Origin of the sequence: Paenibacillus sp. NPDC058174, from assembly GCF_042883865.1 — a bacterium.
Classification (GTDB): Bacteria; Bacillota; Bacilli; order Paenibacillales; family Paenibacillaceae; genus Pristimantibacillus.
This window is the reverse complement of sequence record NZ_JBHVUY010000001.1, coordinates 515,094-745,779: the sequence shown is the minus strand read 5'-3', so window position 1 is coordinate 745,779 and position 230,686 is coordinate 515,094. Positions and strand designations below refer to the sequence as shown.

The following is a 230,686-nucleotide window of genomic DNA, read 5'->3' as shown; positions in this document are numbered from 1 at the left end:
GCAGCTTTAGATTTTTATGGCTTACTTTTTATAAGGTTCATCATTTTATACCATTCAATGTGCTCAACTGCATGGAGGAAGCAGACATCTAACTCCCTAAGTTAATTCAATGCTTGTTTCTCAACATTCGGTTTGGAGGCTGCTAGTTTAATAATGATCAGTAAAAAAGAAAGCAAACAAAGGATAATACCGCTCCAGATGAGCTGATGTACACCCCATTGAGCGATAAACCAGCCGCCGATTAGTGTTCCTACAGTAATCCCAATGTTCGAAAAGGAAACAAACAAACTGTTCCCGAATTCGGGAGCTTCTTTCGTTTCTGCCATTAGCAAGGCTTGACTTAGAATAAGTCCCCCAGCATGCACTGCACCCCAGATAAATACGACAACCATCATGGGAATAAAATAAGAGCCAAAATAATAAAGGAACAAATAAATGGCAGCATATAAGAGCGGGAACAGAATAACTGTTCTCGTCATGCTTTTATTAGCAAGAAACCCGAATAAAAAGTTTCCTGCAATCATGGTGATACCGAAGACCATTAACATGATGCTGATCCAGGTACCGTTCATATGGGTGACTTTTCCTAGATATTCTGCAAAGTAACTGTAAACCGAACACATCGCTGTATAGATCATAAAGACGATTATAATCGCTAACCACAACTGAGGCTTGCGCATGATGCTGATCTGCCTGCCGAACGTCATTCTTTCCTTAACAGGCATAGAAGGCAGCCAGACAAGTATGCCTATAAAGGCGACGACACTCACAATAGCTCCAAACAGAAAAGCAGCTTCCAGTGAAAGTTTTGCGGCGAGATAGGATGTAATCGGCACACCAAAAGCGAATCCGACTGTTACCCCAGCCAGAACTTGGGTCACCGCCTTGCCACGCCTCTCTGGAGGAACTAGACTTGCAGCGGTGGCAATCGCAATTGAGAAAAAGATCGGATGAAAAAAAGCAGGAACAATCCGGAAAACAATTATAAACTCAAACGTGGAACTAAAAGCATATGCAATATTAGAAATTGCAAACATAAAGATAGCGGTAAGCAAAATGACTTTTCGATTAATGCCAGAAGTGAGCATAGTTAGAAGCGGCCCTGAAACAGCAACAATTAAAGCGAATGCACTTACAAGGAATCCCGCCTGAGCTGGCGTTATATCAAATTTGTCAGTAACTTGCGGAAGAACACCGATGATCCCTATTTCAGTAGTAATGATACTAAATATCCCTAAAGCCAGAAAAAAGATAAACGAAGAAGACTGCATATTCCTCAAAATAACGCCCCCTACCCTCGAAATAAAAAGCAAATCAAAAAAATGGCCTTCAACTGCAAGACCATTTTTCAGAATGAGTTATCCTTTATTTGAAATTACTTGATCAAGATACTTATCAGCGTCACTATTAAATTTCCAGGAAACACCGAACTTATCTACGAGCATTCCAAAACACGATGACCAAGGCACCTCCGACAACGGCATCACAACATGGCCGCCAGCGGACAACTGGCTAAAATATTGCTCTAATGTTTGTTTATCTTCATTAATGACACTTATAATGACATTATTTCCTTTCACGACTTCCCCTGTTACCGCCGTCATGGAAGGCAAAATATCCGACATCATCATTTTCCCGCCAGCAAACTCGATTGAAGATTCCATAATCATATTTAATTCATTTTCCGGCAATGGGTAATTAGGATCCTGCGGGATATCATTGAATTTAACTTTTTTAACTTCCTTCGCACTCAAAGCCTCCGCGTAAAAATCAATCGCTTGTTCGGCTTCACCATTAAAGTTCAAATATACAATTGCTGACATCGAGTAATTCCTCCTTTTTGTTATAAAGGAAGTATAATATAGGGGTGGTGACGACAGTATGTCACCATTTATCAGCCAATTTTTATTATTATCAAATTTAGGGGGTTAAGCATGAATACGGAGCAAATTTATTTGGAAAGCGCAAAAAAGCAATTTCTTTATTACAAAACATTAGGCGAAGCGGCTATGAATCAAGTCGATCCAGAACAACTATTTGAGACGTTTAATGACGATTCTAATAGCATCGCAACTATTGTAAAACACTTGTGGGGAAATATGCTTTCAAGATGGACTGATTTCTTAAACAGCGACGGGGAAAAATCTTGGAGAGATCGAGATTCTGAATTTGAGAATGATATCGAAACGAAAGAAGAGCTTTTCATGAAATGGAACGAAGGCTGGGCATGTCTGCTGGGTGCATTGGATTCCATAACGACGGATCAGTTATTACAAATTGTATATATTCGTAATGAAGGCCATACCGTTGTTGAGGCCATTAATAGACAATTAGCCCATTACCCCTATCACGTCGGACAAATTATTTATGCTGCAAAAATGCTAAAAAAAAGCAGCTGGAATAGCTTATCTGTTCCAAAGAATGGATCTAGACAATATAATAACGATAAATTTTCCAAGGAAAAAGCTATAAAGAATTTTATAGATGAAGAACTGAATAAGTCTAATTAAATGATCAATAAAACTCCCCTTCCAGCAGCAGTTTTTTAACCTGAAGCTTGAAGGGGAGCGTATCAAAATCGGCAGCCTGCTCCGTGATACTATAATAGCGAGGTTGCGAACTTCACCTCCGGAAATCGGCTATCTGGTCCTTTCATTAAGCTTCCGCCTTTATTCTTCAGATACCTATCGAAAAAATCCAGCATATAGGCATTGATAACAGAGTCCGCTCTTTCGGGCGCAATCTTTCCTGTGACCCCCAGCATTTTAAAAATTGGAGAAAGGAACTGGACGTCGGCAAAATTCAAATGCTCCGAATTTTCGATATAGAGCAATTGTCCCCCTGAATGGAAAGATTCACGCATTCGTTCAAGCTCCAACTTTTTGTCTTCCGTTACTTGATCCATCCACTCTCTCGTGTTGCCCATTCGTTTAAGCTCTTCATCCGTATAGCCTCGGTTATCCCTGACCCGCTTTAATTTCTCGAATTCGCTTTCCGAGTTGATGAACAAGAACGGCTTTCCCAGACTCTCTCTGTCACGCAGCCGATAAAGCGCTCCATCAAGGTCAATTCCAACCGCGATTCGCGGATCGTAAGAAGCGTCATAGGCCGTCGCCCCGCCGATAGAATGACCGAACACCCCGACATGACCAAGATCAATCTTTCCTTTTAGGTAGCTTGGAATCTGTCCCGATTGGATGAGCTCGAATTGGTCCAGCGCTAATGCCACATCACTGGTTAAAACTTCTCCCAGTTTGTCACGATTACTGCTTTCCGTCTGATAATCATGATCGGGTGAAAATAAGTCGTCGGTTGTGCTGGTCGTGATCCGGCCGTCCGGAAACACAGTTGCAAATGTATTGTAGGTGTGGTCGATCGCTGCCACGATATATCCGTGACTCGCGAGATTTTCCGCTTGCGACGTATGGAGGAACCTGGAAGAGCCGTAGCCCGGATTGGCAATGATCAGCGGGTATGAGGTCTGTGCCGAAGAGATTTCAGCCCCCGAATAAGCATGACTGGATACGTACTTCAGATGTTGAAAAGTAAACCCGGGAAGGCCATAGCTCTCGGCCATATAACTTAAAATCTGGGTATCGGGAATAAAGGGAGCGTACTTGCCGGTGCCAGCTTGAGCCGGATACCATACTTGAACCATTAATTCTCTCTTACCCTCTTCGGCTTGACCGAAAATCTCTTCCCTATTCGGATCCACGAAAAGAAAAGTTTGCGTGCCTACCTTAAATTCGCCTGTCGGCGCAGGCAGTTTAAATACAGGGAAAATATACATAAGACCCGCAGTTACGACCAGCATTATCGCTATGGCGGTATAAGCTGAACCCGATAGAAACCGCGGGATTTTTTTGGTACCGGTTTTTTTAAAATAGCGATAACTTGAAATGGCTAAAAAAATGATCGTTACGCAATATGGGAAAATCAGCTGCAGTCTGTATCCTTCCACCGTCCAATGAACGACCAGTAATAGTGTGGAAATCCCGCTTCCGATGAATAATGGAATTCTGCGCTGTCCTTTTTTTAATAGGACTGTGAAAGCAAATAACCCGATGTTTGATAAAAAAAGCAACAGTTCAAACAGTCTCATCCCGATTCTCCTTTTGAAAAAAACTCTATTTTCAACTGTTCCAATCTTATCTTGGCGGGCCGGCTTAAGCCATCGATTTGCCTTACATTGTCTTACATTTACCTTACAATTGGTGAAAACCACGCAAAAAAAGCCGCATAAATTGCGGCTTACTCTGCACTAATAACACTCGCAGCATTGCTTTCACGGCATCAAGAAAACCAATTCAGCCCGCTTAGCTCATGCCTATATGGCAATCCTGTTCTTGCGCCAACCGCTGCAACAGCTCGTGTTCCCATTTCAATACCAAGTCGAAGCACGTTCTCCTGCTCCCAGCCTCTTGCAAGACCGTATAGTGCTCCTGCAGCAAAAGCATCGCCTGCTCCCGTAGAGTCCACTGCATGAACAGGCAGCGCACGCTGATGAATCCTATTATGCTGCCCACTTTCTTGCATGGAGCTATACTCTGCACCTTTCGCACCAAGCTTTACAAAAATATGCTTAGGCCCGATGCTATGCAGCTGGCTAATCGCCTCGCTGCGCTGACATGAAGGAAATAAATCATCCAGCTCCGCTTCATTCAGAAATAAAATAGCTGTTCGCTCGAGCAACGGCTTTAAGTACTGAAGTCCTTTTCCAGTAAGCAGCTTGCTCGGATCAAGCGAAACCTGCAGTCGACTATTCGCTTGTTTTAAATGCACCAACTGCTTGATAACAGCATCTGCAGGACTGCTTAAATGCAAGTAATCCAGCCCTCCAACAAATAATCGCGGCACAAGGCTCCAATTAAAATGCGCATTAGCTCCCGGATAAGTGTACATTGTACGCAAACCATGACGATCCACTGTTATCATAACGGTGCCTGATACCACTCCAGGTATTTGCTGTATATAATCGCATCTGACCTGCTCCAGCTCCTTTATTAACAAGGAGGCATAACCATCGTCACCAGTTGCTCCTAGGAAGAAAACCTCCTGGCCGAGCCGGGACAGCCCGACGGCGACATTCGCCGCCGAACCGCCTGAGAACACTTGAAACTCCTCTAGCTCTGCTTCCTGGTCAGCGCCTGCAAAAGCAGCTGTTTTACCTGCAAGATCTACGTTTATAAATCCATGAACTGCGATTGCGGCCATACCTGACCCTCCTAACGCAAGATTGCGACCTGATCCATAAATCGTTTTACACGCTCCAGCTCAACGGGCTCCCACCAGTTTCCGTCAACTTTCAAGCAGCTGCCAACAATGGCTCCATCAGCAACAGAAAGGATAGATACTGCATTGCTCTCTGTCATTCCGCTTCCTACGATGACTGGCAGGCTTGTATGATTGCTAATGCCGTTAATTTCATCCAGCTCTGTTTCGTCGCCCGTACGATTACCAGTTGCAATCAGAATATCCGCATCGAAAAATTCATTGTCGCGTGTCTGCTCTGCCAAGCTGCGGTCAGCTACAATGGAGTGACTGCCATGCTTAACATGAACGTCTGCCATCACTCTAATATCGTCGCCGAACAATCCCGCTTTATAACGCATCGCTTTAGCAGAAGCTCCTTCTATGATGCCTTCATTGGCAACATATGCGTTTACCCATTGATTAGAGCGAACCCAAGTTGCCTTACAGCCCTTGGCAATTGCAATAGAAGGCAGCACGGCATTCGCCAAGCAGTTTACTCCAAGCGGCAGGCTGCTTGCCTTGCGAATTTCAACGCCAACAGCTGTCATAGCTGCAACCGTCTCCATGCCAAAATCTTCTGGCTTAGGGAAAGGAAGATCCCAAGCATTCTCGATTTGCAAGCCGTCAACGCCACCTTCCACAAGCGTTCGGACATCTTTAAGTGCAAACTCAATGATTTCATCCATGCTTTCGCCTTTATAATGAGGCGCACCAGGCATCGGCTTCAAGTGAATCATACCGATAATCGGCTTCTTAACGCCAAACAACTCATCTAGTGCATTCTTTTTTGCTGGAAAAATTCCTCCGCTCATTTCTCTCCATCACCTTTACTGTATATTTTTATTATGCAAATATTTAAATCGATTTAAGCAGCTGATGCTCTTCTGCTTTTCATCGAGTTAAACCAAACAGCAGCCAAAATGACAATACCTTTGATCATAAGCTGATGATAGGAAGGGACATTCAATAAATTAAGTCCGTTGTTCAAAATCGAAATAATCGCAACACCCATCAACGTTCCTACGATTTTCCCTTCACCGCCAAACAAATTGGTGCCTCCTAATACAACAGCAGCGATAGCATCGAGCTCTGATCCCGTACCTGCATTGGGAGAGCCTGTAGACAAACGGGAAGCCAGCAGAATACCTGCGATGGACATGACCATGCTTCCGAATACATAAATGCCTGTCTTTACCCAATTGACTCGAATGCCGCAAAGCCTAGCAGCTTCTTCATTGCCGCCTATCGCGTAGATTGCCCTGCCAAACCTTGTATGCGTCAGCAGCAGGTGCCCCACAATTGCAACCGCTATCATAATAATGATTGGCACTGGAATCGGACCAAGATAACCTCTGCCCAGCGATCGGAAAAACGCATCGTTGATCGGAATCGGGTTACCTTCTGTATATACGAAGGCAATTCCGCTCAATATGGTGAGCATCGCCAGCGTAACAATAAAAGGTGGAATCTTTTGCGTAGAGATGACCGTACCGACAAATAGACCGATGACAGCTCCAACTGCAATAGTAATGAGAATGGCCAGCGGCACGGGTACACCTGCAGCGATTAATCCGGCAGCAATGACACCGCTTACAGCAATTTGTGAGCCTGCGCTCAGATCAATGCCACCGGATATAATGATAAAGGTCATCGCAACAGCCATAATGCAAAGTACGGCTGATTGCCGAAATACGTTTAACAAATTGTCTACGGTAAGAAAATCACTGCTTGCAAAAGACATAATGACGAATAAGAGAATAAGTCCGATTGTTGTACTGCCCTTATTAAAGAGGAAGTATGCGATTTGTTTCCATTTCGCCTGTTCTGGTTGTAAGATTGCATTGGCTTTAAGCACGGTTAGCCCCCCCAAAAGCGAGTTTCAAAATATGGTCTGGCGTAATCATCGGCTTCTCTAGCATTCCTGCCATATGTCCTTCTTTCATGACAATGACCCTGTCACTCATGCCGACAATTTCTTGAATTTCTGATGAGATCATCAGAACGGTAATACCCTGCTGTGCCAGCTTGCTGATCTGAGCAAAAATTTCTGCCTTAGCTCTAACGTCAACCCCGCGGCAAGGCTCGTCCAAAATCAATATTCGAGTGCCTTGAATCATCCAGCGTGCTATGATGGCCTTTTGCTGATTGCCTCCGCTTAAATTCGAAATTCGCTGCTCCAGACTAGTTGTTTTAATATTAAGCCGGGTACGGTATTCTTCAGCAGCCTTGGACTCCTTCTTGCGATCTACCCATAGCATTTTGTCAAATTGCTTTAGGGTGGGCAGGGTCATGTTTTCTCGAACACTCATCTTTAAGGCAAGTCCTGTTTCTTTGCGATTTTCGGTGACAAATCCAATGCCCAGCTTAATGGCATCTCTAGGACTTCGAATATCGACTGGCCTGCCATCGATAGAAATCGTACCGCTATCCTTCTTCAGCATTCCGAATAAGGTCATGGCGATCTCGGTTCTGCCTGAGCCTACTAAACCGGCAACTCCTACAATTTCTCCCTCACGCAGCTCGAAGCCAATGTCATGGAACTTGTTGCTTTTACTAAGCCCTTCTACCTTCAGCACCGGCTTGCCGATCGGTACCTCAACCTTGTTGAAGTAATCCGCAACCTTTCGGTTAGCCATGAGCTCCACCAGCTCATCAACCCCGCTTACCTCCTTCAAAGGCATCGTCTTAATATGCTGGCCATCACGAAGCACGGTCACCGTATCTGCAATCCGGAAAATTTCATCCATGCGATGTGAAATATACAAGATCCCTATTCCCTGCTGCTTGAGCTCCCCAATTAAATGAAGCAGGATTTCAATTTCTCTATTCGATAGCGAGGAGGTTGGTTCATCCATAATAAGCACTTTAGCTTGCTGTGAAATGGCTCTTGCTATTTCAATCATTTGCTTCTGTGCAATGCTGACCTGCCTCACTAGCTGCTTAGGATCGATCCGAATTTGCAGGGAATCGAATATGACCTTGGCATCTTGATGCATTTTCTTCCAATTAATAAGTCCAAACCTTTTGACCGGTTGAATGCCCAGAAATACATTTTCAGCTACTGTCAGATCATTGGCTACATTCAGCTCCTGATAGATGCAATGGATCCCAAGCTTTTTGGACACCAGAGGGTCCATCTGGTTAATCAGCTCGCCTCCAACATAGATGTCGCCGCTCGTCTTGCTGTATGCGCCAGTCAAAATTTTAATAAAGGTTGACTTCCCTGCTCCATTCTCACCTACGATAGCGTGAACACTGCCAGGCATAAGCGTTAAAGAAACATTAGATAAGGCACGGTTTCCGTAAAATTCCTTGACGATATTTTTCAACTCAAGAATTGGCTGCTTCAAGGAAATTCCCCATTTCTAATTCACTTTGCGAAATGCTCGTCTACGTTACTCTTATCCACCAGAATGACGGGAATGCTAATGTTTTTTTCAAGCTTCTTGCCGTTAATGGCATCAATCGCCGCTTCAATAGCTTTTTCACCAATTAGCTGAGGCTGCTGTTGAATAAGCGCCAGAATATAATCGTTTCGAATTCCTTCTGCAGTTTCTGATGTTGGATCAAAGCCTACAATTTTGATATTGCTTTTTTTAGCCGATTCAAGTGCAGCCAAGGAGCCGGACACGCTGTTTTCACTAGTTGCAAAAATATAATTTACATCAGGATGGGCCTGAAGAATATTTTCAACTGTGGACATGGACTCTTCGCGGTTATAGCCAGGCTGCTCATTGAGGAATTTAATGCCCTTAACATTTGCCAGCGCATCTTTAAACCCTCTTAATCTTTCCTTCTGAACAAAGGACTGCTTCCAGGTTACAATAGCGATCGTAGCATCCTTGCCTTCAGCTTCAATGCTCTTTTTCAGCTGCTCGCCAATTTGTTTGCCTGCTTCATAATTTTCAGTACCGATAAACGTATCCACGCTATCGGAATTAATAACATTATCAGCCGTTATAATCGGGATACCTTTGCTTTTGGCTTCCTCAATTGCAGGAATAACACCTGCATTATCTGTTGCCAGAACGATTAGAGCATCGACACCCTTTTGCGTATAATCCTCAATGGCCGATACTTGCTTAGCCAAATCAAGGTTAGGGTCATTCGTCAACACCGTGACGCCAGCCTCTTCAGCTTTTTTATTTACCCCCTTGCTAATATCAATGAAAAATTCATGTCTAAGCGTTGTGTAAGTGACCCCAACTACCAGCTTTTTGTCTCCATCTGACTTTCCTCCTGCTGTGCTTTCCGGCTGGCCCTTTGGACCAGAACCGCATGCTGATAGTAATGTTAGCGCTACCAAAAATGTAGTAAACAACGCTTTTTTCACAAGAATACCCCCAACAATTTTATTTATTGAGAAGAATCTACAGATTTGCGCGCATGATTGTAATCTGCAGATTCTTTATCAATCGGAAGGAAACTTGAAATCACTGTTTTGTTAATCTGTTGTTTTCAAAACGTTGACATATTGGAACTTGTCAGGCAGGAAATACATTTTGGTAAACTCAATAGGTCCTTTATCGGTCTTAGTGACGCGTTCGATATACAGAAGTGGTGATCCTGATTTGATACCAAGCAATACAGCTGTTTCTTCATCAGCGAGCACGGCCTTAACCTTCTCTACTGCTTCGGTAAGAGCAATGCCCGCATCATTCTTCAAGGTTCTATACAAGGATTGGTTACTGAAATCATAGTTATCCAGATCTACATTGAGCAGGCTGCTGCGTATATAAGCATCCTGAAGACCAATAATTTCTTGATTAACAATCCTTACTCGCTTCAGCTGATACACCGATTTCTCCCAAATCAGCTCCAAATTCCGTGTCGTTTCATTCGTTACAGGAACGACTCCAGCCTGGATAACGGTGCTTTTAACTTTGTTGCCCTTTTTCTCGAAGTCCTCAACCAGTCCTAGCAGCTTTGGTCGTTCCCCTTGCAGAGCATGCTCAGCGACATAGGTGCCGCTTCCTTGGATCCGGTACAATACACCTTCATTTACCAGCTCGGCAAGCGTCAATCGAACAGTCGTACGGCTAACCTTAAATAGCTCGCATAACTCTCCTTCCGTCGGAATTTTATCACCTACAATCCAATGTCCCTCTTCAATTTGCTTTACGATGACATCCTTGAGCTGATAATAAAGCGGGCTGCCTTTCTTGCTACGGTCAAGCATTTCGTCTCTCCTTTTTACAAATTGATTATGTCGTAATGTTGTTATAACATATTTTCAATTTTTTTGTAAAGCGTTTTCATATTAAAATTCACTTGAAAATGATTGGGTAATCTAATGTGGAATGAACAAATCCAGCAACAGCAAGGCTTTCTAGATTGTTGTACGAATTATTAAAGGTTCAATTTATGGATCAGTGAAAACTTGCTTTCCCCTTTCTCATTCCCGGTTTCTGAAGCTTATGATACAAATCCAAAGTAAAAACCCAGCCGAATCTCGACTGGGTTAAAAACAACTATATTCAATAACCTACCGATTTCCTTAAAATTTGAATATTTTCTTGAAGGAACGTTTGATTTTTTTCAATTCCTCTCTTTTTACACCAGACAACTGCGTTGAAAGCATCGTAAATATCATAAAATGGCAGTACTTGTTCCACAGCCAGCATAGGCCGAATCGATTGATATCCTTCAATGAACGGTATCTTTGTTCTCGGATTGACTTCCCAAATATCCCGATTAACTTTTGTAAAATCTATTTCTGATGATCCGCCACGGGCGCTCTCGAAATCAATAATGCCAGCAACCTCGTTACCATTCACCAATATATTACCTGGTCTAAAATCCATGTGAACAATGCCTGGTCCGTCAGGGTCCGGTAAAGCAGATAAAATTTCATCAAAGTAAACAATACATCTTTCAAACAATTCTGAATCGAGAATCTCTTTGCATGGTTCTTTCCAATTATCAAAATTGCTTTTGATATATAATCTCCAATTGTTTTGGTCAAGCAGCTTATAACCGTCACTGACATGGTAACCATACCCGGGAGTTTTAACCTCATGGAGCATAGCGTGGTACATGCCAATTTGATAAGCGAGTTTCTCATCGATGTCTCCTGTACAAGGCACACCTTGAATTGCTGAAAGGAGCAAGGCACCAACAGTACTTTCATCCCCGTACCAAATGTCCAATACCTTAGGAACAGGAATAACTCCCTTCAATGTTTCAAGGATCTGAAATTCACGGTATAGCTTATCCTTGTTAAAAGGGATTTTTACATAAACGTTTTCTCCGCTAGCAAGAGTAAGCTTATATACCTCTGAGCTAAATGACTCTGGAACATCTTCTATACTCCTGACGTTCAGCTTTAGCTTTTCTATAACGGTACGAATGGAACTCATAGGGTGCCTCCTGTTTTAGATAGCAGGTGAAAGTTCGATAACGAACTGGATGATTATTTCAGAAAAACAGCCAGTCATAGGGACTGGCTCTTTTCTTATTTTGTCCTCACAATTCCTTTGTCATATGAATGTCGTTCGGTTCCTTTCGAAAAAGCTCCTCATCCAATTCGGATGTCAATGCAGAACCGCGACTGGTATAAAATTTTACTGCTGACTCGGTTTCAGTGGCGGATATGTATAGTTGTGCAGCTCCTTTTTCTATTGCGACTTGGCTTAATTCATGGAAAATTCGGCTTCCAATTCCTTGTCTTCGATAATTGCGTGATACATACATCAGGTCTAACTGAAGCTGCCTTTGATCTTTTCCCCTGAATTTGTGTGCCAGCACTCCGAAGCCAATCAATTTGTCCCCGTCATATGCTCCATAGGCTGTACCGCCGTTACTTAATTCAAATTCATATCTCTCTATAATCTCCCGGTAATGTTCTTCCTCCCAATTCGGGCATTCATGTGGAAGCTTTACCTCCTGAATCTCACCATCAAGGCATTTATAAATTAGCTCTATTGTTTCGGACCGGTCAATATCACGAATCCTGTATGAGTCCTCTAATTTCATCTCAGTAACTGAAATCATTATTTACCCTCCCTTGGTTAAACCACACTAGCATAATAAGGTAAAAGTAACATTTTGTAAATTGACAATTACACGATTCTCCCGGCGATATTCTAAGTGCGATTCTCCGCAAGCCCATACAAAGATCGTTATAGCGTTAAAATGAACAAAAAGCGCCTGAATGGCGCTTTTCAAATTGGACAAGCAGAGTTGTACATGAAATGATCACTATGGTAGGATATCAATCAATGGATTGCAATAACATATCCACAAACACATTTTTCATCAATCCATAAATCCATTAGAATCATGGTGATAAAATGCTCAAAGTTGATCGTAATGATGATCGTCCTATGTGGCAACAGCTTCTTGATCAAGCGATCCATAATATTACAACCGGTAAATGGCAGCCAGGAGAATTGCTGCTTCCTTCTCGTGAATTAGCTTCACTAATCGGCGTTTCACGTTCGACCATACAAATTGTTTATGAAGAGTTATTTAGCCGCGGATACACGGTAACTTCTCGCCGAGGCGGGACAAGGGTTAGTGAGTCGATCTATGTGAAGCCTATTTCAGAGGCCGAGGAAATAAAAAGCCCCCTTCTCCCCAATTTGCCAGTACTGAATGCTTCGATTAAGCATTTGCACAGCTGGTTTGGCAATAAAGAGAGAATTATTCCTGAAATAGATTTCACGCCTCATGAGCCATATCTCGATGAACAATTTCAAAGAAGCTGGAGACAAGCTTTTTTGCAGGCGTCGACAAGTAATGATTTGAATATATGGGCTTATGGTGATGCTAGAGGTTTTCTTCCGCTTCGGGAACAAATTCAGCGGTATTTATCACTTGAACGTGGCATTTATGTGCATGTTGATCAAATTTTATTAACCTCTGGCGCTCAGCATAGCATCGATTTGATAGCCCAAGCTCTTTTGCAGGAAGGGGATACGGTTACTGTCGAAGATCCAGGTTTTCCTGCTGCGTGGATGGCTATGAATTATCGGAAAATGCGAGTATGTCCCGCTCCAGTCGATGAGTCTGGACTATGCACAGACCATATACATCCACAATCCAAGCTTGTGTTTGTTACACCATCCCATCAATGCGCTGTTGGTGTTATCATGTCCGAACCGCGCCGGCAGCAATTATTACATATGGCTGCTCAATCACAGTTTTGGATTGTTGAGGATGATTACGACAGCGAATTTCGTTATCGCGGAGACCCGCTTCCTACCTTGTTCAGTCAAAGGCCTCAGAACACGTTGTATATGATGAGCTTTTCCAAGATGGTGGCACCTGGCATCCGGTTATCAGCAATCATCGGTCCGAATGAAGCCATCCATCGGCTTGCTCAAGTCCAGGAATTGACTTATCGTCATCTTCCAATTATGGAACAATTTACGCTGGCGCATTTTATTGAACACGGTCACTTTATGCGTCATATGAGACGAGTACGAAATGTGTACCGGCGCAGGCACGAAGCCATGACAAAAGCGATCATCGCAACTGGACTGAGTGAACGCTTTACACTAAGCGGAGTCGAGACCGGATTGCACATGCTTCTTGAGGTTGATCAATCCTTTGACGAAGAAACAGTGACAAATTTAGCCTTTGAAGAAGGTATTCGTATCTATCCGCTCAGCAAATATAGCTTGAAAAGTGAGCGAAAAGGATGGGTTCTTGGATTTGCTAAAGTAGATGAAATCGCTATCGAGCGAGGCATTGAGCATCTGGCAAGGATACTGTTGCAATAGGTACCCTTGCCAGTTTTTTTTCCTGCAGAACATTCCTTGTAGACATTCTGAAATCAAGGCCACGAAGTTTATGGAAGGTATCGTTTTCTGAGCTCTCCTGCCTCTCGCCTAATCATCTCCGCGCATGTTTTCGTTCCAGTAGTAGGAATCCGGCAAGTACCTTTGGCCAAATACGCTTGTCCCTACACGGATGATCGTGGCCCCTTCTTCAATCGCTACTTTGAAATCACCGGACATTCCCATTGAAAGAGTGTCCATCTCAACTCGGGGATCATTTCTGTCTTTAATTTGTGCTTGCACTTTTTTCAACAATCGAAAACAATCCCGTGTTTCTTCTGATGTGGCATTTAATTTGCCTATTGTCATCAAGCCTTTAATTTTTAAGGTATCGAATTGGCATAGTTGTTCTACCAATTCCAGTGCTGTTTCCGGAGGGGCTCCAAACTTACTCTCTTCATAGGACGTATTGATTTGCACCAGAATATCCATCGACTTGTTCTCTTTAGTAAGCTGTTGATGCAAAGCCTGCCCCAACTTTAAACGATCTACAGAATGAATGAGTGTCACATATTTCACAACATCCTTCACCTTGTTTGTTTGCAAATGCCCGATAAAATGCCACTCCGCCTGTTTATGCTGCTGCATAAGCGGGAATTTGTCTCGCAGCTCTTGCGCTTTATTTTCACCAAATAACGCCTCACCCGCTTGAATTGCCTGGTGCAATTTATCTAGTGAAACGGTTTTGGTGGCTAGTAACAATTTCACGTCATCTATATGGCGGCCGGAAGCGATGCAGGCTAATTCCATCTGCTGCCTGACTGTATTGAGGTTTTGCTCTACTAGCTGATCCATGGATCCAACCCTTTCAGTGTTCTATTCTCAAACCTAGAAGACAGGCTTAGGAAAGGATAATCCCCATCATAAAAAAGTGATGGAGATTTTGCCTTTAATTGCGTTCAATAGGCCGGCTTCAATATTGATTAAGCGCCAGCTTTTTCCCGTAAGTCTCTTTCAATTGAATGTCTAGATCGATTTATTCGAATTAAACATTTTCTCTTTTTCAACCGGATTTTCTTTCGCTGTAATATGTTCAGGATCAATGCGGTACACCTGTACCGGACCACCAAATACAGAGGAACGGTATTTATCTACATGCTGTTTCGGCAATGGACGTTTGTAATACCCGGGAACATACTTATTCATCATCTCCTGCAGTACGTGTGTGGCCTCATCCAAACAATCAATACTTTCTGCTTTTCCAAAAATGATTACACTCATGTATGCTGTATCTGTTTTTGCCGGCACAGGATCCGTAATCGTCCCATACTCCTCACATACCGTGAAACAAACCTCTGGGTTAGCCATCATAACCTGATTTCTTCTTCCCCCAGCAGCACCATGAAAATAAATCTTTTCGTTAGTCCAAACGAAATTAAGCGGGACAACATAAGGCAATTGTCCATCAACCATTCCAAGATGCCCAATTCGGGCTTGCTTCAGAAAATCCTCGATTCTCGCCTTATCTATCACTTCTCTAACCTGATAGCGTACCTTTTCCATATTTTCACTCCTATATATTGATGATTAGTCTAGTTAGTATAGCAATTAATGGAGTGATCCTTAACATCCAAAAACATTGATTCCTTGCAATCCAAAACAGGATATTGTCCATCCATTACTGGCAATACTCTGTTGTCCAGATGCAACTCACGACAAGGACTTCTGTATAAAAATAAAAAGCCGCATAAGTGCGGCTTTACTGGTTTAATAAGCTATTGTTTCCTGTTAGTTAAACGAAGTTGCTCTTTCATTATAAATCTAAGCCACAATAACTTAGCAACTACTACGATAGTAATGGAGACAATAACAACGATTAATATCCAAAACATAATAGCAAGTTTAGGTGCATCCTGAAGAATACCATGATAAACGATAAAATAACTGTCTTGATATGAAAAATCCTCTTGCTTGTTAGTATTAAGCATTCCCAATACTACACGATGATTCAATGTGAAAAGTACGATTAACACGATAATCCCAAGCAAACTGCCTTGCAGTATTGCAGACTTCATAAATTCTCTCATATCAGTGGTTCCCTCCGCTATTCCGACCAGTCACGCCGCAACGTAAATAGATCACGCAGAGCGTCCGTCGACAGCTCCGTGATCCAGTCTTCAGAGCTCGTGATGACATCATCGCTCAGTTGCTGCTTACTCTCGAGCATCTCGTCGATTCGCTCTTCCAACGTGCCGAGCGAGATGAACTTGTGCACCTGCACGTTGCGCGTCTGTCCCATCCGGTAGGCGCGGTCCGTTGCCTGATTCTCTACAGCGGGGTTCCACCAGCGGTCGAAGTGGAAAACATGGTTCGCCGCCGTTAAGTTGAGCCCGACGCCACCGGCCTTGATCGATAGGATGAACACATTCGGCTGTTCTGCGGATGGCAGTTCCCGGGACTGAAACTGCTCGATCATCCGGTCGCGTGCTGTTTTAGACGAGCCGCCATGCAGATAAAGGACTGGCTCGCCAAGCTCCCGGCCGAGCAGCCGCTGCAGCATTTCCCCCATACCGATGTACTGCGTGAAAATCAGACACCGTTCACCCTCATCACGCAGCTCCTTCACAAGCTCGAGCAGCCGTTCGAGCTTGGCAGAGCGCCCGATGAGCATCGCCGATTCGGCAGCTTCCTCTCGTTCGTCTCTCGGCAACGGAACGGCCTCCTTCGTCAGCAGCACGGGGTGGTCGCAAAGCTGCTTCAGCCGCGTCAGTGCGGAGAGAATCGCTCCTTTCCGCTGAATGCCCTTCACCTTCTTGACCTCATCCATTAGCTCTTTCACGGTCCGATCGTAAAGCGCGCTCTGCTCGCCGGTGAGATGGATGTATGTCTTCATCTCGTTCTTATCCGGCAGGTCCAGCATAATGTTCGGATCCTTCTTCTTACGCCGCAGCATGAACGGCTTCACGAGGCGCTGCAGCTCCTGCGTACGCTTCTCGTCCCGTTCACGCTCGATCGCCTGCCCGAATTGCTCAGTGAAGACGCGGGCAGTGCCGAGATAACCCGGATTGGTAAAATCGTAAATCGACCACAGCTCCGCAAGCCGGTTCTCGATTGGCGTACCCGTCAGCGCGATGCGGTGCCGCGCCGGCAAGCTCTTGACCGCCTTAGCCTGCTTCGTGCCGGCGTTCTTGATATTTTGAGCCTCATCAAGGCAAACCGCCGACCAAGTATAGCCGCCGAGCAATTCCTGATCCAACGTCGACGTTGCGTACGAGGTTAGCACAAGATCAGCCTTCGCCGCTTCCTTATAGAACATATCGCCGCTCAGCCGTTTGCTGCCGTAATGGAGCAGGATTCGCAGCGAAGGCGCGAAGCGGTTCACCTCTTTCTGCCAGTTGCCAAGCACTGAGGTCGGGCAGATCAGCAGAGCGGGACGCCGTTCCCCGCTTGCGGTCGCTTCTTCGGCGACGTGAAGCAGATATGTGATGAACTGAATCGTCTTGCCCAGACCCATGTCGTCTGCCAGGACGGCACCGATTCCGAGCCTTCGCAGAAACGCGAGCCAGGAAAATCCGCCCTGCTGGTAGCTGCGAAGCTCCGCGTGCAGCGTCGGCGGCACGGGGATCGAGGGCCATTCCGTCTGCTGCGTCAACTGCGCCATGACGGTTGTCAGCTGATCGTTCAGCTCGACGACCATCTCCAGTTCGCCTTCGCTCTCGCTTTCCTCCCCAAGACCGCCTTCGCCGGCCTTCTCCGCAGCTGCCGGCATGAAAGTGGCGCGATTTCGTCGCAATTGCAGCTGCAGCACATCCTGAAAGGACAAGCCCCGCCGAGGATCGACGCCTGCCATCGCTTTGCGGATCTGTGCGAGCAGAGCGGGATCAAGCGGCACCCATTGGCCGCGAAACTGTACAAGCCGCTCACCGCGGGCGACCAGCTCACGAAACTCCGCCTCGCTTAGGTCGGTGTCGCCAATGGACACGCGCCAGTCGAATTCGATCAGCGCGTCGAGGCCGAAGAAGGACCGGCTGCCGCCCGCGCGCTCCCCTTCGCCTTCGCCGGGGCGCACCTTTGCGCGAATGCGCGGCTTCTTGCGGCTCGCCTCCTCCCACCAGGCCGGCAGCAGTACCTGCCAGCCTGCGGCCAGAAGGTGCTGACTGTCCGCAGTCAGAAACCGCCACGCGTCGTCGGCCGACAGCGGGGCGTTCAGCACGTCCTTGGAGCTGCCGGCCAGCCGGTCCGCCGGCAGACTCGCGCGCAGATGCGCGAGCCAAGCCGCGGAGCGCTCATTCACGTGCGGCGTCCAATTGGACGGCCAAGTTCCGGAGGCTTTGCCATCCGCGGCCAATCGAACCGGGGCAAGCTTCGCCGGTTCGAACTTGTCCTGCAGCAGGAGTGCGAGGCGCCAGCCGCCAGTTTCGGCGTCTTCTGGCTCGAGCAGCTGCAGGAGCGGCCGGAATGGCCGCGTATCAGCCTTCCAGCCGGTGGCAACTAGCCAGCCTCGCTCGTCGAGACCTGCAGCCGAAACAGCGCGGTCACGGACGAACAGCAGAGGGAAATCTCGGCGCAGATCGCCGGCAGCTTCCTCTGTAGCGTAATAGCGCTGGAACACTGCCGCAGAGAAGGCAGCGCCGAGACCGGTCAGGGCCGAGGAATCTTCATCCCATTCACTATCCTCATCTGGCCCGTCATACAGACCGATAGGCTCACGATTGCCACCGCCCGCAAGTGCGCGCAGCGCCCGGCGCGACTTTACATCGAACGCCTCTGTGTCCCATGTCCAAAGCAGCTTGCCAGCCTTGTAGGCCTCGAAGCTCGGTACAAATTTCCGCTCCGCGATACCGCGCTCTAGCGCCGGCGCAATCGCGGCGAGCCGCGCAGCGTCCCCTTCGAACCGCCAGCTCACATGCATCGGCAGCAGCTCAGGGTCGGCGAAGAATGGCAATACCATCTCGGCCGGCAGCACGACAAGCTCTAGCTCGTCCTGCAGCATTTCGATATCGAGCTCCGTACCGTAGAACGAAGGTTCATGCCGTGCGAACAACCGCTGCTTAACGAGCAGCCCCGGCACATAGCCGGATGCGTCTGCGCCGAAGATCAGTGCATCGCCTTGTTCAGTTAGTCTCACTTGAATCGTAAGCGTATCCGTGTACGCGTTCATGACAGCAGTCCTCCTTTACGCAGTTCTTCCAGCAGCGCTCTTTGCCGGCTGTTCCGGCTTGCGAACGCGTCGATGAACTGCTCCCACCGCTCGTCCTTTTTAAGCTGTGCGTACAGCTTGGCGAGCCGATTCAGCAGCTTCACCGCTGCCTGGTATCCTTCACGGTTCTTCTGAAGCACGTACCGTTCCACCGCCTGATGGTAGAAGGGCAGCAGCAGCTCCGGCGCTTCCTTCTCGATCGGCTTCAAAGCGGCCACACGAAATGACAGCGGATCCTCACCCATACACATTTGCAGATCGATCCACCTGTCCCAACGGCCGTATGCCGTCAGCGCATCCTCGTAGATGGTCCGCGAGAATGGCAGCATCTCCTGAAGCGTACGCCACATTACAGGCTCCGCCTCTGGCAGCTGCGTTGTGACGACACCCCAAAAGTTGCCATAGGGCGCCAGATCCTCTTCACGGAAACCAATGAGCAGCGGTGCAGACTTCACGAGCCAGTCACGCAGCTGCACCCATTGCTCTCCGCGCTCGAGGACGCCGAGCAGTAGCACGAGATGCTCCGGCTTCAGCATCAGCTTTCTTCCATCCCGTACAAGCAGCTCCAGCGCTTCTGCGTCGCGCGCTAAGTAGAGTAAAATCAGACACTGAGCGAGCGTCCACGGCAGCCGTGACAAGGATGGGCCAAGCTCCGCTTTCGCCGCCTGCAACTGGCGCAGCTCCTCCTCGTAGAGCGCCGAACTTCCAACTGAGCTTGGTCCGAGCCATCCCAGCCACAGCGAGCTATAAAGCACCGAGAAGCAGCCGAGCGTCTTATCCTCGATCAGCATACGCTCCCGGAGAAAATCCGCTGTCTCCATCAGGCGGCCCCAGTATGCGGAGCTGTCGTCCGCCAGCGCGAGCTTGTCCTCAAGCAGGCTCTGCGCCTGCCCGCGCAGTTTGTCCAATGCAAGCTGCGTATGATAACCCATGAACGTGCCCGATTGGCGCCCGTCCGTCTGAACTGGCGTTACCATCCGTTCCAGAACGAACAGCAGAGCATGAAGTGTGAATAACTGCTCCAGCGCCCAAGGCAGCTCAGGCCGCATCGCTTGCAGGTCGGTGAGTAGTTCGTTCGCCTCCTGTGCAGTACGGATGTGCAGTTGTTCCGGCCCGCAGCTCTCTTGGAACCGTTCGTGCCATTTGGCCACGGGGAGCTCGGTCAGCTCCGCCTCTGTTAATGTCGGCCCGACGGTCTGAAGGGTTGCCGATGTGACGCTGCGGTTCTCGCCGTCCTCGATGTGGCTAGACCGGGATGATGCTTCCGATTCAGCCCCTCTAGTACCCCCACGGGTATCGTCCTGTTTGCCGTCCAGAGCCGCGCTTGGCTTGCCGGCGGCAGTTACTCTCTTCAAGGTGCTATGCGCGTTGACCAGCGCTTGAATCGGTCGGCCGCACCGCTCCGCATAGCCCATCATCGTTGCGGCCATATGCGTGCAGGCCCGATTCACAGAGCAAGCGCATTCGCTCGCCGTGAGGTCGTCCAGAGCGACGGCGACATCGTGCATCCGGTTATCCTTGACGCGAGCGTCCACATGTACACCGTCGTCGCGCAGCGCCAGCTCCTCAACCCGTCCCTGTTTATAAAGTTGAAACCCCCGTATAATCGTTAGTTCGTCGAAATGCGCGGCTACGCCCTCCAGCAGCATCCGCCACGCGCTGTCATTCAGCATGTAGTCCATATCCATAATCCGTTGACTCCCGATTACATCGTTATGTATTCTATAAAACTTCACTATCTATTATATCAGCTATTCCGCCCGCGGGACCCGAACCCCCTTAAAAATCGGTCATTACATCATATAGACTTCTTGAATTTAGCTTGCAACAAGAACTTCTATACAATAAGCAAAAGCCGCAGTTTATGCGGCTTACGATCGTCCCATTTGTATCGCTAGAAACACCTACCCAATTGTCCGTACCTGTAGAGGTCCTCAGCGGAGGTCTGGCATTAAAATCCCATATTACTTGGTGTATGCATTAGTATGATCAGTAGTATATGCTGATACGGGAATCGCTATTGCTAAAGAAAGAACAGGACTAGTGCGAGTATCATAACTTTCTTCATTGTTAACTACTTCAACTTATGAATATTAACTTCATAGGTGGATTGATTGGTTGTTCCCGGTTCACGTGTTGCAATAAGAAGATGCTCCGCATCTAACCAAGATATTTCTTCAAAGAAAGCATTTTTCGGTTCCTTGATTGTTTTTATTTCACCTGTTTCAGCATTCAAAATGATAATTTCCATGCCAGGAGCTGTTGCATCGAGCAACATCATCATAGCAAAGCATAGGCCTTGAGGGGTGGAAACAATTTTTCGTACGACACCGTTTAATCCAACTGATTTTTCCTCTTTTGACTTCAGATTCTGAATGATAAGTTTATTTTCATCTGGTGAATAAACCATGTATGGGTAAGAAATCGTAACACTATTAACCCAATCTGAAAGAAGGGTTGTACTCTCACCGGAATCTGTGTTTCTTTGTACGGTCAAAGGACCACTCTGCAAATAAACATGATCTTGATCATCCCATGCTAGTACTGCACCTGGTGACCCAATAGACTTTTCTTTGCCAGAAATAAGATCTTTCACCCAAAGTTCACCGTCATTCTCGGAGGAGCGATTGGTTGAAAAGACTACTTTGGTACCCTTTGGATTAACTGAAGGTTCAGTTCCCCAGAGAACAAACTCGCCCTCCTTCTCTGTAGCTCGTTTCATTATTTTATTTTTATCATAACCTTGAACCTGATCCATGAGGAATTTTTTTATTTGAGCCTGATCATTGCTTATGTCAAGTAAATACAAAGACCCGTTGTACCCAATAATGGCTTGTTCTGTTCCAGGGACATTCGTTACAGTATATCCGCGATCCGGATTTGGTAACGCTATAGATTTTCCATTCTTCTTGGCGGTTAAGATAACGAGTTCATCATCAAGACCATCCTCTTGTAGGCGTACGTTATGAGTAGTATTTTCATTTTGAATACTCTTGCTGTCGAGTACTTTTGTTGGTCTGTTGGATAATGGATCTAACGAATCAACGATTTCTTTCTTTTCCTTTTCTCCAACAAGTTTGACAACCACATCGTCTTGCGCAATGATAAAACCATCCGATCTTTTAAATAAATCCCAAGAGTTTTGTTGTGCAAATACAAATCCTACTAGGATAGCAGAAAGAACAAGAGTTCCTACTATAATATACTTGACACTTCTCATTTCTCTTTCACCTCTTATGATTTATTAGTTCATGCTTTCTATACCTCGTTAGTTTTATCGCCCCTCCCAAAAATACTTGCATCATATAAATATTGTAAAAATAATTTTTTTTAATAAAGAAAAAACAGTGCGAATCAAAAACTGCATTAAATACTTAAATGAAGTTTGATTTTTCTTCATATTTTTGTAATTTATGGAGTGAAACTTCTTTTATGAAAGATAGAACTGTTTATATATCTCGATATTGCGATGAGAGCCACTCTATCATATTTGCTAGCTTAATCGAAATATCTATTTTTTTACAACAATATACTATTTATTGTAGTTTGTAAAAAATTTTGTTATATCTAGGTGAAGAGTCTATTCATATTAGTGCATGTACTCTAATCCATAACTACTATGTAATCTTAATACTCTCTTCCTAGTGCTTGTCGCTGCATGACACTGACCTGCCCTCATTTTTAATAAGATGAAATTTTTTTATATTATGGTCTTTAACGATTCGATGATTCTTATTGTTTGCATTACACCAAATTTATTGAGCATTTATTTCTCTAATTCTCTTAATATTCTGATATCTATTATTAGCATCAATTTCATGGCTGGATAAAATGATAATGACTCTTATAAATAGTTATTTAGGAAGCGAACTTATATACTGGTACCTTTCGAACATTGACTCCAATGAACGGTTCAATTTTCCTCCTTGTGTATCTGCAATTTCTGGCATTCCAACGATAGTTTCAAACCCATAAATTCGCCAATTATAATAGGTCAAGCCGCTACCAGTTCAAACATGGTCATCGGGGCAGCGGGAGAACACCGGGTTCTTCAGAGCCTGAAAGCCGCACGTTCTCTCGGTAACCGCCATCATATGATAGCTAAAAAAATAGGCCAACCTAAAAATTCTGGCTGACCTTAATATTACGAAAAGCCGCAGTTTATGCGGCTTCCATTGTATAAATGTTCTTATCCGTCATCGCGATACAGGCCGCCTCAGAGGTACAGTCTGATACCTATCGATTAACGTATGCGATGATCAATTTATTATCTTTTACGGGAGTCATTTCTTCCCATTTTCTACAAAATGATCTGCCGCTGCCTGTTCAATTGCCAGCCCTGCCGTGTATCTCTCCATATACAAGGCAAAGCCATTCACATCTGCGCTGTCAGGATAAACCTGTTGTCCTTCTGCATCCTTGAACACTTTTGCCGCAAGGTAATCAGCCAAGCGCTCGTTCTTCTCCTTATTAACCATATAGGATGCCAATATTGCCATTCCCCAGGCGCCGCCCTCTCCTGCTGTGGACATAACCGAAACAGGAACATTCAGTGCTGCGGCGCACATTTTTTGAGCAACTAGCGGTGTCTTGAACAATCCGCCATGCGCCAAAATATGGTCAATCGTCACCTGCTCCTTCTGTGTCAAAATGTCCATTCCGAGTCTTAGTGCAGCAAACGCGGAAAAAAGATGTACTCTCATAAAGTTCGCCAGATTGAAGCGGCTTTCTGGAGAACGGACGAACAGTGGACGGCCTTTTGAAATCCCGGTAATGTTCTCACCTGAATAGTAGCCGTAGCTCAGCAAGCCGCCGCCATCAGCATCTGCTTCCAGCGCTTTGTTGAACAGGACGCTGAATAACTCATTCCTATCAGGTTTCAATCCCATTGCTTCATAAAATTCACGGAACAATCCGAGCCATGCATTAATATCGCTGGAGCAGTTATTAGCAAGCACCATACCAACAGGACTGCCGTCTGGTGTAGTCACGATATCAATCTCGGGATATACGGATATAGCTTTATCCAATACAATCATGGCAAAAACAGACGTGCCTACCGAAATATTGCCGGTACTCTTTTTCACACTATTCGTAGCAACCATGCCTGTTCCGGCATCGCCTTCTGGAGGGCATAGCGGAATACCTGATTGGAGGCAGCCTGATGGATCTAACAGCCGGGCACCCGTTTCATGGAGATATCCAGCATGTTCACCCGCAGTATAAACTTCAGGTAAAACACTTTTAAGATTCCACGAGTAGTCTTTGCCCGCAATTAATTCGGCAAACTGCTTCACCATCTCTTCATTATATTGCAGCCGAGATTCATCAATTGGGAACATGCCAGAGGCATCCCCTAAACCAAGAGCCTTGCTGCCAGTCAGCAGCCAATGAACGTAACCCGACAAGGTTGTAACATAATCGATGTGAGCGACATGCTCTTCTTCATTTAAAATCGCTTGATACAAATGTGCGATGCTCCAGCGTTGAGGAATTTTAAAATGAAATTTCTCGGTTAGCTCCGTTGCAGCTGCAGCCGTTGTGGCATTGCGCCATGTCCGGAACGGAACCAATAGATGCCCTGCTTTATCTAGTGCAATATAGCCCTGCATCATGGCCGAACATCCAATTGAGCCGATCGTTTGCAGTGTTACGCCGTATTTATGTTCAACCTGTTGCTTTAATTGGCGATAGCATGCTTGCAGTCCGTTAATCATTTCATTGAGATCGTAGGTCCAATAACCATCAATCCATTGATTTTCCCACTCATAACTGCTGGAAGCGATTGTTTCATAATTGTAATCAATCAGTGCAGCCTTAATTCGTGTGGATCCAAATTCGATGCCAAGCGAGGTTTCTCCCCGGACTATCGCATGTTTACTATTCTGATCCATGATGGCTTGCTCCTCCTTCACACTGTACGAGTATACATATTGGTTATCATGGTGTGATGATAGCACTTATAACTTAGTTTGTCTATTAAACAAACTAAGTTTATTTATATATCGCTGCTGGACAACTTCTCGCTAAATAAACCCGGCAGCAGATCTTTAATCTGCTGCCGGGTTTATTTGAATTGCTTACACAATCTTTTTTGTAGTGCTTAACCAAGAACGCCAGAGCACGGCATTCTTTGATAACGGATCTATTCCTGATTTACTATCTTTCATAAAGGGAAGCAGCTGCCAATCTTCACATCCTACACAACCAACTTGAGTCCATCTATTGAAAAAATCAATAAAATTGCTGCCTAAAAGAAATCCATGCCCTTCACCATCGTCATGAGATAAATAAACGATCGGAGGGTCTTCAGTAATTGCTAAATCGAATGCTAGATAATCACCATTCCCTACTTCCATGAAAGCTAATTTATTGTGCCAGACAGCGTCATATGGATCATTAGGATCAGGGAACACTTCTGTCACCCAGCCCCTTCTGGCTTCTTCAATCGAGAGAATTTCATCAATGTCCCAAGAGAAGTTAGACGCAAATAACCCTTGTAATTCTTCTGGCAATGGCGTTGAAAGTGAATCCTCATCCGGTAATGACCAGGATACCTTCATCCCTCTTGAGAACTCAGTCATCACTCGTACAAATGATTGCGGAAGACGATGTCCAAGCTGCTCTTCGATTTTTTTGATTTCCAGTAGATCAGCGGGAGGCTTGATTGTATAACCTTCAAATTCTCCCCCTATTTTCTCTATTTCCGCTATAAACGAAACTAGCCGTTGTTCCCATAGATTCCAGTCGCTCATATTACTCTTTCCTTTCTATTTCGACAATTAATGATGTTAAAGGAACTACTGTTTTGAACTCTGTAGGAAAGCTTTCATTAATATACATGAATATAGATCAGTTTGCTAGAATTTGGTCATTTTAGACCGCAAAAATAAAGGATTTTGAGGACAAAAGGATAATGTATATAAGTTTGCATTTTATTGAAATACGAACCTCGAAGGAGTGAATGATTTGAAAAAGAAGCGCTTCTCCCTCATGACGGCGCTCCTGCTGCTTGTTATGACGCTGGCACCCTCATTTGCAGCAGTGCAGGAGGTCGCTGCGGCTGAAACGTGGATTTATGTCAGTACACCTGCAGAGCTGGATGACATTAGGAATCATCCTGCCGAAAATTTTAGGCTAACTCAGGATATCGATCTTTCGGGTTATGCCAATTGGAGCCCAATTGGCGTGTACAACACCTCCCCTTTCACCGGCAAATTCGACGGTCAAGGACACACGATCTCCAATTTGAAAATTGATCGCCCGGGAGAGAACAATGTTGGCTTGTTTGGACAAGCGGATGGTGCCAGCATTATGAATGTACATTTAATGAATATAAATGTACATGGATACACGTACGTCGGAGGACTTGTTGGCGATTTCACCTCATCCCAACTGTCTGGCTCATCGGTATCTGGAACAGTCACCGGACATGAAGCTGTTGGCGGTATAACCGGATACAGCAGTTTGTCGAGCATAACCGACAGCTATATGGCGGGAATCGTAGCCGGAGATGCTTCATCCGCTGATCAGCTAGGAGGCATTGCAGGATATGCCACTTTTTCTAACATAAAAGGACTTATACGCAATGTCTACTCTAGTACCGTAGTCGATGCCAGCTCGAATTCGGGCGGGCTCATTGGCCTAGCAGAAGGTCCTCCCAATATAAGTAATTCGCATTGGGATACTGAAACAAGTGGAAACTCAACATCAAGCGGCGGCGGTACAGGGCACTCCACTGCCGACATGAAGCGTGAGGTGACTTTTGCAGGATGGGATTTTACTAATGTCTGGGCGATCGTGGAGGAGGCAACTTCTCCGCTGCTCATCGGTCAATACGACGGCATTGCCTTAGATTCACTAACTGTCGTTAATGCTGCCGACAACACTGCCATTTCCCTCGACCGTGAGTTCTCCAGCAATTATGGCGTCTATAACGCACAAGTAGTGAGCCAGACCGATCACCTAAACCTTGCAGGGATCGCCAAGCTAGGCACATCTTCCGTTTCGATTAACAATAACAGCAGCTTGGAGACGGTTGCACTAAATCCAGGTGCCAACACCATCATCATTAAGGTTACCTCGGCGGCTGGATTAACTGCTGAGTATAAGCTGAACGTCATTCGAGACGCAGGCACAGCGCAATACCCGCATCGCATTTCGACTGCGGCCCAGCTTGCCGATCTCAGCCATCAGGCAATAGGATATGGCATGAATCACGTCTACGAGCTGGAAGCGGATCTTGATCTATCCGGTTATGCCGATGGCAGCGGCTGGCTGCCAATCGGCAGCAGTTCTGCCCCCTTCACGGGCATTTTTCACGGCAATCAGCATACAATTGCAAATCTGAAAGTAAACCGCCCGTTAACGGACGAGGTTGGCTTATTCGGAAAAACAGACGGTGCACAAATTGCCGATCTGGCCTTAACGAATGTGAACGTGACCGGCCGCAATTCTGTTGGCGGACTAATCGGTACGTCCGATAATACGGCCATTAACTACGCAACTGTGCATGGCGCCATTTACGGTAATGACAGAGCGGCTGGTCTGGTCGGTGAGCTGAGCGGATCATCGCAGATCAATTATGCTTTATCGACAGCTGTTGTGTCTGCCCCTGCTCCGGGAATTACGGGAGGACTCGTCGCGGATGCAGGCACTGGATCGGTCACTCACTCCTTCTGGGACACGGAGACTAGCCGGCAATCAGCGTCCAGCGGAGGCGCTACAGGAAAGACAACCATCGAGCTTATGAAAAAGTCAACCTACACGTCTGACAATTGGTCAGTCGGCAGCGGCCAAAACTGGGATCTGATTGAAGGTACTGGTTATCCGATGCCGAAAGCAAGCTTTTCTAATGTTATGTTATCCGGTTTGACACTAAGCACGCCAGGTGCATCGCATTCGCTCGGAAGCTTCGATGCGCATACAGGACGCTACAACGCAACCTTAAATACACCGGTGCCAACGGCTGTCATCGCTGCGACTCCTGCCGCCGCGGGCTCAACTGTGACGTTTAACGGCGGAGCTTCCTCAAGCCTGAATCTTCATCTGGGAAGCAATACGATCAATGTGCTTGTCACTTCACAGGACGGGCTGTCGCAAGGCTTGTATGTGTTGACGCTCACGGTACCTATACCGCAAATCCAATCGGTGCAAGTGCCGGCCAACGGAACCTACGGAATCGGTAAGACACTGAGCTTTACCGTAACATTCAATCATCCGGTCGATATTGCGGGATCGCCGCTGCTCCCGATTCACTTGAACAGCTCAGACATTAACGCAGCCTATACGGGACATTCGACAAGTGAGCCAGCTCAGATAACGTTCACCTATACGGTGCAAGCTGGCGACCTTGATTCGGATGGAATTGCCCTCGGCAGTGCGCTGACAACTGTGACGCCAGCTGCAATCACATCCATCGGCGATGCCGTGCCGTTGACGCTTGCTGCTGTACCTTCGCTGAGCGGCGTGTTCATTGACGGCGTCCTCCCTGCTATCGCCTTGACGCCATCGACTACGGCACCTGTTAACGGACCTCTGTTCGTTCAGGTCGCAGCTGATGGAACCGGCAGTGCGATCCGTTCATTGAAGTGGGCTGCCGGTTCGCAGACGACTTCCTATTTTGCAAGTGGTGGAACGGTTGTGGACGCAGGCCAATTCGAGGTGCCGGGCAATGGGACTTATACGGTTTATACCGAAGATGCTGCTGGCAACAGTCACGTTGAAACGATCACAATCAGCAACATCGTAGGCGGCCCGCCAACAATCGTGCTGGATTACACACCGAAAACTGGAAACCCAACAAATGTTGATATTACGGTTGCTGCAACAGCTAATGCGGAAGCATCCGGTAATGCAATCACCGACTTGCGGTGGGCGCCAGGTGAACTCAACATCGGCAGCTTCTCGAATCCAGCGTTTGGAACGGCTGTAGCTGCCACGAATCGAATTCCGGTTACGCAAAATGGCAAATATACCGTGTACGCGAAAGACTCCATTGGAAATGAAAAAACGGTTTCCATCGAGATTACATTGATTGTGTCGAGCTTGCCATCGAATTCTGGTACAGGTACCAATTCGCCACCAGCTTCTTCTGGTCAATTTGTTGTTTTGCCTGGCCAAGCCTATACGTTCAACTATGGCAGTCTGACCTTGCACATTCCGGCAGGTGCAGTTACTCAGAAGACAACCATTTCCGTTCAAAATGCGACCAGCGATGCGAAAAAACTGCTTGGCACCGATCAAGTATTGCTGAGCGATGCATTCCGCTTGACGAAAGATGTCGACGGGAAGTTCGCCTCCCCGATCACCTTAACTCTGACGCGCAGCAGCGAAAATGTTGACGCTGGACAGACTTCTGCTGTGTTCTACTATGATGAGGCCGCCAAGAAATGGCAGCGGCTTCCCGGTAAGTCTACAGGCACAACAATAGCCGGTGAAACCGATCACTTTACGCTATTTGCTGTCTTGCCAGTGACCGAGAATCCGGGAGATACGGAACCATCTTTCAATGATATTGCAGGCCACTGGGCTGAAAAAGAAATCCAAGCCAGCGCCGCGCTTGGCTGGGTGAACGGCTATCCGAACGGTACGTTCTTGCCGAACCGAGCCGTCACACGTGCAGAATTCGCTGTCATGCTGAGCAAGGTGCTTCACCTCCCAGCAGCACAATCCTTACCGTTCAAGGATGCGAACAGCATCCCGAATTGGGCTGCCGCTGCGATCGCTTCGGCTGCGCAGGCAGGTATCTTGAACGGCTACGAGGACCGTACCTTCCGTCCAAGCGTGAACATTACGCGCGAGGAAGCAGCAGTCATGATTGCGAAAGCAGCCGGTCTGACCTCAGCGAACGCCAGTACCTCCTTCGCGGATGATGCGCAAATCGCCGGCTGGGCTCGAGACTGGGTCGCCGCAGCGGCTGAAGCAAAGCTCGTGCAAGGCCAAGCAGGCAATGCGTTCCGCCCGCAGGCTTCGACGACCAGAGCCGAGGCAGTTGTACTGCTTCAGCGGCTGAATGCAGCGATGAACTAATTGAAAAAAAGATGAGCCCCGGAGATTGCGGAGGCTCATCTTTTTTTATAATCAAACATTATAGATAATGTTTTCTGTCTTTAAATCCATTTTATTTGATTAATCACTTGAAAATTAATGCGATTAAGTACAATCGCTTGATTCGATTTCGACCGTTCGGAAGATGCAGCAGAGCTCAGGAGAAAGAAGATTATTGACTTCTGCCGAATTCAATTCGTAGTAGCTCCAAGTGCCTCTTGTCTCTCGCTTGATCAGCCCAGCGTCCAACAGTATCTTTAAATGATAGGACAGCTTAGACTGCTGCATTTCAACAACATCCGCCAGATCACATACACAGGTATTGCCGCGTTGCGTAAGCTCATACATAATCTGCAGCCTTTTTTGATCCGCTAACGCCTTGAACTTTGCTTCATATTTTGAAAAATCAACGGCTGGCGCGATCTGATCAACTACCGAAAGCTTCTTAGTCATTTTCTTCCCTCCTGTGCGGTAATCATTTGCTTTCTTCGATTCATGATTTTATACAGAATCATATCATACAACGAGAACAACAATTAATCAAGAAATATTGATGTAAAGAGCATCCTTCATTTTCATTTACAGATTTTTCACGAGGTCTTGCACAACGATTTTGGCATCAGCACCTGATCCGCGAATGGTTGCTGACGAGAAGGACGTTTGCCAAGGCAACCCGACGAAATAGATCTTTTCAGACGATTGGTTGATCCCGTTTTCTTGCATCGGGTTCCCTGAGTCATCCAGCACACTAAGGTTATTTAGATAATTGAAATTCGGTTTATAGCCCGTTGCAAGTATAACGGCATCCACTTCTTCACGGCTGTCATCATCCCATACCACCCCGGATTGCGTGAACGCTTTAAACATTTTTTTATGATTGGGTTTATTTTGAGAGATCGCGTTTTGATAAAAGCCGTTGTCTATGACGCCATCGATACTTTTCATTAATGAGCGCTTTTCCTCCAATGACTGGGTATGATCTAATCCTGTACGCGTGAGCCAATAATGAAGATCCTTACCCAGATACAGCTGCGGCACAAATTTAAGAGGCCTAATCGTCGCTAGCGTAACATCTGCTGTATTGGCAAGCTCTACTGCAATTTGAACCGCCGAATTCCCTCCTCCAACAACAATCACCCTTTTATTTCTAAATTCCAGATCATTCGTATAATCCTTTGAGTGAATAATTAATCCATTATAATCATTTAAGCCTGTTAAATTAGGTATGTTCGGATTTGTAAAAGACCCGCTAGCACATAGAATTGCTCGTGTACGGTAACTTTCATTCTTCGCGGTTTGAATGAAGTAAATCCCTTCATCCTTCTCTACATTCAATACTTCAGCATCATAGTTGATTGGGAAATTAAAATGAGCAGCATACGATTTCAGGTAAGCAACCACTTCGTCTCTATGCGGATATCGATCGGCTTCCCCTGGAAAATCGAGCCCTGGCAATGTCGAATATTGTGCTGGTGAGAATAACGTAAGGCTATCATAATAATGTGCCCAGGAGCCCAAATTTAAAAAGTTTTTCTCCAAAATAATAAAATTGAGTTTCGCTTGCTGCAGATAGTAGGCGGCCGCAAGACCAGATTGCCCTCCGCCAATAATAATTGCATCATACACCGTTGAATTCATCCCTGGTTCCTCCCTATTATGGATTGCATCCTTTTTTTCGTTTGGATCAGAAAAAACCGATCAGTATTATTCCTAATAAAATGATGGCAGAATAGCCGATTCTTCCCGCTCCTTGCTTTTCTTTCAGTACAGTCCATGCTAATATCGTGCCAAATACAATACTGATTTCACGGATAGGCGAGATGTGACTAATCGGCGCAAATTGCATGGCCATCAAAAACAACAAGTAGGAGCCTGGTGCCATAATCGAGCCGATTAGGATCAATCGCCGATTCAGCATCCACTCTTGTCTCACTTTTTTACTGCGGAGTGCTGGCGCACCTAAGGCAATAACCCCAGCCAAATTGTAAATCTGTAACAATCCTAACGGACTCATAAACAACAGGATAGATTTATCTGCCAGAGTATATCCTGTAATTGAGATCCCTATAGTCCCCGTAAGCAGTATAGTGATAATACTCTGTTTAGTTAAACGGTTCTTGAAAATGCCGCTGAGCGCAAATAAACCAACAACAATAAGTCCTAGCCCTAACCAGCCGGAATGTGTAAGTTCTTCCTCATAGATCACTAAACCAAGCAACGGGATCAATAAGGCAGCCGATCCCCTCATCATCGGGTACACCTGCGACATGTCCCCTGCTTTGTACGCTTTGGCCAAAAGGAGTAAATAGACGCTTTGAAAAACGAATGATGTCAAAAGTAGACCGGTCCTTTGGAACGTCCAATCCATTGTAAATAAATCGTGTAAAAATGCCGGCATAAAAATAACTGCAGCAATCGTCTGAATCAACCATAAGAAGCTTTCTTTGTGCACACTCTTTTTCATAAATAAATTCCAAACGGAATGTGCAATTGCAGATGAAAGAACAAGAAGTATGGCATATGTGGTGCTCATCGGCTAGTTCTATCTCTTCCCCCCTCTAAGTGAATAGGCATGCTTTGATTCTGTTAAATCAAATATATTTGATTTAACGATCGTAACACGACACTAGCGCAAGATCAATCATTAAATCAAGTTATTTTGATTAATATTAAAATCCCGCTTATTTGTATACCACTTATTATCTGAACATACTTATATTTAAAAGGAATAATTAGGGAGATGATACTGTGGAAATGTGTCCTTTCCAAGGACCTGGCAAACAAAATCCAATTTTTATAGGAGGCTATGACAACCAACGGCCAACAGACGATCCAAACGATCCGAATTATTGGATTGGCTCAGGGAAATCAGTCCTGTTTGACGCTGCCGCGAACAGCGGCAGCGGAGGCAATATAGTTGATAATGATTTGATTCGCATCTCCAAGCAGGCTGCTCTGGAGTCCTCAGAGGAATGCGACTGTGTAGCGACGGTTACCGTCGATATTGAAGCAAAGGCAGCAGCCTTTGAGTATTATCCGCCTACTCCGCTTGACGTTGTTTTTGTGCTTGATGTGACCTCCAGCATGATGAGCAGTGCGAGTATGAAGTTTGTTCAGGCCAAGCGGGCATTAATTAACACGATTAACCAGCTATGGGCAGCTAACCGGAATACAACAGTAACCATAGTTCCATATGGACGGGATGCATTTGTACCGAATCCTTCTCCGGGTTCAGGCTTCAGCTATAATTATGTCGGTTCCCTCTATACGTGGAGACGTTCATCAAATCCGCCGCCTCCAACAAATACGAACTATATTGGCCAAATTCTCGGATACCGCAACCAGCCTTTTGTGAGTACAACCGAATTAACAAATTTCATCACACAAGCGACACCGCTTGAAGCAAACGTGGAGCAAAGCCTGTACAACTATTATAATTACTACAAACTCACTTACAACGATATTTATGATGCGTCCGGCAACCCGCTTCCGGATACGGTTCTATCTGCTTACATTGCCAATGTATATAATGCGCAGCCTTCCGCTTATACAAGCAATCAAATTGTCAAAGTTGCAAGCAATTCACCACTTACGTCCGTTGAATTATCGTACAGTATGAATAATGACGGCTACGCGAATAATTCCATTTTACAAAATTTGGTATGGGCCATTCCCTACTCAGAGGATACGAATACGGAGGCTGGGCTTCTTGCAGCCTACAATCTATTCAAGACACCGGGCTTCGCTCAATCGGATGATCGATTCCGCCGTGTTGTAATTCTTATTACCGACGGTCAAGCCAATCGGTCGATTAACTCGCAGTATCCGGTTACTTATGTCCAGCCTGGAGACACCGATGCCACCTTTTTCCCTGATATACCTGGTGAGCCATGGAGGTACTCCGTTTATTTGGAGCAGACCTTGCCGCAACTTGCAGCAGAGATCTCGCTCCGTTCTGCTACTAATGAAGAGATCGTTCTTGCCTCATCTCGCACACAGGAGATAGCCGACAGGTTAAAGGATGCATTGGATGGCAATGCTCAGCTTTATGCTTTAGGCATTGATATTGCGGCTCAATCACCTGGACCGTATACGAGGGAAAATGTTATTGAGCTTATGAAAAGCTGGGTAACAGCACCCTCCTATTTGCGTGAAGCGGATTCAGCCGATCCTGATGCTATCAATACGTTATTAGGCGTGCTGGTGTACGATGTATTGCACTTGTATGCCGGTTGCCGGCTCGTCTTAAACGATGTCATCAATAATGTTTTATTCCGGTATGTACCAGGCTCCATTCAAATTCACGGCGTGAGAGACGGGTTGAGGCTCAAATCTCCAGGACAGCTTGTAATTACCGATCCGTCTGATCCTGACTTCACCCTCTATCCGAAAGCTCCACTGCTCCCAGATGTCAGTGACAGTACGGTAGCAGACGGTAAAATAGCCGTTGATTTCGGAATCATGCCGCTGGGTCTCTTATCTGCTGACAGTCTGACGACAATAACACTGACTTACCAGGTTAAAACAACCGCCTTTGCGAACGGCTATCATCTGCATACCAATACCGACAACCAAACCTATGTCTCCATCATCGAGCCGAATCATTTGCAGAGTACGCTTCCAATAATTAATTATTCAGCTTCTGCGAGACAACTCTTCTTCCATACACCAATTGTTGCCTGCACCTGTCCGCCATTTCCGGGGCTTTCTCTGCTAAAATTGGCAGACCGCACAAACACAGCGCCATTGGGAACCGTCAACTATTCGATTCAATTGACTAATACAGGTACACAGACGCTGACCAATATTGCGGTTAATGATGCTAAGCTAGGAATCAGCTATGTCATCCCTATTCTGAACCCGCTAGAATCGGTGGTGAATACATTTCCTCATATCATCCCGGCTAATACACCGCCAGGGCCGTATTTGAATACCGCTGTGGCAGCTGTTGATGCCATTCCTGATCCGCTCAGCTCAAGTGCTGCTGTCGTTATCGGCCCGTATCCTTCACTTCAAATTACGAAGGTGGCTAGCAAACAATCGGCTTCGCCAGGAGAAACCGTCATCTTCACGATAACCGCAACAAATAACGGTAATGTTGATCTCGTTAATGTACGTGTAACCGATTCGCTTTTAGGAATCAATACGACAATTGCGATTATCCAAGCTGGTACGACGGTAACGGCAGATTTCCCCTACACCATTCCAGCCGATACTCCTAACAATGCCGTCTTGAATACGGTAACTAATGTTGCCGACAATCTTTCTCCGGTTACAGTCGCTACGACAGTGACGATTGCTCCAGGAACTGTTCCGCCTCCAGTGCCGCCGCCCGTAATTACGACTGCAGACTTCACAGTCAGCAAGACTGTCGATCGTCCAGTTGTACAAGGAGAAGAAACGGTTTATTTTACGATTAGGGTTCAAAATACAGGCAATGTTAATCTGACTAACTTTATCATTGAGGACCGGAAGCTTAATCTTCATTTGCATGTGGACTTATTCACTGCCAATGCTATCTATACGATTCGTCTTCCATACGCAACTCCTGATGTTGAAACGGATATAGTAATTGTAAACAGAGTGGCCGCAAAAGCCGATCAAGTCGGTCCGAAAGATGCCGAAGCATCGGTGCTTATCCTGTCTCACGATGAGGAATAGCGCAGCTTCAGCTTCACCAATAAGCAAATAAAAACAAACAATCTCCAGATAAGCATAGTGCTGGAGATTGTTTGTTTTCACCATTCCAATCATTTAATATGTACCGATTCCATCTGTCCATTTATATTCCCGGCAACGATGATGGAATGACACCAGAACATATCTCCATCATCAATAAGTCTTTATTGACATATAAACTCCCGTTCTGCCCGCCCCACCAAACATTCTGTTTAAACCAATCAAAGTCTCTTTCATAAGAGAACTCGCCCAATACTTCATCGTGATAAAACACAGGCTTGAGAGATCCTTTTAAAATTCCGTCAATAATTTAGTTCTGCCTTCTATACTTATTACGCGTTAAACGCCATTTAAAGAAATAGCTCAAATTACTAGGCGATTCTTTTAATATACATCTTATAAATACTAAAAATAATCAGAATAAACAAACCATAAATAGTGAGAACCAACAACCATTGTTTAGCACCTGTTACAGCATTATTCCCGACGTATGCAAATACTAGCATGGCCGGTATCTTCCCTAGAACAGTCGCAATCAGGAATGGCTTAAACGCGAGCTTAAATGTACCGGCGTAACAGTTGATCAAAAACGCCGGCATGACGGGTATCAACCTACCTATAAAAACAGACCAAAACGTGTTCTTACGGATCGATCTCTCAATGAATTGTATCCGGCCAGACTTTACGGTATAGGCTAGCCCCTGTTTTCGAAAAAGAGAATGAAATAAGAGATAAGTAAGTACAGCTGCAATTGAAGATGCTGCTAAATTTACGATTCCACCAAGAAATAATCCGTACTTTGCGCCTATTATCGCCCCAACGATTCCGAATGGAACGAAAGGTATAGTGGCAAGTAGTATAGCACATATAAAAATGATCCCCAACTGTCCGCTGCCGTCAGCCCGTATCCAGTTGAAAATGGCTTCTTGATTATTAATTGTGACAAAGATTACTATCAAATAAAAGGAAAAAACATACCATTTAAAGTACTTCATCTTTATATTCCTTAATGGCTAGGTGCCTATTTTCGTTTGAAGCGGATTAATATAAGTTACAAGGAACACTCTTGTCGTGCTATGTAACCTCAAATATAACTTAAACACTAAGACGATGTAAAATGACCTGCTGAGTCGCAGTACCCTGTATTCTTATAGCTATAACTCTAATAGAGTCATGCACACTGATCTTATTACCTTCAAAAGAAGGATAATGATGGAAATTGTCGAAAATTATTATTTTATCATATAATTGAAAGAGGAGATAATCATATGGTTCGTTCATCAGAGAATTATGAGAAGCTTTATGCCCATGTAGAAAAATATATTGGCCCAATTGAAGGCGTGTTTCGGGAAATCATTTCGGATCTTACAGCGATTGACATTATAGTGGCCGCCCCAACTTCGAAACGCAATTATTATACTTTGGTTACATATGGAATGAGTGAATTGCCTATGACGGTTCCGGAGGGTGCGGAGGATTTCAGTTATGCTGAACTTATGATCTGCTTGCCCCCTTCTTGGAAGATCTCGGATGAAGATTTTAAAGATGAACGAAACTACTGGCCATTTCGTGCTCTGAAAACAGTGGCGAGATTTCCGCATGAGCATCAGACCTGGCTTTACATGGGGCATACCCTTGCGAATAGTCAACCGGCGAAGCCTTATAGCGAGGACGTTAAATTTCAAGGTATGCTGCTTTCACTTCCAGACGTCGAGGATAAAAAAGAGTTTTTCAATCTATCTATCTCCAGTGAAATAGTCGTACATTTCTTCTCATTAATTCCAATATATCAAGAGGAAATGGACTATAAGCTCAAAAACGGTATGGAGGCATTGTTTGCCAAGCTCAATAAGGTAGGTACGGATGATGTCGTTAACTTGAACCGTAAAAATACTTGCAAAAAGGTTTTTGGAATCTTCTAGCACAGTACTAACTTGTCCGTTAGCGAAGAGAAGGCACCGACAATACTGGCTGCCTTCTTCCCCCCAAAAAAAGCCTGCCAGAATTTCCCGGCAGGCTCAACATATACAGAATAGAGCATCAGATTTTGAACATCCCCATTAAAGGCATTATCGACTTGACCATTTTAAGACCAACTTGGATATTCGGCAGCATTTGTGTAATAGATCCGAAAAAACCGCTCTGCTGCCCTCCACCTGTCGGCCCTGACTGACCTTTTACATCCTTTTGATTTGCAGGACTGCCCGCTCCAGACAATACTGACGGACCGGATAACACGGGCTTGAATAAGCCTGATGCCATTGAACCAAAAGAATTGAGCGCACCGATTCCTCCTATCAGGGTATCAAGCAGTCCCGATACTTGGACTTCCGGTGTCTTGGAACGATCAGAATGCTTGACTCTCCCGCAGTTTCTAGTGTCGGAAAGAATTAGCTTATGATCATAAATGGCTTGCACCGTTCCGATATAACAGTGGCCATCGTTTAACAGCACACAAACGGGCTGACCGACCCAGCGTCTGGCTTTTTTGACTGCATGAACTCTTCCCTCAGGCTCTCTTTTTTTAGGAGATTTCCTGGATGCCATCGCAATTCCTCTTTTCACGTTTGGTAATCGTGTCCACAATTAAATACAGAAGAAAGGCAAAATGAAAAGCGAAGCAATAATTGCAAATGGAAAAAAGAAGCAGCCGCCACCGAACCCGCCACAACCTCCGCCATAACCCCCGCCGTAGCCGCCACCGTAGCCGTTATAGTTCCCGCCATAATTGTTATAGCCGCTACTATAACTGTCATAATAACCGGATATTCTGGCTTTGTGCTGGGAGCGGGTTTGTTTGGTTGAAGACTTTCCGTTTCGAACGGACGACAGAGTTAAAGGCTTCTTGTCAAACGTACAGTCCTCTACCATTAACTTACCGTCTTTCACTCCTGTTATAGTACCGATAAAATGCCTCCCGTCATGCGTAACCGCACTAACCCTCCGTCCGATGTACGGATAGATCGTCTTCTGGCTAACCGGATAAACTTCCTGCATAATCTTATTCCTCCTAATTTGATGCAGTATATCTTAGACTATGAAAAAATCTGTTATAAGGTTTGTACGATTGTCTTCTATTTGAAAAAAAAAGATATGTGCTCGATTCTCTCAAGCCATGATAAAGGCTGAAAGATGACAACAGAGCAGTTATTCAAAAGAAGCGAAGAAATGGGCGCAGTCATGACGGAGGTTATGAATAGAATATCGGAAGAGGTGAGAAGGCGATGGATTACCCTACCTTATTAGCACGGCTCGGCGAAGGAAGTGCGCATCCTGGCGGTTTTCAAGCGACCAAAGAGTTAATTACTCAAATCAGCTTTCCGCGCGGCACGAAAATTCTAGAGGCAGGATGCGGCACAGGCCGGACTGCATGTTATTTAGCCAGCTTAGGCTGTAACGTAACTGCGATAGATCGTAACAAAGACATGATTCATAAAGCACTAAATCGCGCGAAAATAAGCAATTTGCCCGTCCGCATCGTACAGGCGGATGCCACTTCTATTCCTTTCCCGGATGAGACGTTTGATGCGGTTTTTACGGAGTCAGTTACGGCTTTTACCCAAGGCAGCTCCGCTATACATGAATACTGGCGAGTGCTGAAGCCAAAAGGAGTTCTATACGATCGCGAGCTGGCATTTGCCAGAACATTAACCATGGTGCAAAAGAAAAAATTACAGTCGTTTTACGGACTGCAGCATATGCGAACCGTTCCGGAATGGCTGAAGCTGATGAGCAATTCAAGGTTTCATAAGTACTCCGCGTCTGCTTTTTCCAAAATAAAACAACAGGCCAATGATAACGATTCATTAAGGATTATCGATCACGAATTGTTTACAAAACCTGATGCAGTTGCCATGATGATGAAAAATGAACGCCTGATGAGCAAGTTTTCCAATGTAATGGGCAGCACGGTCATTACGGCTTGGAAAGCTTGAATGTTGGAATACCTGAGTGAAGATGAAAAGCGGCAGCAGATCCTTCGATCTGCTGCCGCTTTAATGATTGAACTATATTATTCCGTTAGTTTAATTGTCCATTCATTCATCTCCATTAGCTCCAAGAACAATACAGAAATTATTAATATTTACCACCGTTGATCTTCTTTTGAAATCTCTTTTAGCACTCTACACCTTAGAGTGCCAAAGTTCCTTTTCTTAAGGATAACACGGTCAGTTTCATGGTCAAGAAAATAATGGATTTTTTGCTAATCTTACAACAAAAAAAGCCGCAGTTTATGCGACTTCCGTTGGACATTAGTATAGTTCAAAATACGTCCCCCATCCTTTATACTCATGCAATAGCTTCAATGCTTCTCTATAATTTTTTGACGTCACTTCCCATGTTTTATTGTATTGCCCAATGATCAGCTGGTGTTCTATCAATTCATTAATTTCCCTGTTATCAACAAATACATAATCGTCAACATATTCGCTATCAGTTAAGCTGTTATTAAGCGGCTCCCATAGCTCATACGTTGTTTCAATATCCGGTCGATATGGTTTTAATTCAGGCAGATTATAACTATCTCTTTCATTTCCTTGTTTCCACCAACGCGAATCTCTTCCCCAATACATATCTGACGACCAAAACTTAGGTAATTCATGGTACGTGATGTCCCCTTCAATAATTTCTTCTATATGTGCCCACCTTGTATTTATCAGTTTTATTGCTTCTTGTTGATTTAGAGGAAATCGACTTATCAAATCAATTAATATGTCCCGGCAATACAAAAATGAAGGATAATCTGTTTTAAAAGTCCATACGTTATTTTCAAACATCATCTAAATACTCCCTCCTAAAATGACTTTGTTCATTGGGTCGTTATGCGTCCGCTGCTGTACTGCGCTCAATATCTTCTCTTGCCATCGCTAGTGCAACTGTTACTTTAATACGTTTAATCTTACTCAATCCAATCAAATATTCTGATATTGTCATTGTTTCTATAATAGACTCTATACTTAAATCATTACGGTTAGTTTCGATTATTGCAATACTGAAATACCTTCTGCTGCATAATTAAACAGATGATCATGCGATCTCATCAATTCATCTCTAAAGTCTCGTTCTGTTATGCTGCCGATTAACTTCATTTCATCACCTTCTCACTGCTGTATATGCTCATGGTTAATATCCTATGTACATGTACCTTTATTGTATATAGCAATTGACAATATTCAAAGCATGCTTTTTTACTATAAAAGCTTTTGAATATCTGCCTAAAACCATTTTGGATGAAGTGGACTTTTCTGGAGAGTAACCTCTATTTTCGCCATGCAAAGACCGTACGGTCATTTGTGTGGCTTTTTTGCGTTCACAAAGGAGGAGCATGATTAAATGAAATTATGGCACTATGCAGTGACCGTTATTTGCCGGTCGTCATTATCATGTCGTCTTTAGTGCTGGGTGAAGCTATAAGTTGGCCTCAGTGGATTAGAGTCATCATTATTCTGGGCGGGATTGTTAAAAGCAACTTTCGATTCTATACCCGCACCAGCACCCAAAACAACAGAATAGAAAAGATAGACAACTGACTCGCAGTTATCCATCTTTTCTGAAAGCGTTGACTTACACGTATGCGTATTTATCTACCCATTCTTTAATTCGAGCTGCTACAACTGCTACCTCGGCAACCGAAGTATCGACAATAGGCATTGGCGGGTTGTATGCTTTCTCCGCATTATCAACCAGCCATTTTGCAAATTCCTTATAGTCCTGAATCATGTCTTCCGGCCAATTTCTTTCACGTAATCGTTTCTCACGGGTTGCATCATCACAATGCAAATTCAAATAATAGACATGCTTAAAATAAGGATAGTCCACACATTTCTCAATATCCCATGTCATGGCTGTTCCACAGATTATAGTCATCCGCCCGCTTTCAGCCGTATTTCGTGCAACCCTAAGCCAAACCTCTCGTATTTGCTGCTCGTCAGAAACACCTAATTCGCGAAGATTGTCGATATCAAAAATATCAAAATCAGGTAATATTTTTCGAAGCTCATTGATCACGTAGGTTTTTCCAGACCCGCTTGAGCCTGTCACAATAAATAGTGGTATTTTTTTCATCATGAGAGAGTTTTGTTCATTTCCCATATATACTCCACCTTTCGTTTGCCATCTTATATTTTAAATAATTAACTAACGGATCGGCTCAAATATCCCGACTTGCCTTTTCCCTATCTTGAAGTATTGCAGCCTTTTAAATCTTTTGTGCTTCAGCTTTTGGCCTTTATCCGCAATAATAGCCACAACCGATCGATCTGGATTTAACCGTTGCAGGATCTGATCAAAGAAATCCGATACCGGGTCTGAGCTATCCGTTCTCCAATTGACTATGCCGCCATAGGGCAAATCTGTCATAATGATATTAACCTCACAATGCGGCTCGCTGCTCTTCTGAGTCGCTGTAATATCGCCTTGAGACACGAATATCCCTTCTATATTTAATCGTGTTGCAAATCCATACAGTCTCTCCAAGCTAGCTAAAGCCTCTTTATGTGATTCTTTCTGAAATAAAGCCGTTAATTGGATCAATTGTTCTTTACGCTTAGCTAATCCGCTTGGCGAAAGTAAAGATAAGTTTCGTTCTGCTACTTGAAGAACCTCAGGATTAACATCGGAAGCATAGATCTGATTCATTCGATGGCCGTGCATTAGACCAACTACAGTAAGCATATACGCTCCTCCGCAGCATGGATCATATAAGGAATAAGGACCTTTATTTCCTTTTATCTCGAGTAAATTGAAGCATCTTTGAATGATTTCACTGGCTAGTCTGACTGGAAAAGAAGTTGTGCCGCGGGCATTGTACAGCACCCTTCCGCTTGCGAAATCTTCATAATTATTGACTTGCTTCTCATATAAGTACTCCACTATCGAAATACCGTTGGAAGCGCAAGCAAGCTATCGCGGAGCTCGGCATAGGCGTCCGTATAGCCCATTTTCGCATAGAATCGCATGCCATCCAGACCCTTAAAGTACCTTGCCCCGGTCAGTCTCGCATCAAAGTTGTGGATCGGCCTGCCTGTCTGCTCAGCATAAATACGGAATGCCTCTGCCACATCCCTGCCTGGTACAGCATCTTCAATCGTCGCGATATCAATGAGAAAATCGCCGTATAACGCATTGGAATCTATAATGCCCGTGATCCTTTTGCCATCCGATAGAATGTTCCAGGCATGACAATTATTATGGACAAAATGACGGTACGGCGCATTGTATTGGTTAAACGTAAGCAGCCGGCCAAAGCATTCATCGAAGACATCCCGTTCCAGGCAAGTGGTATGAAAGAGATCATGCCAGTTTTCCCAGAAAGTCCCCGTCTGATCCTCAGCATAAAATGTCTGAATAAAGTCTAGCCATGAGGGAAATTGTCCGTTGCCGTCCTCCCTCACAGGCCCGAATCCGGTTGTTGTTTCAGATAGTCGAACCTGATTCATGGCAGTAATTGATTGCACCAAATCATCAAGCAGATCAACCTTCTGTAAGGGCTGGCAATCAGCCAACACATTCCCTTGTATACGCTCGGAAATGCAGTAACGATAGCTTCCTGTAATCCCTTTCCCTAGCATTTTGGGATAGCGCACACCTTGAGAGGATAGTAAGTCAGCAATGTATTGCTCTCTTAGGTAGCCATCCTCCCCCTGATCAGCTTGATTAAACAGAATGACATACTGTGTCCCTTCCATTGAAAAATAATAGACGGTGCTGAAATTGCCGTTCTCAGCAACTGCAGATAATTCCTCCGCAGGACGCCCCCAGTGCTGCTGTAATACCGTTTGAACCGTTGTAATAGATACATCTGGCTTTAGATGCATACTTCATATCTCCTTTTCATTTAAACAAATATAGTAAAATGAACGCAAAAAAGCCGTAGATGAACAGATGTCCATCTACGGCTAAAGGCAACATGAGATCACAAAGAAAATGAATCCTTTGAGGTTCATGTATACATAGCTATAATGATGAATGTTCATGACAGTAGTACATGAACTCAGGCAACACAAACAAACCTTGGACAGGCTGCTGTTTGAAACCCTTTAGCAAGTTCATGTATTATTCAGATATCGATTAACCGATAACTGCTGTCAGGAACACATTCATCATCATTTCGCTATCCCACCATTTCACATATTTGTTATAGTCTAACCGCTCGCTTCTCAGACGTCAAGCCATATTCACTTCGAAGCAATTCTATCAGCTGATGTTAGACAAGTTCAGCTTTACTTTAAATGATCAAACATTTCCGAATACGACATATTATCTTTAATCAATGACTCATAGCTTCCTGCTCGGAGCTCCGAGCTAAGAGCTTGGAGTGCAGAGGTTACTTTTCTAAAAGGAGCTGAACCCGTACTTAATCGTGCCGCACCTATCTTTGACAAAATGTCTCGACTTGGCGTGTTTCTCCCCAGCAGGAAATTTATCGGCCCATTTATTTGGGAAATTAATTGTTCCATTAGCTCTATATGATCGACGGAAGGTATAAATATACAATCTGCTCCTGCGGCTAAATAAGAGTTTGCATTCCCGATCGTACGCGTTAATCTTTCCTCTTCAGTGAATACTTGCAGCCAATAAGTATCCACCCTGGCATTAATAAAAACAGGCTCATCTAATCGGTTACAATGATCCTTAATCGCCTTTATTCGATCTGCCATACTAAAAGCTTCTTTACTTTCATTTTCTAAGTATTGAAACCCATCCTCAATATTGATTCCTACAGCCCCAGCTTCAATTAGACGGGTAATATTTTGTACTAATGTATTCTCATCTTGTGCATATCCCTGCTCGATATCAACAGAAACAGGGATAGACAAAGACCGGGTCATTTTACTTACGATATTTAAAAGGTCTGCGAATGGCAGTTCTTCTTCCCCATCCATATAACCAAGAGAAGCAGAAATTCCAGCACTTGTTGTACCGACTGCTTCAAAACCAGCGGCCTCAAACACTCGCGCGCTGCTTACATCCCAAGCATTTGGCAGAATTAACGTAGAAGATAGATGATGAAGCTCTTTGAACCGTATATACTGATCTTTTCGATTACTCATACTAGCACTCCTTTCTATTTATATTCACAAATATTATCATATCACAGCTAATTAACTTGTCTGCTGGCGAAAATGTGATCAGATCAAAAATGGGATAAAATTCTTGTGAAAATAACCAACAAGAACTTTATCCCATAGTCTCTTACTCTACTACGTTTGTGATAACTTCGATATTTCCGCGGGTTGCTCGAGAATAAGGGCAAACTTCATGAGCTTCCTCGACGATTTCTTTCGAGACACTCGATTCCAGCCCCTTAATAGAAATGTCCATGGATACGGACAAGACAAAACCATCGTTGGCATCCTTGCCAATCGTCACATGCGATGTGATTTGGGTGCCTTCTGCTTTCATTTTCTTTTTCCTCAAAACAACGCCTATCGCGCCTTCAAAGCATGCGGCAAATCCGGCTGCGAATAACTGCTCCGGATTGCTTCCGTGTCCGCCCGGTCCTCCTAATTCTTTAGGAACCTTTAGGGTCATATCCAGAACACCATCGCTGGATAACGCTTTGCCTTCCCTGCCGCCTTCTACTGTTACAGTAGCTGTGTACAGTTTCTTTTCTATAACATCCATCTTTATAACTCTCCTTTTCATGATTAACTTTTCCAGCGCGATCCCCTGTTTCTGCGCTAGTATGCCTATAGCATGATATTTCTATCCTCATCACTTCCATAACAAAAGCAGCCGATCAGAAGATCGGCTGTTTTTGTATGGCATATACCTATCTGGCATGGAGCCCGCTGTTGTCTGAAGTCGTACGATCGTAGACGACAGTTTCTTTGGTGCCGTCCGCATATTCCAGTTCAACCTCATCAATTCGGATCGATTCCAATGCCCCTTGATAAGAGAAGAGATTGAATACAACTAGAGTATCATCAGGCTCAATCGGTCCGACATAACGAAGCTTAAAGGTATTTTTTCCAGAGTGTTCGTCATACGAAGGATCACCTACAGGATTAAACGTGCTGAGTTTAACGTTATAGTAATTGATCGTTTTGCCTGTCAAATTATTTACTTGCCACGTCAGTGTGATACCGTTCGCGGAATTAATGGCATATTTGAATTTATTTGGCTCACTGAAACGATCTTCCGCTGTCACTCGGTTCCCTTCGGATTCGTCAATAGCCGGTTCATTGCCGCTTTGATTCCCGTCACCAGATGTCTCTTTTTCTTCTTCTACAGCATCAATAGCTGGTTCCTTTTCCGTATTCGTCTTCTGCTCTTCATCTAATGCCGTCTTTTGCTCATCTTCTAAAGCAGCTTTTTCCCCAGCTACAGCTGGCGCCGGTTCATTCCGGTCATAAGCCAATGTTTTATCGTTTGCGAGATTGAGTTTAGACTTCACTTCATCCGAGAAATACACGCCGCAAATGAATGCGATAAGAAGTGAAATAATAAAAGATAATGTGAAACTCAACTTAGTAGCCATGCTTATGTTCCTCGCCTTTCCGTTATTTGCTATATAATAGCAGATTCAGGTGTAAAGGAACAGGAATAAAATAGTAATATCGAACTATATAAACAGGCTATGCGAAATATTGCCGCACCTTATTTTCCGCCTCTGCTAGCCATGCTGTTCGCTCCTCATAAGTGCTGTCCGCAATAACACGGAATACTGTACGCTCCACATTGTCAATGCCGCAGTAACGCAGTACGCAATTTTTCCATATCGTCTCAAGCGGATCTTGAAATTCGGTCTGTTCCCGTTCAAGCAGTGTGTTGGATGTATTCATAATAAGCGCATGCTTTGCGTGAAGCAGACCAACAGGAATGCCGCCGCCATTATCGTCTGGATCGAAGCCGTAAGCCACGCCCTCTACCAGCACTTTGTCGATCCATCCCTTCAATATTGCCGGAGGCTGTCCCCACCAATTGGGATGCACAATGATAAGCCCGTCACAATTAGTTAGCTGATCACGATGCCTCTGTACCAGCACATCCTCTTGATCTAATTTCTCGAACCTGTACACAGCATCAAACGCTTCTTCATAAAGATCATGGAACCATACAGCATGTCCCAGCATCTGCAAGCTTTCATGAATTCGCTCTGCGATGGCGTGATTAAAGCTCCCGTTCTTGGGATGAGCTAGTATTAGCATGATTTGCATTTAATTTCCTCCTTCTTCCACAAGCTGTGATATACTTTTTTAAAAATATAGCTAGATTCTATCGTTTGGAGTGAACTCGCTTGATCTCAGAAATTCTGATCCGCATAGATAACGATGCTACCGTTCCTTTGTATAGACAGATCTACGAGCAGCTGCGTCATACGATACTAACAGGCCTGCTGCAGCACAAGACGGCGCTCCCCCCTTCGCGGGTTCTTGCGGAACAGCTTGGTGTTTCCAGAACCGTCGTCTTGGAAGCATACAGCCAACTGCAAGGTGAAGGCTTTATCCTGTCGCAGCAAGGGTCCAAAACATATGTGAATGCACCATCCGAGCCAGTTACAATACTGGCCAATAAAACTAGCGAGACTTACAACGCCGAACTAAACAGCAAGGTTCTTGACTTGATGCAGCGAGCTGCTGATCTGCCCTTATGGACTGCATCTGACAATAAGCAGCCTCGGCCGATAATTGATTTCAAGCACGGAATACCGGCATGGGATCAATTTCCTATGGAACAATGGGCAAACTGTCTCTCCGAAGCTTGCCGGCAGTCGACCCCCGAGCACTTAACCTATGCAGCTGCTGAAGGATCATTGTCGCTGAGATTGGCAATTGCCGTTCTATTACGGCACACACGTTCTCTGAATGCGGATCCGGACCATATCATTATTACAACGGGGGCCACGCAAGCTCTGGATATTTTATCCCGGGTGCTGCTTCAGGAAGGAGATCGGTTGTTGATGAAGATCCTGCGCATACCGTGCTGCGTGATCTATTTGCCTTCTCCGGTGCAGAAGTTGTGCCTGTTCCTGTAGATCGTGATGGATTATGTGTGGACCAAATTAATGAACGTACGTCAGAAAAAGCAAAGCCGCCCAAGCTGATCTATGTTACTCCGTCTCATCAATTTCCGGTTGGTGTTACCATGTCGCTGGCACGCCGCCTGCAAATGCTGGAATGGGCAAGCGCTCATCATGCACTAATCGTTGAAGATGATTACGATAGTGAATTCCGGTATGAAGGCAATAAACAATCTTCCCTTGCCGGACTGCTGCCTTCGGGAAATGTGATTTATATCGGCAGCTTCAGTAAATCTTTATTCCCATCACTGCGGCTCGGCTATGTCGTTCTGCCCGCTTATTTGAAGCCGGCATTTATGGCTGTTAAATGGATCACAGACCGTTTAAGTCCCGTTCTTGAGCAAGAAGCGCTCGCAAGCTTCATTACAACAGGCAAATATGCGAGACATGTTTACAAAATGAGCAGAATCTACGCTGCACGGCGATCATGCTTGGTACATGCCCTAAAGCAGTCTTTCGGGAAGCGGGTAACGGTCTACGGAGCTGAAGCCGGTCTTCATCTAATGATTGAATTGGACACGGAGCTTGATGTTCAACACATACAGCGTATGAGCCTGGCTGAAGGCATACAAATTTATCCGGCCACGGCATACAGCGTATGAGCCTGGCTGAAGGCATACAAATTTATCCGGCCACGGATTACTTTGCTCTGCAGAAGCCCGCTCGTCCTGCTTTTATGCTCGGCTATGCTAATCTTACTGAGGATCAGATCAGGCACGGCATAAACATTTTGTCACAAGTCATTCATCACGCTCCTTCCCGCTAAACCAATGTCCTGAATTTTAACGCAGTTGGCGCCTCCAGTTAATAACCAATTCATCGTTCATTTTTAATACCAATTCTTTCTTCAAATGAAGTTAATCTGTGACATGCCGAAAATCGCCGTCTGCAACTATGGTGATGTACCCATACTTGCAGACGGCGTTTTTTTCCTGACATCTGACAAATCTATGAATCTCTTAAATGTGTCCAAACCTTTTCATTCTCACTTTCATAGATTGAAGCATAAATAAAAAGGAGTTGATATTATGGTGCGTATCCTTGATAAAGCAGCCGTCCAGCTGCTTAGCCGCTTCAATCCGGCCAAATCGTTTACGATCCGTCGTGCCCCGCAGAAATCTGGTATTGCAGCGATCCGAATACGGATTCCTGTAAATGCTCAGCCGAACCTGGTAGATTTGGTGGTATCCGTTGGTGTGAAAGGTGTCACAGGCATTGGACAAATTCGTTTTAGAGTCTTTCGCGGTAATACAGAAATTTTCAATACACAACAAGGTATCGAATCTACGGGTTCAGAGCAGAATTATGTTGTTACCTTTCAAGCGGAAGATCGAAATGTTAGAGCAGGTACTCATTCTTATACGGTCACAGCAGAAAATCGTACTGCAAATACTAGAGTAGATGTAGTAGGACCAATTTCATTTAGTGGGCTGGCTGTTAAAACGAGAAACTAACAGAATCTCCCAACATTGACGGTACGCGACTTTCCATCCCTCGTCGAAACCATGGAGCAGTTTGCCAGAGGCAACTGCTCCGCAACTGATCATTCTACAAAATTGCTTTTCTCAATATATTTTCATAAATATCTCCGTAAGATTTACTCGAAGGCGTTGGTGTAGCTTGAATAACTGAAACGAAATTTTTGTCTGGAATTACAGTTACCTCCTGTCCTCCAAACCCTCGACATCTATATCCATTAGGAAAAAGCCACCATAGAAAACCATATGCATCATCATCACTTGATGATGAGCCAAACGAAGCATTAGTATGCGACGAGTTAACAGCTTGCTTTACATAATCCACAGAAACAATCTGGCTTTCATTGTACTTTCCATTATCAAGAAACAACATCCCTAGTTTGGCAAGATCCCTTGCAGATAAATCGGAATCCTCCTCACCCTTCATGACTGTATAGGAAAAGCCGCAAGGACTTTGAGGCCATCTGCCGCTTGAAATATGGAGAGGCTGATACAAAAATTCATTTGTAATGTCATAAGCAGTACTTCCACAAGCTCTGCCAATCACTGCAGATAAAAGCATGACGTCCCATTCCTTGTACTGAAATTGCATGCCGGGTACGCTATTCATATGGATATCCGCAATATGCGATATCCAATCATTCGTTCTCATCATTTGAACGATCATCGGACAATGATAATGAATTCCGCCATTCCAATAAATACCGGACGACATAGTAAGTAAATGGCGAATCGTAATGAGCTTGTGGTATGGATGAATATTCAGCTCGAATTCCTGCAAATAGTTTCCAATTGGTTCATCCAAGCTTTTGATTATTCCCTTGTCGAGGCATATTCCTGTCGTGATCGAAAGAATGCTTTTCCATATGGATTTAATATTGTTTCTGCTATTCTCGTTATACTTATTATAATATCGTTCAAAAACAATCTTTCCGTTTTTCACAATCAAAACGCTGTTTACAAGACGATATCGCTTTTGCCTGATATAATCATCTACTTGACTTATAATGCTGCTGTCCAATCCTTCTTTTTCAGGAGTAGAAATCATCCATTCATAGCTCATATATGCACCCGCTTCAGATATTTCCCTATAATCGAATTCTTGTCTGACGTTAACTCCTCCGGAGTGCCTCGTGCAATCACATATCCTCCGTCGCTGCCGCCGCCAGGGCCCATTTCGATAATGAAATCGCAGTTTGCCAAAACAGCTGGATCATGCTCCGTAACGATTATCGTATTCCCGGCATCAACAAGCTGCTGCATCAACCCAATCAGGCGGTCAGTATCGTATAAGGAAAGTCCTGTTGTCGGTTCATCTAGAATATAGACATTGCCGCTTCCAGTTTGTTTGCAAAGTTCTTTTGCAAGCTTGATACGTTGAGCTTCGCCGCCTGAAATCGTCGGAGTCTTTTGCCCAAGCGTAATATAGCCCAAACCAACACGTATAAGGGTGGCAAGAATGGAAGATATCGATTTGTCATAGCCTTCAGATTCTATTCGCCCGAAAAATTCCGCGGCTTCCGTTACACTCATAGCCATGATGTCCTTGATGTTTTTCCCATCGACCGTCACGCCTAATGCCTCTTCAACATAGCCTGTTCCACTGCACGAATCACATTCCACTTCGATCGAGTTTCCGAATCCGATATAATAGTTCTTGAAACCTTCCCCTTTGCAGGCTCTGCATCCACCTTCGGAATTTACTGTGAACATCCCGGGTCCATAGCCGTTCTCGATCGCTTCGGGCTTTTTGGCAAACATCACGCGGACACGATCCGTAATGCCTGTGTAAGTGGCCGGACAAGAAGTTTTACTTCTTCCGATTGGCTTTTGATCGACTACGATACACCTTTTGATAAGTTCAGTTCCAGTTACGAATGCTTCATCAATTATCGTTGAAATGTCATCGTCCTCAACTTCATGCACGAGTTTGTTCCTCATTAATTGCTTCAGCTTAGGTACCAATGTATCGTGAATCAAGCTGGATTTCCCGCTGCCTGAAACTCCTGCAACCCCCACCATTAATCCAAGGGGTATCGAGACGGAAACATCACGCAAATTATGCAGATTCGCATGCTCGATTGTCAGCAGTTTCTGATTATCAACCGGTTTATAGTTGTTTTTGAATCTAACTATGTTTGCACCAGCGAGATAGGGTGCAGTTCTAGAGGTATTACATAACTTAAACTCCTGTAGACTGCCTTGGAATATCCGCTCGCCTCCGTAAATACCGGCATCGGGACCAAGATCTATAATATAATCAGCGGCAAGCATAAAGTTTTCGTCATGCTCCACTGCCACAACTGTGTTTCCGCGTTTGACAAGGTTTTGTATGATGCTGATCAGCGATTCTTTTTCCGCCTCATGAAGCCCAATTGTCGGCTCGTCAAAAATAAATATGATCGAATCCATTTCTGCGATTATAAACGATGCGAGGAAAAGCCGCTGTATTTCGCCGCCTGACAGAGTAGGCACTTGACGAGAAAGAGCGAGATGGTGCAGACCGACATCTATCATGCACCGCAGCTTTATGATGATCTCGCCAATGAGATTTTTACCTGGCAATGCGTCTCTATGATTAATGAAAAAGTCCAATAGTTCATTTATATACATATTCTCAAGATCTGTAATCGTTTTGCCTGAGAGCGTAGTATGAATGGCTTGTGCGCCAAGACCTGAGCCTTTGCATTTGGGACATGTTACGTGAGCCGCTTTGATCCCCCATAAGTCTATTTCTTTATCGAAACTATTGTGCCGGATATGCTTGCTTGTCACATGCTTCTGCATATCATGAAAAAACACCACAGCTCCGACAAACCCGCTTTTGCGGCATCCATATTTAAACAATAGCAATGATTCGTCCGATAATGTGCCGATTGAATCATTCACGTCTATTTCATGCAGTTCGCAAAACTTTTTAAAATTCGCTTTATGGAATCTATGCTTCATCAGAAAACCATTAAATATATTTTTGATTGCGAGATCCGGCTTAATAATGGCATCCTCATCAATTTCATGGTATCGGCCGGTCCCTAAGCATTTCACACACATTCCTTTAGGCGAATTTTTCTGGAAATATTCCATAGAAAGCGGCAATCCATCGTCGTGCATAGGTTCGCGATATCCGTATGCGGAAAATAAAATCGCCAATAAATTCCCGACCTTCGATCGCGTGCCTACTGTGCTTCTCGGGTTGGATTGGCGGATAATCCGCTGTTCAACCGCAACAGTAGGAGACAAACCGGAAATCATGTCAAACTTAGGGTTCGTATCAAACATATACGGTTCCCCTGAGAATTGGAGATACCTTCGCTTACCTTCTTCATATAAAGTATCGAAGGCCAAGCTTGATTTGCCGCTTCCCGAGACACCGGTAATTACAGTGAGTTTATTACGCGGAATTCGTACTTCGATGTCTTTCAGGTTGTGTATCCTAGCCCCTTTTATTTCAATAAATTCATTCATGTTTCCCTCCGCACGGTAAATAGAATTTATAAATAAAAACAACTCATCATGTACATAGTGACTCTAGTTAATAGTAGTTTAGCGCACATATGTTCTCTTGTAAATGTTTCCATAATTCACAAATCTATTTAACCTATGAAGTTGATGAAATGCAAAAGACATCACCGCAGATAAGTGGGGTGATGTCTTTCTTGTGACTCAATTATTTAAATCTCAGCGGCCTGTTCCAACAGACGAAGCTTCAGCTTACAATTTGACTGGGTAAATTATCGATTATTTTCTTGATAAATGTTGCTGCCCATGAACTCATTCGATTTTTCCTTTAGCCCCTGCTCAATAGCTTGCTGCTCTTCAAGCCCATGCTGCTTCGCATAATCGCGTATGTCCTGCGTGATCCTCATACTACAAAATTTAGGCCCGCACATGGAACAAAAATGAGCTGTTTTTGCCCCTTCTGCCGGAAGGGTCTCATCATGATATTCCAGGGCTCTCTCTGGATCTAATGATAAATGAAACTGATCTCTCCAGCGGAATTCAAAACGCGCTTGGGATAAAGCATTATCCCGCTCTTGTGCCCCTAGGTGACCCTTGGCTAAATCTGCCGCATGAGCGGCAATTTTGTACGCTATGACCCCTTCCCGAACATCATTTTTATTGGGCAAGCCAAGATGCTCTTTAGGCGTAACATAGCAAAGCATAGCGGTTCCGAACCATCCGATCATTGCTGCACCAATCGCTGAAGTAATATGGTCATAACCGGGAGCAATGTCCGTAGTAAGCGGTCCCAGTGTATAAAAAGGGGCTTCCTGACAAACTTCCATCTGTCGGTCTACATTTTCTTTAATCATATGCATAGGAACATGGCCTGGTCCTTCAATCATGACCTGCACGTCATGCTTCCAAGCTATTTGAGTAAGTTCGCCTAACGTGTCTAGTTCGGCAAACTGTGCTTCATCATTAGCATCTGCAATGGAACCCGGACGCAGCCCGTCTCCCAGAGAAAATGCGATATCATACGTTTTCATAATTTCACAGATTTCTTCGAAATGAGTGTAAAGAAAATTTTCCTGGTGATGAGCAAGACACCATGCAGCCATAATAGAGCCGCCACGAGACACAATACCTGTCACACGTTTCGCAGTCAGATGAATATAGCGTAATCGGACTCCGGCGTGAATCGTAAAGTAATCGACTCCCTGCTCAGCTTGTTCTATAAGCGTATCGCGATAAATCTCCCAACTCAATCTCTCTGCTTTGCCGCCTACCTTCTCCAGTGCTTGGTACAAAGGAACAGTACCTATTGGTACAGGAGAATTGCGGATGATCCATTCCCGTGTGGAATGAATGTTTTTACCCGTGGAGAGATCCATAATGGTATCCGCCCCCCACCGCGTTGCCCATCTCATCTTTTCAACTTCTTCGTCAATAGATGATGCTACAGCAGAGTTTCCAATATTGGCATTGATTTTCACTAAGAAATTTCGCCCGATGATCATCGGTTCACTTTCCGGATGATTGATGTTGGATGGGATTATCGCTCGCCCGGCAGCCACCTCATTACGCACAAATTCTGGAGCGACATTTTCCCTTATCGCTATGTACTCCATTTCAGGGGTTATGATTCCTTTTCTTGCATAATGCATTTGAGTGACATTCGCTCCGGCTGCAGCTCGCAATGGACGGCGGTTCATTCCAGGGAACAGATCTGCTTGATTGACGAGCTCCTCTGCTCGATGGCCATTATCTTCCGCTTGGACGGTTCTGCCCGAATATGGTTCGACATCGTTGCGTTCCCGTATCCAATCTAGCCGATTCGGCGGGAGACCCTTATGGATATCCGTTTGCACCTGTGCGTCTGTGTATGGACCACTGCTGTCATAGACTCTCACAGGTGAATTTTGTTGTTCGTTATCGCCACTGCCAGTTGGGCTTAATACAATCTCACGCATCGGAACATGAATATCCGGTCGTGAACCTTGAATATAAACCTTTTTGCTGCCGGGAAAAGAAGATAGATCAGGAATGATTTTATTGCTGTTGGACTCGCTTGCCATTTCATTGCCTCCTTAGAAAATCAATGTGTGCAAGCGGAGACGCCTCTTATACATACAAAAAAGACCGCAACGAAAAGAAGCGGTCTTTGTATACACAAAGGCTTGAACGTTTCCTCCGCTGGCATTACCCAGATCAGGTTTTACGGTCGACAGCATTATCAGCTATCCTCTCAGCCTGGTTAACCCAAGCTCCCGTGTATTCGATTGGTCAACTAAATCTTATACACTTTCGCAGCATAAATCAACCCTTAATTCTTTGCTTTCCATTTGAATAAACAATGAGCCGGCCTAGAACGGTTCGATCCTCTCCTTAATACGATGATAATAGTTCTATCATTAGGAGGTTTATTAACAATGGTTAGAAGAAGAGCGACAATTAACAAAAAGGCTGCACCTTGTTACAAGGTCCAACGGCATGTTCATGAGTTCCAGGGCAGCACTCAGCTTGCTGAAGAAGGAAATGATCGTCATAACCACCGATTCGCAGGAGTTACTGGTCAAGCGATACCGCGAGGAAATAGCCATGTCCATGAAATTGATTTGGCCAACACAGATTTCCTTAATCACTTTCATAAATTGAAAAAAATAACGACGGGTCCTGCTATCCGAGTCGGGAGAGGCAAGCATGTTCATTTTGTAAAAGGCCAGACGACCTTTAACGATGGCCATGTCCATCAATTTAAATTCTCGACTTTAATTCAAGCGCCGTTGATTAAATGATATAGAATTGTTCCACACTCATACTTTACTATTGTAAAAATAAGAAGGCATGCGCCGATCCAATAAGGGAACGATGCATGCTTTCTTATTTTTCATACTATCAATTCTATCTAATTAAAATAGATAGCGAAGCCTTAGCTGATCGAGTCATCAGCTAAGGCAGGAGGTTAATTAAATCATTGCTTCCTCTTCAATTTCCTCACAATCGTAGTAGCCATCAATTATGCGATCAATGTACAATCCCGGATTATTTAGAAAACTTTCCCAAGTCATATCATGCAAGAGATAAATCCACTCATGTTCTATATCAACACTTACAAATAAGTTAATGTGTGGACACCAGGTTATCATACCAAAGGCCTCGAAATTATCAACTTCTAACAATAGGTTATATAGTTTAAAATCGTGATATTCGAAGTACACTACGTCAGAAAGATCTCCAAGAACCAGATAGTTAGAATAATTTTCAGATTCATATTCTAGTCGCTTATTGTTTATTTTTAAAACCTCAATGACTTCCAAAGGTACGCCACCATCAATAAGTTCTTCAGTCCGCTTATTAATATCGTGATATTCATGAGGTTCAAATAGTTTGATATATGAAGCTATTTCGGATGTATCTTGTATCCTAGCATAATTATATGCACGACATCCTTCTCTACAGACCAATGAGGTGTCAGCACCTTTATTAATTAAATATTTTACCGTTTCGAACTGTTTACCTATAACTGCAGCTATAAGAGGCGTAGCGCCACTAGTAAATATATTGTCCTCACTATAGAAGTTAATATCTACACCTAGGTTAATTAGATTTTTTAAAAATTCAATCTTACCTTCATAAGCGCAATGAATTAAAGCTCCCCCTCCTATTGCACTCAAATCAATACCTAAATCAATAAGAGTATAGGCACCTTGCATATTTTCAAAAGCTAGTGCACGACTTAGGGCAGAATGACCGACATGATTAATAGCGTTGAGATCAGCCCCTTTGGAGAGCAAGTACTCGAACATATTGCGATCTCCTCTTGCTGCATCTACCATTACATCAGTTGGGAGCGCTGCTCCAAATTCAATTAATAATTTTGCAATATCATATTGCTCATAATCCAATGAACACTCTAAAAGTGATTCATAGCTGCTGACAGGCTGATTGGGGTTAAATTTGTTTATCAAAAGAAGCCGGAGGCTTTCCATGTCTCCGTCTTTTATCATTTTGTATACCTGCTCGATTTGTACCATAGTTGATCGCCCCTTAATCTCGTGGAAGTATGTTTACCTGCATAGTTTTCTCTTTTTACTATAATAAGAATGCAAGGATTCCCTTTTTCATACTAACACAAAATGGAAATCCCCTGTACTCTTCACACAATAAAAAAGCAGCCAAAGCCAATGGCAGTTACAAGGAATACAGTATAAGGAATAATTCTAAAGATCCGATAAATATTTATAAAATTACTCCCACAAAAAAACAAAGCTACTCTGAGAGCAGCTTTGTTTTTTGATAGATCTGCTTATTTTAATAACCTCACCATTAACTCTATTGTTCAGTCAATATAATCGGACCGTCTGCAGTAATTGCGATCGTATGCTCATATTGTGCGGACAGTGAACCATCAGCGGTTCTAGCCGTCCATCCGTCTTCATCAATTGTCATTAACGCTTTTCCGGCATTCAGCATCGGCTCGATCGTCAGAACCATCCCTTCCTTCAAGCGGAAACCTTTGCCCGGAGTCCCGATATGAGGATAATTAGGCTCCTCGTGCATCTCCCTTCCGACGCCATGACCAAGCAGATCACGCACCACCGAAAATCCGTTTCGCTCGGCATGAGACTGAACGGCATGCATGACATCGCCAATCCGGTTGCCGGCGACAGCTTTTTCGATACCGAGGTATAAGCTTTCTTTCGTGACCCGCATCAGTTTATGGGCTTCTTCCGACACCTCGCCTACCGTATACGTCCATGCCGAATCACCGACCCAGCCATCTGCCTGCGCGACGATGTCAATTGTGACGATATCGCCATCCTGGAGCGGCTTATCATTAGGAAAGCCATGCGCGATAACGTCGTTGACCGACGCGCATGTCGCAAACGGATAGCCGTTGTACCCGACGGTATAAGCCTTCGCTTTATTCTCTTTGAGGAACTGGACCGCGAACGACTCGATATCGAGCGTCGTGACCCCCGGCCGGATCCTGTCCGCAATTGCCCGATGAAAGGCAGCGACAATCCCGCCGGCTTTTCTCATCTCCTCGATTTCTGTTCTCGATTTCAAGATGATCATTCCATTCATCTCTCCCTTGACTGTATGCCTGAAAAAATCATATCGACGATTCCATCCACATCGATCTCATTCCGCATATTGTGGTGAATGTTCAAAGTTGCATAACCTACAAGCGAACCAAATATTAGATTTGCTGTTTTCTCCGGTGACTTGGAATCGATCTCCTGACGAATCATTTCCACAAAGGGCAAATAGACCCGTTCCTGAAATTCGCCAAACAGCTTGCTGAACCGGTTTCCCGGGAAATGATGAAAGTTATCAGCAACTGATTTTAGCAAAATAAATACGGAAGGATCCTGAATGCACTTCCGCAAGAGCAGCCTGGAGAATGACTCCGCTTTAAGCCTATTGCCGACGTCCCCCGTTAAAGCGGGGATTACTGCGGATTCGGCCTGATTCAAGGCATCCCACAGTAGATCTTCCAAGAGCATTTGCTTGTTTTTATAGTAATGATACACGGTTCCGTAACCAAGCTCTGCCTGGACCGCAACATCACGGATCTCCAATTGCATGCCTTTCTCCAAGTATACTTCCGCAGCCGCCTGCATAATTTGGCTCATCCGCATTTCCCGGATCGCATCATTTTGTTCTTTCGTGCGTGGTGACATGGCTCCTCCTTTTTTGACCTGCTGATATGTCAATGTAAAACAATATACATCATTTAGAAGTAAGGAGCAAGTATTTCAATACACTCTATATATCCTTCACAGTCCTGACTAAACAACAAAAAGCCGCGTGCTGCGCGGCTCTTAAGAGTATAACTTTGTTAATACGTATTATAGATGTTTTCACATTCTTCCCCGGTTGGTTCATAGAAACAATGCTTCTTCCATCGTCCTGCGAGCGGCTGATTATACCAAGTATCCGGGCAGGGTCCGGGATTCTCGAACGATCCTGGCCGGAAATACCAGAGAGAAAATTTGGCCGGCCAATTCCGCTCCCCATTCACAGCCCGCTGGGCAAGACGGCGCTCCCTGTCTCTTGCGCCCTGATAATATAAGCTGTGCTGCAGCGCTTCGAAAGCATGCGGCTGGTTGATCATTTGGGGAATGGTCCGGAGTTCTTTGAAATCGGAGCAATTCCCTCTTATCCGGTTAATGCCGACATTTCCAACAAGAAGCATACCCATTTCTCCTTCGGTCTCCGCTTCAGCTCGAAGCAGTCTTGCCAACATATCGATATCCTGCTGTCTGGCTTTTACAACTCCCATTGACTCACCTCTTTAGCGTTCTAGACACATCATATTGTAGGCAAAGCGGAAGTGTTACTCTGGGAACCTGCACTTTTATTTCTAATATGATTCTCGAAGCGATCACTTCAAGAATGACCGGAAAGGCTAGGATAAAATAGATGATCTTAGTACTACCGTGGAGGAATAATTATTTACTTGCAAGTACTGTAGCCGCTGCTTCGGCCTCCCGGTATGCTTTTTGCAGTATCTCATCTTTATCCAATATCGCCGTTCCTTGAACCCGAAGTATATCGTAATCTTCAATGCCAATAAAATTGAACATGGACTTCAAATATTTATGGGAGTATTCAACTTCCGTGTACCAGTCATTATTGGTATACACCGCCCCGCTTCCCTGGATGACAAGCATACTTCTTCCGTCTGTAAGCAGACCTACGGAACCGGTTTCGGTATACTTGAACGTTTCCCTGGCAATCAGAATGTTGTCCATATAGTCCTTTAATTTGGACGGGATATTAAAGTTATGCAAGGGATAGGCGATTACATATTTATTTGCACTTTTGAATTGCTGCAATACTTCATTCATTCTTCCGGTTACTTCTTGTTCTTCAATGGTCAGTTCTTCGCCATTACGTTGTTTTCCCCATGCCCTTAGAACAGTCTCGTCGATCGCGGGTACAGAATCGCTGTATAAATTAATTTGTTCAATATCCTCATCACTTGATTGCTGCTCTTTATATTGTCCCAAGAAGTAATTTAATACATTCAGGCTGTAGGAAGAGGCGGACTCTACTTCCGGGTGTGCATTAATGACAAGCAGTTTGCTCATAGTATGGTTCCTCCATGTTGTTTTTTTGTTTGTACAGCTATTAAGACAATTGAAGGAACCTATCTGTGACATGATCTGAAAAAAAAGATAAATGACGGAACCGGCTGCTCTAGCCAGTTCCGTCATCAGACTTCTATAAGTGATCCTAAGACTTTAATTAATCCAGCCGTTTATGCTCAAATATTAAACCAAAAATTTCTGCCGGAGATTGTTTGCCTTCCATGAATTGGGCAACCACTCGCTTAGTTGCAAAGGCTTCCGTCCACTGATTTGATTCCATCAAAATTTGAATCGCCTGGTCAAAGCTCTGATAAAAGGCAATTTGCATTTCTCTCGCCAATTTTAATTCTTCTTCACTTGAACGGATGCCCGATGATTCCAGTTTCCTCTCATTGGTCGCCTGAGCAAGTGCTTCATGCATGCGCTCTACGTCGAGATCAGTGCAGTAAGCAGGAGAACCAGGCTGTAAACGCCAGGATTCGTCCAGACCGCCAGCATCAACCGGATCGAAACCTGCTTCGATCACTAATTGGGATACGATTGCTTTAGCAGCGGAATCGTCACCGGCAATGGGCAAAGCCAAGCGATGCGGAAGTTCCGACTGAATTTCTTCGGTTAAATTATAAAAACTAGTAGCGTTAAACGCTTTGATAACCGGATGCTTGAGCTGCTGCTCAACCCAGCTGCTTTCAGGCAGCCCCTTCTCGATAGGCTCTATGGCTCCATCGCGGTGCAAAGGATAATAATTAGTGGTATCCACAACAACCGCTCCCGGATTAATTTTATCCAAAAAACCTGCCGGCAATTCGGGAATGCTTTTTAAGGGAGTCGAAATGATAACAATATCTGCGCCTTTAGCAACGTCCTGAACTGTAGTTGGCGTTGCTCCAATCTCCTGCGCCAATTTGTGCAAGGTCGCGGAGTTACTGGAGTTTGCGATTGTGACTGTATGCCCTTTTCCCCTGAAAATCCTGGCAAGATTGCTCCCAATATGTCCCGTTCCTACAATACCAATTTTCATCTATTACACCCTGCTTCCTTTAGTTTGATTGGCCACAAATAAAAGTGACTGCAGTCAGTATACTCCGGTCACTTTTATTTTGTCAATTCCCTGGTCGCGTTTTGACTAACAAAAACTCATGGGTTATAGTTGGTGTTATGGAGGGGTTCGGGATGAAAGTTAAAGATACAAGTCGGCATACCAAGGGGAAAGCCACGAAGAATAAGATATTCTCCGTGGCGAAAGAGCTCATTCTTACTAAGGGATATAACAACGTAACGGTTGATGAAATTTGTGAGAAATGCACCCTTTCTAAAGGAGCATTTTATATTCACTATAAGTCGAAAGAGGATATCGTCAAAAAATTGTTCCGGGATGATTATTCCGAGTACATGGACGAGAATTTCGGGAAATATGTCCGGGAACATACAGATGCTTCTCCAGTTGACAGACTGAAAAAATTCATGATGGTTGCACTGGGCTTTCCATTAGTGGTTGGAGAAGAACTTACTAAACTTACTTTTATTATTAATCTTTCACTAAATTCAACAGAACCCTCATATTTTGCGGATTGCATCAAGCAGGACTTGTTTTATGAAGCTATTGAGGAAGGATTATCACTGTCATTATTTAGAGCCGATTTATCCATAGAAGACATTGTCAATTGTGTTTACTCTTTTATAACAGGTGCTATTGTTACTTGGTGCCTCTCAGACGCTGAATATGATATTGAAAAAGTGAGCGAGAAAATGATAGACACTGTACTAAAGGGTCTTCAGTAAATGGTAAGAAAGCTTGAGAAATCAAGCTTTTTTTGTTGCCTATATCCATATTGCTGGCTCCGATCAATCAATGTTAACCTTTCAACAATGTTAATAATAAAAAAATATATGAAGTCCTCCATTCGCTTTGTGCTTCCTCAATTGATCAGATATTATAACTATAGAGCAGCTTCAAACAAGTAATGGCTCTCCATATGTCCGTTACATAATGTCGTAGACATGCAGTTTATATTGACAAGAGGAGCAGTGTGTAATGAACAGCTGTAACACAGACCAGCATCCGCCTAAAAGCAAGTTAACTGCACTTCTGGAAGTATTCACTGTATCAACAAAGCTTGGTCTTACTTCATTCGGAGGACCAATTGCTCATCTTGGTTATTTTCATAACGAATACATACGCCGCCGCAAATGGATGGATGAACGAAGCTATGCGGATCTGGTCGCGCTGTGCCAGTTCTTGCCCGGCCCCGCCAGCAGTCAGGTCGGCATTGGAATCGGCATCATCCGTGCTGGAATTCTAGGCGGAGTGACGGCTTGGCTTGGTTTTACACTTCCGTCGGTCGTGGCTTTGGTTCTGTTCGCTTTTCTAATGCAGGGATTTGATATTAGCAATGCGGGATGGATTCATGGACTTAAAATCGTCGCTGTAGCAATCGTTGCTCAGGCCGTACTTGGTATGGGTCAGAAGCTGACTCCTGACCGTAACCGGGCAACCATCGCGATCCTTGCTGCGGCCGTTACCCTAATGTGGCAAACTGCTTTTAGCCAAATATTATTGATCGTTATTGCAGGTCTAATTGGCATGATCTTATACAGAAAATCAACAATTCCCGAAACTGCGGAACTCTCCGTCCCCATTAGCCGCAGCTTCGCGGCTATCTGCTTGATCGTCTTCTTCGGGCTCCTGATTTTGTTGCCGCTCTTTAGTCAATTTGCTGGCGCCGACTGGCTGACTTTGTTCGACAGCTTTTACCGTTCGGGTTCACTTGTGTTTGGAGGAGGTCATGTCGTGCTGCCTCTGCTCGAAAGAGAGCTCGTGCCAGAATGGATTAACAAAGCCGACTTTTTGGCAGGATATGGCGCAACGCAAGCTGTACCAGGTCCATTATTCACTTTTGCCGCCTATTTGGGGGCGATGATTAACGGAGTGACTGGCGCGCTAATTGCTACTGCGGCTATTTTTCTCCCTGCTTTTTTATTAATCGCAGGCGCGCTGCCATTCTGGAACTCCCTGAGGAAAAACTCGAGGGTTCAAGGCGCACTAATCGGGATCAACGCAGCCGTTGTAGGGATCTTGCTAGCGGCATTGTATAATCCTCTATGGACAACAGCAATTCTGGCTCCTGTTGATTTTGCCTTAGCTGCCATTCTGTTTCTAATGCTCATATTCTGGAAAGTACCGCCTTGGGTCATTGTAATTGCCGGCGCTGTGGGCGGTACATTGATTACATATATTTAATTAGCGTAACCCAATCGTTTCCTATATAAAAAATGAAAAGCCTGACGTATCAGGCTTTTCATTTTTTATATCTGCCATCGTTCATTTCATGCCGTTCTTGTAATCCTACTAAATTTTATAGCCAGTAATTTCAGTACCATATACATCAAAATGATCCATTTGAATCCCGCCATCTGGTTTTATAGTGAAAATCACCTTCTCATCAATGTCCTTCGCCACACAAGTTATTGAATTCTCTTGATCAGATACCGGGTAAATTTCATACTTAAACCATGCGCCATGATTCTTCTGCATAAATAGGTACAATCTGCAATTCTCATAAGTTACTATTATCGTCGAGGAAGGATGTATCTCATTTTCCTGAAATACTTTATAGAACTGGCCAGTTGTTATTTGAGGAACATCCATTTGGATTAATCCAATCAAGGCCTCCTTCAGATTTCTCTTTGCGCATTGCTCTAAGATTGCTCCATATTCATAAATGCCCTCGAGTTGCTTCATTATTGATTCGTTAATTTGTATAGGGGGTGTTATCTTTTGTTCTTGCACCTCACCCCCAAATGCTATCTCCGCTAGAATCTGGCTAATCTGTTGTACAGGTGTTAGCTCAAAATTACTCAATACGATAATAACAAGATCATCATTCACATATCGGTTGAAATCAGACCAAAAACCATTCATGCTTCCAAAATGTCCAATTCGTTTCTTTGGTTGATTATGAATGATATGTGCATCAATTACCCAGCCATAACTTCCACAATACGTGGTGTATTGGTCAAAGAGGATCTTAAGCGAGTTTTTACTGACTAACGTATCGCTGTAAAGAGCACGATCCCACAAGTAAAGATCTTCAACCGTTGAATACATTGCACCGGCACCAAGGTGAAGCGTCATATCTACATATTCAGCATGAATTTTCTCTTTGCAAACGGAATACCCAGAAGCTAAATTTTTAACAATGGTCCTGCAATCCTCTACTCCTGTATTTTCCAAATGAAGAGGCCAGAAAATATTTTCTTTGATATATTCCCCGTAAGAGATTCCCGATATTTTCTCGATAATTGCACTTAGTAAAATATAGGAAGAATTGCTGTAGCTGTGTTCTTCCCCCGGCATATATTCCAAAGGTTTATCCTTTATCGTCTGTATCGTCTCTGCAAGTGTTGAATACATCCTCTGCGTTTGTTCCCAGTATCGAGGGAAACCCGGGTAATCCGGTATACCCGAAGAGTTAGATAACAAATGATGTAACGAAATGAAATGTCCATTCGGATAACCTTCCAAATATTTATCGATACTGTCATGAACGTTTAGTTTCCCCTGTTCTTGAAGCTGCAATATTGCCATAGCCGTAAAAGCCTTCGTGAGTGATCCGATACGAAATTTTGTTGTCGGTGAATTTGGAACATCATATTCCAAGCTGGCACGGCCGTAGCCTTCGCTTAATAATATGCGACCATTCTGAGCGACTAAAACAGCACCATTAAAATAACCGCGATGTGCTAATTCATCCATATACTTTTTCAATTTATAGCAGGTTTCGTCATCGTTCAATTGATGTTGATTTTTACTCATAGCTTTATTTCCTCCTATATCTTTACGATTTTAGAAGGAACGCAAGTATTCGTGGAGCGGGAGATGTAATTTTGAAAATAAAAAAGCGGAGTACCCTAAAGGTTCCGCTTCGGCTCATTCTATAAACGATGCCTTGCGTTCCCATAATGGTCAAATTAGGCAGACGTCCCCCTTGGTCAAAACAGGGTTACTGCACTAACTAATCAGATCGACCATTACAGGTTAGCTGGCATATGAAAATTGCTCCTTCCAATATCTCCTAAACAAAAGATATATCCAAATCTTTACCAAGTCAAGTCCCCTATCTTTATGACGCAAGCTTCGTCTTCATTTCGGATTGCTTCGTTAATATCCCGCTTGATATGAAATAGAACAACGCACCGGCAAAGCATAGAGCCGCGAATATGGAAACGCCGGTAAATCCGTTAAACGTCGCATATATTACGCCGGCAATACCAGAACCGATAGTTGTCGCAGCATACATAACCGAATTGCCTAAGCTGGAGATTGTGCCGCGGATCGCCGGATTTAATGATGTCAGCAGCCCCATAATTAATGGATAAGCGATGCCCATGTTTAGAAATATGAAAAAGTACACAACATCAAATGCGGCAACCGATGGCAGGAAAGGCACAATGATAAAGCATACGATAGCGAGCAGAAATCCCGCTACCAGCGTGTTGAAACGGTTGAACTTTTGAATCACATAAGCTCCGCCAAAGCTTCCCACTAAATTACCAACACCTAAAAAAAGGATTGCATACCCTACCTGATCAACTGAAAGCTCGAAGCGATCCGTCATCCATTTTCCAATAAAAGCAAAGGCAGCCATGAATCCGCTATTGAACAAGAAGTGCCCCAGCAAGGACCTTCTCGCCATTCTGCTAGTCAGAAGCGGGATATATCTTTTAAATATCGAAAGTTTGGTCGTTTGGCTCTGAACCGGCTTCATTGAAGGCAAGGTGTAATGGATAAATATCGACACTACTAGGAAAAATAAGCCGATTACATAAAAAGGATAGGACCAATGGGTTGAAGCGAGCAAGCCTCCAATCGGTATGCCGAATGCTTGAGCGGAAGCCAAGCCTGCCATCACGATTCCGGACACTTTGGCGTTCTTAGATGCAGGAAACAACACTGGAATGGAAGCCCAGACCTGAGGGGAAGTAAACGCTGCGCTGATTCCAGCCAAAAAACGGAATAAAATCATCGACCAGAAACCCGTAGCAAATCCGCATAAAATCGTAGAGATTGAAAAAGCAATCATGCCGTAAAACATCACTTTCTTGCGATCCCACCCGTCGGACAGCGGCCCGGCAATCAGTGCAAATATGGCGTAGCCTAATGCATACGACCCTACCATCCAGCCCGAATATTGGGTCGGGATACCAAATAACTCCTGAAGAGTGGGAATTAACGGCGAAATGATAAAGGTATCCGTGCCGATAAAAAACATGATCATAAATAATAAAACAGTTAGTTTACCCATTCTGATTCACCCTTTGCATGTGTAGTTCATGTAGTATTAGTTCAGTAGTTCAATAAGTATTGAACTATAGAGAAAAAAAAGAGATTTCCTTCTACAAAGTATCCAGAAATCCGGGTAAGTACGCTTCGAAAGTCTCCAATTCAATGCTCATATACCTCGTTTGAGCTTCTTTTCGCACCTTAATCAGCTTCGCTTCTCGTAAAGTACGTAGATGGTACGAAGTATTCGATTTTGAAGTTCCTTGAATGTCCCCCACTTCTCCGCAATTCATTTCTTTCCTGCTGGCATAAAGATTCCGTATGATCTCCAATCTCGTCTCATCAGCCAATGCCTTAAATATTCTGACCCGGGTCTCATCATTCAATACTTGTTCATTAGTCATAAACACATTGTACTAAGAAATCTTATTAAATCAAGTCCACTAGCAAGCAGACCGATTGAAGTTGTCCTCCTTTCTTTGATTTAGCTTATTTTATAAAAATTCATTATTATAGATCAATGTCATTTTTTCTATAGAAATAATAGATGAAATTAATCGAAACTTAGTTTGATAAACAAGGCTGCCGGATAGCTGTCCCTGCAGCCTTGTTGCCAGTAGATAAGTTTATGTTCTGTCAAAACCACGGCGGCTGAACAAGCTTGATATCCGCTGTAGAAGCTGATCATTGACCAGGACAGAAATAATATGCTTCTTCATCATTCGAAATCCCCCATTATCATCTGGTCTAATGTCGTTCCGCCGAGAACCATTGGATATACATTTTCTTCAGTTGGTACTACAAACTCCACAAGTACAGGTCCGGCTGTCTCCAAAGCCTCTTGCCATACGCTGTGTGCCTCAGCTTTATTGCTTGCTCTTAATCCCTTGACTCCGTAAGCTTCTGCTAGCTTTACAAAGTCAGGACTGCCAGCAAGATTAATCTGGCTGTAACGGCTTTCGTAGGAAAGCTCCTGCTGTTGTCTGACCATACCCAGCACTTGATTATTAATGACGACGATTTTGACAGGAATATTGTGAATGGCACAGATCGCCAGTTCCTGTGCGCACATTTGCATACCCCCATCACCGTTTATCGAAATAACGAGCCGATCGGGATTTCCTACTTGGGCACCTATAGCAGCGGGAAAACCGAATCCCATCGTACCAGAACCTCCGGAGGTTACTAATGAACGGGAATGATTGAATTTGTAAAATTGTGCAGTCCACATTTGGTGCTGGCCTACATCAGTGGTAATAATGGCATTCCCTTTCGTTGTCTTATGAATCATTTCAAGAACATACTGCGGTTTAAGCTCCGTATCCGAATCTTTATACCGTAATGGATACTTAGACTTGTCGTGCTGCAATTTATTGATCCAACTGCTTGATTTAGAGGGCATCGCTTTCGTATTTGCATATGCCAGAACAGCTTTTATATCGCCGACACATGCAATATCCGTTTTGATGTTCTTGCCAATTTCAGCAGGATCAATATCGATGTGAGCAATCCATTTGGCATGTGGCGCAAAACCGTCAAGCTTCATCGTAACCCGGTCATCAAACCTTGACCCGATGGAAAGGATGAGATCAGCGTTTTGAATAGCCGTATTCGCCGTATACGTACCATGGTGTCCTGGCATTCCTAACCACAAATCGTGGCCGCTAGGAAAACCGCCCAAACCGAGCAATGTGGTCGCCACTGGGATTTTTGTTTTATTTACGAATTCCAGCAGCTCAGTTGATGCTTCGGAATAAATCACCCCGGCCCCAGCTATAATAACCGGCTTTTCTGATTCCGCAATAACCTGAAGCAATTGATCGATCTCCGTTGGATCCGCACTCGGAGCCGCGTCATAACCTCGAATACTTAGATTGTCTGATGGGCGATACTGCATTTTGTGATTGGACACGTCTTTAGGAATATCGATTAATACTGGACCCTTCCTTCCCGTATTGGCAATATGAAAGGCTTCATGAACGATGCGGGGCAGATCATGTACATCACGTACAGAGTAGTTGTGCTTGGTAATGGGCATGGTCATGCTGACAATATCCGCTTCTTGAAATGCATCCGTGCCCATGACTGTTGTTGATACGTTACCCGTAATAATGACAAGCGGTACAGAATCCATATAAGCCGTTGCAATTCCTGTCACTAAGTTAGTTGCTCCCGGTCCGGATGTGGCGATGCACACGCCGACTTTCCCTGTTGACCTGGCGTACCCGTCCGCCGCATGGATAGCGCCTTGCTCGTGCCGGGTCAAAATGTGCTTGAAGTCTGGATTATCAACCATCGCATCATAGATATAAAGGACATTGCCGCCAGGGTAACCAAATACACATTCTGTTCCTTCTAGCAGCAAGCATTGTAAAAGCACCTCCGATCCCGTTAACAAATGCTGAGGCGTTTCGATCTTCGGATTGGATAATGGTTTCATTTCATTTCCTCCTTAAATATAAATAACCCCTCTCATCCTCAAGCGACAGTAAACAGCTGTCATGCCTGAAGGGACGAAAGGGGATCATCTCGTGGTACCACCCTGATTTGCCGGAAAATCTTGCGACTCCAGCCTCATGAGGCAAGGTTGCCCTTGCCTGCAGCACGGTAACGTGTGCTATTCCGTTTGAGCCTACTCATTCGATCCATCGCCGGATCGACTTTCGGTCAAAAGCTCAGAGACGACTTCGTACTTAGGATTATGGCAAAGGTTTCAGCGGTTCCTTTGCTCTCTGGACATAAGAGCCTTCGTACTCTTTTCTCTTCATCGCTTCTATATAAAAAATAAAAACCCCTCTCATCCTCAAGCGACAGTAAACAGTTGTCATGCCTGAAGGGACGAAAGGGGATCATTTCGCGGTACCACCCTGATTTGCCGGAAAATCTTGCGACTCCAGCCTCATGAGGCAAGGTTGCCCTTGCCTGCAGCACGCTAACGTGTGCCATTCCGTTTGAGCCTACTCATCGAACCATTGCCTGATTCAATTTTCGATCAAAAGCTTCGAGATGACTTCGTACGAGGGGTTATGGCAAAGGTTTCAGCGTTTCCTTTGCTCTCTGGACATAAGAGCCTTCGTACTCTTTTCTCTTCATCGCTTTTAGGTATAAATAAAAACCCCTCTCATCCTCAGACGACAGTATACAGCTGCCATGCCTGAAGGGACGAAAGGGGATCATTTCGCGGTACCACCCTGATTTGCCGGAAATCTTCCGATTCCAGCCTCATGAGGCAAGGTTGACCTTGCCTGCAGCACAGTAACGTGTGCCATTCCGTTCGAGCCTACTCATCGAACCATTGCCAGGTTCAACTTTCGGTCAAAAGCTCAGAGATGACTTCGTACTTAGGATTATGGCAAAGGTTTCAGCGGTTCCTTTGCTCTCTGGACATAAGAGCCTTCGTACTTTTTTCTCTTCAACGCAATTATATTAGTCACAAGAATAGCACAGAATTTGTGCGTTTTCAAATGATTTATTAAACAGTTAGCCGCAATCGTTCGGGCATTGCTGCTCTTAGGCTGGAGACAACCCCGTTGTCGATAGTTTATGTTTGATTTGCATCATTGAATCAACAATTTCGTTAACCTCGTCATCACTTAGTCTATTAAATAACTGATTAATTTGTATATCCGACTGAATATTAATGTTATCTAATATCTCCTCCCCTTTTTTTGTTAACAAGAGAAAGCTTTTTCTGCTATCAATTGCTGAACTTTTTTTCTCAATCAATTGTTCCCGCTCTAGCTTACGGATGATCCGGCTCATGTAACTTTTATCAATATTAAGCTCTCGCACGAGGTGATTTGCAATACACTCTGTTCTCTCACTGATCTCAAATAGTATCCGTGCTTCGGTTAATGAATAGTTTGTACCTAAAATTTGATTATTAAATAAACCAAGTACCTTTGTATAAAAGCGGTTAAATTCTCTAATTTCATAAATGTTTTTTTTATCCATATGCTCTCCTTTAGTTGACTCCGTCAACAATTAACCTTAACATAACTGTATCTTCTAAAAGTGGACGAAGTCAACTATTCAAACTATTACGTGAGTTTCTAATTGAGGAGAGCCTATATGAAAATTCGAGAAATTGAAAATAAAGACAATGCCGCTATCAAAAAAATAATACAAGATTCATTAGAATCGCTTGGCTTAGCGATTCCCGGAACAGCTTACTTTGACCCTCAACTGAATGATCTTCATGGCTATTATAATAGCTTAGCGCATGCAAATTACTGGGTAGCAGAAATAGATAATGAGATCGTTGGCGGTATCGGTATAGCACCGTTTAACGAACAAGATAAAATTTGCGAATTGCAAAAGCTTTACTTGACCCCAAATGCGCAAGGCTTAGGGATTGCAAGGTTACTTATGGAGACCGCTTTGTTATTCGCATCAAAATATTATGACAAATGCTATTTAGAAACACAGCATGAATTAAAAGCGGCCTGCAAATTATATGAAAAGTTTCAATTTACACTTTTACCTGAACCACTGCCAGGTTCTGAGCATTCTGCTATGAATGCCTGGTATATTAAAACTTTAAAATAACCAAATATTAATGGAAAGCAGTAGATGCTATATCTTGAATGTGAAGCATTCCATTCTACCCTTAAGGAGCTTATTAATGAATATAAATTGGGCGGACATACAATACCTCTCTCAGGGTACAGAAAGACAAAGAGATGCTTTTGTTTGCTTATCAAGTCTGAACGTATTTGAAAGCCTTTCTTCTTACACGCCTTTATTGGTCGGTACAATCCCAATTGATATAGACATTGAGGAAAGCGATTTAGATATTATTTGTGAAGTGCGCAATTTCCCGCATTTCACTCAAGCGTTAACAACGTTATACGGGACGTGTAATCAGTTTGAGATCCATCAATCCATAGTACAAAATCAAACCGCAATTGTATGCAATTTCAATTATGAAGGCTTTACTATTGAGATTTTTGGACAAGGTATTCCTGTTCTCAAGCAAAACGGATACTTACATATGGTGATTGAATATCGACTATTGGTGTTAGCAGGAAGAGATGCACAGGACCAAATTCGTCAACTAAAAAGACTCGGTTTAAAAACCGAGCCTGCCTTTGGAGAATACTTTAATATTGATGGGAATCCTTATACTGAACTACTGGTTATCGGAGAACTTTCTGACGCAGCACTCAAGGAGAAGTTTAATTTATAGAGGAAGAGCTATGCTAGTAATAGATCTAAGCCTTTTACCCGAAAACTTAATTAAGCATCTAACTTTGGTTTGTGCAAAACATCTCTTTAACACGCTCATAAACCCGATCTTTAAGGAGCAACTAATTCAACCTTTATACGGTCGGGGTCTTCAAAAAACAGAGCGTAATAATTTTCTCCGCCTGCGAAAGGATGCTTCTCTTTGTAAAGCAGGTTCATTCCCTTAGAACGTATCTTTATAGTCAACTCATCCACTTGTTCTCTAGATATCGCATGGAATGCCAAATGGTTCAGTCCTACCCGACAACGATTGTATGGCACTTCCAAGTGCTTTTCTTTCGCTTGAACAAATACAATATAGGTATCTCCTAACCTCCAGCTACGCCCTTCCTCCCATTGCTGATATGGTGTATAACCAAGCTCTGACAGAAACCAGCCCCAGAACTCAGCCGAACGATTGAGGTCTGATACGTTAATCTCGATATGATGTAGCAATCCCAACTAATTCACCCTTTTTCATATATGCTGCAGTATGACCGTTAATCTCAACAAACTTGATATCGTCTGGTCTATACTATCTTTTTGACCATTTCACAGCCCTGCTGTAGTAATCTTCCAAGCTCTCTTCTTTCCACGTTCCTTGCCAATGATCTTCATCAAATAAAAACAGTATCTCTTGTTCCTTATACAATCAGTACTAAGAGTCACTTGATTCCAGTCACCACCTATAGAAATCTGCAACTAAACCTTCCTCTGAAGCTTTACTTCGCATTCTGTCGTCGTCGCAGTGGCGTACTCCATATAATTCACTGAGCCGGTAAAATTCAAATAAGCCTCATAACGCTTTCGAATTCCCGGCAAAGTGATAAAATCGAGAACATTCTCCTTTGGAACCCATTTGCATTCGCTTGTCTCATCAGAAATAGATAATTCTCCGCCGACAGCCTTGCATACGAAATCAAACATCACCTTCGTAGGAACATCAGTAACACCGTCATACCATTTATGGAGCGCTGTATTGGAAACAATACTAATTAAGTGGCTGACCGTGGCTTCTATTCCGCTTTCCTCTTTGATCTCACGAATGACGCCGTCAATCAGATTTTCCCCAACTTCAGTTATACCGCCAGGATACACCCAACCATCATCATGGGCCTTTACCAATAAAATATTACCGTGCCCATCCTCAACAATCCCGCCTGCTGATACAATATGTGTCGGAAACGCCATCTATTTCGACCTGCTATTAGGGTACTCAACTAGGTGCTACACTACGAATCTCTCAATGGCAGCAGCAACACCATCATTATCATTTGAATCGGTTACGTGAGCTGCATTATTTTTCAGTTCGATTATGGCGTTTTCCATTGCGACTGGAAAGCCGGACATATGAAATAGGCCTAAATCGTTATAATCATCCCCGAACACCATGACATGCTCTGACTTAACTCCGATATCGCTTAAAACCCATTGTACGGCTTTTTCCTTAGATGCTGATTTATGCATAATTTGGATCAGCACTCCTCCATCGGTTCCGATTACGTTCACATGATCACCCAATTGTTCGGATAAATCCCTCCAATTTTTATAGCCCAAAACCAATATTTTAGTCGGAGAAATTGTATGAATATACGCTCTATCAACAACCTGAGGTTTCGGATCATTCGAGCGAAAGCCTGCTTGAGCGTAATGGGAGTCGGGAATCGGTCTGCATGTATAACATGAGTCATTAACCTCATATAAGATGATCGATTGTAACATTTGTAACTCTATGAAATTAGTAATCTGCTGACTAATCTCTGTTGCGATGCTAATATGCTGCTGATTTTGCTTAGATTTGCATGTCACTAGAGCACCGTTGTAATAAATCATATAGTCTGCGAAAGGAAACTTCTTCAAAAATTGATTAGCCGCTCTAGGCGGTCGCGCCGTTGCTATAATAATATGAATTCCCGAATCATAACATCTTTTAACCGCCTGATAGTTTCTAGGAGATATTGATTTATCACTGCCGAGCAAGGTTCCGTCCAGATCCAGTACAATTGCTTGAATGTTTGACATCTATATCCTCCCACAAAACTAAATTGGTAAAATAATACTACTTATTACAGATGCCGTCAATCCCAGATAATAACGATAGTAATTTCGTTTTCTATTCTAATATGAGGTGGAAGCGGGAAATACATAAGCCCAAGAAATAGACGGGAACGTATCCCGGTCTACTGCTTAGGCCTAGGCTAATAAATAAGCAATGTCGCCTCCTAACCAAAACATTTTACTTCCTCAACAGAATGAAACGAAAGCATGGTTCAAATGCGAAGTGTCGTTTAATTTTGCAATTGTGCGTTCGCCCCATTTATTTATTCGCAATCGTGTTATGCTGCACGGCTCTATATCGAATGATACCTTAAACATATCCGGCGGAAATTCCAGCCAATAATGAATGAGCGAAATCATTGCGTTGCTGTGACTTACCAATAAGATGACATCATCGCTAGTGTCATTTTTAAATTTGTCCATAAATGCTGACAGACGCGCGTACATCATCCTCCAGCTTTCTGCCTCTGGATACGGAACCCAGTCAATGACCGGCTCAGTTATTGGATTTCTAACCTTGTCTGCTTCCCCTGCAGTCAAATTAGCAGCTATTCCATTATTCAGTTCTCTCAAATCTTCACCAGGTACAGGCTCGCTTCCAAGAGCGCGGCCAATAATCTGGGCTGTTTCCTTAGCTCTTGATAAGTCACTACAGTATAAACGAACAGCGGCATCTGATAACCATTCTGCTAGTTTTTGCCCCGTACATTTTGCTTGCGCTCTGCCCAACTCCGTTAATTTGGTATCCGTCCAGCCGCCAACTACCCCGGAAAGGAGATGTTCAGCTTCTCCATGCCTGATTAATATTAATTCTTTCAACGATGGTCACCCTTTTCGTCTACGAATTACAGTACTCGTGTCTTAACACCGACATTACAATCATCGATTCATAACTTTCACCGTTGTAATAACTGTCTCTCAGCGTACCTTCATAGACAAAGCCAATAGACTCATAAATATGTCTGGCTCGTTGATTAAAGTCCTTGAGATCAAGCCATAATCTGTGGACTGGCGTTTTTTCGAATGCCCATTGAACAATGCTTTCCATGACTTCTTTTCCATAGCCTTGACCTTTAACATTAATTGCAATGCGTTTAATACACAATGCCTGGTTAGAATCCAGCAAGCCGGATAGGATCACATAACCAACCTTTTCGCCCAGCTTGTCTTCTATAATGAAATGAAGAATATTCTTATCCGTTAAAGATTCCTGGTGCTGCTCAAATGTCCATTGCCCGATAAAAGCTCTATTTTCATTATCCTTTTCCGTGTTTACTACAAAATCCAAATCAGTAATCGCAGTATTTCGAAGGGCTAGTCTATCTGTTTGAATATTCATTACCGCTCCCCCATCTCGTATGGTTTTTATAAAATAACATGAATCGCTGTTTGCGAAGAAATTATTTCATATAATTTCTAATATATCCTATAATTAAAATCACAAATATACATTCCGATGAGGTGGTATTTATGAACCCAATCCTTAACAGGATTTTGAACCAGATTGGCGATCCAGAATTATTAGATAAACTCCTTGCGTTGTCAAATGCAGATTTAAATTCTCTGCTGCTAGAGCTTTTTGAAAAACAAACGGAAAAGACTACTCCAGCGGATATATTAAAAACATTCCGATCCAACCGGTTTTCTATCCCAAGCGAAGCAAATCCAGCTAGCTTTCATGCACTAGAAGCCCAGTTATTAACTACAGCTAAAAAAATGGATATAGAAACGGTTCTGCTTTCTCCGTCAGCACCTCTTGGAAGCTGCAGCGTTTTTGGATGTGTAGACCAATATAATGTGGTAAGTGCTTTACGCGGAACGGAAACACTTTCTGATCCCTCCAACATGCTGGCCATTATTATAGCAGACAAGCTGAAGAGCAGAACAGTAAACAATGCTCCTTCCTTGCATTATGCTGCAACAGCGAGAGTTGTTAGAGCACAAGCATTTTCCGGGAGCGGCTTTACTGCTCATTTCGGCTTATTCTGCATGGTATCCTCAGGCAAAGATAATGGTTCATACAACTGTGAGATAGAACTGATTACTAAACACTTTCTGTTCTATAAAGAGTTAATCCGAGAACATTACAACGCAAGTCTATCCATTGTCATGCGAAAAAGAAGCGGATATACAGACGGAGATGGCTTCTTTACACGAATGACTGAAGTCGTACAAACCATACTCCCTGATACGATGATTACTTTTGACTATGACAATGAAGACAATAAGTACTATCAGGGTATCAACTTTAAAATTTATATGGAAAAAGAACATGAAAAAATAGAAATAGGCGATGGCGGATTTGTTGATTGGATGAATCAAATGCTCGGCAGCAAAAAGGAGCGCTGTTTAATTAGCGGCGTCGGACTTGAACGGCTGTTATTGCTGAGTGAGGATTAGCTCCATTTTTATATCAGCTTCGATATATTTGTTGTTAGCAAGTAATACTTGATGGAAACCATATTTTTCATACAAATGTATAGCTGGGACTAATTTATGATTCGTAAAGAGAATAATTTTGTTGGCACTGTGTGCTTTAGCATAATGAATACAGGCGTCCATCAATTGGTTGCCAATTTTACGGCCTTTAAATTCCTCTTTCACAGCTAACTTCGCTAATTCAAATGTCGTATCGTCAAGTTTAATCATGGCTGCCGTTCCTACTGCTTCTGATTCCGATATAGCAAAAAAGATAGTACCTCCATTATCCAAAATCTGTCCTTGCGGGTCATTCAACATTTTCAAATCAGCTTCTTCCACAGAAACATACTTTTCAAGCCATTCTATAGAAAGATTAATAAAACTGCTGTGATTCTTCTCATCCCATTCTACAATGTGAATATGATTCATTTAAAGTCACCTTCCGTTATTCTAAAACTAAAATTATAATCGCTTTGATCAGCCACTTTTGTTGTAAATACAATAAAGGGAGTATATTATATTTTTGTTGTATTTGCAATATTAATACGAGATGACCATGCTCCTTATTCAGCAGCGGGTGAAGGCTGAGAATGACGTTTGGCCATTCGTCAGCAACGCTCATATGAACAAGAAAAAACAGGCAAGAGCTGCTGATACGCCCTCTTACCTGATTAATTAGCTAACCATTCATTATTTGTACCGTGTTCTCGTTCTTTGCGCAGCTCATCACATATTTTCACGGTTGATTAGTAGACGCCTACCAAGCCTTTACCGTCTTCCCGTGTTCAAACCGTTCCAAGAGAAATGTAAGTATTCGATCCGCTGCATATTCAGGAGTCTTTAGCTGCTTCTTGTTCTCTGTGGCGGCGTGCATATTGGTATCGACCTTATTTGGTCTAACAGACATGATTTTGACATCGCTCTGTTCCATTCCAATGCTTTTCGTGAATGTTTCTAAGCCCGCCTTAGAGGTAGAATAACAACTGCCGCCTGACGACAAATTAAATGATGAGCCGGAGGAAACATTTAAAATCCTTTTCTCTGTATTCAGATGCTTCGAATACTTTATGAAACTTGCAGTTAGTATCATCGGTGTAACCAGATTGATATTCATCAACCGGGCGATTAGACTCGGATCGGTCTCCTCTATAGGCTGATTAAAATGAATGGCAGCATTATTAATTAGATACAATCCATCTACGTCAGAACTTATCTTCTCGAAAATATTTCCCATTAGTTTATCGATCTCTTCAACATCTTTCAAATCAAATTCAAAGTAGTCGATCCTCTGCTTTTCGGAATCCGCCAACGAAAGAAGTAGTTCATTCTTTTCTCTTGAAACACATATCAGATGGTGATTATCTGCTAGCAGTTTTTTGCCGATAGCTGCACCTATACCCTGCGAAGCACCTGTTAGAATAAAACATTTCACTTCTATCACTCCTGCATAATGGAAATAGCGTTTCTCAATATACACCATTTCTCCAAATAACAGGCATTATCCTCTTCGTTATAATCAACTTCCTGTCTACTCACGCGGCTGCCAGTTCCACAGCTGAACTTCACCAACCCTTAAATCTCTGATCCACGACTCCTCCCGAAGCTTTAGCAGTTCTTTGACAGGCCCGGTAATGACAACTCCATACAGCTTTACACCATGTTTGTCCACGTAATCGATCGTGTAGTCTAACTGAAGAAACGGTGCAGCTTTGGCCGCTATCCCCTTATTTTTCTGAAGCATGTATAAGGTTTTCTTGAAATACCCGTTTCGCTTCTCTCCGTCTCCATAGGCTTCGAGTGAAGGATAATGTCCGCCGCTGGACACTGTTTTTCCGAATTTCGTCTTTTTTTCCGAGTAGAAGTCCACCGTCAGATCATCTGCTTGCCAGACAGGCATGTAAGGAAAACCCACAGGATTGATAATAACTCCGCCGCTGTCAGCACGCTTCGGATCAAGCCCGGTATCCACAGCAAACCACACGGGCTCCATGTTCCTATGCTCGAATTGCTTCAGTAGCTCATCGGTTGAGAATAACCGGTCCAATGACACATATACTTCTGCCACTGTTCCCTCCGGGAGCTTCTCGAGCTTTGCCCATTCATTTCGGTCTTGGCGATCCTCTCCCCCTTTGTTAGTCTCCTTCTGCTCACTCTGAACTGCTGGCTTATAATCGGGATGATAGAAAAAAATACTGCCACCCCTATTCTGCCAAGTAATCGTTGGTGCAGAGGCTAAATTCATTAGAAAACGCATTGAAAAATCGGCTGCAGTAATTTCCTCGTCTCCGACTCTCTTATTCAGCTTGCCTGTAAAGTCCATCGTAAAAAAGGCATTGCCTGCTCCATTCACATTAACCTTCATATTAGGCTGGGATACCGCGACTGCTGATTCCACAACATTCCGGTAAGTCTCCATCCGGTTCGGTGTGCCGCTTCCGTAGAATACGCTAGTAATAATCATGCTAATTACAGCAAATATCAAGAGGACTGAAAGTAACGTAAAGACATTCATGATCCGTGCCTTCCATTTGCCCCGCCGGATAATAACGGCTTCTTTCAACGGGGCTGCCGGCATGCGATTGCGAGCGTCCCCCGCCTCTCCCCCATCACCGGAAAGCTTCTGGTTCGAATTTGTCATAACCTCCTCTAAATATGCTTGATACACCTCCATCTTTTCCATCTCACGCTCAACTTCTTCACGCTCTTCATCAGTGAGCTTGCCTTCAGCATAATTCTGTAGCTTTCGTTTGAAATCCTCACTCATTTCTGCTCCTCCTTCCGACCCTGTCCTCGTACCGCTTGCCTTGCTCGAAACAGCAAAATCTTCACATGAGATAATCCGATTTCCATAATGTCTGCTGCCTCCTGATAGGTAAGCCCGTTGAAATCAATGAGCAGCATGGCTTGCCGCTGATTTTCAGGCAGAGCAGTCAAAACCCTTCCGATCTCATTCCAGCGCTCCTGACGCAGCAGCTCATCCTCCGGAGTACGTAGATTAGTAAGCCGCTGAAAAAAGCCAGGGGCTTGCAGCGTTGTCCGGCTCTCCTTGCGCTTATAGTCTATATAAGCATTATAAGCAACCCGGAACAGCCATGGCTTCACCTTATCGTCCTGACAATTCTCCAAGTAAAGATAAGCCCGGTAAAAGGTCTCCTGCATCAAATCTTCTGCTGTATGATGGTCGTAGCAGAGGGAGCGCAAGTAGCGATAGACATCCTGCACATAATGCTCGTAAATACGATCCAGGCGGTTTCCCTTCATTTTCTCCCCCCTGTTATATTCACGGTTCAGACGAACGAAAGTTACAGCTTACCGAGAAAAAACTGAAATCGTCTATAAATTTCGGGCTAAAATGTTTCAAAACGAAATAAACTGTTTATTTTAATGGAATAGAAAGAAAGGTGTTTGGATCATGGAACTTATTTATTTACTTCGTGTAGTCATAGCTGGGCTATGCGGCGCACTAATCGGATATGAACGTAAGAACCGGATGAAGGAAGCCGGGATACGCACCCACTTTGTGGTTGCCGTAGGCGCATCTCTTATGATGGTCGTATCTAAATACGGTTTCGTAGATCAGCTCCATTGGGATAATCTGTCCCTCGACCCCTCCCGGATCGCTGCACAGGTAGTTAGCGGTGTCGGATTTCTCGGCGCCGGTATGATATTCATGCAGCGCCAGACTGTGAAGGGACTGACTACAGCTGCTGGCATCTGGGCTACAGCCGGGGTGGGGATGGCCGTGGGATCTGGCCTGTACTGGGTAGGCGGAGGTGTCACGATCATTATCGTACTCGCTCAAATTGTGCTGCACGGCAGATTCTACTCCTTAGCTGCGCCCAAGACTGACCAGCTTCTCATTCGTATCCAAGATGAGCCTGACGCCATGCTCCGTATTCAACAGTTAATTAAAGCTGAGAATATTACGATTCTCTCCTTCCATGCCGAGAGCAGTATCAAGGAAGGCGGCGAAATCGAGCTTGAGATGTCCATTCGTCTGCCCCGCTTATACGGACGGGAACAGCTGCTCACCATCATTCAAAATCTCAATTCGGTCATTTCGGTTGAAATCCATTAACTCGTGCATACCTAATAACTTAGCAATGAAAAACAAGCAAGAGCTGCGCATTCGCACTCTTGCTTGTTGGTGTTACCACCTTGTTTCTATATACTTCATGATCTGTTTAACACATTCATTCACAGACAATATGCTCGTATCTACGGTTACTTCAGAATGAACCGGCTCCTCATATGGGGAATCAATTCCGGTGAAAAATTTAATTTCTCCGGCTCTCGCCTTTTTATATAAGCCCTTAGGGTCCCGTTGCTCACATACCTCCAGCGGACATTGAATGTATACCTCTATATACGAATCTCCAATGAGAGTTCGGACCTTATCACGTGTTGCTCTGTGCGGTGAGATCGAAGCAACAATAACATGGTGATTGGCATCGAGCAAAATTTTCCCGATTTCACCAATTCTTCTTCCCACCTCAATCCGGTCTTCAATGCTGAATCCGAGATCTTGATTAATCCCCTTCCTCAGTACATCGCCGTCTAGTATATAGCAATTAGGAAGCTGCTGCTTCAAGGCATCCGCAATCGTAGTTTTACCTGACCCGGATAGACCCGTTAACCAAATTAATGGATTCATATGCCCGTTGTCCCCCTACATTCAATTGTTCCAATCATACTCCTCGCCGATTAATTCAAACAATTTACGGTTCGGATCGGTAAAATATTGTTGCAGCCACGCCAATGTATCAGCAGGAATTTCTGGTCCCTCATCGCCCTCCAGCAAATGCGGGAAGTCATTACCCGTCCAGTCCGGTATGTTCAGAAACTGACCTGCTCTAGTACAACATTCTACAGGATTCTGAAACAGCTTTTCGCTATTCATAATAAGGAACTGTTCCTTCGGAAAATATTGATACCATCTTTCCAATTGTTCCACGTACAATCCTCGCTTCAAATAGGAATAGTGCGAGCAGTTTGGACTTGAGTAACTGGAATCCATCGCCATTCTATTATAATCGTCATTCACCCTATCATGTTCAGCTAGTATCGCATCCGGAAATGACAACTGTTCTATTCCCCGCTTCACCATCATTCGATAATGAGAATATGCCCTTTGGACAGGGTTCCGAAGTACAACAATCAACTTCACGTTCGGCAGCAATTCATACACCCTTCTTGGTGTTTGCGGATGGAACAGATAGTATGGACTAGCTTCTCCTGTTATAATTCCAGCCGGCAGATTAGACGGGAAATGTCTCTTGTACCAATCAAATCCTCGGCCAAACTGCTCGTCGAAATAGTGAATTTCCTTAATTGCTGCAGCTTGAATGTTTGGATGACCGGTTAAGTGGTGATATAAAGAGGTTGTCCCTCCTTTTTGCGTTCCGATAATAAGAAAATCCGGTTTTGTAGTTGTATTATCGGTAAGTACTGCGCGAAAAGGTCCCGTTCCCACAGCTTCGGCCTGGCTTTTAACAAACTGGATATGCTGAAGTATGCTCGTTCTATCTGCATCTGGAGGGGCAATATCTAGACAGCATTCGGCATCAAGCAGGGCCTCCTTTTTCATATCCAATTCGAGAAATACGGAAGAACGTAAAATTTTAACCGAAAATTCGCTAAACCCATACTCCAACGCCTGATTAAAATAATGTAACGCCTGCTCAAAGTTCTGCTGTTGCTGGCTTCTGCATCCCATCCGATAATAATATTCCGGAACATATTCACCATTCGCACTGTTTTTCTCATAGGCTGCCACTACTTCGTATGAAGCTCCGCTCATCTTAATTCGACCATCTTCAAGCCAAATGGCCTGATCGCATATTTGTTGTGCCTGTGGCCCTGAATGGCTTACAAACACAATCGTCTTACCTTCACTTTTCAATCGAAGGATTTCATTCATGCACTTCTTCTGAAATTCAATATCACCTACTGCCAAGATTTCATCCATCAGCAAAATATCTGGCTCCAGATGAATGGCCACGGAAAAACCAAGCCGCATATACATACCCGAAGAATAATTGCGTACCGGCATGTCAATATACTGCTCCAGTTCTGAGAACGCAATGATGCTGTCTAGCTTAGCCTGAATTTCCTTACGGGTAAATCCAAGAATAGAGCCATTAAAAAATATGTTTTCCCGGCCTGTGAAATCAGGATGAAATCCCGCTCCGAGCTCTAGCAATGTTGCTATTTTTCCATTCACTTTTACTTCCCCGGAGGTAGGATGCAAAATTCGGCAGATCAATTTTAGAAGCGTGCTTTTTCCTGAACCATTTTTGCCAATTAACGCAAGGCTTGATCCTGGAGAAAGCTCCAGATTAATATCTGACAGTACCCACTTTTCCTTCTCTGAAGGCGACTCTGAACTAAAAATTCTACCCTTTAATGTATTATTCTTTCCGCTATGCATGTTGAATTTTTTATAGAGATGACGAATTTCAACTGCATTTTTCATGATGATCCTCCCCTGCATGCAGGCGTCATACTTCTTCGACCACATTTCTTTGAAGCACCGAGAAGACGAACGCTATCACTGTATTTAACACCATCAGCACCATCAGCATCGGAAGCAGCGTTCCAAAGTCTGGCCACTTCCCGTATAAAAACAAATCTCGATAAGCGTTTATTATCGATGTCATCGGATTGTAATCAAATATCCATCTGAACCGTTCCGGAATGAACGAAGAAGGAAATAAAACCGGTGTCAGATAAAAATAAATCATCATCAGTACATGGAGGATATGCTCTAAATCTCGCAAGTAAGGAACACCCAAGGAAGCCAGCATAACAATAGGAAATATAAGCATCGTTTGTATGAACAGAACGACTGGGAAAGAGAATAATGCCGTTGTAATGTGAGCCCCGCTAATCCAAAGCGCAGGAATCAGAATGACCAAAGTAAGCAAATAGTTAATTAAATTGCTGCCAATTACGGATAACGGCAGAATCTCTCTTGGGAAATATACCTTTTTCAACAGATCTCCGTTGTTTACGATACTTCGTGCTCCTTGCAGGACTGATTGAGAGAAATAATTCCAAGGCAGTAGTGCCACCAGAATAAACATCGGAAAATTAGCAATATCGGATTTCATAATCGATGAGAATACAAAGCTGTATATGGCCAGCATAAGCAGCGGATTCAGAAACGTCCAGAGGAAGCCGAGCACAGAGTCCTTGTACCTTGACCGCAAATCTTTTAACACCATGTTGCGAAGCATCTCTCTATAATTATAAATTTCCATTAACCTTCCAAATAACTCCTGCACCTTCAGAGAAGGGATAGGAAGCTGGAAGATTGCATTTAACGTATATTGCACCCCATGCCAGATCAAATAGAATGAAAAAGAAATTAGAAGCATGCATGCCGCAACAGCAAAAACATACAGCCACGGATTCCCATTGACGATATCCCAAGGGTGTCTTTCGTAAAGGAATTCCATAATTAACACATGGCTTAAATAAATACTATAGACAGATGAACTCATCAAATAAATACGTTTTGAAGCTCTAGCTGCGACAAAATCGAATCCGATTTGTTTGAACCATACAAACACTGCCGCCGCTGTTATAGCTACAGTAAAAGATATATAGTTATAAAAATAGTTCGCAAAGCTAGGAAAGGATTTAATCATCCAATACTGACCAAACAGAATGATGAAATACGAAGCGATTCCTACCCCATATAAAAGCCGCCGCTTTTTAGAATCCAAACTAGTAATCGATAAATAATAGCCGAGTAAGAAATAACCGATATACCCTGTTATTTGCGGAATCTCAGTCGCTAAATGCCAGCCTAGTATGCCAGAAATCGCCGATAGATTGGACCCAATAAAGCAGGCTGTACAAACATATAAGATTCCATGAGAAGCATGCTTAACAAACAATCGGAGCAACGGAACAAGAACGTATATTGCAATAATGATATAAACAAACCATAAATGATAATGAAGAGTATTTTCAGCAAGACCCTTTAAGAAGGAACCTAACTCAAATCGGCTTAACTCATGCCGAATCCCCCATATATAATAAATAAAGCTCCAAATCATAAAAGCTGGAAGCAGCCTGGCTAATCTTTTAAAATAAAACTGCTTTGCCGATTCATTTCTGTTCGGGTTGAGCAAGAACATTCCGCTAATCATAAAAAATGCGGGCACGCTCCATCGAAAGGCAGAATTCATAATGTTGGCCGCCCACCAGTACTTGACATCTCCTATAACGTCAAAGATTCCTATTACTGGAGCAGTTATATGAATCAACACAACCCCAATTAAGGCCGTAATGCGCAAAACGTCTGGATAGATCGATCTTGATTTCGTCATGCAACAGTTCTCCTAATTCCGGCCTTTTAGCGGTTAATGATTCGCTTCAGCAGCTTTTTACCTTGTTGAATGACATTTCTGGTCACCATTTCAATACTCACATATTTCTCAAAAAAATCGTTACTTTCTGCAAATGGATTTTCCACACGGTAAGGGAGCTCCGGAACGTCACGGAAAATAATGCGTGAATTGCGTTTCACTTTCTCTCCGCTTTGGAAAAAATCATAAGACCACTCTTCCTGACCAAGTTTCGATTGATCCGCTTCTTCCAGCTGCCTGACATAATTGTCTCGCAGGTTATACACGCAGTTGCTTAAATCTGGCACGTACTTTCTAATCATGCCTTCATTCGCACCGGAATCGAATCCGGAATAATGGAAAAACCGCAGCTTTTGTCCGTTCACTAGGTATCCGTCCGAGTAGGTTAGCTTGCGTTTGGATAAGTTCCATGGCGCAACATTATAGCCTGGATGCTTCAATATATATACATCGAAGTAGCATGGAGCAAGATCAATCCATTTCTGGTCTGTGAAGATTCCTCTTGGAATGTCATCATAGCAAAACATGGATAATCGGCTAGCCCACCATGCCGCAAACCGCTCCGCTTCCTGGGATCTCGATATAGCCAAAAATCCTAAGTTGAATACCCCATGCTGCAGTGCACTTAATTCATTATCCATGACAGCATCCATAATGTCCTCTGGATGACATAAATGCGGTGTCAGCACAATGGCATGCTCATCCAAAGCATCCTTCAGCTCAACAAGCTCATCATATACTTCAATGTCGGGATCTAAGTACACAAACTTGTTCTCTTCCGAATAACGCTCCAACATATATACAAACAGCTGACCTTTTACCGAGGTAGCGGCCTCTACGATAGAATGCTTGAAAATAAATTTGTCGAATTGCTCAAAACCGAGATCATGAGCTAACACAATCTCATCAAAGGCATCGCAAGTCGACGCCGATGGATGGATCTCCCGTTCAAGCAAGCAGACGATAAAATAAGCGTCAGGATTGGTTCTTTTAACCGATCTAGCCAGAACCATTGCCTTGGGTAAATAATTGGCACAAATCGAAGTCGTGATAATCATGGTTGCAGCTCCTCTTTAGTCAAAGATAAGTGATTGCTTTCCAAAACGTATCTAGCCTTTTCACCCGACACATAGCACTTAACCTCCTCGGGATTGGCTAAAAACGTCAGCAATTGCTCCTCACTATGAAGCACCTTACCTAACTCCGGGTGCAAATCTATAGTAGCTGCAATGTTCCCGCTTTTAGGGGATGTTAGGACCGGAACTCCCGCAGCGATAGCCTCATGAAGCGTATAGGAATAACTTTCCGGTACGATAGACCATAGCAGAACCAAATCAATCTCATGATTAATAAGGAGGTTAGTCGCCGCCATTTTGCCATCCTTGAGAAATGAATACTGATGCATGATGACATGATCCGCATAGCTTTCCTGGGAACCAACATGATGAAACTCATAGATCTGTCTCAATGATTGATCCTTGTAAAGACGCTCCCAGAACTGCCAGCCTTTATTGTCCATTCTATAGCCCAGATAAGCGATTCTTATCTTACGCTCGCTAGGCTTTGGTTTGTACACGATCGATTGCCCCGTAAATACCAAATGACCCTTAACTGTGATTTTATCGGCTATGTCGCTGTATACGGCAGAGACGGTATCTTTAACAAAAAAGGAGGGTACAACAATTTGATCTGCATGATCCAAGACGGGTTGAATAGCCTGTCTCCAATCTGATAAGTGGAGGCCATACCGGCAGCTTTGGCAAATTGCAGCTTCTTGACCGCATTCCGATGCTGCTGCAATTTCAGAAATACAGGATCTTCGATCTCCCGCTTGCTTGACACTGAATTCTGTTTTTGGCTCGTACATCATGTGATAACTGGTACATAGCACAAAGAAATCGTGAATAAACAAGGTATGTACAAAAGAAAAATGATTTTTTGTTTGCTGGTATAAGGTCATGTAATCGATTATTTGCCAATTCAGCAAGTGATGTGTATATAGCAACCTTAGTTGAATATGAAGCTTAGTTAACCAACTGACAATGTCAATGATGGTATGAAAGCCTTTAAATTGACCGTCTGCAACAACGCCATAATAGGTCCCTTCCTTCGTTGCCAGAAAAGAGTAGCTTTGGGCCGGATAAATTTGAATAACACCTACATCATTGTAAGCCAAATGTGAAGTCTGCTCATAAATGTATTTTTCCGTGCCTCCCATTGACTCCAAATAGTTGGTGTGAGATATAATCAGTGCATATTTTTTATAGCTTAGTTTGCCCGCCAGCCCTGTAGAGCGGGTAAACTTGTTATGCTGGATGGCATACCACTTCAGCATGTGTTTAGCCAGCATCTTGCCTCTTCGTTTGGAGTTTCTCGCCTTATCACCCATCCATCTCATTGGCATTGTGATTCTCCATGACATAGAGCTTTTATAAATATCAATTTCCCGGCGATATTGTTCGACTTCTTGATCCTTTTGCCTTAATAGAAGAACATGATCGTTGCTTGGAAGTTTGTTCTTTGCTTGTAAACGGGTCTGAAGTTCATCAATTTTAGCCTGAAGCTCTTGATTAAGTGAAGTCTGCTTAGCTTCAACCCTTTCTTCATAAAGCAATTCCAGCGTCTCCAGCTGCTTTTCAATTTGAGTCGCAGCCAAGCGGATTGTCGCTTCTTGCTCAACATTCAGCAATTGAAGCTCTTTGATTTGTAATTGTAAGCGCAGCTCCAGCTGTTCCCTTTCCAAACGAAGCGTTTCTTTTTCAGAAATTTCCAGTTGGAGTTTATTTTCCGTTATACGAATGACTTCATCATGCCTAGCATTCATTATCTCTTCACTAGTACGCTGCTGCTGGAGTTTCTTGACTAATTCCCCGTTCAACTGAAACGAACAACTAATATCAATATGTAGGGTAACGCTTTCTCGCAGCGGAGGCAGATTTTTGATTACCCACTGCGGATCCTCCCCATTTGTAAGACCTGTCAGCGAATCTGTTTTTGAATTCGGTATGCCTAATTCCAGAAAATCAGCGTACTCTATCGTACTGCTTTGATGGAGGTTTATCTCATCTTGTCCATCTGTAAGCATCAGTTTTGAGCAATTAATCATCGTCAGTTCTTGGGGAAGACTTACTCGCAGAACGGAACCGATAACTTCCTTAATCGTGATCTGGTAGGATTCCATTTTTCCCGATGTATCGACTGTTATGTAAGAGGACTTCTCCTCCGAGAATTGTTCATCAGCCCCGGACCAATAAAATTGAAATCGACAGCCCCGCTCGTGGTTCATTAGCGTAATAGTTTGTTCCAAGTTCTCGTATGTTCGTGTAACACTAGCGTTTACATCAGTACTATTAGAATTGTTCTCATTCTCCACGCTCAAGCATAACTGATAGATTTGCTTAATGACTGATGGTACCGATTGCGACTGCCACAGTTGGCTTGATGAATAGTTGCCATGCCTTAATCCGCCATTAGGTAATGAACCCATCAAATCCCGCTCAGTCTCATTGAAGGGGATGTTCAGAAAATGGCTGATCCTCTCTCCCATTGCAACAGGTTGTTCAATCAAACGATCATAACTGACGACTAAACGTCTTTCATCGATTGTATAGTATAAACTGGACATGACGTACAAGTTCCAGAGCGCCATTGATTTCTCGTTCGTAAATCTATCCCGTTTATACAGAGAAGCTGCAACATTCAATGGATTACGCAAACAAATAATGTAAACTGGCTCTACATTCAACTCTTGAAATACAGATTTCCATAGCGGCAACAGCAAACAAGTTCGCGGATCCTTAAATCCCCATACAGCATAGTTAGAGAAATTGCTAGCAATAATATCTTTCATTCTTGAACGGTAAGACTGCAATTCTTCTGACAACCACCATTCTGCAGGCAATGGCTTAGTAGTATCCCATGATGAAGACAAGCTGCCAAGCAATTTTTCGTGAATATCTACGATATCTGAATGCTCCCAGAAGCCTTCAGGATTGTCTTCGCGCGGACTGATCATTTGCTCGTCTCGACCTATATAAACGCCTAACGCTTTTATAGTTTTAGCTAGTAATGAAGTCCCGCTTCTATGCATTCCTAAAATAACGATAGCCTTTGATCTCGCCAACATGTATGCACCTCTATCAGAATGGATAGGAAAAAATTACGCTGTATATTTCGAGCTATTATTCAATTATATTTGTTATTTATGTCGAAAAATAGCTATAAAAATAATTTATATTTTTATTCAACATGAAAAAAAGCCAACCTCATTCGATTAGCTTTTCGACCTGCTTATGGTACGGCTTCCCGACCTTTAGAACAGCTATTGCAGCTGAGATAAGGATCATCCCCATAAAAGCAGGTGCAGCATGGTCAAGCGCTATATAGATTTGACCTCCGATGACAGGCCCAATTATCCTTGCTAGAGCCTGAATCGATTGGCTGCCGCCTTGAATCCGTCCTTGTTCACTGGCATCGACGGATTTGGAGAGCATTCCATTAAATGAAGGCCCAAAGATCGAATCGCCGAAGCCAAATAAAAACACACCAGCAATTAATAGAGGATAGAATGCGAACAACGCAGATAGCGCAATAAGACAATAGCCCATGATCTCCGAAACCATTCCAAGGATCGCGATCTGTTTGTCTTTAAGCTTTAACAAAAGCCTCGGCATAATGAGGCTCTGTGACAGAATGTCTTGAAATCCCATAATCGAGAACATAAGTCCGATCAGTACAGGCTTCCAATTGAAAGTATCCACTGTTAATTGCGAGAAAACCGCTTGCAGAGCTCCATTAGGTATCCATAGCAAGAATGCTGCGATAAGCAGCCGATTTATATTTTTCATGGTAAGCAGGTTTGCAAGCTGTGCAAATGGATTTAGTCTTACAAAGCGAATCTCTTTCAGTCTATTGTTCTTATTAAGACTTTCCGGCATAAAAAAGTACCCGTACACAACATTCAATAAAGTAATAATAGCACCAAAATATATAGGGGCAGCGTAATCAATCTTGGCAAGCAATCCGCCTACCGTTGGTCCAATTATGCTGCCTAAACCGGCAACCGCACTCACCCATCCAAAGTATTTGGTTCTCTGTTCAGTTGGAATGATATCGGCAAAATAAGCGAAGATCGTACTTATACTCCCGCCTGTTATACCTTCAATTATGCGGCCGGCAAATAGTATCCATATAGCTCCTCCTATGCCGAAGACGAAATATCCGATTGCAGAACCAGTGAGACAGATTAAGAGTAAAGGGCGACGGCCATATTTGTCGCTCAACGCTCCCAGCGCAGGAGCCGCAAAAAACACGCAAACTGCATAAATAGAAGTAAGCAGCGTAACAACAATTGCTTGCTCTCCGGGATTGCTGGTATAGGGCTGTACTAAAAATGGGACGACAGGTGTTATGATGCTGAAGCCTAGCCCGCACAGAAACACTGAGATGAGACCAAATAGCAAGGCATGTTTATCAACGGTTTGTTTGTTGTTATGATGCGAGTTTAAGATGGACATACGGATTCACTCCTGAAAATTTAGTTTCCTATTCAACAAAATACTATATTCATTTTGTTTCCCTGTCAACAAATAATCAAGACTAAAAAGGCAGCCCCTCTCAATAAGAGCGGGCTGCCTAGGTTTCCATTCTAATTTTATCTATTTATTCTGACCTGATATCCGCTTTCTTGATTTCTTCATCCAAATGGCTGTTATACTTCGCTAAGAAGCGAAGCATCGTGTCAAACTGTTTGTCCGTTACCTCTTCAAATACAACTTTATCCCGTTCTTGAAACTCCTTGTGCAGATCCTCATGAATATTATAAATGACTTTCCCTTGCTCCGTAAGCCTGAAATAAATTTCTTTCTTGTTATCTGACTTCTGGTAGCTTTCGATAAGGCCTTTTTGTATGAGCTTTTTAGTGAGTTTACTTATGGCGCCGCGAGTCATGTAGAAGGCGTCAGCAAGCTTCGTCACATTGGAATCGGCGTTTTTTTCAATATATTCCATGCAATGTACCTCTGAAGGCTTGTAGCCCTTCAGACTTTCTTCCATCTTATCTTTGTTAAGCAGAACTATTTTATTATATAAGTCCCTGAAACCCTTCATGACCTGATCTTCCTTATTCATGGCTTGTCCTCCCGAACGATCATTCATAAACTTTATTATACTAAATTGTATACCTTGACCGTTGGCAAAAGCAAAAAAAAGTGATTGCGAAGGCAACCACTTTTTTGTGATATTCCATTATTCTATCCTCTATGCTGGAGGAATGCTCTGCGGATTGTTAAACACATTTTGAGGGTCATACTTCGCCTTTACTCTCTTCAATCTTGCATAGTTTTTACCGTAATACACCGGCCCCGAATTTTTAATGCCTTGATCCGGAACGTTAATATACGATCCCACGATGTACGGCTGCAATTTGCGGCGGGTTTCACGGACTAAGGCGATGTTTCGAGCTGCATTGGATTGCTTAACCCATGAGCTGTTCCATTCGACATAATACTTTGCTTTACGCCAGTAAAAGGCAGTTGCTCTTGGCGCGACACGGCTGATCGCACCGCCCCAGTTCAGGAAGAAGAAGCCTGCTGGCGTATTCCCCTCCGCCTTTTCCAAAAACGTACGCATCGCTTTGATTGCTTTATCCGGGAATGGACGTCTTCCGAAGCCGCTAGAAAACTGATTGCTGAATTTTTGAGGGAGTATCGGATCGGGTGCTAGCAAAAAGCTTCTCGGCACTTTCGCATAAGGCAGCTGCTGAATCGTTTTCGTCGTAGGCGTACCTACGCTTGTAATCGGCTCTAATAGGCGAACCGCCTCGGCTTTTGAACCTAGGAACAGCCCGATCATCGTGACATTGCCGCCCTTTTTAGGGCCGATATTCAATTCAGTGCCCAATCTGGTGTCGACTGAAGGGGCCCATCTTTGCCACTTCTTAACCACCTTCTCGAATTGCTCCCATGGCCAGATGACCCGGAATATGGTTGCAAATGCCGGTGCGCGTAGCACCTTGAGCTTATATTTCGTGTAGATCCCAAAGTTGCCGCCGCCACCGCCGCGGGATGCCCACAGCAGGTCTGAGTTCTTTTTACGATTCGCGACAATAACTCTTCCCTTGGCATCCACCATTTCCAACTCAATCAGAAGATCGCTGATTAAGCCGGTCGTCCGCCCCAGCGGTCCGATACCGCCGCCAAGTGTAATGCCGCCGATCCCAACCGACGGACTGTCACCAAATGGAGCAATATAGCCTTGATCAGCCAGCCTTCTTACGATACGTCCGACACGATTGCCGGTTCCGACCGTTGCCGTTAAGCATTTCTTATTCAGCTTAATCTTATTCATATCACTTACATCAATGACAATGCCGCCGTTGACCTGTGAAAGGTTGCCTTCCAGAGCATGCCTTCCGCTTCTTGGACGAATAGGAACATTGTTCTGACGAGCCCACTTGATTGCATTTGCCACATCTCGTGTTTTTTGAGCAAAAACAAAAACTTTAGGAAAGCGATTCGTATGGGGGTCCCAGTTTTTACGCGCTGCATCATAACCAGGATCTCCTTTGAAAATGACTCGCCCTGTAAGTTTTGTTTTGGATTTCATGCATCCAACTCCCTTGAGTTATTTAACAAATGAAGTCCAACAATTAGGCAGTAACCATGTATATTATGAATAAACACAACTAGAGGTATAGGCAAGTGCTGATTAGCTATGAGCAAAAAAAATCAGCGCTGCCTCTTTTGCCGGCAACGCTGATTTGTAATAGAACCTGCTGAGCGGTATTCGATTATAATCAAAGGCCGATTTTATGCCTCCGAGATGCTCGGGTACGCTTATTTTTGTGCCGTTAATGCAGATCTCCGGCGCATGGACAGGGATAGGATAGCCGGGATAATTGCAAGTGCGACGCCAATTCCGCCAAACCAGCCGACCGCCGTAAGCGACATGTTATCTACAATGACACCTCCAACTACAGCCCCTACTGCCATACCCAGCTGTACGATCGAATTGTTCAAACTAAGGATGATACCCGAAGCTTGAGGAGCCATGCTAATTAAGTTACCCATCTGTACTGGCCCTGTGAACCAAGCGAAAAAGGACCATAGCATCAGCAAAGGCAGAACGAACAGGGTCGAATGGGATAAAGCCGTCAGTAAAAATAATATACCGGAGTGAAAGATCAAGCCGCCAATCATCGTGCGGGGAATGCCCCATTTATCTACACCATAGCCGCCAACTTGGGAGCCCAGCAAACTGGCAAGCCCAAATGCAAACAAACCAATGCTGACCATCCGCTCGCTCATGCCCGTAACGGTCAGAAGGAACGGCGTGATATACGTGTACAGAATCATATAACCAAATATCCAGAAGAAACCGATGGACAGCGCGATAGAAATTCGAGGATTTTTCAACAAAGCCAGCTGCTGACGAATCGGAACAGGCGCCTCTCCTTCCGATTTCGGAATTGTAAGCATCAGGATGAACATTGCGAGCAAGCTGAGCAATCCAATTCCCGTGAAAATAATTTTCCAATCATAAGAGCCTGCAATGATTCTTCCAAGCGGAACGCCGAGAATAAGGGCGAGATTAAAGCCTAGGAGAACGGTAGCAATAGCGCTGCCCTGTTTGCCAGGACGAGCGAGCTTGGCTGCAACAGTCAGGGCAACAACCATAAATACCCCTGTGCTTATCGCCAGTATAATTCTTGCTCCAAGCAGCATAGCGTACCCGCTGGTTAAGACCGTAATCAAATTTCCAATGAAGAATAAACTCAATGCCCATAACATTAGCTTTCTTCGATCCATTCTCGCAGTTACTGCAATTAATATTGGGGTCCCTATAGCATAAGCAAGCGAATAGACAGTGACCAGTTGTCCGGCGGCCGCTAGCGACACGCCTACATCACTTGCCAACATATCCAAAATACCGGAAATTACGAATTCTGAAGTTCCGACTAAAAAGCTGATAATGGCTAAAATATAAATTTTCATACTCAATGTGGTTCTCTCCTTTTCATTTTTACAGTTCTACATCTGTAGAAATCTGTTTCAAAAAAAATAACTGCTCCTTACTATTCGTCTGCCTGCTCCTTTAAACGTTTCGGTCAGATGCCTGAAGGGCAAGCTCTTTCCGGACAATAGGCGCTACTTTGGTGCCGAGAAGCTCAATTGTATGCAATAAATCGCGATGCGGCAGTGTACTGAAATCAACGTACATCATAAACCGGGTCAAGCCTAGGTTTTTGTTCAGCAAGATGATCTTCTCTGCCACATATTCAGGATCTCCGACGTATAGAGCGCCTTGAAGACTGCTGGCTGCATCGTACGTGTCACGAGTATAAGGCTGCCAGCCCCGCTCCCGTCCAATATGGTTCATTTGAGCCGCCATGACTGGGAAATAACGATCTGCTGCATCTTGTGCCGTATCTGATATAAAACCATGTGAATGTGTTGCAATCTGCAGCTTGTTCGGATCATGACCTGCTCTCACGGCAGCTTCCTTATAAAGCTCCACTAAAGGCGCGAACCTCTCCGGCATTCCGCCCAGAATGGAGAAGACAATCGGAAGTCCCAGCAGGCCGGCTCGTATAGCTGATTCCGGGTTTCCCCCTGAGCCTATCCATACTGGCAAGAGCTCCTGTTGGGCACGAGGATAGATGCCCATGTTGTCAATTGCCGGGCGATGACCGCCGCGCCAGGTCACCTTCTCCGAAGAGCGAATTTTCAACAGCAGTTCCAATTTCTCTTCGAATAATTCTTCGTAATTCTCCAAATCATAACCGAATAGCGGAAACGATTCGATGAACGAACCCCGGCCGGCCATAATCTCCGCTCTCCCGTTCGAGATACCGTCCACCGTTGCAAAATCCTGGTATACCCGTACCGGGTCGTTCGAGGATAGTACGGTTACTGCGCTTGAGAGCCGGATCCGCTTCGTTGTTGCGGCAGCTGCGGCCAGAATGACGGCTGGCGACGAGCTGGTGTAATCGATTCGATGGTGTTCACCTATGGCATAGACATCAAGGCCGACTTGGTCTGCTAATTGAACTTCTTCAATCGCTTGACGCAGCCTCTCGGCATGCGATACACCGCCATCTGCAGGACTTGCATGAAGGAATGTGCTGATACCAATCTCCATTGTTTTTGTTTGACCGCTCATCGTTATTCTCTCCTTTTTCTTATCTATTCGCATTTTGGGCATAATCCGCCCATCGTTTCTACAGTTCTATATCTGTAGAAATCATGATTAAAAAAATTTACGCCAGCAAATAGGGCGCAAATTTTTCCGCAATTTCACGATTCACGTTATAGTGAATAAACGACCCGCTTTTACGGGAATCGATTAAGCCAGAATCCGTCAATTGCTTCAGATGATGCGATAGTGTCGAGCCTGCAACCGATTCAAGTTTTTCTCCGATGGCACTAAAACATAAATTACTCTCTCTAGTGAGCAGTAAAGCGATTTTTAGCCGGGTAGGTTCACCAAGAGCTTTATAGACTTTAACCGCATGCCCCATATCATCTTGAATGTTCCCCATTATGATCACCTCCCCTTAATCTGTTCAGCAGTTCTATAACTATCGAAGTCAATATTATCACCATGATGTTCAAAAGTAAAGAGGGGTCACGAATTGCATTTTGAAATAAAGAAAACCGTTCCTCAGTATTTCGGGGAACGGTTCGTTATTTTCGTAACTGCTGCACAATCAATACCCTCCAAATTGGATTTCAACATTCGTAGCTGTTTGTGGAAGCATTCGTCTTGTTCATACTCTCTTTTTGTAAACTCTCATTGCAAAAAAATAAGCAACAATCATAATTCCAACGCACCAGGCGAGCGCGATCCAGATGTCATTGCCCGCCTGCTGGCCCGACAGTAATGCACGGATGGATTCGACGATCGAGGTCACCGGCTGATTCTCAGCAAAGACACGAACGACGGTTGGCATCGATTTGGTTGGCACAAATGCGGAACTGATAAACGGCAGGAAAATCAAGGGGTAAGAGAAGGCGCTAGCACCGTCGACAGTTTTTGCAGATAGTCCAGCTATAGCTGCTACCCATGTCAAGGCTAACGTAAACAGAGCGAGTATTCCGGCTACTGCAAGCCATGGCAGCACTCCCGCTGAAGAACGAAATCCCATGAGCAGCGCGACAAGGATGATGACGACTACAGAGATAGCGTTGGATACAAGCGAAGTAAGCACATGACCCCAAAGCAAGGCGGAACGTGAGATCGGCATGGTCTGAAACCGCTCAAACAGGCCCCGTTGTACATCGGTAAACAGCCGGAAAGCAGTATAGGAAATTCCGCTGGCAATCGCCATCAGAAGAATTCCAGGCAACAAGTAATTCACATAGTTATCTGCTCCGCTTTGAATGGCCCCGCCGAAAACATAGACGAATAGCAGCAGCATCGCGATCGGCGTGATCGTAACTGTAATAATGGTATCCATACTGCGGATAATATGACGCATGGAGCGTCCAAGCATGACGCTTATGTCGATAAAGAAATGTTTCTTTGTCGTCTCCACTTATTTCGCCTCCTGTTTGCCGATGATTGCGAGGAAAATTTCCTCTAACGTCGGTTGTTTCTCCACATACTCAACCTTTGCAGCCGGAAACCTCAGCTTTAGCTCTTGAAGTGTTCCACTCGCTATAATTCTGCCTTCATGTAGAATCGCAATGCGGTCAGCAAGCTGTTCCGCCTCCTCTAGATATTGTGTCGTGAGAAATACTGTCGTCCCGCCATCGGCAAGCTCTTTGACAATTTTCCATACTTCGATCCGGGCCTCGGGATCAAGTCCCGTTGTTGGCTCATCCAGGAAAATAATCTGCGGGTTTCCGATGATACTCAAAGCGATATCGAGCCTGCGCCGCATCCCTCCAGAGTAGGTAGACACTCTGCGGTCTGCAGCATCAGTCAGCCCAAAGCGTGTTAACATTTTGTCCGCAACCTGGCGCGGATTATGGAGGTATCTCAGCTTGGCAATCATGATCAAATTTTCCCGTCCGGTCAATACTTCATCCACCGCGGCAAACTGGCCGGTTAGACTGATCCTCTGGCGCACGTGATCGGGCTGCGAAGAAACATCGAACCCGTTAACAGCTGCTGTTCCGCCGTCTGGTTTGAGCAAAGTGGTGAGAATCTTCACAACCGTCGTCTTGCCTGCTCCATTAGAGCCAAGGAGAGCGAAAATGCTGCCTTTTTCCACCTCGAAATTGACGTCCTTCAGCACCTGAAGCTCCTTGTAGCTTTTTTGCAATCCTTTTACATGAATCGATTTGGTTGGCACAGTTTGCACAGTTGGCATAGGATTACCTCCCTTAAATAACTGTCACTTTCGATAAATCGGCTTCCATGCCTTTAAGCAGCGCGAAGGTCAGTTTATCCATCGTTGCTCCGTCAAAGCAGACGGTTTTGATCATCCGATAATACTTTTTAGTTAAAGTGAAACCCGGCTGGAATGAAACATTTTTAAAGGTAGCGCCTTTGAAGGATGCTCCGGTTAATGCCGCCTTTTCAAACTTAACGCCGATGAACGTCTGTCCGTCAAAGTTTTGCCCGCTCAGATCGGAGTACTTGAAGTCGACACCATCAAATAAACAGCCTTCAAAGCTTGCCTTTCTAAGATCAGTCAACGTTAACGTGACATCGGTCAGTCTTACTCCAGAGAATCTGGCTCCTTCAAGACCTGATTTCGTGAAATTGGTTCTTACCAGGATCGTCTTGTTGAAGCTGGCATTGGTCAGATCCAGCGTAGACAGAATGCAGTCCGTTAGATTCGAGCCGTCAAAATTGGCTTCCCGTACATCGCTGCTCTTGAACGAACTGCCAGTCAGATCTGCGCCAGAAAAATCGGAGCCGTGCAGCGCACTGCCTTGAAATTGTCCTTTATGAGCTTTCACGCCTGCGAAATCGCTTTTCGCCAGATTACTTGAATTAAAATTCGTTAGTACTTGCCGTTCCAGCGACCGGGAGAGATTCGCGACCTCTAGAATGGTTTCCTCGATGTCACCAATGCTTTCAATCGTCATCTTAAATGCCGTTTCATCGTCCTTTCCCTCTGCACGAAGCTCACCATATCGCTCCTGCAAATCCGCCAGCAGATCTGCCTTTAATTCGGTGACGCTTTTCACCCCATCGTATGGCGTAAAGACGCTGTTCAAATAATCCATTAATTTGGGATTCATCATGGTATCCAATCTCCTTATAATAAATTTTCCAACACGCGTTTTGCATACTCCCAATTGCTTTTGTTACGGGCGTAAGTCTCCTTGCCTTTACCGGTTATTCTAAAATACTTCCGCCGTCCGCCCTGCGATTCATCGCCCCAATACCACTCAATATCGCCATCAGCTTCAAGCCGCCGAAAGCTGGAGTACATCGTAGCTTCCTTTAATTCGTATTCGCCGCCCGAGCGCTCGGCAATCAACTTGACAATCTCATAACCGTAACGATCGGCCTCAGATAATAGCCTTAATATCATCGTGTCTGTGTGGCCGCGAAGCAGGTCGGATGTGATCTTGTTCTCGCTCATTTCATCACCTCCATAATTGGATAATAAGATATATTACTGTGACTGTCAAGGTAGTTTTTCAAATGTGGTACTTTGCCTAAAATAATCATTTCTCATTTGAATGACATTCGAAGAAAACAGAGAAATGGCGATGCCCGGGAAGATATCCCTGACACCGCCATTTCTCTGTTTCGAATTCCGCTTTCTGGAGCATATTATAAATTACCTGAATTATTTGTTTCGCAGCACCGTTATAAACCCGTCCAATATTTGATGGCTTACGGCAAAGCCTTTTCGTTTGTAAAATTCCAAGGCGTCATCATTGCCATTCGACACAAAGATGAAACGGTCTTTGACATAGTCAAATTCACTCAGCCAGTTCATTGACAGTTGGAAGAGCTTTGATCCGATTCCATGCTTTCTGTAACCATCCTTAATGTAAAACTGAGATAAGCTGCCTACATGCTCCCCTTCAACCGAAGAAAGGTCAAAAAAAGTGGCAAAATCATTGGAATAAGCCCATTTAGGTGAGATGCTGGAATACACATACCCAATATTCTCATCATTATCTTTAACAAGGACAATATGATTGTGTACGGCATTTTTTATGGAAGGCACCATTCTGGTATCAAAATTCATGCTGTCAAACAGTTCCGCTTTAATCCATGCTCTTGACTTCTGAAAGACCATAAGTTCATTGCATAACGCTCTGCATTCTTCCGCTTTCTCAACCGGTATAACCTCATAAGTTATCGCCATTGTGACCACTCCTCTTTCGCAAACAATTCTGTTGAATAAACCTCCATAACATTGAGAACAATCATTCTAATTTGGTCAAAAAAAAGTTCCATACATGCAGCAATCGTCCTTATTACCGTTCTGTATAGTTATATCATACTGGATAACATCATTAAAGATTTATTTTTTACTAATCGTTCTCATAAATGCAATATTAAATAGCCAATGCGATCGAAATGGCAAGCCAAAGGCCAGCCCACTACGGGATGGCCTTTATGCATCACTAGATACGAATTTGCTCCAAAAGCTCCATAACTACATGCTCATCGACCGGAGTCGAATAAGAGCCATTTTCGAATTGTTTCATCGCGCCAATTCCATCCTGGAACACGAACCGGATACGCCCGCTGCGAACCTTTTTATCCGTATACATCTTGTCCATTAACATCCGGTTTGTAATCGCGGCAGGAATTTCAGTCGGCAAGCCCGCCTTCTTCAATAGCTCAATAACACGCTGCGATTGGTCTGTTGTTACATAACCCAGCTTTTCAGCAAGCTTCGCTTGAATGACCAGCCCGATGGAAATCGCCTCTCCGTGCAGCAATTCATAGCCGCTTACAGCCTCTAACGCTCTCCCCGCAGTATGCCCAAGGTTAAGAATTTGCCGCAGGTTGCTCTCTAACTCGTCTTGTTCAACGACATTATATTTGATCTCGCAATTTTTGAGTGCAATCTGCTCGCACACGCTTCGATCGAGCACAAGCTCACCCTGCTCAGAGACGATCTTTTCCATGTTGTTTTCCAGAAAGCTGAAAAAGCTTGCATCTGCCATACAGGCATGTTTGATGGTTTCCGCCAATCCGCTTCTAAACTCACGCAGAGGAAGGGTTTTCCAGGCAGCCAAATCGATGTATACCTTCTTAGGCTGATGGAACACGCCGATCAAATTGGTAGCAACCGGCGTATTGACGCCTGTTTTACCGCCAACAGATGCGTCAGCAGCTGCCAAAAGTGTAGTCGCGTAGTTTAAGCTAGGAACGCCTCTGCCGTAGGTTCCGGCAAGAAAGCCTGCCAAATCGGTTACTGCGCCGCCTCCCACTGCAATAATGCAGCTGTCTCGACCGTAAGACCGGCTTAGCAGCTGATCTTCAAGCGCTGCTTTCGTTTCGCGGGTTTTCGAACCCTCACCGGCAGGAAACGTAAAAAGCTCAGCTTGAAAGCCGTTTTGAAGCAGCTGATCGAGCAAAGGTTCTCCATATAGCGGTTTTACCTTGGAATCGGTAATAATTGCGTATTTGCTTACGTTTAGGACAAGCCCTTGCTTTAAATCCTTAATAAGGGAACCGAATAAGCGCTCCCCAATCTCAATTTCATAGGAATAATCAACAACCTTCTGTAAAACAACTCGAAATTTCTGAGACATGTGCAATCCTCTTTTCGAAATTATTTTCGCTTAGTCATTTAGTATGTAACTCACCCTCTAGAAATCTTATGAGGTAAAATTCAGGCTGCGTGACAAACTCTGCAAAGCTGCACAAATCCGCATAGGTCTGGTGCTCCACGTCATAACAGCCTATCAGGCCTTTTTTCTTCGGATTCCAAACCAGCTGCAGACCTGAATAATTGTTGATATCCGCTGAAAGACGCAGCAGCTTTTGTCTGCCTACTTTCATCTGAATGGTATCGGTCAATGTGAAAAAGTCGATATAACCGATACCATATTCATTTTGCGCCAGCTCAAGGCGCAGCTTGTCTCCTGTTAGAAAGCGGACCAGTTCATCGGTTAATTTATATGTTTTCAGCTCGTACTTCTTATTTTCCGCATTATGAAAGTCCACCGGCTCCAGCGATTTCAAGTAATCCGCCAAATCGGTCTGTTTATTACTGACCGCAATTGTATATGGGCGATCGCCGTCTTTTTCCGCCAACGTCACGTCTGCGCCATGTTCAATCAGAAATTTGACCATAGGCATGACCCCCATACGAGCAGCCACGGTTAATGGAGTCGCTTCATAAGGATAGACCATATCCGGTTTATTATAATTGATATCCACTCCCTGATCGAGCAAATACGTAAGTGTCTTATAGTCGTGGTCCGATACGGCTTGACGCAATACGGCACCGCCATGCTGCCTGATATCCAGTCCCAGCTCATGAATAAGCGGAATATTGTTTTTGTTGCCATAGTAGGCCTGTGAATAAGCCCCTGACCCCGTATGATTGTGCTTGTCCATCTCGGCACCTTGCGCTGCAATGTAGCGGACGATGCCCTCTTTGCAGTAACGAACAGCCCGCAAAAAAGCCGGATTTTGACGGGCATTCAGATTAACACCGTGCTCCACCAGCAGCTTTACGACCTCCATCTGCTGCGATATTAGTGCCAGATCCAATGGACTAAGTGTCGTATGCTTGCTAAGGACAATCCCCTCTTCAATATTCCATCCTGCCTTAATTGCAGCATCTAAGGCCGGAAGATTGCCTTTGTAAATATGCATCGCTCTTTCCGGCAATTCCTCGAATCTTCCGATGTCTTTCAGTACGATCATCTCTGCCTCTCCTGCCATTCATAGAAATTGTTATTTCAGTAATCTCGAGCTTCGTCGAACCAGCGTTGAGCCAGCTCCTCTGTTATAGGCTGACCAATTAAATTCTCGGACTGGCTGAGCTGCCATACCGCTTCTCCAAGATCTTCCCTTTCGGTCGTTTCAATGCCTTTGAGATTATTAAAGCGTACGGTGAACGCAGTAATCGCTGCCTCGGCTTCGGCAAAGCTGCGGGCTTGAGCCAGGCTAGCCTGTGCTTCGTTGTAAGCTTCGTTTGCGAGCTTAGCGATACGTTTAGGCCAGGAAGAGAAAGGCCGGCCAAATTCAGCAGCCCACCACTCTGCTTTTCGCAACTGGCTCACGGATACATAACCGGCCCACGGACGGATTTTTGCGCGTGCCTTCATTTGCTGCTTCAGGCGCTTGCCTGCAGCATCTTCCACATTGTAGGCGATAAATCTCTCAAGCAACGGCCACGTCTCCAAGGAAGGCATACCCTCTAAATCAGGCATAAAACGCAGCTCCAGATTCGTTAACTGGACATGAGACGCCAACAACTCCATGTCACAGAAATTCCCCCACAAGCTCAGTGATTCAAGGTTTGGAAAATGATCTAGACAACTCAGTGAGATGGGCTGTCCCAGCGGCTCGTTTTGCAGCGTGAGGCTCGTTACCCCATGCAATTCACCAAAGTCAGGCAACCTGAAAGGAGGATCCGTCTTACGCCGGCTAGTGCGCGGCGCTAGTGTCAGAGAAGATGGCAGATTCCCCGTGGCCGAGAAACGTGTTAGATTGCCAGACACACTCAAGCGGCAAGAAGCATTCGGAAGCCTCAGGCTCAAGCGCCCTCCAGACTGACTGAGCTCAATATGTAAGCTATGCAAGATAGAATTACTTGCATCTGCTGCTGTATCGGCCGACAGAACCGGAGCCCATGTCATCTCTTCAATGGGGCGTTTCTTTGCCCATTCCAAGAAATTGTCATCACTGCCTGAATAGTATAGAAATCGCGGCCACGGTGAGCCTGCAGGTGTAGTAAAGGGATCAAATACCGTCCAATCGATGCGCGCGTCTGACGCGACGTGAAGGTCCGCCTTTTTCCCCAATTGCGATGGCCCAATTGATAGGCTGCCCACGCCAGGCCGCCTAACTAGCGTGTGGCTTTGAGGCCCCGTCAAGTCAATGGGATAACGTGCGTCTTCTCTAGTAAAAGCTGAAGGACCAGTTTGATTATCATTTGGCAATTCTATCATCCTCTTTTCTTTCCTTGCCCTATATGCTCCCTATGTGAGAAGCCACATGGAATAAGGAACTTGAATTTCTTGATTAAATTTCTTGATTTGTTTTGCTTTCGGAGGTTGTGAATTGCAGTTCAGACATTGCATTCGGAAATTAATTAGCGATCTTAAATTTACATCTAATTTCCATTATAAAGCTCTTTCATTCTGAATCCACCTACTTTTTACCTGAATTCTGGAAACTAGAAGCAGCCGCTGGATGCTGCTGCTTTACATTCTCCTCACACGCAGTCGAATGGCTTCAGTCTTTAGGCCTTAGGATTATACTTAACGACTGCCCCTTCTTTCCATAAAAAACACCCCTAAGAATACGCATTGGATAGGCCAATGTCTATTCTTAGGGGTGCACAACTTGGAGATGCCGTTTCTTCATTTTCTCCGGATTTCTTTTACTTGCTAAACAGCTTTTATTTTTCTCTCAGGTTAGCAGATCTCCCCTTCATACTGCTCTAGCACCTGATAAATCGCATTTGTGCCAAACCAGATCGCAGCTACAGGAATGCGTTCATCCGCTGCATGAATCAATTTGGTAAACTGCATATCCTTGGGCAGCGGCATGGGCAGGAATCCGTAGGTTTGGATGCCGAGCTTAGCAAACAATCTGCCGTCAGTGCCTCCGGGCAGCAGCATCGGCACAGGAACGGCCTCCTTATCCGCTTCTTTCAGCACATCTGACAGCAAATCGAACAATCCCATGTCGGGAGCTGCAGCACACGGATCATGGCGCAGCACTTCAAGGCCGATGTCATCATGAATCGCGTTACGGCGCAGCTCTTCGATAAATTGCTCTGGAGTGACACCCGGCAACGTCCGGCCGTCCAGCTCAACGGTTATTTCGCTGGGATGAACGTTGATTTTCTCGCCGCCGTGAACGACGGTCGCGTTGACTGTATTGCGCAGAAGCGGAGCGAACGTCGCACCCTTGTCCCCCAGCAGCTTCAGAATAATGTCACCCAACCGGGGATGAAGCAGCCCTCGCAGCAGCAGTGCCGGCAATAACGGCAGCGCGGCCGCCATGCCTTCAATCATCAGCCGGGCCGCTGGTGTCGCACGTATGGGCAGTTTAATGCTATTAAGAGATTGAAGCATATCCGCCAATTGCACCATGCAGTCAGCTCCAGACTTGCCCATGGAGCCGTGGCCCCCGTTTCCTGTAATCGTCGCTTTGAGCCAGCATAGCTGCTTCTCCGCAACCATTATCGGATAGAAGGTTTTCCCTAACGCATGAAACGTGAACCCGCCGAATTCGCCAAGCGCGTACTTTACGCCTGCAAAATAATGGGCATGCCGCTCTACCAGAAAGGAAGCTCCGTATTCGCCTCCCGCTTCCTCATCGCTGACGATCGCCAGAATGAGATCACCGCGCAGCGGCAACTTATTGACATGAGCGCGCAGGAAGGCTGATACCAGCATCGCCACACCGCCTTTCATATCAAGAGCCCCCCGCCCCCAGACAAAACCATCATGGATATCGCCCCCGAACGGGTCGCGGCTCCAGCCTTGCTTATCGACGCCAACAACGTCGACATGCCCGTACAGCAGCAGTGGCGCTGCCTCCCCGCTGCCCTTTATCCTGGCTAGAAGATTGGGCCGGGCTGGATCAAGCGACTCGATTACCGTCTCCACACCTGCATCCTCAAGCAGCTGCCGGATATACATGATGCATGCGGCTTCCTCGCCAGGAGGATTCGTTGTATTGAAGCGGATCAGGGTCTGCAAAATCTCCACCGGCGACGGCAGATCCTTAGTGCGCGGGGTTCCATCCTGTTCCAGCTCATCATGGGCCAGCTGCATAGCCATGACCTCAATCCCTTTCTATAGTAAACTGCCCGCGTATGTGTATGGCCGTTTAGCAAGAGAAACATCTGGCAAGCTGCGCAGGCCGAATTCAGTGCGAAGTCTCGCAAGCCGCCGCTCTTGCTCTTCGGCGGAAGTGCCTTTGGTAGCAAACACCGATTCCAGCATCGTCAGCGCCTGTCTGACATGTGCCTCCTCCACTTTCCCGCCTGTCTCCTGTAAGGTCTCAATCATCTGCTGCACTCTGCGATAAGGCAAAGCAACTCCTTGTTCATATTGGGATGCGTTCCAGTTGCGGTTACGGACACAAGTGGCAATAGCCAGGCAACGATTAAGCAGTTCAATGGAATAAGCTTCTCTTGGCTTGCTTGCGCCAGCCAGATGCGCTTCATCTTCCTTATCATCAAAAGATAGTACGAGCATTTCTTCCCGTTGAGCCAGCCTTTTCAGTACGCTGCCTGGACCTAATTCCACAGCAGCAGCCACGCCAATGCTCTTCTGGTAGGCAAGGACTGACGGCCAATTGACGGGGTCCGTTAGCCCCTTTGCCAGCAGCTCTGGAATTTCTGCTGTATTCTTGTAAGGCAGACCCGTCAAGGAGGACACGACAGGAAAAGCCAGCCCTCCAAACGAGACACTGCTCAGTACTTCGGCAAACTGCTCCGCTGCCGGCGCCATCAACGGGCTATGGAACGGCGCGCTCACCTGCAGCGGAATGACTGCGGCTCCATGGGTGGACAGCCTTTCTGACGCTTCAAAGACAGCCTTCTTGTGGCCGGAAATGACCGTTTGCTGCTCAGAATTAATATTCGATACCACAACAATACAGCTTCCGTCCACGCATTCTGTGCTAATATCCATACATACTTTTTCGACAACATCGGAGCTTGGCCCGTTTACAGCAGCCATCGCGCCTATCCCTGCCGCCGCGGCACTTTGCATCAGCTCACCGCGGCAGCGTACAAGCCGAAGCGCATCCGGGAACGTGATGGCCCCCGCACAGGTTAAAGCGGTAAACTCGCCCAAGCTGTGGCCAGCAGCTATTTCAGGTGTGTATCCCCATTCTTGGCTATAGACGCGGTACATCGCTACACCTAGCGCCAGAATGGCGGGCTGGGCATTATCCGTACGCGTCAGCTCTGTCATCGGTCCCTCATACATCAGGTTATCCAGGCGCATGCCCAGTGCTTCATTCGCTTCCTCCAGCGCGTCTTTAACAACCGCGTACCGCTCGCTCAGCACTTTGCCCATTCCGACGCGTTGAGAGCCCTGACCGGGCAACCAAATCGCATGTTTGTTCAGCATTCCGTCACGCTCCTCAGAGTCAGATTGGGGCAGCAATCCCGATTAGTATTTTGTTGATCATGGCTACCACATCGCTTTCTCTCTCATGCAGGAAAAAATGCCCGCCTTCGAACATCGCCAGTTCGCAGCCTCCTGTCGCATAACCTTCCCATTCACGTAGCGGACCGGCAACGCAGCCGTCATCCTTGCCGCTCAAGATCGTGAGCCGGAGCGGCAGCGGCGGCCGCATCCTATGCTCATATTCGCAGACAAGCTTGAAGTCTGCTCTCAAGATCGGCATAAACAGATCGAGCAGTTCCTGGTGCCGGAACAGCTCGTCAGACATGCCGCCCATCCCTTTCAATTCCTCAAGAAATTCATCATCGGGAAGCAGATGAATCCGGCGAGCCTCCTTCTTCTCACAATGCGGCGCGCCTCTGGCGGAGAGGAAGACTGCCGAAGGCAGCGGCAATCCTTCCTCCAGCAGTGCATGCAGCAGCTCATATCCCAGCAGACTGCCCATACTGTGGCCGAATAAAGCATATGCATCCGATTTGAGCGCAGTCTTTAATACAAACGGGAGCAAATCCTGAACAGCCTCCTCCACGTCCCTATAGAACGGCTCATCCATGCGGCTGCCTCTGCCCGAAAGCTCGGCCGGCACCAGACGCACGTCAGGATGCAGCTGGTTCGTCCAGCGCTTGTACACTTGTGCGGAACCTCCAGCATAGGGCAGACAAATTAAAGATATCGTCATTATGCTCGCCTCCCGTGTAACATGTTGATTCTAGATGTTTTTTAAGCGCCAGCGGCAAGAGTGGTCCAGAATGCTTTTTCCTTTGCATACAAATCGCCCGCCAGGTCTAGCTCTCTGCTGCGTTCAAAGTCCCCTGTCACAAAGCGGTCCTTCACCAGATCCCATCCGTCCCTTATTGCGCCAAGCTGACTAGACAGCGACTCATGCAGCGCTTCGTCAATCAGGTTCTTCTCACGCATGGAGCGAAGCAGTGACAGGTTCGCGATATGCCGGTTACAGATGATGTTGACGCCAACAAGGCCATAGGTTAAGTGAGCTTGCCTTTTCTCCGGATCAGAATCTACATTCCACATGCCCTCAATGGAGAATTCGCTAAGCTCATCCGCCAGCCGCTCCGCATTTTGCACCACTTCAGCAAGCTTCAATTCATAAGGCTGAATCTTTTCCGCCAGGTTGTATACGTAAAAGGCTGGGCCCAGATAGTTGGGATTCACATTGTATTCCGAATTGCCGTACGCCTTGAGCAGCCTCTCCTCAGGCACCTCATGCTCCTCATAGCCCGCAAGCGTATCGTCAATGACGTAGAAGACACCTCGATCCTTGTCGTATCCGTTAAACAGCGAATAATGATACCAATGGAATTTTTTCCAAGCCATACTCCCCGGCAGCCAGTCAAATAAATCAACGTTTACACTCAAGCTGCGTCCGCCATCGAGCATTGCTCGGATTTCCTCCAGTACCGTCTCCTTGCTGCGGAAATGACCGGGCTCGATATAGCGGATCACCTGCGACAGCGGAAATCTGGCCGGATCGTCCAGATAATATAGCGTATCTATAGTCGGATAACGAAAATCTTTGTCCGTTGCCGCATTCCAAGGATAGTAGCGGTAAATGTTCAAATAGGCGGCATCTCTGTAGCTGGGCTCCTCCGACACCGCGATGGAAAACGCCTGATTCAGCATGCAGTTCATCCAAAACTCGTTAAACGGTTTCCTTTTCATTGACAGCATCATTATTCGCCGCCTCCCTAAGCTTAGAATGTGGGTTCAAGCTCACAGCACTAATCTTTTTTCTTGCTCCATCGTCGATCAGCGCGTGCAGGATTGCCATATAATCATCCGCCAGCTCCCAAACGGTCTCTTCACGGAAGAGGCTGGTTGCATACTCCAGCGTAAAGCCGATCCTGCCGTCCCGTTCTACTGCTTCAAGCGTTAAATCAAATTTACTGACACCCGGATCAAACTCCTTAGGTTCAAATTCAGTGCCTCCAGAACGGTAAGCAACGCGATCGATATTTTGCAAAATAAACATGGTATCAAATAACGGATTACGGCTATGATCCTGTTCGATTCCCAGCTTCTGCACCAAATCCTCGAACGGATAATCCTGATGCTCCAGCGCTTGCAGCACATCCTCGTGCAGCTCTGACAAATAATCGCCAACGCTGCGGTACGATTCAGGGAAGCTGCGGATCGCAACCGTATTGACGAACATCCCGATCAGCCCTTCCAGCTGTACATGGCTGCGGCCCGCTACGGGTGTGCCGATAATGATATCCTCTTCACCGCTCCACTTGCTCATCAGTATGGAATAGGCCCCGAGCAGCACCGTATATAATGTCGTGCCGCGCTCGCGCGCAAATACTTTGATCTTCTGGCTCTGCTCCTCATCCAGTCTGAAATTGATCAGACTGCCCTTGAAGCTTTGCAGTTCCGGTCTTGGCAAAGCCGTCTTGAGCTCCAGTATCGGCAGTTCCCCTTCGAAAGCCTGCAGCCAGTACCGTTCATGCTCCTTATAAGCCTCATTGCCAATTCGTTCTTCCTGCCATACCGTGTAATCCTTGTACTGGATATCCATCTCCGGCAGCTCGCCGCCGCCGTATAGCGTGGTCAGCTCCTGGAGCAGGACGCTAACCGAGACGCCGTCCGTAATAATGTGATGAAAGTCCAGCAGCAGCAAATGGCGCTCCTCGCCAAGCGACAGCAATCCGGCTCGGAATAACGGGAGACTGCCGAGATCAAACCGGTGGATGAAGCGCTCCATCAGCGAGCTGATGCCGCTGAACAAGCCTTCGTCGCCGCCTTCTGCAAGCATCTTGCTGGCTGCCATTCTCAGTCTGGCGCCCCGCTCCAGCGTGAATATCGGCTCCGCATGCACACGCTGACGGAACTCGTCCTCCTCATGATGGAACGTTGTGCGGAGGGATTCATGACGCCGGATCATCTCGAGGAAAGCTTCCTCCAGCCGCTCCACATCAAGCTTGCCTTGCATATGAACAGCGAACGGCACATGATACATCTTCGCCTCGTTCGAGATCATCCCCATCATATATTGGCGCCGCTGCGCCCGGGACATCGGGTAATATTCGCGCTCTGGCTGCCTCGGAATGCGTGCAGCCTCCATAGTGTCGCTAGTGTCCAGATGAGCCGCCAGACCTTCCAGTGTAGGATTCATAAAAATATCGCGCAGCGGCATTTGGACGCCAAAGCGTTCGGCAATACGGCTGACCATGCCCGCCGCCTTCAGGGAATGGCCGCCAAGCTCGAAGAAGCTGTCCTTGGCGCTGATAACATCTGTACCGAGCAGCTCCTTCCATATCTCTGCGAGCTTGCGCTCCGTATCCGTAGATAAGGGAACAAGCTCTCGCGTGCCCGCGTCGGCAGGTCCCGGTGCCGGCAGCGCCCTTCGATCGATTTTACCCGTTGGTGTAAGCGGAATGTCATCAAGAACGACTATAAAGGCCGGAACCATATAAGAAGGCAGCTTGTCCCCCAGATACTCGCGCAGCTGAACGATCAACGGTCCAGATAGCCCGGCACCGCCGCCTTGCTCGGCATCCGCTCCCGTCTGCATCCTCATGACGACATACGCACAAAGCGCATATTCCCCGTCCTCTTCTTCAAACGCAGTGACGACTGTCTCCCTTACTTGCTCATGCCGGAGCAGCAGCTGCTCAATTTCGCCGATTTCAATCCGGTGCCCTCTGATTTTCACTTGGAAATCGCGGCGGCCCGCATAAGCAAATTCTCCATTTTCAAGCCTGCGTCCAAGGTCGCCTGTGCGATACATTCGTTCGCCTGGCGCATACGGATTAGGCACAAAAGCAGCATCCCATTCAGGATGGCTGAGATATCCGCGCCCGACGCCCGGCCCGCCAATGCAAATTTCGCCTGTCACGCCTGTAGGCTGCAGCTTCAATTCTTCGTCAAGCACCATCATGACAGAGCCTTCAATCGGCGTACCGATGGTAATGTCGTCACCTTCAGTTACCTCCCGGATAGAGGTCCACACCGTCGTCTCCGTTGGGCCGTACAGATTAAACAATCTGGCGCCGGTAGCGGCGCGCAGCCTGCCCAGCACATCAGCCGTCAGCGGCTCCGCCCCGATCATCAATATGCGCAGGGCTTGAAGTCCGTCCGTCTCTCCTAGCTGATTCATCCACCATTTGAAGCGCGATGGCGTAATTTGCAGCACATCGACGCCGTGCGTATGGATCAGTCCCTGCAGTAAGGCAGCATCACTCCGTTCCTCATCATTCGCAAGTACAATTCCCATACCCAGCGTCAGCGGAAGCAGATTTTCAACGACAAAAATATCAAACGAGACCGATGCCATAGCCAGAATACGCTGGCCCTTCTCAAATGGGATTCGCTTCCGGAAGCCGCTGATGAAGTGCGCCAGCCCGCGATGCTCGATCATCACGCCCTTAGGGCGCCCAGTCGAACCGGATGTATACAGCACATACGCCAAGTGCTCTGGCTTATGGACAACCTCCGGATTGCCTCTGTCCGCTGCATATAGCTCCGGATCGTCCAGATACCACTCGCTAGCGGCACTCGTTATGAGTCCGGCATAAGCTTTTTCCGTCAGCAGAAGCGCTTCGCCGCAGTCCTCAAGCATCCAGTCGATTCTCTCTTTCGGGTAAGCAGGATCAATGGCGACATATGCGCCTCCGGCCTTCAGAATACCCAAAATGCCGACTAACAGCTGCGGGCTGCGGGACGCCATCAGCGCAACAATGCGTTCATTGCCTACACCCTTTGCCATCAAAGAATGGGCAAGCCGGTTCGCACGTTCGTTGAGTTCAGCGTACGTCACCATCTCGGCGCCGAAATGAATCGCTACCGCATCCGGTGTGCGCGCTGCCTGACGCTCCACCTCCTGCACGAAACCCGTCCATTCTGTGGTGACTTGTGTGGAAGCTGGTGCATTTCCTTGCTGGTCCATCATGCCCTCTTCTGCCCGAATTTCCATCCCGCCATAGCTCCCCTCTCTACTCGCTGCCTGGACCGTTCTGCCTCCTCCGGTCAACAGAGCCAGCAATTGGTCTCGCTCGCTTTCACTCATCAGTTCAAGTTCGCCGACCTTGCGATCCTGCCATTTGCACATCTCCCGCAGGAGCACAATATAGCTTTCTGCCATGCGGCGCACGGTTTCCTCGCGAAACAAATCCGTTGCATATTCCAGCTGCAGCTCAATCTCTGATTCCCGCTCCACCGCTTCCAAAGTCAGGTCGAACTTGCTCGTCCCGGCCTCGAACGGAATTTCGCCAAAGACGATATCCCCGGCTTCCATTACCGCCCGGTCCATATTTTGCAAGATAAACATAACGTCAAACAAAGGATTGCGGCTTCTGTCCCCGTCTGCCTTCAGCCCTTCGACCAGATCCTCGAAAGGGTAGGTTTGATGCGAAAGCGCCTCAACGACATGGTTATGCAGCTCCTTCAAATAAGCCCGTACCGTCTTGTCTCTTGCCGGCCCAGTCCGAAGTGCCAGCGTATTGACGAACATACCGATTATGTCATGCGTATCGGCATGTTCTCGGCCGGCGGCGGGGGTGCCAACAATGACCTCAGCCTGTCCGCTGTATTTGCCCAACATTGCGGCATAAGCACCTAGCAGCACTGTATATAGCGTTGTCTTTGCTTCCCGTGCCAGCTTTCGCACCTCTGCCGTAGTCAATGCGTCCAAGTGGAAACGATGCCGGCGGCCCTTATAACTGGGGAGAGACGGACGCTGCCGGTCGCCCGGCAGCTCCAGAACAGGAAGCTTACCCTCGAAGACGTTCATCCAGTAACGCTCATGTTCCGCATAAGTTGCAAATTCGGTTTCCTGACATACTGCATAATCACTGTACTGCACACTCAGCTCTGGCAGTGATTGTCCGGCATACAGACGCGACAGCTCTTTGACCAGCAAACCAGAGGAAACGCCATCCGTAATAATATGATGGATATCAAGCAGCAGCAGATGATCCCCCTCATCCAACTGCAGCAGCCCTGCTCGCAAGAGCGGCAGCTTATCCAATTGGAACGGGCGCTGGAAAATATCCATCAGCCTTGTTACCTCGGCAGCTTCCGTGATGATGTCAGGCGGTCCCCATAATTCTTCGTCCCCGGCTAGCGCAGTGCGATCCAGAACCTCCAGCTTGAATTCATACGGCGGATGAACCATCTGCCTGAACTCGTCCTTGTTCAAATGGAAGCTTGTCCGCAAGCTTTCGTGACGGCTGATTAATGCTGTGAACGCATCTTGCAGCCGACTAGCATCCAGCTTGCCCTGCAAACGGAGCACGAACGGCACATGGTACATGGTGGCTTCGCCAGCCAGCATCTGCATCATATATTGACGGCGCTGGGCGCGTGACATCGGATACCATTCCCGGTGCTCTGCCCTCGGAATAGGCTGAACCAGCGGGCCGCCCCCCTTAATGGAGCCGTCTCGCTCCTTCAGCCAGGCCGCCATTTCCGCAATGGAGGTGAGCTCGAATAGGAGGCTGAGCGGAACTGCGGCGCCTGTCGCCTGCTGCAGCTTGCCTGCCAGTACGGCAGCCTTCAAGGAGTGCCCGCCAATCTCGAAAAAGTCGTCGTGAATTCCTATTGTCCCAGCCGGTTCACCCAATACTTCCTTCCAAATCGCAGCGATTACCTCTTCCATCTCGTCTCGCGGCAGCTCTGCATTTCCATGTTCCCGTTGCCCGAATTCCGGCTCCGGCAGGGCACGCCGGTCTACTTTCCCGTTCGGCGTCAGCGGTACCGCATCAATCGACGCAATAGAGGCCGGAATCATCGCCTCAGGCAGCTTTTCCTTCAGCTTTCTTCGCCATTCCCGGGAAGAGAGCTTCTCAGAAGCGACCACATAGGCGCATAGCTCCTTCTCGCCGCTTGCGCCTTCGCGGACGACCACAACCGCGTCTTCTACCTCGGATAGGGACATCAATTGTGATCGGACCTCATTCATTTCAATCCGCACACCTCTGATTTTCACCTGCTGGTCAGCTCGGTCCACATACATGACGTTTCCGTCCGGCAGCCACTTCGCGATATCGCCGGTACGATACATGACTCGGCCCTCACAGTACGGATTCGGCACAAAGCGTTCGGCTGTCATCTCCGGCTTGTTCACATAACCATGAGCAAGCCCGCTTCCGGCAATGTAAAGCTCACCAGCTGCACCGACAGGGGCAAGCTTACCGCCATAACCAAATATATAAATCTCGACATTGTGCATCGGCCCGCCAATCGGCACATAGCCGCCTTGATAAGCGCCTGGCTTATAGGCATACATATTGGAGCAAACCGTGGCCTCTGTCGGGCCATAACCGTTAATAATCTGAATCTTCGGATTAAGCTTCGTATACAGCTCCAGCGTTTCGTCTTTAATCGGCTCTACTCCAACGAGCATTTTATCCAGTGTAAGCTTGGCATCCGACTGCTTAAGCAGCTGCGCTACCTCTCTCAGCAAAGACGGCGGCAAGTAAGCGAAAGTAATCCGCTCTTCCTGAATCACCTCTGCCATGCGCCGCGGATCAAGCAATTTCGGCTCCGGATAAAGCACAGTGCAAGCGCCGAACATAAGCGGCATAAACAGCTCCGCTACACTGACGTCAAACGAGATATTGGTCAGGCTCAGACATCTGTCTCCCGGGCCATATTGCCCGTCGAAAAACGTCCGGAGCGATTGTCCAAAATTGTAAAAGCTGCGGTGCGGCACTATAACGCCCTTCGGTTGACCTGTAGAGCCGGAGGTATAGATGACGTACATCGGATCGGCGGCATCCTGCTCTATTGTATTAGCTGCTCTGCTTCCCCCGGAGAACAGCATCTCATCGGCAAGGTTCAGCACCTGCAAGCCAGCCGGCATTATAGCCTCAATTCCAGAACGCGCACCATCCGTGAATACCAGCATCGCACCGCTGTCCTCCAGCATATAGCGAATGCGCTCTTCGGGATAATGCGGATCTACCGGCATATAAGCGCCTCCGGCTTTCATCACAGCGAGCATAGCAGTCAGCATAGGGATGGAGCGCTCTGCCATAATGCCAACTACGCTGCCGCGTCCCACACCTTTTGCGCGTAAAGATACCGCCAGGTCATCGGTACGGCGATCCAGCTCCAGATAGGTCAGGGATTCGCCGCCGCAAGATACGGCTGGCAGATCGGGAACGGACGCCGCCTGTTCCTTGAAGCAATCATGCAGACAGCGCGGCGGCGGAAAGTCCGCAGCACGACTCCCCACTGCCAGCATTTGAAGACGCTCCTCCTCCGTCAGCATTTCCGCTTCACCAAGCAGAGTGTCGGGGCAGAGGGTCACGCTGCGCAACAGCTGTACATAATGCCGTATGAACCGCTCGGCTGTCTCACGGTGAAACAGATCGGCGCTGTATTCAACAACAAGCCGCAATTCCTCGCCATCTTCCACCGCCTGAATCATCAAATCGTATTTGGCTGTACCATGATCAAAGCGCTGGTGGCGATAGGACAATCCTTCTGACGAAGAATTAGGAATGCCCAGGTTCTGCATGATGAACATCGTATCAAATAGCGGACTGCGGCTGGCATCCCTTCTGTCTACCCACTGCGCGATTTCCTCGAATGGATAATCAGCGTGGGCGTAAGCCCCTGTAGCGATCTCTTTCACTTCGGATAAAAAAGCGCTGAACGGCTTGTCGGCGCGCGGGTAAGCGCGCAATGCCAGTGTGCCGGTGAACATGCCGGTGATGGCTTCCAGCTCACGTCGGTTCCGTCCAGCAATTGGCGTACCGACAGCAATGTCCTCGGCTCCGGTATAGTGCGCGAGGAATGTATAATACGCGGATAGCAGCACCATAAACGGGGTCACGCAGCGTTCGGCAGCAAGGCTTCGCACAGCCGAAGCCAATCCGGACTCGACATACACATCAAACGTTTCGCCGCGATTGCTTTTGACAGGCGGGCGCTTGGCATCGGCTGGAAGCTCCAGCGTCGGCCAGTCCCCCTGGCATTGCTCGCGCCAATACCGTTCAGCGTTTCCGGAATGCGGCCTGCCCTCCAGCCATACTGCATAATCCTTGTGCTGCAGCGTCAGGGGAGGCAAGGAACCGCCCTGATATAACGTCATCAGATCAGACAAAAGAATGCCCGCAGACATCCCGTCGGATGCAATATGATGCATATCAAGAAACAGCACATGGCGCTCTGGCCCCAGCGCTAGCAAGGCTGCGCGGAGCAGCGGAGCTGTATCGAGGCTGAAAGGCTGGAATAAGCTTTGCAGCACGCCGTCCGCATCATCCTCACCAACTTCCATTGTAATCAGGCGGAAAGGAATAGCGTCGTGAATACGCTGCCTGATCTCTCCGTCGATGACATGGAAGGTGGTACGGAGACTCTCGTGACGTTCTACAATGGCTTGCAGGACAGCCTCCAACCGCTCTATATCAACAATTCCGTCCAAGTACAGCAATTCAGGCAGATTGTAGCTGCGATCATCCGGCATCGCTTGCTGCTGCAAATACATGCGTTTCTGCGGAGATGTTACCGGGTAGTGCTCCTGCAGTTCTGCCTTTGGAATCGGCTCCAGCCGATCGCCGGACAAATGGTCGTTTAACGGCCTGCTATATCCGCCATTCTCAACGTTTACTTCTTCTTCATTGAGCCGGACGTTCGTTCTTTGCACGGTTGCCGCGCTGCTCTCCTTAACCCGCCGCTGGATTAAGGCGGTAAACGAAGGCAGATCGCTATGCCCAAGCAAATCAGCCGCCTGAACGCGAACACCTGTAAGCTCGCTGAGACGGTTTACAATTTTGAGTGCAATAATAGAATCTCCGCCAAGCTCATAAAAACCGGCATTCGCTGGCAATTCGTCATAACCAAGCAGTTCTCCCCAGACATCTGCGACACGCTGCTCCCACTCCAGACCGGAACGCTCTCCGGTTAATGCAACACCACGCCGCTGATTCGCTTTTTCTCCAATTTGCTCTAGCGCAGCTTGCCATCTGGCAAACGTCTCGTTCATTTCTTGTTGAAGCTCCTCTGGAATATCCCCCGTGAGTGAACCTTTGCTCCAGATGGCAAACGGTGTATGGATCGCCGTTCCGCCGCGTGCTTCCTCTACCCAGCAACGGTGAGAATCGAACGGATAAGTCGGAAGCGCCAGCCGCTGCCGGCGTTGTCCCCGATAAATCGCCTGCCAGTTGATCTCTTCTCCGTCCACGTAACGCTGGGCCAATTCCAGCACTTTCATTTCCAATTCATCTGAAAGAAGCCGCGTATCCCCATTCATAGGCTGATCGACCGTTCCGAAGCGGACGTTTGGCAGCGTAAGACCGATAAGGCCGTTCGCGGCAATGGCATGCAAACTCTGAACAAGATCTTCCCAGCCGTTTACCGCAATCGCCAAACGATACCGATGGGCTCCCCGCCCCACAGCTAGGGTATAACACAGGTCGGCGAGACTATGACTTTCAGCGCTATGCTGCTGCCCAGTCCAGTCCCGCATCTGCAGCACGAGCTGCTCCAACGCCGTCATACTATGTGCGGACAGACAGAACAGCTCTGCTCTGTCTGATGGACTTGACGGCATTCTGCCAGGAGCCTCCTCCAGCACCACATGGCAATTCGTCCCGCTCATACCGAACGCGCTTACTCCGCATCTTCTTGCTTCGCCGTCTGTCTCCCATGGCGTCAATTCGTCATTGACATAGACGGGCGAATCGATAAACGGAATGTTGCGGTTTGGCGAACGGTAATGAAGACTTGGCGGGACCTGCTTGTGGGTAAGCGACAGGACTGCCTTGAGCAGCCCGGCTATTCCGGCGGCATGGTCGAGATGACCGATATTGGTCTTCAGCGAGCCGATGGCGCAAAATCCCCGTTTATCGGTATATCGCCGGAAAGCGCGTGTAAGCCCGTCGATTTCGATGGGATCACCCAGCGAAGTTCCTGTACCGTGAGCCTCCACATACGTTACCGTTTCGGGATCAATCTCCGCATCCTGCCAGGCACGCGCAATAACATCCTCCTGTGCGAGGGCGTTCGGGGCGGTAATGCCGACCGAGCTGCCGTCCTGGTTCATTGCACTGCCTTTGATGACGGCATAAATGGAATCACCGTCCTCCTGCGCGCGGGCCAGCGGCTTCAGCAGCAGCGCAACAACGCCGTCGCCAATGCCCGTTCCGTCTGCCGAGTCATCAAACGTTCTGGCTCTGTTGTCACTTGACTCAATGCCAAGCCGTATCCCCGTATCCAGCGGGAGCAAGTTAATTTTGACGCTTCCCGCTATCGCTGTCTCGCATTCGCCGCTGCGGATCGATTGGCATGCCAGATGGACCGCTACCAGCGAGGAGGAACAGGCGGTGTCAACGCTGATCGCCGGTCCGCGCAAATTAAGCAAATACGAAATCCGGCTTGGTATCATGGAGCTTAGATTGCCGGGAGCCGCCATAGATAAGGCATCCGGGTCCATTGCTTCAATGATCCGCTTGTAATCATGGAGCGCGTCAGCGTTATGGCCGATAAAGACGCCAGTACGCGAACCATGCAGAGCATTTCCGCCATACCCCGCATCCTCAATCGCTCCCCACGCTGTCTGCAAGAACAGGCGCTGCGCCGGACTCATGAGCGAGGCTTCCTTGGGCGAAAGCCGGAAAAAAGAATAGTCAAAGCTTGAAATATCCTCGATATACGCCCCGTCAAAAAAGGAGACAGAGCCGTATTGCGCCTCCATACGACGCAAATACGGCTTCAACTCCTCCTTGCGGGAATCCGGAAAACCGGCTACCAGATCTTGGCCGCTTCGTAGAAGCTCCCAGAAGGCTTCATGTGATTCTGCGCGCGGCAGCTTGGCGGAGATCCCGATAATCGCAATATCCTTGAAGGAAACGTTGGAGACGGAGCCCCCGCTCCGCTCCTTCTTCCTTGCTGACTCTTTTTTGTTATCTAGCAAATCCAGTTGAAACATGGCGTCTTCCCCCTAGCTGGTAATAGAATCAATGACGACCTGTTTTTTTTTCGCCCTTTCGCCGCTTCCCCGCAGCAGCAGGAACGCATGAGCAGCAATGCCAAATCCGCTGATTAGGGTCATTAATCCGAGCATACCGGACTGCCAATCGCCTGCCCATTGCAGAATGATATACAAGGTGCCTGTGCTGCACACATGGGCCGCAAGGGAGCCCCAAAGCGAACGGGAGCCGGCACGAACGGCACCGTATACAATTGCGCCCAGCGCCGCAAATGCGCCAATCGTCACATTCATAAATACCGCACCGAACAATACGGCTTGGAGCAGAACTGTCCATGGAACCGAGAGACGCTGACGCAGCGTATGGAATAACATGCCTCTAAACAGCCATTCCTCCAGCAGGGATCCCAGCAGTAAGCTGCCGAGTACAAATATAATCAGGCTGCCGCCAGCTACAAAAGCGACCAGATCCGAAATGGCCGGAAAGGCCGTCTGAATCCACGGAAGACGGGTAAACGAGGCGATGAATAAACCGAGCCAGACACCCGTTCCTGCGGAAAGCAGCAACGATCCGCTACGCGCAGGAGAAAATCCCAAATCCCTTAGCGAAATTTTTTGCCAGCGCAGCAGCGGAAGATAGATTGCCAGCACGATAATGTTAGATACAATCAGCACAATGCCGGAATTGCTCCCTATCCAGTCCTTCAGTCCGGGATCACTGATCCCGTTATAAAGCGCTTGATTAACAAGCATCACGACCGCTGCATAAATAACCAGATATAAGAGGCTGTTTCCCGCTATACGCAATCCCTTCACGCCGGCTTCACCGCCTCAGAAGGCGGCCGCGTGGAGATCGATGAGCGATGCTTAACCGCCAGGAATATGCCAAGTGTAATCATAGCAGCCGCCACAGCCATCACGATGGACATCAGGCTGACGTCTGTTGACTCCGGCCCGTAATGCCAGAGAAGGTACTGGCTGCCTTGACAAGCAATTTGCGCGGCAATCGGTGCCCAGATGGACTTAAACCAGACATACAGCAGTGCAAAAATAACGGCACCGAGAAAACCGTACAGCGATAGCGGAATGTCTCCGAAGAAAAACAATGCTCCGTACAACACGCCCTGAATCACAATCGCGGTCCAAACCGGGAGTACGCGCCTGAATGTATTCATCAGAATGCCTCTGAACAACGTCTCCTTGTAAATATTTCCGAGAATCAGGAAAATCAGAAATACATACCATTCCGCACGGTTCAAGTAATCGAACAATTCACGGAACTTATACTCGTCCGAAGCAATGGCGGGCAGCCTGGAGAAGGCGACTGTGAACAGACCGGCGCCAAGTCCGATCCATAATGCTATCGCCACCGATTTTCCGCTCATGACGCGAAATTTAGCTTCCTTAAACAAATTTTCTTTAAATATGAACCTCCAAGCCAGCACCATAAGCGGCAAACCTACCAGATCATTTAAGATAATGACGGTTACGGTGTTCTGTTCAAACCAGGTGCTTCTGGGGTACACATAATCGAAAAATAATGTCGTCACCGTGAAAAACCAAGCAAAATACAGACCGATAACAACAGCTGCGCGTGCCAGCATCATTCCCCAAGCCTTCATGCAGTCAGCCTCCCTTTTGTGCTGCCTTCAGCGCGTACGCCGATGCCGCCGTTGCCGGAGGTCCGCCAGACATAGACGGAGCCCCCTACCAATGCAATCAGACAGAGCGCTGTAATGATATACAGCCACACATCGCCAAGCTTGCCGAACCATTCGTAGAATCCAATGTATTTGAATAAAAAGATTGTGCTCATGGCTGTATTTTGTACGAGAATTGGTGCCCACAGCGACCCGGTCCGCAAATACAGTACCCCATATATCAGACCCGAACCGATACTGATGACCGAAAGTGCTGCGCTCGGCTGGAAGTAGGCGTAAGCCCCTGCTTGCAATACCAAGGCTGCATATACGGGCATAACCCTGCGAAGCTCTCTAAAAATCAGGCCCCTGAACAATATTTCTTCAAATGCAGGCCCAATCAAGCCGGCGCCTAAAATGACATACCAGATGGAATCTCCCCTGATCAGATCGTCGACAAGTGCAGGAATGGATGGAAATTGCTTCGCAATATCGTCGATGACGATCAGTCCAATGCTGAACAGGCTTCCGGCAAGACCGAGGGCAATCATCAGCAAGACGCGCGAGGCACTCAGCCGTCTGAAGCCTGCTGCGCGGAACAGATTTTTATCCGTACTAGGCCATATCCAGCCTTTGATACGAAAGATAATCACGTACACTAGTGTAATCAGCGTGAACAGAACGACCATAAACATGGCCGGGTTAACATCCAGAAACTTGGCGAAGCTCAGCGTCGCTTCGTAATTGTAAGTAGAACGGAGCAGATAGAGCAGCGCGTAGAAGACCCCGATATAGAGCGCAATATTCCCTATCATGATCAACACTTTTTTCATAGCAAAGCTCCTTTCTTCCTTCTGTCAGATGTATCCTTAGGCCAGGCACAGCCCGGTATGGGGCATGCTACTCTCTTGAGGCCGCACTGTCTGCTGCAGCACGATACTGCTCGACCACACTCGACAGCAGCTCCAGATAAGCAGAAGCCCATTCCAGCACCGCATCCTTGCTGAGGCGCCGAGCGTCGTACGCCCATACCCCGCCAAGCTCTAATCCTTCCGAACCGTCTAATGACGAAGCGCCATTCAGATACAGCACAACATCGAATCGTTCCAGCAGCTGCTCCTGGAACCCGTGCCGGACTGCGCCTGCAAATAACGGGAACAAGGTAAACCCGGCGTCGGTATGCGGCTGCTTTCTGATTTGCCTTACGCTATAACAATCTCCTGCGCTCACTCGCTTGACTGCATGATGCAGCAGCGTGTCGAAATTGCGCACCTCCGCGAAGTCGATTTCTTTCGGGGCAATCAGTCCGTTGTCCGTCATGGCTGGAAGCACAAGCCGGTTAATGCCGGACTCTCCGCGCCAGAAGTACAGATATACGGCATAAGCCAAAACTTCAACGGTTACCGAACGGGATATTGCAAGCTCCGCAAGCTCTTGCGCAACCATCGTATCCACTTGGAACTGAATGCTGCCGAACCGTTCTGTGGTATAGCTGGTATTGACACAGTCATCTGCTACCGGCAGGCCGCTCCAGCTCCAGCTTGCAAGCTCGCGGTTTCTCGACTCCAGATAGCTGGCAAGTGATAATATCGTCGGATAAGTGAACAAGTCTGTTACACCGAGAGAACCAGGGTACAAATCCTCCAGCCGTTGATGCACCCTAACCAGCAGCAGCGAGTCTCCCCCCACATCGAAGAAACGATGATGAATGCCGAAGTCATCCCGGTTCAGAATTTCACGCCATACGGCGGTAATCGCCTTCTCAATATCGCTTGCCGCTTCGACGAACAGTGTGCCGCTATCTGACTCAAGCTTCGGCTCCGGCAGTGCCTTACGGTCGATTTTTCCGTTCGTAGACAGAGGCATGGCTGGCAGCTCGATTACGGTCGAAGGAACCATATAATCCGGCAGACGCAGCGCTGCAAAATCCCGAAGCTCCAGATGGTCCACAGCTTCGGAGCCAACGAAGTACGCACATAAAGATTCGCTTCCGCTAGCATGGCTCCGCTTTATAACCACTGCTTCTGATACCGCTGGATGCTGAAGCAGCACATGCTCGATTTCCCCGCATTCGATGCGCTGTCCCCTAATTTTTACCTGATGGTCGATTCGGCCCAAATATTCAATTGTTCCCTCAGGCAGCCATCTGGCAAGATCTCCTGTCCGATACATCAGATTGCCCGCCTCGTACGGATTATCGACGAATCTTTCTGCTGTCAAGTCAGGCCGACCGATATAACCTCGCGCAAGACCCGCGCCGGATATGCACAGTTCCCCGGCAATGCCGACAGGCTGAAGCTTTCCTCCTTCGTTGATGATATAAATGGAGGTGTTGTCAATCGGCTTGCCAATCGGCACTTGAATGGGAAGATCACCATCCGAGCAATCGTAATAGGTGACATCCACTGTCGCCTCAGTCGGCCCATACAAGTTCACAAGCCTCGTATCGAATGGAATGCCGATTCGCTCGCGGAACCGCCGCACTTGATCCGCAGTCAGTGCTTCGCCGCTGGCGAACACATGCCTTAGACTCTCCAGCCTCGCCTCGCCTCGCAATAGGCCGGAATGCTCCAGAAACAAATGCAGCATGGAGGGCACAAAATGCATCGTCGTTACGCCATACTGCGCAATCGTATCTATCATGAGTGCGGGGTTCTTTTCGCCGCCCGGAGGCAACAGAACCAGCTTCGCTCCCGCAAAGCTCCACCAGAACAGCTCCCAGACCGATACGTCGAAGGTAATTGGTGTTTTTTGCAAGATGACTCCGCTCGCGTCCAGTCCGTATTGCTTCTGCATCCAGCCAATCCGGTTGACGACCGAATGATGCTCGATCATGACGCCTTTCGGCAGTCCAGTCGATCCTGATGTATACAGGACATAAGCAAGCGAACGTGAATCATGCAGCTTCTCCACTGGGAAATCATCCTGCTCATGCGCCAGTGCAGTATGTACGTCAATACATGGCACAAGCGTCTCCAATCCTTCCGGTACACTGCCATTTGTCAGGACAAGCTTGGCTCCGGAATTGTCCAGCATGTAGCGGATTCGCTCCGTCGGCATGCTCGGCGCAACGGGCACATAGGCGCCGCCCGACTTCAGCACGCCAAAGATGGCAATCATCATCTCCAGACTGCGATCCATGACGACAGCTACGCGATCTTCGCGTTTGACGCCTAGCTTTCTGATCGCCTGCGCCATCCGGTTCGACCTCTGGTTCAATTCCGCATACGTCAATTGTCCGTCCTCGGCTGCAACCGCAACCGCCTGTGGTGTTTGTGCCGCTTGTCTTTCGAGATATACCTCTATCGTATCGCCGCTTGCATACGGTGCAGCCGTGCGATTGAATTGTTGGCTTATCATTTGCGCCGTCGTGTCGTCAAGCAGTCCGATCTCGCCGAGCGGGATCTCTGGCACAGCTAGTGCAACAGAGATAATGCGGAAATACCACTCTGCCATTCTGCGTATGCTGTCTTCATTAAACAGTGCTGTCGCATATTCGATCGTCAAGGCCGTGCCTTTGGCGCCCTGATCTGCAATCTCAAACGTCAAGTCCAGCTTCGATACGCGATTATCCGGCACCTGCGCTTCGAATTGCAAGGCATCCGCTGCCGCCTGTCCGGACTCCATATGCTGCATGACAAACATCGTGTCAAACAGCGGATTACGGCTCAGATCACGCGGCACATCCAGCATCGTCACCATATGTTCGAAGGGGAGTAAGCTATTGTCCAGCGCCGCAAGCATCGTTTCTTTGATCTGTCCGGCGAAGTCTCTGAACGGCAGTTCGCCAGATGGCCCGCTGCGAATTGGCAGCGTATTGACAAACATCCCAACCAAAGACTCCGTTGCAGGATGGAAGCGTCCAGCTATCGGCGTACCTGCAATCAGATCGTCCTGCCCCGTCATCAGATGCAATAACGTATGGTAAGCAGCCAGCCAGATATGAAATGGCGTAACGCCCCATTGCTCTGCCGCACTGGCGATTCCTTGGACAAGCTCAGCTGGAATCGGCAGTGCAAGCTTGGCGCCTTCGAAGCTTTGTTCGGGCGGACGCGAATAATCGGCCGGTAATTGCAGCACAGGAAGCGTACCGGCTAGCTGGGATACCCAATATTGCTCCTGCTGCGTCCTCGCCTCTGAAGCCATCCACTCCTGCTGCCACACGGCAGCATCCTTATACTGGATTCGTAATGGCTGCAAGGCTCCGCCGCGATACAGCTGCCCGAAATCGTTCGCCATGACATTCATGGATACACCGTCCGTGACGATATGATGAATGTCTAGCAGCAGCGTATGCCGGCTTTCGCCGTCCGTCGCAAGAAATGCCCGAATTAGCGGAGCCTTTCGTAAATCGAACGGACGGACGACGGTACGCGCAAATGTATTTAAATCTGCAGCATCTGACAACGCATGCTCTGAAAGTTCAAATGAAACGCGATCATGAACATACTGCACCGGCTTGCCGTCTATCCATTCAAAACTGGTGCGCAGAGGTTCATGGCGGTCAATCAGTCCTTGAATCGCCTCACGAAGCCTGTCCTGCTCCAGCTCGCCCTTCAAATTCAGAGCAAGAGGAAGATTATAGGCTGTGCTGTCGGGATAAAGCTGCTGCAGCACAAAAAGTCTGTTCTGCGCAAGCGACAATGGATAGAACTGCCGCTCTACCGCCCGGGTAATAACCGCCGGCCGGTTAGGGGGCGCGTTGTCGATGCGAATCGCCATTTCCCTCAGTAAGGGGGCACTAAACACATCCTTCATTGCAAACGCCGTTCCGTAACGCTGCTCGATTAAGCCCGCAAGCTGTGCGGCACGCAAGGAATGGCCGCCCAATTGGAAGAAATGAGCGTCTCTTCCGAGCGCTGCTTGAGTATCTGATTCGCCGGCGTTCAGACCAAGCACGATCCGCCAAAGCTCAGCCAGCTGCTGCTCTGTCGGCGTAACCGGCGCCTCGCCGCCGCAAGCCAACGACGCAGTGAAATGAGGCTGAGGCAAGCGGCTTCGATCGACTTTGCCGCTTGAGCTAAGCGGAAACGCTTCCATCGCAATAAAATACGAAGGAATCATGTACACCGGCAAAAGTCCTTGCAGAGCAGCCCGAAGCTTGCCTTCTTGCGGCACTTCACCGTCAACTGTCACGAGATATGCGCAGAGCGCCGGCTCTCCCGCTGAGTCTGTCACCGTTGTCACTACCGCATCGAGGACTTCAGCCTGTACAAGAAGCGCGTGCTCGATCTCACCGCATTCGATGCGGAGACCGCGCAGCTTGACCTGATGGTCGAAGCGGCCCAAATATTCAATATTGCCGTCCGGCAGCCATCTTGCGCGATCGCCAGTCCGGTACAGCTTTTCCCCTGCGGTAAATGGATTCGGAACAAAGCTTTGCTCCGTCAGCTCCGGCCTGTTGTGATAGCCTCGCGCAAGACCGGCACCCGCGATGCACAATTCCCCCGACACACCAATCGGCTGTGGTCTCATCCCTTCATCCACGATATAGAGCCGGATGTTATGAATAGGCTTGCCGATTGGAATCGTACCTGTTTGAGCGTCCGGACAATCATAGTAGCTAACATCGACCGTTGCTTCCGTCGGACCGTACAAGTTAATGAGTCGGCACCCGCTGTCGCCGCGATCAATGAGGCTGTAAAAGTCTGTGACATGGCGAGGCTTGAGAGCTTCGCCGCTCGCAAAGACGTATCGCAGGGAATGAAGCTCGCCTCCCCTTCCGCTGTCAGCTGCATAGGGCAAAAAGACCCCCAGCATCGACGGCACAAAGTGCATCACCGTAATCGCCTGCTCTTCAATGGCGCGCAGCAAGAGTGACGGTTCCTTCTCCCCGCCCGGCTCAAGCAAATAAAGCGAGGCGCCGGCGAAGCTCCACCAGAACAGCTCCCATACCGAAACATCGAATGTGATTGGTGTTTTTTGCAAAATAACGTCGTGCTCATTCAGCGGATACGCCGTCTGCATCCAGTTCAGCCGGTTGATCACCGCGCGGTGCTCGACCATAACGCCTTTCGGCTTGCCGGTGGAGCCTGACGTATAAATGACATACGCCAAATGCTCGGGGCCAGCTTGAGACGGCAGGTCGACTTTTTCTTCGCCCAATGGCAGCTCCGATACAGCAGCAGCCAGGTCATCCAAATCCAGCGTTTCTCCATCGAAGTACGGGAGCGTATGCGCCCACTTGGCACCCGCCAGAAGCAGTTTGGCTCCGCTATCCTCCAGAATGCCTCGGATCCGCTCAGGCGGATGCTCCGGGTCAATTGGCAAATAGGCCCCGCCCGCCTTTAGCACGGCCATGATCGTAATCATCATAGACAACGAGCGCTGCGCGGCAATCGGCACAATTGATTCGATAGCAACTCCCTTGCTTCTTAGAACGACAGCCATTCGGTCGGCACGGTCATTCAGCTCCTCGTAGGTCAGCGTACTTTCGGCTGAACGTACTGCCGTCCGATTCGGCCACTGCCGAGCGGACTCGGCGAACCATCCGTGAATCGTCTGATCCACCGGATATGAATTCCCCGTATCATTCCATGCCGCAAAAGCGTCTTCTTCGGCAGGCGTTGTCATGACGACATCCCCGCAGATCAGGTCAGGATTGCCTGCCGTCTGCTCCAAAATGTAAAGCAGCCGAGCAGCCAGCCTTTCCATTGTGTCTCTATGAAATAAATCCGTATTATACTCTAGCTCTGCTCTATGACCGCTATCTCCATCGCTGTACAGATCAAGCTTGAAATCCAGCTTGGATGTGCCGTGGCTGACGGGCAGAGGCTCCATGCTCCAACCATTCCCGTGTAACGCCAGCTTCTCATCTTCGAACTGATTGTGAAGAATCAGCATCGTATCGAATAGCGGGTTGCGCGATGGGTCATGATGATCCCCGGCTGCCTCCATCATGTGCTCGAAGCTTACATCGCCATGACTATAGGCAGCAAGCAAACGTCGATGGGTCTCACCAACTAGCGTCGTAATCGGTATTTCGTCCGTTACCTGCATCACTATCGGCAAAAACTGATTGAACATGCCGATCATTTGTTCCGTGTCGGGATGTGCCCGGCCGGCAGCCAAAGAACCGATTACAAATTCCGACTGATGCGCTATTCCCTTGAGCAGCAGCGCATAAGCCGCAAAGAGCCAACTGTTCAAGCTCGCTCCGGCACTTGCGGCTGTCTCTTTCAGCCGCGCGGTGAGCGCCGCCGGAATGTGAAAGGTATACGTATCACCTGCAAACGTCTGGCGGTCGCCGCGCGTGTGATCAAGTGGCATATCGAGCGGTGCCGGCAGCTTTGCAAGCTGCTCTCTCCAAAATACCCGACTTGCTCTAGCCCGCTCCGAGCCGGACTGCTGCTCGTGCCAGTTGGCATAATCCTTGTAGTGAAGAACTGGCGGCTCAAGCTCCGCTCCTTCAATAAATGCAGTCAAATCCTCCAGCAGCAGCTTGACGGATATGCCGTCCGCAGCGATGTGGTGGATGTTGAACAGCAGATAGGCCTCCGCCCCTTCTGAAGCAGGCCGGCAATAGCATGCAGCAAGCATCGGTGCTGCGGCAAGATCAAGCGGCTGAAAAAACTGTCTCATGTATTCCGCTAGCGTTGTCTCCGTCAGTTCTGCTCTTTGCAGGACAAAGGCAGCCGAATCATGTACGATCTGGGCAGGAATCCCGTCAATCCAATGATAGGAGGTCCGCAGCGGTTCATGCCGGTCAACCAGCTTCTGAAGCGCTCGCTCGATTCTGCTCTCATCCACCGTACCCGTTAGTTTAAGCACAAGCGGTATATGGTAAGTGAGCCCGATATTAGCCATGCTTTCTGCTAAAAACATACGCCGCTGTGGCGGACTTAGCGGATAGGAGGCAGTTTTAGGCGCCACCGTAACAGGTTCATATGCTTCCTTAGCTGCCTTGTCGATCCAAGCCGCCTGTTCTCTGACTGTCGGCAGCTTGAAAACCTCCTGAAGCGGCATGCGTACCCCGCAATGCTTGTAGATGGCCGATGTCAATGATGCTGCCTTCAGTGAATGGCCTCCATGCTCAAAAAAGTGGTCCAGCACGCCAACTTTTCCTGCATGAAGCACTTCCTGCCACAATTCTGCGACAATGATCTCGGTTTCTGTAGCAGGTGCTTCGTGCTGGACTGTCCGCTCTGGCGCAGGCAGACTTTTTTTGTCCACCTTGCCGCTCCCGTTCAGCGGCAGCTTCTCCAACTGTACAATGGCGGCTGGGATCATAAATGCAGGCAGCTTGCCAGTCAACTGGATCTTAATGCTTGCCTGCCCCTCGGCCTGCTCCGCAACGATATAGGCGCATAAATATGGTGCGCCATCATTCTCAATTAGCGTTACAAAGGCTTCCTTGACGCTCGTACACTCCAGCAGCCTGCTTTCGATTTCGCCTAATTCAATCCGGTAACCACGCAGCTTGACCTGACTATCGATACGGTCCAAAAACTCCAGATTTCCATCAGGCAAGCGGCGCACCAGGTCGCCGGTTCTGTAGACTGTTGCACCTTCACGGAACGGATGCGGCCTGAATTTCAAAGCCGTCTGCTCCGGTAAATTCACATAGCCTGATGCGACACCGTCGCCCGCAATCCACAGCTCGCCCGGCACCCAGTCCGGCTGCAATCGGCCCTGCTCATTCAGCACCAGTGTCTCTGAACGCGCGATGGGCGCCCCGATCGGCACAGCAGCCTGTCCCTGTTCGTCCCATGCCTCCGTAATCGGATAGCAGGTTGCGAACACGGTCGTTTCTGTAGGACCGTAGACATGCAGCAGCACACCTGGTCCAAGTGCACGGAGTGCTTTGCGGATATGCGGTACAGAAGCACGCTCTCCGCCGAATAGAATATGGCGCAAGCCGCGCAGCGCATCAAGCCCATGATCGGCCAGTGTATTGAACAGCGCCGTGGTCACAAAGAACACGGTAATGCCTTTTTCTTTAATCAGTTCACTCAACGACAGAACATCGGCAACTTCTTCCTCGCCAACCAGCGTCAGCTTCGCACCGTTCAACAGTGCTCCGTACACATCGAAGGTTGAACCGTCGAAGGCATAATTCGAGAGCTGCAGCAGCGCATCATTTTCTGAAATCCTTACATAATCGGTATGAACGGCAATCCGGGACACATTGCGATGAGTGGTCATTATCCCTTTCGGCTTGCCTGTCGAGCCGGATGTGTACATGATATAGGCGAAAGAATCACCATTGCTGTCGTTATCCAAATTATGGCCGGACTCATCGTTCCCTCTCGTATGGAGTTCATCCATGTTGACAACATCGATGCTGTCACCTGCAGCTCGGTTGCCCGTCCCCATCGTTGCATCCGCAGCTACAATAACCCGCGCTTCTGTATCCTGCAGCATGAACAAAATCCGCTCTTCGGGATACTGCGGGTCAATCGGAACATAGACAGCTCCAGCTTTCAGCACAGCCAGTATCCCAGTAATCATATCTGGCGACCGCAGCAGCAGCAGAGCGACCTTCGCCCCTGGCGTAACGCCGCGGCTCACAAGAATACGCGCGAAACGATTGGCACGTTCGTTCAGCTCGCTGTAGGTATACGCCAGATTGCCCATTTCAACGGCAATGTTCTGCGGGGTCTCCCGTACTTGACGTTCAAACAGCCGGTGCAGTGACAGATCTTGTGCAGGCGCGGCGGATGAACGGCTCAGTTCGAGCAGCAGTGCCCGCTCTTGCTCATCGACTGGATCAAGCTCGTCAAGTGTCGCATACGGCTGTGCGGCGACTGCCCGGGCGAGCGCGGTATAATGCCGGGCCCACTGTGCAGCGGCTCGCTTTTCGTACAAATCCAGCGCATATTCCAGCGAAAAGGAGATTCCTTCACCGGTATCCACGCACTCCCAAGTCAGGTCGAACTTGGCCGATCCGCTGTCGATAGCTTGGCGGGTATAAACGACATCCTTGCTCCTCCATTCGGGCAGCTCCATGTTTTGCAGCGTAAACACCGAATCGAATAGTGGATTCCGCCCGTATTCCCGGTTCACATTCGCCAGCTCCGCTATTTCTTCATATGGCACATCCCCATTGCCAAGTGCCGTCAGCACCTGCCCATGAACCTGCTTCAGCCAATGATCGAAGCGAACACCGCTTTGTCCGTGAAGACGAATCGGAACCATGTTGACCAGCATTCCAACTACGCTTTGCAGCTCTGGCCGCATCCGTCTCGCGGCTGCTGTGCCGACTACGATATCGGATTCGCCCGTATACTTCGCAAGCAGCGTATAGTAAATGGACAGCAGAACGGTATATAACGTTACCCCCTGACGTCTAGCTAATGCCCGCAGAGATTCAGCGAGCTCCGGCTCCAGCTCGAAGACCTCAATTGCCCCGCGATAGCTTAGCGACTGAGGCCTTGGGTAAGAGGTCGGAAGTGCTATAGACGGCACGCCGTCCCCGAAGGTTTCTTCCCAGTACCGCTTTTGCTGCTCCAGCCAGCCGCCGTTACGGCCTGCTTCCTCCCATAGTGCAATATCCCCGCTATGAATGGACAATGGCTTAGCTGAGTTCCCTTCATAAAACCGCATAAGATCGGCCATCAAAATGCCCATCGACGTGCCGTCCGTAATGATATGATGCATATCCAGCAGCAGTATGCTGAACTCGCTCTCCATGCGAATAAGCTCCATGCGCAGCAGCGGTGCTTGCTCCAAAGAAAACGGCTGTAAGAAGCTGTGCTGATGCTGCATCAGCTCCTGCGCCGTCCAGCCGCTTCCGTCAATCACGGCAAGAGGCAGCTCGACCATCTGATCGATGCGCTGCATCACATGGCTTTCTTCCCTATAAAAGGACGTCCGCAGCGCCGGATGCCGTTCGATCAGGGACTGCCATGCCGAACGGAATAACGCAATATCGAGCGGCCCCTTCACTTGAACCGCAAAAGGCAGATGATAGTTGAGCAGCCCGGGATTCAGCTCTTCCAATAGGAATAGCCGCTTCTGCGCCAATGTCGCCGGATAAACATGCTGCACCTCTGCTTTGGTTACCGTTGGAGAAACAGCAAAAGCGGTGCTTACGCCCTCCTGCATCTTCTGCTCCAGCAAAGCGGCAAGTGAACGGACTTTATCATACAAGAACAGCTCGGTAAGGGTAAGCTCGACGCCAAACGCCTCTTGCAGCCTGGCGGCGGCATATGCTGCCTTAAGCGAATTGCCTCCCTGTTCAAGAAAACCGTCCTCACGGCTTATGTAATCCTTGTTCAATACCTCACACCAGATGGACATGATCCGCTTCTCCGTTCCCGAAGCTGGCTCCAGTCCGATATTCGCGCGCAATGCAGCGCAGTCTTCCGCATTACTGTGCCCCAATGCAGCAGCTGCTTCCAGCACTGCAAGATCGTCAAGCGCCTCCGCAAACTCGCCTTGGCGCAGCGCTTCCGCCAGTACATAGCGTTGAATTTTACCGGAGGTCGTCTTTGGAATTCGCCGAACAGGAACAACATAAGCAACGTTCAGGCCGGCGGACCCGTTCAATAATCTTCTCACCTCAGACATCAGCGGTACGAACCCGCTAATCTTGCCGCGATGCTGAATGAAAACGGCGATCTCATCCCGTTTGGTCGTGTCATCCTGAATGGCTGCAATCGCCGTTTTCCCGATTTCTGCCCCCTTCAGGATGCTGATTAGCGCTTCCAGGTCATGGGGATACACATTCTGCCCGTTGACAAAAATAACGTCCTTCATGCGGCCGGTCACATATAAACGGCCTTCCAACAGGAAACCGAGATCCCCGGTGTTCAGCCATCCGTTTGGGGAAATCATCTGCTCGTTTACATCGGGCCGCTTATAGTAACCGCTTGTAACATTGCCGCCCCTAATATGAATCAGGCCAATAGTGCCTGCTGCCGCAGTGTTCCCCGCTTCGTCGCAAATGCGCAACTCGCACTCTTGTACTGGAAAGCCAAGATCAACGAATTCAATTGAGGTGTGATCCTCATGATTGGCAATACGCACAGGCTGTCCGACAGCCAGCGATTGGCGCTCAAGCTTTACGGTGTTGAGATGCTCATCCGTGCCAGGAAACGTCACAGCCAGACTCGCTTCTGCAAGCCCGTATACGGGAAAAATGCAATTCTCCTTCAACCCGTAAGGCTTCATCGCCTTCAGAAACTCGCGGCAATGAGCAGAAGAAATAGGCTCAGCACCGTTAAAGATCAGCCTAACGCAAGACAAATCCCACTCCGCTGCTCCTTCCGGCTTCCAGTGCTGCAGAAAATGCACATAACCGAAATTGGGAGAAGAGAGACATGTCACCCGATGCTGATGAGTAAGCTCCAGCCATTTCATCGGATGAAGCACAAACGTCGAGGTCGGCAAGTGCAGCTGATTCATGCCGCAATAAAGCGGCGACAGATGAAAGCCGATAAGCCCCATATCATGCGTCAGCGGAAGCCAGCTTAGCGAAGAATCCCGTTCTGTGGACTTCGCACCGTGAACAATGGCGGCCATGTTCGACAACAGGTTGCCATGCGTCAGCACGACTCCCTTCGGGTCTCCGGTTGAGCCCGATGTAAACTGGATGAATGCCATATCCGTCTCGGCTGCCTCATAGAGATCAGCCTCGGGACGGCCTTCATCCGCAGCTGCCGCAAGCACCTCTGCAATCGGTACACTGCCGGACTCCAGCCGGGTAAGCGTCTCCCCCTCGCCGTGCTTCAAAGCATAGCTTTGAATGCCTGGCCAAAGCTCTTCATCACAAAGTAATCTCGGGTTTTCCAGCTGCTTGCATACCTGAATTAGCTTGTTGCGACCTTCGTCCGTGCGGGCTGCCGTTACAGGTACAGGGACAATGCCGCCGAGCACGCAAGCCCAGAACAGAAGGATGAACCGTTCGTTACCTTCCGTCTGCATGACAGCAAAGTCGCCTGGTTCAAGACCCCGCTGGCGCAGCAGATGAAGCGCTCTTCTGGACAATGCAAGTAATTGGCCGTACGATAAATAGCGCTCCTGACCGCTTTCGCAAAATCGAATTCCTGCATCGTTTTCCTTATGTGCCAGCAATACACCAGACAAATTACGGATGGTTGTCATAGGCGGCCCTCCGTTCTGTGTTTTATCACACCGTTGTGGAGTGGAGTTCTTGATAATCCTCCGTCACGATACGATTATGCTCGTCCATAATGACCACATGCGGGCGATAGGTGCGGGCTGCCGAATCCTCCATCATTGCGTAAGATATAATAATGACGCGGTCGCCCGGCTGAACCAGTCTGGCAGCGGCGCCGTTCAAGCACACCATACCGGAGCCGCTTGGACCAGAGATGACATACGTCTCCAGCCTGGCTCCATTATTTATATTGACTACTTGCACTTTTTCGTTTTCTAAAATATTCGATGCATCCAAAATGTTCTGATCAATCGTTATGCTCCCAACGTAATTCAAATTAGCCTCTGTCACAACAGCACGGTGAATTTTGGACTTATGCATCTCTCTGAACATAAATTCACTCTCCTTTTGGAGTGGTTTGGAAAAATAGAAACACTAGCTGAGAAACTTAAAGCTATTTCAATCAAGCCTTTCAAAGTGAATTTCTGTACGGCTATTTGCCAATGCGGCTGTTTGTTCAGATTTGAGCATGCGTATGCTTAGGAGTGGGATCTTGGTGCCAAGTGAGGGGACTTGCTAACTAGAAAATTCATGATTTTGCGTGGAGTACTGCTGATTGGGTCAGATCATGTTTTAAAACGAGGTTATGCTGAGCAGAATGGTTTAATCAGGTGTAGCGGTGAAGGATTAAAGCGATAAAAGGTGTGAAGCAGGAAATTTATTGAAGCATACCCTTATAGTAGTGCGAATCTTTTAGTTGTGAAAGGGTGAAAATTATATAATAGAGGGGGAAAATCTTTTACTTTTTTTGATAAAATCTACCATAGATTGAGAGCCTTTTGCAAAAAAACACTCCCGGTCTTGCTTGAAACCAGCAATTTGACAAACAAAAACAGATTAAAAATCGAAATCTTGTAGCGGAGGGATTGGCGGCAGTAGCGGAGCGCCGTTTTACGGTCGCAGCGGTTCAAATAGCTTAGCGTATAGTATTTACTTGCAATGCCGATGTCAATGTAAGAGAGCTGTTTCGCTTTATTGCTGATGGAATCCGACTTGTCGACCAATTCCCGGATATGCTCACGCACTTTGATCGATTTGAAGCTAAGTCCTTCGATTTTTATATATATTTCCTTGTTGAGATGAATCGTATCGGGATCTAACTGCCAGCGGTCGCAGAAGAAATAGAGGCTGTCGGGGGATTCATGATAGACGGAATGAGGCTTGGTCTGCAGCGCAATTTTGTACTTGTCGAAAAAACGGAGCAGATAGGTCGTATCCTCCCCCAGATGAAACTGTTCGTTGATCAAGCCGACTTCGTCCAGCAGCTTCCGGCGGAATACCATCGTATTCAGCTGAAAAAAATTGCGCGTATGTGACAAGAACGCTTCGAACAATCCTTTTTCAAAAACAATCGTCTCTCCGTCATTCCATGTCTCGAAAGTTGTTCGCATTGCTTGCAGCCAGTACCGCTCAACCTCATTGTCGAAGTTATAAGTGGTAATGTCCCCATGCTGTTCGACCCATAGCGCAAAGCTGATGTCCGCCTTTGTCAGGTCAAGTGTCCTCATACTGTCGGTCAAATGGCAAGGATACCATTCGTCATCGGAATCAAGAAACGCTACATATTCCCCTTTCGCCGCCAGCATCCCCGTATTCCGCGCACCGCCAGGTCCTTTTGCCCGTTCATTGCATACATAGCGGATCCGGTCATCTTTGCGTGTCCACTCGCGGATTGCCTCTTCGGTATGATCGGTACTGCCGTCGTCGACGACGATCAACTCCCAGTTGGCATAAGACTGATTCAAGATAGACTCGATCGCCCCGGAAATGATGTTCGCACGATTGTACGTTGGCATAACAATACTTATTAACGGCTCCATTCGCTTCACTCCAATCGTTGCAAAGTGCTTACTTTAAATCAACGTCAGTTTAAAAGCAGAAAGGAAAGCCGTCAAGTACAAAAAGTATAAGGAGGTTGATCTATAGGCTCCATTTGTGATAACCCAGCTTGAGTAAGGAATCTTCTATTTCTTGATCTGCTTTGCTTTTGGAGGTTGTGAATTCCAATTCGGACAATGCACTCGGAAGCTCTTGCGCGATGAAGGAGTCAAAATCGATGGCTGTCCTCATAATGCGAAGCTTGCGCAACGACGGCAGCTGTTCTATTCCCGGTAAATGAGTCAACCCTTTACAATTCGAAATGGTTATCTCCTCCAGCGCCTCCATCCCGCGATCAAATCCGATTTCCAGCAGCTTGGCTTGATCCTCAATCCTAAGACTTGTCAGTGCTCGGAACTTCGTAATATTGCTCAAGTCATGAAAACCCCGGATTCTAACGAGCTCTAAATCGTCGATATCATTCTCTTCGATTTCCTGAATATGCTCTCGCCCGCCAAGCAAAATGCGAAGATGCTTCAGCTTCTTCAATCGGTTTATAAAATGTAACGGTAATTTGCTAATCGAATGCAGCGCAAGGTAATCTAAACCTTCTAGATGGCCTATTGCATCCAGGTTTTTCACTTTGCCCCCAATATGTAATTGCTGAAGATGAGAGAACTCTTTGAAATACTGCAGGTTGATGACCTTATTATCCGAAATAAAAGTTAAATCTCTTAATGATTGCAGCGAATCTATTCCCAAAATATCCGGATTCTCCAGCTCATATATCCCCAGATGTAAACTGTACAAGTGTCCCAGCCCGGCCAATGCATCCGTGTTATGCGCCTGGACTAGAGAATTGAGATGCAGCATTTTGACATGAGGAATCCTGAGGAGCGTACGGCCATCGAACGAGATGGATTTATGCCCGTAGAAACGTACGCCAAAGTTTTCATCCAAACGGTCGCAAAGCTCATCCACTTCCTCCAATATAGAGCCATAAAAATCCGGGTGAGAGAATTGAACAATCACTTGGTTACCGTCGCGCAAGTCCTGCTTAATCTGCACCCGATCCAGCGCAACAGGATCATTAATCAGAATTTTTCGTTTCCATTTCTTGCGCATTCATAAACCTCCCATAACAAGCTTGTATTTTTTAAAAATCCAAGCGTTCATCAGGTCAGCAGCTGCATTTTTGCTTATGCGAACAGGCGGCTTTTGCTCTTGCACGGCATCTGCTCCAGGTACAAAAAAACGGAACGGCTTTGTGATTTTCTTAATATCGTTAACTATATCGGTATAGAATGTATACGTTACCGGCTGATGTTCACGGATATCCTCATAAACATAATACTTCTGGTCCTCCAAATTAATTTGAAATCCTTTCGGCAAAGAAAGCATGATAGATGGCAATTCATCTTCTGCCCATTGCCCGAGATATGGAAAGCTGATATTTTCGTTTCTTACAAAAAATCCAGAGCTTTCGTTCCCAGCAGCAAATGAAATCGAATAGACAAAGTAAGGGTGGTATTGCGGCTTTTCTTGTACTGTAAAATATTGATAAAACTTTTCATACGCCTCATACACTTGTTTGTAGTCATGTTTGGTCTGCGCATAATTCGTATGATTAAATTGTGCTTGTTGCTGCTCGAAAAGCTTCATCACATGTTTAAATTCTTCTGGTGTGATCAGAAATTTAAGCTTATAGAATCCGCTGTGTTTTAACCGGTTCATTTATTTCACCCCCAATTGCGCCATGATTACCTTGGGCACGACTAATCTCAAAATCTAAGTATAGAGTGTGCAATAATAGTAGCGTTCGCCATTTTCAAAAAGAGTGCGGAAGGCCGTTCTGGCTGCTCCGGCGATTTCAGCCGCCAGCGCTTCTAATTCCGGTGTCATTTTCATAAAAATCGCCCCTCTTCCGTTATTAAATATCGGATTCTACATTTTGGATTCCGATTTATATATATTTACAAAGGATATGGCGGGGCTTTTTCTGCTGCACTATTATCCGGATGAGCTTCGGCTGGCTCATAGTCATGCATGCGGAGAAGAATATATTCCACTTCTTCCAAAGGCATTTGCAGCTGTTGGCTGACCTCGTAAAGCCCCATATTTTGAGCTAGCAGTCTCCTTGCTCTATGGATCTTCCCATCCAGCCAATTTTTTTCTAACATCCAGTTTTTGACGAGGATCAACAATTGATCTTGTGTTTCCTTGTCTGCGTGCTTTTTATATTTGGCTACAGATTCCGACATATACTGATAAAGATAAATACCTAAAGCTTCGCGCTGCTCATTTTTAGACAGCCGTTGATAGTGCTCATAAATGATGTTGATGTCTACATATAGAGCGTGATCCCTGCTATCAAAACGTCTGAATGTTTTCCGCCCGTAGCTTTCAGGCAAAACACGCAAGACAAAATGAATATTATACGGAAACTTCCATGTTTCCGCCAATTCTTCTAACGGCAGCAGTTCATCTCTTAATTGACCAACGCATGTTCCATATGTATTTAATAAAAAATCTAGCTTCATTCATGCCTCCTTAGATCTTTAAAACTCATATTTCACAAATTGATTTTGCAGCGTTTCTTCGTACGGAATCCACTCGAAATCGCTCCATAATGATATATGCAGAAGCTCCGACAGCTTATTTGCCGCTTGTTCTGGACTAGTCAGCTTTAACAGAGCGTCAATATCCTCAGCTGGGATGTTCAACGCTTTTACCAGATAGTCATCATTAATCCGTTCTTCTCTAAGCTCTTCATATTCTTCCCTCGTCCACGGCTCGCTAAAGATTCTTTCAGCTTGCAAGTTTCCGTCCGCAAATATCGACAACTCCAATAATTCCTCGTTCATATACGCAGCGGTGATCACTGGCTCCCCGGTAAACAGGGACAATGTTCTGCCGACTTTCTTCACCGTACCCCATACAAAATATTCATGGAGCACACTGATCCAGTTCTCGTTGCTTTGGCTTATGTAAAAGACTTCTTCGGTCTCTTGAGCTTCATTTCTGCCCAATACTTTGGAGTGCTCTTTACTCAGTTCTCTCAGTGCATCGATCGTCTTCTCAAGGTTTTTCGACTTCATATGCAAATTAGCGAATGATCTCCCCACGGGTAACCTCCTACAAATAAAAGGTGCTATATGCTCATTAGCAATTGAATAACACCAATTAATTTACATCTAATTCCATTATAAAGTTCTTTTATTCGGAATCTACCTACTTTTTACCTGAATTCCGGTATTTGAAGCAGCCTCAGTTTGGAAATGTTTTTAAAAGGGTTTCGTAAGTCCTATATCAATCGGATCAATTTAAAAATCAATCCCTATAACACAAAAGAGAAACCCGATGTTTTTGAATATCATAGGATTTCTCTACACTCTGACTCTTCTATAAAAAGCTGTTTGTTTTGCTGCTAGTTATAAAGCACGTACATCCATACCATATATTTATAAACTTGTTGGTTAAGAGCGTCGATTCAACTGCCAATCTTCGTTAAAACCAAGCCGCTTTGCCAGAACAGTATCCACTTCAAATAACAGTTCACTGAACAGTGACTTCGGAACATTCATCGGAAGAATGCGGTCTTCATCCTTAATTTCACTATAAATGTAGCTTCCTCGTGTAACCTTGCCGGCACTGTAAAAATCCATTTCATAAACTGTGACCGTCTCGTCTTCCATCCCGACGGAAAGATCGCTGATAGCCAACTGTACGCCGATACCCATGGATTCATGCTCTTTGTAAAAATCAATATAAGAGCCGCCATCCAGGATCGAGCCTTTCGACCAGCCGAATTTAGTGAGCCCGCCAAGAAGCGATAAGCCATTGATCGTGACTCCTGCGAAACGCATAATGTTCAAGACGTTCTCTTCTTCGTTCAATACAGTAAACGTATTTCTTGTCAATTGAAGCAGAGGCTGCGTCACTTCATAATCCGCGAGCTGTTGAATCCATCGCTTTCTTGACCCCTCTTCCAGTTCCAGAGGATGGATCAAAGCGATAAAATCTCCCTCCGATAAAACAACCTTATCTTCATCCTCAGAAGAGAAGCTGCCGTCTTCTGCAACTCTAAATGTGGCTGCAAGCACTTCGTCCCTATACACGCCCCATACGAGTCCTGATGCAAAAACATGCATAACCGGGTTGTCCACGAACAGCTTGTGCCAAGCGACGTAAGTCCAACGTCTTCTCGTTGCAAAAGACTGCTCTAACCGAATTTTCACAGACTCTACGACAGATTTGAGTTGTTTCTTCAGTTGCTTAGCTTCCATTAAAGCTGCCGCAGCCAAGTCCACATCGTCCGCAGCAGCGGGAGCGGGCAAAGTTTTGTAGATCTTACCGCTTCTGTCTGTAATGCGAATTTCATGATTCAGCATCAATTGCAGCGTGAACTGTCTTGGACCATAATCGACGGTTAGGCATCCATTTGCATCGAATCCCAGATGTGGTACAACCCGGTCTGCGAGCTCCTCTGTAGAGATGCCTGCTATCCTTGCTGCTTGACCGAATGCTGCAACAGCCGCTTGCTTCACCTGATTGAATTTGAATTTGCGCGAAATTTGATCAATAAACAGCAGCGCCGATTCTAACGGAGACAACATCAGTGACTTCACGGCTTCACATGCGATTGCGCTCCGCGATTCAAGCGGCCATGCCAGGATACGTGCTTGAAGTGCAAGCACGACACGCTCATCGCCGAATGCGGCCGCGAAGGCCATTACCCACTTTCTATTCGCAGGCGCTCCCTGGCCAAGCCACCGCTGCAGCACTTCGTTAGCCAGCACAGACAAATCCTCTGCTTTTAGCAGTGCGGCTAGCTCCTGAGCCTTCCAGTTGCGATTGATTTCCTCTTGAACAGCATAGGCATTCAAGATTGCATACGTTACTGTTTCGTCGACAAGCTCATTAGATGCTCGTAATCGCATCCGAGGAAGCGTCTCGAGCTCAATCCAGTTCAGATGAGCAATATTAATTTCGGCAGAAACTGACATTGCTTCTTGAAGCGGTATTCCCAGCTTATCTTGCAGTGCATTGGCTATCAGTTCTTTGATCTTGGCGTTCTTCTCACGCTTATACAATGCTTGCAGCTCTTGTCTGACCATTTTGCTATCCCATTGACTTAGCAGACGTACGACGCTCTCGCGAACGGCTGGTTTTTTATGGGCAAGCAGCGGCAGGATGGCTTCTGCCTGATCGGTATTGGATGACAAAAGTACAACGACTTTGTTCCTAACCAGTTTGCTGTCATCCGCTAAATAAGGAATGACAATTACGGCGTGCCTTTGTGCGTCATGCGTCATGAGCAGAGTAAGAACGAAAGATTTTGCTTGGGGCGTATTCACTTGCGTATGCAAATAAGCAATGAAATAGCTGCTGAGTTCATCCATGTTAGCTTTAACATAAGCTAACGTAAGCTGGTACCAAGCCAGTTCATCGATATGAGCACGTTCAATTTGAGCCGTATTAACGATATAGGGCATCAAATCCTGCATCGCTCCGCCCTCTTGCCTATAAGCCTCGATGAAGAAGCTGTATGGCAACATCTGCGGCTCCAAGGACCACCTGCAAAGAATTATTAAAGTATCTTCATCCGTATGCGCAAGAAAACAGATGACACGGTTAAAGAGAAAAGAATGTTGCAATAGATGCTGAGCGATGTACAAACCGCGGAATGACAAGCCATTCTTTTTATAACCACTCCATATCTCTTTCAATTCAGAGGAGAGCTGATCTCCCCGGAAGTAGGCCATATTTAGATGTAATTCCTCTGCTGTTAATTGCTCAGTTTGCAGGATTTCCTCTATCTTAAACAGAAATTGCTCCTCCATATGCTTCAAATAAGGATGTTCATCGTCGATTTCCCAAAGTATTTGGCAGAGATGCAGCGTCTCAAGTTTGGAAGAGCGCAAGATCGCTCGTTCATAGCAAGCTCGATCTCTGAGTAGTTCAGCTCGAAGCAGATCTTGATGATCGTAATGATTTGATAGCTCACTAATATAAACCTCTCGCGGGAAACCGTATCGCTCATAATAATCGGGAATCCGCAGACGCCGTTCTTCATACCTTTCCGGAATGGCTCCGGAGTAGACTGTGTAGAAGAATGAAAGATCCCACAAGATGAGAAACCGGATGAACGACTCTGAAAAAGGAGTGTACGCTTCTGTTGCCCCTGCCAAATAGACCGCCTTATGTAACCACCGGTCACGATCTATGTAGCCCCATTTCACTTCTTTCATGAGTAATTTGATTGCGGCACTATCAGCATCACTGAGTATCGCATGCAGAATTGAAGTAGCAAGCGATGATGTTTGATGATCAAATTTAAGCTCACGCTCAATGCAATGAATGAACGCCTTCTCAAAACGGTTTGCTGTATCAGAGCTTGATTGCCCCGCCTTTGAAAGGGCAACTGCTATGATTAAGTCATCGAAGCTGCTTAATTGCTGTGCTTGATTTTGCATTAATGCCGGTTCTATTTGAGCGACTTGATCTAGAAAAGTGATTCGGTGTTCTTCCAAGCGCTTCGATAATTCGTGGTGCTCAAAAAACCATTCCCATACGATTTCCAGCGGAATATCGTAGCTGCTTACCATCGTCAGGCATCCTCTTCGCCAAAGGACATCCTCTACATATCCACAGCTAGCTTCAAGAAATGATTGTCTGCCAATATGGAGCATAATAGTCAGCAGTTTTCCAATCTGTTCTGGTTCAAGCCCCTTTAAATGAAGCTTTCGAAAATGAGTCCAGATTCGTCCGATACCGTCCCGATCATGATTCCGGAATGTGATAAACGGCAATCCCGTCGGCATTTCTCCCTCCCCTTCAATGTATTGTACGCTACATGCAGCTGTTAGTTCATCAAGCCCGATGTCAATCAGCAATTGATCAAGACCTCTTGTTGTCGCCATGCCTTTCGCCACGCACGAATCACTCCATTCTGTAATGCTTTAGCAGTTTGTTATCTTAATTAAGAATTAAATAAGTCATATAAGAAATAATATTCTGTTTATTTTTGTGAATTATCAACTTTCTCTAGTACATCATTCTAATAGGAATCCCACGATATTCCTATTTTATTATATCGCCCACACGACAAAATAGGACAGCGTTTTCGCTGCCCTTTGTCTGTTTTCTTGTCGTTTTATGCAATGAGATCGTCTCGCTCTATTAAGACAGTCGGTACTACTTTAAAAAGAGCTTCGTTAGTCCTACATAAATCGGATTTACTTGCAGTCCTTTTGGATTTACAGCATATCTTTTCCCGGTGTCTAATAAGGCGATCTGCTCCAGCTCCTCTTCGCTCAAATTGAAATCAAATACATCTATATTTTCTTTGATCCGGCGAGGATTCGAAGAATTTGGTATGACGATAGTGTCGCGATATAAATGCCAGCGTAAAATAATTTGTCCAACCGTCTTCTGATGGCGGCTTGCAATCGTTTGTAGCGTCACATTTTCCAGCAAAGACTTATTCGCCTGCCCCAATGGCCCCCATGCTTCATGCAAAATTTGATGTTGCGACATATATTCACGCAGCCTTTGCTGTTGAAATCGGGGATGTGTCTCAATTTGGTTAATCATCGGCATTATTTTAGTCTGCTTCTTTAATTGCTCGAAATGCTCGATCTCAAAGTTGGCTACACCAATCACTTTTATTTTGCCTTCCGTATATAATTTCTCTAATGCTCTCCAAGAATCGACAAAACCGGGTCCGGCAAAATGAATCAAATACATATCAAGATAGGTCGTATTCAGTCTTCTGCAGCTTTTCTCAAAAGCCCGTAATGTCCCTTCGTACCCCAAATCGGTTGTCCACACTTTAGAGGTTAGAAAAAAATCTTCTCTAGCAATCCCGCTATTCCGTATTGCATTGCCCAATGCTTCTTCATTGCCGTAAATTCGTGCCGTATCAAAATGGCGATATCCCGCTTGAATCGCTTCATTAATGGTTTTTTCAAAGTTCTTATTTTGTTTGATTTTGTATACGCCAAACCCCACTCGAGGAATATTTTAACGCCATTAACAATCTCAATAAACGGACTCATTTGTATTCTCCTTTGAACTTAGGATTGATCCATTTTTTAATCGCATAGCAGCAAGACCTGATCAATCAGGCCTCGTAAATCCAACATTGCTTTTTTAGCATTTAGCCGATAATAGTTTTTTGTCCCTTCCCTATGAACACCAACGATGCCGGCATCCTTTAGTACTCTAAGGTGATGAGATATACAGGACGAGACAAATGGGTAAGCCGTTCAACTTCTCCTACTCGCATGCCTAAGCTCTGTGATCCCTGAGCCAGAGCAATCAATATCGATTGGCGTGTCTCATTCCCGATGGCCGCAAGCACATCCTGATTTCTTTTAAAATCATCCGTAATTTGACTTGTCATATCCCGCTCCATCGTAATCCTCCCTTTCCTAAAGCACTGAATAGGAACAGCCTAACATAAGGCTAAGATCCATATGACATTGAGAAAGAAAATGAAGACCATTAAATAAAATAAAGGCAACCGATCGTTACGACCGACTGCCTTTATTTCTTAATGATCTATTTAGCTCAATTCTTTATGTCGCAACAACGTACATTCAAAGCGTTCTACACCAGGGTATTTTTCCCCTAGGCTTATTATCGAGAACCCAAGCTTGGTATAGAATCCCACCGCATCTTTATCCGTTTCAGCTTTCATTTTTACAAGATCTTTGGTTTTCATATATTCATATATCAACTGTCTTCCAAGACCTTTGCCGCGATAATTTGGCTTTATAGCCATGTGTTTTAGTTCCGATTCACCAATTGAGCCGCATATTGTCCCAATTAACCCCACTAGCTCATCACCAAAGAACCTGCCAAAAAGTTCTCTAGTGTCATCTTCTAGATACTTAATTAGTTCGGCATGAATCCTCTCTTCGTCTGACCACATGCATTCAGACAACAGATATTTCACGTCGCTAAAATCGCTTAAAACTTTTAAGTTAATTAAGGGAATCACCACCTTTTACAATCCTTCATTTGATGCCATGATTTTTTCTTTCAATAGCTGTTCGTCAATCACTTGAACTTCCTTCCTATTTTTCTTTTGGAGATTAGCTGTAAGTATCTTGTCCTCAATATCTTCCAACTGTTTATCATACAATGATTGTTTGACAAGTTTACCGCTACTATCATCCTTATAGATACCTGTTTCTTCTCCTAATATCCAATAAGTATTAGGCTCAGATACGGTTACCGCTTTCTTGAGGAACAGCACATAACGATCTCTTTCGACAAATAAGTCATTATCGTTGAAGGTCAACTGGCTATTGCCCTGCTGAAGAATATTGATTTCTTTTGATTCTAATAATGGATCTCCCTTCCATTCATCAATAATTGTCGCTTGGAAAAGTGTTTTAGCGCTTGGTTCTATTAATTCTCTTACTTTCTTTCCGATTTCAACTTTTATAATCAAATCAGAATTCTTTACTGCTTCTTCAAAATTATAAACTTGGAGTTTAGCAGAACTAAGCCTTACTTGTTGCTGATTAGGGTACTTGTTCACATTCCCATTCGTATATGCAGCAATTCCGATAGTCAATGCTAAACCACAGCTTACGCTAAATAATAGATATTTCGGCTTCATAATGTGTGCCCCTCCTCATATATAAAGACGCTCTAATAAATGGAAAAAGTTGCTCTTGTTTTATTAATTTAAACCTTCGTAAGCTTGAAGAGTCCCTCCTATACACAGGATGGGGCTCCTTTGTTAACCATCATACATGCAATAAAAAGCTGCCGTATGTAACGACAGCTTTTTTATATGTTATATTTCTCTATTTCAGATATATAACTAAGTTAGACAACCAGCATAATTGCTAATCTTCAGGCACGTAGAGTCTTTTTACCAAATCTGACATAGTTGGTGCAAGAGGATGTATTCCTTCCCGTTTCAATCTGTCAACTAATTCTGGTTGTTCCAATTCCTCATCGGTAAGATCATCCTTTGAAATCAGCGCATCCATTCATGCATATACTAGGGCAGGATCTGTCTCTGAGAAATCGTAACAAATAAAGTCTCCACCAGCCGTATTTGCTATTGCAATAACTTTTTCAGGAAGCATGCACTTTATTGCTTGGTGGACTTCAAGTATGAAATTGGAGTCGGCCGCGTGAAAGGAATAAAGATATCCGAATATTTTGCTTGTACTCTTTACATTGAAAACAGCTGGATTTGGTCCCGCTCCATTATGCTCGATAATAATTTTCACGAAATCTTCTGGGAACTTTACGTCCAGTGTGTGTTCAACCTCGTTAATCATACTTACTGTTATCATGCTTGATGGGTTTTCCCATATTATGCTACTCATCTCTTATCCCTCAGTTCTAGTTCTAATTATCCGGCATCTTGTGAAAAATACATGCAATAAGGCAAAATTAGGTATTGTTTGTGTATTAAGATTGATGAATCGAATTCCATATTTCTTTATAATGCGGGCTGTGGATCAAACCAATGATGTTGCCAAAAGGATCTACGACCGATGCGGTGATCCAGTCAACGCCACGCTCTATACGGGGTTTATATTCAGAAGCTCCCAGTTCTTTTAACTCATCCAGCACTCTTTTGCAGCTTTGAGATCCTCCGCCCAAAACTAACATTTGCCATTCCGCGTAATTTGGATGTGTTTGTCATTATTATAAGCTCCTTTTCGATCAATTGGTATATACTTTCTATTTCAATGATAAGGGATGATGATCATGATCGTATTACAGAAATCCGCAGACATCTATAAAACGGGCGGTAAACTGGTTCCTGCCGGGTTCGAAGAGAATCAAGAGTCATCTGCATTTAAAATTCATTTATGGCAATAGTAGAATTCTTCTACTATAATTAGTTTTATTTACCATCTGGATCTAAGGAGTGTTCTTTGTATGTCAATTAAAGTTGTATTATTTGATTTTGATGGAACGCTTGCTGATACTTTGCCGTTATCGTTCATTGCGTTTAAAACAGTGTTTAAGCAATATGATAATAGAGATGTTACCAACGATGAACTTATTGCAATGTTTGGTCCGACAGCGGAATACATTATTGGGGAAAACTTCAAAGATAAAGTGCTAGTACAACAAGCTATAGAGGATTATTACTCGTTATACGAAAAGGGTCATTTCGATGATTTTCAGAACGATCAAGGAATTGTAGGTTTACTTCATTTTTTGAAGGAAAAAGGGATCAAAATTGGAGTCATAACTGGAAAAAGTAAGCGGGCCTTTCAGATATCTTCTGAGGCTTTACATTTACTAAGCTTTTTCGATATTACTATTACAGGGGATGACGTTGATAAAGCTAAACCAGATCCCGAAGGAATAAATAAAGCATTAAATATTTTGGGCATAGATAAGTCGGATGCTTTATTTGTAGGTGACAGCAATGCGGACATACTCGCAGGTAAGGCTGCTGGGGTACGTACTTATGGCGTCCGTTGGTTATCTACTTACCAAAGTCTTGTCTACGATGTATCGCCGGACGGTATTTTTGACAGTGTCACTGAATTTCGTGAACTTCTGGAGAAAGAGAGTGTTATCCATGGAAACTAAGTGGTTGGAGTGGGCAAAACAGATACAAGCTATTGCACAAATAGGATTAACCTATGCCAAGGACGTTTATGATCTCGAACGATATGAGGAACTGAGGCAGATTAGTGTAGATATCTTATCTAACTATACTTCTGTCAGCCAAGAGAAAATTTCACTTGCATTTGCAAATGAATCTGGTTATGCGACTCCTAAAGTTGATATTCGCGGCGTTGTTTTTAATGGGAATAAAATACTGTTAGTTCGGGAAAAGCTTGACGGGGCATGGGCTTTACCAGGGGGCTGGGCCGATATTGGTTTATCGCCAACGGAAATAGCAGTGAAAGAAATTAAAGAAGAATCTGGTTTTGATGTCGTACCCGTTCGCCTTTTAGCTGTATTAGACAAGAAATTTCACAATCATCCCCCAGAACCCTATCATGTCTATAAGTTATTTATTCGATGTGAGATTGTTGGAGGACAAGCTGCAACAGGTGTAGAAACAAGCGCGGTTGATTTCTTCGAGCATGACGATCTGCCTGAACTTTCCCTTGAGAGAAATACTGCAGAACAAATTAAAACCATGTTCGAGTTTCTTGAGAATCCAGCTAAAGAAGTTATCCTTGATTAAAATTAATAAGATCATATGCAGAGCAGCTCCCAATCGGTAAATGGAGATTTCCATTCAAGCCGATTGGGAGCTTATTGTTTATTACTTTTATATGAGCAAGACCATTTTTTCAGAAAGTATTAACCTTTATTTGAAATAACTTGATCAAGAAACTTATCAGCATCACTGTTAAATTTCCAGGATACTCCGAACTTATCGACGAGCATTCCAAAGCACGATGACCAAGGTACCGCCGACAAAGGCATTACAATATGACCGCCAACGGACAACTGGCTAAAGTATTGCTCTAATATTTGCTTATCTTCATTAATGACACTGATCATGACATTATTTCCTTTCACGACTTCCCCTGTTACCGCCGTCATGGAAGGCAAAATATCCGACATCATCATTTTCCCGCCAGCAAATTCGATAGAAGATTCCATGATCATATTTAATTCATTTTCCGGCAATGGGTAATTCGGATCTTGCGGGATATCATTGAATTTCACTTTTTTGACTGCCTGGGCACTCAAAGCCTCCGCATAAAAATCAATTGCTTGTTCGGCTTCACCATTAAAGTTTAAATATATAATTGCTGACATCGATTAATTCCTCCTTTTTGTTATAAAGGAAGTATAATATAGGAGTGGTGACACCAGTATGTCACCATTCATAAATCGATTAGGAAGAGTGATGACGATGGAAAAAGTGGAGAGATTAATCTCAATTATTATGATACTGCTGAAAAAGGATCTCGTTTCTACAAAAGAATTCACACAATTATTTAACGTATCCAAAAGAACGATTCTTCGGGACATGGAAACGCTGAGTTTATCCAACATTCCAATCTATTCGGTTCATGGCGTTTATGGCGGATACGGTATTATGGAGGAATACAAGGTTGACAAGCGTCTTTTAAACAGCTCCGATCTGGAAAACATATTGATTGCACTAGGCGGATTGGAAAAAATTCTGATTAGCGAAGAGGTTGCATTAACGATTAAAAAAATGGAAGCCATGGTTAACCCGTTATCCAGGAAAGGTTCCATCCAACTGTCATTTTATGATTGGGAAGGCCGGTCCGAGATTCTTCAAACCTTAAAGTCGTGCCAGCAATCAATATCAGAGAACAAGATCATTTCATTTGATTATATTGATAAAGATGGCCTGAAAACCACTCGAATTGTTGAGCCCTATCAGCTTCATTTTAGCGAAGCAAGCTGGTATTTAAAGGGATACTGTCTGGATCGTCAGGGATATCGGACATTCAAATTATCCAGGGTCGATAATCTCAGTACGGATGGCACTACATTCCAACCCAGAGATTTTGTATCAGAGCAAGATAAAACCAAATATCAGCCGCAATTAATCGCGGTTAAAGCGTTGATATCCCCCAATATTAAAGATCAATTTATTGAAAGGTATGGCCGAAAAAGCATTGAACCCTATAGCTCTGACTATTTCTTAGCCGCTTTTCATATCCCTCAGAACAGCATTGGCTTTCAATTTTTAGCAAGCTTTGGCACCAATTTAGAAATCATTGAACCTAAATCATATGTTGATGAATTTAAAAGTTATTTACTTGCAATGCTTAGTAAGTACTCCTGAAAGTTCACCTTAAATTAAGCAGCACGCGTTAAATTAACGTAGTATTATAGTTCTCCAGTGCGAAGTCAACAGCAGCTTCAGCATGAAGCCTTGTTGTATCATACAGAGGAATATCGCAATTTTCCTGTGAGATGAGTAAGGTTATCTCGGTGCAGCCGAGAATAATGGCCTCTGCTCCCTGTTGACTGAGCTTATTGATGATTTTTAAGTAAGACTGTCTAGATTCATCATTAATTGTACCCAGACAAAGCTCTTTGTAGATAATGTCATGAATGATCATTCGATCCGTTTCATCAGGAACGATAACCTCAAGTCCAAACTTTTCAACAAGTCTGCCCTTGTAAAAATCTTGCTCCATCGTAAAAGCAGTGCCCAGCAGCGCAACTTTTCTGATTCCATCCTTCGCAATAGCATTTGCCGTTGGATCAGCAATATGAAGCAACGGAATCTTGATCGATTCCTGCACTTCTTTTGCCATCTTATGCATTGTATTGGTACAGATAATGATAAAATCAGCCCCGCCAGATTGCAGCCTGCGTGCCGAATCAATCATCATTTCTGTCGCTTCATCCCATTTCCCTTGATGTTGAAGCGTTTTGATTTCATCGAAATCTACTGAGTACATAAGACTCTTTGCGGAATGATGTCCTCCCAGCTTTTCTTTCACACGCTGATTGATGATTTGGTAGTAAAGCAACGACGACTCCCAGCTCATTCCACCGATTAAACCTATTGTTTTCATGAACTAGACTACACTCCTCTGAATGTTTGCATTGTTAGTAAACTATCTTCATCGTAAATCAATTCGATTGATGGAGCAATATTAACCATTCGCACTAATCTCTGTTTGGATCTAACCATGTGTACCCAGTCTTTGAAAATCATGAAAAGGACAGTGTCTCCACTGCCCTGATAAAGTCCGTATTATAGCTTTCAGTAATGAGAGCTGTCCCCATACAACTCAATTGTCGGCTCCGAATTATGAAATACAATTTTACTCAGGCTAGCAGAAGGTACGTCGGGCAAATTCCCCATTTCACTCAACTGCTTACCGGAATATTGGTTCATTATCGTCTTTAACGTCATTCGGTGGCTTACAACAAGAACGTTTTTCCCCTTGCAATCCTGCAAAATCTTCTCCACAGCCGCTACACCGCGATTCAGCAGCTCCGCATAGGTCTCCCCCTGTCCTGAAGGACGGTATAAATGCGGTTGTTCAAAAAAGTGTTCCCACTCCTCGGCATACTCATTCTGTATAGCTGGAACATGTTGTCCTTCCCACAGCCCCATGTGAATTTCCTTCAGTTCATCTAATTTCACGATGTTCTCCGCTGTGCTTCCAGAAATGATCTGAGCCGTCGTCAATGCTCTTGGGCTTGGACTCGCATAAATCGCATCAAATTTGACCGTGTGTAAACGATCAGCCAATCGGGCTGCCTGCCGTCTCCCTTCAGGCGTCAACGGTGAGTCCATATGGCCTTGCATTTTCTGCTCCAAGTTCCATTGGGTCTGTCCATGTCTTACGAAAAAAATCGTAGTTGTTGTCATGCTGTTGTCCTCCTTTTTTATGTATTTGAAGTATAAGTCCTTGATCTATAAAATAAAAATATAAGTTTTTTATTGTGCATAAACAAAATATATAGAAGGTGATTGGATTGACGATCAATCTGCATGCATTAATGTTGTTCTATAACGTTGCCCTGACCGGCAGCGTCACGGAGGCTTCCAAGAGATTAAATATCAGTCAACCGGCCATCTCTGCTCAAATTCGGAGCTTCGAGAAGCAATACAACATCCTGTTATTCGAGAAAAAAGGAAGAAGACTGGTTCTGACCCCTTTTGGTCAAAAGCTGTTAAAGCCGACTGAAAAGCTGTTTATCCTTGAAGGGCAAATTGAAAGCATGATCGAAGATTATCATCAACATCCGCAAGGAAAGCTTCGAATCTCTGGAAATTACTTAGCAACCAGCTTTCTGATTCCCAAGTGGGCTTCCCTCTTCAAGCAAAAATATCCGAAAGTTGCTGTAGAAATCACGACCGTAAATTCACAAGCAGCCCTTGATAAATTAATGAATTACGAATCGGATATCGCAATCTTTGGGAGCAGCGAGATTACTAATCACAAAGCAAATCAGCTGCATTTTACAGATATATGTCAAAATGAATTCAATTTCGTGGCTGCGCCAAATCACAAGTACGCTAATAGGCAAATTACTTTGGAAGATTTGGTGAAAGAGCCATTCATTATGCGGGAGGAAGGCAGTGCAACCCGTAAAAAGCTTCTTGAAGTATGCAGTGTTCAAAATGTTAGCCTGCCAATAATCGAACTACAATTTAATGGCATTAATGAAATCATTCAGGCGGTAGTCGCCGGTTATGGCGTCAGCTTTGTCTCTTCTCTGGTGGCTAGTCCATTTATCAAACGAGGGGAATTGGCTGTCGTAGATGTCACTGATGTCCGTATTGCCAACAATATTGTCCTATGCTCTCATGATGCGGATGATATGGAAGCATACATGCGCGATTTCATTTCCATTGCAACGGCAAATCGGGACACATTGTGAGCAGGCTCTGCTTTTCTATCCATAAAAAAAGGAAGCCGGATTTTCCGGCCTCCAGCTTTATTTTCCAACCAAAAAAATGACAGCCATAACTGGCTGCCATTCGATTACTTTTGCGGGGTCAGCAGGTTCTTCTGAAATAGCTTGAAGTCTCCCTCTTGTCCGATATATTCATACCCGTTGCCTTCATAAAAAGCAAAAAGTTTAGGATTGCTGGCAATGCAGTCTAAGCGCATCACTTTCTTATCCTTGAAGCTAATAGCTGAATCGCACCAATGGAGCAGAGCAGCTCCCAGCCCCGAGTTCGCATGCTTCCTGCTAATTGTCAAACGATGCAAGTAAATCGCTTCATCATCTGTATGAGCTTTGCTTCCCCATAGCTCGGAATCCCATGCGCTAGGCTGACGTTTCAGGATAACGACGCCTACAATTTCTTTGTCATGCTTGCACACAAACACTTCTTCCTGCTTGATCGATCCTACCGTATCGTGAGAGTCATACCCGTGCAGCAGCCCGCTCCATTGATCAGAACCTTTACTTTGAAGCCATTTGGCTGTATCCACCAGCAGGGACATCACTTCAGCTGCTTCCTTATCCTTTGCAACACTAACCGTATAATCTCCATTAATATGCGGATTTACTATTGTAAAATCATTGTTCATAAGTGGAAGACACTCCTTACTTGTTTATCTAATGCCGTCCATTTATTATAGCTCAATCGGATTAAGATTCAATGCTGCTGCAATCACATACCAATGATGTCACTATTCTATCTATTTTAATTACTTCATCACATTGCAGGTTCCGTCAGCGCAGCTGTCATCACCTTCAGACGGACTCTTTATCTCCATGCTTTGAAGTCTGTTTTCTTCCTCCCAGACCGAATGCAGAGCATTCAGAAACACCTCCTCCGACTGAGCGCCCGAGATGGCGTATTTGTTATTAAATACAAAGGCAGGTACGCTTGAAATATTCAGCATTTTCGCCTCCGTGATGTCTGCTTTGACCGCATCTTTATAGGCATCAGATGCAAGCATCTTCGCAACTTCCTCTTCATGAAGTCCCGCCTCGCTGCCGATAGAAGCAAGTACCTTGTGGTCAGCAATATTCATGGAGTCCGCAAGATAAGCTCGAATAAGCCGTTCTGTTAATTCTGCTCCCTTTCCGGCTTCTGCCGCATATTGAACCAGCCGATGACCGTCGAAGGTGTTGGCGATAATAACCTTATCATAGCTGACATTCAGTCCAGCTTCACGTTTAATCATTTCAGCTACTTGTGCTTGCTTGATCTTCAAATTCTCCACAGTCATTCCCTTTTCGCGGGCCAGCTGCTCGGCAGTAACCGTTCGATTCTGTGCATTTGGATCAAGCTGGTAGCTTCGATATACCACTTCGACTTTATCCCGCATTGCAAACTTGCCAAGAGCGTTCTCCAGCTTTCTCTTGCCAATCACGCAAAATGGACATCCAAAATCCGACCAAACCTCTATTCTCATAGCCTAGTTCCTCCAAATCATTAATGACCTTTACATGTGAAACGTACGGATTGATTTATCCAACAGCCTGCTGCTCATGCTCTGGCGTTTTCCCTTTACGAATAAAGATACCGAGTACGAGTGCAACGAGCGCGATGATAACGCCAAACCAGAACGCATTGTTGATACCGGCTGCGAGCCCTTTGACGATTTCCCCTGGAGCCTGCGGATCACTTGCTCCGCTTAAGTACTGTTTTTGTCCGCCAGACATGATGCTAATATACAGGGCAGTACCGATTGCGCCCGACACCTGCTGCAGCGTATTCAATATCGCAGTACCATGCGGATGCAAATGGCTTGGCAGTTGGTTAAGCCCGGCTGTCTGTGCAGGCATCATAACTAACGCAATACCAATCATTAGCGCGATATGAACGGCAACTAGAAAGCCCGTGCTCGTCGATTCATTAAACCGGGTAAATTGCCACAATGAGACGACAGCAATAGCCAGCCCAGGGATGACAAGCACGCGAGGTCCAAACTTATCAAACAGCTTGCCCGAGACCGGAGCCATGAACCCGTTCACAATTCCGCCAGGAAGCAGGATTAGACCAGATTTGAAGGCTGTTACCATGAGTACGCCTTGCATAAACATCGGAAGCATGATCGCAGATGAGAAGAAGGTCATCATCAACACAAACAGCAGCACTGCGACAAGCGCAAAGGTCGGATACCGAAACGCACGTAAGTCCATGACCGGCTGCTTAAGCAGCAGCTGCCTCCAGACGAACAGCAATAAGGAAACTCCGCCTGCCGCAATCGTCCAAATGACTTGAGGCTCAGACCAGCCTTGTTCACCTGCACTGCTGAACCCGTAGACGATTCCGCCGAAGCCGATTGTCGACAATACGATAGATAAGAAATCCACTCGCGGTCTGGTTACTTCCGACACGTTCTTTAAGACTGAAGCTCCAATAATAATGGAGAGCAGCGCAAACGGTGTGACGAGATAAAACAGCCAACGCCATGAGAGTGCATCAACGATCAAACCCGATATTGTCGGGCCAATCGCCGGTGCGAACATAACGACGAGCCCTAACATCCCCATTGCGCCTCCCCGCTTTTCCGGCGGATAGATGGTCATGATTACGTTCATAACCAAAGGCAGAAGCATACCTGTTCCAATTGCTTGAATAATTCGGCCAATCAACAACACACTAAATTCTGGCGAGAATGCCGAGGTAACAGTACCGACGAAGAACAGCACCATCGCCGACAGAAAAATTTGCCTGGTTGTGAACCATTGCTGCAAAATCGCCGTCACTGGAACCAGCACGCCAACGACAAGCATATAAGCGGTCGAAAGCCACTGAGCCGTTGCAGCAGATACGCCAAATGATTTCATCAATTCAGGAAGGGCATTGCCCATTAACGTCTCGTTCAGAGCGGCGACGAACATGCCTACAATAAGAGCAAACATAATTGGACCGCGCTTCATATGGTTTAAATCGATCATTCGTTTCTCCCCCAGGCTTCTGCATTGAGCTCATTGTTTATGACTGCGGCAGTAAAGGCTCCCGCCGAAGCGGCAGCTATAGCCTGATGCATTCGCGATGCAGCATCACCGGCGCCATAGATGCCCGGAATGCTCGTTTTTCCGAATTCATCAATGACGACAGCACCCCATTCCGTCATTTCGCATCCCATTCTTTGCGGCAAGTCCGATCCTGTAACCAGATCCGGCTTGAAAAAGATCCCCCTGCACGGAATGATCGTTCCGTCTTCAAGAACAACTTGCTGAACGATCCCGTCACTAGAATCAATTTGTCGGATTGGCGAGTCGTATAGAGCCACATGATGCTGCTTGAGCTCATCCCGATCTGCATCTGTCAGTTCGTCGGGGCCATTCGTACAAATGGTAAAACGGTTCGTCCACCCGGATATAACGGGAGCGAAATGCATAAGCTCAGGGCCCTTATTAATGATGACAAGGTGCTGATCCCTCAGCTCCCAGCCGTCACAGTAGGGACAGACGAAGGCGCTCCTCCCGTATACCTCTGCCAGTCCCGGAATGCTCAGCGGCTGGTCTTTCATACCGACAGTAAACAGCACTTTTTTGCTTGTAAAAGCTTCTCCCTGCCCCGTCTCCACATGAAACTGGCCGTCGCTTCCCGTAATCGACACCGCCGTATCGGATACAAAAGACACGGAAGGATAAGCGCTAATCTCATCCTTCGCCATTCGCCGAAACTCACTTGGACTAATTCCGTCTCGCGTAAGAAAACCATGGACCGCCTTAGTCACCGCATTGCGATGACGGCTGTCATCGATTAAGGCAACCTTTTTCCTTGCTCTCCCGAGTACCAGAGCAGCGTTCAATCCTGCTGGTCCACCGCCAATAATTGTCACATCGAAAAGTTGTTTTTCCATCTTTCTAAATGCACCTCCATAGATCTTTTATATCCATAATTAAAATAAAAAAATTTAAACTCTTATTCTGCTAATTCACCATGCGAAGCGAATGGCTAACAGAAAATAAGCACTGCCTCTTATACTTTAGTAATACTGATGCCCTCCCCCCTTTCCAACATTATAACCATTAACGATCTCTGTTATCCATAATAGACGGTTCATCCTTAATTTGCAAATGCTTTTTTTAAAAAATAATAATTCAAGCCGCTGCTTGAGCCTGGCTATAGTGCAAAAAAGACGCCGATCCTTAGCGGTTCGGCGCCCTCTTTTATCATGATTGGTTCAACTGCAATCACTCATATTCGGTTGAGAAACTAACTTCATGCCAGCGTTCAGCGTCGGCAGCGCGTTGTTTTTCAGCCATCGCAGCACCCTGTACAGCATCTTTACCCAGCAGCAAATGTGCAGGAAGCTCGTCCGCATAAGCAAGCTGAAGGACAACCTCTGCCACCTTTACCGGGTCACCTTTCTCATTGCCCTGCAAACCATCCATCATTTTAAGCAACTGGCCTACAGACGCTTCATAATCAGGGTGCAGCTGAGGCTGATTATGGATCGCGCGATTGACCCAGTTCGTCCGCATCCCGCCAGGCTCAAGTGCACTAATCTTCACACCAAGATGAGCTGTTTCCATAGCCAGTGCTTCTGTAAAGCCGCCAATCGCCCATTTCGCTGCATGGTAAGCCGCACTTCCCGGAGTTGCTAACCGGCCGCCAACCGAAGAGATCTGAAGAATATGCCCGCTGCGCTGCTTACGCATAATAGGCAATGCCGCACGCGTCAGGTATACAACGCCGTAAAAGCAAGTATCCATCAGCCTCTTGAAATCCTCGGAGCTGGTATCTTCGAAGGGGCGTATATCACCATAGCCTGCATTGTTAACCAAGACATCAAGCCGTCCAAAAGCGTCCTGCGCAAGTTGTACTGCGGCTTGTGCCGCTTCCTCCACCGTCACATCCAGCGTAAACGTACGGATCTGATCACCATACTGCTGAACCAGATCATCCAGTTGCTCGATATTGCGGGCTGTTGCGACTACGCGTTCGCCTTTGGCAAGTGCAGCTTCTGTAATATTTCGGCCCAGCCCGCTTCCGCTGCCGGTAATTAACCATACTTTTGACATGTAATCCGCTCCCTGTAATTTGGTTTGGAAGGCCTCAATCAAGCGGCCTTGTGTCTTGTATTATAAAGAAATTATAATGGAGGAAATAGTCGGATCATGCCTGATTATTGCCTAAAACTCTGACCATAATAATATCGACGTCAAAGCGATGAATTAATTGATTGTACCGTCCTAAAGAGAGGATGAACATTTTGCCCAATTCTGCTAAAGAGTTCTCAGATGTCATACAGCGGCTGCTGCACCAATGCGAGGCTTACTCCTATTCCGGCGGTATATGCGAGACTGATATTCCGTTTGTTTCACTGCTGCGATCAGATCATCCATCGACGGTTCAGTATGGTTTTTTCACTCCAGGGATCTGTGTAGTTTTGCAAGGCAAAAAAACTGTTATTGTGCGCAACAACACTTATAACTATGGAGCTGGGGATTATATTGCATCCAACCTCGATATGCCGATCAAAGGCCAAATTTCCGACGCATCAAGGGAGGCACCCTATATAGCAATCCGGATAGCCTTTTCAACCGACGAGATTGCCTCCGCCGCTCTCGAGGCCAAGCTGGAAGCCTTAGATGAGAGTCAGCTGTCAGAAGGCGCATTTATTGGCAATACCGGACTTGAAGTCTTGCATGTATTAGAGCGACTGCTGCATCTGACTGCTGATCGTGAAGCGGCTGCTTTTCTCGCAGCAGGCGTCAAGCGGGAGCTGATTTACCGGCTGCTGACTGACGAGGGTGGCAGGCGCTTTTACAACAATATGCTGCTTCATCATGATGCGGCAGGCATCAGCAAGGCGATCCATTATGTCAAATTAAATTATTTACGCAACCTTACCATTAGTGAGATTGCTCAAGCAGGCGGCATGAGCCCTTCTACCCTGCATCATAAGTTCAAAGCTGTTACTACGCTGAGTCCGATTCAGTATCAGAAGCAGCTCCGCCTTCAGGAAGCACGCCGAATCTTGCTTACTGATGACATTGATGTCACTTCAGCGGCTTTCGAGGTCGGCTATGAAAGTATTACGCAGTTCAACCGCGAATACAAACGCTTCTTCGGACTGCCGCCGTTAAAAGACATCCGCTCTATTGGTATTCGCGCTAAAGAAGGCCATCATGAATCTGCTTTAGCGGACAAGCTGCTATTGCCCTAATTAACAATAAAAGACCGCCCTCTAAAATAGCCTTTCAGCCATTAGAGGGCGGTATTACTCGTCTTTTTGACCAGCGAGGTTAATGATTACTCATTCGCCTTGACAGCAGTACCGCACCGAAGGCCAGAGCTATGGCTGCGGCAGCGAACCATGTGATCGAAGACAATGAGATCCGCTCAACCACCAGGCCTCCTGCACCAGCACCGGCCGCCATCGCCAGTTGAAGGATCATACTGTTCAAGCTCAACATAATGCCCGTCGACTCGGGAGCGATCGTTATGACATGCAGCTGCTGGGGCGGTCCCAAAGACCAGACAGCGATCGACCACAGAACTAGCATGGCAATAAGCATTACCGGAGCATGCACGCCAAGCGCTATCAGAACTAATGCAAGGCCATTCAGTACAAGCCCGATGATAAGCACACGGTGAAGTCCCCACTTGTCCGTCGCATAACCGCCAGAGCGGGAGCCGATCAAACTGGCTAGGCCAATTACGAACAATATCGTGTTAAGAGTGCTGTCACTCATGCCCGCTTCAGTCAACAGGAACGGCGTAATGTAAGAGTAAAAGATCGAATAGCCAATGATCCAGAAGAATGTCACGGATAAAACAATCAGCACTCTAGGCCGCTTCAGCAACGCAAGCTGCTGCCGCAAGGAAACGACCTCTTCCCTCTCTACAGGCGGAATAAGCAGAGCGATGAGAAAGACGGCCGCGAAGGCAAGCAAAGCAATAACTCCGAACACAGACTTCCATTCATAAGCGGTAGCCATGATTCGGCCAAGAGGAACCCCAAAGATCAAAGAAGCGGTAAAGCCCATTAGTACAGCTGCCAGCGCGCTTCCTTCCTTGCCTGGCCGGGCGACCTTCGTCGCAATGGTCATCGATACCACTACGACCACACCGGCACTGATTCCCATTAAAATCCGGGACGCATTCAGCAGTGCAATTCCTGGCAAAAAGTAAGCCAGCGCATTGCTCAAAACAAAAAATCCGATGGCGAAGAGAAGCAACTTTTTTCGCTCCATCCTTGCTGTCATTACCATCACTAGCGGTGTGCCAAAGGCATAAGCCAGTAAGAAAACCGTAATCAACTGTCCGGCTGTAATAAGAGAAACGCCCGTCGATACGGCAATCCGATCAAGAATACCTGCAATAACATATTCCGAAGTACCGACAAGAAAACTGAGAATTGCCAAAATGTAAATTTTAAGCGTACTGGACATGAGAGTCATTTCCTTTCCTGCTGCAATAGAAAAAATCATGTATGACCCGGACTTGGATTTGGAATACTCAATTGAACCCGCCATTTACACGAATCGTCTGTCCCGTTATCCAGCGTGCTTTGTCACTAACGAGAAGCTCGATTGCATTGGCGATGTCCTCCGGTTCTCCAAGCCGGCCAAAAGCATTCATTCGGCTGAAAGAATCAATTAACTCCTGTGATTTACCACTCAGGAACAACTCCGTCGAAACTTGACCGGGTGCTATACAGTTGATGACGATGTCTTTGGTACTGAATTCTTTGGCTAACTGGCGAGTCAACTGCTCGACTGCTCCTTTCGTTGCGGCGTAGACGCTGTACGTCGGAAGCATCGCACCTGATACGGAAGTTGAGAAGTTGATGATCGTCCCGCCTTCTTCCATATCGCGCATCGCTTGCTGGCAAGCAAAATAAGTGCCTTTCACATTAATTGCGAAATGCCGCTCGAACATCTCCTCCGTTACTTCCGCGATAGCCTTGCATTCCATTATCGCTGCATTATTGACCAGAATATCGATCCGTCCAAATTGACTGATCGTCTGCGAGAACAAGGATTCAATTTCCTTTACCTTGCTTACGTCGGCCCGAATGGCTACTGCTTGTCCGCCAGATTGCTCAATTTGTTGAACAACCTCGTCCGCTTTGTCTTTATTAAAAAAATAATTGATGACTACCTTCGCCCCGGATCGCGCCAATTGAATAGCCGCTTGCCGCCCAATACCCCGGGATGCTCCTGTAACAATCGCAACTTTTTCATTCATGTTTCCCGCCCCTTTGTTTGTAATGATATTGATTAGCCGTTTGCTATTTCATTATAGTAAGCGCTGCTTCGATTCCGTTAGATCAATCCTGTCTGATGCTTGCCTAATTCTCTTCTGTCTCCATATAATAAAAGGCGATATACATCCATCCTGAGATAGGAGTCCGCAGCATGAATGACCATAATGAATCCGCACGGATAGAGGAAGCACTGCAGCAATTGGCGCTTCTGATCCAGCGACATGCTCCATCCGGCGGCACTTATCAGACAGTCATACCTTCTTTGTCGCTGATGCATGCAACACAGTTGTCTGAACCGATTGAATCTGTATATAAGCCCTCCATTTGCGTTGTGGTACAAGGAGCCAAAACGGCAGCATTAGCAGACGAAATCTATACTTACGATCCTTTGACATATCTCGTCATATCCGTTGAATTGCCGATTATCAGCAAAATTCTGAAAGCCTCACAAGATACTCCTCATTTAAGCTTGAGGTTAAGCTTCGACTCCGATGTCATATTGGATATTGTAAAAGAGTCAAGCCGCCCCGCATCTGTACTATCGAAAGCCAGTCGAGGCATAGCCGTGAGCCGCACGGCTCCAACATTGCTTGAAGCCATCGTCCGGCTGATGAAGCTGCTTGACGAACCGGAGGATATACCCATTTTAGCGCCCCTCGTCATTCGTGAAATTTTATATCGTGTGCTTCAAGGCGAACAAGGCGCGCAAGTTCATCAATTCGCGATTATCGGCAGTCAAGCCTATAATATCGCCCAAGCGATTCATCAGATTAACCGGGAATTCGACCAGCCTCTTGCGGTCGATCAGCTTGCCAAATCAGTTAATATGAGCACATCAGCTTTTCACAAACATTTTAAGCGCGTGACGGAAATGAGCCCGTTGCAATATCAGAAGACAGTTCGTTTACAAGAAGCCCGGCGCTTAATGCTGACGGAAACGGTACAGGCTTCCGACGCCGCCTTTCGCGTAGGTTACGAAAGCCCGTCCCAGTTCAGCCGGGAGTATGCCCGTGTGTATGGACGGCCGCCGATGCTTGACGTTCAAACGATTCTGAGTTCCAATGCGAGGTCAGACGTACCAGGCTGAATTTCGCGAGGTTATAAAAAAAGAGGAAGCACTGCTCGTAAGCAGTGCTTCCTCCAATGATCTATAAAGGTATTTACGTTCCTTTGCCCATCCTAACGGTTCTGTTGGTTGGGGCCGGGAAATGTTAAGAACGGAACTGCCGGAATGCCTCGGCCATCTCGCGAGCGAAGATAACTGGCTCCTCGAATGCAGCAAAGTGCCCGCCAGCCTCGACATGATTCCAGTAGAAAAGATTCTCCCATGCTTGTTCAGCCCATTCACGCGGCGGGATATAGGTCTCAGCCGGGAATAGACTCGCACCCATTGGCACGGTGATGCGACCGCCGCCAGAACGTGCAGACGAGAAAAATTCCGGACCTTGAATAGTGGCGCCTACACCCTCCCAGTATAATCGTGAAGCAGATGCGCCAGTGCCAGTAAACCAGTAAAGCGAAATATCGTTCAACATTTGGTCCCGGGTCAATGCGTCTTCAGGTCGTCCTTCATTGTCGGTCCACTCGTGAAATTTCTCATACATCCAAGTCGCCAGAGCAACCGGCGAGTCGTTGAGTGCATAGCCGATAGTCTGCGGGCGGGTGTTCATCTCGTCTGCGTAGCCTGTTTTATTTGTAACAAATAAATGAATACCTGCTAGGGCTTTTGCTTCCTCCTCATTGGGGTTCGCCGGGATTTCGGCGGGAACCACCATCGGCAGATTCACATGTGCAGCCAGCAATCCTCTAGGTGCCTGCGACGCGAGGGCAGTGGTGACGGCTGAGCCCCAGTCTCCGCCCTGCGCGACATAGCGATCGTAGCCTAGACGCTCCATTAACTGTGCCCACGCTGCTGCGATACGGCCAGGGTTCCAGCCGAGATCACGCGGCTTTTCCGAGAAGCCGTAGCCTGGCATAGATGGGATGACCACATGGAATGCATCATCCGCACTGCCGCCGAAGCGCTCCGGATCGGTGAGACGCTCGGCCGAATCAAGGAATTCAATGATCGAGCCCGGCCAGCCATGGCTGAGCAGCAGCGGCATCGCATTCTCGTGCTTCGAACGCAGGTGGATGAAATGAATGCCGGCTCCGTCTATCCTCGTACGGAACTGCGGGAACGAGTTCAGCCGCTTCTCGAACAAGCGCCAGTCATACTCCTCCGTCCAGTACGCAATGAGGTCTTGTGCCGCGGCAAGCGGAACACCCTGTGTCCAATCATTGACCAATTCACGGTCCGGCCAGCGCACCAAGCTGAGGCGCAGCTTCAGGTCATCGATCGCTTCCTGCGGAACGTGGACCTCGAACGGTGTTATTTCCTCAGTAATTTCAATATATGTTTTGTCGTTCAAGACCAGTCATTCCCTTCGTCGTAGATTCAGTGATGATGCATCCCCACGGAATGCTGCCCATCTTTATTGTTTCTTTTCAGAAGGGCAACTATAATTATCGATGGATTCCAGCATTCACTTCGGTTTTCCGATGCACAATCACTCTACGCCTTAGAGTATGGTCTAAGTCAAGCAGCCTGGAATAAAATTATTCTTCCGTCTCTTGGCCGAAAGATATTTCACTCCCGCCATCCAACAGCAAAAATTTCCAAAGAAATTAATGCTGTTAATAAAATGACTAATCTAACTCTGACAATATCTCTATATACCCCTCAGTCCCGTTCACCCGAATCCGCTGTCCATCTTTTATCAGCCGGGTAGCATCCTCTACTCCAACAACTGCCGGCAAGCCGTATTCGCGCGCGATAACTGCTCCGTGGGTCATCAGCCCCCCCACTTCGGTCACTAGGCCTTTTATAGATACGAACAAAGCTGTCCAGCCAGGATCAGTGAATGCGGTAACTAGGATGTCACCCGCTTCGAGATCAGCCTCCTCCATGTTTAAAATAACGCGTGCCCGTCCCTCTATAACGCCGGAAGAAACAGCCAGGCCTACAATTGCATCGGCGGGCAAATCTTCCCGCTTATACTTGCCTGTAATGATTTCCCCATCTGAAGTAATCACTCGCGGCGGGGTTAGTTTGTCATACCGTTTATAGTCGTCCTTTCGTTTCCTGATCATCTCATACTCCAGCGTTTTCGTACGTACGACATCATGCAGCTCTTCAAAAGTGAGGTAATATATGTCTTCCATCTCCTGAATAACACTTGCTGCGACAAGCTGTTCGGCTTCTTTCAGCAAAGCCTGCTTATAAATGAAATAGCGGCTAACCATGCCGTATTTCGGATACTCCCGATAACCGATGAAATTCCGGATGACGTCAATCATTCGTTTTGTTTCTTTCGCTTTTTGCTCGCCGTCTGGCAATTGCTTCAATCGCTCTAACAGCTCTTGCTCTTTATTCAGAGCTTCCTGCAGTCCTTGCTCAAATTTCTTCCTGCTGGCATTAGGCTCAAAATTTTTAATATTGCTTACAATCATCGGAACAAGTGTAATTGGCCTCTCGCTCCAACGCGTTTTGGTCAAATCGATTTCTCCGTTGCATCGCATGCCGTATTTGTCGAGATAACTATAGATAGCAGCTTGGGCTTCCTGCCCCCCATCCAGCTTAACCAGCTCATCCAAAAAGCGGTCATCTTTTACATGCTGTAAGTACTCAGTAACTTCTGAATAAGGACGAATTACATCTGCGACATCCAGCAGCGCGAGGCCCATTTCCGAAGTAATATTGTGGGGAACAGATTGAGAAAGCGTATCTGCTGCATTTTTTTCACCCAGCCATTCCTGCATTCGCTCATTAACCCATGCTGAAGCTTCCATAGCCGCCATAAACACTTTCGTGCTTTTAGGGTCAAATAAAATCCTCTTTAATTGCAGCTCAATATCTTCCCGGATAAAATCAAATAACTCTGTTCCTGATTTCGTGAGAATGTTTTGCTTCAGCTCTTCTATCGAAGCTTGAGTATTGTTGATCAATTCTAATACGATTGCCGGATCAGGTTCGGCCAGTGCTTCAAGAGCTGAGGGCTGCATTCCTTTTTTAACGGGACCTGCTTCTTTATTCTCAACGGGTACTGTTTGGATAAAATCCTCACGCTCAATAATCGTCATAATTGCATCTTTCATAAGCGGTTCGGAATTTCCTATCGTATTTAGCAAAGCTTCTCTGCTGACAGGTGAAGCTAATCTGGCTGTGATGTCAACAAACAATCTGCCTCCGGCAATACGCATCGGTGCCGGGGTCGTTAACAGGTAAAAAGACAAGCCCAGCGGTTTTATCGGATCCGTCATCATTTGCTGGTGGCCGACAGACAGGTAAACGCGATTTTCTTGATCACTCGCTTCCGGGATCGGATACAAGGTTGTGATTGGCCTGCTTTGGACCACATAAAATGTATCATTTGCCAAGCACCATTCGATATCCTGCGGGCAGCCAAAGTAAGCTTCAATCTGCCTGCCTATGCGTGACAGTTGCAAGATCTGTTGTTCATTAAGCGTTTGAACATTTTGCTGATCGGGATCGATCTCCCGGGTTTCTGTACCGCCTTCTTTTCGCCCATAGACAGCAATTTTTTTGGCCGCTATCCGTTTCTCGACGATTTCATCTCCACGTACTTTATAGCAATCGGCAGATACAAGGCCAGAAACCAGTGCTTCTCCAAGCCCAAAGCTGGCATCAATCGATAGCAATTTACGGTTCGAAGTAATCGGATCAGCGGTAAACAAAATGCCTGAGGCCTGTGGAAAAACCATCTTCTGTATAACGACAGCTAAATAAACATGCCTGTGACCGAATCCGTGTTGCATACGGTAAATGACCGCACGATCCGTAAATAGGGAAGCCCAGCATTTGCTGATGTGCTGCAAAATGGCATCACGGCCGATGATGTTCAGATAGGTGTCTTGTTGGCCAGCAAAAGAAGCATGCGGCAAATCTTCAGCAGTCGCACTAGAACGTACTGCATAAGCATGCTCTTCGCCAAGCCGGGATAAATAATGAGTAACGGCAGTTACAACATCAGCAGGAATTTCGGCTTCGCTTATTAGCTGTCGAATGTCCTTGCTTATTTCTCCAATTTGATCCCGATCATCTGCTTTTAACATGGTTAGGCGATCCAATAAAGCTTGGTACGCTGCATTTTGTTCGATGGCTCTCCGGTATGCTGCTGTTGTTACGCAAAATCCTTTTGGCACATGTATTCCTTCAATGTTCGATAATTCCTTTAAGTTTAGCCCTTTCCCGCCAACGAGCAATAGCTGCGCTTTATCCATTTCCTGAAAACCAAGAACCAAAGATCGCATTGAACATCTCTCCTAACCATTAAATTGAGAAAAACATTTGACACATAACTGCCTGGCATGTTAATATTAAATTGTAAGATAGACTTACTTTGCTTATTTTTAAATAAAAAGCGCAAATTGATTATATCATCATGTCTATTGATGTGCAATATGAAAGCACCTGAGCATACTCAGGTGCTTTTTTGATTTTACATATCAAATTATTAGCCCTATTCGGGTTGAAGTTCAGCGCCAGCAATTATATATTGAAGTCACTATGTTTCTGCATAAGAAGGTGTCCCGTCATGCAATTAAATAAAGGTGAAGTTTTGTTTCGCCAAGGGGAATCCGGCCCTCTCTTCCATCTGAAGAGCGGCCTGCTTAAGATCGTTCGCATCCATGCAGATGGAACGCCTTTAATTGTCAACATCATTACACCGGATGAAACAATTCCCCATCATTCCCTGGTCAGCCTGAATCCCTACTTCGGCACGGCTGTCGCCCTGGTTGCTTCAGAAATCGAAGTCATATCGGCAACTGAATGGTATCGGCAACTGCAAGAAAGCCCGGAACGCTACCGGGACATCGCGTTGCTGCTGCAGGACAAGCTGCGCACCATGCAGCAGCGTATCGATCAGCTTACTCAATTAACTCCGGCTCGGAAACTGGAGGCGCTGCAAGCTTGGTTTCGCCTCTATATTGAACCGGCTTCAATAACTGACGTGCTGACACAGGATGAGATTGGGCAACTAATCGGCTTGCGCCGCGAAACTGTGAATCGGCTGCTTCGCGCGCAGCAGGCGAGCCAATAAACGGCTTAATCCAATGCCCCGGCCGGTCCGAAAAATTCGAAATGAATATCTTCGGATGGAATCCCCCAGTCCTTCAATGCTTGGTTGACAGCTTTCATAAATGGCAGCGGACCGCAGAAATAATATTTCGCATCTTTCGAGGGAACAACTTTCTGCAACCAAGGCAGATCAATATAGCCTTCTTTATGGAATGCCTTCGTTTCCCGATCTTCATCAGTCGGATTATTGTAAATAAAGTAGGCGGAATAGGCGGGGTGCTGACTCACCAATTCCTCGACCTCACCTTTCAAAGCATGGACACCGCCGTGCTGCGCGGCATGAATAAACGTTACGCTGCGATTCTCTTTTGTATCCGCAAGCGTGCGAAGCATACTGACCATTGGCGTAAGGCCTACGCCGCCGCTTATAAGCACGATTGGACGTGTATCATTCTGATCCAGCTTGAAATCACCCGCTGGGGCAGAAATATGAAGCACATCTCCCGCTTGAATGGCCTTATGCAGATAGACGGATACCCGGCCGTCTGGATGATCCCTTCTCCCATCCTCCCGTTTAATGGATACGCGATAAAATGGAAGACCCGGTGTACCTGACAAGCTGTATTGGCGGATATGTGAATGATTTTCTCCCGGAATGTCTATTTTCATACTCAAATATTGGCCAGGCTGGAATGCCGCAATTGGACCTCCGTCTTCCGGTACAAGATAAAATGAAGTAATGACGTCGCTCTCTTCCACTTTGCGCTCCACCTTGAATGGACGAAAACCATCCCATCCTCCACGTTGTGTTGCCGCCTCTGTATACATATCCTTCTCAACATCTATGAATACGCTGGCGATTACGCCATATGCATCCGCCCATGCGTTGATGATTTCATCGGTAGCTGCATCTCCTAGCACATCTTTAATCGCAGCCAGCAAATGCTGGCCGACGATTGGATAGTGCTCTGGCTTCACGCCTAGACTTCGGTGTTTATGAGCGATTCCTTTGACGACTGGAAGTATGGATTCCAGCTTATCAATGTTGGCCGCAGCTGCGTAAACCGCGTTGGCAAGTGCCGTTTGCTGTTTACCTTGCTTTTGATTAGCGTGGTTAAATAGATTGAGCAGCTCCGGATGACTCTCGAAGAGCATTTCGTAAAACCGTTTCGTAATGGCTACGCCATGAATTTCCAGAACAGGAACTGTAGATTTAATCGTTGCAATCGTCGATTGGCTTAGCATAATGTATTCCCCGCTTTCAGCATGTTTGGATTTGACTCCAGTATACGAGCCGCAGAGGTATGCCCGTTGTGATTGCAATCACAGCAATTAAGTAGAAACTGTGACTGATCGGAGCAGTGTTTTCACAAAAAAAAAGCCGCAATAGATGCGGCTTTCATGAATAAGTTAAATAGTCCGTTCCTCATACTGGAATGGCGCTTCACACGAGTAAATATCATGGAAGAATCCCCGATACGGGATATCGTCTTCCAGACATTTGATACGGAACGACAACTCCTCATCACATTCAAGCCCTTCGCCATTGTTCCGCATGACCTCGAAGGAATCTACAATACCTTCCATGAGAGTTGCTTTGAGAAATAAAGGAAACTTCTCCAGCATGGAATTATCGATACTGGTCTCGGATCGGTATCCCTCGAGAACAGCAGCATAATAATCATCCATAAACTGTTTGCGTTTGCCGGCGTCTGGCTCAAATTGTACCCAGCCTGTTCCGTTGATCCATATATCTGCCAGCTCATACATATACCAGCCGTAACATGAATTTTCGAAATCATATACCGTTATATCCCCATTATCAAAATCAATCGAATAATTCCCGTCGTTGAGATCAAAGTGGAGCAAGCCAAAGGACTCACGATCCCTCTCCAATCCTGCTAAGGCATCAATAAGCTCTACCAGCTTCTCCTTAAGATGAGACAAGGAGTGGGGGTATCAGTTTATCCATATATTCGGCATTATATTTATCAAAAAAGTTATACCGCCTGTGGACAGGCTTATACTCTTTCGACAACTTATGCAGCGTCCCTAGAACCTTACCGCAATTATAAAAATATTCGGCAAGAGGTACTCCATCCCGATATTGATAATGATTTTCCGCAAGCAATTTTCCTTTGGCCTTTTTGAACAGGCACATAAAAAAAGTATGGTTATGATGCGTAATCTCTTCCAGCAGATTACCCTCTAGAGAACTAATTACATCCGAGACCCTTGCGCCGTGCTCAACTAAATATCGGATATACTCTAATTCGGCCAGAAAGTCTTCACGGCTCCGGTCAGGATAGAAAGAGATTCGGAGAATTTTTGCTTCTTCTCCTTCTTTCTCACAGGTATAGACGATATTCCGCCCTCCGTCATGCGCCGGAATGCGCTTCATATCATAACCATCTAATCCATACAACTCTGATCCCATTGAAATTAAATAAGAATCACTAATCTTTACAGCTTCTTCATAAGTTATCATGTCTGCTATAACCTCCTTAATAATTGGGGCCACAGAAGACATCTAACGTATGGTAAATAATCTTCTGTGGTTTTAAACGCCAGCCACCTTAATGGAAATTGACATTGACATTCACTCCTTTCATATTTTTCCATATTACCGGAAAATGTTGATTAATTCTAGACAAATTTCCAAATTATCATTATGCAGTAGTCAGAATCCCGGAATCTAATTTACGCTTCGATTACCGTTTCCCCTTCTCCAGAAGGAGTCTCAAACCCGTTTAAATATTGGATTAGGATGTCTTCCGTAATCGGAAATGCCGCATTGGCGTCAAAGCGCTCGCTTCGAATGAGGAGCCTCCGGCGCAGCTCATCCGGCTGAACCTTCAAATGGATCAGCTCCCACACGCCATTATATTGCTCGATGAGCTGTTTATATTCATTTCGCTTCTGACGCTGCCAGAAGCTAAGGTCAACTACAGCACGGTGTCCGCCCTGGATTAGATGCACCAGCTTCTTGCGCAGCTTTAATTCCGTTTCTTTCTTTAAGGCTTCATAATCCCCTTCAGGATAATCAATTCCAAATCGTCCATGGGTGGCCCACATATCCTCGTCTACCGAAAGCCGGGCAAACCCCTTGCTTTCAAGCTTTTGGGCAAAAGTCGTTTTACCTGATCCCGCCACGCCGCACATCATCACAACTAAGGGAGCTGCACTTGTACGCTGCACCAATTGCTCGATAACAACTTCTTCACTAAGCACAATTATCCAACTCCTTTTTATCCTTGTCTCATTGATACGGCACGAATTAGCCAATCTATATCCTTATTGTCTCAGTCTACCACTTTATATTTCAATCTATAAGATAATTTTCGGAAAATAAAAACAAAAAGCCGCAAATTTCGCGGCTCTTCAAGATTGACCTGCTTCCTATATTCCAGTTTCATATGTCTGCTGCCCTACAGAGCGTTCAGTTCGATTTCGAATCCTAAATCTTCGATCATCTGATGGTCGGTCGATATTTCTTGCCCAGCTGTCGTTAAGTAGTCGCCTACGAACAACGAATTTGCAGCATATAGGGACAAAGGCTGCAGCGTACGGAGATTGACTTCACGCCCGCCAGCCACCCGAATTTCTTTCGACGGGCAAATAAATCGGAATAAGGCTAGTACCTTTAAGGCTTTCATGGACGAAGTGCGGCCAGAATGCTCCAAAGGCGTTCCCGGTATAGCATTCAGGAAATTGATTGGAATGGAATCCGCATCAAGTTCGCGAAGCGCAAAAGCCATTTCGACAATTTCTTGATGCGTCTCGCCCATACCGATAATAACGCCGGAGCAAGGAGACATGCCTTGCGATTTTACCTTCTCAACAGTTTCAACGCGTTGATCATAAGTGTGAGTCGTTGTGATGGAAGGATAGTTGGCTCTGCTTGTATTCAGATTGTGGTTGTAACGATGAACGCCGGCTTCGGCCAGACGCTCAGCTTGATCCCCCTTCAGGATGCCCAGGCAGGCGCAAATTTTCAGCGGCATTGTTTCCCTAATTTCTCTCACCGCATCCACCACTTGATTAAGCTCTTTATCCGTTGGCCCTTTACCAGATGCTACAATACAATAGGTGCCAGCCTTGCGGGCCATCGCTTCACGGGCGCCCGCAAGCAGCGTTTCTTTATCAAGCAGGCTATACTTATCGACTGGCGCTGTTGAAACGATCGATTGCGAGCAATAGCCGCAGTCTTCAGGACAAAGCCCGCTTTTGGCGTTAATGATCATGTTCAGCTTCACTTTTTTACCGTAGAAATGCTTTCTCACTCTAAATGCCGCATTCATAATCAGCAGCGCTTCGTCATTGTCAGCTTCAAGTACTGCAAGTCCTTCCTCCAACGTTAGAAGCTCCCCGTTCAATGCTTTCTCGGCAAGCAATTGCCATTTCATATCTGCTGAAATAATGGTTTCCAACTCAATCATCCTCCCGTAATGTAAACTGCTGTTGCGTCTCTAATAGGTAAGGCCTCTGCTATTTTTTGAAGATTATGTAGTCCTGTTTCTGAATGCACGTGTCTTGCAAAAGGGACAGTTAGCGCAGCTTCTAAGTTCAGTTGGCATTTATCGACGATATTTGTTAACCTATTTTTATGTTTTTATGGTTAACATTTATTCATACTAGCAGATCGGTTTGTCACTGTAAAGAGGTTTCACGTCGGAACTTTGCGAGTAAATTTCATATTACGATGGAACCAAGTAAAAAAACTTGAACGGCAAATAGCCCTTTTCGCGGATCATAAAAGGGCTGGCGGTTCTGGTCGACTATATGATTTTATATTAATACGATTCCATGTTTCCTCCGCTATTTCATACTGCAATTATGAAGGTAATTCTGCAATCACAGCTAGAGATTCAGAGGGTACAACACCGTCGCTATTAGACCTCTATTTCTTTACATCGATTATGTAACTAACCCCGAGTTTGTAATCAAATACCAAACAGGTATATCGAAGTAGATCGTAAGCTAACTACTTGTTCGCATAGATTTTAGGTCGATATCATTTGTTTAATAAATGCATTTATTAGACAATGCGGATGCTCCAGCGTGGAACTCAATTGAGGAACAAACAACGTGCCGACAAAAAAAGGATGCCCCGTTAACTCAACAATTCTTGGCCGGCCTTCAGCATCAGTTCCCACAATTGTTAAACCTGCTTCATCAATTGCTGCTTCAAAATCCGGATTTAGCCCGTAGCTGCACCTAAACTGCTCAATGACAGCTGTCCCTCGGTAGAGGGTAGAAACGAATGATGACTGCTTTATAAACACCTCACCTGTCTGACCAACCAGTGAACAAACAAGTTTACTAACAACAGGATTGGAGGCATCAGGGTTTATTTCCTCGTGTTCCGCATCCTCAAGCATTAATTTGTTTTTAGCAAACTCCAAAATAATATGTTGAAATCCGCCGCAAGTTCCTATTAGCGGAACATTGTTCTCGCGGGCATACCTAATAATTTGCAAGACTCCAACTGCAGATTCAGGGATACCAGGAGCTATCCAAAACCCCTGATAGTTGCTTTTAATCGCATCTAGCTGTTCAGCAATGGTCACCGTTGGAATCCAGTCATATCCAATCTGAGCACCAGTCTTATGAATAGAATGATCTAATGCATCATTCGTTGTTTGCTGTGAGAGGTAGACTGGATTAAAATCGCCAATAACACCAATCTTCATGCAGATTCCCCCCAATAAAAAGAAATCATCAGTCGCAATTGTCTGCAATCACAGCGTCATCGCTTGTGCGTGCCTCGCCAAATATTGCTCCTTCTCCTCGTAGTCAGGCATAATGCTGCCGACACGGCGCCAGAACGAACGGTCATGATTCATATGAAGCAGATGAACTAGCTCATGAACGACCACATAATCGATCACATCGAGCGGAGCCATCGCCAGCAAATAGTTGAACGTGAGATTCCGATTCGAGCTGCAGCTCCCCCATTTCGTAAGCGACTCAACGATTTCGAATGATTTTGGCCTCACTTTTAGCTGCTCCTGATAAACTTTGATTCGTTCGCCGACGATCTTTTTACAGCTGGTAAAATAAAACCGTTTAAGCCTATGCTTTAGCTCCTCTTCTTTATCTGCCACATCTGTCTCAATTAACTCATTTAGCGGATAATATTTGCCCAAGTACATGAATTTCCCTGTTCCCTCGTAATCCTTAGTTGAGGTAACAGTCTGCGCCGCCTCCAGAGCATGCCTTCGTGCAAGTATCTGCTTGCCATAACGCTCTACCAGTTGCATCAACTGTTCATCTTTCGTGCCATTTGGCGCTTTAACGGTTATTAATCCCGATGGGTCCATTTGAATCGAAACCTTTTTCCCCGCTCCGTACTGAACATGAAAGTAAATCTTTTGATCTTCAAATACAATGTGCATGTCCTTAATCGTTCCTTTTCCGCAAATCGTACAATTGCTTGCCAATTGCTTACTACCTAGCTTCCTCTATTTATTATATCTTACATTCCTTTTTCCTGTTATCCTATCGCACCTTTAACTGAGCATACGACGAGAGCTTGTTCCTACAAAATAGAAAAAAGCCGCGATTTACGCGACCTTACCCAATAAGTCTTGTCCAATCTAACCTTTAAGCAAGCTTCCTTTAACCAGCATGTTTATCGTACGTACAAAGAGAACAGCCAAAACAACACTCAAAAATATTAGAATGACGGCAGATAACACGGTGAACAGCCATGAATGTACGAACATCGCATATTTTAAAGCGGCATTGCTGAGAGCAGCTATCGGAAAGCTAACACCCCACCAAGAGGCGCCAAACGGAATAGACTTTTTGAATACTTTGAAGAACAAGATAACGAACAAGAACAAACCGAAGTAAAACAAGATGGACGCAAACGAATCAATTCGCTGCTGGAAATTTGTGTAGCCAAGAAAGCCCACCTCAAACGGTGCAATCAGAATCATCATCGAAGGCATTAATGCTGGCGGCAGCGGTGCAGAGTGAATCAACCTGGATAAAATTAAGGTGAAGAATACGACAGCCACAATTCCGCCAATGGCAAGAGACAATAAATTAATTTCATGCGCCCATGGAAACGGCATGGTGCCGCCTGCAACCGCAATATCTATCGTCCCTACCACGGGAATAAGCAAAGCTGGAACGGCGTTACCCGGATCATGATTCCCGTTCAATAGACGACTAACGAAAACAAAGCTAAGTGCTATTGCCGCTGCTGTTGCAATAATCCAAATGATTTGCCCGGATATTCGACTGTAGCTGCTGATTACCGAGGAGAGCAAAAGCATGGCAATCGCAATTGTCCCGAAAAAATTGCCCAAGATAGGATGCTTAAATTCATCTTTAACTTTCTGCGGATAGAAGACCCATTTTGCAATATAGCCTATGCTTAAAGCGATAAATATCATGATTGCAACAATCCCACTGATATCGGCTATGAGCATGGAAGTACCAAATAATTTGCTTGCTTCCCTCCAAGCCAGAGACAGACCTGCAATCCCCATAACGGATGCAAATAAGTTAACAGGCAAAAATTGAATGGAACTAGTTGTTTTTTGTTGTTGTAAGGCAGCCATGGTTTGCATGGACGGTCACCACTTTCATATTATTGTGTAAGGAATCTCGCTTAAAAAAATGTGTAACCCATTTCAACTCTCGGCCGATGCCTCATTGTATGAGATTCAGAATTATTGATCAATATCATTTTTCTCATGATAATGATAGATAATATTTATGATTTTTTTGATAGTTCGTAATAAATTCCGCTATCCATGCAAAAAAGCCGATGGAAGTATACATCCATCAGCCTGTTTTAGTTTATTTAGAGGAATAAATTAAATTGTTCTACTCGCGATATCGTTTCGTATTACAGCGCCCAAGGCTGAGTTGTTGTCGTCAGTTCCTCGCCAGATTCGATGGCCGACAGCATCATGATCGACAAATAATGATCCTGCATCGCTTCTTCCAACGCATAGCATGGAGAGCCGCCCTGTACATAGTCCGCCATCTTGCTCAAACTCGTCGCAATCGCGATCTCATCATCAGTTAAACGCCCTGGAATGAACGGATTCTCGTACACCCACTCATCATTAGCTGTAATTCCTTGGTGATAATACCCCTCCAAGTTACCGTTATGGCCGGTATCGACTCTTCGGAATTGTCCGGATATTGGAGTCTTGTAATCCTTCAAGTATCGATACGTTTCATCGGTTACCTCTCCATGGCTTCCGCGAACGAGAATACGATTGCGGCGAATCCAAGAGAAATATTGGTCTCCTGTAAAATCAAACAATGCCAGCTTATTGCCAAATCGAAGAGTTGCAATATCTTGTACGGAATCATCAATCGCTTCAGTTTCAGGAGGTCCATAACGCCCTGGGCCTTGTACGATTTTTGATGTAAATCTTTGTCCTTGAATGACGGCGTTCTCGAATTGAATGCCTAACATTTTCCGGATTAAACTAATGCCATGATAGCCGTGAGCGGCCGATACTTGCACCTGAGAAACGTCTCCCAGCTTGCCCGAATTCACGAAAGCAATACGTGCAGCATGCATCGGTTGATACAAATATTGTTCCGCTACCTGTACACGTCCATTCAGTTTACGCACGGACTCATACAAGGCAATCATGCCTGGAATGTCGCTCGCAGGCGGTGTTTCGGTCAAAACGGGGATATTCCGTTCGGCCAATTCCAATGTGCAGTCAGGCATCGCTTCCCAAGGAACGGACACGACCGCGAACATTAGAGGGCCGCTTGCGACGAACGAGTCCATATCGCGGTAGGTTTTTACACCCCACTCCTCTTCGATCTCCCTGCCTTTTTCCTCATCACGGACTAACATCGCCCGAACGGCAAAACGGTGAGGCAGTAATTTCGCAATCCGCAAATAAAAATCAGCTCTCCAGCCTCTGCCTACAATCCCAAACTCTATTAAAGACATAACGCGTTCCCTCGCTTTTCGTTTAAAATGCTCTAAGCTTGTCCATTCGAGTGCTCCGTTAAGCTTATATTATTCGTTAGCGCTAGAACAGCACTCGCTTTGTATTATAAATAATTCTGCTATATCGTGTCCAATTCATGTGAGCAGTTAAATCCATCATCAGGTTGATTATTCAAGTATATATTTCTCTTGAAAATGGCTGACTCCTCAAACAATCTCAGCTGTTTCATTCATTGTTCGAGTGTGCCGGCACTTCGGAAAATTCGAACAGCCGTAGAATTCGCCGCGCTTGCTGCTTCTTTTGACAAGTAAATAACCGCATTTCGGGCATTCGAGATCATCCGGCTCTTCGATCGAAGTGGCAATTTGTGTCGAGGGCATTACCTGCTCTATTGGAGTCGTATGCTGCCCGCTACTCTTATTCGCTGGATTCACCGCGAGAATCAGTGCAATTAATTGCTCTCTATTAATTAATCGGACGCCATTTGAATTTGCCAGAGCGTAGGCTTGTTCGGTATAATCCCGGTTGGTCACCACCCAAGCCTCTGCTGCACCATAATGATCCAATGCAGCACGAATCTCTTGCACAGCCTTCAGCCCAACGTTTTTCCCGTACCTCTTCGCTTGTACTACAATCTTCTTACTGCCTTTTTTGATAACAAGATCCGCGCCAAAATCACCTGTTGCTTGGGTTACCTCCACATCGTAGTTATGCATTCGAAAGAGATGTCCCAAGTAAATCTCGAACCGGCGCCCCTCCATCTCATCTATTTCCTTAATGCCGGATCTCTTTAATCGTTCCGTTTGTTTCTGATTGTATAGGATGACAATTGCGGCGTATATTCCTAAAATACAACCTGCAGCAATCGCGGCGCCAATTAATGATTGCGTCCATTTAAACATACCAAAAAACGAGCCTAGCATTAATAAAACTACAAGTGCTTGAACTGGATCAGCCTGTTGCTTCTTTCTTCTCTTCCTCGCCATCTATCCACAAATCCCATCAATTTTTAATTACTCCCTATTATATCGAATTTCATGAAGATATATAGTCTTTTTGAACTAGGCATGGGAATTGGTGCGATTTAGGGCCCTACGTTGGAAAAATCCAACGTAGGCACGGGAATTGGTGAGGTTTGCGGCTCTGCGTTGGATTTTTCCAACGTAGGCACGGGAATTGGTGCGATTTGGGATCCTACGTTGGATTTTTCCAACGTAGGCACGGGAATTGGTGCGATTTGAGGCTCTACGTTGGATTTTTCCAACGTAGGCACGGGAATTGGTGCGATTTAGGGCCCTACGTTGGATTTTTCCAACGTAGGCACGGGAATTGGTGCGGTTTGCGGCACTACGTTGGATTTTTCCAACGTAGGCAAAGGAATTGGTGCGGTTTGCGGCTCTACGTTGGATTTTTCCAACGTAGGCACGGGAATTGGTGCGGTTTGGGGCACTACGTTGGATTTTTCGAATTGGTGCGATTTGGGGCCCTACGTTGGATTTTTCCAACGTAGGCAAAGGAAATGGTGCGCACCTGTAAAGAAATAAACCTCCGCTTCCTCATCGAAGCGGAGGTTTCATCTATAATGGATTCATTCGGTCAGTACGACCACCTCCGGCTCCGGAATAAATCCATATTGCCGGTAAATTGCATCCGAGACAGTATCCTTCAAGTATAATATATCAGCAGCCGTCGCCTGAGCGGCGTTCAGTATCATATTGCCATGATAAGGCGATATAATAGCCCCGCCATAGGCAACACCTTTTAGACCCAGCCGTTCAACAAGAGCGCCGATTGAAGCATCTGCAGCATAATTGTTTTTAAAGAAAGAGCCGCAAGAAAGAGAAGTAAAGTGCCTATTGGCTGTACGGTAGCGCTCAATTTCCAGCATCGCTTCAGGAGTTTCTATCCTAGTCATCCGGCGATCCTGAAGCCCCCGTAATTCACTAGAGAAGAACGAATAGAATGCTGACAATGAAGACAACTTGCCATTCGAGTTTTTATAGTTCGTTAATAGCCGGCTGATATCGCCATTGTGCGCAATCGCCGCTTCTTCATGCTCAGGTATCCTAATGTCCGCCCCGACTATTATCCAAGGTTTATGCTGAAAAATCGACTGTTTATAAGCAAACTCGCATTCATCGGCACGAATTTGCTGCACCGCCAACGCCGGGTCAGCGAGATCGATGTAATAAACCGATTCCACCTTATCGCCTACTTGCTCTTTGTAATATTTCGCATTCATATAGATCCCCGCTCCCAGACTGCCAGGCATCAAATAAGTGAACTGAAACGCCGGTGAGCCGGTGATCAGTCCAACAAGGGACAACATGGAGAGCGGCAAGCCGGATGTGAGGAACCAGCGGGAATCATTAACTGTAATGTCGGTCATATTTTTCAAGGAGATATACAGCTTCCCCTGTTTCGGCTGATCCGGAAATAACATATTCGAGCCCATGCCGAACACGACACGATCCATTCCATACAACGCGCTCACTTCCAAAATAGTGACGAGCTGCTCCACCGTTGCCGGCATCGCGAAATAATCCGCATTTCCGCCAATCCCATAGGAGCTGTGCTCCGATAACGATATATGACGTAAACAAAGCTTATTAAACAGCTCATATCGATCATTCATCATAACGCTGCAGCTCCATACCGCCGGTTATATCCATAAATTGCATCAACCGCGGACAAATGTGATATCCTCATTGCGGCAATCGATTGACAGGTCACGGCCATCCAAGTGCCATACATCATTTTCCTCAATGAAAAAGGTAAGATGACCATATTCATTCGAGAGCGCCGGGTACTGCGGATCGTCTTTCATAATTCCCAATGCGAATGCATCCTCCCCGCCTCCGCTGTACCTGACATATATGCGAACATTGTCACCGTCCCGAAAACCCCAATCCTTCCGAAAACAATCCACTGCGGCATCCGTAACGATTAGCTTCATCCTGTTGTCCTCCTTAAGATCAGTCGCATTTCTTCGATTTGCCCCGGTAAGTGGCCGTTCGGAAGCTGGCTCCGCAGCCGCAAGAGAATTTAGCATTCGGATTGTCAATCGTAAAGCCTCCGCTCATTCCCATATCTTTGTAATCGATTTGTATGCCTTCAAGGTACTCCACGCTCGCATAGTTGATGACCACCTGGAACTTCTCCCAGCCGATGATTTGATCCTCTTCTTCCAATGTATCGTCAAAGCGAATGCTATACGACAGACCGCTGCAGCCCCCGTCACTCACTCCTACGCGTAAAAAATAACGATCGGATTCCATATCCGCTATCATTTCCGTAATTTTATCTGCTGCTGTATCGCTTATATTAATCATGCTGATGCCTCCCATACTTTGTACAATTAATAGAATTTTCTATACTTGATGAATTCAACCGCGGTTGTCAACCTGATGTATTATGTTAAAATACTTTATATAGATTATATTTACTATGTTCCGCTTGCACTCTGTAACTTTTATTAAGGTGGTGACCCCTTGCAGTCAAATGCCGATCTATCGACCCGTGATACAATATTGCATTTGTTAAAAACAAATGACGAACTTACTGCCAAAGAACTTACCGAGCGGCTGGATATTACGTCCATAGCCGTCCGCCGACATATCGACGCTCTGGAGCGTGACGGCTTAATCGAGTCGAGGTTAGTCCGGCTGCCGATGGGCAGGCCAACTGCTGCATATCATTTAACGGAAAGCGCCGAAGCGCTGTTTCCTAACCGATATTCCACCGTCGCCCTCGACTTGCTAGACGAGCTGGCTAAGGAATCAGGCGAAAGCATGGTCGAGCGATTGTTCGAGCTTCGCAAAGAAACGCTTTATAAGAAATATTCAGGCAGAATGAGTGACAAAGACTTTCAAGATAAGCTAGCCACGCTTACGGCCATCCAGAACGAGAACGGCTACATGGCGGAGCTGCAAAAAAACAGCGATGACGAATACGTTCTGACCGAGCATAACTGCCCAATCTCGCAATTAGCTAATCAATATCAGCATGCCTGCCAATGTGAATTGCGTTTGTTCGAAGCTTTGCTCGATGCAGATATCAGCCGTCCGGAATGTTTGACCAAAGGCGGCAAAAAATGCGTATACCGAATCCGCCGGAGAGAGCAAGCTTAGGCAATACTGCTTCTATGGAAGGGAACCTTTCAGCAAGGAAATCATGTCTACAAATGATAATTTCTTCATTTGTACTCCTCCTTTTTTATACTTAGTAAACATTTATGTTTACTAATATCATTATTTGATTTTATGGACCATTTGTCAACAGCAAAAAAGGATCTTCCTTCTCGTCTCCTGTTAAGACGGATGGAAAATCCTTTTTTTGTACAGCTCCATTTCGGCTTTCGGCCTATTTATCGTCGATTCCCTTGCCGTCCAGAATGTGCGGAATGTACTTCTCGATTCTAGACTCACGGGTTTTGGATTGCTTGGCTGAAGAGAAATACAGAAGGTATCCTCTTTGCCGCCCAGGCGTCAAGGCTTCAAATGCCGTTTTCAAGTCGGGAATTTCAGCGAATTTATTGTCCAGCTCTTCGGGTACGGTATATTCCGTATTTTTCTTCATCTCTACCTTCAAGCCGGCTTTCTCGATTTCAATCGCTTCATCAATATAATCTTTGATAATAAGCTGCATTTCATCAATAGCCTGAAGGCTCGTGAACCGGATTTGGCGCGCTGCCTGAACATTTTCCGTTTGTTGGACGAGAATGCCGTGAGGATCCTTGAGCAGTACCCCTTTGTGAAAGAGAAGCGCGCAGTAATCCTTAAATTCATGAATTAGAACGACGTTCTTATTGTCATACGTATAACAAGGATGCATCCACTTGAAATCCTCAGTCACCTCGCAATCCAGCACGATTTCTCGCAACAGCTCAAACTCTTCTTTCCAGTTTTTTAGCTTTTTAAAATAAGGATCAATCTTCGAATTTCTTACACCTGCTGCCATCCAGATACTCCCCTCTAGTTATCGTTATTGCTTGTCCGATTTATACGAATACCTTCTCTAGCTCGCCGCACCATTTCGTCCAGCCATATTTAGCCCCGCCAAGTGCCGGCTCACTGGAAATTCCGGTTTGTTCGAGATGAAGGTTCACTTTTCCGTTTCCTAGATCCTGCAGCGTCCAGGTAATCGTATGCTTCTCGCCGCCCGCCCAAGTATAGGACAAGCGATGTGGCTCTTCCACGATTAACACTTCGCCTTCAATAATGCCGTTCCAATATTCGCTCGGCTGCGTACGGAATTGAAATTGATGGCCGACTACGGGCTCAAAGTTATTTTCCATTGCCACTCCAGTATGAATATTGGCTACCCACTTCGCAAGCTTGCTGGAGTCGGTTAAGTAAGACCACAGCTTCTCAATCGTTGTCGTGTATTGAAAATCCAAGGATAATGTTAAACTCATTATTGTTCATCCTCTAATAGCTGATTTAAGCGCAGCATATTCGTGCTCCAGAACTTATTGTAGAAAGCCACCCAGTCTTGAACTTCACTTAGCGGGGCGGCGTTTAATCGATATCGCGTTTCTCTGCCGACTTTACGGTCATATACTAACCCGGCTTCTTTAAGAACCGTCAAATGTTTGGATACGGCTGTACGGCCCATTTCAAACTGTGGCGTTAATTCATATAGCGGCAGTTCTTCCGTCTCTGCCAGCAGTCGAATCAGTCGGCGCCTAGTTGGATCTGCAATCGCGTCAAACACATCCCGCAGCTGGTTGCTATGGCTCACAACACCCTCTCCTAAGCCTGCTGATAGTTGTTTAATGATTAGACACCAATCGGTGACATTTTTTATTGTAAGACACCATTTGGTGTCATGTCAACATAGCTTGATTGCTTAATAGCAGCTTTAGTATTCACCTCGTTTCTATAATAAAAACAGCTGTCGATTATGTATTCCATCTGCCGAACATCTTCGATACATGAAGGATGCAGCTTAATTGAGGATTGTTTCAATAATCCCTCTAGCTATCACCTTATTGGTCATTAATTCAAATTTCATTCCTGATCTAATCAAATGATTCGGTGCATCTTCATTGTCGTGGAATAGCAAATACAAATCTGCGGTTGTTTCTCTTTCCATATTTGGTGTGATGTGAAATTCAATTCTTGCACTCCATAGGCCATTCTTCAGCTCCTTATCTTCTTCAAAGACTAAGGGTATTGAGAAGTTGTCCTTTGGAATTATGCTTTGTCCACCTTCATCGGCAGTCAGGAAATACAATTTTATCGTTCCTACTGTCTTCATGATTTTATCAACCTTCCACAGCCCATCGTCAAAATAAAAAAGCCACATTAATGTGACTTTAATTGATAATTGTGTATATTCCTTATTTCATATAATTTAGCAAGCCGTCTACTAAACAAGTGTTCCAGTTATTGTTATGTCTTGTCGCTATTTGCATGGTGGAGAAAGCGGTATGGGTAACAGTGAGCTCAGTCTTATTGTCCTTTTCGACAAAGTTGATCGTAGCAAGTGTCTCCTCAGCATCGTCTCCTTCATTCAGCCATTTCCAGGTAAACGACAGCTTTTCATTCTGAACGATTTCGACATATTGGCCTTCTAAAGTAAAAACCTTGCCATGAGGAGACTCCATGTGAAACCGGTATTTTCCACCCACTGTTACATCCATAAGTTCAACTGTTGTCGTTAAGCCTGTCAGCCCCCACCATTGCCTTAACTGCTCTTTTTTCGTCCAAGCCAGAAACACTCTTTCCTTGCTCGCATTATAAACGTGATGAAGCTCAAGCAAGTATTTTCCATTTAGCATCGTTATCATCAGAAGGTGCCTCCGTTATTCTTCTTTTGGTTGATTGTCCAAAAAATGCTCCAGACTGGTCAATTGTGACGTCCAGAAATTTCTAAGCTCCATCAGCCACTCAAACGCACTGTCCACCGTCTTTGGATTTAATCCATAATATCGGAACGTTCCTTCCTTCCGAACCGAAACTAAGCCAGCCTTTTCCAACACCTTAAGATGTTTAGAGATGGCTGGCAATGACATATCAAAAGGTTTCGCTAAATTCATTACCGTCATTTCTCCGACAGCCAGCTGTTTAAGAATTTCTCTTCTCGTCGGATCAGATAGCACATGGAACACATCGTCCAAGAGTTCATCATCATATTTAACCATATGTTTAAGTTTATGCAGATTGTCTGCTGTTGTCAAGAAGTTACATCTACAGATTCTTATATGGCAACCGGAAACGAGGCGTGAAAAAAGAGCCAAGCGGCTCAGGATTAGAATCCCTGAAACTCACTTGGCTCTTGCTTGTCCTATCCTTAGAAGCTTGCGGCAACTTCACGCGCTTGTTGAATGGCCTTCTCTTTAATCTCTGCTGCTTGGTCTGGAGCTTTAGCCATTCCTTCGACAAAGATGCCTTCAAAATCAGTAATGCCGAAAAACTCCATAATGGAATTCAGATGGCGGTGACCCATTTCAGATTCCGCATACTGGGAACCGGCTGACAGCACGCTTCCGCTTGCTTGAATGTGAACCCCTTTTTTATCGGATAGCAATCCGATCGGGCCTTTTTCTGTATATCTGAAGGTTTTTCCTGCAACGCAGATAGAATCGATATAGGCTTTCAGAACAGGAGGGTAAGAAAAGTTCCAAATCGGACTGACAAATACATATTTATCCGCGGCGACAAACTGATCAACAAGTTGACCAAGACGGCTTACTTTTGCCTTCTCTGCGTCGGTCAAATCTGCAAACGCTGTTCCCGCTCCCAGCTTGCCCCAGCCGCTAAAAATATCGGCATCAAGCTGTGGAACTTCGGCTTTATATAGATCAAGATGAACAACCTCATCATTCGGATTTGCGTAGCGGTAGCTCTCAATAAATTCTTTCCCTACGCTTAGACTGTACGAAGCTGATTCTTGAACACCTGGGTGTGCTGTAATGTATAACACGGTTGCCATGATAAATTACCTGCCTTTAATTAAATTTGGTTTTGAACCTGCCTCATTGAATGAGTCCTAATGTCCCGCTGCCATTTCATCCCCGAAAGTAAAATAATAAACCTCCTTTCTTTTCTCAATAATTCGGATGACACATTTTTAAGCCTCGAGGGATCTGAAGGTAATCGGGAAACCTCATTCAATTTTTCCGCCTCTTTATTTAACCAATCGGTTATTTAACAACATAGTTAAATATAAAACAGCTTTGATTCGCTGTCAAGAAAAATATCCTCAACTGCAGATGAACACGATATAGTGCGGCGAAAATCCTGCTTGTACAGTTAAGGTTGTTTGCGTAAGAGGCTCCTGATATGATTAACGTTAATGAAGCTTTTAGGAGGAATATGATGGAGGTTTTTGAACCGTTTTTAGCAGGTATCGACAACCCGGATCACCGGGACCGTGTGGAAGAAATTTTCAATTGGGTAAAGACCCGATTCCCTAATCTAATGCCCAAAATCGCCTGGAACCAGCCGATGTTTACGGATCATGACACGTTCATTATTGGCTTTAGCGTTGCCAAGCAGCATATGGCAGTTGCTCCGGAAGAGGCCGGAATCCACCGTTTTTCGGAAGAAATCGTTCAAGCCGGCTATGACCATACCAAGGAGTTAATGCGTATCCGCTGGGATCGTCCGATGGATTTCGCCTTACTTGAGCGGATGATCGAATTTAATCTTTTGGACAAGCAAGACTGTTCCACGTTTTGGCGAAAATAAAACAAGGCTGCCGATTCTCCGGCAGCCCTTCTTCGTTCATCCCATTTTTTTAATCCCACAATTACTTTAAATATTGTCCCGTAATCGATTCCTCTGCATGAACAATCTGCCCCGGCGTCCCCTCGAACACGACTTGTCCGCCCTTGCTGCCTCCATCCGGCCCCATATCGATGATCCAATCCGCTTGGCTGATCACATCAAGATTGTGCTCAATGACGATCACCGTATTACCGGCGTCAACGAGACGATTCATAATTTCCAGAAGGTGTCCGATATCCGACATGTGTAGTCCAGTCGTCGGCTCGTCCATCACATAGATGCTGCCCTTCTTATGCAGCTCGCTCGCCAGCTTGATGCGCTGGCATTCCCCGCCAGAGAGCGTACTAAGCGGCTGCCCGAGAGTAATATAGTTCAGTCCCACATCACTCATCGCTTGGAGCTTGCGCACAACTTCTTTCAGCTGGAAAAACTCCAGTGCCTGCTCCACCGTCATCTCCAGCACATCTGCAATCGATTTGCCGTCCAGCTTGTACGCAAGCACTTCTTCCTTGAACCGCTTGCCGCCGCATACTTCGCATGGAAGCTTCACGCTCTCTAGAAAAGCAAGGTCTGTATACACGACACCCAGCCCTTGGCAATTCTCGCAAGCTCCCTTGGAATTAAAGCTGAACAAGCCTTGGTTCACCTTGTTTGCTGAGGCAAAAGCCTTCCGCACATCATCCATAATGCCTGTATAAGTTGCAGGGTTAGAGCGTGTGGATACGCCTACCGCCGATTGATCAATGACGATCGCATCGGGATACTGACTGAGAAACACTTCATTAATCAGCGTGCTTTTTCCCGAGCCGGCTACACCCGTAACCACAGTCAATATTCCAGTTGGAATATTGACGCTGACGTTCCGCAGGTTATGAAGCTGAGCATCCTTGATGGACAGTTTGCCGGATGGCTGCCTGCAATGCTGCTTGAGCTGAAGCGGCCGCTTCATGTAGTTGCCCGTCAATGTACCGGATTCGAGCAGACCCTCGTAGCTTCCTTCATAGACAACCGTACCGCCGCGGCTGCCGGCATGTGGCCCTACGTCGACGATATGATCCGCCAGCTTGATGACATCGGGATCATGCTCAACAACAATTACGGTATTGCCCTTGTCTCGCAGCTTCTGCAGCAGTTCATTCAACCGGTGTACATCACGAAGATGCAGGCCCACGCTAGGCTCGTCGAAAATATAAGTGACATCCACAAGACTCCCGCTCAGATGCTTCACCATCTTGACGCGCTGCGACTCGCCGCCGGATAACGTATCCGTCTCACGATCCAGCGTCAAGTAATCCAGTCCGATATCGACCAGATGCTGCAATCGCTCCGTTAATGGCTTGACGATTGGCGCAGCAACAGGATTGTCAATTTCCCGAATAACACGGATAAGCTGCCCCACCTCCATTGAGGAAAGCTCCGCAATGTTATGTCCATTGATTCGACAGCTAAGCGCAGCTTGACTAAGCCTTGCACCGTGACAGCTGGAGCAATATCCTTCGGAAATAAACGGGGCAACCGCACGTTGGGTACGCTCGGACATCGTTTTCAAATCACGCTTGATATACTTGTTAGTGAATTTCTCAAATATTCCTTCAACCGTAATATTAACGGCTTTGCCTGCGAACTGCATCTGAACCTTCCTTGCCTTGCTGTACAGCAGCTCCTCCATTTCCTCTTCCGAGTAGTCCTCCAGCTTCTTGTCCGGATCAAAGGCGCCTGTCTCCACAATCATATTCCAGTCCATGCTGTTGACCGCATAATCCGGCAGCAGAATAGCCCCTTCATTCAGCGATTTAGATTTGTCTAACGCCTTGCCCATGTCAATGCCTAGTCTGCGGCCAATTCCGCTGCACTCAGGACACATGCCTTGCGGATCGTTAAAAGAAAACATATGCGCTTGTCCAACATAAGGCTGGCCTGTCCGGGAGAACAGAAGACGGAGAATCGGCGAAATATCGGTAATTGTGCCCATTGTAGAATGAGATCCGCCGCCGAGCCGCTTCTGATCGACAATTACAGCCATGCTCAGATTCTCAATCGAATCGGTATCCGGCTGAGGAACACGAGGCAAAAAATTGCGCACAAACATGCTGAAATTCTCATTCAGCAATCGTGTCGATTCCGCAGCGACCGTATCAAAGACAATCGATGACTTGCCAGATCCGGATACCCCGGTAAAAATCGTAATTTTCCGTTTCGGAATGCGCAAGTCTACGTTCTTCAAATTGTTCTCCCGTGCACCGGTGATTACGATGTACTCCTGATTGGATTCGCTCATGCCTGACATCCTTCCGCTCTTGTATATTCTCACTACTAGTTTAATCTATACGCACGTAATGCAAGTTTTGTTTCGAAGTGGCTGTCACTTATCTATCCGAAGCAGACATAAAACGGCTGCAAATGATTTGCAGCCGTTTTATGTTCAATCCGGTTACTATCAATTTAACCGCCATTATGACAATTTAATTAGCAGAATGAATTAATCGATACCGTTAATAAAGGCAACAATATCGTTGTAGAACAAATTCTTGTCCTGACCTTTGAGATCATGATCCGAAGCCGCATATTCCTTAACTATTAATTGCGGACATATACTGTTATATCGTGCGATATCTGAGTCAGATACTAGGGAACCTTCAAGAAGCCCACGTGCCACTAATACGGGGATATCTAATCTCCCTTTCAAATCGATTTGCTGTGAATCCCTTTGTATCGCTCTAACGGCTGCCGGCCTGATCTGCCCGGTACGGTTGAATGGAATCAAATAATTATTAATGTAATTATCCTGCCAATCCTTGTCCATTGCTTTATGTTCTGGCGGATAGTCGCCGAGAATAAGGGATTTCACTTTCGACTGATGCTTTAGCGCATATCCTAATGCATAGGACACGCCCCGCGAGTAACTGAATAGATGAAATTGCTCCAGCCCGGCATTTTGCACAACGGCTTCAATATCTGAGATATGCTCGTCGAGATCATATCCCGATACAGGTGTCCCGCTTTTTCCCCGCCCCCTGAATGAGAGAATAACGCTCCTTCGAGGCTTCACAGCTTCAAGCAAATCGAGATATTCATCTGCGGTTTCCGATAGTCCAGGGCATACAACGAAAGCTGTTTTGGAAAGATCAAAGCCATCTGCAGGCTCCAAATAATGTATATACACTAGTCCGTTTACTGCATACTTGGATTTATACATTAAATTCCTCCTCCAAAAAGCTATGCTGGATCAGCGATGCTGTTTATCAATACTTCAATTTCTTTATAACGTCGAAGCAATCTTTCATAATGATGCTTTTGGTGCAAGACTTCATTATTTAACTCTACGAAAGAACCGATTCCCTCTACATTTGTATGCAGTAATCGCAGCCTTTCATCCTCTAAATCAGAGAACACAGCTTTCTGTTCTAATGTAAAGCTCTGGAGACCCTCTTCGATCTCACTCAATTTCCCCGCTAATAGTCCCGCAGCAACGTTTTTCTCTATAAGACGATGACTCCACAATGTTTCGATAGCGAGAAGGTCAGTACCCTCGTCATAATCCATCGTTTGCGCCAATTCTCGCAGACTCGAAGATAATACTGAAACATATTCGGTATCCCAATCTTGGATCAAATACGTCAGGATGTTGTAAGACCAGATCATGTCATGCATCGACAGTATCTCTTCAATGTGAGGAATGATTTCGTTCTTGTACTTCGATAATAGATCAACTATTCCTGATGCTATGGGCCAATTGAAATCCTGAAGCCATTCCAGCAGCTTCGGCAATAATGGAAGCACCAATGACCGTTCCAATCCAGACAGTGCTTCCACACTTTCAATGTCATGCTTATTTTTAGGCAGAAAAGTGTCTTTCATTTGCATCGCCGTTGATCTCCTTGATTCAATATTCACTTTATTGTCTCACGGTTTAGCGCATTGTCAAACGTTTCCTTAACTGCCTGTCCTGTCGCCAATATTTGTTCCCTAGGACAGTGATTTCCGGTACAATATAGTGAGATTTGTTAGAGGAGACATCGACCATGAATTATGAACAAAAAGTGCGGGGCGAAATTGCCGATTGGGAGCGCCAGTTATTCAAATCGCCCGGATGGCTGGAGAAGACCTCCAAGACGATTGGTACGAAAATCAATGATATAATACCAGCCAAGGTACACACTGTCATTACGACCACCGTAAAATCAATCGTGCGTACGGCGCTGTTTGGCGCGGAATATACGCCGCAAAGCTCTGTCCTGCAATATGAAAAGCTCGAGCTCGCCGATCTGGAAGCGCAGCGTGTATTTTCCTTGTATCAAAAAATCGCCGTAGCCGAAGGCGCTGGCACCGGGGCGGGCGGCCTTTTACTTAATGCCGTAGACTTTCCCGCTTTGATTGCAATTAAAATGAAGTTTTTGTTTGAATTGGCGCATCGGTACGGATATGATACGAATGAATTTTCCGAACGGGTATTTGTACTTAAAGTGTTTCAATTGGCCTTCTCCGGACCGGAACAACGTGCCAAGCTCTTGTATTCGATTAAACATTGGGACACGGAAAAGAAGCAGTATTATTCCGATTCCCAATACGCCAACAACTTGGATTGGGAGACGTTCCAGAAGGAGTACCGCGACGCCATTGATTTCCGGAAAATGCTGCAGATGTTACCGGGAATTGGAGCAATAGCGGGAGCCTGGGCCAATTACACCATCCTCGATGAGCTTAATGAATCCGCAATGAACGCATACCGGCTGCGCCGATTGACCGGGACATCCGAATAGATATAGAAAAAGATGGCTTTCTGCAAACTGCAGAGGCCATCTTTTTGCTCATCCTATCCCTTAAATTTATCCCTTATTAACCAATAGCAAGCTTGCTGTTCTGAACAACAGACAGCCACTGATCGGCAATAATCTGATGGCCGGCGCTTGTCGGGTGTACCCCGTCCCAAATCCAGTAAGCAGCTTCTGCACTTGTGCACGCCTCGTCAAAAGCAGCTTGAAGCGGAACAAATACCGCTCCGAATTGTTCTGCCAGCTCTCTGGTGATGTTCTGATATAGCCCAATGAGCTGCTGCCATTCCTCCCATTTCTCCTCCGTAGCACCCGTCTTTAGAATGAAAGGCTCCAGCAAAATCAGCCCCGTATTCGGCATAACCTCTCTAGTCTCTTCGAGCAGCACTTTGTAAGCGCGACCAAAACGGTCCGTAATGCCGGAGGGCTCTCCGCTCATCGTTCTCCACGCGTCATTGACGCCGATCAGAATGCTGATCACGTCAGGCTTGAGTGCAATGGCATCCTCGTTCCAGCGGGCATATAAATCAGAGACACGGTTGCCGCTAATCCCTCTGTTAATGAACAAAGGCTGCTTCTCGCCCAGCTCATAACCAAGCTTTGCCCCAATCAAATACGCATAGCTGTGTCCAAGCAAATGATTGGGATCTTCGCTGCGGCCTCTCGCACCATCTGTAATGGAATCACCTTGGAATAAAATCGTCGTCATGATTGCATCCTCCAGTATGTATAGTCGTAAGCGTTTTCTATTGCCAATAGTTAGTATATAACGGCTCTATTCACTTGCACAGTATCAATTTTTTACTTGTCCCATTCTTGTTCAAGTACAGAGTAAATAAACTCATTGCACCATTTACCCTTGCAAATTCTGACTTCTCTAAGCACGCCGTCCTGCTTCATTCCAACTCGGATCATCAACTTTTCAGATGCGGCATTTTCAGTATTGGCATACGCTACAACCCGGTGTGCGTTCAGATCGCTGAATGCATAGCTAATCAGCAGTTCAACTGCCTCAGTTGCATAACCATTTTTCCAAAAGTCCGGGTGCAATGCCCAGCCGATCTCCCATTCTCTAATTTCAGACCAATTTAGCTTAATGCTAATCCGGCCGACAGGCGTTCCATCATCCTTCAGACTAATTGCCAGCTCATAACGCTCTCGCGGATTGTCATGGACTTCAGAGATCGCTTTTTGAAAATCATCTTGGATTTCAGCGTCATCCGGCGCACTGTTTTCGTACTGATGTGTGATCGGATTTTGCTCCAGTTCATTATAGAAAGAGAAATCATCTTCTGTAAAATCTCTCAATCGGATTCTATTTCCTATGATATTCATTTTGCATCCCCCTCCGTTATTTTCCAATTATACTAGAAAACATAGTTTATAACTATTCTACTAGCCCCCAATCAGCATGAGATTTATCACAAAAAAACCGCGCAGCAGCGCGGTTTCGGCAAGTAATCCTTTTATTTTTTATCAGATACAGGAACAGAAATTTTCTCTTTGTATGTTTTGATATAGTCAAATCCGTCGACCAGCAGAAATTCCGGTTTGTCTTTCGTTGCAAAAGAATACGTCTGCTCCCACAAGATGTTGCCGTTCTTCAGATCCCATGGGCGTTCTTTTGAAATGGATGAAACCGGAACAACTTGACCCCCTGCTTGCACGGATAAGCCGTCCTTCACTAGAAATGTAAACTGCTTTCTGGCAATTACGATATCATAACCATCCGCCGTTTTAGTGACACTTCGAATCCATAGCTTTTCACTGCCAATTTTCAAAGACAGATCTGAAGGCGAAGCCAAGGAAATAGGCTGCTCTACTTTTTGATAGCCGGGGAAATTTTCGAGTACAAGTTCCATGCTCTCAATCTTATCTGTTGGAAGCACGTCAAATTCCAATTCAAATCCATTAGCGCCAGAACGCCCCCCCTGCATTGAAAATGCTGTTCCATTGACATAAAGCGTTGTTTTACCTGTAAATCTCGGTAATTCTCCATTGTCCATTTCAAAGTGTCCCTTCACAATCGTTGAAGTTGGCGAAGCCGTTATGGAATCATAATGTACGGCCCCCTTATCGACAATGACGGATTTCCCGATATCCTGGCTGATCAAGCTCTTCATCGCTTTATTAGCATCAAATTTGAAGGATATCGGGTAGATTGCCCGTTTCCCATTGTCTAGCCACTCACTGAATTCAACGGTTAACGTTTTGGCGAATGGACTAACCGGTTTAAATTTTTGTACACCTTCGAAACGAGTGTCGTTTTCGCTAGGATTGCCGCCGCCTTCTGTCGCACTTGAATCCGTCAGAAATCCTTCCACCTTCCAAACATTATAACGGTGTGAACCGTTGGCATCATAGATAGAAGAACCTTCAGGCCGATCAATACTGTAGTACATCGACAAGGCGTTATCGTCCGCAATAACACCGCTAATTGTAATGACTGTACCATCTTTAAGCGTTTTGCTCGTATTAACCGTTTGTCCGTAGCCTTGATCCGACAGCTCCGCAAAGCTAAGGGTGTGCAGCTCGGCTTTATTAAACAGCTTACCGCTAAAATAAGCAAAAGCAGGGTATTGATACGTTCCAGCAATGAGAAAAAATGCTGCGGCTGCTGTCGCAATCCATGTCAATGCCCGCTTCCCTTTTCTCTTTCGAGCAGGAGCATTTTGGAGGGCCTTGCGAAGTCTGCTCTCAAGCTCTGCCGGTGTTTGCGCAATTGCCAAACTGAGTTTATGCTCTTCTAGCTTCTCCTCGATCGTTGTCATAACGATCACCTCCGATCATCGCTTTCAGTTTCTGAATGCCTTGCGAAATTCGCGATTTGATTGTGCCAAGCGGCGCACCAGTCATATCCGCAATCGTCTGGTAGGGAAGATCATGCACGTAACGAAGCTCGATCGCTTCCCTCTGCTGTTCATTCAGATGAGATAACAGCACTTCCATATCCATCTCGGATTCTGTATGTCGGTACGGATTGTCATCGGTTAATGGGATAGATGATTGTTCGCTCTCATCCTCAAGAGGAAGGAATCGTTCCTTTTTGCGGAGCAATGTTTTACACCGGTTGACGAGAATTGTTTTGCTCCAGCTGTAGAAGGCTTCGCTCTTCTGCAATTGATCGATTTTCTCATATAGCGTAACGATCATATCCTCCATCGCATCCATCGCATCATGTTCGTTCCCCATGTACGTATAGGCAAGACGATAGTAAGCGTCCTGATCGTCTAGAATGAGTTGCAGCAAAGCTTCCTTGTTGCCTTTTTTGGCTTGTTTGACAAGACGGCTTACATTCAAGTTCTCACCCCTTTTCATAGATAAGAGAGTGTATTGGGTATAAAAGTTCATTTTTTATCAAAAAAACTTCAGGGTGAACCCAGGACATCTCCTGCTTCCCCGGAAGCTGCGGAAGTCTAGAATCAAATATACTTTACTTGCAGTATTTTGGGTAAAAGAAATTCCTTCCTATCTATATCGGAAATTTTACAATAAAAAAAGAACAGCATTACGCTGTCCTTATTATTGCAAAGCTCCTCCGCTGAGCAGCAAATGCTGATGGTTACTTTTGTTTAGATGCCCATTCCGCCTGACACCTCAATACGCTGTGCATTTACCCAGCGATTCTCTTCAGATACGAGTGAGGCGATCGCCATTGCAATATCTTCAGGAAGTCCCGGGCGGCCTAGCGCCGTCATATCCGACACCATTTTATTTACTTGCGGGTTGTCTCTGACCATGCCTCCACTGAAATCAGTAGCTACCGCACCCGGGGCAATGACGTTGACTTTAATCCGGCGCGGGCCAAGCTCCTTTGCCTGGTATTTGGTCAGCACTTCAATCGCTCCCTTGACAGCTGCATATGCTGGGCTTCCAACTATGATTCGTGTTAAGCCAGTAGAAATGTTTACAATGTCTCCTCCGTCATTAATGAGCGGAAGCAGCTTCTGCGTTACAAAGAAAACACCTTTTACATGAACGTTATAAAGTGCGTCCAGTTCCTCTTCTGTCGTAGAAACGAACGTTCCATGATGCGAAATGCCGGCATTGTTGATCAGAATATCAAAGTGATCCGTCCCCCATGCTGACAAAGCTTCTTTCACTTCCGATACAAAGGCATCGAAGGTACCGGTATTTCCAGCGTCTAATTGCAGTGCAACCGCTTTGCGCCCCTCTTTGGCTGCAAGCTCAACGACTTTGTCTGCTTCCTCTTTGTTTGAATTGTACGTAAAAATCGAATCAATTCCCCGTTGAGCAAGCATAAGCACAGTACTGCGTCCAATCCCGCGGCTTCCGCCAGTTACGATCGCAATTTTTGTCATGTTAATCCTTCTTTCTTATTATTTATTCTCAAATAACTAACTAGATAGTTAATTTAAAGCATTATTCAATAAAATCCGTTGCAGCAGAAGTATCCTTCTGCAATTCCAGTTCCGCCAAACGTTCAGTCAATGCTTTATGAATGGCGCGATAAGAATCACTGCCGAGAACAAGCCGTTTCGGTGCTGGTTGCTGGTCAACGCTGTCAATCATCGCTTTTGCCATTTTGACAGGATCACCAAGGGATAAAGACGGAGCGCCTTCGATAAATTGTCTTGTCATGTTGGCAGGACTAATTTCATAGGCTTCATTTTTCGGCGTAATTTTGGCACTTCCATAACGAAACTCGGTGCGGGCTCCGCCAGGCTCTACAATAGTAATGCCTATGTTGAATGGAGCAACATCAAGCGCTGTCGATTCCATAAAGCCCTCGATTCCCCATTTCGTGGCATGATACATGCCGGCTCCTGGGTTTACTGCTTGGCCGCCATACGTTGAAAGCTGTAAAATCCGTCCTCCGCCCTGTCTCCGCAAATGCGGCAAGGCAGCACGTACCACTTGAATCGATCCAATCAAATTGGTATTGATCTGATTGTGAAGCAATTCATCCGTTAGTTCCTCAGCGGTGCCAAAGAGGCCATATCCGGCATTGTTCACGACAACATCGATTTTCCCCAAAGCTGTGAAAGCCTTATTGACCACTTCATGAACTTCAGTCGATTCTGTAACATCCAGATGCGCTGTCCATAAGCGGGCACCGTATTTTTGCTTCAGATCATCCACCGCATCCAATTTGCGTATTGTACCCGCCACATAATCTCCGCGTTCCAGCAGCTGCTCCGTTAATTGTCGTCCAAATCCGCTGTTGATTCCGGTAATAAACCAAGTTTTTGCTGTCATTGAAAGCACTCCTTAGCTTGATCTAGTATGTCCATAAATTTTTGGTTTGACTTTAGCACATGGCACTTTCCTTCTCTCCATAAGATTGTGCTGCAATTCGAATTATATAACTAACAAGTTAGTTAGTCAATAGATTTTAAAAGCGGCTAATTAAGACTACGAAGTCTTAGCTAACCGCTTCAGCTTTATTTTATACAATCTTTAAGTATGATTCATACCTGATGCTTCCTTCTTCTTTCCCTTGAGCGACCAGATCATGACTGGAATTAGAAATAAAGCAAGCAAGCTTCCCGAGAGCGACAGTATAGAGTAGCTGGAATGAGCTACAATCATACCGGACAGCATACCGCCAGACGCACCCGATAGTGCAATCAGCACATCTACCGATCCTTGAATTTTTGCCCGGTTGGAATGAGTTGTCGAATCAACAATTAATGCCGTTCCGCTGATCAACCCAAAGTTCCAGCCAAGCCCGAGCAAGCAAAGCGCCGTGATCAGCAACGGCATCGAATCTCCGGGAGCAGTTGCGGCAACAATTCCTGAGAGAAGCAGCGTAATGCCTGCAGCAATTGCCATCATCGTACGTCCTAATTTATCAACAAGAATACCTGTCAGCAGCGAAGGCAAATACATAGCTCCGATATGAAAGCCGATCACAAGCCCGACATCACCCAAGCCGTGACCATGATGCTTCATATGAATCGGAGTCATAGTCATAATCGCGACCATCACGATCTGTGTAAGAATCATAACGGTTGCTCCAGTGATAACACCGCGTTTGTTCCATGCAGCAGGAGCAGTTCCTGCATTTGCAGTGGTCTGTTCTCTGCTTCCCCTATGCTCTGCGATTGCATTAGCAACGAGAAGCGGATCGGGACGCAGCAGAATCAGAAGGACAAGACCGGCCAGAATAAAGGCTGCAGCTGCTAAAATGAACGGTCCGGCAAGACTGGGAACGCCAATCGACTCTGCAAAGTCACCCATAACGCCTACCAAGCTTGGTCCTGCTACCGCTCCGAAGGTGGTCGCGACCATAGCCAGACTTGCTGCTGTAGCCCGCTGTTTAGAGCTTGCTAAATCCGCGCTTGCATAACGCGCCTGCAAATTTGTTGCTGTACCTGCACCATAGATGAAAAGGGACAGGAGCAAGAGAACAATACTATTGGAAATGGCCGCAATAATTACTCCGATAGCGCCCAACCCGCCTATTATAAAACCGGCTCCCAGCCCGAGACGCCGCCCATGCTTCTGAGAGGAGCGGCCGACAAGCCATGCAGCAATTGCTGAGCCCAGTGTAAACAACGCAGTAGGAATACCCGTAAAGCTGTCCGTTCCAAGCATGCTCTGTGCAAGCAGCGCCCCCACTGTCACGCCGGCAGCAAGTCCGGCACCTCCAAAAATTTGAGATATAATGACGATTAATAAAGTTTTTCGATACAACTGTTTTTGTTTTTCCGGTGAATCCGCATAATGCTGCAATGGATTGCTCGCAGAATGAACTTGTGCCATTATTTAATTCCATCCCCTTAGTTTGCTTAACGCCTTCCCCATTCAGTTCATATTTGATTCATAAATCTGATCAAGCTGGTCAGCTCCGTATCATTTTTCATTATTTTTCTCCATTCAACCGCTGTTTCTCTCCCTTCAGAAGAATAGCTACAGGCGTGCGGACCGCATATAGCTTCCGAAATCCCCTTCTTTGTAGAATTCTCGCAGCACGCTTAATGGCAAAGATATGGTCGGCAACAATCAATATTTCGTCTTGAGGGTTGAACTCTGTTTTCCATACAAAAGGCAACCGGCCTAATGAAACATTCACAGAATCCGGTAAGTGTTCGTTGCCATAATCTGCAGCATCCCTTACATCAAGCACCTTTGCCGTATGCGGCAGCATCAGCAGGGCTTCTCGCAGACCTGATCTAAGAAAAGTTAGTGAACGTACCGGCCACAGCTGATGAATCAGCCAGATCCCCCCGACTATAATAAGCACATATAGGAGTAACATATGAATGGCATACCTTATCCTTTCATGAAATCGATAAAACTCTCCATCTATTGCCACTTCATCCAAACATAATATTCAATTGATTAATTGAATTATAGTGCCGAAATGTTCCAGGGTCAAGAAAATTATTAATAAAACGAACCGATGACTATATGAGCTTAATCACATCTGAAACAGCTTGTTCAGCTGACCGAAGCGCACCTTCCAGATGACCGCCATGTTCCTGCGAGGTTTCGGTACCGGCAAAAACAATCTTACTAGCCCATTCACCTTCCGCTACGAGCGGACCATAGCTTGGAAAGCTTGTTAAGGCAGTAAAGTCATCTTCAACCGCTGTCTCAGTATCGCTAGTCCAATCCTTGTAAAAGACTACCTTCGCCTCTTCCGCCTTCGGACCAAACAATCGTGTCAGTTGCTCTCTAACGAGTTCAAGCACTTGCTCTTCACCAAGCTCTCGGCGCTTTATGGCATTCATGCCGAAAAAACCAAACAGCGCACCGGCCCCTTCAACCGGGGAGGCATCGTGAATCTCCTGCAGAGGTCCAACCCAGCTTGTTGCAAGCCCGGAGAGTCCATCTTTGCGCCAGAATGGACGGTCATAGACGGTTATAACTTTGGCCTGACCTGCCATCCATGTTGGCGTGTTAATAAAGCTAGTCATAAGGTTAGGCGGGATCGCCGGTATAAACGTAATGCGGCGGGCAGCGATCCGAGGCGGCAATGCCATAATTACAGCACGGGCACGAATGCTCTTCCTTGTACCATCTTCTAGTACAGCTGCTACATCGACGCCGTTTCCTTCTCGATCAAGCTGTATCTCTGCTACACGAGTATTTAACTCGATCGAACCGGAAGGGAGCATGTTCGCAATCGCATCGATGAGCGACTTAACGCCTCCAGCCAGCCGCATCGAGGGCTCCACAGCGCCTTCTGCAAGCATAAAGCGCTGTGGAGGTTCGTTCCGCGTCCGCTCCGAAAGCATAGCCCCATTCGTGTATTGAGAAAATATCTGTAAACCGAGTTCCTTGACCAGACTGGCAATAACCCGTTCGTACTGCGGCCAATACCATGTAGGCCCTAGATCATACTGGCCGAGCTCAGGCTCGCCTGCTGCAGCGGTACTTAAAATTCTGCCACCAATCCGCTCACGCGCTTCTAAAACCTTGCACCTGATGCCCTGCGAATGAAGCAGCGATGCCGCGCGCAGGCCGCTTAAGCCGGCTCCGATAATAACAACCGGATATATCTGATCTGAATTTTCATTTTCCATGGTTACTCTCCCTTTATCTTTATTCCTTCTGTGCCTGTCATTATTTTATTAATATTCAATTGATTAATTGAATTATATATTTTCATCCTTTATACTTCAAGAGTAACTTATTAATCGGACTAACATTGATTTAGGAGGAAAATAGATGAAGATGATGAAAGCGATCCAAATACCAGCCAAAGGTGTGCCCATGCAATTAGTTGAAGTCCCCGTCCCCCTCCCTGGGCGAGGACAAGTTCTGCTTCGCATAGAAGCTTGCGGTGTATGCAATGGCGATTCTTTAACAATTAAAGGTGCCGCTCCTCAGTATCCCCGTATTCCCGGCCATGAAGTAATCGGCATCGTAGAGGAGCTCGGTGCCGGCTCGTCCCTGTGGAATATCGGACAGCGCGTCGGCATCGGCTGGCATGGCGGACATGACCATGTTACCGGTCTGACGATTGACGGCGGTTATGCTGAATATATGGTTGCAGATGAAGATGGGTTAACGAGCATTCCGGACGAACTATCTGCCCTTGAGGCGGCACCGCTTATGTGTGCGGGAGAAACCACGTTCAGCGCATTGAAAAAGAGTAAAGCACGACCCGGCGATCTTGTAGCCGTCTTAGGCATTGGCGGTTTAGGCCATCTTGCCATCCAGTACGCCAAAAAAGCCGGTTTCCATACCGTCGCGATCTCTCGCGGCAATGATAAAGAACAATTGGCACGCCAGCTTGGCGCACATCACTACATCAACTCAGAAATTGAGAATCCAGCCAAGGCTCTAAAGGCATTGGGCGGAGCAAAAGTTATACTCGCTACCGCACCAAATGCCAAAGCCATTTCTTCCCTCCTTGGCGGACTAGGGGCAGATAGTGAGCTCATCATTGTAGCGGGCTCCGGTGAACAGCTGGAGCTGTCTGCGATGGACTTTTTGAAGGGTCCCCACACTGTCCGAGGCTCCTTCACCGGCCATGCAAAAGAGATTGCAGATGCCATTCATTTTAGCGTGCTAACCGATGTACGGCCAATCTTTGAAGTTTTTCCACTGGAGCGCGCAAGCGAAGCTTTCGAACGGGTAATGCAGGCAACAGCCCGCTTCCGTCCTGTGCTTCACATTTCTGGATAGTATCGAGAGCGTATAGTATAATAAACAATATAATAATTGAATAACAAAGGATGATTACGATGGACGATATCCTTGAATCCGCCAGGCTCTTTAAAGACGAATTATATAAACAGCTGTCCAGAATCGGCAAATGCCTGTCTAGCGATAAAAGACTCGAAATATTAAATTTGCTCATTCAAGGACCAAAAACAGTTGAGAAGCTTGCACAATTTACCGATATGAATGTCGCAAACGTCTCCCGGCATCTTCAAATTTTGAACGATGCCAAATTAGTTAAATTCACCAAAAAAGGCACCTATGTCATCTATTCATTAGCCGATCCTTCTATTGTCGAGTTTTTATCCTCATTGTGGAAAATTAGCGAAAAGCAGCTGCCGGATATCAGCCGACTGAAAGAAGATTTCTTTGACAACATGGATGAGATTCAAACGCTCTCCATGGATGACGTCGTTGAAAAACTGAACAGCAGCTCCATTATGTTGTTAGACCTGCGGCCGACTGAGGAATATGAAGCAGGCCATATCGCAGGCGCTATCTCCGTTCCGCTGGAGGATCTGGACGCATTTATTAAGAATTTGCCCCAGACGTCCGAGATTATCGCTTATTGCAGAGGGCCCTTGTGCGTCTATTCAGCAATCGCAGCCGAAAAATTGCAAACAGAAGGGTTTACAGCTTACCGGATGGAAGAAGGCTTTAATGAGTGGCAGGACCATTTTGCAGCTGTTCACTAAGTCCGCGAACGATTTATTGAAGCTGTTGCTTCAAGCAACCTCCAATAGCAGATGACCTCTGAGCGAGCTCAGAGGTCATCTGCTATGGTTCGGGCATTCCCTATTATTTATCTCAGACGAGCTGTAACCCCACCATCAAGCGGCATGACGACGCCTGTTATCCACGAAGCAGAATCACTGGCAAGGAACAGTATAGCTTCTGCCACATCATGCGTGGTTCCGTTCCGGCCAATCGGATGGAAGGCGTGGAAGCTAGGCAATACATTAGCTACTTCTTCTTCGGTCATGAACGTGTTGTAAATTGGTGTTTCTACTACTGCCGGGGCTACTGCATTAACGCGAATGCGGTCTCCAGCCAGTTCAACCGCCAAATTCCGGGTCAGTGCATGCCGGCCTGCCATAGCAGCGGAGTAAGCAGAAGACGGCGTTGCCTCCACGGCCTGAATCGCCCACATCGAACCGGTGTTTATGATAGCGCCGCCCCCTCTCTTCTTTAACTCAGGAACGACAGCTTGTGAGGGGTAAAACGTTCCTTTCACAATCGTATCCAGATACGACTGCAGATCCTCTTCGGTATGGTCAAGGAAAGGCGTTGGGTTGAACTTGCCCGTATTGTTTACAAGCACATCAATGCCGCCAAACGCTTCAACGGCCGCTTGAACCAGCTTTGCAGAGGTTTCAGGCTTGCTAATATCTCCTGCCACTGCCAGAACTCTTTTTCCTGTCGGGTCAATCTCAAGCGCAGTTTGCTTCAGGACATCCTCGCGACGGCCGTTGATGACCACATTAGCCCCTTCTTCGAAAAATCGCTGCGCTGTCGTTTTACCAATTCCAGTGCCCCCGCCTGTAACGATAACCGTTTTATTTTCAAATTTCATATCATTCATCTCCTCTAATAAATTTAGTATGATTTGGGTTATTACGACTCAACAATCAGTTCACTATTCAAATGAATGGCATTGGCGATATTCCAGCGGTTAGGCGACGTACGTGTCACCGTGTCATGAATTCGTGCCCATTGCTCGGGTGTTCCATCTCCGGAAACGATAACTTTATATTGCATTTCTTCATATCCTGGCTTAATGCTATCATCAAGCCCCAAGAAGCCGCGAAGATCCAGCGTACCTTCCGTTTGAATCCGCAAAGATTTAATCTGTACATTCTCTTGAGATGCGGCAGCGACATAGCCGACAATCATACAGGCATTTAGCGCAGCCATTAATAATTCTTGGGGATTAGCCGCCGTATTGTCCCCAAGCAATTCAGCCGGTTCGTCAATCAAGATTTGAAAATCTCTTGCCAGACGCTGGTCTCCAAGCTTTAGCTCCTGCACGGATGAAGTGGACTTTGTTCCCCCAGACCAGTCCGTCATCACTTGAAATTGCGCCATGCCTTTTGCAGCATCACTGGTAACGGCATCAGCGAATTGTTTTAACGCGTCTACATCAATTTCGTTTATTTTGTTCATCACACTGCTCCTCTCTTGAATGAATGGCATTCCTTTTCTTAAGAACCTACTAGTAGGTAGTTTAACTGGAAACTACAAAAATCTAGTACGACTACGGTTTTAGCAAGCTGATCATCATCGCCTGAACCTATTCACATATTACCTACTAGTTGGTAGATTGTCAACATCAATTTTTATTGCACCACCTCCATGTACTCTCTAACAATGAAAAAAGCCGCAATGATGCGGCTTTTTAAAGTATACGAACCGCTTTAATAAATCGTAGGCACCATGCCCCCGTCCATTCGAATCGGAGAGCCTTTAAATGCGGATGCATAAGGACTGCAAATAAACGTAGTCAGCCTGCCGATCTCAACTGGTCTAATAAATCGCTGGATTTCAGATTGCGGCAAGTTTTCAGCCATAAATTGCTGCTCTTTTTCCGCAAATATCATATCAGTAGGGAACAAACTGTCTATGATTTGATGTACATTTTCAGAAAGTGTCGGTCCTGGCATGATTGTATTGATTGTCACTTCTGTACCTTTAGTGAGCTTAGATAAGCTTTTCGACAGCGACAATAACATGGATTTGGTCATGGCATACTGCGGCATTTGTCCTGAAGGCATAACGGCTTCTTCGCTTGCAATAAAGATAATTCGTCCATCATTATTTTTCAGCATGGCAGGCAAATAAAATTCGGTTAATCCATTCGCCGCGAGGACATTCGTTCGAAAATATTTTTCCCACACCTCATCGTTAACATTCTCATATGCCATAATTTCATAGATGCCCATATTGTTAACGAGAATATCGACATGAGGATATTTTTCAAACAATGCCTCCCTTTGCTGCCGATTCACAATATCCGCTGCAGCGTTCTGAGGAGATGTATGCGGGAACTCCGCCTTCAATTCTTTTACCGTTCGTTCTGCCTCTGCATGATTTCGTCCATTAACAAGGACATGTACGCCTTCTCTAGCTAGTTCGATCGCAATTGCTTTCCCGATCCCTTTTGTCGAACCCGTGACCAAAGCAGTCTTGTTATTTAATCCCATATCCATAATCGATGTCTCCTTTGATATCATTGTTGTGCTCTGGATAGGGATAATATTACTTGGTCTGCATGGTGCGGTAACTAGCGTACAACGCCAATATTCTTGTTCAACCCGCCAAATTGAAACTTTATGACGCATATGAAGGAAGAAAGATTAAGAGGTCGGGTTCAGCCTGAAATAATAAGCTCGCCAATTGGCAGGTGTAGCACCCTCCCATAAACGAAAGGCGCGGTAAAACGAGTTCTGATCCTCGTAGCCAATTAAGAATGCCACTTCTTTAATATCGAGCTTAGGGTCTGCCAAATATTCGCGTGCCTGTTCATGCCTAGCCTGAGTCAGTAACTGCTTGAAGGTCGTCCCCTCTTCGGTAAGACGGCGCTGCAGTGTACGATCGCTCATACCCAGCTCACTTGCCACAGCCCGGATATCAAGATGTCCTCCGCTCAAGCTGCGCTTCAACGTCCATTTCACCATCTCAGGAATTGAACGGCTGGTCTGTTCATCCAATGTCCGGTCCAATATGGGCGTTATTATTTCCAGCAATTCTTTGTTATACGTAGTAAAGGGACGGTCCAAATCTCTTCGATGCAGCGTTAACCGATTGCCGGCTGCACCAGTGCGTACCGGGCATCCAAAATAAGCTTCCAGAGGCTTCACCTCTTCAATGCTCATCTTGTGAGTGAATTCCACAGAATGTGCTGTAACATGCTGTCCCGTTCCCCTGCGTCCGAGCTCTAGAAGAAAGGCGAGCGTAGTGCCAACTAACACTGGATGTTCAAGCTGCGGACTGCTTAGCCATTCCAGTTCTATCGTACAAAGCTCTCCCTCTTCGGTTATACGCAAGCTTTCAGGAGGACACATTTGCTTATACCTAGCCATTCGATTAAGAGCATCGCGATAGCTGCGTGCGTGATAGGTCGCTAAGACGGTCGGCGGATAATGTGTCGCTTCAAAGACGGTTACCAGCTTAATAATTCCAATGGCGGCGTTGCCAACCAATTCGGAGTATGCTTCCCAGATTCTGAAATACTGGGCTGCGGTGACCTTCGCGGGTTCCGTTATAATCGTGAGCGGAAGCTGTGCTTTTCCTGCAACATCATGAGGGGAAACTCCTATTTGTTGAATTCCAGCCCAAAAGCCTGACGGGAAATTTATACGATCAGATTTCATTACTTGTGAATCTCCTTTAATTGCGTACATGCTCATTGTTGTTATTATAAGTATACCTAAGATTGATCTTCTCTTCATGTCCAAATCAGCATACAAAAAAACGCAGCCCGTTATGGCTGCGTTGTTAAATTTTTAGCAGATAAGATCATTAAGCGTTTACTGCACTTCTGCTTTCTAAAAAGTCCATCCGCTCCACTTGATACAAGTCATAATGGTGCTGTGTATAATTGATTAAATGGTACAAGGGCGAGTTAATTTCATTCGCCAATTTGACATAAGGCAGCTTCTGAACCGCCTTTTTGGATCGAATGTTTTGCTCTCTAATTTTCAAAAAAACCGTTTCGATGTTATGTTTTAGGAACAGCTCTGAAAAGAAACTTTCTTTCGCACGCTGATTGTAGCCTTTTCCGAAATAAGGAATTCCAACCCATGTCGCGAGGAAGCCTGTCTTATTCCCAATATCATATAAATCAATAGTGCCAATAGGGTGGCCGGTTTCATTCAGTATCGTTCTAGAAATGCTTGTTCCTTGCTCTTCTTCAACAATCAGCTGCTCGGTCGTGAATAAATATTCCTCATAGGATTGGGATTTATTACGAACGTAAGGAAAAACTGCAGGATCAATCATCAAATGATACAGCGAGTGGCATTCGTGCAAATCACGTTGTTTTAACATTCTATCAATCACCCTAATCCTTTTGATTCGCTGCACAATACTAGCTAACTAAGTATATAAAAGGAGTTTGGGCTTTATATGAACGCTACATTTTCGCTATGTAAAATTATCATTTCATATTGATTGCAGCAAGTACACGAGCTGTGACGGCTTTACTAGATTTGTCAATGGCCAAGCAGATCAAGCAATGGGAAGGTTACACTGCTGAGATCCTTATAGTCGCTATTCGTCATAACAATAAAAGCAGTTTTGGTATCGGGAAGAATAAACAAATCACTGAGAAAACCGGTATCCCACCCGGAATGTGATAGGGTTCGAATGCCTTTATGCTCGCCTAAGAACCAGCATAACCCGATATGACCGCTCCCTTCTGCCTCCCCGGTAGATGCTTGAGGCTTCCACATTTCAGCATAGCTGCTTGCTTTCAAAGCATTATAGGCGCCATTTTCCGCCCCTTCGTTCAGATGCATCAGCATATATTGGCACATATCTTCAACATTGGTGTACAAGGTTGAGCTCGGCGCATGCGCCCTGTTGTAAGGAAACACTTCACTAACGCAGATCTCGGCCCCTTCAGCGTTTCGTACATGAGGCGCAGCAAGATTCGCTTCAATCTCCTGTTTCAGAAAGGAGCTGGATTGCATTCCTGCCGGCTCAAGAATGTTCTGTTTCATATACTGCTCGAAGCTCATCCCGCTAACCTTAGCTATCACATCTCCCAAAATCTCGTAGCCTATATTACTATAAGCATGTGTAATGCCAGGTTCGGATTGAAGCTTGCGAGGACTAATACTCTTCACATATCTTTCAAGACTTTGCTCGTCGTACTCCGGCCGGTCCCACGCATAGTCATCTTCATCCGGCATGCCGGAAGTATGGTTTAAGAGCTGCCGGATCGTAATAGACGGATACCGCTCGTCATCCATTTTGAAGTACGGCAAATAGTTTAGCAGTGGCGCGTCCAGCTCCAATACGCCATTCTCAACCAATTGCATAATGCCCGTAGCGACGAACGTTTTGGATACGGAAGCCTGGTGAAACAATGTGCTGCGAACGACAGCATCGCCAGTCGATATATTTGCAGTTCCGTACTCACCGGTGAAAAGAATTTCATTGTCCTTCACGATGCCAACAGCTAGCCCTGTATAAGTGCCGTTCTCTACAAGATTGGTCAGCATGTCATGTAATTTTGTTTTTACGTTCTGGTCCATGATACCCTCCGAACTAACTAGCGTTTATTTTCACTATACCGCTTTCGAAATTCGCGGGATATGGAAAGAATTTTTAAAACGAAACTTGGTATAAGTAAGCATCTAAAACAAAAAAAGCCGCATGTATGCGACTTTTAAGAAGTTCTATTGTTTGCTTTGCTTTTTTACTCGTGGCCAACGATCCGATGAGGAATATAAGGTTCTTCCAGGGAAGCAATTTCTTCAGGCGTGAGCCTGACCGACGGGGCAGCTGCCGCATCCTCGAGATGTGAGATTTTTGTAGCACCAACAATAGGAGCGGTTACGGGATCCTTATGCAATAGCCAAGCTAATGCAATTTGAACACGAGGAACGCCATGCTTTTCTGCAATTGCAGCAACTTGGTCTACGATTAAGCGGTCTGTATCGGCCGTCGCGTCGTATTTGGATTTTTGAACTTGGTCGGTTTGAGAGCGATGTGTCGTTTCCTGCTGATCTCTCGTCAACCTTCCTCCTGCTAGAGGGCTATATGGAATGACCCCAATTTTCTCAGCCTTGCAGAGAGGCAGCATTTCTCTCTCTTCTTCGCGGTAGATGAGGTTGTAATGATTCTGCATCGATACAAACCGGGTCCATCCGTTTTTCTCCGCTGTATGTAATGCCTTCAAAAACTGCCATGCATACATAGCAGATGCCCCGATGTATCTGGCTTTACCCGCCTTTACGACATCATGCAGAGCTTCCATCGTCTCTTCGATTGGGGTAGTGTTGTCCCAGCGATGAATTTGGTACAGATCGACATATTCCGTGCCAAGCCGCTTTAAGCTTTTATCAATCTCACTCATAATGGCCTTACGAGAAAGTCCTGCACCGTTAGGACCTTCATGCATACGGAAATGAACTTTCGTTGCCAGAACAATTTCATCCCGGTTGGCATAATCTTTCAGAGCCCGACCAACAAACTCCTCGCTAGTTCCTCCTGCGTAGACGTTTGCGGTGTCAAAAAAATTAATGCCAAGCTCCAACGCTTTTTTGATGATTTGGCGGGAGTGCTCTTCATTAAGCACCCATTGATGATGGCCAAGCTGCGCGTCCCCAAAGCCCATGCAGCCAAGACAAATCCGGGAAACATCCATGCCTGTATTTCCAAGTTTCACATAATCCATATGAAGGTCGCCTGCTTTCCGCTTCGTTATCGTACTACTCAATCCACTGTCGCGGGCCAACCGTATGAAACAAATGTTCGCGATCTAGATTTAAGGCATCATTAATACGCTTACATGTGAAATCGCTAATAGGTCTAGGGAGTTCATCGATGGAGAAAAATCGGCATTCCAAAATTTCGGGCGAGCTCGGCTGGGGCTCTTGTTCTGTATCGTTATGCGCGATAAATACAAAATGATGCATATCATGCTCCGGGTCATAATATATACCAGTCAATGCTCCAACCCGAACGTTCAGCCCAACTTCTTCCAGAGTTTCTCTGCTTGCCGTTTCCTCCGCTGACTCATCGTCTTCAGCTTTTCCGCCTGGCAGATCCCAGTTATTTTTGCCGTAGCTATGTTTTACTAAAAGTACTTTTCCTTCAGCATTTAAAATGATAGCTGCTGCTCCGATTAATTTTGACAATGTGATGCCCCCTTTACTTATACACAGACGGCAATAAGCGGAAAATGTTTCAATATCCAATTCCAAAAAAGCCGCATCTATATGCGGCTTTGAAACAAAGAATCAGTATGCTAAAGCAATTTCTTTTTCCATAATGTAATCGTCCATCACATAGCCGTTTCCGATATCGGCGACTTGAGTCTGAACCTTCTTGAAGCCCTTCTTCTCATATACGGCAATTGCAGCGTCATTGAACCGGTTAACGGTCAGCCATATTGAGCTTAGCTTGTGCGCGTTGCATATTTGCAGCAGGTATGCCATTGCTACACTCGCATAACCTTTGCCCCGGTAAGCTTTGAGAATATAAAATTTACTCAGGAAAAGCTTATCCGCTTCCGGCTTAACTCCCAGATAACCAACATTTTGACCGTTCAGCTGCAGCAGATAGTACTCGTAACCCTCTTCTTCAATTTGATCGTTAATCGCATGAACGGATTGATACTTTTCCACCATATATTCAATCTGCTCGCGGGATATAAGGCTTATATAATAATCATTCCAAATTTCAGATGCCAATTGTGCTACTGTATTTATTTCAGCTTCGGTCTCTACGCGCTTAAACGTTACTTTCATATCCGATATCATTCCTTTTCATTAGATTCGATTGATTAGATTGTATATTTTATTGTATGGCCTCTGTTCAATAATTTCAAATTTTCAGTTTGTCCCCTATGATTTTTTCAGGTTATGAAGTGTTTCAGAGAACTTCTCGATACTCATTAATGTAAAATCATTCAGCTTCTCTTGATCCGGCGCCTGCTGGATCATGTTACCCGATGCTTCCTAGTAAGGCCGGCCCGCCATCCTCCGCAACCGGCTTTGCTGCGCAGCCGCTAAGCAGACCAACCCCCATTACACAACTAATAACCAAATCATACATAGGTTTAAACAATCGTCTGGCGAACCCCCTTTTCCGCTATGGTCTGTTGTCGCTATCTTAATCTGTTTTCGAATTGTCTGGTAAAATGTTGAAATATGGTTCTTTAATTGTTTGACCTTTCCGTGGCAAAACCCTGCTTTTGTTGAAAAAAATACTTCCTTAGCACATCGGCATGAAAGATGTTGTATCGATCTGATATCATGTATAATACGAATCAAAGAATTCAGATATCTCAAATTAAGATATCTAATCATATTCGTACAGGAGGCTTCCATGGATATTCAATTGCTTAAAGTGTTTTATACGACTGCTCAAGAAGGAAGCATATCGAAGGCAGCTCAAAAATTAACCTTTGCCCAATCCAATGTCACGCATAAGATTCAACAGCTGGAAGCCGATTTGCAGACTCAATTGTTTTACCGGCATAATCGGGGAATTACACTTACGCCTACTGGACACATCCTGCTATCCTATGCTGAGCAAATCTTACATATCATTCAGGAAGCCCGATCAGCCGTCGGAGATTCCTCTGTTCCGTCAGGTCCGCTTCTGATTGGATCTGTAGAAACGACAGCAGCCGTTCGTCTCCCTAACCTGCTTACGAAATATCACATGGATTATCCGGCAGTAGATTTCTCATTAATTACCGGTCCTTCAGAGAATCATATCAATGCCGTTCTTCATTACGAATTGAATGGAGCATTTGTTGCAGGTCCAGTGGAGCATCCTGATCTGATTGCTGAAGACGTCGTTGATGAAGAACTGGTCCTTGTCACCTCTGTTTCCCACCCGCGAGTAGATTCCATTCAAGATGTGGAGCTTCGTACATTTCTTGTTTTCTTTAGCAGCTGCTCCTTCCGGACGAGATTAAATCAGCTGCTGCAGGAGGAAGGAATCATGCCCAATAAGATCATGGAATTTGGTTCGCTCGAAACCATCCTTGGCTGTGTTGGTGCCGGACTTGGCATATCATTGCTGCCGCGCTCCATCGTAGCCGAATCGGAGCAGCAAGGGCGAATTCAAATTCATGAAATAGCAGGCAAGCATGCCATTCTCAAAACGGTGTTTATCCGGCGTAAAGACGCTTTAACTGCGCCCGCTATGTCCGCGTTCCTGTCTGAGATGCGAGCCCAATTCAACCATGCTGCTGAAGGATCTCGCTGAGTCTCCAAATGAAAAAAATCCCCTTTATAAAAAGGGGATCCGTGGAGCCAGCTCTCTCTATTCCGTTTGGAAAAAAGGCGCGATGTGCATATAGGCAATTTCGATTTTCTCATACATGGGACCGTCTTGTTCCGTTCTGTGCCTTAAATCCAGCCATTCCTGATCTTCGAGAAAGGCCTGGAAATTGCGTTCACGCGCAGCCTCATCCTGATGTTCAAGTACGTAATACAACCGGTTTTTCGACTCGTCCGCATCAACCCAAAAATTTGTAACCTTCATATTATGCTTGGCAAAAATCGTTATCGTATGATCCCGAAACCGGTTCAGCATGGCTTCCATGCGACCGGGAATAATATAGTAAGTGCGCTGTTCGTAAAGCATGTGCGTCTACCTCCCTCTCTGGCTCATTCTCTTACCACTGGCCGGCGCTTTGACCTCCATCAACATGAAGGATGTCTCCGGTTACGAACGGAGCAGCTTCCAGATAATTAATGGCATCAACAATATGCTGAACCTCGCCCATCCGGCCCACTGGATGTAATTTACTCAAGAAGTCATGGGTTTCAACCCCATGCATTGGCGTCTTGATAATACCAGGGGCAACAGCGTTCACCCGAATGCCTTTGTCCGCATATTCAATCGCCAACGATTTCGTTGCCGCCGCCAAACCGCCTTTGGTTAATGCAGCTAATACAGCCGGCACGGCTTTGATAGGCTGTTCAGCAACTCCGCTTGCCGTAATATTCACGATGTGACCGGAACCCGTCTTGAGCATCTCGATTATTGCCAATTGAGTAATGCGGAAAAATCCGGCTACATTAATGGAGAGCACGGATTCGAAATCTTCAATCGTGTATTCGGTAAAAGGTTTGGAGATGAAAATACCCGCATTGTTGATAAGGGTATCGATACGGCCAAACCGTGCGAGTGCCTCTTGGATCAAGCTTTCTGCGACTTGAGGATTGGAGATGTCGCCAGCAACATAAGCGACATGTTCACCTGTCGGATCGATTTCTTTTGCTGCCTCTACCAACGCATGTTCACGACGGCCATTGATGACGGCATTTCCTCCCCGTTTCACCCAGTCTATAGCTGCTGATTTCCCAATGCCGCTGCTTCCACCTGTAATCACTGCCACTTTATGCTGAAAAGTCATTTTACTCAGTCTCCTTATTTACTATCCGCAGATAGTTTATATTTGATTAAGACGATACCCGCTTCATTTCAAAGCTTTAGCGGTTATTCATCCATCGGCGGTTGCCGTGAACTCATCATATAATGCATACTGCCATCTTGCATAATACGCAGTTAAGATGTCTGCCATCTCGTTTTCAGATAGTTGAGTCAGAATAATAAAAAAAGAAGGCCTCACGTAGAGAGCCTTCCGTCTTGATTTCATCTTTCAAATAGAGATGTGTTAATTACTGCTTTATAGTATCCATCCATTGCTTCTGCTGTTATTTTTTGATTATTGTTTTTTATCCACCAAGCAGCAAGCCCCGATATTGCATTTCCTACTATTTGCACTAAAATTTCCTTGGGAATAGGAAGGCTTGTACCGTTTTCCTCCATCAAGCATAAATCATTGTACAGCATATCCTTCATGCGATTTTCAAAAGAAATCTTAAAATATTTTGAAGATTCAAGGCATTCAAGGATGGTCAAAGCAAACTTATAATCCCAAGCACCAATCATACATTGGAACGGTTTAACCAGATGTTCAACTGATGTATATTGCTCAAATTTTTGTTGCATGTTCTCCACACAGCAATTAAGCAGGTGATATTTATCCTCGAAATATTTGTAAAAGGTGGTTCTGTGAACCATAGCTTCTTCGCATATCATGTTCACCGTTATCGCTTCAAATTTGTGCTTATTTTCATCTATTAAAGTTAATAGTGCTTTGCTTAAATGAGTTTTGGTTCGAATGGATCTAAGATCCTCTTTTCTTTTTGACATTTCGCTACACTCCGCCCCTAATTGTAGACTATCTGACGTTATTCAAATGTTTAACTCTTGTTCCGTTATACATATACGATTATAAATAAAGCAGATCATTTTTGTATAACCGATTCTGAAAGGGGTAATCGTATGAACAGCATTCCGAAATCGAACTACAATTGGAAAAGAAAAATATTCCCAGGATTTGTTTATTCACTTCTATTTCTTCTTCTCCTGCTTCTTCTAGGTATACATTTCCCAAGCATACCTTATATCGGAGAGCTCGGTACAATCTCTATGTCACTTTTTTCTATCCACTTGGTTTTAGCGGCCGTCATGGTTGCTTTACTTTCGATATGGATAGTAAAACTCAGAGGAAAATGTCAAGGTTTAATTGCTATGGTCTGTTCGTTAGTCTGTGTAGTTGGTTTCATAATACCCATACTGAGTATACTTCAAGTTGCTCATCAGAATGATGTTCCTATATCTTGGGCAAACACTCTGAAAATTCAAATTGACATGGGCAAACCAGATTTGAGTAAGTCAATCCGTTACACAACAGTAGACGATAAAGATTTATTTATGGACATTTCGATGCCAATCGATTCCATAACCAATGACCGAACTCCTGTCGTATTAATTCATGGCGGCGGTTTTGTATCGGGCACACGCAATCAATCGCCCTCATGGACGAAATTTTATCTGGACCGCGGATACGTCGTTTTTGATGTCGATTATCGACTAGCCTCCCCCGGCTATGTGACATGGGATAAGGCTGCTCCGGATATCGCTACAGCGATTGTATGGATCGGCCAGCATGCGAAAGATTATGGAGTCGATATGGACAAACTGCTTATTGCCGGGTCATCGGCAGGCGGGAGCTTAGCCCTGCAGGTCGCTTATGGGATAAACGATGGCACCTTGACCGCTTATGAACCTGGAAAGCTCTATGATCCAAAGGCAGTCATAGCTGTATACCCCGCTCAGGATATGACCACGATCTGGAATGAGGGTACTCATTTCTTTGGGATGAATGGTGAAACGTTTCTCGGTGCCTATATAGGAGGCTCGCCTCTGGAAAAACCGGAAGCCTATCATGCTATCAATATTGGAGAGCATATTTCAATCCATACACCGCCTACACTTTTACTCGTTGGCCAAAACGATCACCTTTTACCATATAACGGTCAAGCGGCCTTTGCGAATTTGCTCAAATTAAATAATGTCCCTTATGAATTTGTCTCTATTCCTTATAACGACCACTTTTTTGATGCGGCTCCCGGCAGTTTGGGTTCGCAAATCTCACAACATGCAGCAAATGAATTTCTTAATACGTATACAAAATAGAATAAAGCTCTTCTGGACAATGCCAGAAGAGCTTTATTCTACTGCTCATTCCAAATATCATGAATGAAATGATTCCATTTTTCAATTCATACACAGTCCAAACTTAACTAGTTCTAATATCTTGGATAATTGACGCTCATAATATCCATGAATGGCACTTTATCGGTTCCTTCTTCTGTTTCTACATGAACCCTGCCGGTTCTGGAATCCATCTTCGAAATATATCCTTGAACAGGTTCTTCTCTGCCCCAGACGGACAGCACAATGACCGATTCCTCTTGAAATGCTTCAGAAAGCTGGTTTCCTAATTCCTCTAATACAAATTCGTCACGTGTTGGTCGTTTTGGTACTTTTGCTTTAGCCATAATTGTATAATCTCCTATCTGATCTTACAGCTGTCGTTAAGACTCCGCCTAAAGAATCACCCATTTATTTTCTAATATGTACGATAACGGTGCACCGCGCAAAATAAGCATCACTATTTATTATAACAGGTGTTTGGAGATCAACCAATCCTAATCGGCTTGTCTGTAATAAATAGAAAAGAAGCCAGCTGCCGCAGCTGGCTTCTCTTTAATAAGTTTTATGAGTGCTATTTGGAAAGTGAAATTCCGAAGGACGAACCGGCATTTCCGGCAAATACGATAAATCCGTTTTTAGGAAGCACGACTTCATTTTTGCCGCTGATGACTGTGTTATTAATCAGAGTGCCATTCTCATCGTACACCATAAAACCGCCTTTTTCAGGCATCGCAACTTTTAATTTCTTGCCAGCTGCGTTTGCTGGAATGGAGAACCATCTTGCATGGCCGTTTGCTTGTATCGTAGCGACTGATGTTTTACCTGTATAGAGCGGCTTGACTCCATCCTGGCTTACATATAATCCGCCTCTTATCTCGAAGTACTCGATCCCAGCTTCTTTAAAGAATGTCACTTCTGCTGTATCCCGGCCTGCAACTGCAGGAATTTGATGTTGATTTTCCGCCGTGTTTGGACCCGTTATTTTCATATTGAACAAATAGCCTTCTGCACTGGTTTTTATGGAAATAGGAGCTGCCAGCAGGTTCATATAAGCGACAGAACTGTATTTCTCATTGACAGCAAAGTACAGCTTTCCTTCTCTTTGTGCCCATGCATCTGCTATTTCTTTGCTAAGTGCTGCAGGCTCAGCTTTCTCTCCGTTATACTGAGAAAATGCGAGTTGTCCCAATCCGGGTACCGAAATGTATTGACCCATCCACAGATAAGTACGTCCGTTGCTTTCTTTGACGAACCGAATTTTATTAACGCCCTCTTCATCGACAAAAGAACCATCTGCGGTGTAAATAAATTTTTGTCCTAGTAAATTAAGTTCACCATCTTTGATTTCTACTTTCCACTGATCCAGCATTGTGTTGTAATAGCCTGCGAACGCTGCTATATCCTTCGGCATATCCGCCTTCGTTGGTTTTCCGAATGATTTATCCGGCTGAATCTCTTTAACAGCACCCTTGTCTTTCAAGGATTGAAGCAGCAGTTGTGTTGCAAACAACTGATTCAGGGAGCTGCTTCCGCCTGAAGTGACGACAGCTACCGCCATATTATGTTCTGGAAGCACCACGAGCGAAGAATGGTACAGGGTTGTGTCTCCGCCTTTAACGAGAGCCTTTATCCCGTAATCGTTGAACGGATACAATCTTACACTATCCCAGCCCAATCCATAGTCAATGGAACTATCTGCATCTGCGGACCATAATCCTTTTTTGTACTCCTCTTGCTCCATTGCCTTTGCAGATTTCTCGGACAAAATATCTTTCCGCTGCCCCGTGAAAATTTGAGAGAATTTCACCAAATCATCCGCTGTAGAAAAAACTCCGCCCGTTCCAATCGCATTGGTTGTTTCCGTAGGAAGCTGTCCCGCATAGAAAGGAGAGTACAGCGCTGCGAAGGAATGGGCATCAAGTGCACCTTGCGGTGTCAACGTATTGTCCATACCGAGCGGCTTGGCGAAATATTGATCAATAAATGCAGTGAAAGACATGTTGCTGACTCTCTCTACCAGAATCTCTGATAGCGTAAATCCATCGTTGCAATAAACCGAAAACGCGCCTGGATCCGCTTTTAACTTCTGTGTAGACAACTGCTGGAGCAGCGTATCATGTACATAGGTATCTGGATCATTGAACAGAAAACCGTTGCCCAGAGTCGAACCTTGCAGACCCGATGAATGATTTAGAAGCATACGCGGCGTTATCTTCTTATAACGCTCGTCCTTCATCTTGAAGTCTGTTACATACTGGACGACGGGCGTATCGAGATCAATCTTCCCTTGGTCGACCAGCTTCATAACTGCTGCGGCTGTAAACATCTTGCTTGTCGAACCGATGCCATACACCGTATTGTTTGTTAAGGGTACCTTCCCCGCTTTGTCATTCAATCCGGCATGACCCGATACCTTGATTTTGCCATTGTCGATTAAGGCGTACTGTACGCTCGTCGTACCATACTGCTCAGTCAGAAGAGCGGCTTTCTCAGCGGCAAACTTCTCAATAGATAGCGGTGCTACAACTTCCTGTGTGGCAGCCATCGCCGCGGTCGGCAAAATAGGCGCAAACGCCAAGGCTGTTGCAAGCGACCAAATGATTCTTTTCTTCAAAATCCCTTCACTTCCTCTCTTTATTTGTCTTCCTCATTTTAACATCCCAGTCTTACGTGCCCGTTAACGAAGTCTTAACTCTCAATCATTTCCGTTAAGATAGATATGGATTATAGGTCGGCACGCTGATGGAATTAGGTTCACCTTATGTTGATACGCAGCAGAAGGAAAATAGTTACATTTGGTATGAGCACTATATACTCATTCTAACTAGAAAAGGATTCGCTGCGCGTTTTGGTTCATGCTGCCGTTCTTGATTCCATCGCCACATCGCTTACACGATGAAAAATGGATCGAATCTTCAAAATGTCATCCTGAACTCAAAACGCTCCGCTCATCCTCTCTACCATAAAACCCTGCAAAACGGAAAGAGCCTCAGAATCCTACTCAAACAAAATGTAAAACTGCATGTCGAAATCCATTTATTAGTAGATTTTTTACGTCAAAATGCAAATGTGCAGTTTGATTGGCTTAAAAAGCTCCTTTAGCGTGAAATAGAGAGATTTCAAATGCACTTTTGCAGTTTGAGTGTGGTTTTGGGCCATTTGTGGCTTATCAAAATGTACTTTTACATTTTGTTGCGGATTTGTAGCGGTCAGACGTGTATAGAGAAGAATTAGTCGCATCCAGCTACTTCATCATTCGTCTTAGTTCGTCATACAGCTTACGGTAAATAACAATGTACAGCTTCGGTATGCCGTATAGAATGCCGACGATCAAGACGGATGCAGCAGTCAACAGCACACTGGACCGGGTCGTTAACGTTCCTTTGGACACAAAGATAATCATAAGCAGAACATACGTCGTGAAGACTGCCAGCATGCCGATAGTACGAAGCCGCTTCAGAGCTATCCATCCCCCTTTACACTTAAGGAGCCTACATTATATGCAAAAAAAACGCGATGCTGTAATGACATCGCGTTCTCTCTCTGCATGAAGCAGCATCTATAATTGCTGTATGCTTATTTGAATAACTAGCTGTATACGCGCTCTTTCTCACTTAGGCCAAGCGCCGCTGACGTGGAAGCATGAACCTCACGCAGCAGCTCCGGATTTTTCATGAGCGATACGCCATGAGAAGGAATCATTTCTTTAATCTTCGGCTCCCACTCTTTGCTGTGCTGCGGGAAGCATTTGCTGATCACCTCAAGCATAACGTGTACCGCAGTCGAAGCACCAGGAGATGCGCCGAGCAATGCTGCAATCGAGCCATCCGCTGCAGTGATAACCTCGGTACCGAATTGCAAGGTCCCTTTGCCGGCTGGCGTATCTTTAATAACCTGTACGCGCTGGCCGGCTACGACCAGATCCCAGTCCTCGATCCGGGCATTCGGAATGAACTCACGCAGCTCTTCCATCCGTTTTTCTTTCGACAGCAGCACTTGTTCGATCAGATATTTCGTCAGCGACATGTTTTTTGCGCCAGCCGACAGCATCGTAACCAGGTTATCCGGTTTTACCGAAGTGATCAAATCGAACATGGAGCCGGTTTTCAGGAATTTTGGAGAGAAGCCTGCAAACGGCCCGAACAGCAGCGATTTTTTATTTTCGATAAAGCGGGTGTCCAGATGCGGAACCGACATTGGAGGCGCCCCAACTTTAGCTTTGCCGTACACTTTAGCATGATGCTGCGCGACAACTTCCGGGTTGTTGCACACCATGAAGATACCACTGACCGGGAATCCGCCAATGTGCTTCCCTTCAGGAATACCCGACTTTTGCAGCAAATGCAGGCTTCCGCCGCCGCCGCCGATAAAGACAAACTTCGCTTGATGGTGCTCAACATTGCCGCTAGCATTGCGTACCTTCAAATCCCACGAGCCGTCGCTGGCACGCTTCATATTCTGAACGGAGTGGTTATAATGAATTTCAACATTTTTCTTCTTCAGGTGATCGAATAGAATGCGCGTTAAAGCACCAAAATTGACATCTGTCCCCGTGTCGATTTTGGTTGCTGCTATCGGTTCATTCGATTGACGATCTTTTATAATAAGGGGGATCCATTCCATCAATTTTTTAGGATCATCGGAAAACTCCATGCCTTGAAACAATGGATTATCGGTCATCGCTTCGAAACGCTTTTTCAAGAAATCTACATTCTTCTCACCTAGTACCATACTCATATGAGGCAGTGCCATAATAAAGTCTTGCGGATTACGGATCAGCTTGCTGTTGACGAGATAAGACCAGAACTGCATGGAAAGCTGGAATTGCTCATTAATCTGAATCGCTTTGCTAATATCTACCGAGCCGTCCGGCTTCTCAACCGTGTAGTTAAGCTCGCATAATGCCGCGTGCCCTGTTCCTGCATTGTTCCATTCGTTCGAGCTTTCTTCTCCTGCGCTCTCAAGCTTCTCGAACACTTTAATTTCCCATTCTGGTGCCAATTCCTTCAGAAGTGTCCCTAATGTTGCACTCATAATTCCGGCACCAATTAAGATGACGTCTGTTTTCGTTTCTCTGCTGCTCATTATTACCATCCTTATACCCTAAAATTTGCAGAAAGCATCCAGTCGCTCCTGCTTAGGCCTCTCCAAGCCAAGGCGCAACCTAGTCACACACCTTATTGGTTTCAGTAATCATGTCTTACTATTCATTTGTAGATGAAACTGTCATCAAATAATTATAAGCTATTTACCTGCTGGTGAATAGTGAGAAATCTGACCACAAGGCGACCTTTTTGTGTCGATTTGAAGGACTTCTCTATGGAATGTTCGGTTTTTCCTATTTGAAAAGGCCCATGCGCTATGCATAGGCCTTCTGATTCATTATTTATCAGCACAAGAATTCTGAATGACAAGCCGGCCAGCATACCATTATATGGTATATGACTTTATAAACAGCTTTAATAACTTCAAGGAGCTACAATCGTTATTGCGCAACAGCCGGAATAATCCAATCTCGAATTAATGGCCATCTGTCGGGTGCGTTAGGGAGAAATCCCGACGCAATCGCTACGACAAGCGCTTTATCCGGCACGCAGCAAATGACATTGCCGCCGTCGCCCATAGCTGAATAGGCAAGCATGCCATTCTCTTCGCGCACCCACCACATGTATCCGTATTGATTGGCATTTAAGGCCGTCGATTCGTCAATCCAGCTCCTCGAAATAATCGTCTGACCTTTCCATTCACCGCAGTTCAAATAGAGCTGGCCAAAAAGCGCCATATCCCGTGGAGTTAACGTCAGCCCCCAGCCGCCTGCCGAATGATTGTGAGGGTCGTTAACCCAACCTTTCACCTCACTCCCAAACAATTGATCGAAACCGAATGACGTAACAGGCTCATCCGGAATTTCCCGCATCCCAACGGCTCCGAATAATCGTTCATTCGCAAACTCACGAGCGCTTTTGCCCGTTGCCCGGGTAATGATTGCGGATAGCAGATGCGCCCCTGCAGTTGAGTATTTGAAGGCTCCCAGTGTGCCGTTAAGACCCATAATATCTAGCGCATAACGAGTCCAGTCTGGGCTCATGCACATTTGATCGAGCGGCTCACGCCAATTCTCAAAGGCATAAGGAGCTGTCATCGTAAGCAGATGCCGGATCGTTACTTCCCGCTTCACTCCTGCATCGGCATTTGGAACATATTCTGGAAAAAAATCGAGCACCTTCGCATCGATACTCTCTATATACTTGTTATCGATTGCAATGCCAATGAGCGCGGACATGATACTTTTAGTGACCGATGCCACATGCTGCGCTGTATCCGGGCCAAAGCCGTTGTAATAGTTCTCGTAAACAATAGATCCATTTCTGGCAGCAACGATGCCATTTATAGTGCTGTAGCCGGATTTAATAACGGAATCAAGCGATGAAAGCTTTTCAACATTTACTCCCTTAGCAGCAGCGGCTTCAAAATTTCGGTTCATTGAACTTCCTCCTCTTTGTTCGCTATAAACGCCAAGCTATTGTTTCTTCACGGGAAAATACACCTCAGTAACTCTGTCCTCGGGGAGCGTACAGTGCGGATCGGAGAGATAGCGCTCATATGGCGATTTCTGCAGCACATATCCTTCCCGCTCAATCCATTCCCTGAGCTTCGCATATACCGAAGTCAATTGCGTGTAGGAGCCCTTTAACACCGATTTGGCGCAGAGGCCTCCCGGCATATCCCGCGTTCCTGTAACAGCCTCAGCAATCGGGATTGCAAACTCGGTATCATTGCCGGCCGGATTATATTCCGGGCTGTGATAAATCGTCATGGGACTGCCCTGCAGCGTCAATTTTCCCGTCGCAATCTTTTCATGCAGCCTGCTGAAATAAACGCCATACCCCTCTGCATAATCGTCGCTGCTAAGCTTTTGACGGATCGAGAGCAAATTCATCGGCTCCGTTTCTACAAGCTGCACCTCGATCTGCTGAAGATAGGACATAATCGGGATGCCCTTTTCGACATTAGCGATATCGAGGCTTATTTGCTTAACGGTGTAGGCTGCTGCATCCAGCATCTCCTGAAGCCCTCTCCGCTTGCGATTAAGCGCGCTATACATATTGGCTTCGAATTGATCGGCTTCCCAATTCAGGATGACTCCGATCTCCTCCAGTGAAAAATGATAAGACTTCAGCCTGTTAATCCACAGCATCTTCTCCAACTGGTTGATTGAGTAGTAGCGGTATCCGTTGTCTGTATTAATTTCTTCTGGATGTATTAAGCCAATTTCATCGTAGTATCGGAGCGTCTTGGTGGACACGCCGCAGATTTTCGAGAACTCTCCAATAGACAGCAAGCCGTCATCTCCATTCTTTATCCTTTTACCGGAACAGTTGGATTATCGCCCCAATCCTTTGCTATCTCTCACTATACACCTTCCCCTAAGGGGAAAGTCCACCCCATTCTCTCCTGGCGTGCTGCGACTGTGACCCTATAATAAAAAAGGAGCTGACGCTCATGCAGCGTCAGCTCCCGAATCCTATAATTACAGTTATCTCCCGGCTAAAAGCTCCCTCATTTCATCGACCGATTCCTTAAAATGAGGATATAATCGAAATTCAATCTCCATGTTGACGATACCTTCATAAGCAGCCAGCCACTGGAACACTTCCGTATAAGGAATCGAACCCCAGCCGACAGGCAAATGCAAATCGCCGTAGCCATAAGGCAAATTGCTCATATAAGCCTTGGCGTCATACAGCTTGCCGAAATTGTCATGCACATGCAAGTGCTTTGTATAAGGCAGTACAGATTCAATCGCCTCTTTGAAATCATAACCGTATGCGATAGAGGTTAAATAACAATGACCGATATCGAGCGTGATGCCGACATTGTCTAGTCCAACCTTGCGAATATGCTCGGCTACCGTCTGCGGATGAACGCCATAAGTATAATCATTTTTCATATCATACCAGATATTGTTCTCGACCCCGATGGAAATCCCGGCATCCTTGGCGATAAGGCCCAGTCTCCGCAGCATTGCCACGTCCTCATCCAGCAGCAGCTTGAATAACTCTTCCCGCTTCATACGGCCATATTTCGGAAAATAATGCTGCTCCAAGTTGTGATCCGTCAACTGGGCGAAGGAGCTGTGATAAATGATCGTATCGGCGCCAATCGCTTTGGACAGCTCGATTCCCGCTTCGAAGACGATCTCGTAATCCCGGCCTTTCGACCAAGACATCAAGTTCAATTCATAAGGCAGATGCATCGTGTAATTCAGCTCGAATTTGTCCAGCACTTCACGCACCCGGGCCAGACGCTTCGGATGCACCTGACCGCCGATTACGACATCAAGTCCGTGCAATATCAGCTCCGCGTAGTCGCATCCCGCCTCAGCGATGTAACCGAGATGGCGCTCCAGCGTGTCAAGATCGCCATTTACCATATCTGCATTCAGACTGATTCCAATTCCTTTTACATTCATGCAGCGGCCTCCTGCTCCAGGAAATTGTCTTAGTTCCATTCTCCAAGAATGTCTGCGTATGCTTCGAGATAATCGTTAACAAGGCTTTTCGCCATGGAGTACGAGTTGACAAGCGGGTGAACCATCAATGCCCTGATTGCAGCATCCTTCGATTTGTTCAGTACGGCTTCTACCGTGTAGCTTTCGAACAGCTTCACATTTTTCATCAGCTGATAAGCATGCTCAGGCAGCTTTTTCGGTGTAACTGGAACAGCGCCTTGTGCCGTCATCCGACATGTAATCTCCAGCACGTCGTTTTTGTCGAAGCCTTCAACCTGGTCGCCTGCCGGGATGTTCAGTACGATATGCTTCTCAATGCCTTGATTCATCGCCCGTGCGAAGTCCAGCATGACGCCTGCATAACCTAGCGTGTTCGGCATTTCGAGCTTCTCATCCTCGGCTGGCTGTTCGATAGGCCCTTTGCTCGTCTCGATCGCCATGTAGGAGGACTCGCGTTTATGCATAAACCGCAAGTAGGTTTGAAGCGCTGCTTCCGGATCAGCATCGATGTCCATCTCTCCAAGCACACGCAGCATCTCCGCATTGTTCGCTTCAACGAATTTGGCGCGTGTATCGCCATTCTTCATGATGTTCTCAACAGCCTGCTCACGGTTGTAGTAGTAGTACAGGTATTCGTTCGGCAGTAACTTGAGCGTATCGATCAGCTCCGGATCGAACATTTTGAATTCGCCAACCTTCGCGATGAACGCTTTGTCTGATACGAGCTCAGGCAGCAATTCTTTGCCGTCCTGCACGATGCTTGTAATCCACGAGAGATGGTTCAGACCGACAAACTCAACGTACAGCTCGTCCGGATTTGCACCGAGCGCTTCAGCAATACGGATCTTCGTCGAGCTTGGCGTATCACAAATGCCGATAACGCGGTCATAGCCGGCTGTATGAAGCGCTTGGGATACGAGTCCGGATGGATTCGTGAAGTTGAATACCCATGCATTTGGAGCGATGCGCTTAATTTTCTCACAGTAGTCGAGCAGTACAGGAATCGTACGAATTGCCATCGAGAAACCGCCAGGGCCAGTCGTTTCTTGGCCGATAACGCCATGCTTCAAAGCAATTTGCTCGTCGATGACGCGGGAACGGTCATTGCCGACGCGAATCGTCGTAATGACATAGTCCGCTCCAACCAAGGCTTCCTCAATATTGTCGCTGAATTCCAGCTCCATGTTCAGGCCGCTTTCCTTCACGACATGCTTGCAAAGCTTCCCGATAATTTCCAGCTTCTCACGATTAACGTCATACATCACGAATTTTGTAATGCCAATATCTTTAGCCAGCATCGTTAAGCTTTTTGTGAAAAATACTGCGCGAACACCCGCGCCTCCGATTAGTACCAATTTCATTTGTAATTCCTCCTCATAATTTGGCTATAAAATTAAGACAATAAAGTGACAGCTTCTCGCGGCGAATGGTCCGACAGAAATGCGGTTAGTTCAGCTAAATCCGGAGACCCCGCGCTGCCTCCGCGCTTTGTAACGGAAAGCGAGCCGCAGGCTGTGCCGTATAGCAAGCAATTTTCCAAGTCATCTCCCTTCAAATAGCCGTAGAGATAGCCGGCATTGAATGAATCGCCTGCGCCTGTTGTGTCCACAACCGTTACTTGGAATGAAGGATGATGCATCATTTTCCCGTTACGTTCTGCGATTACTCCCCCCTCTCCAAGCTTGATGACGGCTGAAGGCGTATGTTTAGCGAAAACGGAAAGGGCAGCTTGGACATCGGATTGGCGTGAATAATGGATCGCCTCTAGTTCATTTGCAAAAAACACATCGACGAACGGAATAATATCGAAGATGCCTTCATACCATTCACCCGTCTCGTCCCAGCCTACATCCATCGATACCGTAAGGCCTGATTGCTTGGCCTTGGTCACAAAGGACAAATATTCTTCGTGATTAGAACGTCCGTTATAGCCGGTTATATGAACATGCCGGACCTTCGTGAACAGCTGCTCTTGCACGTCATTCAGCGTAAACTCCGTAACGGTGCCGTCATAAGTGACAAAGGAGCGGTCCGTCTCCGGGTTAAATGCAACGCTTATGCCTGTACTTTGCTTCTGACTAAACGCAATATCTGTAGCTACTCCATTGCGATTGAGCTCATCAATAATGAACCTTCCGCAATAATCATCGCCAACAATTCCGGTAATGACCGGGCGCATGCCCAGCTTGGCCATGCCGAGTCCGCTAAGCGCCGTTCCGCCTCCGATGTGGAAAGAAATATTCGGAACCCGGATCTCCTGACCGGCATCTGGAATGGCATTGCAGCCGCTAACGACAATATCAATGTTCCCTGCCCCGAGGAGCAGCACATCGTATGGTTTTTCAGCTTTCAAATTGATGACCTCCACGCTTCAATTGTAATCTTATCTGAGAACGTTACCAGACTTAAAAGAAAGGTATACTGTCATTTATTATGATACAATTCTGGCAACGTTATCAGACTTGGGCAAAAGAAAAGCTTGAACCATTACAGCAAGCTTCTCAAGCTGTCTCTTTCGACCAGTTTGTGGCTAAGCACAACTTCCTTAACGCCGGGCGAGCTTCCTTCAATCATCTTGATCAATATATCGACGCTCATCTGCCCGATTTGCTGAATCGGCTGATGCAGCGAGGTTAGCTTCGGACGAACGGTTTCCGTAATGCTGGAGTCGTCGAAGCCGACAACCGATATGTCATCCGGCACTTTCAGTCCATGGTCTACAATGCAATTGAGCGCTCCCACTGCCATATCGTCACTGACTGCAAAGACAACCGTAGGCAATTGCTCGCCTTGAAGAAAGGATTGCATAATGTCATATCCGTCCTTCATCTTGAAATTGCCGAACCGGACCCATTCCGGATTAACGGAGATTCCCGATTCTACAAGTGCTTTCAAGTAACCGTCGTAACGATGCCGGCCAGTCGAAATCTCTTTCGTGTCTCCTCCGATGAAAGCGATTTGCCGGTGCCCCAAGGCAATCAGATGCTTAACCGTATCATACGATGCCTGCATATCGTCAATGTTGACCGAAGGGCAGTCCACCGTTGACCTCGGCTTGGCGCTGCAGAACACAGCTGGCGTCGTCAGAGTTTGAAGAAAACGCTCGATATGCTTGTTCATCTTCTCGTGCATAACGATGATGCCGTCTACCTGCATTTCCTTAAACACATGCAAATACTTCAATTCCTTGTCCAGATTATCTTTGATGTTGCCGACAAGAATGTTATAACGATTCTGGCTTGCCGCTTCTTCAATATAACTGAGCGTGGAGGAGAAAAAGCTGGTTGAAATATCAGATGCAATGACGCCAATCAGATTCGTCTTCTTGCGAACCAAACTGCGGGCGATACTGTTGGGCACGAAGTTAAGATCCTTTATCGCTTGTTGAACAGCCAATCTCACTTCCTGCTTCACGTACTTCCCGTTGTTAAGCACTCTGGACACGGTTGAGATGGAAACGCCGGCTTTCTCTGCGACATCCTTAATATTGACAGCCAGAACGTTCTCCCCCTCTTCTCTGTAATGTCCAACGACTGCTGATTGGATAATCAAAATATATCAAAACGTTTTCAGAGTCGTCAACCCTTTTTTTAAACCTGTCCTGAGCTTCATCCGGAATATGGATTTGCTCCTTCGCCGTATCCCTTGTTTTTCGGCCTTGTTCGATGCTACACGGAAACAAAAGCTGCCATTCGCTCGAATGGCAGCTACAGACTATACTATGACCCGAAGCCTCCTCCCGCATTCGTCACTGCCGCCAGATTCAACAGATCATAGGCACCTTCAAAGGACGGGATAAGCTCATCTATTCTGGCTTGGAACTTCTGCGGATCCGATTCTCCGAGCTCGGCCCGAAGCTTCAGCTCTTCATCGGAGCCGTCATCGTTAAGCAGCACAGCCAGCACCTTTGCATTAAAAAATTCACGAGGCGGCAGTACTAACGAATTCATCATGAACATGGCTCCATACATCGAAAAGTTGTTTTCGACTGCAAGTTTAGTGGCCTTTTTCGTATATAGGTCGATATACTTATGAACAAACGCAACACCCTTCAATGTATCCGTACCGGAATGCTCGACGCCTTTCCAGCGTAAATCCGATATGGAGCTCAGCCACCAGGCAGGCTCTACCGCCCGCTGCATCCGCTCAAGCACACGCCGTTCAAACTGAGGCTGAGGATTGCTGCGCTGTTCTTCTAAGCACTTGCCGATAGTCTCCGCTTCAATCGCTGCTACAGTCATCCCTTGCCCGTAAATCGGATCAAAGCTGCAAAAAGCGTCTCCAACCACAAGCAGCCCTGCCGGCCAATTGTCCATCCGTTCAAAATGATGACGAACCGACTCCTTGACACGATAACCCCTTGGCGCCTGAATCGGCTCCAGTCGGCTTGTAATATCAGCTACCCCGGCTGCCGCTAAATGTCTCAGTCCTTCCTGATGCGCTTCACTATCAGTTGGAGGGTATGGCTCATCACCAGCACTGAACAGCAGAGATCCGGCAATATTGTTTTCGATACGGAAAAGATAGCTTGAGCAAATGCCATTGTCGGGATCTGCATCCGATAAGATGGATCGCCACTCTTTATGTAAAGATTCAGGAATTTTATAATAACGTGTGCTATATCCTAAAGAAACCTTCAATACTTCCGGTTCTGGAATCTGATAACCAAGAGCTTCGAGCCAATTAGCCGTTTTCGAGGAGCGTCCGGCTGTATCCACAACCATATCGGCTGTTACCGAGCCCTCTGTTTTTTGTTCATTGCGTTCTTTGGTATATATGCCTGTAACCGTGTCCCCATTATCGGTAGTGATTAACCCTGTTACCTCTGTGTTACAAAGGAAATGAATATTGGCTACCCGCTGCACACGTTGACGAATAACCCATTCCAGCAAAGGTCTGCTGCTCGAAGCCGTGTTTTTGGGCGGCTGTATAGGGAAACTGCCGTAGCGGTTGGCAAGGATTACCGATTCTTCATCTGACGGATCTGCGCCCATCTCCAACATATCCGCGATATAACCGGGAAAATAACGCCCCAAAATCATATCGCCGCGCGGCAGCACCCGATGCGGGTGATACGATTGCGGTACGCCAACCCGATTAACCGGTTCAGCCGGCAATGTATCTCTTTCAACGATCACAACTTCCTTGTAAAAATCGGATAATACCCGTGCCGCCAATAGCCCGGCAATTCCTGCCCCGATAACGACTGCTTTGCCTGAACCTTGTAATTTTGCCATCTATATCATTCCTTTCGGTCACAGCTAATTATGAATAAGAATATGAATAGTTGCTACTTGCGTTCAACAAATGCGGTTCCCTCCTGCTCTGCTGCTCCTTTCTTCTCTCCTTTCAACCATCAGTCTTCCAGAATTTGATTATACTCGAGCTCATCAACTTTCCCAAAACAAGTTACACATTCATCGTGATTTGCAACTTATTTGAATATATGCACGACCTCATCATCTAATCCGTTTAACAGACTAACTGTTAATGTTAATCATTTTCCCTCTTCTGGTTAAAATAAGGGAACCGATAAACGAACGCATTCCGTCCATCCGGCGTTTAATGTGACTAAGATAAAAGTTTGACATATTCCGGTTACTCGCATATCATATGATCAAGTGCTCATATAATGTTTGAAAAGAGGTTTTCCCATGAATGAATATCGCATTAAAGGTCTCTCTTGTGCCGGCTGCGCCCAAAGAATCGAAGATGAAATTAAGCAATTAGATCATGGGGACGGTGCCACGCTCAGTTATAATTCAGGCAAATTGACGGTTAACCCGGACATTTCCATGAAGGACGTCCATCGCATTTTGAAATCCGACGGGGCGTACATCGCTAATTCTCTTCAATCGGAAGCCCATTCTTCCTCTCATCACCATCAACATACAGACGGAGATCATGACCATGAACATGGCCACGAACACGGCGATCATGATCACAGTCATGCAGACGGCAATCATAAAATGCTGAAATTGCTCATTGCATCCGGAGTATTGTATGGAGCTGCCCTATTACTAGACGGCGTACTCGATAAGCCGTTTCTCATCACCCTTTATTTATTGGCCACCGTTATTAGCGGCTACACGACTTTCTTCCGCGGCTTGAAAAATCTAATTAAGCTTAAATTCAATATCGACACGCTAATGACCATTGCCTTAATCGGAGCCGTAGCCATCGGAGAATGGAAGGAAGCTACCCTAGTCGCCATTTTATTTGGACTGAATGAATTGCTGGAAGGCTTCGGCATGGAGAAAGCCCGTCGCTCGATGGAAGCTTTACTGCAAGTTGCTCCGAAAGAAGCTTTAAAAATCGTAAATGATCAAGAAATCATCGTTCCTATTTCTTCCTTGCGGGTCGGCGACCTTGTCAAAATCAAGCCCGGAGAAAAGATTCCTTCCGATGGCATCATTACCGAAGGGAAAAGCTCCGTTAATGAAGCAGCGATTACTGGCGAGTCGCTTCCGGTTGAGAAAGAGTCCGGAGAGCCTGTCTTCGGCGGAAGCATCAATAACGAAGGACTGCTTATCATTCGGATTGAGAAAGCTTACAGCGACTCGTCCCTAGCAAAAATTCTCCATCTGGTGCAAGAAGCTCAGGAAACGAAGACGCCAACGGAGCTGTTTATCAATAAATTTGCGAAGTACTATACGCCGCTCATTATGATTATTGCAGCTTTAGTGATGATCGTCCCTCCGCTCTTCCTTCAAGGAGATTGGAAAACTTGGCTGTATCAAGGATTGTCCGTGCTCATTGTCGGCTGCCCATGCGCTTTAATCCTTTCTTCCCCGATTGCGATTGTTTCAGGGATCACGCGCACTGCAAGAAACGGAATACTGGTTAAAGGCGGCGTGTTCTTAGAGCAATTGGGCAAAATCGATACGCTTGCTTTTGACAAAACCGGCACTTTAACTAAGGGTGAACCCCATGTCGAGCAGCTTGATATTTATGACGAAGATCGTTTTCTGCAAGTTGCGGGTGCAATTGAAAAATCTTCCTCTCACCCGTTAGCCAAAGCGATTATGAAAGAAATTGACCGAAGAGACCTGTCGATCTTCGAAACCGAGGAAATCCAGACCCTTACAGGAAGCGGCATTAAAGCCCTGATCAATGGTCAGTCTTACTGGTTAGGCAACGAAAAAAGCATTGAGCATATAAGTATACCTTCAACCATTCAAGAACGGATTAAACAGCTGAAGGAAGACGGGCTAACCATTGTTCTTGTAGCAGATGAACAACAAGTACTCGGTATGTTCGGCATCTCGGACGAGATTCGCAAGGAAAGCCGCGCTGTCATTGCAGCTCTTCACAAGCTGGGAATCAAGAACACAGTAATGCTGACAGGAGATCATCAGAAGACCGCTGAGAAAGTTGCAGCTGCAGTCGGTGTCTCGGATTACTATGGGGGATTATTGCCGGAGGATAAAGTAAATCGGGTAAAAGAGCTCTCTTCCAAAGGTATTGTTGCCATGATAGGTGACGGCATCAACGACGCTCCTGCACTGGCTACCGCCCAGCTTGGCATTGCGATGGGTAAAGGTACTGACAGCGCGATCGAGACAGCGGATATTGTATTAATGCAGGACCATTTAGGCAAACTTCCAGGTGCGATCTCTCTCGCCAAACGCGTTAATCGGGTCATTCGATTCAATATCATCGTATCGCTTGGCTTGAAAATTATTGCGCTTCTGCTGACGATTCCCGGCTGGCTCACCCTATGGATTGCCATTCTGTCGGATATGGGAGCTACCATATTCGTTACGCTGGTCAGCTTGACGATCCTCATTGAGCGGAATAGAACGGCTTCGAAATAGACGAATTAAGAAAGGGCAATGCGCGGATACGTGCATTGCCCTTTCTTGGGCTGTTCGGGATAAGCTACACTCCTCCTCCGGTGCCACTCTACCGTATAAGGAGGAACCTTTGCGCGTGCTTGCCCATATTATTAAGTGCTTTTTCCCACAATCAAGCCAGCTAAAGACAGACTTCCATCGTCCCGATGGATGATTCAACTACCTCATACAAACTTCTTGACGCTGACTGACCTGCGATGCGATGTGTAACAAAATGCAAAAGTGCAGGCTGATTAGCCGAAAATCGCCCAAAATAGCCTTCAAAATGTAAAAGTGCATTTGAAATCGCTCGATTTCACGCTTTAGAGGCCTATTCGGCCAATCAAAATGCACATTTGCATTTTGAAGCCGTAAATCATCGAAAAAGCGGCGAACAACCTGCACTTTTACATTTTGACTTGCTGCAGCCCAGCAAACTTAACTCGAAAGCACACAAGTGCTGCCGCGGTCTAGGCTATATTTTCGGCCAACTTCAATAAATCAAGTCTTCCCGCCATTCTATTCCATTCTGTTTACAAAACTCCCTATACTTATGTAACACGGTATAAATATCATCTTGCCCCGTGATTCTGTTGTCTTCATCAAAGTATTGAAGAGCTCCGCTTAATATGAAGAGCGTCACCACTTCTTCGTCCTCTGTTACTAGCGTATGAATATCACCAGGCGGTTCAAACACGAAGGTGCCTGGCCCCGCAATCCAGTCACGCCCCTCATATTTCCAGCGCCCTTGAATATTAAAACCAATAACGGACCCGCCTGTATGCCTATGTTTGCCCAACACCTGATTACTCTTTATTTTGAACAAATAAATCCATGTTCCTGTGTTAAGATCGAAACGCAGCGGTTTAAAGTAACAGGAATGATTTTCTGTGAACGGTACCCATGGCAATTCATCTGTGTTAAATATTCGTTCCGGCAATTGCAGCTTTTCCGCAAGCTGTATGACGGTTTCATTAATAAGTTCATTCATGCTCTAATCACTGACTCCCTCTACTCATGTTTATACTTCTATTCGTAATGCAGAGGGAATCTCCTTTATTTTCATTTCGGTTTTATGCTACTATTCACATTAACGTAACCTGCCTTATTTACTAACAATCGGACTGCTCTTCTTGAAGAGCCTAACTACAATAAAGGAAGAATGAATACCATGAACTTTTCTCAACTAACATCTGCCATAGAGCCTGTGGATCTAAGGAGCTGCTTAATCAGCCGAGACGGCCACATGGTGTATGAGTACTATCGCAATCAACAGATTGCGAATCAAACGGCCAAAGTGAACTCTTGCACAAAAAGCATTCTGTCGGCCCTTATTTGCATTGCAATGGATAAAGGGATACTCCCGGAAGCAGACACTCTAATTACTCAGTTCTTCCCTCAGCTGCTGAATGACCCTGATGCCCGGAAACGGGAAATTACGATCGAGCATCTCTTAACGATGACGTCTGGATTCTCATGGACTGAGTTCGGCGGACAAAAGTCATTTCCGCGTATGACGCGTTCAAGCCATTGGGTCGATTTTGTATTGGAGCAGCCGTTAGCTGAAGCTCCAGGAACCCGGATGGAGTACAGCTCCGGCGATTCTCAGCTGCTATCGGCCATTCTAGTGCAAGCTAGCGGCAAAACAACTGCCCGCTTTGCTGAAGAGGAGCTTTTCGGCCCGCTGGGTATTGATGACTACACTTGGGAGGCCGATCCGCAAGGCATTCATACAGGAGGATATGGCATGCGAATGCGCCCTTCCGACATGCTCAAATTTGGACAGCTCTACCTGCAGGAAGGACGCTGGGAACAGCAGCAGCTTATTTCCCCAGAACGAGTTCATCGTTCCGTACAACCCGCCATCCCTGCAAATCCGCCAAACTTCGGCTTTTACGCATGGCATTGGTGGACACATACATACCGTGAGGACAACGCGATGCAACAGTTGGACTCCTCCACTACGCCAGCGATCCACTACTATTACGCCAGAGGTTATGGGGGACAATTCATTTACATCATTCCATCGCTGAAGATCGTTGTCGTCACCACTGACGATAAGCGTAAAAAGGAACGGCATCCTGCCAATGTGTTTCTTGACTTTATCGCGCCAATGCTGTTAAAGGCATAGTTAGCACCATAGAACAACACAAAAAAGCCGCATTTCTGCGGCTCTCTTTGCTCGTTTCATTTGAAACAGTCCATCTGCTCTAAAGTAATTGAATGACATGCTCCGCTTTTGAATCCAACTGCTTCGCAGAAGACATTACACTGGCGAAGTCATCCATCGCCACTTTAGTTTGCCTTTGGCTTTGCCCGACATGCTCTTGAATTTCCTTGGTTCCTTTCGAAATATTTCCGATCTCCTTCGTAATGCCTTGGATACTGTCTCTTATTTCCGTAATCGAATTGGTTACCATCACAGACAGCTTTTTCACTTCTTTGGCTACTACGTCGAACCCCCGGCCATAATCGCCCGCATGTGCAGCTTCAATAGCTGCATTAAGCGCAAGCAGCTGCGTCTGTGAGGCGATATCCCGGATCGTTTGCACAACGCCCTGTATAGACTGAGCCTGTTCCTGCAAATCTGCCAGCGTGGCAGTATTGTTGGCGGAAACTCCGGCTATTAAGGAGATGCTGGACAGCAGCTCCTTGCTACGCTCAATTCCCATTTCAGCACGTTGATTCAAATGAGCCGACATTACCTTTAATTCATCGACTACCGCGCTTATATGGTTTTGGCGATTCGTAATGTTCGTCGCAATCTTGGTCACTGCAATGATGTTCTGGTTCAGCTCATCATAAATGGGCATGTAGGTAGCTTCTAGCCATACGACATTGCCTTTGGCATCCTTGCGTTCTATTTTATCCTGAAAGCTTCTCCCTTCTAAAATACTTTGCCAGAACTGCTCATACTCAGGGCTATTCACAAATTCATAGAAACAAAACTGCTGATGCAGCATTCCGTACATTTCTTCTGCCTTATAACCCATCGTACTGGCAAAAATCTCATTGACATACGTAACACGGCGTTGGAGATCAAACCGTATAAGCGCCACACTTTTTTCCATCTCTCTTAGAACAAATTTATTAATCTCTGCATTGTTAATAGCTCCATCTACCGCTTCCAAGCTTCTCTTCCCTCCGTATCTGAATAACACCTATGGTGCTATAAATTAGATTTGAATCATTTCTGAAACTGTGAGGAAAATGTTAAGACACGTTGTCACAAGCTACTACTGCTTACGATATAACCATTCCCTTAAAGGGGCTGCTGCAAAAATAATTAGTACTTGACTAAAAGTCGCTTGCCAAACAACGTTATCGCTCTTGCACCCTCTTTTTACAGATTATTTCAATATTTAACTTCCTTAAGCGTCAATGATTGCTTCAGCGACAATTTGGCCTGACAATGTAACCATTGGCGTACCGCCTCCGGGATGCGTCGTACCGCCTACGAACCACAGGCCTTTAATTCTGGAACGATTGGAAGGGCGGAAAAAAGTTTGGCCAGCCGAATTAGAGGAAATACCATAGATGGCGCCCCGGTAAGCGGAGGTGTCCTTGTGAAGCTGCTCAGGCGTGTATAGTGCTTGAAACTCTAATTTGGATTTCAGTCCCTTGATCCCTCGCTGCTCCAGCTTTTCCATTAAAAATTCACTGTAGGCAGCCTGCTGCTCCCCCCACTTCCAGTTATCCGAGAGATAAGGCGCATTTGCCAAAATGAACAGATTGCTTGCACCTGCGGGCGACATGCCTGCTTCAGAACGGCTAGAGTTGCAAATATAGATGGCAGGATCGAGCGGCGCTCTATGGTTGCGGAAAATATCGTCGAACTCGCTGCCATAGCGTTCTGGAAAAAAGACGGTATGATGTCGCAATTGCTCATACTGTTGACGAACACCGGCCAATAGGACAAAGCCTGACAACGAAGGCTCATAGGAATGAATTTTGGCATCGCTCATATCAGGACGCGCCTGCTCCCCCAATAGCTCCTGATTCACAGCAAGCACGTCGCCATTCGCCAGCACAAGCTCCGCGGCATAATCTCCTTGATCGGTCTCCACACCCGAGACGCGGCCTCCAAGTGTAACAATGCGCTGCACCTTAACCGAAGTACGGATATCGACGCCAAGTTCAATGGCGAGACGCTGGAACGCCTCGACAATGGCGTAAGTCCCTCCACGCACGCCATATATGCCGAGCGACGATTCCAGATGCGGCAGCATGCCAAAGATAGCGGGGGCCCGCAT

At 45.9% G+C, this 230,686-nt stretch carries 201 protein-coding genes, 1 riboswitch and 3 other annotated features (1 of these 205 running past the window's edge); of the genes, 32 read left to right on the top strand and 169 right to left on the bottom strand.

Going from position 1 to position 230,686, the window contains the following annotated elements; translation table 11 throughout:
• Nucleotides 1–101: 101 nt before the first annotated feature.
• Together ACFVVF_RS03350 and ACFVVF_RS03345 are read right to left on the bottom strand one after the other, a co-directional pair.
• The gene (locus ACFVVF_RS03350) at nucleotides 102–1,271 is read right to left on the bottom strand and encodes an MFS transporter (protein ID WP_387808799.1); all 1,170 of its coding nucleotides are present in this window, start codon (nucleotides 1,269–1,271) and stop codon (nucleotides 102–104) included.
• An 87-nt stretch (nucleotides 1,272–1,358) separates the two neighbouring features.
• On the bottom strand, nucleotides 1,359–1,823 hold the full coding sequence (locus ACFVVF_RS03345) for a VOC family protein (protein ID WP_387805374.1): 465 nt from the start codon (nucleotides 1,821–1,823) through the stop codon (nucleotides 1,359–1,361).
• A gap of 111 nt (nucleotides 1,824–1,934) precedes the next feature.
• Between ACFVVF_RS03345 and ACFVVF_RS03340 the strand changes: the two genes are divergently transcribed.
• Nucleotides 1,935–2,510 carry a DUF1572 family protein gene (locus tag ACFVVF_RS03340; protein ID WP_387805372.1) on the top strand — a complete coding sequence of 192 codons (576 nt, stop codon included), beginning with the start codon at nucleotides 1,935–1,937 and terminating at the stop codon, nucleotides 2,508–2,510.
• Nucleotides 2,511–2,599: 89 nt separating this feature from the next.
• Here ACFVVF_RS03340 and ACFVVF_RS03335 read toward each other — a convergent pair whose 3' ends face one another.
• The 9 genes from ACFVVF_RS03335 to ACFVVF_RS03295 form a co-directional block, all read right to left on the bottom strand.
• Nucleotides 2,600–4,102 carry an alpha/beta hydrolase family protein gene (locus tag ACFVVF_RS03335; RefSeq protein WP_387808796.1) on the bottom strand — a complete coding sequence of 501 codons (1,503 nt, stop codon included), beginning with the start codon at nucleotides 4,100–4,102 and terminating at the stop codon, nucleotides 2,600–2,602.
• 191 nt (nucleotides 4,103–4,293) lie between these two features.
• Nucleotides 4,294–5,214, bottom strand: a complete 921-nt coding sequence (locus tag ACFVVF_RS03330; RefSeq protein WP_387805371.1) for a carbohydrate kinase family protein — start codon at nucleotides 5,212–5,214, stop codon at nucleotides 4,294–4,296.
• 11 nt (nucleotides 5,215–5,225) lie between these two features.
• On the bottom strand, nucleotides 5,226–6,065 hold the full coding sequence (locus ACFVVF_RS03325) for a BtpA/SgcQ family protein (RefSeq protein ID WP_387805369.1): 840 nt from the start codon (nucleotides 6,063–6,065) through the stop codon (nucleotides 5,226–5,228).
• Between the two features lie 53 nt (nucleotides 6,066–6,118).
• A complete protein-coding gene (locus tag ACFVVF_RS03320) occupies nucleotides 6,119–7,108 on the bottom strand; it encodes an ABC transporter permease (RefSeq protein ID WP_387805367.1) in 990 nt (329 codons plus the stop codon).
• Nucleotides 7,101–8,603 (bottom strand): sugar ABC transporter ATP-binding protein, encoded by a 1,503-nt coding sequence (locus ACFVVF_RS03315; protein WP_387805365.1) that lies wholly within the window; start codon nucleotides 8,601–8,603, stop codon nucleotides 7,101–7,103. Before ACFVVF_RS03315 ends, ACFVVF_RS03320 begins: the two co-directional genes overlap by 8 nt.
• A 20-nt stretch (nucleotides 8,604–8,623) precedes the next feature.
• The gene (locus tag ACFVVF_RS03310; protein WP_387805363.1) at nucleotides 8,624–9,586 is read right to left on the bottom strand and encodes a substrate-binding domain-containing protein; all 963 of its coding nucleotides are present in this window, start codon (nucleotides 9,584–9,586) and stop codon (nucleotides 8,624–8,626) included.
• A gap of 111 nt (nucleotides 9,587–9,697) precedes the next feature.
• Nucleotides 9,698–10,432 carry a GntR family transcriptional regulator gene (locus tag ACFVVF_RS03305; RefSeq protein WP_387805361.1) on the bottom strand — a complete coding sequence of 245 codons (735 nt, stop codon included), beginning with the start codon at nucleotides 10,430–10,432 and terminating at the stop codon, nucleotides 9,698–9,700.
• 298 nt (nucleotides 10,433–10,730) lie between these two features.
• Nucleotides 10,731–11,612, bottom strand: a complete 882-nt coding sequence (locus ACFVVF_RS03300) for a phosphotransferase family protein (protein WP_387805359.1) — start codon at nucleotides 11,610–11,612, stop codon at nucleotides 10,731–10,733.
• Between the two features lie 106 nt (nucleotides 11,613–11,718).
• The gene (locus ACFVVF_RS03295; RefSeq protein WP_387805357.1) at nucleotides 11,719–12,246 is read right to left on the bottom strand and encodes a GNAT family N-acetyltransferase; all 528 of its coding nucleotides are present in this window, start codon (nucleotides 12,244–12,246) and stop codon (nucleotides 11,719–11,721) included.
• Nucleotides 12,247–12,545: 299 nt separating this feature from the next.
• On the opposite strand from ACFVVF_RS03295, the gene pdxR reads away from it, so the two are divergent.
• Nucleotides 12,546–13,979, top strand: a complete 1,434-nt coding sequence (gene pdxR, locus ACFVVF_RS03290; RefSeq protein ID WP_387805356.1) for a MocR-like pyridoxine biosynthesis transcription factor PdxR — start codon at nucleotides 12,546–12,548, stop codon at nucleotides 13,977–13,979.
• Nucleotides 13,980–14,087: 108 nt separating this feature from the next.
• On the opposite strand, the gene ACFVVF_RS03285 is transcribed toward pdxR, so the two are convergent.
• From ACFVVF_RS03285 to ACFVVF_RS03250, 8 genes are all read right to left on the bottom strand, one after another.
• The gene (locus ACFVVF_RS03285) at nucleotides 14,088–14,831 is read right to left on the bottom strand and encodes a YggS family pyridoxal phosphate-dependent enzyme (protein ID WP_387805354.1); all 744 of its coding nucleotides are present in this window, start codon (nucleotides 14,829–14,831) and stop codon (nucleotides 14,088–14,090) included.
• Between the two features lie 171 nt (nucleotides 14,832–15,002).
• A complete protein-coding gene (locus ACFVVF_RS03280; protein WP_387805352.1) occupies nucleotides 15,003–15,539 on the bottom strand; it encodes a pyridoxamine 5'-phosphate oxidase family protein in 537 nt (178 codons plus the stop codon).
• Between the two features lie 212 nt (nucleotides 15,540–15,751).
• A complete protein-coding gene (locus tag ACFVVF_RS03275) occupies nucleotides 15,752–16,063 on the bottom strand; it encodes a hypothetical protein (RefSeq protein WP_387805350.1) in 312 nt (103 codons plus the stop codon).
• A gap of 17 nt (nucleotides 16,064–16,080) precedes the next feature.
• Nucleotides 16,081–19,137, bottom strand: a complete 3,057-nt coding sequence (locus tag ACFVVF_RS03270; protein ID WP_387805349.1) for a DEAD/DEAH box helicase — start codon at nucleotides 19,135–19,137, stop codon at nucleotides 16,081–16,083.
• Entirely contained in the window at nucleotides 19,134–20,912 is a 1,779-nt protein-coding gene (locus ACFVVF_RS03265) for an SWIM zinc finger family protein (RefSeq protein WP_387805347.1), read from the bottom strand. Before ACFVVF_RS03265 ends, ACFVVF_RS03270 begins: the two co-directional genes overlap by 4 nt.
• Before the next feature lie 338 nt (nucleotides 20,913–21,250).
• Nucleotides 21,251–22,396 carry a TolB-like translocation protein gene (locus tag ACFVVF_RS03260; RefSeq protein ID WP_387805345.1) on the bottom strand — a complete coding sequence of 382 codons (1,146 nt, stop codon included), beginning with the start codon at nucleotides 22,394–22,396 and terminating at the stop codon, nucleotides 21,251–21,253.
• Nucleotides 22,397–23,459: 1,063 nt separating this feature from the next.
• Complete coding sequence (locus ACFVVF_RS03255; RefSeq protein WP_387808793.1) at nucleotides 23,460–25,070, bottom strand: xylulokinase; 1,611 nt, start codon at nucleotides 25,068–25,070, stop codon at nucleotides 23,460–23,462.
• A gap of 186 nt (nucleotides 25,071–25,256) precedes the next feature.
• Nucleotides 25,257–25,931, bottom strand: a complete 675-nt coding sequence (locus tag ACFVVF_RS03250) for an SMI1/KNR4 family protein (protein ID WP_387805344.1) — start codon at nucleotides 25,929–25,931, stop codon at nucleotides 25,257–25,259.
• A gap of 214 nt (nucleotides 25,932–26,145) precedes the next feature.
• Here ACFVVF_RS03250 and ACFVVF_RS03245 point away from each other — a divergent pair, with 214 nt between their 5' ends.
• Entirely contained in the window at nucleotides 26,146–30,207 is a 4,062-nt protein-coding gene (locus ACFVVF_RS03245) for an S-layer homology domain-containing protein (protein ID WP_387805342.1), read from the top strand.
• A gap of 123 nt (nucleotides 30,208–30,330) precedes the next feature.
• Here the strand turns inward: ACFVVF_RS03245 and ACFVVF_RS03240 are convergent, their stop codons facing one another.
• The 3 genes from ACFVVF_RS03240 to ACFVVF_RS03230 form a co-directional block, all read right to left on the bottom strand.
• Nucleotides 30,331–30,678 carry an ArsR/SmtB family transcription factor gene (locus ACFVVF_RS03240; RefSeq protein WP_387805340.1) on the bottom strand — a complete coding sequence of 116 codons (348 nt, stop codon included), beginning with the start codon at nucleotides 30,676–30,678 and terminating at the stop codon, nucleotides 30,331–30,333.
• 126 nt (nucleotides 30,679–30,804) lie between these two features.
• Entirely contained in the window at nucleotides 30,805–31,863 is a 1,059-nt protein-coding gene (locus ACFVVF_RS03235) for a flavin-containing monooxygenase (protein WP_387805338.1), read from the bottom strand.
• Between the two features lie 46 nt (nucleotides 31,864–31,909).
• Nucleotides 31,910–32,758 carry an EamA family transporter gene (locus ACFVVF_RS03230; protein WP_387805337.1) on the bottom strand — a complete coding sequence of 283 codons (849 nt, stop codon included), beginning with the start codon at nucleotides 32,756–32,758 and terminating at the stop codon, nucleotides 31,910–31,912.
• Nucleotides 32,759–32,979: 221 nt separating this feature from the next.
• Between ACFVVF_RS03230 and ACFVVF_RS03225 the strand changes: the two genes are divergently transcribed.
• Nucleotides 32,980–35,886 carry a DUF7507 domain-containing protein gene (locus ACFVVF_RS03225; protein ID WP_387808790.1) on the top strand — a complete coding sequence of 969 codons (2,907 nt, stop codon included), beginning with the start codon at nucleotides 32,980–32,982 and terminating at the stop codon, nucleotides 35,884–35,886.
• Nucleotides 35,887–36,275: 389 nt separating this feature from the next.
• On the opposite strand, the gene ACFVVF_RS03220 is transcribed toward ACFVVF_RS03225, so the two are convergent.
• A complete protein-coding gene (locus ACFVVF_RS03220) occupies nucleotides 36,276–36,899 on the bottom strand; it encodes a TVP38/TMEM64 family protein (protein WP_387805335.1) in 624 nt (207 codons plus the stop codon).
• 273 nt (nucleotides 36,900–37,172) lie between these two features.
• Between ACFVVF_RS03220 and ACFVVF_RS03215 the strand changes: the two genes are divergently transcribed.
• Nucleotides 37,173–37,826: a suppressor of fused domain protein gene (locus ACFVVF_RS03215; protein ID WP_387805333.1), complete on the top strand. Its 654-nt coding sequence runs from the start codon at nucleotides 37,173–37,175 to the stop codon at nucleotides 37,824–37,826.
• A gap of 118 nt (nucleotides 37,827–37,944) precedes the next feature.
• On the opposite strand, the gene ACFVVF_RS03210 is transcribed toward ACFVVF_RS03215, so the two are convergent.
• Together ACFVVF_RS03210 and ACFVVF_RS03205 are read right to left on the bottom strand one after the other, a co-directional pair.
• A complete protein-coding gene (locus ACFVVF_RS03210) occupies nucleotides 37,945–38,451 on the bottom strand; it encodes a hypothetical protein (RefSeq protein ID WP_387805331.1) in 507 nt (168 codons plus the stop codon).
• Nucleotides 38,452–38,490: 39 nt separating this feature from the next.
• The gene (locus ACFVVF_RS03205; RefSeq protein WP_387805329.1) at nucleotides 38,491–38,901 is read right to left on the bottom strand and encodes an LSm family protein; all 411 of its coding nucleotides are present in this window, start codon (nucleotides 38,899–38,901) and stop codon (nucleotides 38,491–38,493) included.
• A gap of 227 nt (nucleotides 38,902–39,128) precedes the next feature.
• On the opposite strand from ACFVVF_RS03205, the gene ACFVVF_RS03200 reads away from it, so the two are divergent.
• Complete coding sequence (locus ACFVVF_RS03200) at nucleotides 39,129–39,839, top strand: class I SAM-dependent methyltransferase (protein ID WP_387805328.1); 711 nt, start codon at nucleotides 39,129–39,131, stop codon at nucleotides 39,837–39,839.
• A gap of 318 nt (nucleotides 39,840–40,157) precedes the next feature.
• Here the strand turns inward: ACFVVF_RS03200 and ACFVVF_RS03195 are convergent, their stop codons facing one another.
• The 8 genes from ACFVVF_RS03195 to ACFVVF_RS03160 all read right to left on the bottom strand — a co-directional run bounded on the left by ACFVVF_RS03195 (nucleotide 40,158) and on the right by ACFVVF_RS03160 (nucleotide 47,066).
• Entirely contained in the window at nucleotides 40,158–40,685 is a 528-nt protein-coding gene (locus ACFVVF_RS03195; protein WP_387805326.1) for a hypothetical protein, read from the bottom strand.
• Between the two features lie 784 nt (nucleotides 40,686–41,469).
• Entirely contained in the window at nucleotides 41,470–41,997 is a 528-nt protein-coding gene (locus ACFVVF_RS03190; protein WP_387805324.1) for an AAA family ATPase, read from the bottom strand.
• Between the two features lie 45 nt (nucleotides 41,998–42,042).
• Nucleotides 42,043–42,777, bottom strand: coding sequence for a hypothetical protein (locus ACFVVF_RS03185; protein WP_387805322.1), 735 nt, complete (start codon nucleotides 42,775–42,777; stop codon nucleotides 42,043–42,045).
• The gene (locus tag ACFVVF_RS03180) at nucleotides 42,777–43,721 is read right to left on the bottom strand and encodes a phosphotransferase family protein (protein ID WP_387805320.1); all 945 of its coding nucleotides are present in this window, start codon (nucleotides 43,719–43,721) and stop codon (nucleotides 42,777–42,779) included. The genes ACFVVF_RS03185 and ACFVVF_RS03180 overlap by 1 nt, the downstream gene beginning before the upstream one ends.
• Before the next feature lie 405 nt (nucleotides 43,722–44,126).
• Entirely contained in the window at nucleotides 44,127–44,957 is an 831-nt protein-coding gene (locus ACFVVF_RS03175; protein ID WP_387805318.1) for an isocitrate lyase/PEP mutase family protein, read from the bottom strand.
• A gap of 142 nt (nucleotides 44,958–45,099) precedes the next feature.
• Nucleotides 45,100–45,531 (bottom strand): organic hydroperoxide resistance protein, encoded by a 432-nt coding sequence (locus ACFVVF_RS03170; RefSeq protein ID WP_387805316.1) that lies wholly within the window; start codon nucleotides 45,529–45,531, stop codon nucleotides 45,100–45,102.
• A gap of 148 nt (nucleotides 45,532–45,679) precedes the next feature.
• The gene (locus ACFVVF_RS03165) at nucleotides 45,680–46,387 is read right to left on the bottom strand and encodes a hypothetical protein (protein ID WP_387805315.1); all 708 of its coding nucleotides are present in this window, start codon (nucleotides 46,385–46,387) and stop codon (nucleotides 45,680–45,682) included.
• 97 nt (nucleotides 46,388–46,484) lie between these two features.
• Entirely contained in the window at nucleotides 46,485–47,066 is a 582-nt protein-coding gene (locus ACFVVF_RS03160) for an NAD(P)H-dependent oxidoreductase (protein ID WP_387805313.1), read from the bottom strand.
• Between the two features lie 80 nt (nucleotides 47,067–47,146).
• On the opposite strand from ACFVVF_RS03160, the gene ACFVVF_RS03155 reads away from it, so the two are divergent.
• From ACFVVF_RS03155 to ACFVVF_RS03145, 3 genes are all read left to right on the top strand, one after another.
• Nucleotides 47,147–47,884, top strand: coding sequence for a GntR family transcriptional regulator (locus ACFVVF_RS03155; RefSeq protein ID WP_387805311.1), 738 nt, complete (start codon nucleotides 47,147–47,149; stop codon nucleotides 47,882–47,884).
• A complete protein-coding gene (locus ACFVVF_RS03150; RefSeq protein WP_387808787.1) occupies nucleotides 47,773–48,531 on the top strand; it encodes an aminotransferase-like domain-containing protein in 759 nt (252 codons plus the stop codon). Before ACFVVF_RS03155 ends, ACFVVF_RS03150 begins: the two co-directional genes overlap by 112 nt.
• A gap of 426 nt (nucleotides 48,532–48,957) precedes the next feature.
• A complete protein-coding gene (locus ACFVVF_RS03145; protein WP_387805309.1) occupies nucleotides 48,958–49,383 on the top strand; it encodes an exosporium protein C in 426 nt (141 codons plus the stop codon).
• A 94-nt stretch (nucleotides 49,384–49,477) separates the two neighbouring features.
• Here the strand turns inward: ACFVVF_RS03145 and ACFVVF_RS03140 are convergent, their stop codons facing one another.
• From ACFVVF_RS03140 to thiC, 3 genes are all read right to left on the bottom strand, one after another.
• Nucleotides 49,478–50,470, bottom strand: coding sequence for a serine hydrolase domain-containing protein (locus ACFVVF_RS03140; protein WP_387805308.1), 993 nt, complete (start codon nucleotides 50,468–50,470; stop codon nucleotides 49,478–49,480).
• Nucleotides 50,467–52,872, bottom strand: coding sequence for an excinuclease ABC subunit UvrA (locus ACFVVF_RS03135; protein ID WP_387805306.1), 2,406 nt, complete (start codon nucleotides 52,870–52,872; stop codon nucleotides 50,467–50,469). The genes ACFVVF_RS03140 and ACFVVF_RS03135 overlap by 4 nt, the downstream gene beginning before the upstream one ends.
• A gap of 266 nt (nucleotides 52,873–53,138) precedes the next feature.
• Nucleotides 53,139–54,926, bottom strand: coding sequence for a phosphomethylpyrimidine synthase ThiC (thiC, locus tag ACFVVF_RS03130; protein WP_387805304.1), 1,788 nt, complete (start codon nucleotides 54,924–54,926; stop codon nucleotides 53,139–53,141).
• Between the two features lie 93 nt (nucleotides 54,927–55,019).
• Nucleotides 55,020–55,132: riboswitch (TPP riboswitch) on the bottom strand.
• A gap of 148 nt (nucleotides 55,133–55,280) precedes the next feature.
• On the opposite strand from thiC, the gene ACFVVF_RS03125 reads away from it, so the two are divergent.
• Nucleotides 55,281–55,646, top strand: coding sequence for a YmaF family protein (locus ACFVVF_RS03125; RefSeq protein ID WP_387805302.1), 366 nt, complete (start codon nucleotides 55,281–55,283; stop codon nucleotides 55,644–55,646).
• Between the two features lie 171 nt (nucleotides 55,647–55,817).
• Here ACFVVF_RS03125 and ACFVVF_RS03120 read toward each other — a convergent pair whose 3' ends face one another.
• The 6 genes from ACFVVF_RS03120 to ACFVVF_RS03095 all read right to left on the bottom strand — a co-directional run bounded on the left by ACFVVF_RS03120 (nucleotide 55,818) and on the right by ACFVVF_RS03095 (nucleotide 60,972).
• Nucleotides 55,818–56,885, bottom strand: coding sequence for an ankyrin repeat domain-containing protein (locus ACFVVF_RS03120; protein ID WP_387805300.1), 1,068 nt, complete (start codon nucleotides 56,883–56,885; stop codon nucleotides 55,818–55,820).
• A 298-nt stretch (nucleotides 56,886–57,183) separates the two neighbouring features.
• Nucleotides 57,184–57,930, bottom strand: coding sequence for a type I methionyl aminopeptidase (map, locus tag ACFVVF_RS03115; RefSeq protein WP_387805299.1), 747 nt, complete (start codon nucleotides 57,928–57,930; stop codon nucleotides 57,184–57,186).
• Nucleotides 57,931–57,935: 5 nt separating this feature from the next.
• Nucleotides 57,936–58,538, bottom strand: coding sequence for a TetR/AcrR family transcriptional regulator (locus ACFVVF_RS03110; RefSeq protein WP_387805297.1), 603 nt, complete (start codon nucleotides 58,536–58,538; stop codon nucleotides 57,936–57,938).
• A gap of 158 nt (nucleotides 58,539–58,696) precedes the next feature.
• Nucleotides 58,697–59,140: a cell wall hydrolase gene (locus ACFVVF_RS03105; protein ID WP_387805296.1), complete on the bottom strand. Its 444-nt coding sequence runs from the start codon at nucleotides 59,138–59,140 to the stop codon at nucleotides 58,697–58,699.
• A gap of 169 nt (nucleotides 59,141–59,309) precedes the next feature.
• Nucleotides 59,310–59,951, bottom strand: coding sequence for an FMN-dependent NADH-azoreductase (locus ACFVVF_RS03100; RefSeq protein WP_387805294.1), 642 nt, complete (start codon nucleotides 59,949–59,951; stop codon nucleotides 59,310–59,312).
• A gap of 157 nt (nucleotides 59,952–60,108) precedes the next feature.
• Nucleotides 60,109–60,972, bottom strand: a complete 864-nt coding sequence (locus ACFVVF_RS03095) for an NADPH-dependent F420 reductase (RefSeq protein ID WP_387805292.1) — start codon at nucleotides 60,970–60,972, stop codon at nucleotides 60,109–60,111.
• Nucleotides 60,973–61,124: 152 nt separating this feature from the next.
• On the opposite strand from ACFVVF_RS03095, the gene ACFVVF_RS03090 reads away from it, so the two are divergent.
• Together ACFVVF_RS03090 and ACFVVF_RS03085 are read left to right on the top strand one after the other, a co-directional pair.
• Nucleotides 61,125–61,733 (top strand): TetR/AcrR family transcriptional regulator, encoded by a 609-nt coding sequence (locus tag ACFVVF_RS03090; protein WP_387805291.1) that lies wholly within the window; start codon nucleotides 61,125–61,127, stop codon nucleotides 61,731–61,733.
• Between the two features lie 253 nt (nucleotides 61,734–61,986).
• Nucleotides 61,987–63,192 carry a chromate transporter gene (locus ACFVVF_RS03085; protein ID WP_387805289.1) on the top strand — a complete coding sequence of 402 codons (1,206 nt, stop codon included), beginning with the start codon at nucleotides 61,987–61,989 and terminating at the stop codon, nucleotides 63,190–63,192.
• A gap of 108 nt (nucleotides 63,193–63,300) precedes the next feature.
• On the opposite strand, the gene ACFVVF_RS03080 is transcribed toward ACFVVF_RS03085, so the two are convergent.
• The 5 genes from ACFVVF_RS03080 to ACFVVF_RS03060 form a co-directional block, all read right to left on the bottom strand.
• Nucleotides 63,301–64,767, bottom strand: coding sequence for a serine hydrolase domain-containing protein (locus ACFVVF_RS03080; RefSeq protein WP_387805287.1), 1,467 nt, complete (start codon nucleotides 64,765–64,767; stop codon nucleotides 63,301–63,303).
• A gap of 307 nt (nucleotides 64,768–65,074) precedes the next feature.
• Nucleotides 65,075–66,256 carry an MFS transporter gene (locus ACFVVF_RS03075; RefSeq protein WP_387805285.1) on the bottom strand — a complete coding sequence of 394 codons (1,182 nt, stop codon included), beginning with the start codon at nucleotides 66,254–66,256 and terminating at the stop codon, nucleotides 65,075–65,077.
• Nucleotides 66,257–66,347: 91 nt separating this feature from the next.
• On the bottom strand, nucleotides 66,348–66,638 hold the full coding sequence (locus ACFVVF_RS03070; protein WP_387805283.1) for an ArsR/SmtB family transcription factor: 291 nt from the start codon (nucleotides 66,636–66,638) through the stop codon (nucleotides 66,348–66,350).
• A 314-nt stretch (nucleotides 66,639–66,952) separates the two neighbouring features.
• Nucleotides 66,953–68,674 carry a biosynthetic-type acetolactate synthase large subunit gene (gene ilvB, locus ACFVVF_RS03065; protein ID WP_387805281.1) on the bottom strand — a complete coding sequence of 574 codons (1,722 nt, stop codon included), beginning with the start codon at nucleotides 68,672–68,674 and terminating at the stop codon, nucleotides 66,953–66,955.
• 66 nt (nucleotides 68,675–68,740) lie between these two features.
• Nucleotides 68,741–69,011, bottom strand: a binding site (T-box leader).
• Between the two features lie 54 nt (nucleotides 69,012–69,065).
• Nucleotides 69,066–69,336: a binding site (T-box leader), on the bottom strand.
• A 53-nt stretch (nucleotides 69,337–69,389) separates the two neighbouring features.
• Nucleotides 69,390–69,659 (bottom strand) — a binding site (T-box leader).
• An 85-nt stretch (nucleotides 69,660–69,744) separates the two neighbouring features.
• On the bottom strand, nucleotides 69,745–70,188 hold the full coding sequence (locus tag ACFVVF_RS03060; RefSeq protein ID WP_387805279.1) for a MarR family winged helix-turn-helix transcriptional regulator: 444 nt from the start codon (nucleotides 70,186–70,188) through the stop codon (nucleotides 69,745–69,747).
• A 117-nt stretch (nucleotides 70,189–70,305) separates the two neighbouring features.
• Between ACFVVF_RS03060 and ACFVVF_RS03055 the strand changes: the two genes are divergently transcribed.
• Together ACFVVF_RS03055 and ACFVVF_RS03050 are read left to right on the top strand one after the other, a co-directional pair.
• Complete coding sequence (locus ACFVVF_RS03055) at nucleotides 70,306–70,782, top strand: GNAT family N-acetyltransferase (RefSeq protein WP_387805277.1); 477 nt, start codon at nucleotides 70,306–70,308, stop codon at nucleotides 70,780–70,782.
• Between the two features lie 76 nt (nucleotides 70,783–70,858).
• Entirely contained in the window at nucleotides 70,859–71,422 is a 564-nt protein-coding gene (locus ACFVVF_RS03050; RefSeq protein ID WP_387805275.1) for a DUF4269 domain-containing protein, read from the top strand.
• Nucleotides 71,423–71,532: 110 nt separating this feature from the next.
• Here the strand turns inward: ACFVVF_RS03050 and ACFVVF_RS03045 are convergent, their stop codons facing one another.
• From ACFVVF_RS03045 to ACFVVF_RS03025, 5 genes are all read right to left on the bottom strand, one after another.
• Complete coding sequence (locus ACFVVF_RS03045; protein WP_387808784.1) at nucleotides 71,533–71,916, bottom strand: VOC family protein; 384 nt, start codon at nucleotides 71,914–71,916, stop codon at nucleotides 71,533–71,535.
• A gap of 246 nt (nucleotides 71,917–72,162) precedes the next feature.
• A complete protein-coding gene (locus ACFVVF_RS03040; RefSeq protein ID WP_387805273.1) occupies nucleotides 72,163–72,651 on the bottom strand; it encodes an NUDIX hydrolase in 489 nt (162 codons plus the stop codon).
• 36 nt (nucleotides 72,652–72,687) lie between these two features.
• The gene (locus tag ACFVVF_RS03035; RefSeq protein ID WP_387805271.1) at nucleotides 72,688–73,482 is read right to left on the bottom strand and encodes a Cof-type HAD-IIB family hydrolase; all 795 of its coding nucleotides are present in this window, start codon (nucleotides 73,480–73,482) and stop codon (nucleotides 72,688–72,690) included.
• Between the two features lie 222 nt (nucleotides 73,483–73,704).
• Nucleotides 73,705–74,337 (bottom strand): histidine phosphatase family protein, encoded by a 633-nt coding sequence (locus tag ACFVVF_RS03030; protein WP_387805269.1) that lies wholly within the window; start codon nucleotides 74,335–74,337, stop codon nucleotides 73,705–73,707.
• Between the two features lie 19 nt (nucleotides 74,338–74,356).
• Nucleotides 74,357–74,857 (bottom strand): GNAT family N-acetyltransferase, encoded by a 501-nt coding sequence (locus ACFVVF_RS03025; RefSeq protein ID WP_387805267.1) that lies wholly within the window; start codon nucleotides 74,855–74,857, stop codon nucleotides 74,357–74,359.
• 131 nt (nucleotides 74,858–74,988) lie between these two features.
• Here ACFVVF_RS03025 and ACFVVF_RS03020 point away from each other — a divergent pair, with 131 nt between their 5' ends.
• A complete protein-coding gene (locus tag ACFVVF_RS03020) occupies nucleotides 74,989–75,918 on the top strand; it encodes a hypothetical protein (RefSeq protein WP_387805265.1) in 930 nt (309 codons plus the stop codon).
• Here the strand turns inward: ACFVVF_RS03020 and ACFVVF_RS03015 are convergent.
• From ACFVVF_RS03015 to ACFVVF_RS03000, 4 genes are all read right to left on the bottom strand, one after another.
• Nucleotides 75,898–76,368, bottom strand: a complete 471-nt coding sequence (locus ACFVVF_RS03015) for a GNAT family N-acetyltransferase (RefSeq protein ID WP_387805263.1) — start codon at nucleotides 76,366–76,368, stop codon at nucleotides 75,898–75,900. The two genes, ACFVVF_RS03020 and ACFVVF_RS03015, sit on opposite strands and share 21 nt — an antisense overlap.
• A gap of 328 nt (nucleotides 76,369–76,696) precedes the next feature.
• Complete coding sequence (locus ACFVVF_RS03010) at nucleotides 76,697–77,419, bottom strand: SDR family NAD(P)-dependent oxidoreductase (RefSeq protein ID WP_387805261.1); 723 nt, start codon at nucleotides 77,417–77,419, stop codon at nucleotides 76,697–76,699.
• 48 nt (nucleotides 77,420–77,467) lie between these two features.
• Nucleotides 77,468–78,703: an anti-sigma factor gene (locus ACFVVF_RS03005; RefSeq protein WP_387805259.1), complete on the bottom strand. Its 1,236-nt coding sequence runs from the start codon at nucleotides 78,701–78,703 to the stop codon at nucleotides 77,468–77,470.
• A complete protein-coding gene (locus ACFVVF_RS03000; RefSeq protein WP_387805257.1) occupies nucleotides 78,700–79,200 on the bottom strand; it encodes a sigma-70 family RNA polymerase sigma factor in 501 nt (166 codons plus the stop codon). Before ACFVVF_RS03000 ends, ACFVVF_RS03005 begins: the two co-directional genes overlap by 4 nt.
• Before the next feature lie 148 nt (nucleotides 79,201–79,348).
• Here ACFVVF_RS03000 and ACFVVF_RS02995 point away from each other — a divergent pair, with 148 nt between their 5' ends.
• Nucleotides 79,349–80,017, top strand: a complete 669-nt coding sequence (locus tag ACFVVF_RS02995; RefSeq protein WP_387808781.1) for an MgtC/SapB family protein — start codon at nucleotides 79,349–79,351, stop codon at nucleotides 80,015–80,017.
• Between the two features lie 72 nt (nucleotides 80,018–80,089).
• Here the strand turns inward: ACFVVF_RS02995 and cysC are convergent, their stop codons facing one another.
• The 42 genes from cysC to ACFVVF_RS02785 all read right to left on the bottom strand — a co-directional run bounded on the left by cysC (nucleotide 80,090) and on the right by ACFVVF_RS02785 (nucleotide 144,701).
• Complete coding sequence (gene cysC / locus ACFVVF_RS02990) at nucleotides 80,090–80,593, bottom strand: adenylyl-sulfate kinase (protein WP_387805255.1); 504 nt, start codon at nucleotides 80,591–80,593, stop codon at nucleotides 80,090–80,092.
• 21 nt (nucleotides 80,594–80,614) lie between these two features.
• The gene (locus ACFVVF_RS02985; protein WP_387805253.1) at nucleotides 80,615–82,414 is read right to left on the bottom strand and encodes an ATP-binding cassette domain-containing protein; all 1,800 of its coding nucleotides are present in this window, start codon (nucleotides 82,412–82,414) and stop codon (nucleotides 80,615–80,617) included.
• Nucleotides 82,415–82,439: 25 nt separating this feature from the next.
• Nucleotides 82,440–84,278 (bottom strand): acyltransferase family protein, encoded by a 1,839-nt coding sequence (locus ACFVVF_RS02980; protein WP_387805251.1) that lies wholly within the window; start codon nucleotides 84,276–84,278, stop codon nucleotides 82,440–82,442.
• A 26-nt stretch (nucleotides 84,279–84,304) separates the two neighbouring features.
• The gene (locus ACFVVF_RS02975; protein ID WP_387805249.1) at nucleotides 84,305–85,375 is read right to left on the bottom strand and encodes a hypothetical protein; all 1,071 of its coding nucleotides are present in this window, start codon (nucleotides 85,373–85,375) and stop codon (nucleotides 84,305–84,307) included.
• Complete coding sequence (locus ACFVVF_RS02970) at nucleotides 85,372–88,443, bottom strand: sulfotransferase (RefSeq protein ID WP_387805247.1); 3,072 nt, start codon at nucleotides 88,441–88,443, stop codon at nucleotides 85,372–85,374. Before ACFVVF_RS02970 ends, ACFVVF_RS02975 begins: the two co-directional genes overlap by 4 nt.
• A 139-nt stretch (nucleotides 88,444–88,582) precedes the next feature.
• Nucleotides 88,583–89,833, bottom strand: a complete 1,251-nt coding sequence (locus ACFVVF_RS02965; protein ID WP_387805245.1) for an MFS transporter — start codon at nucleotides 89,831–89,833, stop codon at nucleotides 88,583–88,585.
• Between the two features lie 145 nt (nucleotides 89,834–89,978).
• A complete protein-coding gene (locus tag ACFVVF_RS02960) occupies nucleotides 89,979–90,446 on the bottom strand; it encodes a MarR family winged helix-turn-helix transcriptional regulator (RefSeq protein WP_387805243.1) in 468 nt (155 codons plus the stop codon).
• Between the two features lie 129 nt (nucleotides 90,447–90,575).
• Nucleotides 90,576–91,922 (bottom strand): FAD-binding oxidoreductase, encoded by a 1,347-nt coding sequence (locus ACFVVF_RS02955; protein WP_387805241.1) that lies wholly within the window; start codon nucleotides 91,920–91,922, stop codon nucleotides 90,576–90,578.
• 230 nt (nucleotides 91,923–92,152) lie between these two features.
• On the bottom strand, nucleotides 92,153–93,310 hold the full coding sequence (locus tag ACFVVF_RS02950) for an MFS transporter (RefSeq protein WP_387808778.1): 1,158 nt from the start codon (nucleotides 93,308–93,310) through the stop codon (nucleotides 92,153–92,155).
• A 100-nt stretch (nucleotides 93,311–93,410) separates the two neighbouring features.
• Nucleotides 93,411–94,478, bottom strand: a complete 1,068-nt coding sequence (locus ACFVVF_RS02945; protein WP_387805239.1) for an LLM class flavin-dependent oxidoreductase — start codon at nucleotides 94,476–94,478, stop codon at nucleotides 93,411–93,413.
• Between the two features lie 97 nt (nucleotides 94,479–94,575).
• Entirely contained in the window at nucleotides 94,576–94,857 is a 282-nt protein-coding gene (locus tag ACFVVF_RS02940) for an ArsR/SmtB family transcription factor (RefSeq protein ID WP_387805237.1), read from the bottom strand.
• Between the two features lie 228 nt (nucleotides 94,858–95,085).
• Nucleotides 95,086–95,853 carry an ABC transporter permease gene (locus tag ACFVVF_RS02935; RefSeq protein WP_387805235.1) on the bottom strand — a complete coding sequence of 256 codons (768 nt, stop codon included), beginning with the start codon at nucleotides 95,851–95,853 and terminating at the stop codon, nucleotides 95,086–95,088.
• Complete coding sequence (locus tag ACFVVF_RS02930; RefSeq protein WP_387805233.1) at nucleotides 95,854–96,633, bottom strand: ABC transporter ATP-binding protein; 780 nt, start codon at nucleotides 96,631–96,633, stop codon at nucleotides 95,854–95,856. It abuts the gene before it with no gap.
• 13 nt (nucleotides 96,634–96,646) lie between these two features.
• Entirely contained in the window at nucleotides 96,647–97,513 is an 867-nt protein-coding gene (locus ACFVVF_RS02925; protein WP_387808775.1) for a pentapeptide repeat-containing protein, read from the bottom strand.
• A gap of 17 nt (nucleotides 97,514–97,530) precedes the next feature.
• The gene (locus ACFVVF_RS02920; RefSeq protein ID WP_042161255.1) at nucleotides 97,531–97,860 is read right to left on the bottom strand and encodes a PadR family transcriptional regulator; all 330 of its coding nucleotides are present in this window, start codon (nucleotides 97,858–97,860) and stop codon (nucleotides 97,531–97,533) included.
• 210 nt (nucleotides 97,861–98,070) lie between these two features.
• Nucleotides 98,071–98,598 carry a GNAT family N-acetyltransferase gene (locus tag ACFVVF_RS02915; RefSeq protein ID WP_387805231.1) on the bottom strand — a complete coding sequence of 176 codons (528 nt, stop codon included), beginning with the start codon at nucleotides 98,596–98,598 and terminating at the stop codon, nucleotides 98,071–98,073.
• Nucleotides 98,599–98,860: 262 nt separating this feature from the next.
• On the bottom strand, nucleotides 98,861–100,000 hold the full coding sequence (aroB, locus tag ACFVVF_RS02910; protein WP_387805229.1) for a 3-dehydroquinate synthase: 1,140 nt from the start codon (nucleotides 99,998–100,000) through the stop codon (nucleotides 98,861–98,863).
• Nucleotides 100,001–100,034: 34 nt separating this feature from the next.
• Entirely contained in the window at nucleotides 100,035–101,123 is a 1,089-nt protein-coding gene (locus ACFVVF_RS02905; RefSeq protein WP_387805227.1) for an ankyrin repeat domain-containing protein, read from the bottom strand.
• A 35-nt stretch (nucleotides 101,124–101,158) separates the two neighbouring features.
• Nucleotides 101,159–102,373, bottom strand: coding sequence for a hypothetical protein (locus ACFVVF_RS02900; RefSeq protein WP_387805225.1), 1,215 nt, complete (start codon nucleotides 102,371–102,373; stop codon nucleotides 101,159–101,161).
• 468 nt (nucleotides 102,374–102,841) lie between these two features.
• Entirely contained in the window at nucleotides 102,842–104,218 is a 1,377-nt protein-coding gene (locus ACFVVF_RS02895; RefSeq protein ID WP_387805223.1) for a M20/M25/M40 family metallo-hydrolase, read from the bottom strand.
• A gap of 15 nt (nucleotides 104,219–104,233) precedes the next feature.
• Nucleotides 104,234–105,520: an ACP S-malonyltransferase gene (gene fabD, locus ACFVVF_RS02890; protein ID WP_387805221.1), complete on the bottom strand. Its 1,287-nt coding sequence runs from the start codon at nucleotides 105,518–105,520 to the stop codon at nucleotides 104,234–104,236.
• A gap of 19 nt (nucleotides 105,521–105,539) precedes the next feature.
• A complete protein-coding gene (locus ACFVVF_RS02885) occupies nucleotides 105,540–106,256 on the bottom strand; it encodes a thioesterase II family protein (protein ID WP_387805219.1) in 717 nt (238 codons plus the stop codon).
• Nucleotides 106,257–106,297: 41 nt separating this feature from the next.
• Nucleotides 106,298–107,257 carry a cysteine peptidase family C39 domain-containing protein gene (locus ACFVVF_RS02880; protein WP_387805217.1) on the bottom strand — a complete coding sequence of 320 codons (960 nt, stop codon included), beginning with the start codon at nucleotides 107,255–107,257 and terminating at the stop codon, nucleotides 106,298–106,300.
• Complete coding sequence (locus ACFVVF_RS02875) at nucleotides 107,238–117,473, bottom strand: amino acid adenylation domain-containing protein (RefSeq protein ID WP_387805215.1); 10,236 nt, start codon at nucleotides 117,471–117,473, stop codon at nucleotides 107,238–107,240. The genes ACFVVF_RS02880 and ACFVVF_RS02875 overlap by 20 nt, the downstream gene beginning before the upstream one ends.
• 12 nt (nucleotides 117,474–117,485) lie before the next feature.
• Entirely contained in the window at nucleotides 117,486–118,289 is an 804-nt protein-coding gene (locus ACFVVF_RS02870) for a CPBP family intramembrane glutamic endopeptidase (protein ID WP_387805213.1), read from the bottom strand.
• Nucleotides 118,286–119,095, bottom strand: coding sequence for a CPBP family intramembrane glutamic endopeptidase (locus ACFVVF_RS02865; protein WP_387805211.1), 810 nt, complete (start codon nucleotides 119,093–119,095; stop codon nucleotides 118,286–118,288). Before ACFVVF_RS02865 ends, ACFVVF_RS02870 begins: the two co-directional genes overlap by 4 nt.
• Nucleotides 119,092–119,946, bottom strand: a complete 855-nt coding sequence (locus ACFVVF_RS02860; RefSeq protein WP_387805209.1) for a CPBP family intramembrane glutamic endopeptidase — start codon at nucleotides 119,944–119,946, stop codon at nucleotides 119,092–119,094. Before ACFVVF_RS02860 ends, ACFVVF_RS02865 begins: the two co-directional genes overlap by 4 nt.
• Nucleotides 119,947–120,013: 67 nt before the next feature.
• On the bottom strand, nucleotides 120,014–132,160 hold the full coding sequence (locus ACFVVF_RS02855) for an amino acid adenylation domain-containing protein (RefSeq protein ID WP_387805207.1): 12,147 nt from the start codon (nucleotides 132,158–132,160) through the stop codon (nucleotides 120,014–120,016).
• 25 nt (nucleotides 132,161–132,185) lie between these two features.
• Complete coding sequence (gene panD, locus ACFVVF_RS02850) at nucleotides 132,186–132,569, bottom strand: aspartate 1-decarboxylase (RefSeq protein WP_387805205.1); 384 nt, start codon at nucleotides 132,567–132,569, stop codon at nucleotides 132,186–132,188.
• 425 nt (nucleotides 132,570–132,994) lie between these two features.
• Nucleotides 132,995–134,056 (bottom strand): glycosyltransferase family 2 protein, encoded by a 1,062-nt coding sequence (locus ACFVVF_RS02845; protein WP_387805203.1) that lies wholly within the window; start codon nucleotides 134,054–134,056, stop codon nucleotides 132,995–132,997.
• Nucleotides 134,057–134,156: 100 nt separating this feature from the next.
• Nucleotides 134,157–135,179, bottom strand: a complete 1,023-nt coding sequence (locus ACFVVF_RS02840) for a leucine-rich repeat domain-containing protein (protein ID WP_387805201.1) — start codon at nucleotides 135,177–135,179, stop codon at nucleotides 134,157–134,159.
• Nucleotides 135,180–135,788 (bottom strand): hypothetical protein, encoded by a 609-nt coding sequence (locus ACFVVF_RS02835; protein WP_387805200.1) that lies wholly within the window; start codon nucleotides 135,786–135,788, stop codon nucleotides 135,180–135,182.
• A 239-nt stretch (nucleotides 135,789–136,027) separates the two neighbouring features.
• Nucleotides 136,028–136,594, bottom strand: coding sequence for a hypothetical protein (locus ACFVVF_RS02830; protein ID WP_387805198.1), 567 nt, complete (start codon nucleotides 136,592–136,594; stop codon nucleotides 136,028–136,030).
• Between the two features lie 18 nt (nucleotides 136,595–136,612).
• Nucleotides 136,613–137,179 carry a hypothetical protein gene (locus ACFVVF_RS02825; RefSeq protein ID WP_387805196.1) on the bottom strand — a complete coding sequence of 189 codons (567 nt, stop codon included), beginning with the start codon at nucleotides 137,177–137,179 and terminating at the stop codon, nucleotides 136,613–136,615.
• A 351-nt stretch (nucleotides 137,180–137,530) separates the two neighbouring features.
• Nucleotides 137,531–140,977 carry a DUF4132 domain-containing protein gene (locus ACFVVF_RS02820; RefSeq protein ID WP_387805195.1) on the bottom strand — a complete coding sequence of 1,149 codons (3,447 nt, stop codon included), beginning with the start codon at nucleotides 140,975–140,977 and terminating at the stop codon, nucleotides 137,531–137,533.
• Nucleotides 140,978–141,251: 274 nt separating this feature from the next.
• Nucleotides 141,252–142,067: an aldo/keto reductase gene (locus ACFVVF_RS02815; RefSeq protein WP_387805193.1), complete on the bottom strand. Its 816-nt coding sequence runs from the start codon at nucleotides 142,065–142,067 to the stop codon at nucleotides 141,252–141,254.
• A gap of 205 nt (nucleotides 142,068–142,272) precedes the next feature.
• On the bottom strand, nucleotides 142,273–142,473 hold the full coding sequence (locus tag ACFVVF_RS02810) for a hypothetical protein (RefSeq protein ID WP_387805191.1): 201 nt from the start codon (nucleotides 142,471–142,473) through the stop codon (nucleotides 142,273–142,275).
• A gap of 150 nt (nucleotides 142,474–142,623) precedes the next feature.
• Nucleotides 142,624–143,064: a GNAT family N-acetyltransferase gene (locus ACFVVF_RS02805; RefSeq protein WP_387805189.1), complete on the bottom strand. Its 441-nt coding sequence runs from the start codon at nucleotides 143,062–143,064 to the stop codon at nucleotides 142,624–142,626.
• Between the two features lie 3 nt (nucleotides 143,065–143,067).
• The gene (locus ACFVVF_RS02800) at nucleotides 143,068–143,688 is read right to left on the bottom strand and encodes a hypothetical protein (protein WP_387805188.1); all 621 of its coding nucleotides are present in this window, start codon (nucleotides 143,686–143,688) and stop codon (nucleotides 143,068–143,070) included.
• A 232-nt stretch (nucleotides 143,689–143,920) separates the two neighbouring features.
• A complete protein-coding gene (locus tag ACFVVF_RS02795) occupies nucleotides 143,921–144,067 on the bottom strand; it encodes a hypothetical protein (protein ID WP_387805185.1) in 147 nt (48 codons plus the stop codon).
• Complete coding sequence (locus ACFVVF_RS02790) at nucleotides 144,068–144,379, bottom strand: SMI1/KNR4 family protein (RefSeq protein WP_387805183.1); 312 nt, start codon at nucleotides 144,377–144,379, stop codon at nucleotides 144,068–144,070.
• 118 nt (nucleotides 144,380–144,497) lie between these two features.
• The gene (locus ACFVVF_RS02785; protein ID WP_387805181.1) at nucleotides 144,498–144,701 is read right to left on the bottom strand and encodes a VOC family protein; all 204 of its coding nucleotides are present in this window, start codon (nucleotides 144,699–144,701) and stop codon (nucleotides 144,498–144,500) included.
• Nucleotides 144,702–144,974: 273 nt separating this feature from the next.
• Here ACFVVF_RS02785 and ACFVVF_RS02780 point away from each other — a divergent pair, with 273 nt between their 5' ends.
• Nucleotides 144,975–145,640 carry an HAD family hydrolase gene (locus tag ACFVVF_RS02780; RefSeq protein ID WP_387805179.1) on the top strand — a complete coding sequence of 222 codons (666 nt, stop codon included), beginning with the start codon at nucleotides 144,975–144,977 and terminating at the stop codon, nucleotides 145,638–145,640.
• Nucleotides 145,630–146,247 carry an NUDIX hydrolase gene (locus ACFVVF_RS02775; RefSeq protein ID WP_387805177.1) on the top strand — a complete coding sequence of 206 codons (618 nt, stop codon included), beginning with the start codon at nucleotides 145,630–145,632 and terminating at the stop codon, nucleotides 146,245–146,247. Before ACFVVF_RS02780 ends, ACFVVF_RS02775 begins: the two co-directional genes overlap by 11 nt.
• 119 nt (nucleotides 146,248–146,366) lie before the next feature.
• Here ACFVVF_RS02775 and ACFVVF_RS02770 read toward each other — a convergent pair whose 3' ends face one another.
• Nucleotides 146,367–146,831: a VOC family protein gene (locus tag ACFVVF_RS02770; RefSeq protein WP_387805175.1), complete on the bottom strand. Its 465-nt coding sequence runs from the start codon at nucleotides 146,829–146,831 to the stop codon at nucleotides 146,367–146,369.
• A 97-nt stretch (nucleotides 146,832–146,928) separates the two neighbouring features.
• Here ACFVVF_RS02770 and ACFVVF_RS02765 point away from each other — a divergent pair, with 97 nt between their 5' ends.
• A complete protein-coding gene (locus tag ACFVVF_RS02765; protein ID WP_387805173.1) occupies nucleotides 146,929–147,837 on the top strand; it encodes a helix-turn-helix transcriptional regulator in 909 nt (302 codons plus the stop codon).
• 28 nt (nucleotides 147,838–147,865) lie between these two features.
• Here ACFVVF_RS02765 and ACFVVF_RS02760 read toward each other — a convergent pair whose 3' ends face one another.
• Together ACFVVF_RS02760 and ACFVVF_RS02755 are read right to left on the bottom strand one after the other, a co-directional pair.
• Nucleotides 147,866–148,579: an aspartate/glutamate racemase family protein gene (locus ACFVVF_RS02760; protein WP_387805171.1), complete on the bottom strand. Its 714-nt coding sequence runs from the start codon at nucleotides 148,577–148,579 to the stop codon at nucleotides 147,866–147,868.
• Nucleotides 148,580–148,770: 191 nt separating this feature from the next.
• Nucleotides 148,771–149,385 (bottom strand): histidine phosphatase family protein, encoded by a 615-nt coding sequence (locus ACFVVF_RS02755; RefSeq protein ID WP_387805169.1) that lies wholly within the window; start codon nucleotides 149,383–149,385, stop codon nucleotides 148,771–148,773.
• 107 nt (nucleotides 149,386–149,492) lie between these two features.
• On the opposite strand from ACFVVF_RS02755, the gene ACFVVF_RS02750 reads away from it, so the two are divergent.
• Complete coding sequence (locus tag ACFVVF_RS02750; protein ID WP_387805167.1) at nucleotides 149,493–150,401, top strand: LysR family transcriptional regulator; 909 nt, start codon at nucleotides 149,493–149,495, stop codon at nucleotides 150,399–150,401.
• Nucleotides 150,402–150,505: 104 nt separating this feature from the next.
• Here the strand turns inward: ACFVVF_RS02750 and ACFVVF_RS02745 are convergent, their stop codons facing one another.
• From ACFVVF_RS02745 to ACFVVF_RS02725, 5 genes are all read right to left on the bottom strand, one after another.
• Entirely contained in the window at nucleotides 150,506–151,060 is a 555-nt protein-coding gene (locus ACFVVF_RS02745) for a GNAT family N-acetyltransferase (RefSeq protein WP_387805165.1), read from the bottom strand.
• A 120-nt stretch (nucleotides 151,061–151,180) separates the two neighbouring features.
• Nucleotides 151,181–151,894 (bottom strand): DsbA family oxidoreductase, encoded by a 714-nt coding sequence (locus ACFVVF_RS02740; RefSeq protein ID WP_387805163.1) that lies wholly within the window; start codon nucleotides 151,892–151,894, stop codon nucleotides 151,181–151,183.
• A 55-nt stretch (nucleotides 151,895–151,949) separates the two neighbouring features.
• A complete protein-coding gene (locus tag ACFVVF_RS02735) occupies nucleotides 151,950–153,386 on the bottom strand; it encodes an MDR family MFS transporter (RefSeq protein ID WP_387805161.1) in 1,437 nt (478 codons plus the stop codon).
• The gene (locus tag ACFVVF_RS02730; RefSeq protein WP_387805159.1) at nucleotides 153,383–154,300 is read right to left on the bottom strand and encodes an NAD(P)/FAD-dependent oxidoreductase; all 918 of its coding nucleotides are present in this window, start codon (nucleotides 154,298–154,300) and stop codon (nucleotides 153,383–153,385) included. The genes ACFVVF_RS02735 and ACFVVF_RS02730 overlap by 4 nt, the downstream gene beginning before the upstream one ends.
• Before the next feature lie 334 nt (nucleotides 154,301–154,634).
• Nucleotides 154,635–155,465, bottom strand: a complete 831-nt coding sequence (locus ACFVVF_RS02725; RefSeq protein ID WP_387805157.1) for an SDR family NAD(P)-dependent oxidoreductase — start codon at nucleotides 155,463–155,465, stop codon at nucleotides 154,635–154,637.
• A gap of 182 nt (nucleotides 155,466–155,647) precedes the next feature.
• Between ACFVVF_RS02725 and ACFVVF_RS02720 the strand changes: the two genes are divergently transcribed.
• Nucleotides 155,648–156,613: an AraC family transcriptional regulator gene (locus tag ACFVVF_RS02720; RefSeq protein ID WP_387805155.1), complete on the top strand. Its 966-nt coding sequence runs from the start codon at nucleotides 155,648–155,650 to the stop codon at nucleotides 156,611–156,613.
• 79 nt (nucleotides 156,614–156,692) lie between these two features.
• On the opposite strand, the gene ACFVVF_RS02715 is transcribed toward ACFVVF_RS02720, so the two are convergent.
• Both ACFVVF_RS02715 and ACFVVF_RS02710 read right to left on the bottom strand, forming a co-directional pair.
• A complete protein-coding gene (locus ACFVVF_RS02715) occupies nucleotides 156,693–157,841 on the bottom strand; it encodes an MFS transporter (RefSeq protein ID WP_387805153.1) in 1,149 nt (382 codons plus the stop codon).
• Nucleotides 157,842–157,908: 67 nt separating this feature from the next.
• On the bottom strand, nucleotides 157,909–158,640 hold the full coding sequence (locus tag ACFVVF_RS02710; RefSeq protein WP_387805151.1) for an SDR family oxidoreductase: 732 nt from the start codon (nucleotides 158,638–158,640) through the stop codon (nucleotides 157,909–157,911).
• 170 nt (nucleotides 158,641–158,810) lie between these two features.
• Here ACFVVF_RS02710 and ACFVVF_RS02705 point away from each other — a divergent pair, with 170 nt between their 5' ends.
• Entirely contained in the window at nucleotides 158,811–159,746 is a 936-nt protein-coding gene (locus tag ACFVVF_RS02705) for an AraC family transcriptional regulator (RefSeq protein ID WP_387805149.1), read from the top strand.
• A 124-nt stretch (nucleotides 159,747–159,870) separates the two neighbouring features.
• Here ACFVVF_RS02705 and ACFVVF_RS02700 read toward each other — a convergent pair whose 3' ends face one another.
• Nucleotides 159,871–161,070: an epoxide hydrolase family protein gene (locus tag ACFVVF_RS02700; RefSeq protein ID WP_387805147.1), complete on the bottom strand. Its 1,200-nt coding sequence runs from the start codon at nucleotides 161,068–161,070 to the stop codon at nucleotides 159,871–159,873.
• 277 nt (nucleotides 161,071–161,347) lie between these two features.
• Nucleotides 161,348–163,972, bottom strand: coding sequence for a phosphoenolpyruvate synthase (ppsA, locus tag ACFVVF_RS02695; protein WP_387805145.1), 2,625 nt, complete (start codon nucleotides 163,970–163,972; stop codon nucleotides 161,348–161,350).
• Between the two features lie 284 nt (nucleotides 163,973–164,256).
• Between ppsA and ACFVVF_RS02690 the strand changes: the two genes are divergently transcribed.
• On the top strand, nucleotides 164,257–164,763 hold the full coding sequence (locus ACFVVF_RS02690) for a Crp/Fnr family transcriptional regulator (RefSeq protein WP_387805143.1): 507 nt from the start codon (nucleotides 164,257–164,259) through the stop codon (nucleotides 164,761–164,763).
• A gap of 5 nt (nucleotides 164,764–164,768) precedes the next feature.
• Here ACFVVF_RS02690 and hmpA read toward each other — a convergent pair whose 3' ends face one another.
• The 13 genes from hmpA to ACFVVF_RS02625 form a co-directional block, all read right to left on the bottom strand.
• Complete coding sequence (gene hmpA / locus ACFVVF_RS02685; RefSeq protein WP_387805141.1) at nucleotides 164,769–165,986, bottom strand: NO-inducible flavohemoprotein; 1,218 nt, start codon at nucleotides 165,984–165,986, stop codon at nucleotides 164,769–164,771.
• Nucleotides 165,987–166,151: 165 nt separating this feature from the next.
• Nucleotides 166,152–166,688 carry a phosphotransferase gene (locus tag ACFVVF_RS02680; RefSeq protein ID WP_387805139.1) on the bottom strand — a complete coding sequence of 179 codons (537 nt, stop codon included), beginning with the start codon at nucleotides 166,686–166,688 and terminating at the stop codon, nucleotides 166,152–166,154.
• Nucleotides 166,675–167,229 carry a phosphotransferase gene (locus tag ACFVVF_RS02675; protein ID WP_387805137.1) on the bottom strand — a complete coding sequence of 185 codons (555 nt, stop codon included), beginning with the start codon at nucleotides 167,227–167,229 and terminating at the stop codon, nucleotides 166,675–166,677. Before ACFVVF_RS02675 ends, ACFVVF_RS02680 begins: the two co-directional genes overlap by 14 nt.
• A 212-nt stretch (nucleotides 167,230–167,441) precedes the next feature.
• Nucleotides 167,442–167,972, bottom strand: coding sequence for a P-loop nucleotide/nucleoside kinase family protein (locus ACFVVF_RS02670; RefSeq protein WP_387805136.1), 531 nt, complete (start codon nucleotides 167,970–167,972; stop codon nucleotides 167,442–167,444).
• Nucleotides 167,973–168,169: 197 nt separating this feature from the next.
• Nucleotides 168,170–169,147 (bottom strand): biotin synthase BioB, encoded by a 978-nt coding sequence (bioB, locus tag ACFVVF_RS02665; protein WP_387808773.1) that lies wholly within the window; start codon nucleotides 169,145–169,147, stop codon nucleotides 168,170–168,172.
• A gap of 597 nt (nucleotides 169,148–169,744) precedes the next feature.
• A complete protein-coding gene (locus ACFVVF_RS02660; RefSeq protein ID WP_387805134.1) occupies nucleotides 169,745–170,434 on the bottom strand; it encodes a CTP synthase C-terminal region-related (seleno)protein in 690 nt (229 codons plus the stop codon).
• Between the two features lie 48 nt (nucleotides 170,435–170,482).
• Complete coding sequence (locus ACFVVF_RS02655) at nucleotides 170,483–171,139, bottom strand: M48 family metallopeptidase (RefSeq protein WP_387808770.1); 657 nt, start codon at nucleotides 171,137–171,139, stop codon at nucleotides 170,483–170,485.
• Nucleotides 171,140–171,340: 201 nt separating this feature from the next.
• Nucleotides 171,341–172,324: an SLAC1 anion channel family protein gene (locus ACFVVF_RS02650; protein WP_387805129.1), complete on the bottom strand. Its 984-nt coding sequence runs from the start codon at nucleotides 172,322–172,324 to the stop codon at nucleotides 171,341–171,343.
• Between the two features lie 281 nt (nucleotides 172,325–172,605).
• On the bottom strand, nucleotides 172,606–173,682 hold the full coding sequence (locus ACFVVF_RS02645) for a Gfo/Idh/MocA family protein (RefSeq protein ID WP_387805127.1): 1,077 nt from the start codon (nucleotides 173,680–173,682) through the stop codon (nucleotides 172,606–172,608).
• A 207-nt stretch (nucleotides 173,683–173,889) separates the two neighbouring features.
• A complete protein-coding gene (locus tag ACFVVF_RS02640; RefSeq protein WP_387805125.1) occupies nucleotides 173,890–174,669 on the bottom strand; it encodes a restriction endonuclease in 780 nt (259 codons plus the stop codon).
• Nucleotides 174,670–175,271: 602 nt separating this feature from the next.
• The gene (locus ACFVVF_RS02635) at nucleotides 175,272–176,321 is read right to left on the bottom strand and encodes a UDP-N-acetylmuramate dehydrogenase (protein WP_387805123.1); all 1,050 of its coding nucleotides are present in this window, start codon (nucleotides 176,319–176,321) and stop codon (nucleotides 175,272–175,274) included.
• Nucleotides 176,322–176,363: 42 nt separating this feature from the next.
• Nucleotides 176,364–176,639 carry a HesB/YadR/YfhF family protein gene (locus tag ACFVVF_RS02630; RefSeq protein ID WP_387805121.1) on the bottom strand — a complete coding sequence of 92 codons (276 nt, stop codon included), beginning with the start codon at nucleotides 176,637–176,639 and terminating at the stop codon, nucleotides 176,364–176,366.
• Nucleotides 176,640–176,658: 19 nt separating this feature from the next.
• Nucleotides 176,659–177,015, bottom strand: coding sequence for a HesB/IscA family protein (locus ACFVVF_RS02625; protein WP_387805119.1), 357 nt, complete (start codon nucleotides 177,013–177,015; stop codon nucleotides 176,659–176,661).
• 159 nt (nucleotides 177,016–177,174) lie between these two features.
• Here ACFVVF_RS02625 and ACFVVF_RS02620 point away from each other — a divergent pair, with 159 nt between their 5' ends.
• Nucleotides 177,175–177,813, top strand: a complete 639-nt coding sequence (locus ACFVVF_RS02620) for a helix-turn-helix transcriptional regulator (protein ID WP_387805117.1) — start codon at nucleotides 177,175–177,177, stop codon at nucleotides 177,811–177,813.
• Nucleotides 177,814–178,045: 232 nt separating this feature from the next.
• Here ACFVVF_RS02620 and ACFVVF_RS02615 read toward each other — a convergent pair whose 3' ends face one another.
• The 7 genes from ACFVVF_RS02615 to ACFVVF_RS02585 form a co-directional block, all read right to left on the bottom strand.
• Entirely contained in the window at nucleotides 178,046–178,642 is a 597-nt protein-coding gene (locus ACFVVF_RS02615) for a YdeI/OmpD-associated family protein (RefSeq protein WP_387805115.1), read from the bottom strand.
• 40 nt (nucleotides 178,643–178,682) lie between these two features.
• Entirely contained in the window at nucleotides 178,683–179,099 is a 417-nt protein-coding gene (locus ACFVVF_RS02610) for an SRPBCC family protein (RefSeq protein WP_387805113.1), read from the bottom strand.
• Nucleotides 179,099–179,425, bottom strand: a complete 327-nt coding sequence (locus tag ACFVVF_RS02605; RefSeq protein WP_387805111.1) for an ArsR/SmtB family transcription factor — start codon at nucleotides 179,423–179,425, stop codon at nucleotides 179,099–179,101. The genes ACFVVF_RS02610 and ACFVVF_RS02605 overlap by 1 nt, the downstream gene beginning before the upstream one ends.
• A 207-nt stretch (nucleotides 179,426–179,632) precedes the next feature.
• Complete coding sequence (locus ACFVVF_RS02600) at nucleotides 179,633–179,944, bottom strand: hypothetical protein (RefSeq protein ID WP_387805109.1); 312 nt, start codon at nucleotides 179,942–179,944, stop codon at nucleotides 179,633–179,635.
• A gap of 82 nt (nucleotides 179,945–180,026) precedes the next feature.
• Nucleotides 180,027–180,476 carry an SRPBCC family protein gene (locus ACFVVF_RS02595; protein WP_387805107.1) on the bottom strand — a complete coding sequence of 150 codons (450 nt, stop codon included), beginning with the start codon at nucleotides 180,474–180,476 and terminating at the stop codon, nucleotides 180,027–180,029.
• Between the two features lie 15 nt (nucleotides 180,477–180,491).
• A complete protein-coding gene (locus ACFVVF_RS02590; RefSeq protein ID WP_387805105.1) occupies nucleotides 180,492–180,830 on the bottom strand; it encodes an ArsR/SmtB family transcription factor in 339 nt (112 codons plus the stop codon).
• A 149-nt stretch (nucleotides 180,831–180,979) separates the two neighbouring features.
• A complete protein-coding gene (locus ACFVVF_RS02585; protein WP_387805103.1) occupies nucleotides 180,980–181,621 on the bottom strand; it encodes an FMN-dependent NADH-azoreductase in 642 nt (213 codons plus the stop codon).
• Between the two features lie 386 nt (nucleotides 181,622–182,007).
• On the opposite strand from ACFVVF_RS02585, the gene ACFVVF_RS02580 reads away from it, so the two are divergent.
• Entirely contained in the window at nucleotides 182,008–182,379 is a 372-nt protein-coding gene (locus tag ACFVVF_RS02580) for an iron chaperone (protein WP_387808768.1), read from the top strand.
• Nucleotides 182,380–182,440: 61 nt separating this feature from the next.
• Here the strand turns inward: ACFVVF_RS02580 and ACFVVF_RS02575 are convergent, their stop codons facing one another.
• The 3 genes from ACFVVF_RS02575 to ACFVVF_RS02565 all read right to left on the bottom strand — a co-directional run bounded on the left by ACFVVF_RS02575 (nucleotide 182,441) and on the right by ACFVVF_RS02565 (nucleotide 186,282).
• Entirely contained in the window at nucleotides 182,441–184,696 is a 2,256-nt protein-coding gene (locus tag ACFVVF_RS02575) for an ATP-binding cassette domain-containing protein (RefSeq protein ID WP_387805101.1), read from the bottom strand.
• 201 nt (nucleotides 184,697–184,897) lie between these two features.
• Nucleotides 184,898–185,614: an alpha/beta fold hydrolase gene (locus ACFVVF_RS02570; protein WP_387805099.1), complete on the bottom strand. Its 717-nt coding sequence runs from the start codon at nucleotides 185,612–185,614 to the stop codon at nucleotides 184,898–184,900.
• A gap of 20 nt (nucleotides 185,615–185,634) precedes the next feature.
• Nucleotides 185,635–186,282: a DUF5071 domain-containing protein gene (locus tag ACFVVF_RS02565; RefSeq protein ID WP_387805098.1), complete on the bottom strand. Its 648-nt coding sequence runs from the start codon at nucleotides 186,280–186,282 to the stop codon at nucleotides 185,635–185,637.
• A gap of 158 nt (nucleotides 186,283–186,440) precedes the next feature.
• Here ACFVVF_RS02565 and ACFVVF_RS02560 point away from each other — a divergent pair, with 158 nt between their 5' ends.
• Nucleotides 186,441–187,178: an EcsC family protein gene (locus ACFVVF_RS02560; RefSeq protein ID WP_387805096.1), complete on the top strand. Its 738-nt coding sequence runs from the start codon at nucleotides 186,441–186,443 to the stop codon at nucleotides 187,176–187,178.
• A 76-nt stretch (nucleotides 187,179–187,254) separates the two neighbouring features.
• Here the strand turns inward: ACFVVF_RS02560 and ACFVVF_RS02555 are convergent, their stop codons facing one another.
• From ACFVVF_RS02555 to ACFVVF_RS02515, 9 genes are all read right to left on the bottom strand, one after another.
• Nucleotides 187,255–187,899: an SGNH/GDSL hydrolase family protein gene (locus tag ACFVVF_RS02555; protein WP_387805094.1), complete on the bottom strand. Its 645-nt coding sequence runs from the start codon at nucleotides 187,897–187,899 to the stop codon at nucleotides 187,255–187,257.
• A gap of 92 nt (nucleotides 187,900–187,991) precedes the next feature.
• Nucleotides 187,992–188,525, bottom strand: coding sequence for a GNAT family N-acetyltransferase (locus ACFVVF_RS02550; RefSeq protein WP_387805092.1), 534 nt, complete (start codon nucleotides 188,523–188,525; stop codon nucleotides 187,992–187,994).
• Nucleotides 188,526–188,656: 131 nt separating this feature from the next.
• Nucleotides 188,657–189,961, bottom strand: a complete 1,305-nt coding sequence (locus ACFVVF_RS02545) for a DUF4179 domain-containing protein (RefSeq protein WP_387805090.1) — start codon at nucleotides 189,959–189,961, stop codon at nucleotides 188,657–188,659.
• Entirely contained in the window at nucleotides 189,927–190,490 is a 564-nt protein-coding gene (locus ACFVVF_RS02540) for a sigma-70 family RNA polymerase sigma factor (RefSeq protein WP_387808765.1), read from the bottom strand. Before ACFVVF_RS02540 ends, ACFVVF_RS02545 begins: the two co-directional genes overlap by 35 nt.
• A 272-nt stretch (nucleotides 190,491–190,762) precedes the next feature.
• The gene (locus ACFVVF_RS02535) at nucleotides 190,763–191,512 is read right to left on the bottom strand and encodes an SDR family NAD(P)-dependent oxidoreductase (RefSeq protein ID WP_387805088.1); all 750 of its coding nucleotides are present in this window, start codon (nucleotides 191,510–191,512) and stop codon (nucleotides 190,763–190,765) included.
• A gap of 61 nt (nucleotides 191,513–191,573) precedes the next feature.
• Nucleotides 191,574–192,410 carry an SDR family oxidoreductase gene (locus tag ACFVVF_RS02530; protein WP_387805086.1) on the bottom strand — a complete coding sequence of 279 codons (837 nt, stop codon included), beginning with the start codon at nucleotides 192,408–192,410 and terminating at the stop codon, nucleotides 191,574–191,576.
• A gap of 201 nt (nucleotides 192,411–192,611) precedes the next feature.
• Entirely contained in the window at nucleotides 192,612–193,919 is a 1,308-nt protein-coding gene (locus tag ACFVVF_RS02525; RefSeq protein ID WP_387805084.1) for an MFS transporter, read from the bottom strand.
• Nucleotides 193,920–194,019: 100 nt separating this feature from the next.
• Nucleotides 194,020–194,472 carry a rhodanese-like domain-containing protein gene (locus ACFVVF_RS02520; RefSeq protein ID WP_387808762.1) on the bottom strand — a complete coding sequence of 151 codons (453 nt, stop codon included), beginning with the start codon at nucleotides 194,470–194,472 and terminating at the stop codon, nucleotides 194,020–194,022.
• Between the two features lie 91 nt (nucleotides 194,473–194,563).
• Nucleotides 194,564–195,685 (bottom strand): flavin monoamine oxidase family protein, encoded by a 1,122-nt coding sequence (locus ACFVVF_RS02515; RefSeq protein WP_387805083.1) that lies wholly within the window; start codon nucleotides 195,683–195,685, stop codon nucleotides 194,564–194,566.
• A 145-nt stretch (nucleotides 195,686–195,830) separates the two neighbouring features.
• On the opposite strand from ACFVVF_RS02515, the gene ACFVVF_RS02510 reads away from it, so the two are divergent.
• Both ACFVVF_RS02510 and ACFVVF_RS02505 read left to right on the top strand, forming a co-directional pair.
• Nucleotides 195,831–196,793, top strand: coding sequence for a zinc-binding dehydrogenase (locus ACFVVF_RS02510; protein ID WP_387805081.1), 963 nt, complete (start codon nucleotides 195,831–195,833; stop codon nucleotides 196,791–196,793).
• Nucleotides 196,794–196,852: 59 nt separating this feature from the next.
• The gene (locus ACFVVF_RS02505; protein WP_387805079.1) at nucleotides 196,853–197,524 is read left to right on the top strand and encodes an ArsR/SmtB family transcription factor; all 672 of its coding nucleotides are present in this window, start codon (nucleotides 196,853–196,855) and stop codon (nucleotides 197,522–197,524) included.
• 107 nt (nucleotides 197,525–197,631) lie between these two features.
• On the opposite strand, the gene ACFVVF_RS02500 is transcribed toward ACFVVF_RS02505, so the two are convergent.
• From ACFVVF_RS02500 to ACFVVF_RS02455, 10 genes are all read right to left on the bottom strand, one after another.
• On the bottom strand, nucleotides 197,632–198,402 hold the full coding sequence (locus ACFVVF_RS02500; RefSeq protein ID WP_387805077.1) for an SDR family NAD(P)-dependent oxidoreductase: 771 nt from the start codon (nucleotides 198,400–198,402) through the stop codon (nucleotides 197,632–197,634).
• 41 nt (nucleotides 198,403–198,443) lie between these two features.
• Entirely contained in the window at nucleotides 198,444–198,992 is a 549-nt protein-coding gene (locus ACFVVF_RS02495; RefSeq protein WP_387805075.1) for an OsmC family protein, read from the bottom strand.
• Between the two features lie 251 nt (nucleotides 198,993–199,243).
• Complete coding sequence (locus ACFVVF_RS02490; protein WP_387808759.1) at nucleotides 199,244–200,035, bottom strand: SDR family NAD(P)-dependent oxidoreductase; 792 nt, start codon at nucleotides 200,033–200,035, stop codon at nucleotides 199,244–199,246.
• Between the two features lie 147 nt (nucleotides 200,036–200,182).
• Nucleotides 200,183–201,199, bottom strand: a complete 1,017-nt coding sequence (locus ACFVVF_RS02485; protein ID WP_387805073.1) for an AraC family transcriptional regulator ligand-binding domain-containing protein — start codon at nucleotides 201,197–201,199, stop codon at nucleotides 200,183–200,185.
• Between the two features lie 148 nt (nucleotides 201,200–201,347).
• Nucleotides 201,348–201,875 (bottom strand): GNAT family N-acetyltransferase, encoded by a 528-nt coding sequence (locus ACFVVF_RS02480; RefSeq protein WP_387808756.1) that lies wholly within the window; start codon nucleotides 201,873–201,875, stop codon nucleotides 201,348–201,350.
• 164 nt (nucleotides 201,876–202,039) lie between these two features.
• Nucleotides 202,040–203,086 carry a serine hydrolase domain-containing protein gene (locus ACFVVF_RS02475; protein ID WP_387805071.1) on the bottom strand — a complete coding sequence of 349 codons (1,047 nt, stop codon included), beginning with the start codon at nucleotides 203,084–203,086 and terminating at the stop codon, nucleotides 202,040–202,042.
• A gap of 164 nt (nucleotides 203,087–203,250) precedes the next feature.
• Nucleotides 203,251–204,231, bottom strand: coding sequence for an aldo/keto reductase (locus ACFVVF_RS02470; RefSeq protein WP_387805069.1), 981 nt, complete (start codon nucleotides 204,229–204,231; stop codon nucleotides 203,251–203,253).
• Between the two features lie 34 nt (nucleotides 204,232–204,265).
• The gene (locus ACFVVF_RS02465; protein ID WP_387805067.1) at nucleotides 204,266–204,694 is read right to left on the bottom strand and encodes an NUDIX hydrolase; all 429 of its coding nucleotides are present in this window, start codon (nucleotides 204,692–204,694) and stop codon (nucleotides 204,266–204,268) included.
• 102 nt (nucleotides 204,695–204,796) lie between these two features.
• Complete coding sequence (locus ACFVVF_RS02460) at nucleotides 204,797–205,306, bottom strand: GNAT family N-acetyltransferase (RefSeq protein WP_387805065.1); 510 nt, start codon at nucleotides 205,304–205,306, stop codon at nucleotides 204,797–204,799.
• Between the two features lie 196 nt (nucleotides 205,307–205,502).
• Entirely contained in the window at nucleotides 205,503–205,625 is a 123-nt protein-coding gene (locus ACFVVF_RS02455) for a hypothetical protein (protein WP_387805063.1), read from the bottom strand.
• A gap of 261 nt (nucleotides 205,626–205,886) precedes the next feature.
• Between ACFVVF_RS02455 and ACFVVF_RS02450 the strand changes: the two genes are divergently transcribed.
• Nucleotides 205,887–206,777, top strand: a complete 891-nt coding sequence (locus ACFVVF_RS02450; protein ID WP_387805061.1) for a LysR family transcriptional regulator — start codon at nucleotides 205,887–205,889, stop codon at nucleotides 206,775–206,777.
• 57 nt (nucleotides 206,778–206,834) lie between these two features.
• Here the strand turns inward: ACFVVF_RS02450 and ACFVVF_RS02445 are convergent, their stop codons facing one another.
• The 3 genes from ACFVVF_RS02445 to ACFVVF_RS02435 form a co-directional block, all read right to left on the bottom strand.
• On the bottom strand, nucleotides 206,835–207,158 hold the full coding sequence (locus ACFVVF_RS02445; RefSeq protein ID WP_387805059.1) for an NIPSNAP family protein: 324 nt from the start codon (nucleotides 207,156–207,158) through the stop codon (nucleotides 206,835–206,837).
• A gap of 31 nt (nucleotides 207,159–207,189) precedes the next feature.
• Nucleotides 207,190–207,933, bottom strand: coding sequence for an SDR family NAD(P)-dependent oxidoreductase (locus ACFVVF_RS02440; RefSeq protein ID WP_387805057.1), 744 nt, complete (start codon nucleotides 207,931–207,933; stop codon nucleotides 207,190–207,192).
• A 239-nt stretch (nucleotides 207,934–208,172) separates the two neighbouring features.
• The gene (locus ACFVVF_RS02435; protein WP_387805055.1) at nucleotides 208,173–208,736 is read right to left on the bottom strand and encodes a TetR/AcrR family transcriptional regulator; all 564 of its coding nucleotides are present in this window, start codon (nucleotides 208,734–208,736) and stop codon (nucleotides 208,173–208,175) included.
• 132 nt (nucleotides 208,737–208,868) lie between these two features.
• Here ACFVVF_RS02435 and ACFVVF_RS02430 point away from each other — a divergent pair, with 132 nt between their 5' ends.
• Entirely contained in the window at nucleotides 208,869–210,065 is a 1,197-nt protein-coding gene (locus ACFVVF_RS02430) for an alpha/beta hydrolase (RefSeq protein ID WP_387805054.1), read from the top strand.
• Nucleotides 210,066–210,178: 113 nt separating this feature from the next.
• On the opposite strand, the gene ACFVVF_RS02425 is transcribed toward ACFVVF_RS02430, so the two are convergent.
• From ACFVVF_RS02425 to ACFVVF_RS02375, 11 genes are all read right to left on the bottom strand, one after another.
• Complete coding sequence (locus ACFVVF_RS02425; RefSeq protein WP_387805052.1) at nucleotides 210,179–210,430, bottom strand: YolD-like family protein; 252 nt, start codon at nucleotides 210,428–210,430, stop codon at nucleotides 210,179–210,181.
• A 227-nt stretch (nucleotides 210,431–210,657) separates the two neighbouring features.
• Entirely contained in the window at nucleotides 210,658–212,700 is a 2,043-nt protein-coding gene (locus ACFVVF_RS02420) for a serine hydrolase domain-containing protein (RefSeq protein WP_387805050.1), read from the bottom strand.
• 630 nt (nucleotides 212,701–213,330) lie between these two features.
• A complete protein-coding gene (locus ACFVVF_RS02415) occupies nucleotides 213,331–213,522 on the bottom strand; it encodes a hypothetical protein (RefSeq protein WP_387805048.1) in 192 nt (63 codons plus the stop codon).
• Nucleotides 213,523–213,674: 152 nt separating this feature from the next.
• Nucleotides 213,675–215,171, bottom strand: coding sequence for a malate:quinone oxidoreductase (locus ACFVVF_RS02410; RefSeq protein ID WP_387805047.1), 1,497 nt, complete (start codon nucleotides 215,169–215,171; stop codon nucleotides 213,675–213,677).
• A gap of 400 nt (nucleotides 215,172–215,571) precedes the next feature.
• Nucleotides 215,572–216,570 (bottom strand): serine hydrolase domain-containing protein, encoded by a 999-nt coding sequence (locus ACFVVF_RS02405; RefSeq protein WP_387805045.1) that lies wholly within the window; start codon nucleotides 216,568–216,570, stop codon nucleotides 215,572–215,574.
• 36 nt (nucleotides 216,571–216,606) lie between these two features.
• Nucleotides 216,607–217,428, bottom strand: coding sequence for a MerR family transcriptional regulator (locus tag ACFVVF_RS02400; protein WP_387805043.1), 822 nt, complete (start codon nucleotides 217,426–217,428; stop codon nucleotides 216,607–216,609).
• A gap of 195 nt (nucleotides 217,429–217,623) precedes the next feature.
• On the bottom strand, nucleotides 217,624–218,559 hold the full coding sequence (locus tag ACFVVF_RS02395; protein ID WP_387805042.1) for a sugar phosphate isomerase/epimerase family protein: 936 nt from the start codon (nucleotides 218,557–218,559) through the stop codon (nucleotides 217,624–217,626).
• A 29-nt stretch (nucleotides 218,560–218,588) separates the two neighbouring features.
• A complete protein-coding gene (locus ACFVVF_RS02390; protein WP_387805040.1) occupies nucleotides 218,589–219,959 on the bottom strand; it encodes a family 4 glycosyl hydrolase in 1,371 nt (456 codons plus the stop codon).
• 32 nt (nucleotides 219,960–219,991) lie between these two features.
• On the bottom strand, nucleotides 219,992–220,951 hold the full coding sequence (locus ACFVVF_RS02385) for a carbohydrate kinase family protein (protein ID WP_387805038.1): 960 nt from the start codon (nucleotides 220,949–220,951) through the stop codon (nucleotides 219,992–219,994).
• A 134-nt stretch (nucleotides 220,952–221,085) separates the two neighbouring features.
• Nucleotides 221,086–222,150: a LacI family DNA-binding transcriptional regulator gene (locus tag ACFVVF_RS02380; protein WP_387805036.1), complete on the bottom strand. Its 1,065-nt coding sequence runs from the start codon at nucleotides 222,148–222,150 to the stop codon at nucleotides 221,086–221,088.
• A gap of 167 nt (nucleotides 222,151–222,317) precedes the next feature.
• On the bottom strand, nucleotides 222,318–223,835 hold the full coding sequence (locus ACFVVF_RS02375; RefSeq protein ID WP_387805034.1) for an NAD(P)/FAD-dependent oxidoreductase: 1,518 nt from the start codon (nucleotides 223,833–223,835) through the stop codon (nucleotides 222,318–222,320).
• Between the two features lie 417 nt (nucleotides 223,836–224,252).
• On the opposite strand from ACFVVF_RS02375, the gene ACFVVF_RS02370 reads away from it, so the two are divergent.
• Entirely contained in the window at nucleotides 224,253–226,415 is a 2,163-nt protein-coding gene (locus ACFVVF_RS02370) for a heavy metal translocating P-type ATPase (protein ID WP_387805032.1), read from the top strand.
• Nucleotides 226,416–226,926: 511 nt separating this feature from the next.
• Here ACFVVF_RS02370 and ACFVVF_RS02365 read toward each other — a convergent pair.
• A complete protein-coding gene (locus ACFVVF_RS02365) occupies nucleotides 226,927–227,424 on the bottom strand; it encodes a 2,4'-dihydroxyacetophenone dioxygenase family protein (protein ID WP_387805030.1) in 498 nt (165 codons plus the stop codon).
• Between the two features lie 171 nt (nucleotides 227,425–227,595).
• On the opposite strand from ACFVVF_RS02365, the gene ACFVVF_RS02360 reads away from it, so the two are divergent.
• Nucleotides 227,596–228,564, top strand: coding sequence for a serine hydrolase domain-containing protein (locus tag ACFVVF_RS02360; RefSeq protein WP_387805028.1), 969 nt, complete (start codon nucleotides 227,596–227,598; stop codon nucleotides 228,562–228,564).
• Between the two features lie 79 nt (nucleotides 228,565–228,643).
• Here the strand turns inward: ACFVVF_RS02360 and ACFVVF_RS02355 are convergent, their stop codons facing one another.
• Complete coding sequence (locus ACFVVF_RS02355) at nucleotides 228,644–229,564, bottom strand: methyl-accepting chemotaxis protein (protein WP_387805026.1); 921 nt, start codon at nucleotides 229,562–229,564, stop codon at nucleotides 228,644–228,646.
• 240 nt (nucleotides 229,565–229,804) lie between these two features.
• On the bottom strand, nucleotides 229,805–230,686 hold the 3' portion of the coding sequence (locus tag ACFVVF_RS02350) for a phytoene desaturase family protein (RefSeq protein WP_387805024.1). 603 nt of this gene lie beyond the right edge of the window; only the last 882 of its 1,485 coding nucleotides appear in the window; its start codon lies beyond the right edge, outside the window; its stop codon occupies nucleotides 229,805–229,807.

Excerpts from the sequence above, each read along its gene's own strand:
- ACFVVF_RS03350 (WP_387808799.1), bottom strand. The coding sequence starts at position 1,271 with ATGCAGTCTTCTTCGTTTATCTTTTTTCTGGCTTTAGGGATATTTAGT.
- ACFVVF_RS03345 (WP_387805374.1), bottom strand. The coding sequence starts at position 1,823 with ATGTCAGCAATTGTATATTTGAACTTTAATGGTGAAGCCGAACAAGCG.
- ACFVVF_RS03340 (WP_387805372.1), top strand. The coding sequence starts at position 1,935 with ATGAATACGGAGCAAATTTATTTGGAAAGCGCAAAAAAGCAATTTCTT.
- ACFVVF_RS03335 (WP_387808796.1), bottom strand. The coding sequence starts at position 4,102 with ATGAGACTGTTTGAACTGTTGCTTTTTTTATCAAACATCGGGTTATTT.
- ACFVVF_RS03330 (WP_387805371.1), bottom strand. The coding sequence starts at position 5,214 with ATGGCCGCAATCGCAGTTCATGGATTTATAAACGTAGATCTTGCAGGT.
- ACFVVF_RS03325 (WP_387805369.1), bottom strand. The coding sequence starts at position 6,065 with ATGAGCGGAGGAATTTTTCCAGCAAAAAAGAATGCACTAGATGAGTTG.
- ACFVVF_RS03305 (WP_387805361.1), bottom strand. The coding sequence starts at position 10,432 with ATGCTTGACCGTAGCAAGAAAGGCAGCCCGCTTTATTATCAGCTCAAG.
- ACFVVF_RS03300 (WP_387805359.1), bottom strand. The coding sequence starts at position 11,612 with ATGAGTTCCATTCGTACCGTTATAGAAAAGCTAAAGCTGAACGTCAGG.
- ACFVVF_RS03295 (WP_387805357.1), bottom strand. The coding sequence starts at position 12,246 with ATGATTTCAGTTACTGAGATGAAATTAGAGGACTCATACAGGATTCGT.
- pdxR (WP_387805356.1), top strand. The coding sequence starts at position 12,546 with ATGCTCAAAGTTGATCGTAATGATGATCGTCCTATGTGGCAACAGCTT.
- ACFVVF_RS03285 (WP_387805354.1), bottom strand. The coding sequence starts at position 14,831 with ATGGATCAGCTAGTAGAGCAAAACCTCAATACAGTCAGGCAGCAGATG.
- ACFVVF_RS03280 (WP_387805352.1), bottom strand. The coding sequence starts at position 15,539 with ATGGAAAAGGTACGCTATCAGGTTAGAGAAGTGATAGATAAGGCGAGA.
- ACFVVF_RS03275 (WP_387805350.1), bottom strand. The coding sequence starts at position 16,063 with ATGAGAGAATTTATGAAGTCTGCAATACTGCAAGGCAGTTTGCTTGGG.
- ACFVVF_RS03270 (WP_387805349.1), bottom strand. The coding sequence starts at position 19,137 with ATGAACGCGTACACGGATACGCTTACGATTCAAGTGAGACTAACTGAA.
- ACFVVF_RS03260 (WP_387805345.1), bottom strand. The coding sequence starts at position 22,396 with ATGAGAAGTGTCAAGTATATTATAGTAGGAACTCTTGTTCTTTCTGCT.
- ACFVVF_RS03255 (WP_387808793.1), bottom strand. The coding sequence starts at position 25,070 with ATGGATCAGAATAGTAAACATGCGATAGTCCGGGGAGAAACCTCGCTT.
- ACFVVF_RS03250 (WP_387805344.1), bottom strand. The coding sequence starts at position 25,931 with ATGAGCGACTGGAATCTATGGGAACAACGGCTAGTTTCGTTTATAGCG.
- ACFVVF_RS03240 (WP_387805340.1), bottom strand. The coding sequence starts at position 30,678 with ATGACTAAGAAGCTTTCGGTAGTTGATCAGATCGCGCCAGCCGTTGAT.
- ACFVVF_RS03235 (WP_387805338.1), bottom strand. The coding sequence starts at position 31,863 with ATGAATTCAACGGTGTATGATGCAATTATTATTGGCGGAGGGCAATCT.
- ACFVVF_RS03230 (WP_387805337.1), bottom strand. The coding sequence starts at position 32,758 with ATGAGCACCACATATGCCATACTTCTTGTTCTTTCATCTGCAATTGCA.
- ACFVVF_RS03225 (WP_387808790.1), top strand. The coding sequence starts at position 32,980 with ATGTGTCCTTTCCAAGGACCTGGCAAACAAAATCCAATTTTTATAGGA.
- ACFVVF_RS03220 (WP_387805335.1), bottom strand. The coding sequence starts at position 36,899 with ATGAAGTACTTTAAATGGTATGTTTTTTCCTTTTATTTGATAGTAATC.
- ACFVVF_RS03215 (WP_387805333.1), top strand. The coding sequence starts at position 37,173 with ATGGTTCGTTCATCAGAGAATTATGAGAAGCTTTATGCCCATGTAGAA.
- ACFVVF_RS03210 (WP_387805331.1), bottom strand. The coding sequence starts at position 38,451 with ATGGCATCCAGGAAATCTCCTAAAAAAAGAGAGCCTGAGGGAAGAGTT.
- ACFVVF_RS03205 (WP_387805329.1), bottom strand. The coding sequence starts at position 38,901 with ATGCAGGAAGTTTATCCGGTTAGCCAGAAGACGATCTATCCGTACATC.
- ACFVVF_RS03200 (WP_387805328.1), top strand. The coding sequence starts at position 39,129 with ATGGATTACCCTACCTTATTAGCACGGCTCGGCGAAGGAAGTGCGCAT.
- ACFVVF_RS03195 (WP_387805326.1), bottom strand. The coding sequence starts at position 40,685 with ATGATGTTTGAAAATAACGTATGGACTTTTAAAACAGATTATCCTTCA.
- ACFVVF_RS03190 (WP_387805324.1), bottom strand. The coding sequence starts at position 41,997 with ATGGGAAATGAACAAAACTCTCTCATGATGAAAAAAATACCACTATTT.
- ACFVVF_RS03180 (WP_387805320.1), bottom strand. The coding sequence starts at position 43,721 with ATGCATCTAAAGCCAGATGTATCTATTACAACGGTTCAAACGGTATTA.
- ACFVVF_RS03175 (WP_387805318.1), bottom strand. The coding sequence starts at position 44,957 with ATGAGTAATCGAAAAGATCAGTATATACGGTTCAAAGAGCTTCATCAT.
- ACFVVF_RS03170 (WP_387805316.1), bottom strand. The coding sequence starts at position 45,531 with ATGGATGTTATAGAAAAGAAACTGTACACAGCTACTGTAACAGTAGAA.
- ACFVVF_RS03165 (WP_387805315.1), bottom strand. The coding sequence starts at position 46,387 with ATGGCTACTAAGTTGAGTTTCACATTATCTTTTATTATTTCACTTCTT.
- ACFVVF_RS03160 (WP_387805313.1), bottom strand. The coding sequence starts at position 47,066 with ATGCAAATCATGCTAATACTAGCTCATCCCAAGAACGGGAGCTTTAAT.
- ACFVVF_RS03145 (WP_387805309.1), top strand. The coding sequence starts at position 48,958 with ATGGTGCGTATCCTTGATAAAGCAGCCGTCCAGCTGCTTAGCCGCTTC.
- ACFVVF_RS03140 (WP_387805308.1), bottom strand. The coding sequence starts at position 50,470 with ATGAGCTATGAATGGATGATTTCTACTCCTGAAAAAGAAGGATTGGAC.
- ACFVVF_RS03135 (WP_387805306.1), bottom strand. The coding sequence starts at position 52,872 with ATGAATGAATTTATTGAAATAAAAGGGGCTAGGATACACAACCTGAAA.
- thiC (WP_387805304.1), bottom strand. The coding sequence starts at position 54,926 with ATGGCAAGCGAGTCCAACAGCAATAAAATCATTCCTGATCTATCTTCT.
- ACFVVF_RS03125 (WP_387805302.1), top strand. The coding sequence starts at position 55,281 with ATGGTTAGAAGAAGAGCGACAATTAACAAAAAGGCTGCACCTTGTTAC.
- ACFVVF_RS03120 (WP_387805300.1), bottom strand. The coding sequence starts at position 56,885 with ATGGTACAAATCGAGCAGGTATACAAAATGATAAAAGACGGAGACATG.
- map (WP_387805299.1), bottom strand. The coding sequence starts at position 57,930 with ATGATCATCTTGAAATCGAGAACAGAAATCGAGGAGATGAGAAAAGCC.
- ACFVVF_RS03110 (WP_387805297.1), bottom strand. The coding sequence starts at position 58,538 with ATGTCACCACGCACGAAAGAACAAAATGATGCGATCCGGGAAATGCGG.
- ACFVVF_RS03105 (WP_387805296.1), bottom strand. The coding sequence starts at position 59,140 with ATGGGAGTTGTAAAAGCCAGACAGCAGGATATCGATATGTTGGCAAGA.
- ACFVVF_RS03100 (WP_387805294.1), bottom strand. The coding sequence starts at position 59,951 with ATGAGCAAACTGCTTGTCATTAATGCACACCCGGAAGTAGAGTCCGCC.
- ACFVVF_RS03095 (WP_387805292.1), bottom strand. The coding sequence starts at position 60,972 with ATGAAAATTGGTATTGTAGGAACGGGACATATTGGGAGCAATCTTGCC.
- ACFVVF_RS03090 (WP_387805291.1), top strand. The coding sequence starts at position 61,125 with ATGAAAGTTAAAGATACAAGTCGGCATACCAAGGGGAAAGCCACGAAG.
- ACFVVF_RS03085 (WP_387805289.1), top strand. The coding sequence starts at position 61,987 with ATGAACAGCTGTAACACAGACCAGCATCCGCCTAAAAGCAAGTTAACT.
- ACFVVF_RS03080 (WP_387805287.1), bottom strand. The coding sequence starts at position 64,767 with ATGAGTAAAAATCAACATCAATTGAACGATGACGAAACCTGCTATAAA.
- ACFVVF_RS03075 (WP_387805285.1), bottom strand. The coding sequence starts at position 66,256 with ATGGGTAAACTAACTGTTTTATTATTTATGATCATGTTTTTTATCGGC.
- ACFVVF_RS03070 (WP_387805283.1), bottom strand. The coding sequence starts at position 66,638 with ATGACTAATGAACAAGTATTGAATGATGAGACCCGGGTCAGAATATTT.
- ilvB (WP_387805281.1), bottom strand. The coding sequence starts at position 68,674 with ATGAAACCATTATCCAATCCGAAGATCGAAACGCCTCAGCATTTGTTA.
- ACFVVF_RS03060 (WP_387805279.1), bottom strand. The coding sequence starts at position 70,188 with ATGGATAAAAAAAACATTTATGAAATTAGAGAATTTAACCGCTTTTAT.
- ACFVVF_RS03055 (WP_387805277.1), top strand. The coding sequence starts at position 70,306 with ATGAAAATTCGAGAAATTGAAAATAAAGACAATGCCGCTATCAAAAAA.
- ACFVVF_RS03050 (WP_387805275.1), top strand. The coding sequence starts at position 70,859 with ATGAATATAAATTGGGCGGACATACAATACCTCTCTCAGGGTACAGAA.
- ACFVVF_RS03040 (WP_387805273.1), bottom strand. The coding sequence starts at position 72,651 with ATGGCGTTTCCGACACATATTGTATCAGCAGGCGGGATTGTTGAGGAT.
- ACFVVF_RS03035 (WP_387805271.1), bottom strand. The coding sequence starts at position 73,482 with ATGTCAAACATTCAAGCAATTGTACTGGATCTGGACGGAACCTTGCTC.
- ACFVVF_RS03025 (WP_387805267.1), bottom strand. The coding sequence starts at position 74,857 with ATGAATATTCAAACAGATAGACTAGCCCTTCGAAATACTGCGATTACT.
- ACFVVF_RS03020 (WP_387805265.1), top strand. The coding sequence starts at position 74,989 with ATGAACCCAATCCTTAACAGGATTTTGAACCAGATTGGCGATCCAGAA.
- ACFVVF_RS03015 (WP_387805263.1), bottom strand. The coding sequence starts at position 76,368 with ATGAATCATATTCACATTGTAGAATGGGATGAGAAGAATCACAGCAGT.
- ACFVVF_RS03010 (WP_387805261.1), bottom strand. The coding sequence starts at position 77,419 with ATGGTGTATATTGAGAAACGCTATTTCCATTATGCAGGAGTGATAGAA.
- ACFVVF_RS03005 (WP_387805259.1), bottom strand. The coding sequence starts at position 78,703 with ATGAGTGAGGATTTCAAACGAAAGCTACAGAATTATGCTGAAGGCAAG.
- ACFVVF_RS03000 (WP_387805257.1), bottom strand. The coding sequence starts at position 79,200 with ATGAAGGGAAACCGCCTGGATCGTATTTACGAGCATTATGTGCAGGAT.
- cysC (WP_387805255.1), bottom strand. The coding sequence starts at position 80,593 with ATGAATCCATTAATTTGGTTAACGGGTCTATCCGGGTCAGGTAAAACT.
- ACFVVF_RS02985 (WP_387805253.1), bottom strand. The coding sequence starts at position 82,414 with ATGAAAAATGCAGTTGAAATTCGTCATCTCTATAAAAAATTCAACATG.
- ACFVVF_RS02980 (WP_387805251.1), bottom strand. The coding sequence starts at position 84,278 with ATGACGAAATCAAGATCGATCTATCCAGACGTTTTGCGCATTACGGCC.
- ACFVVF_RS02975 (WP_387805249.1), bottom strand. The coding sequence starts at position 85,375 with ATGATTATCACGACTTCGATTTGTGCCAATTATTTACCCAAGGCAATG.
- ACFVVF_RS02970 (WP_387805247.1), bottom strand. The coding sequence starts at position 88,443 with ATGTTGGCGAGATCAAAGGCTATCGTTATTTTAGGAATGCATAGAAGC.
- ACFVVF_RS02965 (WP_387805245.1), bottom strand. The coding sequence starts at position 89,833 with ATGTCCATCTTAAACTCGCATCATAACAACAAACAAACCGTTGATAAA.
- ACFVVF_RS02960 (WP_387805243.1), bottom strand. The coding sequence starts at position 90,446 with ATGAATAAGGAAGATCAGGTCATGAAGGGTTTCAGGGACTTATATAAT.
- ACFVVF_RS02955 (WP_387805241.1), bottom strand. The coding sequence starts at position 91,922 with ATGAAATCCAAAACAAAACTTACAGGGCGAGTCATTTTCAAAGGAGAT.
- ACFVVF_RS02950 (WP_387808778.1), bottom strand. The coding sequence starts at position 93,310 with ATGAAAATTTATATTTTAGCCATTATCAGCTTTTTAGTCGGAACTTCA.
- ACFVVF_RS02945 (WP_387805239.1), bottom strand. The coding sequence starts at position 94,478 with ATGAGCGGTCAAACAAAAACAATGGAGATTGGTATCAGCACATTCCTT.
- ACFVVF_RS02940 (WP_387805237.1), bottom strand. The coding sequence starts at position 94,857 with ATGGGGAACATTCAAGATGATATGGGGCATGCGGTTAAAGTCTATAAA.
- ACFVVF_RS02930 (WP_387805233.1), bottom strand. The coding sequence starts at position 96,633 with ATGCCAACTGTGCAAACTGTGCCAACCAAATCGATTCATGTAAAAGGA.
- ACFVVF_RS02925 (WP_387808775.1), bottom strand. The coding sequence starts at position 97,513 with ATGAATCCCAAATTAATGGATTATTTGAACAGCGTCTTTACGCCATAC.
- ACFVVF_RS02920 (WP_042161255.1), bottom strand. The coding sequence starts at position 97,860 with ATGAGCGAGAACAAGATCACATCCGACCTGCTTCGCGGCCACACAGAC.
- ACFVVF_RS02915 (WP_387805231.1), bottom strand. The coding sequence starts at position 98,598 with ATGGCGATAACTTATGAGGTTATACCGGTTGAGAAAGCGGAAGAATGC.
- aroB (WP_387805229.1), bottom strand. The coding sequence starts at position 100,000 with ATGTCTCAGAAATTTCGAGTTGTTTTACAGAAGGTTGTTGATTATTCC.
- ACFVVF_RS02905 (WP_387805227.1), bottom strand. The coding sequence starts at position 101,123 with ATGATCGTACTGAAAGACATCGGAAGATTCGAGGAATTGCCGGAAAGA.
- ACFVVF_RS02900 (WP_387805225.1), bottom strand. The coding sequence starts at position 102,373 with ATGATAGAATTGCCAAATGATAATCAAACTGGTCCTTCAGCTTTTACT.
- ACFVVF_RS02895 (WP_387805223.1), bottom strand. The coding sequence starts at position 104,218 with ATGGCTATGCAGCTGGCCCATGATGAGCTGGAACAGGATGGAACCCCG.
- fabD (WP_387805221.1), bottom strand. The coding sequence starts at position 105,520 with ATGCTGAACAAACATGCGATTTGGTTGCCCGGTCAGGGCTCTCAACGC.
- ACFVVF_RS02885 (WP_387805219.1), bottom strand. The coding sequence starts at position 106,256 with ATGACGATATCTTTAATTTGTCTGCCCTATGCTGGAGGTTCCGCACAA.
- ACFVVF_RS02880 (WP_387805217.1), bottom strand. The coding sequence starts at position 107,257 with ATGAAAAGGAAACCGTTTAACGAGTTTTGGATGAACTGCATGCTGAAT.
- ACFVVF_RS02875 (WP_387805215.1), bottom strand. The coding sequence starts at position 117,473 with ATGTTTCAACTGGATTTGCTAGATAACAAAAAAGAGTCAGCAAGGAAG.
- ACFVVF_RS02865 (WP_387805211.1), bottom strand. The coding sequence starts at position 119,095 with ATGAAGGCTTGGGGAATGATGCTGGCACGCGCAGCTGTTGTTATCGGT.
- ACFVVF_RS02860 (WP_387805209.1), bottom strand. The coding sequence starts at position 119,946 with ATGAAAAAAGTGTTGATCATGATAGGGAATATTGCGCTCTATATCGGG.
- ACFVVF_RS02855 (WP_387805207.1), bottom strand. The coding sequence starts at position 132,160 with ATGACAACCATCCGTAATTTGTCTGGTGTATTGCTGGCACATAAGGAA.
- panD (WP_387805205.1), bottom strand. The coding sequence starts at position 132,569 with ATGTTCAGAGAGATGCATAAGTCCAAAATTCACCGTGCTGTTGTGACA.
- ACFVVF_RS02845 (WP_387805203.1), bottom strand. The coding sequence starts at position 134,056 with ATGGAGCCGTTAATAAGTATTGTTATGCCAACGTACAATCGTGCGAAC.
- ACFVVF_RS02840 (WP_387805201.1), bottom strand. The coding sequence starts at position 135,179 with ATGCGCAAGAAATGGAAACGAAAAATTCTGATTAATGATCCTGTTGCG.
- ACFVVF_RS02835 (WP_387805200.1), bottom strand. The coding sequence starts at position 135,788 with ATGAACCGGTTAAAACACAGCGGATTCTATAAGCTTAAATTTCTGATC.
- ACFVVF_RS02830 (WP_387805198.1), bottom strand. The coding sequence starts at position 136,594 with ATGAAGCTAGATTTTTTATTAAATACATATGGAACATGCGTTGGTCAA.
- ACFVVF_RS02820 (WP_387805195.1), bottom strand. The coding sequence starts at position 140,977 with ATGGCGACAACAAGAGGTCTTGATCAATTGCTGATTGACATCGGGCTT.
- ACFVVF_RS02810 (WP_387805191.1), bottom strand. The coding sequence starts at position 142,473 with ATGGAGCGGGATATGACAAGTCAAATTACGGATGATTTTAAAAGAAAT.
- ACFVVF_RS02800 (WP_387805188.1), bottom strand. The coding sequence starts at position 143,688 with ATGAAGCCGAAATATCTATTATTTAGCGTAAGCTGTGGTTTAGCATTG.
- ACFVVF_RS02795 (WP_387805185.1), bottom strand. The coding sequence starts at position 144,067 with ATGGATGCGCTGATTTCAAAGGATGATCTTACCGATGAGGAATTGGAA.
- ACFVVF_RS02790 (WP_387805183.1), bottom strand. The coding sequence starts at position 144,379 with ATGATAACAGTAAGTATGATTAACGAGGTTGAACACACACTGGACGTA.
- ACFVVF_RS02785 (WP_387805181.1), bottom strand. The coding sequence starts at position 144,701 with ATGTTAGTTTTGGGCGGAGGATCTCAAAGCTGCAAAAGAGTGCTGGAT.
- ACFVVF_RS02780 (WP_387805179.1), top strand. The coding sequence starts at position 144,975 with ATGTCAATTAAAGTTGTATTATTTGATTTTGATGGAACGCTTGCTGAT.
- ACFVVF_RS02775 (WP_387805177.1), top strand. The coding sequence starts at position 145,630 with ATGGAAACTAAGTGGTTGGAGTGGGCAAAACAGATACAAGCTATTGCA.
- ACFVVF_RS02770 (WP_387805175.1), bottom strand. The coding sequence starts at position 146,831 with ATGTCAGCAATTATATATTTAAACTTTAATGGTGAAGCCGAACAAGCA.
- ACFVVF_RS02765 (WP_387805173.1), top strand. The coding sequence starts at position 146,929 with ATGGAAAAAGTGGAGAGATTAATCTCAATTATTATGATACTGCTGAAA.
- ACFVVF_RS02760 (WP_387805171.1), bottom strand. The coding sequence starts at position 148,579 with ATGAAAACAATAGGTTTAATCGGTGGAATGAGCTGGGAGTCGTCGTTG.
- ACFVVF_RS02755 (WP_387805169.1), bottom strand. The coding sequence starts at position 149,385 with ATGACAACAACTACGATTTTTTTCGTAAGACATGGACAGACCCAATGG.
- ACFVVF_RS02745 (WP_387805165.1), bottom strand. The coding sequence starts at position 151,060 with ATGAACAATGATTTTACAATAGTAAATCCGCATATTAATGGAGATTAT.
- ACFVVF_RS02740 (WP_387805163.1), bottom strand. The coding sequence starts at position 151,894 with ATGAGAATAGAGGTTTGGTCGGATTTTGGATGTCCATTTTGCGTGATT.
- ACFVVF_RS02735 (WP_387805161.1), bottom strand. The coding sequence starts at position 153,386 with ATGATCGATTTAAACCATATGAAGCGCGGTCCAATTATGTTTGCTCTT.
- ACFVVF_RS02730 (WP_387805159.1), bottom strand. The coding sequence starts at position 154,300 with ATGGAAAAACAACTTTTCGATGTGACAATTATTGGCGGTGGACCAGCA.
- ACFVVF_RS02725 (WP_387805157.1), bottom strand. The coding sequence starts at position 155,465 with ATGTCAAAAGTATGGTTAATTACCGGCAGCGGAAGCGGGCTGGGCCGA.
- ACFVVF_RS02720 (WP_387805155.1), top strand. The coding sequence starts at position 155,648 with ATGAACATTTTGCCCAATTCTGCTAAAGAGTTCTCAGATGTCATACAG.
- ACFVVF_RS02715 (WP_387805153.1), bottom strand. The coding sequence starts at position 157,841 with ATGTCCAGTACGCTTAAAATTTACATTTTGGCAATTCTCAGTTTTCTT.
- ACFVVF_RS02710 (WP_387805151.1), bottom strand. The coding sequence starts at position 158,640 with ATGAATGAAAAAGTTGCGATTGTTACAGGAGCATCCCGGGGTATTGGG.
- ACFVVF_RS02705 (WP_387805149.1), top strand. The coding sequence starts at position 158,811 with ATGAATGACCATAATGAATCCGCACGGATAGAGGAAGCACTGCAGCAA.
- ppsA (WP_387805145.1), bottom strand. The coding sequence starts at position 163,972 with ATGCGATCTTTGGTTCTTGGTTTTCAGGAAATGGATAAAGCGCAGCTA.
- ACFVVF_RS02690 (WP_387805143.1), top strand. The coding sequence starts at position 164,257 with ATGCAATTAAATAAAGGTGAAGTTTTGTTTCGCCAAGGGGAATCCGGC.
- hmpA (WP_387805141.1), bottom strand. The coding sequence starts at position 165,986 with ATGCTAAGCCAATCGACGATTGCAACGATTAAATCTACAGTTCCTGTT.
- ACFVVF_RS02675 (WP_387805137.1), bottom strand. The coding sequence starts at position 167,229 with ATGATAACTTATGAAGAAGCTGTAAAGATTAGTGATTCTTATTTAATT.
- bioB (WP_387808773.1), bottom strand. The coding sequence starts at position 169,147 with ATGAAATGGCAATTGCTTGCCGAGAAAGCATTGAACGGGGAGCTTCTA.
- ACFVVF_RS02660 (WP_387805134.1), bottom strand. The coding sequence starts at position 170,434 with ATGAAGATTGGTGTTATTGGCGATTTTAATCCAGTCTACCTCTCACAG.
- ACFVVF_RS02655 (WP_387808770.1), bottom strand. The coding sequence starts at position 171,139 with ATGCACATTGTATTTGAAGATCAAAAGATTTACTTTCATGTTCAGTAC.
- ACFVVF_RS02650 (WP_387805129.1), bottom strand. The coding sequence starts at position 172,324 with ATGCAAACCATGGCTGCCTTACAACAACAAAAAACAACTAGTTCCATT.
- ACFVVF_RS02645 (WP_387805127.1), bottom strand. The coding sequence starts at position 173,682 with ATGTCTTTAATAGAGTTTGGGATTGTAGGCAGAGGCTGGAGAGCTGAT.
- ACFVVF_RS02640 (WP_387805125.1), bottom strand. The coding sequence starts at position 174,669 with ATGGCGAGGAAGAGAAGAAAGAAGCAACAGGCTGATCCAGTTCAAGCA.
- ACFVVF_RS02635 (WP_387805123.1), bottom strand. The coding sequence starts at position 176,321 with ATGATGAATGATCGATATGAGCTGTTTAATAAGCTTTGTTTACGTCAT.
- ACFVVF_RS02630 (WP_387805121.1), bottom strand. The coding sequence starts at position 176,639 with ATGAAGCTAATCGTTACGGATGCCGCAGTGGATTGTTTTCGGAAGGAT.
- ACFVVF_RS02625 (WP_387805119.1), bottom strand. The coding sequence starts at position 177,015 with ATGATTAATATAAGCGATACAGCAGCAGATAAAATTACGGAAATGATA.
- ACFVVF_RS02615 (WP_387805115.1), bottom strand. The coding sequence starts at position 178,642 with ATGGCAGCAGGTGTAAGAAATTCGAAGATTGATCCTTATTTTAAAAAG.
- ACFVVF_RS02610 (WP_387805113.1), bottom strand. The coding sequence starts at position 179,099 with ATGAGTTTAACATTATCCTTGGATTTTCAATACACGACAACGATTGAG.
- ACFVVF_RS02600 (WP_387805109.1), bottom strand. The coding sequence starts at position 179,944 with ATGAAGACAGTAGGAACGATAAAATTGTATTTCCTGACTGCCGATGAA.
- ACFVVF_RS02595 (WP_387805107.1), bottom strand. The coding sequence starts at position 180,476 with ATGATAACGATGCTAAATGGAAAATACTTGCTTGAGCTTCATCACGTT.
- ACFVVF_RS02590 (WP_387805105.1), bottom strand. The coding sequence starts at position 180,830 with ATGGTTAAATATGATGATGAACTCTTGGACGATGTGTTCCATGTGCTA.
- ACFVVF_RS02585 (WP_387805103.1), bottom strand. The coding sequence starts at position 181,621 with ATGGCAACCGTGTTATACATTACAGCACACCCAGGTGTTCAAGAATCA.
- ACFVVF_RS02580 (WP_387808768.1), top strand. The coding sequence starts at position 182,008 with ATGGAGGTTTTTGAACCGTTTTTAGCAGGTATCGACAACCCGGATCAC.
- ACFVVF_RS02575 (WP_387805101.1), bottom strand. The coding sequence starts at position 184,696 with ATGAGCGAATCCAATCAGGAGTACATCGTAATCACCGGTGCACGGGAG.
- ACFVVF_RS02570 (WP_387805099.1), bottom strand. The coding sequence starts at position 185,614 with ATGTATAAATCCAAGTATGCAGTAAACGGACTAGTGTATATACATTAT.
- ACFVVF_RS02565 (WP_387805098.1), bottom strand. The coding sequence starts at position 186,282 with ATGCAAATGAAAGACACTTTTCTGCCTAAAAATAAGCATGACATTGAA.
- ACFVVF_RS02560 (WP_387805096.1), top strand. The coding sequence starts at position 186,441 with ATGAATTATGAACAAAAAGTGCGGGGCGAAATTGCCGATTGGGAGCGC.
- ACFVVF_RS02555 (WP_387805094.1), bottom strand. The coding sequence starts at position 187,899 with ATGACGACGATTTTATTCCAAGGTGATTCCATTACAGATGGTGCGAGA.
- ACFVVF_RS02550 (WP_387805092.1), bottom strand. The coding sequence starts at position 188,525 with ATGAATATCATAGGAAATAGAATCCGATTGAGAGATTTTACAGAAGAT.
- ACFVVF_RS02545 (WP_387805090.1), bottom strand. The coding sequence starts at position 189,961 with ATGACAACGATCGAGGAGAAGCTAGAAGAGCATAAACTCAGTTTGGCA.
- ACFVVF_RS02535 (WP_387805088.1), bottom strand. The coding sequence starts at position 191,512 with ATGACAAAAATTGCGATCGTAACTGGCGGAAGCCGCGGGATTGGACGC.
- ACFVVF_RS02530 (WP_387805086.1), bottom strand. The coding sequence starts at position 192,410 with ATGACAGCAAAAACTTGGTTTATTACCGGAATCAACAGCGGATTTGGA.
- ACFVVF_RS02525 (WP_387805084.1), bottom strand. The coding sequence starts at position 193,919 with ATGGCACAAGTTCATTCTGCGAGCAATCCATTGCAGCATTATGCGGAT.
- ACFVVF_RS02515 (WP_387805083.1), bottom strand. The coding sequence starts at position 195,685 with ATGGAAAATGAAAATTCAGATCAGATATATCCGGTTGTTATTATCGGA.
- ACFVVF_RS02510 (WP_387805081.1), top strand. The coding sequence starts at position 195,831 with ATGAAGATGATGAAAGCGATCCAAATACCAGCCAAAGGTGTGCCCATG.
- ACFVVF_RS02505 (WP_387805079.1), top strand. The coding sequence starts at position 196,853 with ATGGACGATATCCTTGAATCCGCCAGGCTCTTTAAAGACGAATTATAT.
- ACFVVF_RS02500 (WP_387805077.1), bottom strand. The coding sequence starts at position 198,402 with ATGAAATTTGAAAATAAAACGGTTATCGTTACAGGCGGGGGCACTGGA.
- ACFVVF_RS02495 (WP_387805075.1), bottom strand. The coding sequence starts at position 198,992 with ATGAACAAAATAAACGAAATTGATGTAGACGCGTTAAAACAATTCGCT.
- ACFVVF_RS02490 (WP_387808759.1), bottom strand. The coding sequence starts at position 200,035 with ATGGATATGGGATTAAATAACAAGACTGCTTTGGTCACGGGTTCGACA.
- ACFVVF_RS02485 (WP_387805073.1), bottom strand. The coding sequence starts at position 201,199 with ATGAAATCTGATCGTATAAATTTCCCGTCAGGCTTTTGGGCTGGAATT.
- ACFVVF_RS02480 (WP_387808756.1), bottom strand. The coding sequence starts at position 201,875 with ATGTTAAAACAACGTGATTTGCACGAATGCCACTCGCTGTATCATTTG.
- ACFVVF_RS02475 (WP_387805071.1), bottom strand. The coding sequence starts at position 203,086 with ATGGACCAGAACGTAAAAACAAAATTACATGACATGCTGACCAATCTT.
- ACFVVF_RS02470 (WP_387805069.1), bottom strand. The coding sequence starts at position 204,231 with ATGGATTATGTGAAACTTGGAAATACAGGCATGGATGTTTCCCGGATT.
- ACFVVF_RS02460 (WP_387805065.1), bottom strand. The coding sequence starts at position 205,306 with ATGAAAGTAACGTTTAAGCGCGTAGAGACCGAAGCTGAAATAAATACA.
- ACFVVF_RS02450 (WP_387805061.1), top strand. The coding sequence starts at position 205,887 with ATGGATATTCAATTGCTTAAAGTGTTTTATACGACTGCTCAAGAAGGA.
- ACFVVF_RS02445 (WP_387805059.1), bottom strand. The coding sequence starts at position 207,158 with ATGCTTTACGAACAGCGCACTTACTATATTATTCCCGGTCGCATGGAA.
- ACFVVF_RS02440 (WP_387805057.1), bottom strand. The coding sequence starts at position 207,933 with ATGACTTTTCAGCATAAAGTGGCAGTGATTACAGGTGGAAGCAGCGGC.
- ACFVVF_RS02435 (WP_387805055.1), bottom strand. The coding sequence starts at position 208,736 with ATGTCAAAAAGAAAAGAGGATCTTAGATCCATTCGAACCAAAACTCAT.
- ACFVVF_RS02430 (WP_387805054.1), top strand. The coding sequence starts at position 208,869 with ATGAACAGCATTCCGAAATCGAACTACAATTGGAAAAGAAAAATATTC.
- ACFVVF_RS02425 (WP_387805052.1), bottom strand. The coding sequence starts at position 210,430 with ATGGCTAAAGCAAAAGTACCAAAACGACCAACACGTGACGAATTTGTA.
- ACFVVF_RS02415 (WP_387805048.1), bottom strand. The coding sequence starts at position 213,522 with ATGCTGGCAGTCTTCACGACGTATGTTCTGCTTATGATTATCTTTGTG.
- ACFVVF_RS02410 (WP_387805047.1), bottom strand. The coding sequence starts at position 215,171 with ATGAGCAGCAGAGAAACGAAAACAGACGTCATCTTAATTGGTGCCGGA.
- ACFVVF_RS02405 (WP_387805045.1), bottom strand. The coding sequence starts at position 216,570 with ATGAACCGAAATTTTGAAGCCGCTGCTGCTAAGGGAGTAAATGTTGAA.
- ACFVVF_RS02395 (WP_387805042.1), bottom strand. The coding sequence starts at position 218,559 with ATGAATGTAAAAGGAATTGGAATCAGTCTGAATGCAGATATGGTAAAT.
- ACFVVF_RS02390 (WP_387805040.1), bottom strand. The coding sequence starts at position 219,959 with ATGAAATTGGTACTAATCGGAGGCGCGGGTGTTCGCGCAGTATTTTTC.
- ACFVVF_RS02375 (WP_387805034.1), bottom strand. The coding sequence starts at position 223,835 with ATGGCAAAATTACAAGGTTCAGGCAAAGCAGTCGTTATCGGGGCAGGA.
- ACFVVF_RS02370 (WP_387805032.1), top strand. The coding sequence starts at position 224,253 with ATGAATGAATATCGCATTAAAGGTCTCTCTTGTGCCGGCTGCGCCCAA.
- ACFVVF_RS02365 (WP_387805030.1), bottom strand. The coding sequence starts at position 227,424 with ATGAATGAACTTATTAATGAAACCGTCATACAGCTTGCGGAAAAGCTG.
- ACFVVF_RS02360 (WP_387805028.1), top strand. The coding sequence starts at position 227,596 with ATGAATACCATGAACTTTTCTCAACTAACATCTGCCATAGAGCCTGTG.